Raw genomic sequence first — 227,096 nt, forward strand, 5'->3', positions numbered from 1 at the left:
TCTTCGTCGGGGCGGCCTTCGAGCCGCTCGTATGCTGCGTTGTCATCTGTTCGCCCTCCTGGTGCCTGCGGTGCCTGGCGGCTCCGTCGACGGCGACAAACCCAGGAACAATTGTGACACGGCACCCCGAGGAAGCGTGGATCACGACGTCTCGACCCGATACCGGGTCGGTAACGATGACACGGCCTCCCCGCGCACAGATCGCTCGCCGAGCGGCCCGTACGACTATGCCGGGCGACTCAGAGCCACTTGGAGACGAGGTGCTCCGAGGCGATGCGGCGAAGGGTGCCCGATGCTCCGCGAAGCACGACGCTCTCCGTGTAGACGAAGCCGCGCTCCCGGCGCACGCCGGCGACCAGCTGGCCGTCGGTGACGCCCGTGGCGACGAAGATCGTGTTCTTGCCCTGCACGAGGTCGTCGGCCTCGTAGACCTTGTCCATGTCGAGGCCGGCGTCGATGCCCCGCTGACGCTCATCGTCATCACGCGGCCAGAGCCGACCCTGGATGTGGCCGCCGAGCGCCTTGATGGCGCAGGCCGTGACGATGCCTTCCGGGCTGCCTCCGACGCCCACGCACATGTCGGTGCGCGCGTCGTGACGAGCCGCGTTGATCCCACCGGCGACGTCTCCGTCGCTCATCAGGCGGGTACCGGCACCGGCGTCGCGGATCTCCTGGATCAGCTGCTCGTGCCGCGGGCGGTTCAGCACCGAGACGACGATCTCGTCGACGGGCTTGTCGAGTGCCCCCGCGAGTCGGCGGATGTTCTCGCCGACGGGGAGGCGGATGTCGACCACGCCGACGCCCGCGGGGCCCGTGACGAGCTTGTCCATGTAGAACACCGTCGATGCGTCGAGCATCGTGCCGCGGTCGGACACGGCGATCACCGAGAGCGCGTTCTGCCGGCCGGCAGCAGTGAGAGACGTGCCGTCGATGGGGTCGACCGCGATGTCGCACAGCGGCCCGCGGCCGGTGCCGACGACCTCCCCGTTGAAGAGCATCGGGGCGTTGTCCTTCTCGCCTTCGCCGATGACGACACGGCCCTGGAAGTCGACCGTTCCGAGGAACGCGCGCATCGCGTCGACGGCGGCTCCGTCGGCGGCCTCCTTCGCGCCGCGGCCGATGAACGGCACCGCGCGGATCGCCGCCGCCTCGGTCGCGCGCACCAGCTCCATCGCGAGGTTGCGGTCGGGATGAAGAGGGCTCAGATCCGCTGTCAGACTCACCATGCGGTCAGCCTATCGATCAGCCATCGTGAACAGCCCGGCTTTCGGCCCATTTCAGGTGAAGGAATCCCGATTCTTAACAGTCCGGCAGGAGTCCTGGCCGCTCAGCGCCTCGGAGCCTGCGTCATCGACCCACGCACCCCGATAGAGTGACTGCTGTCCCGGCTTCCCCTATCGCAGGAGTTCTCATGCCCGTCGCCACCCCGGATCAGTACGCCGAAATGCTCGACCGCGCGAAGGCCGGCGGCTTCGCGTATCCCGCTTTCAACGTCTCCAGCTCGCAGACGATCAACTCCGTCCTGCAGGGCCTCACCGAGGCCGGCTCCGACGGCATCATCCAGGTGACCACCGGCGGCGCCGACTACTTCGCCGGCCACACGGTCAAGGCCCGCTCCACCGGCGCGCTCGCGTTCGCACGCTACGCCACCGAGGTCGCCAAGAACTACCCGGTCACCGTCGCGCTGCACACGGACCACTGCCCGAAGGACGCGCTGGCCGGCTTCGTCGAGCCGCTGATCGCGGCTTCCGAGGAAGAGGTCAAGGCCGGACGCAACCCGATCTTCCAGTCCCACATGTGGGACGGCTCCGCCGTTCCCCTCGCAGAGAACATCGAGATCGCCAAGGATCTCCTCCCCCGCATGAAGGCCATCAACGCGATCCTCGAGGTCGAGATCGGCGTCGTCGGCGGCGAGGAGGACGGTGTCGCGCACGAGGGCTCGAACGATGCCCTCTACACGACCTTCGCCGACGTCGACCAGGCCGTTCAGGCGCTGGGCCTCGGCGAGCAGGGCCGATACATCGCCGCCCTGACCTTCGGAAACGTGCACGGCGTCTACAAGCCGGGCGGCGTGAAGCTGCGCCCCGAGCTGCTGGGCGAGATCCAGCAGCAGGTCGCCGCGAAGTACAACACCGGCGCCAAGCCGCTCGACCTCGTCTTCCACGGCGGCTCCGGCTCGACCGACGACGAGATCGCCCTCGCGGTCGCCAACGGTGTCATCAAGATGAACATCGACACCGACACGCAGTACGCCTACACGCGTGCGATCGCCGACTACATGTTCAAGAACTACGACGGCGTCCTCAAGGTCGACGGCGAGGTCGGCAACAAGAAGCAGTACGACCCGCGCGCATGGGGCAAGATCGCCGAGACCGCGATGGCCGCCCGCGTCGTCGAGTCCACCCGCCAGCTCGGCTCCTACGGCCAGTCGAAGAGCTGATCCGCCCCCTGGGTCGCTGAGCTCCGCCCCCTGGGTCGCTGAGCTCCGTCCCCTGGGTCGCTGAGCCTGTCGAAGCGAAGGGTGCCCGGCCGATCGGCCGGGCACCCCTTCTCTGCGTCGATGGGCGGGATCAGCTGCCGCCCATGTTCTCGACGTACGACATGAAGGCGGGATCGCCGAACATCGGCACCGCCAGGCACATCGACGCGATCAGCATCGTCACCACCGCGCCGACGAGGGGAATCCACCAGGCGACCTTCGCGCTGCGGAGCCGCCGGATCGACGCCCACGCCGTGAGCGACCAGCCGACGACCAGCACGACCGCGGCGACGGTGCCCCACAGCTTGCCCTGGTCGTAGTTCGTGAACTCTCCGTCGATGCCGAGGATCTTCATGCTCTCGTTCATCACCCGCGTGAGGTCGAGGTACGACAGCGCGGTGACGATCACGTTGATGAGGCCGTAGGCCAGCAGCCCGATGGTGACGAACCGATCGACGGGGTGGGGACGACGCGGAGCGGTATCCGCGATGACGGGCTCCGGTGCGGGGGCCGTGAAGACCGGTTCCGCCACGACCTCGTTCAGCGGCGGGAGCCCGGCCGCCCTCCGCTGCTCCTCGGGGGTTGCGAGTTCGCCGTACTGAGGACGCTGATCGGTCATCCCGCCATGCTAATCGCCGCGGCTCCGAGCGGCTCACAGCCGACGCAGGCCGAAAATGATGGCGGCCCCGGAGAATTGGGGACTCCTCGGGGCCGCGGACTCGGAACGCTGGGGACGCTCGTCATCCAAGTGGGCTCACGCAGAGCTGGGGACCCTCCGCGAACCTGTAGTGCCGTTTGCACAGACGCCTACGGTTCTGATCATAGGAAAGCGCATGTCCGGCGCGCTAGAGCCGAAACTTCAGATGGTGAACTCGACGTCGGGTGCACCCGCATCCAGAGAATCGGCGCCGAGCTGCAGCGACAGTCTCCGCGCGATGCTCTGCAGCCGCGACACCAGGGCCCGATCCACGACAGCCAGCTCCGATGGCAGCGAGATCGCGAGCGACGCGGTGATGTTCGGGGCGATCACCGGCACCGCGACGCAGGTCGCCCCGATCGCGTACTCCTCCTGATCGACGACCCACCCCGGAGAGTGCTCGAGCTGCGTCAGCAGCGTGGCGCGATCGCTGATCGTGCGCGGGGTCAGCTCTTCCAGGCGATGCCGCGCCAGATAGTCGAGCCGGTGCTCGTCCGGCAGCTCCGCGAGGATCTGCTTGCCCAGCGCCGTGGCATGGGCGCTCGACTGCAGGCCGACCCAGAGCTCCACCCGCGGGTTGTGCACGGCATCCACGATGTCGACGAGGTGCATCTCGCCGTCGTCGAAGCGCGAGAGGTAGGCGGTCGCGCCGACCTCCTCCGTCACGTTCCTCAAAGCGGAGCGCACGCGGGCGAGGAAGACGCCGCGCGAGTCGATCTCCTGCTGGAACGACGGGAACCTGGTGCCGAGCACGAGACCGTCGGGTTCGGCCGACAGGTATCCCTCGTGGATGAGCGTGCGGATGAGGTTGTACGTCGTGCCCGGGGTCAGTCCGGTGGCGGCGGCCAGCATCTTCGCCGGCAGCGGACGAGGAGAGTTCGCGACGATGTCGACGAGGCGAAGAGCGCGCTGCACCGACCCGATGAGGGTGGGCTCGCCCTCCGTCGGGCTCACCGCTACGCGCCTCCTCCTGAGGCACGACCGCCGAGCGCCCGGGCGTCGCGCTGGCCGGCGGAGTCCTGACGAAGCTCCTTGGGCAGAGAGAACATCAGATCCTCCTCAGCCGTCTTCACTTCTTCCACGTCGCGGTACCCCGCGTCGCTGAGAGCATCGAGCACCTCGCGGACGAGCACTTCGGGGACGGATGCCCCACTCGTCACGCCGACGGTCTCGACGCCGTCGAGCCATTCCTGCTTGACCTCTTCGGCGTAGTCGACACGATACGCCGCCTTGGCGCCGTACTCGAGGGCGACTTCGACGAGCCTGACCGAGTTCGAGGAGTTCGACGATCCGACCACGATCACGAGATCCGCGTTCGCGGCCACCTTCTTGATCGCGACCTGACGGTTCTGGGTGGCGTAGCAGATGTCGTCCGACGGCGGATTGTGGAGCTCGGGGAAGCGCAGACGGAGACGGTTGACGGTCTCCATGGTCTCGTCGACCGACAGCGTGGTCTGTGAGAGCCAGACGACCTTGGACGGGTCCTTCACCTGCACCGTGTCGGCCTCGGCCGGCGAGTTGACGATGGTCACGTGCTCGGGGGCCTCCCCCGCGGTGCCCTCGACCTCTTCGTGTCCCTCGTGGCCGATCAGGAGGATCTCGAAGTCGTCCCGGGCGAACCGCACGGCCTCGCGGTGCACCTTCGTGACCAGTGGACAGGTGGCGTCGATCGCGTGGAGTCCGCGATCGGATGCCGCGTTCACGACGGCCGGCGAGACGCCGTGCGCGCTGAAGACGACGTGGGCTCCGGCGGGGACCTCGTCGACCTCTTCGACGAAGATCGCGCCCTTCTCCACGAGCTCGGAGACGACGTGGATGTTGTGCACGATCTGCTTGCGCACGTAGACGGGTGCGCCGTAGCGCTCCAGCGCCTTCTCGACGGCGACCACGGCGCGGTCGACGCCGGCGCAATAGCCGCGGGGAGCGGCGAGCAGAATCCGCTTGTGTCCGACGATCGGGTTATCCTGAAGCCGCCCTGCCGCCGCGCGCACGCGTGGGATGCGGGGGACGGGGAGATGAACGGCAGTCGAAGTCACCCCTTGATTCTACCGGCGCGTGCCTGTGGAAGGCCGGGATGCCGCCACACGGCGCGACGGCACGGAACGGGAGCAGATGACAGTCTTCGAAGCGGCCGCGGGTCCGGGCGAGACGCCGCCCGCCGACGCCGTCGCCCCGCGCGACTCCACCTCGGATGCACCCACCTCCGTCGCACGGTTGAATGCGACGATCCGCGACTTCATCGCGCGCTGGAACACCGTCTGGGTGGAAGGCGAGATCACCTCGTGGAACGTCCGGGCCGGGAACATCTTCGCCCGGCTGAAGGACACCCAGTCCGACGCGCAGATCTCCATCCGGATCTGGTCGAGCGTGCGCCCACGCATCCCCTCCGATCTCGGCGTCGGCGATCATGTGGTCGCCGCGGTCAAGGCCGACTACTTCGTCAAGGCCGGCGACTTCAGCTTCGCCGTCTCGGCGATGAAGCACGTCGGGCTCGGCGATCAGCTCGAGCGCCTCGAGAAGCTGCGCGCGCAGCTCCGCCGGGAAGGGCTGTTCGACGCCGCCCGCAAGAAGCGTCTGCCGTTCCTCCCGCACGTGATCGGCCTGATCACGGGTGAGCGCTCCGACGCCGAGAAGGACGTGCACCGCAACGCCGAGCTGCGCTGGCCGCAGGTGCGGTTCCGCACCGAGTACGCCGCCGTGCAGGGCGACCGCTGCGTCCCCGACACCCTCGCCGCCCTCAAGCGACTGGATGCCGACCCCGAGGTCGACGTCATCATCATCGCGCGCGGCGGAGGCGACCCGCAGACGCTCCTCGGCTTCAGCGACGAGCGGCTCGTGCGCGCCGTCGCCGCGGCATCCACACCGATCGTCAGCGCCATCGGGCATGAGAACGACCATCCTCTGCTCGACGACGTCGCCGACCTGCGCGCATCGACCCCGACGGATGCCGCGAAGCGCGTCGTCCCCGATGTCGGCGAGCAGCGCGCACTGATCGCGCAGCTGCGCTCTCGGGCGACTTCGCGGCTGACCCAGCGCCTGTCCCACGACATCGCCCAGCTCGAGCAGCTGCGCTCCCGGCCGGTGCTGCGCTCCCCTGCGCCGATCATCGACGCCCGCGCGCAGGAGCTGTGGCTGCTGCTCTCGCGAGGCCGCGACACGATCACCCGGCAGCTCGACACGGCCGGACGCCGCACCACCGAGCTCCGCGCCTCGCTGCGCGCCCTGTCGCCGGCCGCGACCCTGGCCCGCGGCTATGCGATCGCGCACCTCGAGGGCGGCGTGATCCTGCGCGATGCGGCAGACGCGCCGGCCGGAAGCGCCCTGACGATCACCGTCGATCGCGGCTCCGTCGCCGCGCGCTCGGAGGGCGAGATCGCCGAAGGCTCCTGAGCCGGGCACCCGCGACGCACGCCGTAAGATGGAGGAGTGAGCGCCCTGAACGAGATCCCCGTCGAGACGCTGTCGTTCGAGGCAGCCCGCGATGAGCTCGTCACCGTCGTCGCCGAGCTCGAGCAGGGCTCCCCGACGCTCGAGCACTCGCTCGCCCTGTGGGAGCGCGGCGAGGCACTCGCCGCCCGGTGCGAGGAGTGGCTCCTCGGCGCGAAGCGCCGTCTCGAGGCCGCCCGCGCCGCGGCATCCGACTCCGACTCCGCCGGCGGAGCATCGTGAGCAAGCAGCCGCCGATCGTCGCCGAGCTCGGCCGCCCCGAGACGCCGGACGAGACCGCCGCGCGCAAGGCCGCATCCAGCAAGGCGTACCGCGGCAGTCAGACGGTGCGGAACCTCGTCGCGGCGCTCCTGGTGACCGTGGCTGTCGTCGCCGTGATCATCTTCGCCGTCCCGCGCGGCGAGCCGGTGAAGGCCGACGAGATCGACGTCGCCGGCATCGCGGCCGGCGTCGAATCGACCATGGACAGCCCCGCGATCATCCCGGAACTCGATGACTTCTGGCGCGTGAACGCCGCCGAGCTGCAGAGCGGTGCCACCGTCGTGTGGGAGATCACCCTCGCACCGGCCGCCGACGACGAACGCGGCTTCATCAAGGTCGCCCAGGCGTTCGACGCCGATTCCTCGTGGGCGCCGCAGCGCCTGAACGGCAACGCCCCCACCGACGAGGTGCGCATCGGCGGACTCGACTGGGACGTCTACAAGCTCGGCGACGCAGGCGCGAACGCCAACGTCAGCTACGCGATCGGCACGCAGGCCGGAGACGACTACGTGCTGCTGTACGGCTCGCGCTCCGCGGCATCTACCGCCGACCTCGCAGAATCCCTCGTGCCGCAGATCCGCGCTCTCTCGGAGGCTTCATGACGAACACGCTCACCCCCGCCGCAGCCTGGCAGCAGATGCAGGAGGGGAACGCCCGTTTCGTGCGCGACGAGCCCCAGCATCCGAACCAGGACGGCGCCAGGCGCCAGCACCTCGCCGCGGCGCAGCATCCGGTCGCCACGCTCTTCGGATGCTCGGACTCGCGTCTCGCGGCCGAGATCATCTTCGACCTGGGCCTGGGCGACCTCTTCGTCGTGCGCAATGCCGGGCAGGTCCTCGGCGAGTCGATCGTCGCGAGCCTCGAGTACGCGGTCGCCGTGCTGGAGGTGCCGCTCATCGTCGTCCTCGCGCACGACTCCTGCGGTGCGGTGCGCGCGGCGATCGACGGCACCGCCATCGACGCCGCCCCGCTTCCGCCGCACATCTGGCGGCTCATCGCCCCGATCGTGCCCGCGGCGCGCAAGGTGCTGCACGAGAGCGGCGGCACCACGGTCGCCGAGATCGACGCCGAGCTCGTCGGCGAGGAGCACCTGCGCAACACGGTCAAGGACCTGCTGCAGTCTTCCGAGCTGATCAGCAGCGCCGTCGCCGACGGCCGTCTGGGCATCGTGGGCGCCAACTACCGTCTGGCCGAGGGCACCGCGTCGCCGGTGGTCACGGTCGGAATCGACACCGAGGGGGCCACCCCCGCAACCAAGGAGGGTTCGGAATGACCGAGCAGGACTACCGCATCGAACACGACACCATGGGCGAGGTGCGGGTGCCCCTGAACGCGCTCTACGGTGCGCAGACGCAGCGCGCCGTGGAGAACTTCCCCATCTCGGGCAAGGGGCTGGAATCGACGCAGATCGCCGCCCTCGCCCGCATCAAGAAGGCGGCGGCGCTCGCGAACAAGGAGCTCGGCACGCTCGACGGCGCCATCGCCGACGCGATCGCGCAGGCCGCCGACCAGGTCGCCTCGGGTGCGCACGACGGGGAGTTCCCGGTCGACACCTACCAGACCGGTTCCGGCACGTCGTCGAACATGAATATGAACGAGGTGCTCGCGACCCTCGCGACCGGCATCCTCGGCGCGAGCGTCCACCCGAACGACCACGTGAACGCCTCGCAGTCGTCGAATGACGTGTTCCCGACCTCGGTGCACATCGCCGTCACCCAGGCGCTCATCGACACCCTCATCCCCTCGCTCGACCACCTCGCCGTCGCTCTCGAGGCGAAGGCGGAGCTGTGGAAGGATGCCGTGAAGTCCGGTCGCACGCACCTCATGGATGCGACGCCCGTCACCCTCGGCCAGGAGTTCGGCGGCTACGCCCGTCAGGTGCGCCTCGGCATCGAGCGCGTGCAGTCGGCGCTCCCCCGCGTCGCCGAGGTCCCGCTGGGCGGCACCGCCGTCGGCACGGGCATCAACACCCCGCTCGGCTTCCCGCAGAAGGTGATCGCGCTGCTCGCCGCCGAGACCGAGCTGCCGATCACCGAGGCCAAGGACCACTTCGAGGCGCAGGCCAACCGCGACGGCCTGGTCGAGGCGTCCGGCGCGCTCCGCACCATCGCGGTCTCGCTCACCAAGATCAACAACGACCTGCGCTGGATGGGCTCCGGTCCCAACACGGGTCTCGGCGAGCTGCACATCCCCGATCTGCAGCCCGGATCGTCCATCATGCCCGGCAAGGTCAACCCGGTCGTGCCGGAGGCCGTGCTCATGGTCTGCGCCCGCGTGATCGGCAACGACGCGACGGTCGCGTGGGCCGGGGCATCCGGTTCCTTCGAGCTCAACGTCGCGATCCCCGTCATGGGCACCGCGCTGCTGGAGTCGATCCGTCTGCTGTCGAACGCCTCGCGCGTGCTCGCCGACAAGACGATCGACGGCCTGCAGGCGAACGTCGAGCGCGCCGCCGCGTTCGCGGGCATGAGCCCGTCGATCGTGACCCCGCTGAACAAGCTCATCGGCTACGAGGCTGCTGCGAAGATCGCCAAGCACTCCGTGGCCAAGGGCATCACGGTGCGCGACGCCGTGATCGACCTGGGCTACGTCGAGCGCGGCGACCTCACGCTCGAGCAGCTCGACGAGAAGCTCGACCTGCTCTCGATGACGCACCCCGGCTGAGCCCGGCCGAGCAGACGCCCCGATCTGCTGACGTCGCCCCGTTCTGCTGACCTTTCCCGAAGGTTGGTCAGCAGATCGGTACCGCGTCAGCAGATCGGGGCGTTTTGCACAGGAGGGCGGCAGGAACAAGTTGTGCACGGAGAGTGGGATGGTGGACTCAGCACCGGCCGCAACGCGGGCAGGCTGCAGACATGCTCTCGGCACCAGACACCATTCGACGCCTAGGCGGGCTCGCACGCGGCACCCATCTTCAGACGCTCGGCTTCACGCGACGCGCGCTGTCACGAGCCGTTCGACGCGGCGAGATCGAGCGCATCCGTGACGGAGTGTTCGCCGCCGGGGTCATCTCGCCGCAGGTCCGGGCGGCGACTGCCCATGGCGGGGCGCTGACGTGCGCGAGCGTGCTGCAGCTGCTGCACGTCTGGGTGCTCTCCCCCGTGGTCGTGCCGCATGTCTGGCTCGGAGCCGATCGTCATGCTCATCCGCATGCCGGCTGTGTGTGCGTCTCGCATTTCTACCGCGGCGCGCGACCGCCGCTTGGACGGGTCTCGGTCGAAATGGCGCTCGCGCACTTCCTGCGATGCGCCGGCGACGAAGCGTTCTTCGCCGCATACGAATCGGCGTTGCGGCTGCGGCTCCTGACGAACGCAGCGCGTGCGCGCCTGAGTGCGATGATCCCCGCGTCCGCTCGCTGGCTCATTCGCCTTGCGCGCACGGATGCCGACAGCGGCCTGGAATCGATCCTCCGCCTGGGGTTGTACGTGATCGGCATCCGTATCGATTGCCAGATCAGCATTCAGGGAGTCGGTCGCGTCGACTTCGTGATCGGGGATCGCCTCATCCTGGAGGTCGACGGCAAGGAGAATCACGATGGCACGACCATGCGCCACAAGGATCTGGCTCGGGATGCTGCGGCATCCGCGCTCGGGTACGAGACTCTCCGCTTCGACTACGCGCAGGTCGTGCATGACTGGCCGACGGTCCAATCCGCCGTGCTCGCCGCCTTGACCCGACTCGAGGACCACGCGTGACCCGTTCGACGGACGATGCCCCGATCTGCTGACGTTTCCTTCGGATTAGTCAGCAGATCGGGACACATCCCGCAGAGCGGGACGCGTCAGCTGAGCTCTCCACCCTCCAGGAGCTCGGTGACGAGGGCCGCGATCGCCGAGCGCTCGGAGCGCATCAGCGTCACGTGTCCGAACAGATCGTGCCCCTTCAGGGTCTCGATCACGCTGGCGATGCCGTCGTGCCGCCCGACCCGGAGGTTGTCGCGCTGACCCACATCATGCGTCAGGATCACCCGCGAGTTCTGGCCCATCCGGCTGAGGACCGTCAGCAGCACGTTGCGCTCCAGTGACTGCGCCTCGTCGACGATCACGAAGGCGTCGTGCAGCGAGCGTCCGCGGATGTGCGTGAGCGGGAGCACCTCGAGGATGCCGCGCTCCACGACCTCCTCCATGACATTGCCCGACACCACGGAGCCGAGCGTGTCGAACACCGCCTGACCCCACGGGCCCATCTTCTCGCCCTGGTCACCGGGGAGGTAGCCGAGCTCCTGCCCTCCGACGGCGAAGAGCGGACGGAACACGATGATCTTCTTCTGCTGCTGCCGCTCCAGCACGGCCTCGAGTCCGGCGCACAGCGCGAGCGCCGACTTGCCGGTTCCCGCCCGGCCGCCGAGGGAGACGATCCCGACCTCCTGGTCGAGCAGCAGATCGATCGCGATGCGCTGCTCCGCCGAGCGCCCGTGCATCCCGAAGATGTCGCGGTCGCCCCGGACGAGGCGGTACTCGCCGTCGCCGGTCACCCGGCCGAGTGCCGATCCGCGCTCCGAGTGGATGATGAGCCCGGTGTTGATCGGAAGCCCGCGGGCCTCCTCGCTGATGCCGACCTCGCTCTCGTACAGGTCGCTGATGTCGTCGCCGGAGAGATCGAGCGTGGAGATCCCGGTCCACCCGGAATCCACGGCCTGCTCGGCGAGGTACTCCTCGGCCCGGATGCCGAGCGACGCCGCCTTGACGCGCATCGGCAGGTCCTTCGAGACGATGGTGACGTCTTGGCCGTCCTGAGCGAGGTGCATCGCGACCGAGAGGATGCGCGTGTCGTTGTCGCTCAGGCGGATGCCGGCGGGCAGCACCGACGGGTCGGTGTTCGCGAGCTCCACCCGGAGGGTCCCGCCTTCACCGACCTCGACCGGGAAGTCGAGTCGCCCGTGCTCGATACGCAGGTCGTCGAGGTGGCGGAGCGCCTGCCGGGCGAAGTAGCCGATCTCCGGATCGTGGCGCTTGCCCTCGAGCTCCGTGATCACGACCACCGGGACGACGACCGAGTGCTCGGCGAACCGGAAGAAGGCCTGCGGATCGCTCAGCAGCACCGACGTGTCGAGCACGTAGGTGCGCAGGTCCTGATCCGGCTCGGCGGACGATGCCCGCCTCGTCGTCTTACGGGTGGACTGCTGCGCGGTGCTGGTGGACTGCTGCGCTGTACGTGTGGTCACGACCCACTCCCGACCCGGGGATGATCCCCGCCTGAGAACGAGTCGACCTGGGGCCACGAGTCGCTAACCGGAAGGCCGACTCGATCGGGCTCCTTGCCCGATGCCTAGAACGTACGACTCCTCGACGGCTTAACCGCGCGACGACACGCCATGATTCTTTACGCGCTGATGAACGTCTCGTTACCGAAGGCCGCGAGCGCCTCGTCCAGCAGCTGGAGAGTGGCGGCATCCGTGCCGGCATGCGCGGCGACGCGGACCGAGGACCCGCGGGCGGTGACCACCAGGCCGGCGTTGGCCAGTGCGGCGGCCAGGCGGGCCGGCTCCTCGGGCGAGAGCGCGACGATTCCCGCTCGTGACGCACGGTCCCGGGGCGAGCTCACCGCGATACCGTGACGGTCGGCGATCTCGAGGATCGTGTCGACATGCTCGGCGATGCGCGCCTCGATCGCCGCCACGCCGGCGTCGCGGATGTCGCGCGCGCCGATCGCCAGACGCCCGGCCGCGAGCGTGTCAGGCTGGCTCACCGTGAACGCCTGAGCGGATGCCGCAGGCGCGGGCAGCTCGTCGACGACGAGCCCGGGGACCACGGTGCCCGTGATCCCGGAGAGGACGGGGGTGATCCGCTCCCTCGCGCGGGGCGAGAACCATGCGAATCCGCTCCCCCGGCCGGCGCGCAGCCATTTGTATCCATGGCCGACCACGACGTCGGCGGCGGCGTAGTCGACGTCGACGACGCCGAACGACTGGACCGCGTCGACGATCAGCAGCCGATCCGGCCCGATGAGCTCGCGGAGAGCCGGCAGGTCGGCGCGGAATCCCGTGCGGAAGTCGACGTGGCTGACAGCGAGGGCCGTGACCTCGTCATCCAGCGCCTCGGCGACGGCATCCGTCGTCATCCGTCCGTCGGCCGGCGTGACCCAGCGCGGCGTCAGCGCGCGGTTCGAGGCAGCCGCTGCGCGCTCGAGCGTGAGGCTCACACTGGGGAACTCGGCCGTGCCGGCGATCACCGCGCCCGTCATGCCGTAGAGGGCGTGCATGAGGCCCTGTGTCGACGACGGCTGCAGCGTGACGTCGTCCGCCTCGGCGCCGAGCAGCTCGGCGACCAGCTCCTGCGCCTGCCCCACACGCTCCCACACCAGGGACAGGGAGGAGGGACGCCCGCTGCCGAGGAGGTCGGCGTCCGCGAAGATCTCCTCGCGCACCGACGGCGACAGTGGGCCGAACGCGGCCCAGTTCAAATAGCCGGACTCGTTGTCGAACGTGCCGACATACTCCTCGATGGTGCTCACCGCGTCATTCTGGCACGCCTCGTCACCGCGGACGGACCAGTTCGGCCGAGGGCTCAGCGCCCGAAGCGGCGATCCCTGTCCGCGTAGTCGCGGATCGCGCGGAGGAAGTCGACCTGCCGCAGATCGGGGCCGAGTGCCTCGACGAAGTAGAACTCGCTGTGCGCGCTCTGCCAGAGCAGGAAGTCGCTGAGCCGCTGCTCTCCGCTGGTGCGGATCACGAGGTCCGGATCGGGCTGACCACCCGTGTAGAGGTGCTCGCCGATCATCTCGGGGGTCAGGTGCGCGGCGAGATCCTCGAGGGTGCCCCCCGAAGCCTCGTGCTTGGTGATGATGCTGCGCACGGCGTCGACGATCTCATGGCGTCCGCCGTAGCCGACGGCCAGGTTCACGTGCAGGCCGGTGTGCTCCTTCGTGCGCTCCTCTGCGTCGGCGAGCACGCGGGCGAGCTCGGACGGAAGGATGTCGGCGCGGCCGACGTGCTGCACCCGCCAGTTCTCCTCCCGCGAGACCGCCTCGGCCAGCTCCGCGATGATCTCGATGAGGTCGGCGAGCTCCGCAGAGTCCCGCTTTCGCAGATTGTCGCTGGACAGCAGGTAGAGCGACACCACGCGCACACCCAGCTCGTCGCACCAGCCGAGGAACTCGCGCATCTTCGCGGCACCCGCCCGGTGCCCCTCCGCCGGAGTCGTGAACCCGAGCTGCCGCGCCCACCGCCGATTGCCGTCGATCATCATGGCGACGTGGTGCGGCACGGACGCCGGATCGAGATGGCGTCGCAGCCGGCTGGTGTAGAGCCGGTACAGCGGTCCGCGCCCCGGGCTCTCGCGTGACATCACCCACCTACGCTACCGTGTCGGGCTCATCTGCGCCGTGTGCGGAGGCTGGGGATATGTACCTGCCCGGGCATGCGCGCCCGCCTAGAGTGAGCACGTGAGCACTCCCGAGTCGTCCGAGCCCGAACTCCCCCAGCTGCCACTTCTCGAGGAGGCGGAATCGGAGGCCGGGGTCGAGATCAGGCCGACCTGGCGCGGATGGATCCACGCCGGCATCTTCCCCGTCGCCCTCGTCGCCGGGATCGTGCTGATCGTGGTCGCGCACGGCGGGGCGGCGAAGTGGGCGGCGGCGGTGTTCATGACGAGCTCGCTGCTGCTGTTCGGCAACTCCGCGCTGTACCACCGCTTCGACTGGAAGCCGAAGGTCAAGCTGATCCTGAAGCGGATCGACCACGCCAACATCTTCCTGCTGATCGCCGGCACCTACACGCCGCTCGCGACCCTCGCCCTCCCGCCGGGGAAGGGCGCGCTGCTCCTCGCGCTCGTCTGGGGCGGGACCGTGGTCGGCATCCTCTTCCGCGTCTTCTGGATCCACGCGCCGCGCTGGCTCTACGTCGCCCTCTACCTGCTGATGGGGTGGGCTGCCGTGATGTTCATGGCCGACCTGCTCGCGGCGAACGCCACGATGATGGTGCTCGTCATCGTGGGAGGCCTGCTCTACACGGGCGGGGCGATCGTCTACGCGCTCAAGAAGCCGAACCCGTGGCCCGGCCGGTTCGGCTTCCACGAGATCTTCCACGTGTGCACGGTGCTCGCGTTCCTGTGCCACTGGACCGCGTGCCTGCTGATCACGCTGGAGCCGCTTTCGCCGTCACTGGGCGCCTGACGCCTGCTCAGGTGGATCGCGGGTCGTCGTCGCCCTCGCGGGTGATCGGCAGGTCCGCGTCGGTCTCCGTCGCCTCGTCGGCGGCCCGTGCGGCCTCTTCGGCGTCGAGCTCCTCGCGCACCTCCTCGCGGTACCGGACACGGCGGATGCGTCGGTTCATATCCCAGATGAGGAGGATCACGGCGATGAGCACCACCACGATCGCGGCGAAGCCGACGAAGCCGGGAGTCACAGCCTCCGGAGCCACCGTCATGACGGGTGTCGGCATCGGAGTCTCGGACAGAGAGCGCATGTGTCGGCCTTTCGTACTCAGGTCGCATAACCTGGTATCACCAGCCTAACGACCGGAAGACCGCACCCGTGACGACCGCAGAAGAGCTCGACGAACGCTACGGCCGCACCCGCACGCGGCGGACGCCGTGGATCATCGGCGGCATCGTCGCCCTGCTGGTGGTCGGAGCCTTCGGCTGGATGATCGTGGCCCAGTCGATGAGCTCGGTGGATGCCGACGACCTCGGCTTCGACCTCGTCGACGAGCACACCGTCGACGTGCGGTTCCAGGTCACCGGCGTGCAGGGCAAGGACGTCGTGTGCGTGGTCGAGGCACTCGACGAGGAGTTCGGCGTGGTCGGCTGGAAGGTCGTCGAGATCCCCGCAGGAGACAGCCACTCGCAGGCCGTGTCGGCCTCGGTCCCGACCGTCTCCGCTGCCACCACAGGTTTGGTGAACACCTGCTGGGTCGCCTAGACTCTTCGCAGACAGACGACGCCCTGGCACCGTGCCGGGGCGTCTTGGCATATCCCCCGCAGTTCGCCGGCGGGACCGAAAGAAGGAGCTTCGTCATGTCCACCGACGCTCAGGTTCCCTTCCTCACGCAGGAAGCATATGACCGGCTCGTCGCCGAGCTGGAGCACCTGTCCACCACCGGCCGCGACGAGATCGCCAAGCGCATCGAAGCCGCCCGTGAAGAGGGCGACCTCAAGGAGAACGGCGGCTACCACGCCGCGAAGGACGAGCAGGGCAAGCAGGAGGCCCGCATCCGCACCCTGGAGGGTCTGCTGAAGACCGCGAAGGTCGGCGAGGCCCCGGCCAGCCGCGGCATCGTCGAGCCCGGCACCGTCGTCACCGCGGTCGTCGCGGGCGGCGAGGAGGTCTTCCTCCTCGGCAGCCGCGAGATCGCCGCCGGCGGCAGCGATCTCGACGTGTACAGCGAGGCGAGCCCGCTCGGCCAGGCGATCCTCGGCCTCAAGGTCGGCGAGAAGTCCTCCTACGAGGCTCCGAACGGCCGTTCGATCGCCGTCGAGATCGTGAACGTGGAGACGTACACCGGCTGACGTCGGTCACACGCGAGCGCCCCGGTGTCCCTGAGGATGCCGGGGCGCTTCGTCTCTGCCGGGAGATCAGTCGGGGACGACGATCGGCTCGAATCCGGCCCGGCGCAGAGTGTCGAGCGTGTGCTCGGAGTGCTCGGGTCCGCGCGTCTCGACGCTGAGCTCGAGGATGACGTCGCTGATCTGCAGGCCGTGGCCATGGCGCGTGTGCATGGCCTCCATGACGTTGGCTCCCGCCTCGGCGATGAGCTCGGAGACGCGCGCGAGCTGACCGGGCCGGTCGGGAAGCGGTACGCGGATCGTCAGGTACCGGCCCGAGGCCGCCAGGCCGTGCGAGACGACGCGCTGCAGCAGCAGCGGGTCGATGTTCCCGCCGGAGAGCACCGCCATCGTCGTCCCGGATCCGGTGACCTTGCCGGCCAGGATCGCCGCGACGCCCGCGGCGCCCGCCGGCTCCACGACGACCTTCGCCTGCTCGAGCAGCACGAGGATCGCCCGCGCCAGGTCGTCGTCGGAGACCGTGACGACCTCGTCGACGAGGTCTTTGATGATGTCGAACGGGATGGCGCCGGGACGCGCGACGAGGATGCCGTCGGCGATGGTCGGGCGCGTGACGATGTCGACGGGCTCGCCCGCCGCGAGCGACGGCGGCATGGCGGCCGCGTTCTCGGCCTGCACGCCGATCACCCGAACCGTGCGTCCGAGCTCGGCCGCACGGGCCTTGACCGCCGCGGCGACGCCGGCGATGAGGCCCCCGCCGCCGATGCCGAGGACGATGGTGTCGACGTCGGGGGCGTCGTCGAGGAGCTCGAGGCCGAGCGTGCCCTGGCCGATCACGACGTCACGGTGGTCGAACGGGTGGATGAGCACGGCCCCCGTGCGCTCCGAGAAGTCGGCCGCGAGGCGCAGCGACGTCGCCACGGTCTCGCCCTCGAGCACGACCTCGGCACCGTAGCCGCGGGTGGCCAGGAGCTTGGGCACCGGCACCCCCAGCGGCATGAAGATGGTGGCGGGGATCCCGAGCGCCTGAGCGGCCAGCGCGACGCCCTGCGCGTGGTTCCCGGCCGACGCCGCGACGACGCCGCGGGAGCGCTCTTCGGCGCTGAGTCTCGACAGCCGGTAGGCCGCGCCGCGGATCTTGAACGAGCCGGTGCGCTGCAGGTTCTCCATCTTCAGCAGCACCGGAGAGCCGAGCACGTCGGAGAGCGCGCGGGATGGCAGCGTCGGCGTGTGCGAGATCACCTCAGCCAGGCTCTGAGCCGCGTTCTCGAACTCGGAAAGGCTGGGGACTGCGCTCATCGATTCCTCCGTTGCCGCTCGCGCGGCACTGTGCTCCAGATCAGATCTCCGCTCGGGGCGGCGCCGGTGCGCCACGATCCCGAGCTCAGGGTCACCGCTGCGACGTTGACGAACGCCGCCAGCGGCACCGCGAACAGTGCGCCGGGGATGCCGGCGATCATCGCACCGCCGGCGACGACGAGCACGACGGCCAGCGGGTGCACCTTGACGGCGGAGCCCATCATGATGGGCTGCAGGATGTGTCCCTCGATCTGCTGCACCGCGAGCACCACGACGAGCATCCACAGCGCGATCCACGGTCCGTTGTAGACGAGCGCGAGGAAGACGGCGATGGCTCCGGTGGCGACCGCACCGACGATCGGGATGAACGAGCCGAGGAAGACCAGCACGGCGACAGGCAGTGCGAGCGGGACCTGCAGGAGGAAGGCTCCGAGGCCGATGCCGATCGCGTCGATCGTCGCGACGAAGAGCTGGGTGCGCGCGTAGTTGACGATCGTCCGCCAGCCGTTGCGGGCCGCGCCGTCGACCGCCGGGCGGGCGTTGCGCGGGAAGAGCTTGACGGTCCAGCGCCAGATGCCGCCGCCGTCGGCGAGGAGGCAGATGAGGCTGAACAGCGCGAGGAGCGCTCCGGTGACGACATGCCCCAGCGTCGTGCCGATCGCCAGCGCGCCCGAGAGCAGCGCCTGCGTCTGCTCCTCGATCATCGCGAAGCCCTGGTCGATGTAGTCGGCGATCTGGCTGTCGGACAGCTGCAGGGGGCCCTCGTGCAGCCAGACCTGGAAGCCGTCGATGGCCTTCGCGGTGCTCTCCTGCACGGCGGGGAGCTCGACGCGGACCTGCCACACGACGAGCCACACGAGTCCGGTGACGATCGCCGCCGTGCCGATGAGCGATACCGCGATGGCGGCCCACCGCGGGAACCGGTGGCGCAGCATCCACTCGAAGGCGGGCCACAGCAGCGCCGTGATGAGGATGGCGACCATCAGCGGGATCACCAGCAGCTTCAGCAGCATGACGAGCCAGATGAAGACGCCGAGGACCGCGGCGATGAGAAGCAGCCGCCACGAGTATGCGGCGGTGATGCGCAGCCTCGGGGGCACGGCCTCGTCGGCCTCGGTCGTCACGGTGCGGTCGGTGGAGACCGGGCGCGGGCGGAACAGGTCTCGCAGCCGGGGTCGCTGGTCCTCGCTCATCGCCCAAGTCTACGGCGGTCGCACGGCGGCTCACGACGCGATGTCACCGGCCGGCGATACGCTGACGACGTGACAGACACCCTCAGCCCCGCCCAGGCTCGCCGCATCGCTCTGGCCGCTCAGGGATTCACCCGTGCTCGTCCGGCATCCGTCTCCCGTCGCCATGTGGATCGGGTGATGGAACGACTCGGCGTGCTGCAGATCGACTCGGTCAACGTCTTCGCGCGTTCGCACTACCTGCCGCTGTTCTCGCGCCTCGGCGCCTATGAGCCGGCGCTGCTGGACCGCGTCTTCCTGGCCCGCACCACGCACTACGTGGAGTATCTCGCCCACGAGGCCACCTTCATCCCGATCGAGGACTGGCCGCTCTGGCGCTTCCGCATGGACGATTTCCGCCGGCGGTGGGCGGGCGAGGACTCGTGGCTGAGCGCCAACGCCCGCACGGTCCGGTGGGTGCAGGACGAGCTGCGCACGCGCGGCCCGCTGCGCCCGGCCGACCTGCGCGCCGATGCCCCGCGGGAACGCGGGACGTGGTGGGACTGGGACGAGGTCAAGCTCGCGCTCGAGCACCTCTGGCGCACGGGCGACGTCGCCGTGAGCGGACGCCGCGGCTTCGAGCGCACCTACGCGCTCGCCGAGCAGGTGATCCCCGATGCCATCCTCTCCCGCGAGATCCCGCGCGCCGAGGCGATCCACGAGCTGATGCGCCGCGCCGCGCGATCGAGCGGGGTGGCGACGCAGTCCGATCTCGCCGACTACTACCGCATCAAGGATCGGTCGACGGTGGCACGGTCGATCGCCGACCTCGTCGATGCCGGCGAGCTCGAACCCGTGCACGTCCGCGGCTGGGAGCGGAGCGGAAGACCCATCCCCGCTTGGCGCCACCGTGACGCGGTCCTGCCACGCAGGATCGACGCCGCGGCCCTGCTGACCCCCTTCGATCCGGTGGTCTGGTTCCGCGATCGAGCGCTTCGCACGTTCGACCTCGATTACCGCATCGAGATCTACGTCCCCGCCGAGAAGCGGAGGTTCGGCTACTACTCGCTGCCCGTCCTCGTCGGCGACCGCATCGTCGCGCGGGTCGACCTGAAAGCCGAGCGCGCGTCGTCGACCCTGCAGGTGCAGTCCGCGTGGTGGGAGCCGCAGGCGCGAGCCGAAGATGCGGGTCGCATCGCCGAGGAGCTCTCCCTCGCGGCGGCCTGGCAGGGGCTCGAGCACATCTCGGTCTCGGGCTGGGGCGACGCGACCGCCGCGATCCACGACGCTCTTCGCGGCCGCGCCGATGCTTCGATCCGGCGCCATCTGCACGCCAGGGAAAGCGTGTCATGACGCGGCGCCGGTGGTGGCTCGTCGGAGGCCTGGCCGCTCTCGTGGTCACCGCCGCGGGCGGGGTGCTGATCTGGCTGTCTCTCGCTCGGCCCGGCACCCCGCAGGAGGCGGCGAGCGCCTACGTGCGTGCGCTCGAGTCCGGCGACCCGGCGGCCGTTGCGGCGACCGGAGCAGACGTCTCCGCGACGGCGCTCGGCGCGTTCGCCGGGGCCAGCGCTCTCATCGACGGCGCCGAGGTCACCGGGGTCGAGCAGAACGGCGAGGCGGCGGCGACGGCGGACATCTCCTTCCGCCTCGGTGAGGAGAAGCGGACGGCACGGCTGGACATCACCCGGGTCGAGGGCCGCTGGACCGTCGGGGCGTCCGCGCTCGGCACCGCGACCGTGACCGCCGACCTGGGTTCGTCCGTCCGCCTCGGCGACGAGACCGTATCCGTCGGCGAGGCGGTGCTTCTGCTGCCCGCCGAGTACGCCGTCTCCGCCGCGCCCTCGTCGCTTCTCGACGGCTCGGCGAACCTGCTCGTGCTGCCGGGCGAGGACGTCGAGGTCACGGTCGAGGTCACTCCCCTGCCGGCAGCGATCGATGCCGCACAGGAGCAGCTCGACGGGCACCTCGCGGAGTGCACCGCATCAGACGACTCGACTCAGGCTCCGACGACGCCGGTCGGCTGCGGCATCCGCATCCCCTGGGGGACGGAGTTCCGCGACGTCACCGACATCCGCTATCGCATCGAGACGTCACCGGAGATCGCCCTGGACGCGACCGGGTTCCTCGCCGACGGGGGCGTTCTCATCGCGACCGTCACGGGGACCGGGCAGGACGGCACGGAGCGCACGACCACGTACCGCACCGATTCCTGGAGCATCCGCGGCGACATCGAGTTCACCGAGGAGGAGCTGGTCCTCACGGCGTGGTGAGAGATGCCTCAGCGGCGGGTTTCGACTCGCTGCGCTCGCTCAACCTTGATGCGCAGAGCGCATCAGAACTGCACGCGCGGCGGCTCCGAGATCGCGCCGCTGTCGGCGACCTCGAAGAACTCGCGCTCGGTGAAGCCCAGCCCCTTGGCGAAGAGGTTGTTCGGGAACACCTTGATCTTCGTGTTCAGCTCGCGCACGCCGCCGTTGTAGAACCGGCGCGCGGCCTGGATCTTGTCCTCGGTGTCGACGATCGCCTGCTGGAGCTGGAGGAAGTTCTGGCTCGCCTGCAGCTGCGGGTACGCCTCGGCGACGGCGAAGAGACTGCGCAGCGCCTGCTGCAGGTGCCCCTCAGCGATGCCGGCTTCCCCGGGACCGCCCGCGGACAGCGTCTCGGCGCGCGCGCGCGTGACGTTCTCGAAGACGGCCTTCTCATGGGAGGCATATCCCTTCACCGTCTCGATGAGGTTCGGGATGAGGTCGGCTCGTCGCTTGAGCTGCACCGTGATGCCGCTCCACGCCTCATCGACGCGGACGTTCAGCTGCACCAGCGAGTTGTACGTGGCCCAGAGATAGATGCCGACGAGCAGGATCACTCCGACGACGATCAGTACTGGCACGAGCCATTCCATCAGAGGCCCACCCTTCCTCGTGTTTCTCTTATCCTAGACGCGCTGTCTGCGCGTGCACTGGGGATCACGCGCTCCGGCGCCGTCCGAGCAGGTCAGTCGCCCAGCACGCGGTCGAGATAGCGGTTGCTGAACCGACGCTCGGGGTCGAGGCGGTCGCGCACGGCGACGAAGTCGTCGAACCGCGGGTAGATCACGCGCAGCGTCTCGGCGGTCTGCGTGTGGAGCTTGCCCCAGTGCGGCCGCCCTCCGTGCTCCTGCATGATGGCCTCGACGGCCCCGAAGTACTCCGTCGGATCGGCACGCCAGTAGCGGTGCACGGCGATGTAGGCGCTCGCTCGCCCGTGGGCCGTGGAGAGCCACCGGTCGTCCTGCGCGGCGAACCGCACCTCGACGGGGAACTCGATGCGCCAGCCCCGGCGGTCGATGAGCTCTCGCACGGCGCGGAACGCCGGGACGACGTTCTCGGCGGGGATCGCGTATTCCATCTCGCGGAAGCGCACCGTGCGGCTCTGCGTGAGGACGCGATTCGACAGGTCGGTGTACTCGCGATCTCCGGTGAGCTTCACCGCCAGCCGACTGAACGGCGGGGTGACGGCCGGGACGAGCTGTCCTGCCGCGCACACGAGCCGATAGACGCCGTTGGACAGCAGAGTCTCGTCGATCCACTTCCCCACCGTCGGGAGCGGCTTGCGCACAGCCGATTCGGGCAGGCGGGACTGCCGCTTGGTGAGCGCGACATCGGTGTGCGGGAACCAGTAGAACTCGAAGTGGTCGGATGCCGAGACGTGGCTCTCGATCTGATCCAGCACGTCCTCCAGCGGCATCGGCTCGTCGACCGCGTGCATGACGAACGTCGGGACGCACTGGAGGGTGACCTCGACGATGATGCCGAGCGCGCCGAGTCCGAGCGCGGCGGCGGGCAGGAGTTCGCTGTTCTGCTGCTCGTCGATGCGGAGGAACTCGCCGGCGGCCGTGATGATCGTGAGGCCGACGACCTGGGTGGCGAGCCCGCCGAAAGCAGCGCCGGTGCCGTGTGTGCCGGTCGAGATCGCCCCGGAGATCGACTGCCGATCGATGTCGCCGAGGTTCTCCATCGCCAGGCCGTACGGTGCGAGGAGCGCCGGGATCCGATGCAGCCGGGTGCCCGCGAGCAGGGTCACGCGCCCGGTGACGGCATCCGCCGAGACCAGGCCCTGCATGTCGTCGAGTTCCAGCAGCACGCCCGGCGCGACGGCGATGCCCGTGAAGCTGTGACCGGCACCCACCGCCTTCACCGTGAGCCCGTGGTGCACGGCGGCGATCACCGCCCGCTGCACACCCTCGGGGCTGCGCGGACGCTCCACTCGCACAGGACGGACCGACGCCGACCGCCCCCAGTTCTGCCAGGTGCCGCCGATTCTCGTCACAGGAACGCCTTTCCCTCGCCGCGGTAGGTCGGCAGCTCGTCGATGATCTCGTCACCGGAGACGAGGTGGTACCGCTCGATCCGCTCGGCCGGCTCGCCGCTCTTCGCGTGCCGGAACCAGACCCGGTCCCCGACGCCGAGAGCGGTCGCCGCGGGGCCCTGCAGCGGTGTCTGCACCTCGCCGGCGGCCTCGCGAGTGAGAGTCCGGAGACTTTGCGGCCAGACCGGCTTCGGCTGACGTGAGGCGACGGCCGGGCCCGATGCGATCCACCCCCCGCCGAGCACGGTCGCGATGTCGCGAGCCGGACGACGGACGACATCGAAGGCGAAGGCGGATGCCGGAGCCGGCTGGAACGACCGATAGCCGTCGAACAGGTGACCACCGAGGAGCCCGCTGCCGGCACTCGCCTCGGTGAGGGACTCGTCGCTGCCGGTGAACTCGAGCGACCCCGTGCCTCCGCCGTTGAGGAACTCCATCGGCGCGAGGGCGGTGACGGCCTCGACGATCGCCGCCCGGCGCTCGCGCAGCTCGGCGCGCGACCGCGCCTGCACCATGCGGATCAGCGGCGCATCGGACCCGGCGTCATCGCCCTGACCGGCGATCTGCGCGTCGTACATCTGCAGCCCCACGAGCCGGAAACCGGGGCGCGCGATGACCTTCCGGGCGAAGCCGGCGACCTCTCCCGCGGTGAAGAGCGCCGAGCGGCGGACGCCGATGTGCCCGAGGACCGAAGACTTCCACGAGGCGTCGACATCGACTGCGACGCGGATCTCCGGACGTTCGCCCGGCCCCTTGATGCTGTCGATGAGGTCGAGATGCGCCGGGTCGTCGACCATGAGCGTGATGCGGCGCGCCGCCTGCTCATCGGCGAACAGGCTCTCGAGGCTCGTCCGGTCCACCGTCGGGTAGGCGAGCACGATGTCGTCGTGGGTCTCGGCGAGCCAGAGGGCCTCCGCGAGAGTGAACGCGAGGATGCCGCGGTACCCGGGGAGCTTCAGGACGGCGTCCAGGACCGCACGCACGCGCACCGACTTGGATGCGACGCGGATGGGCAGGCCACCGGAGCGCACCAGCATGTCCATCGCGTTGTAGCGCAGCGCCTCTCGGTCGATCACCGCGACCGGCGCGGGCAGGTGCTGCGTCGCGGCGGAGAGGCGAGGCCAGTATCGAGCCGGATCCTGCCACTCGGGGGCAACCACGGGGGCACCCGGAACGGGGCTCAGTTCTTCGGTGAGGTCGAGCACTCCCCCACCCTATGGCTTCTCGGACTCCGGATCACGTCCGGCGGCACCCCGTCGCACGCACCGGTCGCCGATAGGCTGGCGGCGTGGCCCCCGTAGCCCAATGGCAGAGGCAGGCGACTTAAAATCGCTTCAGTCTGGGTTCGAGTCCCAGCGGGGGCACGCCGATCCTCGGAACCGTGGCACACGCCCGTGTCACTACCTCGTCGCGGCTGCGGCTGCAGAGCCGGCCGCGACGGGCGCCTTCTCATCCGCGCCCTTGATGACCCAGTACACGACGGCGACGGCGAGCAGTCCGATGAACGGTGTGAGCAGCACACCCCAGGCGACGCCCATCGGAGCGAAGCCCACCGAGAACGCGGCCACGTCCCAGAGGCCGTGCAGCACCATCGCCCACACCAGGGAACCCGTCACCCTGCGCACGATGTAGAAGCAGGTCCCCGACATCGCCGCGATGCCCGCCTGCGAAAGCGCGCTCATCAGCGGATCGCCGAGAGCGGCGTTCACCAGGTGCATCGCACCGAACAGGAGGCTCGTCAGCAGCCAGACCCAGACCTCGGAGAATCTCGACCGGAACGCCGTGAGAAGGAGACCGCGAGACATCAGCTCTTCGCAGAATCCGACGCAGACACCCAGCGCGAGGAGCGAGAGGAGGAAGGACGTGTCGAACTTCGACCAGTCGGTGTTGAGGAGGTTGGCGATCGCGACGACGAGCATGATCGCCGGAACGAAGATGGGCCACTTGTGGTGCGATCGGCTTCGCTCGAAGAGTGCCGGGCGCCACCAGCCGAGGAGCGAGGTCGTGATCGCGAGGAGCACGCCGGCGACGGCGAGATCCATCACGGCACCCCGCCAGGTGGTGTCGGCCGACTTCCCGATCTCCGTGAACCCGACCCCGCTGAGCTTCGTGACGGCGAAGATGACGATCACGTAGCCGACGTAGATCGCGAGGCCGATCCAGACACGAGGATGCACACGCATGGCACTGCCCTCCGATTCACCGCGACGGACGGAACGCGCTCAGCGTAGCGCTCGATCAGTGCGCCGCGGAAGATCTGTGCTCACTCGTCGATCACGGCAGGTTCCCGTCGAGCAGCGGCCGCCTCGCGTATCCGTCGCACGACCAGGACCACCAGCGCGATCGCGATGGCCGTGTACACCGCGTAGTCCAGGTATCCGAGGTAGTGCTCGAGCTTCTCGTGCTGCGTGCCGAGCGCCGCGCCCACTCCCAGGAGCAGCGCATTCCACAGCCCGCTGCCGAGGATCGTGTAGACGCTGAATGTGAGCAGATTCATTCGCGATGCCCCGGCCGGGATCGAGATCAGGCTGCGCACGCCCGGCACCATGCGGCCGACGAGCACGGTCCACGCGCCGCTCCGCGCGAACCAGGCCGCACCCCGCTCGAGATCGGACCTGCTGACGAGCCGGGTGCCGGCGAGCAGCCGGATCGCCCGCGCCATGCCGATGGCCGATCCCAGCCCGTAGAGGAGCAGCGCTCCCAGCCACGACGCGAGCGTGCTCCAGAAGAGGAGCCATCCGAGGGTCAGCTGTCCGCTCTGGCTGAGATAGCCGGCGAACGGCAGGATCACCTCGCTCGGGATGGGCGGCACCAGCACCTCGAGGAAGACGAGCACCCCGACACCGATGTCTCCGAGTGCGGTGAGGACGTCGGCCGCGAAACCGCTCAGGCCGGTGAAGCCGTGGTCGGCACCCGTCATGCGATCCCCGCCTATCGTCCGAAGATGTCGCCGAGCCCCGGGATCCCGAGGTCGCCGAGACGCTCGCCCCAGCCGGTCGCGGTCTCGCCGAGCCCCGACACCGCCTCGCCGGCGGATCCCATCAGCTCCTCCGCACCGCCGGTGAACGCTTCCACATCGACGCCCGAGGCGAGCGCCTCCAGATCGACACCCTCTGCCAGAGCGCTGAAGTCGACGCCGAGCCCCGCAGCCTGCTCCAGGAGCGGAGCAGCGACGGTGCTGAGCACCGCGCCACCCGCGACCGCACCGAGGATGCCGACCGCCGCGCCTCCGGCCAGGACCGCGGCACCGCCCGTCCCGCTCCCGCGGACGCGGGACAGGAGTCCGCGCATCCGACCGGGACGCAGGGCCTCGGCGCGTCCGGCCGCGCGCGCGAGGTCATCCGGCGAGGAGGAGTGCGGGCGCTCGCCCGGTGCGAGTTCCGCACGCATGCGCTCCTCGACCAGGGTGCGCTGCTGCGGCGTCAGGCGGGCGAACGCGTCACGATGGATCTGCTCGATGCGCTGCGGATCGGCGGTGTTCATCAGGTAGTCGTAGCGCGCGATCGCGGCTCGATCGGCGTCGGTCCCTGTCGTGGCCGCTCGAGCTCCCGAGGCCGATCCGACGTGCGCTGCCGTCGCACCGGGAGCGGGCGGCGGCGCGTACGGGTCTGCGGCGGCGGGAGGCGACGGCGGGGCGGGCACCCGGCGTTCTGCGTGGTGCCCGGCACTCTCCGACGGACCTCGCACGGCGTCGACGGCGCCGCGGAGCACGCCGCCCCAATCGGTCGATGACCGGGATCCGTCAGCGGGACTGCCGCTGCGCGCGGACCCGGAGTTCTTCTCCAGGGCTTCGGAGGCGATGCCGATCAAGCGGGAGAGCTTTCCCATGATGGTCCCTTTCGTGGGGCGGTGCGGACCACCGGGATTCCACGACGTCGGACGACGGCAAGAGTCGAGGCAGCCCGCAGAGCGGGTGCCAAGGTCTCCTCCACCCTCTCGGGCCGACGGGCCGGGACACGATCTCGTGTCCGTAATGACGACTCCGCCGCAGACGGGAGTACTCCCCTTGCGCGCTCGACATTACCGAGCCGAGCTATGCGTGACCTCCACGCCGCGCGCTGGAACGCGAACAGCCCTCCCCGGCAGAGGGAGGGCTGTTCGGACGGGCTGAGCCGAGGTGCTACTTGGCGGCGACCTTCTCGGCGACAGGCTTCTTGGCCGGAGCCTTCTTGGCCGGAGCCTTCTTCGCCGCCGGAGCCTTCGCGGCCGGAGCCTTCTCGGCTGCCGGAGCTTTCTCCGTCGCGGCAGCGTCGACCGGGGCCTTGTCGTCGGGGACCGCGCCGGTCACGGCGGTGGTCGTCGCGGCATCCGACGACGGCGAGGCCGGAACGGCGGGCGCGGCGGGAGCGGCTGCACGCGGACGTGCCGCGAACTCCTCGAAGACGTAGCGCGGGTTCTGCACGGTCTCGAGGTTCACCAGGTCGCGGCCGAGCCACAGGTTGTTCCACCAGCCCCAGATCACGCGGAACTTGCGCTCCCACGTGGGCATCGCGAGGCCGTGGTAGCCGCGGTGGGCGACCCACGCGACGAAGCCCTTGAGCGCGAGCTTTCCGGACTGGAAGACACCGTTGTAGAGGCCGAGACCGGCCACGGCGCCCATGTTCTTGTGGAAGTACTCCTTCGGGGTCTCCCCGCGGAGCACGGCGACGATGTTCTTCGCGAGCAGCTTCGCCTGACGCACCGCGTGCTGGGCGTTCGGCACGCAGAAGCCGCCGACGCCACCGCCGGAGAGATCAGGGACGGCCGAGACGTCACCGGCAGCCCAGGCGCCTTCGACGAAAGCCTCGGGGGTGCCGACGCGGAGGTCCGCGCGGGTCTGGATGCGACCGCGCTCCTCGACGGGCAGGTCGCCGCCGCGGACGACGGTCGGGTTCGCCATGACACCGGCGGTCCAGACGATCAGGTCGGTCGGGATGACCTCACCGGTGGAGAGCTCGACGTTTCCGTCGACAGCGCTGGTGAGCTGCGTGTCGAGGTGCACGTTCGCACCGCGCTTGGCGAGGTCCTTGAGCACCCACTCGCTCGTCTTCAGCGAGACCTCGGGCATGATGCGGCCCATCGCCTCGATGAGGTGGAAGTGCGTGTCGTCGAACGTCAGCTGCGGGTACTTCGACACCAGCGACGAGGCGAGCGAACGCAGCTCGGCGAACACCTCGATACCGGCGAAGCCACCGCCGACGACGATGACGGTGAGCAGTCGGTCGCGCTCGGGACCGGCGGGCAGGGACGCCGCCTTGTCGAAGTTCGACATGAGGCGGTCGCGGATCGCGACGGCCTCTTCGATCGTCTTGAGGCCGATCGCGTTGTCGGCGATGCCCGGGATCGGGAACGTGCGCGAGACGGCGCCGGCGGTCACGACGATCTGGTCGTACGCGAACTCGTACGGCTCACCGAGCGGCGGCGTGATCGTCGCGGTCTTCTCGGCGTGGTTGATGTTCGTCACCTTGGCGGTGATGACGTTCGTGCGCTTGAGGTGACGTCGGTGCGCGACCACGGAGTGCCGAGCCTCGATCGAGCCCGCGGCGACCTCGGGGAGGAACGGCTGGTACGTCATGTACGGCAGCGGGTCGACCATGGTCACCTCCGCCTCGCCCTTGCGCAGGTGCTTCTCGAGCTTCCACGCGCTGTAGAAGCCCGCGTAGCCTCCACCGACGATCAGAATCTTGGGCACAGTGCTGTTCTGAGGCACAGGGGAACAACTCCTTGGAGTCAGGAATGTGGCGTACGAGAAACGCGCGCCGATCGGATGCGCCGGGCAGCTGCGGTGACGCCAAGCGCTATCAGGATACCAGGGACTGTGAGGGCGATGAGCGGCAGGGTACCGTAGCGCAGCGAATCAGCGCTGGGAAGCAGCGGTGAGCCCGCCTCGGTCGGCGCGTCGGCATCCGGGAGCGGCTCGACGGCGACCGGAGTGATCGTCGGCTCGGGCTGCGGCTCGGTGTCGGCGCGCCGGAAGAAGTGGATCCATTCGGCGAGATCCCCCATGGGATTCTCGTCCACCGGGGCGATGTCGGCGGAGATCGCCGCCGCCGCATCGACGAGCCCGAAGCCGTACAGCGGATCCCTCGGCTTCACGGCGTCGGCGACGGGCATCGCGGTCTTGATGATCCGGTTGATGACGTCGATCGCCTTGATGTCGGGATGCGCCGAGCGGATCAGCGCCGCGACGCCGGCCACGATCGGGGCGGCACCGCTGGTGCCCCTCCAGGAGACGACCTCGCCGTTCGCGGAGACGCCCAGCAGACCTTCGCTGGGAGCGGAGATGCCGATCGTGATCCCCTGCGTGGAGGCCTCGACGCTGGCCGTACCGGTCTGATCGACGCCGCCGACGGTCAGGACGCCGGGGATCGTGGCCGGCGCACCGATGATGTCGGTGCCGCTCCCCCGGTTGCCCGCGGCGACCACGACGACGACATCGTGCTCGAAGGCGTAGAGGAACGCGTCGTCCCAGCTCTCATCCCAGTCGAGCGTGTTCGTGGTGAACGACAGGTTGATGACGTCGGCGCCGTTGTCGACGGCCCAGCGCATCGCCTTGGCGACCTGCTCGGTGAACGGCACGGCCGCCGCCGCACCGAACCCCACGGAGATGGACAGGAGGTTCGCCTCGGGGGCGACGCCGATCATGCCGGTGCCGTCGGGGGATCCGCGGCCGGCGGCCAGCGACGCCACCCAGGATCCGTGGTTCCCGTCGACCGCTCCGACCGGCGTGCGGCCGTCGGGGGTGCCGGTCCCGGAGACGTCGGTCCCGCCGATCACGGCGTCGCCGAACGTCTGCGGAACCTTACCGATGCCCGTGTCGATCACGGCGATCGTGACGCCGGCGCCCCTGGTCGTCTTCCAGGCCTCGCGGATCTTGGCCCCGTCGAGCCAGTACTCCGACGCACGCACCGGATCGGTGGGGTTGTCGGGGATCGGCGGAGGCGTCGCCGTGGCGCCGAGGAGCAGGACGGATGCCGCCACGACCGCGAGGGCCGTGACGCTGCGCAGCATCCGTCGCGGGCTCACGCCGACCGCGCCGCCTCGTCGCGGGTCGCCGCACCGGGGTCCTCGCAGCGGCACACCGACGGCGACCAGGCGGATCGTTCGAGTGCGATGTCGCCGATCGGATTCACTCCCGGCCCTGCCGCGAGCGCATGCCCCGCGAGGGCGTGCAGGCACTTGACGCGGGTGGGCATGCCGCCCGCCGAGATGCCGTCGATCTCCGGCACGTCGCCGAACCGCCCGCGATCGGCCAGATACGCCTCGTGTGCGGCGAGATAGCCGGCTGCGACCGCCTCGTCGTCGGCGAGGAGAGCCGCGAGCTCCGGCATCACCTGCGTGGCCTCGAGGGTCGACATCGCCGCCGTCGCGGACGGGTGGGTCAGGTAGTAGAAGGTCGGGAACGGCGTTCCGTCGGGCAGCCGCGGTGTCGTGGCGACGACCGTCGGGTTGCCGCAGGCGCATCGCGCCGCGATGCCGACCACACCGCGTGCAGGGCGGCCGAGCTGCGCCGAGATGACGGCGAGCTCGGCGGGCGTGGGGGCGGGGAAAGGCGGCGTGGTCACCCCACCAGCGTAGGGGAGCCGCCAGGGAGGATGCTCGGAGCGAACACTCAGGGAGCGACGGCCGCGGTGTCGCTGAGCCCTGTCGAGACGAGGGTGCGCAGCAGCTGCGGCATCCAGTCCGCCGGCTTCTCCTCGAGAGTGTCGCTGATCGGATCCTGCTCCCGCGGAAGCGCGGAAGGGTCGAGGTCGTTGTCGATCAGGTACACGACCTCCCCCGGCTTCACGTAGTACAGGCGCTCGCGGGCCTGGGTCGTGATGTAGGCGGGATCGCTCCAGCGCTCGCGCTCCGCGATGAGATCGGCGATCTCGTCCTCGCTGACCTTCACGGAGGCCTCGAGCGCCGCGATCTTCTGCCGCTGATCGATGAACGTGCCGAGTGTCGGCACGAGCACCCACGCTCCCAGCACGACGAGGGACAGCATGATGACGGAGAAGGCGGAGAGACGGATGCCGGAAGCCCACTCGCGGACATCGACACCCTGCGTGCTCCCCTTGGCGCGCTTCCGCCGCTGCGCGGACGCCGCTCGAGCGTCGGCCTTGGCGCGCCCCTTCTTGGGCGTCGACGGCGGGGACGCCGGAGCCTTCGGAGACGCCGAAGGAGGAGCCGGTCGTCGTACCACGGCTCCTCCTCCGGTCACCGCTCAGGCGGTGTGAATCTGACTTCTTTCTGAGCGCGGGCCGGGCTCAGCCCTGGTAGCGAGGGAAGGCCGAACGTCCGGCGAACACAGCGGCGTCGCCCAGCTCCTCCTCGATGCGCAGAAGCTGATTGTACTTCGCGACGCGCTCGCTGCGGGCAGGCGCACCCGCCTTGATCTGACCCGCGTTCGTCGCGACGACGAGGTCGGCGATCGTGGTGTCCTCGGTCTCGCCCGAGCGGTGCGAGAGCATCGCCGTGTAGCCCGAGCGCTGCGCCAGGCTGACCGCGTCGAACGTCTCGGTGAGCGTGCCGATCTGGTTGACCTTCACGAGCAGCGAGTTCGCGACGCCGCGCTTGATGCCGTCGGCGAGGCGCTGCGGGTTGGTGACGAACAGGTCGTCGCCCACGAGCTGGACCTTGGTGCCGAGCGCATCGGTGAGGTGCTTCCAGTTGTCCCAGTCGTCCTCGGCGAGAGCATCCTCGATCGTGACGATCGGGAAGTCGTTGACCAGACCGACGTAGTACTCGGTCAGCGCGGCGGCGTCCCAGTCCTTGTTGTCGAGACGGTAGACGCCGTCCTTGAAGAACTCGGTGGCGGCGACGTCGAGGCCGAGGGCGATGTCGGAGCCGGGCGTGAAGCCCGCCTTCTCGATCGCCTTGACCAGGAAGTCGAGGCCCTCGCGGTTGCTGGGCAGGTCGGGGGCGAAGCCACCCTCGTCGCCGAGGCCCGTGGCGTAGCCGGCGGCCTTCAGCTCGGCCCGGAGCACGTGGTAGGTCTCCACACCCCAGCGGAGCGCCTCGGAGTAGGTCTCGGCGCCGATCGGCGCGAGGAAGAACTCCTGCATGTCGATGCCGTTGTCGGCGTGCTCGCCGCCGTTGATGACGTTGAACAGCGGAACGGGCAGCACGTGCGCGTTCGGGCCGCCGAGGTAGCGGAAGAGGGGAAGGTCGGCGGAGTCCGCCGCGGCCTTCGAGACCGCGAGGCTGACGCCGAGGATGGCGTTGGCGCCGACGCGCTTCTTGTTCTCGGTGCCGTCGACCTCGATGAGGATCTCGTCGACGATGCGCTGCTCGCTCGCCTCGACGCCTTCGATGGCCGGGCCCAGCTCGTCGATGATGGCCTCGACGGCCTTGAGCACGCCCTTGCCGCCGTAGCGGCTCTTGTCTCCGTCGCGCAGCTCGTACGCCTCGAACGCACCGGTGGATGCACCGGAGGGGACGGCGGCCCGCTGGACGATGCCATCGTCGAGGAGCACCTCCACCTCGACGGTCGGGTTTCCGCGCGAGTCGAGAATCTCGCGTGCGCCTACAGCCTCGATCAGTGCCACTGATGTGCTCCTTGCTCAGAGAAAACGTTGTGTGGAGCGTCGTCGGTCCGCGCTCAGTCTAGCCCGGCCCTTCGACAAGCTCAGGGACCCGTCAGACGACGAGCGCGAGCGCGACGCCGTCCCAGCCCTTCGCGCCGACCGTCTGCAGGGCCGTCGCGTCGAACCGCGGGTCGTCGCCCAGCATCCGCAGTCCGTCGCGGGTGCCGATCACCTTGGAGTCCGTCGAATCGTCGCGCACGATCTCGCCCTCGCGCCCGATGTTGTCGAGCACGATCACCGTCCCCGGATGGCCGAGCTTCGCCGCCCAGTCGAGGTAGACGGTGTTGGACTCCTTGTCGGCGTCGATGAACACCAGGTCGAATCCGGCGATCAGGGTCGGCAGCACGTCGGCGCCGCGTCCGACGCGGATGTCGACGCGATCGCCCACGCCGGCCGCGTCGATGCTGGCTCGTGCGACGGCGGCGTTGTCCGCCTCCGCCTCGATCGTCACGACCCTCCCCTCCGGTCCGACAGCGCGGGCCAGCCAGATCGTGGAGTACCCGCCGAGCGTGCCGATCTCGAGCACCCGCCGCGCGCCGCTGATGCGGACGAGGAGGTCGAGCAGCTTGCCGGCCACCGGCGCCACCTCGATCTCGGGAAGGCCGGCTGCGCGCTGAGCCTCGAGCGCCGCCTCGAGCGCCGGGTCGTGTCCGACCAGGGTGTCGACGAGGAAGGCGTCGGCCTGCGACCATGCTGCGGGGGTGGATTCCATGCCCTCAGCCAACCGTCGGCCCGGCGACGAGTCAAGAGCGTGGAGCGGAGAGCAGCTTTCCCGGTGCGCCGGCGAGTTCCGGCTGCCGCCGGAACTGCCCGGTGGCCGCGAGGACCCCGATCGCGACGGCGAGGACTATCCAGCCGGCGACCCCCAGCGGTCCGGCCAGGCCAAGGTCGGGCTTCGCAGCGGCGAAGAGGACGATGAGCCCGCCGGCGGCGTTGAGCGAACCGTGCGCGAGGACCGCCGGCCAGACCGACGCCGAGCGCAGTCGCAGCCAGCCGAGCAGGATGCCCCAGGCGACACAGCCGCCGATCATCAGGAGCACCCCGCTCAGGTCGGTGCGGCCGAAGTTGTAGCCGAGGAGGATGACCGGGCTGTGCCAGACGCCCCAGATCGCGCCGCTGAGAAGCAGCGTCGGCCACGTGCCGAGCGGACGGAGGGCGGGAACCAGCCATCCCCGCCAGCCGAGCTCCTCGCCGAACGCGGGGATCGCGTTGAGGAGCGCCGCCAGCGGGATCATCGCGATCTGTGCGAACACGACCACCTCGACCGGTGGCATCGGCGCGCCCGCAGGAAGAGCCTTCTGCAGCTCCGCGGCGAAGGCGGCGAACGTGAGATCGAGCCGGACGAAGCCGAGGGCGGCGGACACGAGGATGCTCAGCCCGACCAGCAGCGGCGGCACCAGCCAGGCGGCGACCATCAGCCAGACGATGCGCTTCGCCGGACGCAGCGGCCACAGGCCCAGGAACCGCGCGCGCTCCCCGCGCGCCGGGGTGCGCAGCGCGAAGGTGACGACGAGCGCCGCGATGGCAGGCGTCAGCATCATCACCGGCAGCAGTGCGGCGGCCAGGGGCTCCGCCAGGCCGTCGCCGAGCCACAGCGGCAGCGCCACCAGCCAGGCGAGACCGCAGGCGAGCACCGTGAAGACGATGACGGCGCCCCAGGGCACCCGTCGCGTCTCGAGCAGCGTGGAGTCGTTCATGAGGTCGCCTTTCCCTGGTCGGTCCGGGTCGCGCCGCGCAGACGTGCACGGTCGACGTAGGCCTGGAGCAGCGCCGCGGCCTCCTCGGCGCCGTCGATCGTCACGAGGAACGGTCGTCGGCCGAGACGCGCGACCTCGATCGCGGGTCCGCGGCGGATCACGATGCCGGTCCGCCCGTCCAGGGCGATGCGCCACCCCCACCCGCCGAACTCCCCGAACGGCGAGACATCGACCGCGCGCGCGGACTCGACCTCGTCGAGCGGGATCTCGATGCGGGGCCAGCCGATCAGCGCCCTGGCGGCGAATCCCTCGGGCGTCACGCGCACACGGAACGCGGTGGTGGCCACCATCGCGAAGGCGACGACGAGCACGACGACCGCGACGACCCACCCGCCCTGCACGCCCGTGCCGAGCATGAAGGCGGCGAGCGCGGCGAGCGAGAGCAGGAGCAGCAGGAGGACGGCGACCGCGGCGCGCGGCATCGAGGTCGTGGCCAGCCAGACGACGCGCTCCCCCTCGGCGATGCGCACGATCTGACGCGATTCGAGCGTGGGACCCGACTCGGGGCCGACCCGGGGCTGCACCGCCCAGGCGACGGCACCGACGGCCGCGAGCGCGGCGAACGATCCGAGCATCACCAGGCCGATGCCCGGCACGTCGGCCTCGGGCGCGAGATCGCGCTGCATCGCGAGCGAGCCGAGGCTCATGGCGGTGGCGAAGGCGGCGAGGCCCGCGGCGAGTGCGCCCATGAGCCGTGCGGCGCCGCCCCAGTGCGCACCCACCGCGGCGAACGTCGTGATCGCCATGAGCACGGGAAGCACCAGACCGACCCCGAGCAGGATCCAGAGATAGGTGGATGCCGGGGCGAACCCGTCGGTGCCGCTGACACCCCAGTGGACGGCGACCTGGTCAGGCATCGACGGCAGCCAGGCGACGATCACCGCGACGCCGATGGCCGAGATCACGACGGGCACGCCGACCGCGACGAGGAAGAAGGTGAGACGCGCTCTGCGCAGCGGCGCCGGCGGTATGCGGGTCAGGTCGTGTGCGGTCATGGCGAGACCTCCTCGGGGTTCCTGGGGGCGTTCTTCTCGGATCGTGGATCGCGATGCGCGTGCACGATGCCGGCGAGCGTCTCGGCGGAGACGCCGAGGGCACCGGCCCGGCGCACGAGCGCGTCGATCTCCTGTGCGAGCTCTGCCAGCGGCGCCGCCGAGCCCGCGATCACCGCTCCCCTGCCGCGACGGAGGTCGACGAGTCCCTCGTCGCGCAGCCGCTGATAGGCGTGGAGAACGGTGTGCTGATTGATGTCGAGGGCTTCGGCGACGTCGCGCGCCGCGGGCAGCCGGTCTCCCGGCACGAGAGCACCGGCGAGGATGTCGGAGCGGACGGACGCCGCGACCTGGTCGTAGAGCGGTCGAGAGCTGTCGGTGTCCACTCGGATCAGCATCGGAGTCCTCTCTTTCAAATCGCTACTTATTCTAATTGAACTAGAACAACTGTGGCAACCCTCCAGTCGTCTTGGACGGTGTGGCGCGCATCCGGGACACTGACGCCATGCGCATCACTCCCCGCCGTCTCGCCATCGGCATGAGCCTCTGGATCCCCAATCTCTTCAGCGGCATCCGCATCCGCCGATTCAGCGAGGACTGGACCCACGCGACCGTCGAGCTCCACGTGAACGTCTTCACCCGCAACTACGTCAAGACGGCGTTCGGCGGCTCGATGTCGGCGATGACCGACCCCTACTTCTTCATGCTGGTGATGCATCAGCTCGGGCGCGATCACGTCGTGTGGGACACGCGCGGCGAGATCGAGTTCCTCAAGCCGGGGCGCGGCGTGCTCACCGCCGAGTTCGAGGTCTCGAAGGAGAAGGCCGACGAGATCCGCGAGCGAGCCCGCGGCGGAGCGAAGGTGCTCGAGTGGTTCGAGACCGTGATCACCGACCGTGACGGAGACATCGTCGCGAAGGTGCGCCGGGAGGTCTACATCCGCGAGAAGAAGCGGGTCACCGCCGCACGCGGCTGACTCGACCCCTGTCGTTCACCCGGGCGTGCGACGATGTCGTCATGCTCCTCGCCCGCCGACTGACGCTCGGAGACGCCGTCGCGATCGGCCTGGGCTCCATGATCGGAGCCGGCGTGTTCGCGGTGTGGGCTCCCGCGATGGGCGTGGCCGGCAGCGGCATCCTCATCGCTCTCGCGATCGCCGCCGTCGTGGCGTTCTGCAACGCCACCTCGTCGGCCCAGCTGGCCGCGGTGCATCCCGTCGCCGGAGGCACCTACGCCTACGCCCGTGCGGAGATCGGCCCCTGGTGGGGATTCATCGCCGGGTGGAGCTTCGTGATCGGCAAGATCGCGAGCTGCGCGGCGATGGCCATGACGTTCGCCGCGTACGCCGCCCCCGAGGGCTGGCAGACGCCGGTCGCCGTGGTCGCGGTGGCGGCCCTCGCCACGGTGAACTGCTTCGGAGTGACCCGCACCGCCCTGCTGACGCGGATCCTCGTGGCGTGCTCGCTGCTCGGTCTCGCCGTCACAGTCGCCGTCGGGTTCGGGTCCGCCGCCGCGGCATCGCCTCCTCCGCTCCCCGACGCCTCCGCGTACGGGGTGCTGCAGGGCGCCGGGCTGCTGTTCTTCGCGTTCGCCGGCTATGCGCGGATCGCGACCATGGGCGAGGAGGTCGTCGATCCCGCGCGCACGATCCCCCGCGCGATCGTGCTCGCCCTCGGCGGCGCGGTCGTCGTCTACGCCCTGGTGGGCCTCGCGGTCATCCTCGTGCTCGGGGGCGACGCCGCCTCGTCGACCGCCCCGCTGGCCGATCTCCTCGTCGTCGCCGGATGGCCCGCGCTCGCACCGCTCATCCGGGTGGCCGCCGCCGCGGCCTCCCTCGGCGCGCTGCTCGCCCTGCTCACGGGCATCGGACGCACGACCCTCGCGATGGCCCGCGAGAGCGACGTGCCGCGGTTCCTGGCGAAGGTCGACGAGCATCGTCAGGTGCCGCAGCGCGCAGAGATCGTGATCGCCGCGATCGTCATCGGCATCGTGCTCGTCGCGGATCTCCGCGACGCGATCGGCTTCTCCTCGTTCGGGGTGCTGCTGTACTACCTGATCGCCAATGCGGCGGCCTTCCGGCAGACCGGACCCGCGCGCCGCTATCCGCGCGTGCTGCAGGTCGTCGGGGCGCTCGGCTGCCTCGTGCTCGTGAACAGCCTGCCGGTCATCGCCTCACTCGTCGGAACGGCGGTCGTCGTCTGCGGCGTCGCGTACCGGGTGCTGCGCCTGCGCCTCGCCCGCCGCTGAGTCGACGGCGGACGCGGAGCGGTACGTCCGCGGAGCGATCCCGAGCACGGACTGGAAGTCCCGCGTCAGGTGCGCGTGATCGGCGTACCCGAGTTCGGCGGCGATCCTCGCGAGATCGGTCGCCGGCTCGTCGCGGACCAGCTGGGCCGCCTCCTGCAGACGCCGCCGACGGATCATCGCGGCGGGCGACAGACCCACGTGCCGGTGTGTCATCCGCTGCAGCGTGCGCACCGACACCGCCAGTCGCATGGCCGCCTCCTCGGGCGTGAGCGCGGCGTCCTCCCCCATCAGCGCGTCGGACAGGGCGTTCGCCTGACGTGCGGCCTCGCCGGGTCGGCCGATCCGCTCGCCGAGCCACCGCGAGAACGACGCGACCGCGCGCTCCCTGTGCCCCTCGCCCGACTCCATGGCCGCGGTCACGGCATCGAGCAGTCCCGGCGCGTCGACCCGTGTCTCGGTATCGATGAGCGCAGCCGGCTCCTCGACGAGAGCGGGCACCGCGGCGGGGCGCAGCAGAGCCCCCACGGCCCAGCCGCGTCCGCGCAGGTCGCGGTGCGACACGCGGGTCGTCGCGCCCGACAGCGAGACCCCCTCCGGCTCGACCACGAGGTTGAGCGCGGGATACGAGACGATCTCCTGCCGGGACGAGCGCCCCGGGGCGATGTCCCACTCGGGGATCCAGAACCACGCGACGAGGTCTGCCGCATCGGCCGGTGCCGGCAGCCGATGGAACTCCGGCAGGCGCGCCGGGTACAGGATGCCGCGGGTCGGATTCACCATGGGCCCAGCGTAGGGTCCGGCCCCGACACCGCGGAGGACCGAGGTTGGCGCAGATCTTCAAGCCGCCGGCATCCTGCCCCTCGTACCGTGAGGACATGACTGATGAGACCCCCACCACCGGCGCGAACGGCACCTACACGACAGACGGACGACCGAACAGCGCGACGTCGCTCACGCCCTTCCTCGCGATCCCGGGAGCGAAGCAGGCGATCGAGTTCTACCGGGACGTCTTCGGCGCGCGCGTCGTCGACGTGACCGAGTTCGACGGCGTCGTCGCCCACGCCGACCTCGACTTCGGGCTCGGGCTCCTCCAGCTCGGCGAGCCGAGCCCCGACTACCACCTCGTCCCCTCGCCCGAGGGCGACGACGACTGCTATTCGATGGGCCTGTACGTGCCCGACGTCGACGCGGTGGTCGAGAAGGCCGTCGCCGCGGGAGCGACCGTGCGCGAAGCTCCCGCGCCGTTCGTGTCGGGCGACCGTTTCGCCAGCATCCGCGATCCGTTCGGCGTGCGCTGGTCGGTGATGACCCGGGTCGAGGACATCTCCGACGAGGAGAGCAGCCGGCGCGTGGCCGAGTGGGCCGAGTCGTTCACCTCGGCGCCGACGGACGCCGCGAGCTGACGGCGACCTCGGCAGCGCGGCACACGGCAGGGAGCAGCGCCTCCGCCGTGCGCCGGTAGCCGAGGGCGCTCGGGTGGAAGCGGTCGAGGCTGAACATCGCCTCCGGCTCGTCGAAGAACATCGGCCCGACCGCGCGACGCAGGTCGACGGGTTCGGCGCCCGCGTGCCGCGCCGTCTCCGCCTGGATGTCGGCGAGGCGGCGCGACATGCTGGAGGCCAGGCGCCGGAGCGGCTGCGGCACCGGGCGCAGCGCGCCGAGGTCGGGACACGTGCCGACGACGATCTCGGCACCCGCCTCGCGCAGCCGTCGGATCGACTCGTGCAGGTGCTGGGCCGAGAGCGAAGGCGGAAGGCGATGCGTGACGTCGTTCCCGCCCACGACGATCACGGCGACGTGCGGACGGTAGTCGGCGGACAGCCCGTCGAGCTGCGCCGGAAGATCGGGGGACTCCGAGCCCACGACCGCCGCGGTGTGCAGGCGCACGGGACGGCGCATCCGTCGTGCCAGTCCCTTCGCGAGCCGCCCGCCGAGCGTCTCCTTGCGCCGTTCCGCGCCGAGCCCGGCCGCGATCGAGTCGCCGAGGATCAGCAGGTCGATCGGGTCGCCGTCGAGCGACCGGCGCCAGACGCGATCGGCATCCAGCGACTCCTCGCCCAGCGGCTTCCCGATCCGCTCCCTGGCGAGCGCCGCCTGCCGGGTGAGGACGAGACGGATGCCGACGAGGACGGCCGCGACCGCGAGGCCGGCGACAAGACCCCGGAGCACCAGGACGCGGATACGACTCACGCCACGATTCGACACGATGGTCGTGAACGCGGCATGAACTCCGCCCGACATCCGTGCCTTCTCCGGACAGTCGGGTCGGGTCAGCGGCTCAGGACAGGGGCTTGAGCTCCAGCTCGCCGCTGCCCGCCGACACCGTCGCGAACGCGGTGTAGCCGTCGGCGGCCGAACGCTCGAGCAGCGCCTTGAGGTTCTTGGTGCGACGCTCGAGACGAACCCGTGCACCGCCCGCGATGAGACGGGCCTTGTGCGCGACGAGCTCGCCGATGGGAACGTCGGCGTCGTGGATGAGCACGACGGCTTCCGCCGCGGCATCCGGTTCCGCCGTCACGAGGTCGACCAGGCGTTCGAACCCGAGCGAGAACCCGACGGCGGGAACCTGCTGGCCGAGGAAGCGGCCGATCATGCCGTCATAGCGTCCGCCGCCGCCGAGCGAATATCCGACCGAGGGGTGCGCGAGCTCGAAGATCGTGCCCGTGTAGTAGCCCATCCCCCGCACGAGGAACGGGTCGAAGACGAGCGGGATCTCTGACGCCTGGGTCCCTGAGCCCATCGAAGAGCCTGTCGAAGCACGCCCGGCAGCCACGGCGTCGCCGATGCCGACCAGGTGCGCGACGATCTCGTCCGGTGCACCCTCGGGCAGCGCCTTGCGGATCTGCCGCTCACCGTAGGGGTTGTACTCCATGGTCTGCGGACGCCGCAGGAACTCCTCGAACGCGTCGACGGGTTCCGTGCTGCTCCCCTGGCGGAGTGCTCGCTCGCGGAGCTCGGCCCCGACGCCCTCCGGACCGATCTTGTCGAGCTTGTCGATCGTGATCAGCACACCCGGCCGCTCGTCGGCCGTGAAGCCGAAGCTGTCGAGCATCCAGTCCAGCACCCGCCGGTCGTTGATCCGTACCGTGGCGCCCTCGAGTCCGAGTGCGTCGACGGCGTCGAGCGAGGCGACCATGAGCTCGGCCTCGGCGCGCGAGGAGTCATCGCCGATGATGTCGATGTCGCACTGCACGAACTGACGGTAGCGGCCCTTCTGCGGACGCTCGGCTCGCCAGACGGGTCCGATCTGGATCGAGCGGAACACCCCGGGAAGCTGTCCGCGGTTGCTCGCGTAGAACCGGGCGAGCGGCACGGTGAGGTCGTAGCGCAGCCCGAGATCGGACAGCTCGGCCGGATCCTCCGCCGCCGCGCGGATGGCTTCGACGTCGAGACCCCGCCGCAGGATGTTGAACGACAGCTTCTCGTTGTCGCCGCCGATGCCGGCGTGCAGGCGGTCGTAGTCCTCGACGACCGGCGTCTCGATCTCGTCGAATCCATGCGCGAGGTAGCGGTCGCGGATGACGGAGAGCACGCGCTCACGGCGCGCCTTGTCGGCGGGGAGGATGTCGCGCATGCCGCGCGGCGGGTTCACAGTAGCCACGGTCCCATCTTCCCAGGTCCGTCGCCGCGACCGCGCCCGGTCGGTCTCAGGCGCCCGCCTCGGCCGTGCGCACCTCGTCCTCGAGCGTCCGCAGCCGCTCGCGCAGGGCGCGCTCGGCATCCCATCCCTCGGCACGCGCGGTCGCCACCAGCGCGAGGAGCGCGTCTCCGAGCTCGGCCTCGGATGCCGGAGCGGCGGCCTCGGCCCGTGGCACGATCCCCGCCCCGGCGGCCCGCCCGACGAGCTTCTGCGCGAGCGCGAGCGCCGGCATCCCCCGGGGCACGCCGTCGAGCACGCTCGTCCTGGTGCGCTTCTCCGCGGCCTTCGCCGCATTCCAGTGCACGAGCACCTCTTCCGGCGTCGTGGCCACCTCACCGGCGAAGACGTGCGGATGCCGGCGCACCATCTTCTCGGTCAGCGTCTCCGCCACGTCGTCGATGTCGAAGGGGTCGTCCGGATCCTGCGCGGCGATCGCCGCGTGGAACAGCACCTGCCAGAGCAGGTCGCCGAGTTCCTCGCGCAGATCGGCGCGAGTGCCGCTCTCGACCGCGTCGATGACCTCGTGCGACTCCTCGATCAGGTACGGGACCAGGTCGCGGTGGGTGATGCGCTGCGACCACACGCAGCGCTCGCGCACCTGGCGCATGGTCTCGGCCGCGGCGCGTAGCGGGTCGTCCACGTTCGCGCGGGGTTCGGGGCCAGTGCTCACGCTTCCTCCTTCGATGCCTTCGGATGCGCTCCGGCCGGTGTCGCTCACGACGACGCGGCCGCGACCCGACGGTACCAGCGCGCCCGCAGCGACACGATGATGCCCGAGAGCACGAGGGCGATCAGCGAGCCGACGAGCACGCCGAGGATCGCCTGGTCGCGGATGCCGCCGTCGTCGGCGAATGCCAGGTTGGCGAGCAGCAGCGAGACCGTGAAGCCGATGCCGCCCAGAGCGCCCGCCGCCAGGATGTCCCCGAACGGCAGGGCCGGCGGCGCGCCCTTCGGCCGGATACGCATCGCGATCCATCCGAACAGCGCGATGCCGAGGATCTTGCCCACAGGGAGCGCGACGACGATGGCCCAGAAAGCCGGCGACAGCTGCGCGGGCGAGAGGGCGGGAATCACCACGAAGGCCGCGACGAACGCGAACACCGGCAGGATCACACCGTTCACGGTCGGCTCGAGCGCGTGCCGTGTGCGTCCGGCGGGCACGGGCGACATGACCAGTCCGAGCATCACGCCGGCGATCGTGGCGTGGATGCCGGAGGACGCGACCAGCCCCCAGGTCACGACCCCGACGATGACCATGGCCACCGCGATCAGCACATGTCCGTGTTCGTGGAGCAGGCGGCTGAGCACCCAGAACGCCGCGACGCCGACGACCGCGAGCCCGAGCAGCAGCCACTGCACGTCGTGTGCGAACAGGACCGCGATGAAGATGATGCCGATGATGTCGTCGAGGATCGCGAGCGCGAGCAGGAAGACGCGCACGCTCGACGGCAGGCCGCGACCGAACATCGCCAGGACGCCGAGGGCGAAGGCGATGTCGGTGGCGGTCGGGATGGGCCACCCCGTCGCCGTGTCGCCGCTGCCGGCGATCAGCAGGTACACCGCGATCGGCACGAGCACGCCGCCGGCGGCGGCGATCGCGGGCTGCACCGCCTTGCGCGGGGAATCCAGCTCGCCGTGGGTCAGCTCATGCCGCAGCTCGATCGCCACGACGAGGAAGAAGACGGCGAGCAGCCCGTCGGACACCCAGTGCGCGACCGACAGGTCGAGCCCCGTACCGGGCACGGCGATGTGGAAGTCGAGGACGGCGGCGAGCGCATCGTGTGACGGGAGGTTCGCCAGAAGAAGGCCGAGCCCGGCCGCGACGAGCAGGAGGACGGCGGGGAACTGCTGGCCGCGGAGAGGGTTCGCTGAGATGCGCATCCCCTCCATCGTAGGTCGCGGGGTGAGAGCGTCCTCGGGCGTCATGCGTTCAAGACACCCCGACCGACGGGGATACTCTCGAAGGGTGACCCCCGCACAGAGCTTTCCCGAGCCCACGAACACCGAGGCCATCCGCGTGATCGGCCGCTTCGAAGCCGGCCAGGGCATCCCGGATGCCATGCGCTCCGACGTCAGGATGCTGGGCGGCCTGCTCGGTCAGGTGCTGCGCGAAGCCGGCGGCGACGACCTCTTCGAAGACGTCGAGCGTCTGCGCCTCGCGACGATCGAGGCGTACGAGGAGGAGAACTCCGACGCCTTCGAGCGGGCAGCGGCGATCGCCGAGTCCTTCACCGTCGCACGCGCCGATGAGGTCGCCCGCGCCTTCACCTGCTACTTCCACCTGGTGAACCTCGCCGAGGAGCATCAGCGCGTGCGGGTGCTGCGCGAGCGCGCCGGCCAGCCCGGCTCGTCGACGGGCTCAGGCGCCCAGTCCGCCGACACCGTCGCCACCGCCTACGCGCGTCTGCGGAGCGAGGTCGGCGACGACGAGGCACGCCGCCGCCTGGACGGGCTGCGCTTCCACCCCGTCTTCACGGCGCACCCGACCGAGGCCCGCCGCCGCGCCGTGTCGTCCAGCATCCGCCGCCTCTCCGAGCTGCTCACGCAGCACGACGCGGCGAGCGAGGGCGGCGCCGAGCAGCACCGCGCCCGTCGCCGGATGCTGGAGGAGATCGACACGCTCTGGCGCACCGCGCCGCTGCGTTCGCAGAAGCCGTCGCCGACCGACGAGGTGCGCACGGTCATGGGCGTGTTCGACGAGACCCTCTTCACGACCGTGCCTCACGTGTACCGCCGCATCGACGACGCGCTGCGCGGCGAGGAGTCCGGCTCCAGCGCACCCGTCGTCCCGGCCTTCGTCCGCATCGGATCCTGGGTCGGCGGCGACCGCGACGGGAACCCGTTCGTGACGGCATCCGTCACCCGCGAGGCATCGCAGATCGCCGCGGACCACGTGCTCCGCGGACTGGAGCGCGCCCTCGATCGCATCGGCCGCACTCTCACGCTCGCCGCGGACGACACGCCGCCGAGCGCCGCCGTCACGGCGCTCTGGGAGGCCTTCGCCGCCGCCGAGCCCGACGTCGCCGCCGAACTGGCCGCGCGCTCCCCCGAGGAGCCGCACCGCCGGGTGCTGCTCGTGCTCGCGCGCCGGGTCGCGGCGACCCGTCGCGGAGACGGCGAGCACGGCTACGCCCGTCCCGAGGAGCTGCTCGCCGACCTGCGCGCGGTGCAGAACTCTCTCGCGGACGCCGGTGCCAGGCGCCACGCGTTCGGCGGGGTGCAGCACCTGATCTGGCAGGTCGAGACCTACGGCTTCCACCTCACCGAGCTCGAGGTCCGGCAGCACTCGCAGGTGCACGCGAAGGCGCTGGCCGAGCTCGAGGCGGGCGAGGCGATCAGCGCGCAGACCGAGGAGGTCCTCGAGCTCTTCCGCGTGATCGCCGAGATCCAGCGTGACCGGGGCGTCCGGGCTGCCGGCCGCTACGTGGTGTCTTTCACGCAGGCCGCATCCGATCTCGCGAACGTGCACCGCCTCGCCCGACATGCGCTCGGCGATGATGTGCCGGTGCTCGACGTCGTGCCGTTGTTCGAGACTTTCGCCGACCTGCAGGCCGCGCCGGAGATCCTCGCCGAGGCGGTGACCTTCCCGGAGTTCCGCGCGCGCATGGCCGAGACCGGCAACCGCCTCGAGGTCATGCTCGGCTACTCGGACTCGTCGAAGGACGTCGGCCCGGTCGCCGCGAACCTCGCCCTCTACGAGGCGCAGGAGAAGATCGCCCGGTGGGCGCAGGAGTCGGGCATCGAGCTCACCCTCTTCCATGGTCGTGGCGGCGCGCTCGGCCGCGGCGGCGGACCCGCGAACTCCGCGATCCTCGCGCAGCCGCCGCACTCCGTCGACGGCCGGTTCAAGCTCACGGAGCAGGGCGAGGTCATCTTCGCGCGCTACGGCGAGCCCGCGATCGCCATGCGGCACATCGACCAGGTCGCCGCGGCGACCCTGCTCGCCTCCTCCCCCTCGGAGGAGAAGCGCACGAGCAGCGCGGCGGCCCGCTACGCCGAGGTCGCGTCGATCATGGATGCGACCTCGCGCGAGCGGTTCTTCTCGCTCGTCAAGGCCGAGGGCTTCGCTCCCTGGTTCGCGACCGTCACGCCGCTGGAGGAGATCGGCCTGCTGGCCCTGGGCTCGCGGCCCGCACGGCGCGGCCTCTCCGTCGAATCGCTCGAAGACCTCCGGGCGATCCCGTGGGTCTTCGCGTGGACGCAGGCGCGCATCAACCTCGCCGGATGGTTCGGCCTGGGCACGGCGCTGGAGGCCGTGGGAGACGTGGAGCTGCTCACCGAGGCATACCGGGACTGGCCGCTGCTGCGCACCATGATCGACAACGTCGCGATGAGCCTGGCGAAGACCGACGAGCGGATCGCCCGTCAGTACCTCGCACTCGGGGACCGCGACGACCTCGCCGCCCTCGTGCTCGACGAGCTCGCGCTCACCCGCGAGTGGGTGATCCGCCTCACCGGCGGCGAAGGCCTCCTCGAGAACAAGCCCGTGCTGCAGCGGGCCGTCCAGCTGCGGAGCCCCTACGTCGACGCGCTCTCGCTGCTGCAGCTCCGTGCGCTCCGGGCGCTCCGCTCGGCCGCCGAGCATGCGGAGAGCTCGGGAGCGGATGCCGAGCAGCAGCGACTGCTCCTGCTCTCGGTCAGCGGCGTCGCGGCGGGCCTGCAGAACACCGGGTGATTCTCGGCCGAGGCGGCGTGAGAGTTCTCACATCCGGGGCACCGCTAGAGTGAAATATCGGTCGGATCCGGCCCTTCCCCCTCACGCGACACGATCGCCTGCGCCCTCATCCCCCACCAGAAAGCCACCTCGCGTGACCGCTACGTCTTCCGTCGACTTCCACCCGCTCTCCCCCGCCGTGCAGCCCGTCTTCGACACGGTGCTGTCGCGGAGCCCGCACGAGCCCGAGTTCCACCAGGCCGTGCACGAGGTGCTGAACTCGATCTCGCCGGTGCTGGAGCAGCATCCGGAATACGTCGACGGCGGCATCCTGGAGCGTCTGGTCGAGCCGGAGCGTCAGATCCTGTTCCGCGTGCCGTGGGTCGACGACGCCGGCCGGCTGCAGGTCAACCGCGGCTACCGCATCCAGTTCTCCTCGGTGCTCGGCCCGTACAAGGGCGGCCTGCGCTTCCACCCCTCGGTGAACCTCTCGATCATCAAGTTCCTCGGCTTCGAGCAGATCTTCAAGAACGCGCTCACGGGTCAGGGCATCGGCGGCGGCAAGGGCGGATCGGACTTCGACCCGCACGGCAGGTCGGATGCCGAGGTCATGCGGTTCTGCCAGTCGTTCATGAACGAGCTCTACCGTCACCTGGGCGAGCACACCGACGTCCCGGCCGGCGACATCGGCGTGGGCGGCCGCGAGATCGGCTACCTGTTCGGCCAGTACCGCAAGGTCACCAACCGCCACGAGTCCGGCATGTTCACCGGCAAGGGCACCGGCTGGGGCGGCGCCGAGGTGCGCACCGAGGCCACGGGCTACGGCGCCGTGTTCTTCGCCCAGGAGATGCTCGCCGTGCACGACGACTCCCTCGCGGGCAAGCGCGTCGGGATCTCGGGTTCCGGCAACGTCGCGATCTACGCGATCCAGAAGGCGACCCAGCTCGGCGCGACCCCGGTGACGGCATCCGACTCCTCCGGCTACGTCGTCGACGACGCCGGCATCGACGTCGATCTGCTCCGTCAGCTCAAGGAGGTGGAGCGCGCCCGCATCGTCGAGTACGCGAACCGCCGTCCGAGTGCGCGCTTCGTCGAGGGCGGCAGTGTCTGGCAGGTGCCGGTCGACATCGCGGTCCCGTCGGCCACGCAGAACGAGGTGAGCCTGGCGGACGCCGAGGCGCTGATCGCGAACGGCGTGCGCGCGGTCTCCGAGGGCGCGAACATGCCCTGCGAGCCGGCGGCGGTCGACGCGTTCCAGAACGCCGGGGTGCTTTTCGCGCCCGGCAAGGCCGCGAACGCCGGCGGTGTCGCGACCTCGGCGCTGGAGATGAGCCAGAACGCCTCGCGCCAGCGCTGGACCTTCCACGACAGCGAGAACAAGCTCCGCGAGATCATGGGCGACATCCACCGCGCGGCCTTCGACGCGGCCGAGCGTCACGGCCGGCCGGGCGACTACGTGGCGGGCGCCAACATCGCCGGCTTCGAGCGCGTCGCCGCCGCGATGCTGGCGCAGGGCGTCATCTGATCACCGGCACACCGCGAGCGGATGCCGTCAGCCGCCGAGCTGCCGATCGTCGGCGTGCCGCGCGAGCGAACGGCCGTAGCGCTCGGTGAGCTGCACCATCAGGTCGGGAGTGTCGCGATCGACGCCGAACACGTGGCCGGGGAAGTCGAGCTCCGGCTGCGCGGCGGTGATCTCGGCCTCCCGGTCGGGTGACAGCAGCTGCACCGGATCTCCGACGGCGACCCAGCCGATCGGCACCACGGTGCCGGCCGGAAGCACGGCCCTGCGATGCACGATGGCGTTCACGCGCACCTCGCAGCGGTCGCCGACCAGGGCTCCGTTGAAGATGCGCGCGCCGGAGGCGAAGAACACCTCCTCGCCGACGGTCGCACCGGCGATGCTCGCGAGCGTGCCCACGAGCGTGTGCGCCCCGATGTGCACGGCGTTCGCCGCCGTCGCGCGGATGAGAGCGTTCTCCATCACGATGACGTTCTCGCCGAGCGTGATGGGTCCGCCCTCCGCGGTGATCACGGCACCGTGCAGCACCTGGCAGTCCGGGCCGATCTCCACGTCGCCGGAGATCACGGCGGTGGGAGCGATGACGGCGGTGTCATGGATCCGGGGCCGAGCCCCGAGGTGCTCGTACAACATGCCGCCAGACTAGTCCCGCGGATGTCGCCGTTGACAGTGCCTCACTGTCGACCTACTCTCCCGGCATGGCGATCACGAGTCTCTTCCCGATCCTGCGCACGACTGATCTCCCGCGACTCCGCGGCTTCTACGAGCAGGCGTTCGGCGGCGAGGTCACGTATCGGTACGACCAGGACGGAGTCGACGTCTACGTGGCGCTCGCTGTCGGGGGTGGTCAGATCGGCATCGGATTCGAGACGGACGTCCTCCGGGGAGAGGCGATCGCGATCTGGCTCTACTCCGACGGAGTCGACGCGACGTATCGTGCGGCGATCGATGCAGGAGCGCTGTCCGTCGCTCCGCCGGAGGATCTCCCCTGGGGCGAGCGGGTCGCGCAGGTGCGCGACCCCGACGGCAACCTGCTGCACCTCGCGACGGCGGCGGCCGAGAGCTGAACATCCGGCTCACTCGGCGAACGATCTGTCCGGTCGCGGTGAACGACGCTCTCGCGAAGCCCCACCGCCCAAGACGACGAGCGTGACGGCGAGGGCGGCCGCGGAGACGAGGACCGCGGCCGCTGCCGGGAACGGGATGCTCTCGACACCCCAGCCACCGGCGAGCACGGCGGCGGAGGAGGCACCGACCGCGATCCCTCCGTTGAAGAGGACGGGGATGAGGGCACCGGCGAAATCACGACGCTCCGGGCCGGCGATGCGCAGGATCAGCGTCTGGGCGAGGGGCGGGAACGCACCCGACCCGACACCCCAGAGCACGACGACAAGCAGGGACCCCGAAGGTTCCGCCAGCGCGGTTCCTGCCACGGCGGCCGCCGTCGTGAGCAGCGCGATGAGCAGCGCACGGATCGTGCCGGTCTCGACCCGCGCGGCGATGCCCACTCCCACGGCCGAGGCGATGCCGAACACGATGAGGAGGCCGCCGACTCCGCCGGGGAGCAGAGATGCCGCCGGCTCCGCGAGGCGCGTGATGAAGGTGTAGGCGCCGTAATGACCGATCAGCGCCACGGCGATGAGCGCCGTCACGATCCCGAGCCGGCGACCGGCCGCGCGTGAGGACCTCTCGCCACCCGCCGCTGCGGACGGCTGCCGCACCACGAGAGGAACGGAGACCGCGACGATGATCGCGATTACGGCCAGGGCCGCCGCGAGGACGAGGAAGGCCACTCGCCAGTCCGTGGCATCGGCGAGGACACGCGCGAGCGGAGTGCCGATCACCATCCCGAGTGTCCCTCCCCCGAGCACGAGGCTGATCGCCCGACCCAGCATCCGATCGTCGACGAGGTCGGCGACATAGGCGTTCACTGTCGCCCAGAGCAGGCCAACCGCGGCAGCTCCCAGCATCCGCACGGCGACGACGAAGACGAAGTCCGATGCGACCGCAGTCAATCCGGACGAGACGACCAGCGACGCCAGTGCGACGACGATCACCGGTCGCGCCGGCCACCGACGCGCCCACCGGCTGAGCGGGAAGCTGGTCACGACCACGACTCCTGCCCAGACGGCGACCAGTGAGCCGATCTGGGCCTCAGAGGCTCCCAACCCGACGCTCATCGGCACGAGGAGGGCGGTCGGGAGCATCTCGGCGGTGACCATCAGCATTGTCGCCGCCGCGAGGACGAGGACCGGAGTCCACGGGAATCCGGGCTTGTCATCAGAGATTCTGTGAGTCATGCTGAGAACGTAAACCCTGACATCAATGTCAATGTCAAGGTTTCGGAGGAGAAGTCATGAAGATCGGCGAACTCGCGCGGAGAGCGGATGTCGCGCCGCGACTCATCCGCTACTACGAGCAGCAGGGGCTGCTGACGGCCGAGCGGTCGGAGAACGGCTATCGGCACTACTCCGAGACCGACGCCGAGCGCCTCGAGCGCGCCGCCGGCCTGGTGCGCGCCGGGATCCCCACGCGGCTCGTCAAGGTGCTCCTCGATGCTGAGGACGCGGCAGATCGGATGGATGCCTCCTGCCCCCGCGAGGTGGCTTCGCTGTTGTCCACCGAGCTGACCGGGCTGGACGAGCGGATCGCCTGTCTCACGCGGAGCCGCGACACGATCCGCCGGTTCCTCGCGCGCACGACCGATGACATCGCCGAGCGCGAGGCGGCCGGCTGAGACCGCCCGGCTACTCCACCTTGACGGGCTCGGGGAAGATCGCCGTGAACAGCTGGCCGACCCACTCGAGCAGCTGCGCATCGGGCAGCGGCTCGAGACCCACGCCCACCGCGGCGGGCACGGTCGGCATCGGCACGACCAGCGCCTCTCCCCCGGCGACGAGCTTCGCCTTGGGGTAGAGCCGCTGCAGCCGCACCTTGATCGAGTCCTCCAGGCGCGCCGGCGCGATGCGCAGGTTCGACCCCATCACCACGACATCCGTCAGCCCTGCCCGTGCGGCACGGCGGCGCAGACGCGAGATCGCGAGCAGCCCCTCGACCTCTTCGGGCGGGGTGCCGTAACGGTCGACGAGCTCCTCGATGACCTGGTCGATCGCTTCGTCCTTCGCCGTGGCTGCCGATGCCGCCGAGAGCTTCTGGTACGCCTCGAGACGCAGCCTCTCGCTGTCGATGTAGTACTCCGGGATGCGGGCGTCGAGCGGCAGCTCCAGCCGCAGCTCCTGCCCGCTCTCGACCTCGTCACCGCGGAACGTGGCCACGGCCTCGCCGATCATGCGCAGGTACAGGTCGAATCCGACACCGGCGATGTGCCCGGCCTGCTCGGCGCCGAGCATGTTGCCCGCGCCGCGCAGCTCCAGGTCCTTCAGCGCCACCTGCATGCCTGAGCCGAGATCGTTGTTCACCGCGATCGTCTGCAGGCGGTCGGCGGCGGTCTCGCTCAGCGGCTTCATCTCGTCGTAGAGGAAGTAGGCGTAGGCGCGCTCGCGTCCACGGCCGACGCGGCCACGCAGCTGGTGCAGCTGACTCAGGCCGTACTTGTCGGCGCGATCGATGATGATCGTGTTCGCGTTCGAGATGTCGAGCCCGGTCTCGATGATGGTGGTCGACACCAGTACGTCGAACTTCCGCTCCCAGAAGTCGTCGACGACCTGTTCCAGCTGGTGCTCCCCCATCTGTCCGTGGGCGACGGCGATCCGGGCCTCCGGCACGAGCTCGGCGAGCTGCGCGGCGACCCGCTGGATCGACTGGACGCGGTTGTGCACGAAGAACACCTGGCCCTCGCGCAGGATCTCGCGGCGGATCGCCGCCGCCATCTGCTTGTCGCTGCGGGGGCCGACGAACGACAGGATCGGATGCCGATCCTCGGGCGGTGTCGCCAGCGTCGACATCTCGCGGATGCCGGTCACCGCCATCTCGAGCGTGCGCGGAATCGGCGTCGCACTCATCGCGAGGATGTCGACGTTCGTCTTGAGCTTCTTCAGCGTGTCCTTGTGCTCGACGCCGAAGCGCTGCTCCTCATCGATGATCATCAGGCCGAGGTCCTTGAACAGAACGCCCTCGGTGAGGATGCGGTGCGTGCCGATGACCATGTCGACCGAGCCCTCGAGGAGCCCCTGCAGCGTGAGCCGGACCTCCTTGTCGGTCTGGAACCGCGACAGCGCCCGCACCTTGACGGGGAAGCCGGCGAATCGCTCGGTGAACGTCTCCATGTGCTGCTTGACCAGCAGGGTCGTCGGCACGAGCATCGCGACCTGCTTGCCGTCCTGGATCGCCTTGAACGCCGCACGCACGGCGACCTCGGTCTTGCCGAAGCCGACGTCTCCGGAGAGCAGGCGGTCCATCGGGATGGGCCGTTCCATGTCGGCCTTGATCTCGTCGATCGTCTGCAGCTGGTCGGGCGTCTCGGCGAAGGGGAACGCCTCCTCGAGCTCACGCTGCCACGGGGTGTCCGGGCCGAACGCGTGGCCCTTGGCGCTCATCCGCGCGGAGTACAGCTTGACGAGCTCGACCGCGATGTCGCGCACGGCCTTGCGGGCCTTGCCCTTGGCCTGCGACCAGTCGCTGCCGCCCATCTTCGACAGGGTCGGAGCCTCGCCGCCGACGTACTTCGACAGCAGGTCGAGCTGGTCGGTGGGAACGTACAGCTTGTCGCCGGGGTAGCCGCGCTTGGACGGCGCGTACTCCAGGACGAGATAGTCGCGGACCGACTTGGTGGCGTTGCGACCGCCGGTCGACACCTCGCGCTTGGTCATCTCGACGAAGCGGCCGATGCCGTGCGTGGCGTGCACCACGTGGTCGCCGGGCTTGAGCTGCAGCGGGTCGACGACGTTCTTGCGGCGGGAGGCGAGTTTCTTGACGACGCGCTGGTCGCCGCCGATCGTGCGGCCGTAGAACTCGTTGTCGGTCAGGACGGCGAGCTTCGCCTCGGAGATCTGGAAGCCGGCTTCGACCGATCCCGTGACGAGCGTCGCGATCCCCGCCTCCGGAGCCTCGGTGAGCGACTCGACGACGCGTGCCGCGATGCCCCGATCGGCGAGCACGTCGCGCGCGCGATCGACGAGCCCGGAGCCCGCGGAGATCACGACGACCCGCCATCCGTCCGAGACCTTCGCCTCGACGAACGAGATCGCACCGTCGACGTTGCCGTGGAACGACGGGATGACGGCGGCATCGAGGTTCGTCGCCTCGGCGTCGCCTTCGCCGAGGCCCGCACCGAACGGGCTCAGCCGCCACCAGACGCCGCCGCGATCGCGGACGACCTCGCGCAGCTGGGCGATCGTGCGGAAGTCGCCGGCCCCGAGGTCGATCGGCGCCGATGCGCCCGAGGTGGCCGCGCTCCACGCGGCGTCGAGGAACTCGCGGTTCGTCTCGCCGAGCGTGATGGCACGCGCCGTCGAGCGCTCGGGGTCGACCACGGCGGTCGCGCTGCCCTCCGGCAGATACTCGGCCAGCGACTTGAGCGGACCGGACACGGCGGGGAGCAGCGATTCCATGCCCTCGACCGGGATGCCCTCGGCCATCTTCTCGAGCATCCCCGAGATCGCCGGGAATCCGCCGATCAGGGCTCGTGCCCGCTCGCGGACATCGGGCGTCAGCAGCAGCTCGCGGCTCGGGGGCAGATCGACACCCGGGATGTCGCCCGGCAGCGAGCGCTGATCGGCGACCGAGAACGCGCGGATCTGATCGATCTCGTCGCCGAAGAACTCGACGCGGTACGGATGCTCCGACGTGGGAGGGAAGACGTCGAGGATGCCGCCGCGCACGGCGAACTCGCCGCGACGCGAGACCATGTCGACGCGCGAGTAGGCACGCTCCACGAGCTGCTCGGCGACGTGGTCGAGCTCGTTGCCGCGGCTGCCGGTCGCGAGTTCGAGCGGCGCGATCTCGCCGAGGTTGCCGGCGATCGGCTGGAGCGCCGCACGCACCGAGGCGACGACGACGAGGGGATGCTCGCCCGACCACTCGGCGATCCGGCGCAGCGTCTGCAGCCGCTGTCCGACCGTGTCGGGGCTCGGGCTCAGCCGCTCGTGCGGGAGCGTCTCCCATGCGGGGAAGGTGAGGATCTCGGCCGTCGGGAGGTAGGCCTCGAGCGCGTGTGCGAGGCTCTCGGCGCGGCGGCCGGTCGGCGCGACGGCGAGCAGCGCGGAGGGGTGCCCCGCGGCGCCGCGCTTCTCGAGCAGCCCCGCGAGCGCGGGAGCGTCGAGCCCGTCGACCAGGCCGAGGTCGGCGTCGGTGTGCGCCCAGCTGAGGGCGTCACGGTACAGAGACGCCTCTTCCAAGGCGCGCAGAATCCCCGGAACAGTCACCGGACAAGACTAGTCGCGCCCACCGACATGGCGGCTCGCCTCCTCGTAGGCTGTCGGGATGGAAACGGTCACCCTCACCACCGAACGACTCGTGCTGCGCGCTCCGACCGAGGCCGACATCGACGCGATCGAGGCGGCGTGCCAGGATCCGGAGATCCCGCGGTGGACGACGGTGCCGAGCCCCTACACGCGCGAGAACGCCGTGGACTTCGTGCGGCTCGTGGCCGGGTGGTGGGCCGAGGACAAGGAGACGGTGTGGGCGATCTTCGTCGACGATCGCCTCTCCGGCATGATCGGGCTGCACGACATCGAGCAGCACCACACCGGTGGTCACGCCGAGATCGGCTTCTGGATGACGGGAGACGCCCGAGGCCGGGGATACCTCGCCGAAGCGGCGCGCGCCGTGATCGACTGGGGCTTCTCGGAACTCGGACTCGTGCGACTCACGTGGCGTGCTGTCGCCGGCAACATCCCGTCCGCGCGCTCCGCCAGGGCACTCGGCTTCCGCTACGAGGGTCTGCAGCGCCAGGCGCTCACGAGTCCGCGCGGTCGCGACGACGGCTGGTTCGCCGGTCTCCTCCCGACCGATGACCGCACTCCGGTCGAGTGGCCGGTGCTCTGAGGCGAACGGTCCTCGGGTGACAGTGTCGGATGCCGGTGGCAGGATGACACCATGCCCGAGATGCCGGAGGTCCAGGGACTCACCGCGTTCCTCGGCGGGCGCGCGGCGGGGCGCACGATCACCCGCGCGACCGTCGCTGCGATCGCCGCGCTCAAGACCTACGACCCGCCGATCTCCGCGCTCCAGGGCGCCGAGATCACGGCATCCGCTCGTCTGGGCAAGTTCGTCGTGCTGTCGTGCGGCGATGACCTGCACCTCGTGTTCCATCTCGCCAAGGCCGGCTGGCTGCGCTGGTACGACGCCCTCCCCGCGACGCTGATCAAGCCGGGCAAGTCGCCGATCGCGCTGCGCATCGCGTTCGACGACGGCAGCGGGTTCGACCTGACCGAAGCGGGGACGAAGAAGTCCCTCGCGGTGTACGTCGTGCGTGATGTGCAGGATGTCCCCGGCATCGCGAGGCTCGGACCCGACCCCCTCGCTCCCTGCTTCACGCGCGACGCGTTCGCCGCTCTGCTCACGGACCGCCGCATGCAGATCAAGGGCCTCCTGCGCGATCAGGCGGTCATCGCCGGCATCGGGAACGCCTATTCCGATGAGATCCTGCACGCCGCGAAGATGTCGCCGTACGCCATCGCCGGCAAGCTCGACGACGCCGAGGTCGATCGGCTCTTCGCCGCGATGCAGGAGACGCTGACCGACGCCGTCGCCGAGGCATCCGGCAAGCCTCCCGCCGATCTCAAGGATGCGAAGCGTCGGGGCATGCAGGTGCACGCGCGGCGCGGCGAGACGTGTCCGGTCTGCGGCGACACGGTGCGCAGCGTGTTCTTCGCCGACCGCTCGCTCGAGTACTGCCCGACCTGTCAGACGGGCGGCAAGGTGCTCGCCGATCGTCGTCTCTCGCGGCTTCTGAAGTGACCGGTGCGCTCTGCGCGATGACGCGGAATGAAATGTGTCCGGACGCGTTGAGTACACTCAGAGCATTGAACGTGCTCCGGGGTCGGTGAGAATCCGAACCGGCGGTGACAGTCCGCGAGCGTCTCGGCCGAGCCGAGATGCCGATCCGGTGGAATTCCGGGACCGACGGTGATGCGAGGGAGACCTCGCTAGTCCGGAAGGGAGGCAGCACGAGGCGCAGCTGCGCGCGCCTTCTGTCTGCCGCTCTCTCCGATCAGGAGAAGCTCCGGAGCCTCACAGGAGGACGACGGATGGCAGTGAACGGGACAGAGCGCGAGGCGATGAGCCGTGCGCTCGAGCTCGCCGCCCGCGGGCCGCGCGGCGTGAATCCGCAGGTCGGTGCCGTCATCCTCTCCCCCGGCGGCGAGGTCCTCGCGGAGGGCTGGCACCACGGCGCCGGCACACCGCACGCCGAGGTCGACGCGCTGTCGAAGCTCGCTCCCGGCGCGGCGCGCGGTGCGACCGCGGTCGTGACGCTCGAGCCCTGCAACCACACCGGACGCACCGGTCCGTGCGCCGTGGCCCTGATCGACGCGGGCGTGTCGCGCGTCGTGTACGCGCTGGACGACCCCGGCATCGCCTCGGGCGGCGGAGCGGAGCGTCTGCGCGCCGCCGGTGTGAGCGTCGAGTCCGGCGAGCAGGCGGATGCCGCGCACGCGCTGATCGACGGATGGCTCACCGCTCAGCGTCTGGGTCGACCGCACATCACGGTGAAGTGGGCGCAGAGTCTCGACGGGCGTGCGGCCGCGGCCGACGGCTCGAGCCAGTGGATCACGGGTCCCGCGGCCAGGGCCGACGTGCACCTCCGTCGCGCGCAGGCCGACGCCATCGCCGTCGGCACCGGCACCGTGCTCGCAGACGACCCGGCGCTCACCGCGCGGGACGGCGACGCGCTGCACCCGAACCAGCCGATCCCCGTGGTCATCGGAACGCGTCCGACGCCGTCGGATGCCGCGGTGCACCGGCATCCGCACGCGCCCCTCTTCTACGACACCCATGACCTGCAGAGCATCGCGGCCGATCTGCACGCTCGCGGGATCCAGAGCGTGTTCGTCGAGGGCGGGCCGACACTTGCCAGCGCCTTCCTCCGCGCCGGTCTGGCCGACCGCGTGCTCGCGTACATCGCTCCCGTCCTGCTCGGCGGCGACCGCCTCGCCCTCACCGACATCGGCGTGGCGTCGATCGATGAGGCCCGCCGCCTCACCGTGACGGAATGGGTCCCTCTCGGGCCCGACCTGCTCGCGATCGCGCGCCCCGCCGAAGACCCTCACTCTCAGAACGAAGGAACCGACTGATGTTCACCGGAATCATCGAGGAGATCGGCGAGATCACCGCGATCGCGCCCTCAGGCGACGGCTGGCGTCTGACCGTGCGAGCGCCCAGGGCCGCCGCGGATGCCGTGCACGGCGAGTCCATCGCCGTGTCGGGTGTGTGCCTCACGGTCGTCGGATCCACGGACGACACGTTCGACACCGATGTGATGAAGCAGACCCTCGACGTCGCCGCGATCGGCGGGGCGGTCGTCGGCACGCGGGTCAACATCGAGAAGGCCATGCCGGTCGGTGCCCGCCTCGGCGGCCACATCGTGCAGGGCCACGTCGACGGGGTCGGCGAGGTGCTCGAGGTGCGCCCCGGCGCCCAGTGGAGCGTGCTGCGCATCAGCCTGCCGGCCGATCTCGCGCCGCTCGTCGTCGACAAGGGATCGATCTCGGTCGACGGCACCTCGCTCACGGTGAGCGCGGTGAGCGACCCTTCGACAAGCTCAGGGACCCAGGGCGGTCACTGGTTCGAGGTCTCGCTCATCCCCGAGACGCTCGCCGCGACCACTCTCGGCGCCCGCGCCGTCGGAGACCGCGTCAACCTCGAGACCGACATCCTCGCCCGCCACGTCGAGCGGCTGCTCGCGTTCAGGCCGACCACCTCCGCCGCACCGGAAGGAGGCTCGCGATGAGCCTTTCCACCATCCCCGAGGCCCTCGAAGCGCTGCGCGCCGGGCGTCCCGTCCTCGTCGCGGACGACGAGAACCGTGAGAACGAGGGCGACGTCATCCTGTCGGCCGAGCTCGCCACCCCCGAGTGGGTCGCCTGGACCGTGCGCTGGTCGTCCGGCTTCATCTGCGCCCCCATGCCCGCCGACCTCGCCGACAGCCTGAACCTGCCGCCGATGGTCGCCGCGAGCGAGGACGCCCGCTCCACCGCCTACACCGTGAGCGTGGATGCCGCGGAGGGCGTCACCACGGGCATCAGCGCACACGACCGCGCCCACACGCTGAACGTGCTGGCGAATCCGGCGTCGACCGCGACGAGCATCATCCGCCCGGGGCACGTGCTGCCGCTGCGCGCCGTCGATGGCGGCGTGCGGGAACGCAGCGGTCACACGGAGGCCGCCGTCGAGCTGATGAAGCTCGCAGGTCTCCAGCCGGTCGGCGGCATCGCCGAGGTCGTCGCCGAGGACGGCAGCATGATGCGCCTGCCCGGCCTGATGGAACTCGGCGCCCGCGACGGCGTTCCGGTGATCACGATCGAGCAGCTCATCGCGCATCTCAACGAGATCGATCCGGAGGGCTCCACGCCGAAGGCGGTCCGCGGTCGCCGTGTGAGCCTGCGCGCGGACGCGACGGTGCCGACCACGCACGGCACGTTCCGCTTCCTCGCGTACAAGGACCGCGTGACCGGCACCGACCACATCGCGGTCGTCTCCGGTGAGCTCACCGAGACCGCCCTCGTGCGCGTGCACTCGGAGTGCCTGACCGGCGAGGCCTTCGGCTCGCTCAAGTGCGAGTGCGGCCCGCAGCTCGACGCGGCGCTCGACGCGATCGAGAAGGAGGGCGGCGTCGTCGTCTACATGCGCGGCCACGAAGGACGAGGGATCGGGCTCATCAACAAGCTGCGGGCGTACAGCCTGCAGGAGGAGGGCCTCGACACCGTGGACGCCAACCTCGCGCTCGGCCTGCCTGCCGACGCCCGCGAATACGCAGCGGCCGCCGGCATCCTGCACGACCTCGGAGTCTCGCGCGTGCGCCTGCTGACGAACAACACCGACAAGGTGACGCAGCTGCGCGAGCTCGGACTCGACATCATCGAGCAGGTGCCGCTGATCGTCGGCGTCGGCCCGAACAACCACCAGTACCTGGAGACCAAGCGTGACCGCATGGGTCACATCATCGGCGCGGACGAGCTCGCAGAGGCTCTCGCCCACGGAGAGGACCACGAATGAGCGGCGCAGGAGCACCGAAGACCGAGAAGATCGACGGCCGCGGGCTGAACGTCGTCATCATCGCCGGAACCTGGCATGAGGCGATCTCCGACGGTCTGATCGCCGGAGCCGAGCGCGTGCTGGACGAGGCCGGCGCCACCTACCGCGTCGCGCGCGTGCCCGGTTCCTTCGAGCTGGCGATCGCCGCACAGGCCGCTTTCGCGGGCGGAGCGGATGCCGTGGTCGCGCTCGGGGTCATCATCCGCGGCGGCACCCCGCACTTCGAGTACGTGTCCGCGGCCACGACCGACGGTCTCACGCGGGTCTCTCTCGATGCGGGCAAGCCCGTCGGGTTCGGCGTGCTGACCCTCGACGACGAGCAGCAGGGTCTGGACCGCGCAGGGCTCGCGGGCTCCAAGGAGGACAAGGGCGCCGAGGCCGCGGATGCCGCGCTGCGCACCGCCCTCCTGACGCGCGAGCTTCGTGGCTGAGGTCAGCCTCTCCTTGCTGGCGGAATATCGGCCGGGATCGCTACGGTGAGCGCATGGAGACCCTGCGCCTGATCGTCGTGCTCGTCCATCTCATCGGCTTCGCCGTGCTCTTCGGCTCGTGGGCCGCTCAGGCGTTCGGCGGGGAGCGCAAGATCACCAGGATGATGGACTACGGACTGGCGATCGCCGGTCTCGCCGGTCTCGCTCTGGCGGCTCCCTGGGGCATCGACCACGACCTGAACTACGTCAAGATCGGCACGAAGCTCGTCATCCTGCTGGTCATCGGCGCGATGCTGGGCATCGGGATGGCGCGCCAGAAGCGCGGGGACGCGGTGCCGTCGGCGGTGTTCTGGCTCATCGGCATCCTCACGGTGACGAACGCCGCTCTCGCCCTGCTCTGGCGCTGATCGCGGTCAGCGCCCTCGCGGCGGAGCCGTGCTCTCGCGCACGATCAGCTCCGTGCCCACCAGCGGCGTGTGCAGGCGGTCTTCGCCGTCGAGCTCGGCGAGCAGCGCATCGACCGCGAGCGCACCGACGCGCTCCGGATGCTGCTGCACGGTCGTGAGGGGCGGCCAGAGCTGCGCGGCATCCGGCAGCCCGTCGAAGCCCACGATGCTGACGTCGCCCGGCACCTCGCGACCGGCCTCTCGGAACGCGCGCAGCACTCCGATGGCCATCTGGTCGTTCGCGGCGAACACCGCCGTCACGTCGTCGATCTCGCGCAGGCGGAGCCCCGCCTCGTAGCCGGATGCCGCCGACCAGTCCCCCTGCAGCACCTCGGGGATCGGCCGGCCGCGCCCGTCGAGGGTGGCCCGCCAGGCTTCCCGCCGACGCTCCGCGGAGTACGACTTCGCGGGGCCGGCGACATGCCAGACCGTGTCGTGGCCGAGATCGAGCAGGTGCTCGGTCGCGAGCCGCGCTCCCTGCGCCTGGTCGGTGTCGACGAACGGATGCAGGTCGCCGCGGTTCGAGTCCACGAAGACGACGGGCAGCGCGGCGGGGATCTCGATGTCGGCCTCATCGAGCTGATGGGCCTCGATCACGATGATGATGCCGTCGACCGCATGCTCCTCGAGCCGGCGGAAGGCGCCTTCGACGGTCTCCCCCGCGCTCGATTCGACGGGGATGAGGGTGAGGGCGTATCCGAGCTGCGCGGCGCGCACGGCGATCGCGTCGAGCGTGCGCTGGTTGCCGTAGGAGCTGAACGAGAACATCACCACGCCGATGGTGCGGAAGCGCCCGGATCGGAGGGCGCGGGCGGCGCTGTTCGGTCGGTAGCCGAGGCTCTGCATGGCCGCTTCGACACGTTCCCGTGTGGCCGCGCCCACGTATCCGCGGGCGTTCACCACGCGCGAGACGGTCTGACCGGAGACCCCGGCCTCCCGTGCCACGTCCTCCATCGACGGCTCGCGACGACGCTGCGAGGGCTCTGCCAGATGCTCCGAGGACACGATCAACCATCCATTCATATGTTGACGTTGACACACTAGCAGTCGATCGCATATGTTGACGTAGACACATGGCGCATCGAGCGCACTTACTCGAAGAAGGTCTCGTCGATGACGACTGAAAACCCCGCAGCACTCGGAGCCCTCGGCATCCGACGCCGCGACAAGCGCGACTGGAAGGGATGGGCCTTCGTCGGCCCGTTCATGGTCGTGTTCGCCCTGGTGTTCCTGACACCGCTCGCCTACGCGCTCTACCTGAGCTTCTTCCAGGAGAAGCTCATCGGCGGCACCGCATTCGTCGGCCTCGACAACTACGTCCGCGCGCTGAGCGACCCGCAGTTCTGGGAGGCGTTCGGCCGCGTGCTGATCTTCCTCGTCGTGCAGGTGCCGATCATGCTGATGCTCGCCCTCGGCGCGGCGCTCGCCCTCGACAGCGCCCGGCTGCGCGGAGCATCCTTCTTCCGCATCATCATCTTCCTGCCCTATGCCGTACCCGCTGTCGTCGCCGTGCTGATGTGGGGCTACATCTACGGCGACCAGTTCGGCCTCGCGAGCAACGTCAACGACTTCCTCGGCATCGACGCGATCACCCCGTTCGCGAAGGAATGGATGCTGGTCTCGATCGGCAACATCGTGACCTGGGAGTTCGTCGGCTACAACATGCTGATCTTCTACTCCTCGCTCAAGACCATCCCCACCGACATGTACGAGGCCGCCTCGCTCGACGGCGCAGGAGCCTGGCGCACGATCTTCTCGATCAAGATCCCCTCGGTCCGCGGCGCTCTCGTGATCGCGACGATCTTCTCGATCATCGGCAGCTTCCAGCTGTTCAACGAGCCCAACATCCTGCGCCCGCTGGCACCCAACGTGATCACGACGTTCTTCACGCCGAACATGTACGCGTACAACCTGTCGTTCGCAGGCCAGCAGTTCAACTACGCCGCGACGATCGCCATCATCATGGGCGTCATCACCGCGGTCATCGCCTACGTCGTGCAGCTGCGCGGCTCGAAGTCTGAGGTGCGCTGACATGGCACTCCCCCTCGCCCGTTCCTCGCGCAAGCGCCACGATCCGATGAACCCGCGCAAGTCCCACACGCTGCTGATCGTCATGATCCTGTACGCGCTGTACACGCTCGTCCCGCTGGTCTGGCTGCTCTTCAGCTCGACCAAGACCCAGTCCGGGCTGTTCAGCTCGTTCGGCCTCTGGTTCGCCGACGACTTCGCGTTCTTCGACAACCTCGTGGCCACGTTCTCGTACCGCGACGGCATCTTCCTGCGCTGGCTGGGCAACACGCTGCTCTACGTCGTGGTGGGTGCCGGCGGTGCGACGCTGCTGGCCACCCTGGCCGGCTACGGTCTGGCGAAGTACCGGTTCCCGGGCCGCCGTGCGGTGTTCGCCGTCGTCCTCGGCGCGGTCGCGGTGCCCGGCACGGCGCTCGCAGTCCCGACGTTCCTGCTGTTCAGCGAACTGGGACTGACGAACACGCCGTGGGCGGTGATCATCCCGTCGCTGATCAGTCCGTTCGGCCTGTACCTCATCTGGGTGTTCGCCTCCGAGTCGGTGCCGACCGAACTGCTCGAGGCGGCGCGCATCGACGGCGCCGGCGAGTTCCGCACGTTCTTCACGATCTCGATGCGGCTGCTCGCTCCCGGCATCGTGACCGTCGCGCTCTTCACGGTCGTCGCCACCTGGAACAACTACTTCCTGCCGCTGATCATGCTGTCGGACCCCGCCTGGTACCCGCTCACCGTGGGTCTCAATCAGTGGAGTTCGCAGGCGATCGGCGCCGGATCCCAGCCCATCTACAACCTCGTGATCATGGGCTCGCTCCTCACGATCGTCCCGATCGTCATCGCCTTCCTGCTGCTGCAGCGTTTCTGGCAGTCAGGTCTCACCGCGGGAAGCGTCAAGCAGTAGCCTCCCGTACCCCTGCATCACCCTCGCGCTCCGATGCCGGATCGCACCCCCCGAAAGGACACAGCAATGAAGCACCTTCCCTCACCGACGCGGCGCACCCTCGCAGTGCTCGCCGCAGGAACCGTGGCAGCGCTGGCGCTGGCCGGCTGCAGCACCGGCGGCAGCGGCGACACCGGCAGCGGCTCCGGCACCGGCTCGTTCGACTCCGTGGAGGCGGCCCTCGAGAAGGGCGGCGAGATCACGTACTGGTCGTGGACCCCGTCCGCCGAGGACCAGGTCGCCGCGTTCGAGAAGGAGTACCCGAACGTCAAGGTCAACCTCGTCAACGCGGGCACCAACAACGAGGAGTACACGAAGCTGCAGAACGCCATCAAGGCGGGCTCCGGCGCTCCCGACGTCGTGCAGGTCGAGTACTACGCGCTGCCGCAGTTCGCCCTGACCGACGCGTTCGTCGACCTCTCGCAGTACGGCTTCGCCGACTTCGAAGACGACTACACGGCGTCGACCTGGAACTCCGTGACCGACGGCGACGCGATCTACGGCCTCCCCCAGGACTCGGGCCCCATGGCGCTCTTCTATAACAAGGCCGTCTTCGACGCGGCCGGCATCGCCGTGCCGACCACGTGGGATGAGTACTACGAAGCCGCCAAGGCGATCCACGCGGCGAACCCCGACGCCTACGTCACGAACGACACGGGCGACGCGGGCTTCGCGACGTCGATGATCTGGCAGGCCGGCGGCAAGCCGTTCGCGACCTCCGGCACCGACGTGACCCTCGATCTGCAGGACGAGGGCTCGAAGAAGTGGACCGAGAACTGGAACCGCCTCGTCGAGGAGGGCCTCGTCGCGCAGACCAGCAGCTGGAGCGACGAGTGGTTCCGCGGGCTCGGCGACGGCAGCATCGCCACGCTCGTGATCGGCGCCTGGATGCCCGGCAACCTGATTTCGGGTGCTCCCGACGGCGCCGGCGACTGGCGCGTCGCGCCGATGCCGACCTATGACGGCACCCCGGCCAGCGCCGAGAACGGCGGCGGCGGCCAGGCCGTGACGAAGCAGAGCAAGAACCCGGAGCTCGCCGCAGGCTTCCTGTGGTGGCTGAACAACTCCGAGGAGAGCATCTCGATCTTCCTCGAGTCCGGCGGCTTCCCGTCGACCACGGCAGAGCTGTCGAGCGACGAGTTCCTGGCCGACGCGCCGGAGTACTTCGGCGGTCAGAAGATCAACGAGGTGCTCGCGGGTGCGGCCGATGACGTGGTCGAAGGCTGGAGCTACCTCCCCTACCAGGTGTACGCGAACAGCATCTTCGGAGACACCGTCGGCCAGTCGTACCAGAACAACAGCGACCTGAACGAGGGCCTCACCGCCTGGCAGGACGCGCTGGTCGAGTACGGCAACGACCAGGGCTTCGCCGTCAACAAGTAACACGCAGGCCGGATCGGGTCCCGCCGGGTCCCTGAGCCTGTCGAAGGGCCCAGTGGGACCCCTCCGGCCTCCCCCATCGAAAGCACCGCGAAAACGTGACCTCCTTCTCCATCGGCGACACCGACTTCCTTCGCGACGGCTCGCCGCACCAGGTGATCTCCGGCGCCATCCACTACTTCCGGGTGCACCCCGATCAGTGGCAGGACCGCATCCGCAAGGCGAGGCTCATGGGCCTCAACACCATCGAGACCTACGTCGCGTGGAACGCGCACGAGCCCCGGCGCGGGGAGTGGGACGCGAACGGCTGGAACGACCTCGGTCGATTCCTCGATCTCGTGCACGCAGAGGGCATGGACGCCATCGTCCGCCCCGGACCCTACATCTGCGCCGAGTGGCACAACGGGGGCCTCCCCGTCTGGCTCACCGGCGGCGAGCGCGAGCTGCGCTCCTCGGAGCCGGCGTTCCTGGCCGACGTGAGCTCGTATCTCCGCCGGGTCTACGAGATCGTCGCGCCGCGGCAGATCGATCGCGGCGGGCCCGTCGTGCTCGTCCAGATCGAGAACGAGTACGGCGCGTACGGCTCCGACAGGGCCTACCTCGAAGCGCTGGTCACCGTCACCCGTGACGCCGGCATCACCGTGCCGCTCACCACGGTCGATCAGCCGGTCGACCGGATGCTCGACGACGGCAGCCTTCCCGAGCTCCACAAGACCGGGTCCTTCGGCTCGCGCAGCGCCGAGCGGCTGGCGACGCTCCGGAAGCACCAGCCGACCGGACCCCTGATGTGCTCGGAGTTCTGGGACGGCTGGTTCGACTGGTGGGGCGGCGTGCACCACACGACCGACGTCGCCACCGCCGCTGCCGACCTCGACGAGCTGCTCGCCGCCGGCGCGTCGGTGAACATCTACATGTTCCATGGCGGCACGAACTTCGGCCTGACCAACGGCGCGAACGACAAGGGCCGCTACCTCCCGCTCGTGACCTCCTACGACTACGACGCCCCGCTCGACGAAGCCGGCGACCCCACGGAGAAGTTCTTCGCCTTCCGCGACGTCATCGCGAAGTACGCTCCGGTTCCCGAGGAGCTTCCGACCCGGACCGCGGCGGCGCCGACCTTCGACGTCGCGCTCTCTCCCCTGGGCGGATGGACGGATGCCACGGCATCCGGTCCCGTCACCGAACATCCCCTGACGTTCGACGAGCTCGGTCACCTCAGCGCCCTGGTGCGCTACGACGTCGAGCTGCCCGGCCAGGGCGGGCTGCTCGCGGTCGAGGACGTCCGCGACCTCGCCTGGGTGAGCGTCGACGGGCAGCCTGTCGGAACACTGTCTCGCACGCGGCACGATCGCGCGATCCGCATCCCGGCCGGCAGCATGCTCAGCATCCTCGTCGAAGACCAGGGTCGCGTGAACTACGATCATCGACTCGGCGAGCAGAAGGGGCTGATCGGCGACGTGACCCTCGACGGCGTCGCTCTGACCGGCTGGCGCTCGACGCCGCTCGACGTCGCGGCCATCGCCGCCGAGATCGGCGGACGATCGGACGACGCCGCCGAAGACGGACCGCTGGCATGGGCCGGAGACTTCTCCCTCGAGGAGCCGAGCGACCTGTTCCTCGAGACGTCCGCCTGGAGCAAGGGCTACGCCTTCCTCAACGGCTTCTTCCTCGGCCGCTACTGGCGCAACGGACCGCAGCGCACGCTGTACGTCCCGGCACCGGCGACCCGGGCGGGTGCGAACCGCCTGATCGTGCTCGAGCTGGAGCACCTCGTGGCACCGCGGGCGTCGTTCGTCGGCGCTCTCTCGCTCGGCGACACCGAGGAGTGACAGGCGTTCAGTCGCGGAGCGTGTGCCAGAGCACGGCGGACAGCCGCTCGGCATCGTCGTCGTGGATACGCTGCCAGTTCCGGCCGTTGCGGGCGAAGGTCGCCCGCACACCGGCCGGCACCTCCGCCGGGTCGATCGGTTCCGCGAGCCACGCGCAGCGGCGGACGTGTACGAGGTCCGCCGCGGCGGCATCCTCTCCGGCGTCGTACGCCCAGGGACCGGCGATGCGTCCCAGATAGGTCAGGCCGTCGACATCCCTCGTCCACACGAACGCACCGGTCGGCGCCTTCGCGAACCGCTCGATACGCCACGCCAACCGGATGCCGGACTGCGCGTCTGCCGTGACCACGGCCTCGGCCAGTGAGCCGGGAGCCGGCTCCAGTCTGCCGCCGATGCCGCAGATGCCGAGCTCGAGCGCGCGCTCCGGGCCCACGCCACGGGGCACCGCATCGTCGCGGGAGCGCATCGGAGCGCGGTAGACCGGCATCTCGCTCATCGAACGGGCACCAGCGCCGTCTCGATCGACGCCCCATCGATCGAGACCGTCATCATCGTGCAGACCGGCTGACGCCGGCGGTCCGTGGGCGACCCGGGGTTCAGCAGCCGCATGCCGGCCGCTGACACCGTGTCCCAGGGGATGTGCGAGTGGCCGAAGATCAGCAGATCGATGCCGGGGAAGGCCTCGTCCATGCGCTGCTCCCGCCGCGTCGCCGCCCCCGTCTCGTGGATGACCGCGATGTCGACCTCCTCGACGGTGAATCGCGCGACCTCGGGCAGGCGGGCACGCAGCTCGGGTCCGTCGTTGTTGCCGTAGACGCCGCGGAAGAGGCGAGACCTCGACTCGAGCAGTTCGAGGGTCGCCAGGTCCACCCAGTCCCCCGCGTGCACCACGATGTCGGCCTCGTCCACCGCACGCAGCACGACGTCGGGCAGGCGTCTCGCCCGCTTCGGCACGTGGGTGTCGGCGAGCAGCAGCATCCGCGTCGTCATCCCCGACACGCTATCCGACCCCGACCCACAGCGAACACTCAGGAAGGCGTAAACTCGCCCGAGTCCCTGGCGTACCAGGCACTGATCGGAGAAGCATCTTGAGTACTGCACCCGCGCCCGCGAATCCGCGCTCGCGCGTCATCACGGCCAGCCTCGTCGGCACCACGATCGAGTTCTACGACTTCTACGCATATGCGACGGCCGCCGTGCTCGTGTTCCCCGCCCTGTTCTTCCCGACGGGCAACGACACGACATCGCTGCTCTCGTCGTTCGCCGTGTTCGGCGCGGCGATGGTGGCGCGCCCGATCGGCGCGGTCGTCTTCGGCCACTTCGGCGACAAGTTCGGCCGCAAGGCGACACTCGTCGCCTCGCTGCTCACGATGGGCATCGCGACGTTCGTGATCGGCCTGCTGCCCACATTCCAGCAGATCGGCTGGTGGGCGGCGCTCCTGCTGCTGCTCCTCCGTCTCGCGCAGGGCTTCGCGCTCGGCGGCGAGTGGTCCGGTGCCGCGCTGGTCGCGACCGAGAACGCCCCGAAGGGCAAGCGCGCCTGGTACGGCACCTTCCCGCAGCTGGGCGCGCCGCTCGGCTTCATCATCGCGAACTTCCTGTTCCTCGGGATCAACTGGCTGCTGCCCCACGCCGAGAACCCGGCGCTGAAGTCCGAGGCGTTCCTGTCGTGGGGATGGCGCATCCCGTTCCTGTTCTCCGCTGTCATGGTGATCATCGGCCTGTGGGTGCGTCTCAAGCTCGTCGAGTCCGACACCTTCAAGAAGGCCGAGACCAAGGGCGTGATCCGCAAGCTCCCGCTCGCCACGGTGTTCCGTCACCACTGGAAGCACCTGATCCTCGGCACGTTCATCATGCTCGCGACGTACGTGCTCTTCTACCTGATGACCAACTTCACGCTCGCCTACGGCACCAAGGCGGCCTCGCTCGAGACGGCATCCGCAGCCGCCCAGGCCGCTGCCGAGGCCGCAGGCAAGGACTTCGACGCGTCGGCGTTCGCCGCCCAGTTCTATCCCGGACTCGGCTTCGGCTACACCGACTTCGTGCTGATGCAGATCGTCGGCGTGGTCTTCTTCGGCATCTTCACCCTGCTGTCCGGGCCCTTCGCCGACCGGTACGGCCGCCGGAAGGTCCTGCTGGTGGTGACCGGGCTCATCATCGTGTTCGGCCTCACCTTCAACCTGTTCCTGCTGCCCACCGCCGACCCGCGACTGACCACGACACTCGTGCAGGCGTTCCTCGTGATCGGCTTCCTGCTGATGGGCGCGACGTTCGGGCCCATGGGTGCCCTGCTTCCCGAGCTCTTCCCGACGAACGTGCGGTACACGGGGTCGGCGATCTCGTACAACGTGTCGTCGATCCTGGGTGCGGCCGTCGCTCCGCTCATCGCGGTGGCGCTGTGGGAGCTCGGCGACGGCGCTCCGTGGCTCGTCGGGCTGTACCTGTCGGTGATGGGCGTGCTGACCTTCGTGGCGCTGATCCTCTCGCCCGAGACCAAGGACCACGACTACGAGGAGGACCTCGGAGTGTCGTCAGGCGCCGCGCTCTGACCCAGCGGTCGTGCCGCCGGAGAGGAAGCTCTCGATCGCAGCGATCGTCTCGGCGTTGTCGCGATGCAGGATGCCGCGGATGCCGACGCCGGCGGCACCCACGAGCGACTCGGTGTGGTCGTCGATGAAGAACACGTCCTCCGGGGCGGCCCCGAGCCGACCGAGCGCGAGGAGGTAGGCCCGCGGATCGGGCTTGTTGACGCCCTGCTCGTGGCTGTAGCAGATCGGGTCGAAGACGGCGGCGAACCCGAAGCGGCGCTCCTCCTCCTCCCGCGCGCCGTCTGCCGAGTTCGACAGGATCGCCGTGCGGGCGCGACCGCGGAGCGACCGCGCGTACTCGATCAGCTCGGTGTTCGCCGTGCCGCAGTACGCGTCCCAGAAGTCCGTTCGTATCGCGGTCGCCTGGTCGGCGTCGAGGTCGAGCGCGGCCGCGAGACGCTGCCAGAACACTCCGGCCTGCCCGTCGGTGACATCGATGGGCGGCAGATCGGCGGCGGCGACCCGGGCGTCGAACTCGGCACGATCGAGGCTCGACCGGTCGCGCCAGCGACCCCACCACTGCTCCTGCCAGGTGTCGTCGTCGACGACCTCGAGCACGCCGCCGATGTCGAACAGGATCCACTTCTCGTCGGTCATCCGGACACCCTAGGACAGGTCGCCGAGAGTCAGTACTCGGCCACGATGGTGCGCGCCGCACCGTCCAGCATCATCGTGCCGCCATGGGGCAGGATCCACTGCGGGCGGGTGTGCCCGAACGGAACGCCGACGCAGACGACGGCATCCGGGTTGTAGCGGGCGACCTGATCGAGCACGGCATCCCGTTGCGCCGCGCGGAGCGAGGCCGCCTCCCCGGTCGACGGGTGGAACTCGAAGTCGCTCACCGGCGAGCGCGCGACGACCACCCCCGACACCGCGCCCAGGATGCCCCGTTCCCCGAGCCCCCGCACCCAGCGGGCGACCCACCCGGCGGACGGGCGCTCCTCGCTCGTCTCGAGCAGCAGGATCGCGCCGGTCAGCTCGTCGACCGCGGGCAGACGGTCGGCGAGCGCGAGTCCGTCGATCACCTCGAGGCAACCGCCCCAGGTGCGTCCCTCGACGCGCTTCGCCGGACCGGCCCACGCCCACTCCTCGGTCGGGGTTCGGTCGCCGAACTCGGTGAGCGCGCGCGGGTCGTCCCAGCGCCGCCCGACGTCCTCCGACTCCCCCGGCTCGGTGATGGCGAGGGAACCGCCGTCCAGGAGCAGCGCACGCAGCGAGAGCAGGTGGATCTCGTCGACCCCAGGCCCGGGACCGAGATGCACGGCCGTCGAGCCGCCGTAGTATCCCCGGACGCCGAGACTCCAGAGCCAGTTGAGGATGTTCGTGTTGTCGCTGAATCCGACGAACGGCTTCGGATCGGCCACGGGGAGCGCCGGGTCGAGATGCGGGACCACGAGGATCTGGTCGTCGCCGCCGATCGTGGCGAGGATCGCGCGGATGCCGGGATCGGCGAAGGCCGCGTTCACATCCGCGGCGCGCGCCTCCGGCGATGCGTCCAGCACGCGGGTCGTCGGATACTCGACAGGGACCAGCCCGGTGAGCTCCTGCAGGCGGCGCATCGCCTGCTCGTGCAGCGCGGGCGCGACGGCCGGAGCCGCGAAGGCGGGCGAGAGGATGGCGACGCGGTCGCCGGGGACGAGCTTCGGTGCGGACAGCATCCGTCCAGTCTGTCGCCGCACGCGGCCGGAGTCGCAGAATCACACGCATCCGGTGCGGAATCGCTGACATATCGCGACGGGAGGGGCGGGAGCACGGGAAGCGCGTCAATGAGTGTTGACAACCGATGGAGCGTCAACAATGATTGACGCAGGAGGCTCATCATGACCACACCGACAGCGATCGCCGAAGACGGAGGCGAGCCGCTGGCAGAGCTGCACCGGCTCGCCGGCATCCGCAAGGAGATCTCCCGCGCAGAGGAGGGCCAGGTGCGCCGCGCGCGGAACGCGGGCTACTCCTGGCAGGCGATCGCGAGCGCCCTGGGCGTGAGCAAGCAGGCCGCACACCGGAAGTACGGGCGGCACTGACCCCTGGGCACACAGCCCATCCACAGAATCCGCGCACGCACGAAGTACGTTCTAAGTACCCTTCTCAGATCGAGGTCCCGCATGTCCCGCACGGCGACACCACGCCGCCGCGGACGCGGCGCGCAGCCCGAAGGCCCCCGCGCCACGTTCCGCCAGCTCCTCCCCTTCCTGTTCGAGCACAAGCGCACGCTGATCGTCGTCGCGGTGCTGAGCGTCGTCGGCGCCGCGACCTCGCTCGTGCAGCCGCTCCTCGTCGGGCAGGTCATCGAGGCGGTGCAGTCCGGCGGCACGCTCGGGATCCTGGTCTGGCTCCTCGTCGGCTTCGTGATCGTGTCGTCGATCATCTCCGGCTTCCAGCACTACCTGCTGCAGCGCACCGGCACCGCGGTCGTGTACTCCAGCCGGCGCAAGCTCATCGCGCGCATCCTGCACCTTCCGGTCTCCGAGTTCGACGCCCGGCGCACCGGCGACCTCGTCTCGCGCGTCGGCACCGACACGACTCTGCTCTACGCCGTGCTCACCCAGGGACTGGCGGATGCCGTGGGCAGCGCGGTGCTGTTCCTCGGCGCGCTCATCGCCATGCTGGTGATCGACCCCGTCCTGCTGCTGCTCATCGTCGTCGTGATCGGCATCTCGGTCGTGACCGTGGTGCTGCTCAGCGGACGCATCCGCACGGCCTCGACCGCGCAGCAGGAGAAGGTCGGAGAGCTCGCCTCCGGCGTGGAGCGGGCGATCGGATCGATCCGCACGGTCCGCGCATCGGGAGCGACGGAGCGCGAGACCGCCGCCGTGTCGGAACTCGCGTCGGACGCCTACGGCATCGGCGTGCGCATCGCGAAGATCTCCTCGCTCGTCGTCCCCGTCTCGGGCATCGCCCTGCAGCTGTCGCTCCTGGTCGTCCTGGGCGTCGGCGGCTTCCGTGTCGCGGCCGGCGTGATCTCGATCGCCTCGCTGATCGCGTTCATCATGTTCCTGTTCCTGCTCGTCATGCCGCTCGCCACGACCTTCGGCGCGATCACCTCGGTGAACCAGGCGCTCGGAGCCCTCGGACGCATCCAGGAGGTCCTCGACCTGCCGACCGAGACCCAGGACGACGAGAAGATCGCGGCCTCCCTTCGACAGGCTCAGGGACCCATGGAGGCTCAGGGACCCATGGAGGCTCAGGGACAGAGCGTCGGCGGATCCGCACCGGCCATCGAGTTCCGCGACGTGCGCTTCCACTACCCCGAGAACGTCGTCGCCGCTCGCCAGGCAGCCGCGAAGGAGGCGCGGAGCCTGCTCGCCGACGCCCACCTCGAACAGGCGGATGCCGAGCCGGCCGCGACGCCGGACCACGAGGTCCTGCGGGGCGTGTCCTTCGTCGTGCCGCGCGGCGCGCGTGTGGCCCTCGTCGGACCGAGCGGAGCGGGCAAGAGCACGATCCTGTCGCTGGTCGAGCGCTTCTACGACCCGACCGGAGGGTCGATCCGGCTCCATGGCCACGACGCACGCACGTACCCGCGCGATGAACTGCGCGCCCAGTTCGGGTACGTGGAGCAGGATGCTCCCACGCTCGCCGGATCGCTCGCCGAGAACCTGCGCCTCGCGGCCCCCGACGCCTCCGACGCCGACTGCGAGCGCGTGCTGCGCGCGGTCAATCTCGGCGACGTGCTCGAACGCAGTCCGCTCGGGCTCCAGGCCCCCGTGGGCGAGGACGGGGTGATGCTCTCCGGCGGCGAGCGCCAGCGGCTCGCGATCGCCCGTGCACTGCTGACGAATGCGCCGATCCTGCTCCTCGACGAGTCGACGTCGTCGCTCGACGGCGTCAACGAACAGCGGATGCGAGAGGCCATCGACGCCGTCTCGACGGACCGCACGCTCGTGGTGATCGCCCACCGCCTGTCGACCGTGGTCGACAGCGACCTGATCGTCGTGCTCCAGGACGGCGCCGTCGTCGGGCAGGGCACCCACGCCGAGCTGGTGGAGTCCACCCCGCTGTACCGCGACCTCGCGCGTCACCAGCTGCTCGCCTGACCCTTCGACGAGCTCAGGGACCCAGAACCTCGAGCTCAGGGACCCAGAACCTCGAGCTCAGGGACCCAGAAACCGAACGGGTGATGACAGACGCGAAGGCGGGACACCGGAGACACACTCAGCCATGGGTTCGTCTCTGACGTCCCGCCTTCGCGGGTTCGACCGGCCGCGCGGGCCGGAAGGGGAGGTGCCGACTCCCCCGAGTCGGCACCGGTCTGGGGCTACGCCTTCGCGAGGCGGTAGCGGAGCGAGGCGAGCTCAGCGCGCAGAGCCGCCGGGACCTTGTCGCCGAAGGTGTCGTAGAACGCCTCGGTGAGGTCGGCCTCGGTCTTCCATGCCTCGGCATCGACGGAGAACAGCTCGTCGAGGTCGGCGGCGGGGATGTCGAGTCCGTCGAGGTTGAGGTCCTCGGGCCGCGGCAGGCGTCCGATCGGGCTGTCGACCGCGGGCACGTCTCCCGCGATTCGGCGGATGATCCAGTCGACGACGCGCGAGTTGTCGCCGAAGCCGGGCCACAGGAACCGGCCGTCGTCGCCGCGACGGAACCAGTTCACCTGGAAGATGCGCGGTGCGCGGTCGAAGCGCAGACCGCGACCGACCTTCAGCCAGTGGCCGAAGTAGTCCGCCATGTTGTAGCCGCAGAACGGCAGCATCGCGAACGGGTCGCGGCGGAGCTCGCCGACCTTGCCCTCGGCCGCCGCCGTCCTCTCGGACGAGATGTTCGACCCGAGGAAGACGCCGTGCGTCCAGTCGGTCGCCTCGACCACGAGCGGCACGTTGCTGGCACGTCGCCCGCCGAAGAGGATGACGTCGAGCGGAACGGCCTGCTCCCAGTCCTCGGAGATCTGCGGGCACTGCGCCGCAGACACGGTGAAGCGCGAGTTCGGGTGCGCCGCCGGCCGATCGGAGTCGGGCGTCCAGTCGTTGCCCTCCCAGTCGATCAGGTTCGCGGGCGCCTGCTCGGTCAGCCCCTCCCACCAGACGTCGCCGTCCGGGCGGAGCGCGACGTTCGTGAAGATCGTGTTGCCCCACAGCGTCTCGACCGCGGTGACGTTGGTCGACTCACCGGTGCCGGGAGCGACGCCGAAGAAGCCGGCCTCGGGGTTGATCGCCCACATGCGGCCGTCCTCGCCGGGACGGATCCAGGCGATGTCGTCGCCGAGAGTCTCGACCTTCCAGCCGGGGATGGTCGGACGCAGCATCGCGAGGTTCGTCTTGCCGCACGCCGAGGGGAACGCCGCGGCGACGTGGTACGCCTTGCCCTGCGGATCGATCACGCGGATGAGGAGCATGTGCTCGGCGAGCCAGCCCTCGTCGCGGGCGATCACCGAGGCGATGCGCAGCGCGAAGCACTTCTTCGCGAGGATCGCGTTGCCGCCGTAGCCGGAGCCGAACGAGTAGACCTCGAGCGTCTCGGGGAAGTGCACGATGTACTTCTCGTCGTTGCACGGCCATTCGACGTCCTGCTCGCCGGGCGCGAGCGGTGCGCCGACGGTGTGCACGGTCTTCACCCAGGGCGCGCCTTCGGCGATCCGGCTCGTCACGGCTTCGCCGACGCGGGTCATGATGCCGATCGAGGCGACCGCGTAGGCGCTGTCGGTGACCTGCACGCCGATGTGGGAGAGCGGTCCGCCGACCGGACCCATCGAGAACGGCACGACGTACATCGTGCGTCCGCGCATCGAGCCCTCGAAGATCTCGTCCATCTTCGCGTGCATCTCGGCGGGGGCTGCCCAGTTGTTCGTCGGGCCGGCATCCTCTTCGCGCTCCGAGGAGATGTACGTGCGTCCCTCGGTGCGGGCGACGTCGCTCGGGTGCGAGCGGGCGAGGTAGGAGCCGGGGCGCCACTCGGGGTTGAGCTTGATCAGCTTGCCCTCGGAGACGAGCCCGCGCAGGAGCCAGTCGTTCTCGGCTCGCGAGCCGTCGACCCAATGCACGGAGTCGGGCTGGGTGAGCGCGCGGATCTCCTCGACCCAGGCGACCAGCTCGGCCATCGCGGGAGTGTCATACGTCGGTGCGGCACCGAACGTGCGCTCCGCGGCGACGGGTGACGTGCGAGGGGTGATGACTTCGGCCATGGCCATGACTGCTCCTTCGAAGTGTGGGGCGTTGCATCCATCTTCTTCCGACTCGGGAGGTATTTTCGGACGAAACAGACGATAAGAATTCAAATTCTTTCGCTAGACTCAAGGAATGGCGTCCTCCGGCATCCATCTCACGACCCTCGGTCACCGCATCCGTCACCACCGACTCGAGAACGGGTTCACGCTCGACGAACTCGGCGCGCTCGTCGGCGTCGCAGGCTCCCAGCTGAGCCTCATCGAGAACGGCAAACGCGAACCGAAGCTGTCGCTGCTCCAGGCGATCGCGCAGGCGACCAGCACCCAGGTGACCGACCTCATCTCCGGTGAGCCGCCGAACCGCCGCGCGGCACTCGAGATCGAGCTCGAGCGCGCGCAGGAGAGCCCGGTGTTCCGCCAGCTCGGCGTCGCGCCGATCCGCGTCACCAAGGGCACCAGCGACGAGACGATCGAATCGATTCTCGGGCTGCATCGCGAGCTGCAGCGCCGCGAGCGCGAGGCCATCGCGACGCCCGAGGAGGCGCGCCGCGGCAACACCGAGCTGCGACTGCGGATGCGCGCGCAGAACAACTACCTCCCCGACATCGAGAAGCTGGCCGAGAAGCAGCTGAAGTCGGCAGGGCACGTGCAGGGTGCACTGACGCACCGCACCGTGAGCATCATGGCGGAGAAGCTCGGCTTCGAGCTGATCTACGTCAACGATCTCCCTCATTCCACCCGCTCCGTCACCGACCTCGAGAACGGGCGCATCTACCTTCCGCCGGCGTCGATCCCGGGCGGCCACGGACTGCGCTCGATGGCGCTGCAGGCCATGGCGCACCGGCTGCTCGGCCACACGCCGCCGACCGACTACGCGGACTTCCTGCAGCAGCGCCTCGAGATCAACTACTTCGCCGCGTGCTGCCTCATGCCCGAGACCGCGTCGGTCGCCTTCCTCCAGCAGGCCAAGAAGGACCGCAACCTCGCGGTCGAGGACTTCCGCGACGCGTTCGGCGTGACGCACGAGGCCGCGGGGATGCGCATGACGAACCTCGTCACGCAGCACCTCGGGATGCCGCTGCACTTCCTGCGCGTGGATGCGACCGGAGCGATCACGCGCGTCTACGAGAACGACGACCTGCCGCTGCCGATGGACGTCACAGGGGCGGTCGAGGGTCAGCGCGTCTGCCGGAAGTTCCAGGCGCGGGCGGCGTTCACGCAGCAGAACCGCACGACCGAGCACCACCAGTACACCGACACCCCGTCCGGCACGTTCTGGTGCTCGACGCAGACGGGTTCGTCGAGCGACGGGGAGTTCTCCATCACCGTCGGCGTCCCCTTCGACGATGCGCGCTGGTGGCGCGGCCGCGAGAGCGTCGACCGCGCCGTGTCGACCTGCCCGGACGAAGCCTGCTGCCGCCGTCCGTCCAACGACCTCGCGGAGCGCTGGAACGGGAAGGCTTGGCCGAGCGCGCGCGTGCACACGCACATGTTCTCGCCGCTCCCCCGTGGCGCTTTCCCCGGCGTGGACGACAACGAGGTGTACAACTTCCTCGGGCGGCACGCCAGCGAGTGACGCGCCTCAGGGCGAGGTGATTAAGATATATTCAATTCAGTCATTCACCTTCACGAGGGAGCCCTGTGACCGACTCGACCATTGCTGAGACCCCCGCCGAGACCTTCACCTCGCGCCGCCACCAGCTGTCGACGGGCGGCCGCTCGCTCGAGTACACCGCGGGAGCAGGAACCCTCATCGTCCGAGACGATGACCACCGCCCCCTCGCGAGCGTCTTCTACACCTCGTACGTCGCCGACCGCGAGGAGGGAGCACCGGCGCGCCCGATCACCTTCCTGTTCAACGGCGGCCCCGGCTCCGCCAGCCTCTGGTTGAACATCGGCGGGTTCGGGCCGAAGCGCACTCCCACCCGCACGCCGCACGCGACCCCGCCTGCGCCCTATGCCACCGACGAGAACCCCTACACGCTGCTCACCGAATCCGACCTGGTGTTCATCGATGCCCCGGGCACGGGTTACTCCCGGCTCCTCGGCGACGCGACAGCGGCGCAGCTGTGGGGTGTGGACCAGGACGTGGACGCCTACGCCAAGGCGATCACGCGGTGGCTCACTCGCACGAACAGTTGGAACGCCCCTCGTTTCCTTTTCGGCGAGTCGTACGGTACGACGCGCGCGGCTGCGCTCGTGCATCGGCTGCAGAACCAGGGTCTGGACTTCAACGGCGTCATCCTGCTGTCGACCGTCCTGAACTGGGGGGAGAGCAACCTCGGCGGGCCTCGCGAGTACATCAATCTGCTGCCGTCCTACGCGGCCACTGCGTGGTATCACGGCAGGGCACGGACGACGCACCAGGCACTCGAGCCCTTCCTCGCCGAAGCACGTGCGTTCGCGCAGGGACCGTTCGCGGAGGCGCTGCTGCGCGGCGACCTCCTCCCCTCCGAGACCGAGACAGCCGTGGCAGAGCAGATGAGCGCCCTCGTCGGCCTCGACGCCGGAATGCTCACGAAGAACCACTTCCGAATCGGCATGGAGCAGTACCGCTACGCGCTGCTCGCCGACGAGGGCCGCGTGATCGGTCGCTTCGACACCCGATTCACGGCGGAGCACCAATACGTCCGGGGAAACGGATCGCATGATCCGGCGACGGATGACGCCGCGACCGCCGGCGTGAACAGCGCGCACCTGTCGACCTATCGTGCGCACCTCGTCGATGACATCGGCTACACCAGCGACCTGCACTACCGACACCTGTACAACATGCCCATCTCGCGAGCCTGGGACTGGAGGCACAAGGCTCCGGGTGTCGACGCCCCGCAGCTCGTCCCCGACGTGTCCCTCGATCTCTCCGCCGCCGTGCGCCGCAATCCGAATCTGAAGGTCTACGTGATGGGCGGATACTACGATCTGGCGACCCCGTTCTTCGGACCGGAACTCGACGTCGCGCACCTGTACCTCGCACCGACGCTGCGCGAGAACATCCGCTTCACGTTCTACGAATCCGGTCACATGACCTTCGTCGACGAGCGGGCCGTCGAGCAGATGAAGCGCGACCTCGACTCGTTCTACCGCGACGCGACCGCGCACTGAGGTGGGCGCCGACGATCGCGCCCCCGGACGCATCGGATCTATGGAGTACACGGCTCGACGCGAGGAGCTCCCGCTGCGGAGATCGACCGGAGGCGCGCTCGGCACCCTCTCCGCTTTCAGCTACACGGTGGAGGTGGCGCGGGATCGCCCCGTGCTGTTCCTCACCAACGGCGGGCCCGGGGTCTCGTCTGTCTACCTGCATCTCAGCGGAATCGGTCCGTGGCGCGCGAGGATCCCTCGCGACCCGGCGTGCGACGGCGCGCCCCCGTACGGGATCGAGGAGAGCCCTTCCACCGTTCTCGACGTCGCCGATCTCGTCTTCCTCGACGCCCCCGGAACCGGCTTCGGCAGAATCGACGACGACGCGGATGCCGCAGCGTTCCGCTCCGTCGAGGGCGATGCCGATGTCATCGCGGTCGCCATCGCCGAGTGGGTGAACCGACACGGCCGGTGGGACTCCCCCAAGTACTTCCTGGGCGAGAGCTACGGAACGCAGCGCGCCGCATTCCTCGCGACCTCGGCGCACGGCATGGACACCGCCCCGCTCACCGGCATCGCGCTGCTCGGTCAGGCCGTCAACATCCAGGAGACGCTCGACCGCCCCGGCAACATCGTCGGAGCCCTCGCGAATCTGCCCTACAAAGCCGCCACCGCGTGGTTCCACGGCAAGGGGTCCCGCGAACACGCCACCGTCGAGGCCTCGATCACTGCGGCGCTGGAGTTCGCCGGCGCGGATCTCGCCCTTGCGATGCTGAAGGGGAACGCGATCGAGAAGGACGAGCTCGCAGCGACCGCAGCGCAGCTCTCGGCGATGATCGGCATCCCTGCGCAGGAGCTGATCGACTCGCGACTGTGGATCAGCAAGCAGGACTTCCGGGCGCGGCTTCTGAGCGGTCGGACCCTTGGAGTCACCGACAGCCGATACCAGGCGGCGACCGCGGACCGCTCCGTCGGCGAGCTCGCGATCGATCCCTCGGACGTCGCCCTGACGCCGCGCTACACCTCCGGGATCGCTCGACTGCTGACCGAGGTCTTCCGCGCAGCCGTAGACGAACCGTACCGGATCGTCGACCCCTCAGCGGGGGCGGACTGGGAATGGGAGGACGAGGGAGCGGCGATGTTCATCGCGATGGGACGCCCGTCGCCGTTCCACACCTATCCCTACCCCGCCCGGCTCTCCCAGTGGATGAAGCAGATGCCGCAGGCGCGCCTGTTCATCGGAACGGGGATCTACGACTCCCTCACCACCGTCGGCGCCGCCGATCATCTCCTGCGCCACTGGGATCTGCCGACGGAGCGCACCGAGTCCCACTGGTACCCCGCAGGACACATGATGTACAGCGACCCGGAGGCGTCGATCCGTCTGAACGCCGATCTGCGAGCCTTCCTGGGCGGGCTCAGCCGCTGAGGCTGTCCAGAGCGAAGCCGGCGAGGGCGGCTGCCTGGTCGGCCAGCACGGCGTCGTCGAACACGACATGCGGCGAGTGGTTGGGCGCCGCGGTCTCGAGGTCGAGTCCGGCCGGAGTCGCGCGCAGGAACAGGAATGCTCCCGGGATGCGTTCGAGGACATACGAGAAGTCCTCCGAGCCCATCACAGGATTCGGCGTCTCGCGCACCCGCTCCTCGCCGAACAGCGCGATCAGGCTCGCGCGGGCATCTTCCACCGCGGCCTCGTCGTTGACCGTCGGAGGGCACAGCACGACGGTGTCGATCGCGGCCGTGCAGCCGTGCGCCGCCGCGATCTCCTGGACCAGCAGAGGAAGCTCGGTCTGCACGCGCGCACTGCTCTCGTGCGAGAGCACACGGACCGATGCGACGAGGGTCGCGGTGTCGGAGATGATGTTGCGGGCCGGTCCCCCCGCCTGAAGCTGGGTGACGCTGAGGACGACGGGGTCGAACACGTCGAAGCGGCGCGTCACGAACGCCTGCAGGGCCGTGACGAGCTCGGCGATCACCGGCACAGGGTCGCGGGTGAGGTGCGGAGCCGAGGCATGGCCGCCCTGGCCCGTGATCGTGACCTCGACCTCGATCGCCCCGGCCATCAGCGCGCCGACGCGCGTCGAGAAGATCCCGTACTCCCCCGGCACCACGTGGATCCCGAAGGCGGCGACGGGGATCGAACCCGTGAGCTCCAGCAGCCCCTCATCGATCATCCGCTTCGCCCCGTCCCCGATCTCCTCGCCGGGTTGGAACATCAGCAGGACGTCGCCGTGCAGCTCCTCGCGTCGCGCGGCCAGGAGGTGAGCGGCTCCGACGAGTCCCGCGACGTGCAGGTCGTGCCCGCACGCGTGCATCCGCTCACCGGTCGCGGCGAAGTCGAGACCGGTCTCCTCTGCGAGGGGAAGCGCATCCATGTCGGCGCGCAGCAGCACCGTCGGCCCCGGGTGCGCACCGCGGACGACCGCCGCGACCGAGCTCAGCCCCGTACCGCATCGGGTCTCGAGATCCCAGGGCGCGAGCGCGTCGAGCACGCGCTGCTGGGTGCGCGGAAGCGCGAGACCGAGCTCGGGATCCGCATGGATGGCACGGCGGAGGGCCACGAGCTCCGGGAGCAGGCCGCGAGCGTCGTCGAGCAGGGTCATTCAGGATCCGATCGAGTGGAGGAGGCTGTCGGTGCCGGCGTTCTGGATACGGGGTATCGCCGCGACCAGAGCCTGGGTGTAGGGGTGCACCGGATGCGACACGATCGCATCCGCATCGCCGTACTCGACGATCTCGCCGCTGCGCATGACGGCTGTCGTGTCGGCGATGTAGCGGACGGCCGCCAGGTTGTGCGTGATGAAGAGCACGGACAGCTCCAGCTCTCGCTGCAGCTCGCGCATCAGATTCAGCACGGCCCCCTGCACGGAGGCGTCGAGCGCCGAGGTGATCTCGTCGGCGATGATGAGCCGCGGCTTGACCGCGAGGCAGCGCGCGATCGCGACGCGCTGGCGCATTCCGCCGGAAAGGCTCGACGGGTGCAGGTCGGAGACGCCCGGCTTCAGACGGACGAGCTCGAGCAGCTCCTTCACACCGGCGGCACGCGCGCGGGCGCTCCCGGACCCGTGGGTCGCCAGCGCCTCATCGAGGGTCTCCCCCACCGACATCCGCGGGTTCAGCGACGAGTACGGATCCTGGAAGATCATCTGCACGTCTCGGGCGTGCGCCCGCCGGTCGCGTCGCCCCAGCGCCAGATCCTTTCCGTCGAGCAGGATGCGTCCGGAGGTGGCTTTCTGCAGACCCGCCACCGTGCGCGCGACGGTGGACTTGCCCGAGCCGGATTCCCCCACGAGGCCGACGGTCGTTCCGTGCGGGACGGTGAGCGACACGTCGTCCACCGCGTTCACGGCGTGGTGTCCGCGGCCGAATGTGACCACCAGGTTCTCGATGACGAGATCGGCCATCATGCACCCGCCTTCAAGTAGGTGTCGTCGCGAGCGCCCACGTTCTGCGGATGCCAGCACGCGACGCGCCCGGATCCGTGAGCGACGAGCTGCGGAGTGTCGGTGCGGCAGGTCTCGGTCGCGAATGCGCAGCGAGGCGCGAAGGCGCAGCCCACGACGGGGAGTGACAGGTCCGGCGGCTCGCCGGGGATGGTCGCGAGCGGGGCCGTGCGATCGGTGTCGAGATCGGGCAACGATTCCGCCAGCGCCCTGGTGTACGGGTGGGCGAGCCGTTCGGGTTCGGCGAGATGCCGCACGTCGACATCCTCGACGATCCGACCGCCGTACATGACCAGGATCCGCTGGCAGAGCTCGGCGAGCACCGCGATGTCGTGCGACACCACGATCGCCGCGGCCCCGGTCTCCTCGCACTCCTGCCGGAGGAGGGCGAGCACGCGCTGCTGCACCGTGACGTCGAGGGCGGTCGTCGGCTCGTCGGCGATGATCAGACGCGGCTTGCCGATCTGCGACATCGCGATCAGGGCGCGCTGGCGCATGCCGCCGGAGAACTCGTGCGGGAACTGCTTGGCGCGGCGTGCGGGATCCGTGATCGACACCGCAGCGAGAGCGTCGACGGCGGCCGCGTCGGCCTCTCTCCTCGTCGCGTTCCGATGGACGCGCGGCACTTCGGCGAGCTGGGTGCCGACACGCAGCGCGGGATTGAGAGCAGTCAGCGAGTCCTGGAACACCACGCCGACGCGGGTGCCGAGCTTCCTCGCCGCGCGTTCGCCCGACAATCCGGCCAGCTCCTCGCCTGCGAACCGCAGGTGCCGAGCGCTCACAGCGGCGCCTGCGGGTGCGAGCTGCGCGATCGCCATCATCGTGACGCTCTTCCCACTGCCCGATTCGCCGACGACGCCGACGATCTCTCCGGGCGCTATACGGAAGGACACGTCCTGCACCGGCCGCACCCATCCGTGTTCGCCGGGGAAGGAGACGCTCAGTCCGGAGACCTCGAGGAGCGATTCGACGGCATCCTCCCCGTCATCCGACACTGCCGCGGCGTCGACGCGCTCCGGCTCGCCGAGTTCGCGCGCCGACAGCGTGCGCGCTCGCCCGCGCCCGCGCATGTGGGAGGCGAGGGCCTCGCCGAACATGCCGAAGACGATGCCGGCGAGCACGACCATGACGCCGGGGCCCACCACCGCGGAGGGCTGACTGTAAACCTGCTCGAAACCCTCACTGAGCAGGCGCCCCCAGTCGTACTCCGGCGGCTGGACGCCGACACCGAGGAAGCTGAGGCTCGACAGGGCGAGCAGCCCGCCGCCGATGGAGATCGTCACGTTCACGATCACCGGCTCGGCGATGTTGGGCAGGATGTAGCGGGTGAACTGACGGGTCTTGGAGACACCGAGCAGTCGCGCCGCCGCGAGATACTCCGAACCGCCGACACGCGAAGACAGCGTCTGCGCGAGACGGGCGAACGACGGTGTCATGGTCAGGGCCAGCGCGATCACGGCCGTCGTGGAGCCGGTGCCGAGCAGGATGACGGTGAGCATCGCGACGAGCAGCACCGGGAAGGCGAGCCAGGTGTTGATGACGGACCCGAACATCCGCTGCACCCGGGGCCCCGAGACGACGGGCAGAGCGCCGAGGATCAGACCGGCCACGGCGCCGAGGGCCGTCGCCGTCAAGGCCATCACGAGCGAGAGACGGGTCGCGACCAGGGTGCGCAGAAGCAGATCCCGCCCCAGCGCGTCGGTTCCGAGCGGATGCTCCGCGCTCGGCGGCTGCAGCAGATCCGCCGGTGAGGGTGTCTCGGCCTGCGTCCCCCACAGAAGGGGGGCGACGACGGCCAGCACGGCCAGGACCGTGATGACGGTCAGTGAGATCAGCGCCATGGGCGACTGGAGGAGCCAGGAACGTCGCCGGCGAGCGGAGGTCATGCGGTCTCCAGAATGGTCGTTCGGCGGTCGAGGACGGCGAGGACGATGTCCACCAGCAGGTTCACGACGAGGATGATCGCCGCGTACACGATCGCGAGTCCCTGCACGATGCCGTAGTCCTTTGTGATGATCGCCTGTACGAAGGCGCTTCCCATGCCGGGCCAGTTGAAGACCCGCTCGACCAGGACGCTGCCGGCGATCATCGTCGCGAGCAGTGCACCGCCGAGCGTCAAGGTCGCGGTGAGCATGTTCGGAAGAGCGTGGCGGAAGTAGATCATCGCGGCGGGCAGGCGCTTGGACCGTGCTGTGCGGATGTAGTCGTCGCTGAGGACGTTCAGTGCCTCGACACGCGCGATGCGGGAGAGCGATGCGGACGCCCCGAGCGCGAGAGCGAGCACCGGAAGGATGTAGGACTGAGGGCCGCTGATCCCCGCCACGGGCAGGAGCGGGATCGTGATCGCGAAGAGCAGGAGCAGGGCCACGCCGATGAGGTACTCGGGCACGGCCGCGAAGAACCCGGTGACCGAGGTGAACACCACCTCGACCGGGCGACGTCGGTTGCCCGCGGTGAGGATCGCGATCGCCAGTCCGAGCGGAATGGCGATGAGCAGGATCACCACGAACGCGATGCCGGCGAGCTGCACCGTCGCCGGAAGCCGGAACTCGACCAGCTCGTTCACGGATCGTCCGGTGATGAGCGAGACGCCGAGGTCGCCACGGAGGACGATGCCCGTCAGGTAGTCCCAGAACTGCACGACGAGCGGGTCATCGAGCCCCAGCTGCGACCGGCGCTCGGCGACGACGGACGCCGGAGCGGTGGGGCCGAGCGCGGCGCGCACGGGGTCTCCTCCGGCGGCGCGGAGCACGACGAATGCCGCCGTCACGATCACCAGCATCGCGGTGATCATGCGCCCGATACGGCGGAGGAGGAAGGGGACCCAGCGCCCGCCGCCGCGGCGACCACCCCGAGGGGTGGTCACCACGACGGTCTTCGGCCGCGTCACGATCTGCGACGTCATACGGTCACTCTGTCACGCGGATCGTGGTCGGAGCGAGGATGCTCTTCGACATGCCGAACTCCACGCCGACGCCGTAGAAGGTCGACGTCGAGGAGTACACCGGCAGCACCTGCAGGTTGCTGAAGAGCGAGTCCTGCGCGGCCTGCCAGGCATCGCACGAGTCCGCGCCGGCGAGCGCCTGCGCCTCGCCCACCAGGTCGAAGTACTCCTGGTTGGCGTTGTAGGTCCAGTTGCCGCCGTTCGGCGGGAACTCTCCCCCGAGGATGCCGGCCCAGTCGCTCGGCAGGCTCGTGAAGATCGGTGCCCACACGATGTCCCAGTCGCCACCCGAGAATATCACGTCGGTGTATGCGGCCGAGGGCGTCGGCGTCGCCTCGACGCCGATCTTCGCGAACTCGGTCTGCAGGAGCTCGATCGCGGCGGTCACTCCCTGGCTCTCCGACGCCGGGTAGAGCATCAGGATCGACAGCGGCTTGCCGTCCTTGGAGCGGATGCCGTCGGCCCCCTCCACCCATCCGGCGGCGTCCAGCGCCGCAGCAGCCGCCTCGACGTCGTAGGACGGGATGGCGGAGGAGCTGTCCATCGTCGTGCAGGCGGCGCCGAACTCCGACACCAGGGTCGTGATCTGCTCGCCGCGCCCCGCCGAGGCGACGGGTCCGACGGCTTCACGGTCGACGGCCTGAGCGAGGGCTTCACGGACCGCGAGATCGTGACCGACGCGGCCCTCCGCCTGGTTGAAGAAGATCAGCCCCGGCCGCAGCGGAACCTCGAGCTCGCTCGCGAACTCGGTGCCGTCGAGCCGGTCGCGTTCGCTGCCGCCGACCTCGGCGATGTTGGCCTCGCCCGTCTGCAGCAGGTTCGCCGCAGTCGAGTCGCTCTCGATGATCGAGACCTCGACCGTGCCGGGAAGACCCGCGGTCTTGCTGGTCGTGTCGTCAGGGCCCCAGGCGTAGTCGTCACGCAGCGTGAACGTGTACGACTGACCGGGTGACGAGGACTCCAGCGCGTAGGCGCCTGTTCCGTGGAACTCCGTGTCGAGGACTCCCGGATCCGACAGTCCTGTCGCGCAGACGATGGGCAGCGCGCCGATCGTCTCGGCGAGGAAGCTCTGCGCGTTCTCGCTCGTGAACGTGACCGTGCGGGCGTCGTCGTCCGCCTCGATCGTCAGCCCTTCGGCCGGGAAGTAGACCCCCTTGTAGGGAGAGCCGGTCTCATCCGCGGCGGCGTACTCGAAGGTCGCCTTGACGTCGCTCGCCGTGAGAGGCTCGCCGTCGACGCAGAGGACGCCGTCCTTGAGCGTGAACTGCACGGTCGTGGTGGTGGCCTCCCACGATTCGGCCAGGAGCCCCTGCGGCTCTGCACCGGTCGGGTAGAACAGCAGCGACTCATAGCCGAATGTGGAGACGGACTCACTCGCGTTCGTCGCATTCGTGATGGGATTGAGCGTTCCAGGGTCAGACTGCACGGCGATCCTGATCGTCTGCGCTTCTCCTCCCCCGGGCTCCGCCGTTCCGGCGCAGCCGGACAGGGCAAGGGCCGTCACGCCGACGGCGGCCGCGGCGACAATGCTGCGTCTCATGGTGTCCTCTCTCACGGGTTCCGCACGGTGCGGTTCAACCCAATTGAATGTTATGAATTGCTCTTTATGGACTCGTGTCGACGGTGTTTCGGGTATGTAACCGATCACGAGTGGTCGTCGATGAGGGCAGCGGCGCCCATCACCGACTTGAGCTCGAGGAACTCCTCGAACCCGTGCACGCCGCATTCCCGGCCGATCCCCGACTGCTTGTACCCCCCGAAGGGTGCACCCACGTCGAGGCCCGCGCCGTTGATTCCGACGGTGCCCGTGCGCATGCGCAGAGCGACATCGAGGGCGCGTCGAGGATCACTCGACCAGACGCCGCCCGACAGCCCGTACACACTGTCGTTGGCCAGGTCGACAGCCTCATCGACCGTGGCATAGGGAGTGATCGTGAGCACCGGGCCGAAGACCTCCTCGTGGAAGATCCGCATCTCCGGTGTCACGTCGGTGAAGATCGTGGGCTGCACGTAGGCTCCGCCTGCCGTCGGTTCGACGATATCGAGGCCGCCGGCGAGCAGGCGCGCACCCTGGTCGATCGCGGTCTCGATGTGCGCACGCACACGGTCGCGCTGCAGCCCCGATGCGACAGGTCCGGTCGCCGTGGACTCGTCCGCCGGATCGCCCGGCGCCCATCCCGCGGTCGCCCGCACAGCGGCGTCCTGCCAGGCGTCGAGCAGCGACGCGGGCACGAGCACCCGCGTCTGAGCCGCACAGGTCTGGCCCGCGTTCGCGAAGCACGACGCCAGCACGGAGTCGACCGACTCCTCGATGGGCGCGTCCTCGAGGACGATCGCCGCGGACTTGCCTCCCAGTTCGAGTGCGACCTTCTTGATGGTCGCGGCTGCCGCGCGGGCGACGCCCTCACCCACCGAGCGCGAGCCGGTGAACGTGACCATGTCGACGGCGGGGTGCGTCACGAGCGCCGATCCCACGCCGGCGCCGTCCCCGTGGACGATGTTGACCACTCCGGCAGGGAGGTCGATCTCGCGGAGGATGTCGCCGACGAGCGCCGCGTTGAGGGGTGCCACCTCGCTGGGCTTGAGCACCACGGTGCAACCGGCGAGGATCGCCGCGCCCACCTTGAGCATGATCTGATGGAGCGGGAAGTTCCACGGCGTGATCGCCGCCACGACCCCGACGGGCTCGGCGATCACGAGGGAGTTCGACACCGACTCCCTCGCCACATGGGAGCGCGCGGCATCCACGAGACGGGCCAGGTCGGCGATCGCGACCTCGACCTGCGCGGCGCGGGAGAACGCGATGGGCGAGCCCATCTCCGCACTCAATGTCGCAGCGAGTCGCTCCCGGTGGCGCGCCAACCCCTCGGCGAGCGCCTCGACGTGAGCGATCCGCTGCGACATCGGCCTGGTGGACCAGGCGTCGAACGCCGCGACGGCAGCGGCCACCGCACGATCGACGTCTTCCGAGTCACCGGCGACGACGGCGCCGACGATGCTCCCGTTCGCCGGATTGACGACATCGATCGACCGGCGTCCTTCGGCACCCTCTCTGATGCCCGCGATGTCGTGACCGATGATCATGTCAGACCCCTGCCCGCTGGATCAGGTGCGATCCGGTGGCGAGCGGCGCGGGCCGCGGCACCCCTTCGTGGATCAGGTGCCAGGGTGAGGGGAACTCACCCACCGGGACGTTGATGAGGATGGGCTCGTTCGCGGGGACCGCGTCCGCGAGGACGCCCGCGAGCTCCTGCGGCGTGAACGCCTGGGCGGAGCGGATGCCGAACGCGTCCGCGAGCACGCCGTAGTCGGGGTTCGTGAGGTCGCTGGCGAAGTAGCGCGCCCCGTACCGGTTCTTCTGGATCCTTCGCACGTTGCCGTAGAAGCCGTCGTGGAAGACGATCGTCACCAGTCCCAGCCCGTAGCGCTTGGCCGTGGACAGCTCCTGCAGCGTCCAGGAGAAGCCGCCGTCGCCGTTCACCGAGACCACGGCGCGCGCGGGATCGGCGGCCTTGACGCCGAGCGCGGTCGCGAAGCCGTAACCCAGCGTCCCCTGATACCCGGGCCCGATGTAGGTTCGCGGCTGGTATGCGGGGTAGCACGCGCTGGCGGCATAGCCGACCTGCGTGAACTCGCTCACGAACACGCCGTCGTCCGGCAGCGCGGCACGGATCGTCGAGAGGTACTCGCGCTGCGGCGCGATGTCGTCGAACTGCGCGGCGAGCCACGAACGCACACGGACGAACTCGCCCTCACGGGAATCGCGGGTCGGGCTGCCGATCTCGGCGGCGAGCGCGGAGAGCGCCAGGCGGGCGTCGGCGTGCAGACGGTGCACGGCCTCGCGCGGGTCGCCGAGGTCGGCTTCCTCGGCGTTGATCAGGATGACCGGGGCCCCGTGGGTGTCGACCTGCGTGCCGAAGGTGGACACGAAGCGCGTGCCCACCGCGAGGACGAGGTCGGCATCCTCTCGGAAAGCGCGGAGCGCGAGAGCATCGAAGGCGAGGCGATGGCGGGCATCGATCGCTCCGCGACCGTTGTCCGTCATGAGGACCGGCGCTTCCAGGGCCTCTGCGAGCGCCTGGAGCGCGACGGAGGCATTCGCGGCGAGCACTCCGCCGCCCACCACGATCATGGGACGCTCGGCGGCGGCGAGCAGCGCGGCCGCCGAGCGGATCTGCTGCTCGTCCGGCACGAGCGGCGCGGCCGAGACGAGCTCGGCTGCGGCGACCCGCGACGTCGCCGCCAGCACGTCCGGCGGCACCTCGATGGCGACCGGGCGGGGCCGCCCGCTGCGCAGCTGCACGAAGGCCTCGCGGACCAGTCCGGGGATCTCATCCGCGGAACGCGCCGTGCCCGTCCACTTCGTGAGGCGCTCGAGGATGCCGGTCTGGTCCGGCAGTTCGTGGAGAGCGCCGAGTCCGCGTCCGATCGCCTTCGAGTCGATCTGACCAGCGATCAGGAGCATGGGCGAGTTCGCGGAGTACCCCGTCGCCACGCCCGAGAGCGCGTTGAGGACGCCGGGGCCGGGAACGACCATCGCGACACCCACGTCTCCGGTGCTGCGCGCATATCCGTCGGCCATGTACGTGGTGGCCTGCTCGTTGCGTGCACAGATGAAGTCGACCTGATCGGTGCGGGACTGGAGAGCGTCTGCGGCGGCATCGAGCTGGACGCCCGGAATGCCGAAGATCGTCGAGACGCCCTGGTTGATCAGGGAGTCGGCGAGCAGATCGCCACCGGTGGGGTCGGTCATCGGGTTCCTCTCGTGAGCAGCATTGCGTGATTGACTGTATTAGATACATTCAATTACTGCAAATAGGAGATTCGCCTCGTGTCACGCCCCCGCGGCATCGAGGCGTCCCTAGGATGTGAATGATCCGCTCCGCACGCCGCCCCGAACCGAAGGACCACCGTGGCCACCACCCAGGAAGACGCACGTACGTTCCAGCGTGTCGCGCCGGCGCAGTCCGTAGCCGACCGGGTCGTCACCGAGGTCGAGGCGATGATCAAGGCGGAGGACCTCGCGCCCGGTCACCGGATCGGCACCAGGCAGGAGCTGTGCGAGCAGTTCGGAGTCGCGCCGGCCACGCTCGGCGAAGCGCTCCGCGTCCTGCGCGCCCGCGGTTCGGTCGACCTGCGCCCCGGACCCGGCGGCGGCATCTTCGTCGCAGACCAGTCCCCGCTCATCCGCCTCGCACACAGCGTGCTGCGACTGCGGCAGACCGGCGCCCCGGTGCACGACGTCGTCAAGGTGCTCGACGCGCTCGACGAAGCCGTCATGGGCGACGCGGTGGCGCATCGCACCGACGACGACATCGCGGATCTCGACGCCCTCATGGCCGAGATCGCCGATCATTGGCACGACCCCGTCGAGGGCCTGCACGGGAACTGGCGCCTGCACCGTCGCATCGCGGAGATCTCTCCCAACGCCGTGCTGCGGACGTTCTACCTCAACCTCGTCGACTACATCGAGGGCGAGACGAGCGGGAGCGTGGACGACAGCGACCTGTCGGTCCCGGGCTTCCGACCCGACACCGACGAGCGCCTGCACATCCACACCGCGCTGATCGAGGCCATACGCTCCGGCGATGTCGAGGCCGGCCGCAAGGCCGTCCTCGACCACCGCACGCTCGGACGCTGAGACGTCGTCACCCGCTGCGTGCACCCACGTGGCGCAGCGCGAGTGCGGCGAGAGCCGCCGCCTGATCACCGAGCACGCCGTCGTCGAACACCGCACGAGGCGAGTGATTCATCGGGATGTCCCCGCCGACCATCTCCGGTGGAGTGGCGCACAGGAAGACGAAGGCACCAGGAACCTCGCGCAGCACGTAGGAGAAGTCCTCCGAGGCCATCCACGGGGCCGACAGCTCCTCGACGCGCGACGGTCCGAAGAGATCGCGGAGCACGGTGATCGCGTCGGTCGTCTCGGGCGCGGTGTTGACCGTGACCGGATAGCCGACGATCACCTCGACGTCCGCCGTGCACCCGTGCGCCGCCGCCAGACGCTCGACGAGAGGCGGGAGCTCGGTCCGTGCCTGAGCGATCGACGCCTCGGACAGCGTGCGCAGGGTCGCCGAGAACCCTGCCTCCTCCGGGATGACGTTGACGATCTCTCCCGCGTGGAGCTTCGTCACCGAGAGCACGACGGGATCGAAGACGGAGACGCGCCGCGTCGTCCACGCCTGCAGCGCCAGGATCATCTCGGCGACCACGGGAACGGGATCGACGGCCTGATGAGGACGCGATCCATGTCCGCCGCGCCCGTGGACCAGGACTCTCAGGGTGTTCGCCCCGGCCATGATCGTTCCCTCCTTGAGCTGGAAGGTGCCGCGCGATCCCGGACCGACGTGGATGCCGTAGGCCGCCTCGACGCGGACGCCCGCGGCATCGAGCACACCGTCTCTGATCATCAGCGGCGCTCCGCCCCCGGCCTCCTCCCCCGGCTGGAACATGAAGACGACAGACCCCACGATGCGCTCCCGGCGCGCGGCGAGGAGCCGCGCGGCGCCGACGAGGCCCGCCACGTGAAGATCGTGACCGCACGCGTGCATCGCCCCGTTGACCGCGGCGTACTCGAGCCCTGTCTCCTCGACGATCGCCAGCGCATCCATGTCGCCACGCAGCAGCACGGACGGTCCGTCCACCGCTCCCCGCAGCACCGCCGTGACCGAGCTGAGGTCCTCCCCGGTCGTGATCTCGAGGTCGAGGCCGGCCAGCGCATCGAGCACCGCCGCCTGCGTGTGCGGGAGGTCGAACCCGACCTCGGGTGAGCGATGCAGGCGCCGTCGCAGCGCCACCAGCTCGGACTGCAACCGGGCGGCGTCCTCGCGCAGCGTCATCCGCGCGCCTCCGGTGCGGTGTAGACGGTCCGACCCTCGATCAGCACCTCTCGCACGGTCGACGCGACCTCGAGGGGATCTCCTGTCCAGAGGACCACGTCTCCGTCTCGACCCGGCTCCAGCGCCCCCACTCTGTCGCCGATGCCGGCGATGTCGGCCGCGACGGAGGTCATCGCCGCCACCGCTGTGTCGCGCGGCAGGCCGGCACGCGCCGCGACAGCGGCCTGGAGGGCGAGGAGACCGATCGGAACGACGGGATGATCCGTCGTCAGCGCGACGCGCACGCCGGCGGCGGCGAGCTTCGCGAGGTTCGCCGGATCGGCCTCGCGGACCTCGACCTTGGACCGGCTGGAGAGCACGGGCCCGAAGATGACGGGGACGTCGCGCTCGGCGAGCACATCCGCGAGCTTGTGCGCCTCGGTGCCGTGGTTGATCACCAGGCGCAGGCCGAACTCCTCGGCGATCCGGAGCGCGGTGGCGATGTCGTCGTGCCGATGAGCGTGCTGCTCCCAGGTCAGGGTGCCGTCCAGCGCCTCGGTGAGCGCCTGCATGCCGAGGTCAGCGGCGAACGGCGCCCCCTCCGCTCTGGCGCGATCGCGGCGCTGCGCGTAGTCGCGCGCATCCGTGAGCGCCTGACGGATCACGAGAGCGATCCCCAGGCGCGTGGACGGGAGCTGCTTGCGCTCGCCGTACGTCTGCTTGGGATTCTCGCCGAGAGCCGATTTCATCCCCAGCGCATGACGGATCACCTGCTCATCGACCGAGCGACCGCCTCCGGTCTTGATCGCCACGCTCTGTCCGCCGATCGGGTTGCCCGACCCCGGTTTCACCACGACGGCCGTGACCCCTCCGGCGACGGCGTCCGCGAAGGCCGAGTCCTCGATGTTGATGGCATCGATCGCGCGGACGCCCGCCGTCACCGGAGACGACACCTCGCTGCCGTCGAATCCGGCCGGACCGTTGGCCTCCTCGTGAGCGCCGATGTGGCTGTGCGGATCGATGAGTCCCGGCAGCACCCAGCATCCGGTCGCGTCGATCACGCGCGCGTTCTCCGGAACCGGGATCCCGATGCCGACGGCGGCGATCCGCCCGCCGGAGACGAGGACCGTGCCCTCCTGGTGCTCGTCGCCGAGGCCGGTGACCACACGCCCCCCGACGATCGCGACATCCTCGCTCATCCGTCCTCCTTCCGCGTCGAACGCTCGACCAGCGCACGCGACCGATCGCGCAGATCGGCCACGTCTACACCGAGAAGGCCGACCGCCGGATCGACCCTCACCACGATGCCGTCCTCGCATGCCGGCGGTTCTCCGCTCAGATCGACGATCGGATCGTCGACCCAGACCCATGGCAGGCCCGCGGCATACTCGCGGATCGTCCGCAGCTTGTCGAACTGGACCGGGAGGAACGGCCACGGCTCCGCCGGCAGATCGAGGGCCCTCCGGAAGGCGGTATGCGCGTTGTGCCCCCATTCGGAGGCCCAGACCACCTCGAAGTGCTCGGCGAGCTCTCTCAGACGCGCGGGAGCGCCATCCGGGATCTCGACATCCCGCACCCAGCGCCCCCATGCCGAGAGATGGTGCGTCGACACGGGCACGGATGCCGCGCCCTCGATCACCACGACCCCGCTGATCCCGAGCACGAGCAGCGGCCGATCGCCACGCGGCGGACGTGCCGTGTACTTCGCCATGTCAGTCGTCCACGGCGTCCGCGAGCAGCGGCGCGTCCGCCGCTCCCTCGAAGTAGTTCCCGCCCTCGATGCGCACGACGCTCTCCGCCTCGTCGAAGACGACACCGACCGGATCACCTCCGGCCGCGACGGCCCGATGCTGCTTCGCCATCATCCGACGGATCATCGCGATCCCCTGATCAGTGGTCGTCAGGTGATCCTCGGAGTGCAGCGAGATCGATCCCTGTGACTTCTGCGCCTCGTAGTCGCCGGGGAGTCGCTGGTGTTCGAGATCGGTGAGTTCCTTCCACGGCTTGCCCTCGTGGGTGGAGCGCAGCTTCGCGAGGAAGTCGGCGTCCTCGTCGCGCGCCACGGTGAAGATGCGGAAGTTGGTGTCATCCATCGGCACGACCCAGCCGATCATGTTCGTCTGTCCCGAGCTGAGCTTCGGACTCGCCACGACGCGGAGGTTCGGGAAGATGACCTCCGTGACCCGGCGCAGCTGCCGACCGTCACCCAGGTCGCGCATCTGGATCGATCGCACCCCGAGCGGCGTGTACTCGTAGCTGACCTCGGGGATCAGCGCCATCTCCGGTGTGAACTGATTGCCGCTGAACCGCGCGTGCAGGATCGGCACGTGGAAGGGATCCATGACGTTCTCCCAGTGCTGCAGCCAGTTGAAGTCGAGAACCGCGGGTCCTCCGCCTCCCACGCCCTGGTCGTTGACGATCAGCTGCTCTTCCGGGCCGAGCTGTTCGAGCGTGTCGTATCGCGGGAGCACCGGCTTCTTGTCCGGCGGCCCCATGTAGGCCCAGAGCAGACCGTACTGCTCCTCGACGGGGTACCACGGCTGACGCACGCGGTCGCGATGCAACCCCAGATCCGGTTCGCAGGGCTGCTCGAGGCAGTGCCCTTCGGTGTCGAAGACCCAGCCGTGGTAGCAGCACCGGATGCCCTCGTCCTCCACGCCGCCGTAGAACAGCGAGGCACCGCGGTGGATGCATCGCGGATGCAGCAGTCCCGGCTTGCCCTTCTTGGTGCGGAACAGCACGAGCTCCTCCCCCAGCACCCGCAGGGAGACCGGTCGCGTCGTCGCGTCCTCGACCTTCGCCACCGGGTGCCAGTAGCGCCGGAGCACCTCGCCGTAGGGGGTGCCGGGCCCGACCTGGGCGAGCTCGTTGAGAGGCTGCCCGAGGCGGAGGCCGTATGCGGTTCCGGTGTCCATGTTGTCTCCGTTCAGATGTCAGATGTCGAGGACGAGCTTCGAGTCGAGTGAGCGCGAGACGCAGATCATCATGGTCTCGTTGCTCTCGCGCTCCTCAGGGGTGAGGATCGAGTCGCGGTGTTCCGGGGCGCCGTCGATCACGCTGGTCTCACAGGTGCCGCAGACGCCCTCGAGGCAGGAGCTCGGGACCCCGATCCCCGCCTGCTCGAGCATCTCGAGGATGCTGCAGCCACGCTCCACCGTCACGATCAGACCCGAGGCACTGGCCTCCACGTCGAATGTGTCGGCGCCGAGGGACTCGCCGAACGCCTTCGCCTGGAACCGCTCCAGATGCAGCGCTCCTCTCGGCCAGCCCGCGCTGAGCTCCTCCAGCTCGTCGAGCATGCGCCCCGGCCCGCAGGCGTACACCCCCGTGCCGTCGGGGACGGGACCGATCCAGGTGGCGAGGTCGAGGCGCTCGTCGCGGTCGCGCGAGACGATCGACGTCGCGTCGTGGACGAGGTGCGGAGCGTCGGCGAACGCCATGCCGTCACGGTGCGCCCCCAGATAGGCCAGTCGCCAGGGGATGCCGCGGCGTCGCGCCTCGGCGATCATCGGCAGGATGGGGGTCACGCCGATGCCGCCCGCGACGAACACGAAGACGGCATCGTCGCCGAGCTCGAAGTGATTGATGGGCTCCGAGGCCGCCACCGGATCGCCGGTGCGCAAGGTCTGATGCACGTAGCGAGACCCACCGCGACTGGGAGTCTCGGCGAGCACCGCCACCCGCCAGGAGCGCCGATCGGCCGGGTCGGAGCACAGCGAGTACTGGCGCTCGACGCCGTTGGCGAAGCGGAGGTCGATGTGCGCACCAGGGGTCCACGTCGGCAGAAGGGCGCCCGTCGGGTCGTCGAGTTCGAGAGAGAGCACGTCCGTCGCCTCCCAGCGCATCGCCCGCACCCGGAGATCGAGGGTTGTCGAAGAGACCTGGGCCGCGAACTGAGACACCGTCGTTCCGCTCCTTCCGTCGATCCGATCACCGCCGATCGAATTGACAACAATGGATATAGTCAATTGCGATACTATGAATCCCGCCCGGGACTGTCAAACGGGCGATGAGCGAAAGGCGGAACGGATGTCCGAGTTGAGGCTGCGCGAGGATCTGAGGGCGATTCCGGACTACAGGCCCGGCAGAGCGACGACGCAGTCGGCGTCCGACGGACCGATCTACAAGGTCTCCTCGAATGAGAACCCCTATCCTCCTCTGCCGTCCGTGGCGGCGGCGATCGCCGATCGCGTCTCCCACATCAACCGCTACCCGGAGACAGCCGCGACCGCGCTCACCGCGCTGCTGTGCGCCCGGTTCGACGTCGAGCCCGCGAACGTCGTCCTCGGGAGCGGATCGGTCGAGGTCGTCTCCCAGCTCATGCGGGCGACGGCCGGCGAGGGCGACGAGGTGCTGTTCGCCTGGCGCTCGTTCGAGGCGTATCCGATGCTCGTACGCGCCGCCGGCGCCATACCCGTGGCCGTCCCGCTCACCGCCGACCACCGTCATGATCTGGATGCGATGCTGGCCGCGATCACCGACCGCACGCGTCTCGTCATCGTGTGCAACCCGAACAACCCCACCGGCACGACGATCGGCGCCGAGGAGCTGACGGCGTTCCTCGATGCGGTCCCTCGCGACATCGCCGTCGTCATCGACGAGGCCTACGTGCACTTCAACGAGCGCGCGGACTCCCCCTCCGGCATCGAGTACTTCCGCCGCTACGACAACGTCGCCGTCGCGCACACGTTCTCGAAGGCGTACGGCCTCGCCGGACTCCGGGTCGGCTATGCCCTGGCTCCCGAGCGACTGGCGAACGCGCTCCGCAAGGTCGCGATCCCGTTCGGCGTGACCGATCTCGCCCAGACGGCGGCTGTGGCCTCGCTGAACGCCGAGAGCGAGCTCTCGGCCCGTGTCGCCGATCTCGTGACCGAGCGTGAGCGCGTGGTACACGCGTTCCGCGACGCCGGCATCGACCTGCCCGAGACGCAGGCGAACTTCATCTGGGTGCCGTTCGGCGACGCCACCGTCGCGGCTGCCGAGCTGCTCGAGCAGCACGGACTCCTGGTGCGCCCTTTCGCGGGCGAAGGCTTCCGCGTGACGATCGCGGAGCGCGAAGCGAACGATCTGCTGGTGCAGCTCGCGCCCGAGCTGGCACGACTCGTCGCCCCGGCGGCAGTGGGCTGAAGGGCGCGCCTCAGCTCTCCGTGAAGCGCTCGAAGCGGGCGAGTGACGCCATCGCGGCGTCGGCGTCGGCCGGCGCCGCGAAGTACTCGGGTGGCACTCCCCTGCTCGCGGTCGCGTGCATCCAGCATCCGATGACGCGTCCGTCCTCGACGAGCGTCGCGCGCACCATGCCGTTCTTCCCCGGGCCGACGGTCGCGAGGTGCTCCGGCGCGCAGACGGTCGTGCGGTCGGCGTAGGAGAGGTAGTACTCGTCGAAGGCGCCGAGGGCGAGGACGGATGCCGCCCCCGGGGCGCGCCGCGGACGCTCGATCGCGACGAAGAGGCCCTCGGCGACCTCGTCCACGCGTCCGGCAGCACGCACAGCCGCCTCGCGGGACTGGCCCAGCGTGAGCCCCGACCACCAGGCGAAGTCCGCGACCCCCGCCGGCCCGTGGCCGGTGATGTACCGCACGAACAGCTCGGCGAGCGGATCGTCGGGGCGCGCGTGATCGCGGATGTGATCGTCGACGAGCACGAACCGCTGCTCACGCGTCATCCCCTCGCGGGCGACGACCGGCCCCTGGCAGATGAGTCCGTCGATCGTGAGCACGAAGAGCAGGTGGAGCCCGCGCTGACCGGTGGGGTCGATCCCGACGCCCTCGAGGATCTCGAAGATCTCCGCACGCGTCCGACCGCCGTCGTGCAGCGCCGGGGTGAGGGCGCGTACGGCGAGAGCGACCATGTCGTCGTCGATGCCGAGGTCGCGGTGCCGCCCCGCAGCCTGCTGCCGCTGCCGCGCCGCCGTCACCGAGAGGACCCAGCCGAGGTCGCGTGCCGGCAGCGTGTGCAGCGTCCCGCGCATCGGCCACGCGCGCACGAGAATCCCCCCGTCGAACGCCCGGTCCACGTCGCTCATCCGCGGCTCGCCGCGCGTGCGCACGGCGAGAGCCCAGCGCCCGGCGGTGAAGTCCTGGCTCTGCACGGCGAGCATGTGGTGCGCGGCATCCGCCACCGTCTTCGTCGGCGCGGTGAGCCGGTGCGATCGGAGACGCTCGGCCAGCAGGGTCGCGGTCTTCATGACCCCATCATGCCGGGCACCGCCGACGTCGCGCACCTGCGAGCTCAGGAGTGGAGCGTGACCTCTCGACGCGCGGGGAGCACGACGGGATGCGATCCTGCCATGACCTCCAGGACGCGGATCACCTGGCACGAGTATCCGAACTCGTTGTCGTACCAGACGTAGAGGATCAGGGTGTTCTCATCGGCGACCGTCGCCAGCCCGTCGACGATGCCGGCGCGGTGGGAGCCGACGAAGTCCGTCGACACGACCTCGGGCGACTCGACGTAGTCGATCTGCTGCCGCAGCTTCGAGTGCAGCGACACCCGGCGCAGGTAGTCGTTGACCTGCTCCTTCGAGACCGTTCGCTCCGTGGTGAGGTGGAGCACCGCGAGCGAGACGTCGGGGGTGGGCACCCGGATCGAGCTGCCGGTGAGCCTCCCCTCCAGCTGCGGAAGTGCCTTGGCCACGGCCTTCGCCGCGCCGGTCTCGGTGATGACCATGTTCAGCACGGCCGAGCGACCCCGCCGGTCGCCCTTGTGGAAGTTGTCGATCAGGTTCTGGTCGTTCGTGAACGAGTGCACGGTCTCGACGTGACCTCGCACGACCCCGTAGGCCTCGTCGATGGCCGCCAGGACCGGCGTGATGGCGTTCGTCGTGCACGACGCGGCCGAGACGATGCGGTCGCCGACGTCGATCGTGTCGTCGTTGATGCCGTGCACGATGTTCTTGAGCGGCCCCTTGCCCGGTGCCGTGAGCAGGACGCGGGCGACGCCCTTGGCCTCGAGGTGCTGCGAGAGGCCGGCCTCGTCGCGCCAGCGCCCCGTGTTGTCGACGACGATCGCATCCTGGATGCCGTAGGCGGTGTAATCGACGGATGCCGGTGCGTCGGAGTAGATGACCTGGATGCGCGTGCCGTTGGCGATGATCTGCTCGGTCTCCTCGTCGACCGTCACCGAGCCGGCGAAGCGCCCGTGCACCGAGTCGCGCAGCAGCAGGGACGCGCGCTTGATCAGATCGTTCTCGGATCCCCGCCGCACGACGATCGCGCGAAGGCGCAGGCCGTTGCCGCCGCCGGTGTGGGCGATGAGGATGCGGGCGAGCAGGCGTCCGATCCGCCCGAAGCCGTAGAGCACCACGTCGGTGGGCGCAGCGGCGACCGCGCCGACCGCCGGAGCGAGCACCTCGGCGACGTAGTCCTCGAGAGGCTGATCACTCTCGGCGTTCCCGGAGACCAGTCGTGCGACGTCGAGGGACGAGGCGCCGGGGGCCAGCTGGTGGATGGCCTGCAGGACGGCGAGGCTGTCTTCGAGACGGAGCTGCTCATGCCCGAGCTGGGCGACGCGCTCGTGCACCTCGACGAGTCCCGTGGCGGAGAGCCCGAGCAGGCGGTGGCCGTGGAGCGACGTCACCACGTCGTGTTCGCGCTTGAGTGCGCCGATGAGCGGGATCATCCGCTCGGCCAGCTCTTCTCTCGCCGTCCAGTCGTCGTGGGGTGCGGCGGAATCGTTCATCTGCGTCCTTGCATGTGTGAGCGCGCCGAGATCGCCGGCGCGCGAGGTTGCCGGGTGAGATTCGGGGGATGCCACCAGCGTACGCGTGGTCGGCGGCGGTTTCGAATCCAGGAGTGTTGCCGGAGCATGCGATCCCACTATTCGTCTACAGTGGTGGAATAATGAGTGAGGCAATCTCCGGCGCCGACGCCGATCTGATCATCCGCGGCGGGCGGATCCACACCTTCGACGAGTCGGACACGACCGTCCGCGCCCTCGCGGTCCGCGCGGGTCTGATCGTCGGCCTGGATGCCGAGGCGGAACGCCTCCGCGCGCGTTCGACGATCGAGCTCGACGGACGGACCGCGATCCCCGGCATCAACGACGCACACCTGCACGCGGCATGGCTCGGAGCCCGCTGGCCGCACCTGTTCTTCTCCGACACCCCGCCCGACCAGCAGCCCTCCGGACGCCTGGTGTCGACCGAGGCCGAACGGCGATCGGCGCTGCGGGCGGCCTGGCGCCTGCTCGCAGAGCTCGGCGTCACGAGCTACACCGAGCCGGGCATCGGACCCGGTGAGGACGACGGCGAGACCGGGTGCTTCGGCTCGGACATGCTCGCGACCTACGTCGCCCTGCACGGGGAAGGCGCGCAGACCTCGCGGGTGACGATGCTGCGGCTGTTCGGGACGATCGACGGCGAGAGCACGCTCGAGGACTTCGAGCGCGGCATCCGCACGCCGCTCCCGACGACCGATCCCCGGTGGCTCGCGATCACCGGCGTGAAGATCTTCGCCGACGGCATCCCTCCTCTCGCGACCGCGTGGGTCGACGAGCCGTACGCCGACGGCACGACCGGCGGCCTGCTCACGCGCGGCGGCCACGATCCCCTCTCCGCCTTCCACCGGATGCTGGAACTCGCAGCGTCGCTCGGACTGCAGATCGCAGTGCACGCCACGGGCGACCGTTCGATCACGGAGTTCGTGCGGGTGCTCGAGCGGTCCAACGGGCACCCGGCACCTCCCGGACCGCACTATGTGGTGCACGGCGACCTCGCGACCCTCGAGCAGATCGAGCGCATGCGGCGGCTGGGGGCGGGGTTCGCCGTGCAGCCGCTCATCGCCGCGCACACGCACAGTTGGGCCCGCGCTCAGCTGGGCGCGGAGCGGCTCGCCACCGCCTGGCCTCTCGCGGAGATGCTCGCCTCCGGCGTGCTGACCACCATCACGAGCGACGCCCCGATCGCCACGCCGGATTGGCGGCGAGGCCTCGACGCCTCGCTCGACCTGCTCGCCGCGGCGGGATCTCCGGACGACGCCGGCGAGCGACGAGCGCTGCTGCGGACCATGACCGTGGACGCAGCGCGTCAGGACGGCGCGCTGAGGTGGAAGGGATGCCTCGAGACCGGCAAGGTCGCGGACCTCGCGATCCTCGACGAGGACCCGCTCGAGCCGGGGCGCGCGTTCTCCTCGCTCGAGGTCACGCGCACGATCGTCGACGGCCGCACGGTCTTCGCTCGGGAGTGAGCACGCTCGGACGGAGCACCTTCGGGACGGAAACGGCGGGCGGCATGTTCACGCATGCCGCCCGCCTCTGATCCCCCTCGGACCAGTCCCTGCCCCGGCGCCGCCTGAGCGGGCGCCGGGGCAGAGCTCATACCGCGGTGGCCAGCAGCACCCGCGGGCTGCCGGGGAGCGCGACCTTGTCATGCACCTTCCACCCGGCGTCATCCAGCCATCCGCGCACCTGCGCCTCGGGATACACGACGGTGCCGTCGATCACGAGGTACTCCCCCGCGTGCAGGGCATCGAGGCCGCGCTGATCCGCGTCGTCATCCAGGAAGAAGTCGAGCACCGTCAGAGTCGCGCCGTCGACCGCGGCCGCCCGCAGGTTGCGGAAGATCTGCGCGTTCTCCTCCGCGGTGAAGCGGTGGATCACGTGGTTCGCGTAGACCAGGTCGTATTCGCCCCGCGGCGTCGCCGTGGCGGTGTCGCCGACCTCGACCGCCGTCCGATCGGCGACACCTGCGGCCTCGACCGCGTCGGCGATGCCGTCTTCGAAGCCCGGAGCGTAGACGAACGTGGTGTGCAGCCCGGGATTCCCCGCCATCACCGAAAGGGCGAACTCGGCGGACAGCCCGCCGAAGTCGAGCGCTCGCGTGGCGCCGGTCAGGTCGAGGTGTCGGCCGAATTCCTGCGCGTGGAGACGGTTGTACGTCATGACACCGGCCATGAATGTCGCCCAGCGCGCGTCATCCATCTGCAGATCACCGGGCTCCGTGGTGTCGACCGTGTGCCCGAACTGCAGCCAGTGCGGATAGCTGATCTCGCCGAGGAAGGTGAGGAAGGGGGCGAGATCGACCTGCGCCTCGGCACCGGTGAGGTACGCCGCAGCGTCGTCGGCCACCGTGTACCGCGCATCGGTGCGCACGAGCAGTCCCTTCGCCGCCATCGCGTCGACGAGGATGCGGGCGATGCGCTCGCTCACCCCGCAGCGCACGGCGATCGCCTCGATGGTGTCGGCGCCGTCGGCGATCGCGGCGAAGAGCCCGATGCGGCTGGCTTCGAAGAGCTGCTGCGAGGCCATGTAGCCGGTCGCGATGTCGAGGATGCGTGCGGCATCGGGGGCGTGGGTGGTCGTCATGGTTCTGCCTTTCATGGGTGAGCCGCAGGAGTGCTGCGACTGCCTGCGTCTGGGAGATGGAGAATCGGCGCTAGGCCGTCAGGAAGCTCTGTACGGCGGTGCGGAACTCGGCGGTGTGCAGAGCCGTGACATGGTCGCCGGGGACCCGCATTGCACGCGCGTCCGGCAGCAGCGCGGCGAGCGCGTCGATGCCGTCGGACATCGTGTCGTGCACGCCTCCGACCAGGAGCACCGGCATCTCCGGGCCTCGAGCCTCAGGCGCGAACGGCTCTGCGGCCAGGCCCTCGATCAGATCGAGCAGCTGCGCCGACCGGGCGCCGGGCAAGGAGACCATGTGCACGATCATCGCCGTGAGCGGGTCCTGCGGGGCGGGTCCGCCGCCGATCGCCGCCCTCGCAGCCGCGAGGTCGAGATGACCGAACGGCTCCGCAGCACTGAGCCCGCCGAGCACGAGGCGGCGCACCCGCGCGGACGGATGCTGCGCCAGATCCCAGGCGAGACGTGCCCCGAGCGAGTAGCCGACGAGGTCGATCTCCTCATCGCCGACCGCGAGCGCCAGCGCGTCGATCACCGCCGATGTGGCCGCGGTCCCCGTCGCAGGGCTCCGGCCGTGTGCGGGGAGGTCGACGAGGACCCGAGGACGATCGGTGAAGACCGCCGCCCACTCGGCATCCGGCCAATCCTGCTTCCCGCGCGACGCGAGGCCGTGCAGGAAGACGACAGGCCGGCCGGAGCCGCGGTGGTGATCGGTGTGCAGGGAGATCGTCACGGCGCGCCGTCCTCTCGGATCGGGCGCGTCGCCGTCAGCGGAGTCGCGCCAGGAACTGGTCGATGTAGGTCTCGTAGTCGGCGATGCGCTCGCCGTCCGGGTACATGAGGTTGATGACGGTCGCTCCGACCGCGACCGAGATGTACTCGTTCGCCCTGGCGCCGAAGTCCTGGTCGCGGATCGTGCCCTCGTCGCGCGCGGCTTCCATCCGCTCGATGAGCGACGCCCGCCAGGCAGCGAGGTGGCTCCGGTACAGGTCCGCGAGCGACTCGTTCGCCATCGCGTACTCCCACAGGGCGAGCAGCACCCGGCCCGCGGCGATCTGTGCCTGATCGCGCGGGATCGTGGCCTCCAGGAACCCGCGCAGCGCGGCATCCGCCGTCGTCGGCTCCGCGCCTGCGGCCTGAACGCCCTCCGACATCTGCTGCAGGATCGTCTCGAAGGTCGCCGCGACGATGCTCTCCTTGCCGGGGAAGTAGTGCTTCAGCGCTCCGTTGGCGAAGCCCGCCTCGGCGGCGATGCTGCGCATCGTCGCCGCTTCGAAGCCACCCTTGAGGATGATGCTCTTCGCCACCTCGACGATGTCCCGTCGACGCTGGTCGTGATCGATGATCTTCGGCATGGAGTCCTTCCGGCCGGTCGTGGACGACGCGATGATCCGGCCTGGAGCTACCGTACCGCCGCATCGCGCACCTCCCGGAGAGCGAGCCATTCGGCACGTCGTCCTCGCTGGGCGACGGGGTCTGCGACCGGAGAGGCGAGGCGCAGCCGCTCGGAGTACGGATGCTGCGGCGACCGCGTGACCTGTTCCCCGTCGCCGATCTCCACGATCTCGCCCCGGTACATGACCGCGACCCGGTGGCAGACCCGGCGCACCACGCCGAGGTCATGAGACACGAAGAGGTAGGCGACGCCGGTGTCTCGCTGCAGCTCGATGAACAGGTCGAGGATGGTCGCCTGCGTCGTGAGGTCGAGCGCGCTGACCGGCTCGTCGCACACGATCAGGCGAGGTCCGCGCACGAGCGCCCTCGCGATCGCGACGCGCTGACGCTGTCCGCCCGAGAACTCGCTCGGATACCGATCCATGGACGACTCGGGCAGCCGCACGCGATCGAGCATGTCGCGCACCCGGCTCTCGGCGGCCTTCGCGCCGATGCCCGTGGTGAGCAGGGGTTCGGCCAGGATGTCGCCGATCGTCATCGCGGGGTTCAGTGAGCCGTACGGGTCCTGGAACACGACCTGCACATCGTCGGCGAGCGCACGTCTGCCCCGACCGCCGAGGCGGCTGATCTCGTGACCGTCGAAGCGGATGGAGCCGCTGGTGACCGGCGCGAGTCCGAGGATCGCCTTGCCGAGAGTCGATTTGCCGGAGCCCGATTCCCCGACCAGCCCGAGGCACTCGCCCGGCGCGATGTCGAGGGAGATCCCGTGCAGTGCGCGGAATGCACGGCGTCCGTGGCCGTAGTCGACCACGAGGTCTTCCACTTCGAGCAGGGCAGTCATGCCGTCACCTCCGTGGTCTGCACGACCGGGCGCTCGGCACGGTCGAGATCGGCGCGGTCGAGTTCGGCGCGCCCGGCGACATCGTCGAGTGACGCCGAGATGAGGGCGCGCGTGTAGTCGGCGGCCGGCGTCGCGAAGAGTTCGTCGACCGGGCCCGCTTCGACGATCTCGCCGCCGCGCATCACGATGACGCGATCGCAGATGTCGGCCACGACGCCGAAATTGTGGGTCACGATGAGCAGCGCCATCCCGTATTCCGCCTGCAGCTCACGCAGGAGCTCGAGCACCTCCGCCTGCACGGTGACGTCGAGTGCGGTCGTCGGCTCGTCGGCCACGAGCAGCGAGGGCTTGCCCGCGATCGCGCCGGCGATCAGGACGCGCTGTGCCATGCCGCCGGAGATCTGGTGCGGGTAGCTGCGCAGGACGCGGACCGGATCTGTGATGCCGACGCGGACGAGCATGGCTCGAGCGCGCTCCTTCGCCTCGACCCGGCTCAGCCCGTGGGTCCGCCGGAGCGGCTCGATGAGCTGGTGGCCGATCGTGTAGGACGGGTCGAGGTTGCTCATCGGCTCCTGCGGCACGTAGCCGATCTCCCGCCCGAGCAGCGCGTGGCGCTGCTTCCCACTCGCGCGGCTGATGTCCTTGCCGCCCACCCAGATCGCATCGACCGTCGCTCGCCCTGTCGATGGCAGCAGGTCGAGCACCGAGAACACGGTCTGCGACTTGCCCGACCCCGACTCCCCCACGATCCCGACGACCTCGCCGGGCGCGATGTCGAGGGTGACACCGTGCACGACCTCGGTCTCGCCGTTCGGCGTGACGTGCGCGACACGGAGGTTGTCGATGCGGAGCGCGGCGTGCGCGGCTTCGTGCTGGGCGCTGCCCGTGGCCGAGGTCGATGGCCCAGCGACGACGGCATCCGCCTTTCGACGCGACGCCCGTGGGGTGCGCACCTGCACCAGCTCGGCGAGGGTCGACCCCATGATCGCCAGGACGGCGATCGTGAGCCCGAGTGCAGCCGACGGCCAGAGCAGCATGAGCGGATAGGTGAGCATGAGGCGGAAGCCCTCGAGCATCATCGCGCCCCAGCTGGGGACGTTCGAGTCGCCGATACCGAGGAACTGGAGCCCGGCCTGCATGCCCATCGCGATGCCGGCCGTCAGCGCCGTCTGGATGATCACGGGCGGATACACCGCTCTGATCACGTGGCGGAAGATGATGCGCGCGTCCGACAGTCCGGAGACGCGGGCGGCGTCGATGTACGGCTCGCCCCGCACAGCGAGCGTCTGCGAGCGCGAGATCCGGAAGTAGCCGGGCACCATGAACACCCCGACCGTCGCCATGAGCAGCTCGAAGTTGTTGCGGCTGCCTGCGGCGACCACCAGCAGGATGATCATGCCGGGGATCGACTGCAGCGCATCGCTGATCCACGTCGCGACGCGGTCGAAGACGCCGCCGAAGTAGCCGGCCGCCACACCGGACGGCACGCCGAGCACGAGCGCCGTGACGACCGTGATGAGAGCCCCCCACAGCGTGGTGCGCGTGCCGTAGATGAGACGGGACAGGATGTCGCGGCCGGTGGAGTCCCCGCCGAGGAGGTGCTCCGGTCCCGGCGCGGCCTTCGCCGCGGCGAGATCGACGAGGTTCGGATCCATCGGCGCGAGAAGCGGGGCGAGGACGCCGACCAGCACGACCGCCGCGAAGATCGCCAACCGGATGAAGCCTCCGGGGTGCCGGAGGAAACGGCGGAACAGGCCGGACCGGCGCTTCTGGGCCGCCCTGTCGAAGGCGACACGGATGTCTGTCGTGGTCATGCGACGCGCACCTTCGGGTTGATCCAGCCGAGCACGAGGTCGAGCAGGAGGTTGATGAGGACGACGAAGACGATCGAGATGACGGTGATGCCGAGCAGCATCGGGATGTCGCCGTTCTGCGAGGACTGGTTGGTGAGCTGCCCGAGACCCGGGAGGCTGAAGATCTGCTCGACCACGACCGCGCCGGAGAGCAGCCCGACGAACATCAGGGCGATCACCGTGAGTGCGGCCGGCGAAGCGTTGCGCAGGATGTGCAGGTTGACCCTGGCGGGCGACAGGCCACGACTGCGGAGGGTGCGGACCCAGTCCTGCCGGCTCTGCGCGATCACCGCATTGCGCAGCTGCTCGGCGACGGCGACGATGCCGCCGAGGGCGAGTGAGACGGCGGGGAGCGTGATCGACCGCAGCCACCCGTCGACGGACTGCGTCGGCGGCACGTAGCCGACCGCGGGGAACCACTTGAGCTGGACGGCGAGCCACATCACCAGCACGAGGCTCACCCAGAAGCCGGGGAGGGCGAAGAGCACGACAGAGATCCCCTTGATGCCCCGGTCGAACCACGTGCCGGGTCGGAGACCGGTGATCATCCCGAACACGACGCCGATCACCGCGGTGATGAGAGTCGCGAGCGTCACCACCGACAGGGTCACCGGGACCTTGACGGCGAGCTGCTCGGAGATCGGCTGGAAGTTGCGCCAGGAGACGCCGAAGTCGAGCAGTGCCGCGTGCGAGAGCCAGTCCCAGAACTGCACGAGCAGGGGACGGTCGAGCCCGATCTTCTCGGCGAGGGCGGCCTGCTGCGCGGGGCTCGCCGTGGTGCCGAGGAGCGATGCCGTCGGGTCGCTGATCGCGAGGTGGGCGAGGAAGAAGGTGCCGATCGAGACCGCGACCAGCAGAACCAGACCGGACAGCACGCGCTTCGCCGTGAACAGAAGCATGGAGACCTCTCGGGTCGGAGGGGAAGGGGTGGGCCGGGGCGGACGCGAGCGCCGCCCCGGCCGGAGCGTCAGCCCCGAGTGATGTAGCGCAGCGTCGGGAACATCATCCCGACGACCGGCTGCAGCTGGATGCCGCTCGCTGTGTAGTAGATGTTGTTCGCCTGATACCAGACCGACCACCACGCCTGATCGACGAGAGCCTTGTTCAGCTCTTCGATGGCCGCGGTCTGCGCGTCGCCGCGCTCGGTCTGCACCTTCTCGACGAGCGGAGCGATGACGTCGTTCTGCGCGTAGTCGGGCTCGGGGTTGAACCACTGGACGCTGGTGACCTGACGAGCCACCGTCGCGACGTCGTTCCCGTCCATCGCCAGGAAGGAGATGAACATCGGGTAGTTCGGCGCGTTCAGCTGGTAGTCCGGCATCTGCATGTTGTCCCAGGTCACCGTCACCCCGAGCTCGTTGAGCGCCTGCTCGGCGGACGGCTTCCACATCTCGAAGATCGGCGACATGGGCATCGAGATCGCGAAGCCGTCGGGGTAGCCGGCATCCGCCAGCAGCTCCTTGGCCTTGCCCATGTTGTAGGCGTAGGTCTCGTTCAGCGCCGGATCGTTGATGTCGCCGCCGTCGGGGAAGACCTGGTTGGTGGCGACTCCGGCTCCGCTGCCGACGGCGGCGAGGACCGCGGCGCCGTCGAAGGCGTAGTTGAGTGCCTGCCGCACCTCGAGCTTGCCGAGCGGCTCGCTCTTGGCGCCGGTGTGGTCGGTGATCACGAGGCCCGCCCAGCCGGAGACGCGCTGGGCGACGTTCCATCCCTGCTGCCCCGCCTGCTCGAGGTTGGCGACGTCGCCGTACTGCACGTTGATCTGGCCGCTGAGCATGGCGTTGTGGCGAGCGGTGGCGTCGGTGATCGGGAAGATCGACAGCTCGGAGAACGGATACGTCGCGGCATCCCAATGGTCGGCGGTCTTGGTGAAGTGGTACTCCGCGCCGGCGACGCTCGTGGTGCTGTCGAGCACATAGGGGCCGGAGCCGATCGGCTCCTTGCCGAGAGACCCGGCCTCGATGGACGCCGGCGACATGACGTAACTGCGGCCGAGACCCATCAGATAGAGGATCGTGTCGTCGCGCTGCGTGAGCCGGATGCTGATCGTGTCGTCGTCGACCTTCTCGAACGCGGCGACATTGAGGTACGCCTCGCCGGAGCGCGGGCCGGCCTTGAGGTATTCGAGGCTCTTCACCACTGCATCCGCATCGACCGGGGTGCCGTCGCTGAAGACCGCGTCGGTCCGGATGTCGAGGTCGATGCTGAGATCGTCGTCGGCGACGGTCCATTCGGTCGCGAGCGACGGGATGGGCGCGCCGTCCTCGTCGAGGGCGATCAGCGCGTCGTAGACCGCAGAGAGGTAGGGACCGTCGAAGCCGATGTCGGCCAGTGACGGATCCCAGGAGGTGACGTCGAGGAAGTTGCCGATGTTGAGAGCGTCGGGTCCTTCGGCGCCGCTGCCGTCGGACGGTGACGGAGACGTTCCGCCGCTGCAACTGGTGAGCGCGAGGGTCGCGGCCACTGCTGCGGCGAGCGCGAGGGGCATTCGTTTCATGGTTCCTTCTCTCGGATGCAGGGAGGGTGAAGAAGGGTTCGAAGAGCCGCTGGCCGGAGAGCCGGATCCGACGCCACTTCGATGTGTCGTGCTGTTTAGTCTACATGCGTGGAAAAAGAGCGCAACAGCGATCTTCGCCCGACGACCCAGCGATCATGCCTCCCGACGCACCCGGCTTGTCCGAGCGCGCAGGACTCGTCGGCGAGGACGGGTCTGGCGCTGCTCAGGCGGCGATGTCGAACCGTGCGCGGCCGCCGAGGCGGGGTGTGCGGGTGGGATCGACGCACCGGGGCGGTGTGAACCAGACCCGGGCCGCGATACCCGTGCCGTCGATGTGGATGTCCCACCCGTTGTCGTGGATGCGGTGATGACACGTCTCGCAGAGCAGGACCCCGTTGGCGAGATCGGTGGGCCCGTGATCGCGTTGCCACCAGCGGATGTGGTGGGCTCTCGTCATCTCGGGCGGGAGCCCGCACATCGCACACCCGCCATCCCGTTCCACGAGCGCCAGGCGTTGCGCCCGGGTGAAGAGGCGTTTCTCCCGACCCCAGTCGAGCATCTCGCTGCGCTCGCCCATGACCCACGGGATGATCCCTCCCCCGGCAGCCATCCGCCGCGCGGCGCCCACACCGACTCGCTGGTCAAGGCCGTCCACGGTCGCTGATCCGGCCCCGGACTGCAGATCATCCAGGGTGAGCCGGACGATCACGGTCGCCCCGGCAAGCGGCATCCGCGATTCGCATCCCAGGATGTGCGCGCAGAACGCGGCCAGGGCATCGGCCTGAATTATCGCCACTGTGCGGCGATCCGCATCCGCCGCCTCCGCATCGGGGGCATCCTTCCGGGCAGCGAACGCCGCCGACACGAACCCGCGGATCGCGGTCACCACCGGTGCCGCGGTCTCCGCATCGAGCACCGCACTGAGGTGCACCATCCCATCGCGTTCGAAGATCTTCAGCGCCCGCTTCGCCCGCTTCTCATCCTCCTTCGGCTGCACACCATCGGGATCCAACCAGGCCTCAGCCCGAGTGATCAGCTTCCGCAGCTCATCCAACCCCAACCCGACCGCACGCTCCGCAAGCAGCGTTTCCGCCTCGAGGATCCGTTCCGTCCCCGCCACGACGCGGCACCGGTCCAACAACGCGATGATCAGCCCCGCGGCCGCCACACCAATGACCCCAGCAGCCAACGCTGCCCGCAACACCTCGTACCGGGCGGGCAACCGTGCCCCCAACAGGTCTGTGCGGGGTGCGGTAGCCTGCCCCACCGTCACCAACCGCGACGCATCACCCGACGAGATTCCGGTGGTCGCGGCGATCAGCTTCGCCGCCGTCCGGAACCCGTACTCCTTCGCCAGGCTCCCCGCCCCGAGCTCTCGCCGCGACTCGTGCGCGATCCCGGCGGCGACGTCGGCGTGCACAGCATCCGCGCATCGCTGCAGCGCCCCGAGAGCGTCGTTCACGGCGATGAGCTGCTCCCGCGACAACCCCATCGCGTCATCCGCGCCCGCCCACGCCACATCGAGACGGGCGACCGCCTGATGCAATCCGGTGAGCTTCGACATACCCCGATTCTACGGTGCGTACACTCTATATTCGAAGCTATGTTCGAAGTGAATGCTGATAGATCGGCATACTGCGCCACCACCGCACGCCCCGCGGGAATCCCCCGAGCTCCGGACTCGTTCTCCCCCTCGGACGCTCCACGAAAGGCGCACGATGACCCCTCACCCCCGCGGTTCGGCCTGGCCGCCGCTGCTGGTCGCCATCGCCCTCGAAGTGTCGGCCACACTCGCCCTGCGCGCAGCTGAGGGCTTCACGCATCCGCTCTGGCTCATCCTGGTGGCCATCGGCTACAGCGGCTCGCTCTGGCTGCTGTCGATCGTGCTGGATCGCGGGATGCCGGTCGGCGTCGCCTACGGGATCTGGTCGGCGATCGGCGTGGTGCTCACCGCGGTCCTCGGAACGGTTCTGTTCGGCGAGCTGCTCGGCCCGGTGCAGATCGTCGGCGTCGGGGTGATCGTGGTCGGAGTGCTGCTGGTCGAGCTCGGATCCCACGCACGCGACGGCGCAGGGGCGGCGTCATGACCTGGCTGCTGCTCGCCCTCGCGATCGCGAGCGAGGTCACCGCGACTCTGAGCCTGCGCGCATCAGAGGGACTGCGTCGCAAGCGCTGGATCCCCGTGATCGTCGTGGGCTACCTCGCCGCATTCACCCTGCTCGGCGCGATCCTCGCGATGGGGATGCCGGTGGGCGTGGCCTACGGCGTCTGGGCCGCCGCCGGCGTGGCCCTCACCGCGGTGCTCGGTCGCGTCATCTTCAAGGATCACTTCTCCGCCATGATGGCGATCGGGGTCGCCCTGATCGCGGTCGGGGTGGCTCTCATCGAATTCGGCGGCGCCCACTGACGCAGGCCGGCCGACCCGCGCGACGTCCGCCGCCGGGTCACCACACCCCGTCGGCCCTCACCTCCCGGTCGACCCAGCATCCGGCGAGCGCGGCCCGGACCTCCGCGCCGTGATCGCGGGCCAGCGCCAGCGCCGCGTGGTTCTGCTCGAGCTGCGCGACCCGTGACGCGCCGAACAGCACGTTGGACGTCGCGGGATTCGCCAGACAGAACGCGATGCCGAGGGCGGCGGGAGAGACACTGAACTCTCCAGCGACCCGCTCGACCTCCGGGTAGATCTCGGAGATCCGCTCCCGGATGCCTCCGACGTCCGCGCCGATCTTGCGCTGCGGCGCGCGACCCGTGGCGAGGATGCCGCCCTCGAACACGTCGGACGCCTGCAGGGTCAGCGTGCCGTCCGCGAACAGCGGCCCGTACGCCTGCCCCTCCGCCATCGAGCGCCGGGCGATGCCGTATTTCAGCTGCGCGAACACAGGACCGGCGACCCCCTGGGTCGCAGCCTCGGCCAGGGCCGCTCGCGTGTGCTCGATGCGCCAGTTGTTGATGCCCCAGGAGCCGACGAGCCCTTCGTCGATCAGCTCGTCCACGTCGGCGACCAGACGCGGCAGGTCGGGCGCGTCGATGTAGTCACCCACGACGAGCGTGTCGAAACGATCGAGGCCGGCGCGGCGGAGCGACTCGACGATCTGCGCCCGGAAGCCCTGGTTCGGCCAGTCCCACAGCCAGAGCTTTCCGCACAGCACGATCTCGGAGCGGTCCACCCCGCTCCTGCGGAGCGCCTCCCCGAAGAGGATGTCCGTCCTCGAGTTCTCTGCGTGCGGACCCATGTTGTAGAAGGCGACATCGAAGAATCCGGCATCGAGGTCGACGGCGCGACGGATCAGCGAGACCGCATCATCCTGCGACATGCGGTCCCACGTGTTCCAGGACCCGAGCGCGAGCGGCGGCACCGGTGCGCCGCCCGGGCGCAGCGGCCTCCGGGCATATGTCTGATCGGGCATGACGACTCCTTCGGGACGCGCGAATGCGGGGTTGTGTTTTTCTATGTTTGTAGAATATAACGGAGACACCCCCGTCGCGACACCGTCAGTGAGGACGAACATGACCGAATCCCCCCGCCGCATCCTGGTCACCGGAGGCGCCTCCGGGCTCGGTCGCGGCATCGCGGCCGCGTACCGCGCCGAGGGCGCCACCGTCTTCATCGGAGACGTGGACGCGGATGCCGCCGCCGAAGCCGCAAGCGCGATCGGCGCGACCGCTCTCACGCTCGACATCGGCGACGAAGCATCCGTCCTCGCCGCCGCCGAGCGGATCGTCGCGGCCGGCGGACTCGACGTGCTCGTGAACAACGCGGGGATCGTCGCCGGCGGAGGCACCCTGCAGGAGGTTCCCGTCGACGTGGTCGACGCCGCGCTCCGCGTCAACGTGCGCGGCACCTTCCTCATGCTGAGGGTCTTCGGAGCCCTCCTCGCCGAGGCCGGTCGCGGCAGCATCGTGAACATCTCATCGATCGGCGCGCGGCAGCCCACACCGGGCCTCGGCCACTACGAGGCGACGAAGGCCGCGGTCGACGCCCTCACGCGTACGGCAGCGATCGAGCTCGCCGCCTCCGGCGTCCGAGTGAACGCCGTCGCCCCCGGCCCTGTCCTCACTCCCCTGACCGCCGCGTTCGCCGACGACCCGCAGGCCCGCGCCGCCTGGGAGTCGCGCATCCCGCTCGGCACGATCGCCGAGGTCGACCAGATCACCCCGCTCGTCCTGTTCCTCGCGAGCGACGCCGCCAGCCACATCACCGGGGTCTCCGTCGCCGTCGACGGCGGACAGCTCCTGGTCTGAACCGACTTCGCCCTCACCGGACAGGACATCATGACGATCCCCACCACCACGCGCGCGGCCGTGCTCACCGCGCACCACGAGCCGCTCACCCTGCAGGATCTTCCCCTGCCGACCGAGATCGAGCCGGGCGCCGCTCTCGTCCGCATCGCGTGCACCACACTCTGCGGCACGGACATCGAGATCTGGGAGGGACGGATGACCTTCCCCGGCATGCTCCCGATGGTGCTCGGTCACGAGATGGTCGGCGAGATCGTCGCCGCCGGCCCGGAGACGAGAGACGCCCTGGGCCGCCCGCTCGCCCCCGGCGACCGCATCGGCTGGTCCGAATCGACCTGCGGCGAATGCCACGGCTGCGTCGTGCTGCGCGAGCCCGTCGCGTGTTCCCGCCGCGGCTACGGTTTCCTGCAGCGCGCGGACGTGCACCCCTTCGCCGCCGCCGGTCTCGCCGAGTACGCGTACGTCACTCGGGGCGCGGCCAAGCTCCTGCTGCCGGCATCGGTCAAGGACACCTGGGCCTCGATGGCGGGATGCGCCGCGAAGACCGTCCTCCGATCCTTCGAGCGCGGCGGACGCATCCGCCCCGGTTCGACGGTCGTGGTGCAGGGCTCCGGTGCTCTCGGCATCTTCGCCACCGCGGTCGCCAGGATCGCCGGCGCCGGCCAGGTGATCACGGTGGGCGCGCCGGCCGCGCGTCTCGAACTCGCCGCGCGGTTCGGAGCGGATGCCGTCGTCGACTTCCGCGAGGGACCGGTCATCGAGCAGGTCATGGAGCTGACCGACGGTCGCGGCGCCGACCACGTCTTCGACTTCGCCGGCGCTCCGAGCGTCGGCCCCGACGCGATCGGCATGGCCGCCCAGCGCGGCACGGTCGTGATCGTCGGCTCGACCGGCCCGACCGGTGACGGCTTCCCGCTCAGCACGATCATGGGCAAGGAGCTCACCGTGGTCGGCTCCCTCAACGGCGACATCTCCGACTACGCCCGCGCGATCGACTTCTTCACCGCCTTCGCCGGCCGCTTCCCCTGGGACGACCTGTTCAGCGCACCCGTCGGATTGGCCGATGCTTCCGCGAAGATCGCGAACATGCACCACCTCGATGAGGTCAAGGCCGTCATCGACCCGAGACTGTGAGGACCACCGTGACCACTCCCCTCGCTCGCCGCGAGATCGGCCGCAGCGGCATCGACGCCTCGCTGCTCTCGCTCGGCTCCTGGCACACCTACGACCGGATGGACTTCGCCGACGCGGTCGCGATGCTCCGTGAGGCCGTCGACCGGGGCATCAACCTGTTCGATGTGGGCGTGTACTCCGCGCCGGGCATGCCGCCGGTGTTCACCGACGTCATCTTCGCAGGCATGGTCCGCGCAGCGGGGCTCCGCCGGGACGAGTGGCTGCTGTCGTCGAAGCTGTGGCTCGAGTCGTTCGGGGCCGAGGGATTCCGCCCACAGCTCGAGAACGCGCTGATGCGCGTCGGCGTGGAGCACGCCGACCTCGTGATCCTCGGCGACCTCCGTCGCGACGACCTCGATCTGCGCGATCTCGTTCTCGACCTCGCCGGATTGACGGATGCCGGGCTCATCCGCGCCTGGGGCGTGAACAACTGGTCCGCAGCGAGCATCCAGCAGCTGATCGACATCGCGGCGGCCGAAGGGGTCGCGGGTCCCCAGATCGCTCAGCTCAAATACAGCGTCTCGCGGCGTTCGATCCCCGATGGGGAGCCGTTCGCCCGCCTGTGGGAGCAGGGCCTCACGCTGCAGGCATCCGACTGTCTCGAGGGCGGCGTGCTGGCGGGCAAGATCGCCGGCGACCGGCAGATCGGCCGTGACCCCGGCGACATCCGCGAGCGGATCATCGACGACGTCCCCGCATTCACCGCAGCGGCGGCGTCTCTCGACGTCTCGCCGGCGCAGCTGGGCATCGCCTTCACCCTGACCCATCCGGCGCTCACCACCACGCTGTTCGGGGCATCGAGCGTCGAGCAGCTGCGCGCGAACCTCGACGCCGCCGCCCTCGTCGACCGCATCGGGGCGGCCGAGCTGCGCCGTCTCGTCGAGCCGTTCTGGGCGGACCGCGACGTGGTCTCGCCCGAAGGACCCTGACCCCCGCGCTTCGTCACGCACAGCGAACACCCACCAAGGAAAGAGACCATGACCGCCACCGCCACAGCCGCCGGCCGACCGACCGTGACACCGGTGCCCTTCGACCCCGAGGTGCAGGCCGTGCTCGACGAGCTCGCGAGGAACCCGCAGCCCGCTCTCACACGCGCGACGCTCCCTCGCGAAGGAACGGATCGGATGTTCCCCGACAACGACTCGGTGATCTCCGGCCGCGACATCGACTGGGAGGATCGGGTCATCCCCGGCCCGGCTGGCTCCCCGGACATGGAGATCACGATCTTCCGTCCCCGCGGCAGCACCGGCGAGGTCCTCCCCGCTTTCCTCAACATCCACGGCGGCGGCATGATCGTCGGCCACCGCTCGTGGGAGACCGCGCGGGTCGTCGACATCGTCGCCGAGCACAGGGTGGTCGCCGTCAACGTCGAGTACCGCCTCGCGCCCGAGCATCCGTTCCCGGCAGGGGTGGAGGACTGCTACGCCGGATTCGCTTGGCTGCATGAGAACGCCGCCGCACTCGGCGCGGACCCCGACCGCATCATCGTCGGCGGCGGGAGTGCGGGTGGTGGCCTCACCGCCGCCGTCGCCCTCATGGCACGCGACCGGCAAGGGCCGGTCATGGCGGGCCAGCTGCTGCTCTGCCCCATGATCGACAACACCAACACCACGGTCTCGAGCCGGCAGTACGACGGCATCGGCACGTGGCAGCGCGAGATGAACCTGCTCGCCTGGTCGTGCGTGCTCGGCGAGGAGCTCGCCTTCAGCGCGGAGGCTCCGGCCTACGCGGCCGCCAGCCGCGCGACCGACGTGTCGAACCTCCCTCCGGCCTTCATCGAGGTCGGCGAAGCGGAGGCGTTCCGCGATGAGGACACCGAGTACGCCCTGCGCCTCTGGGCGACGGGCGGCCAGGCCGAGCTCCATGTGTGGGGCGGAGGTGCGCACGGCTTCGACATGTACATGCCGGATGCCGAGATCTCCCGCGCCGCGCTCGCCGCCCGCGCCTCCTGGCTGCGCCGCACGTGGAGCAGCGGACGATGAGCCTGCCCCCTGTCCCCTACGATCCCGAGCTCGTCGCGGGACTCGAGGCATTCGTGAGTCTCGTCGAGATCATCCCGCTGCGCGCCGACACCATCCACGCGAACCGCGACCACTTCGCCACGATCATCCCGCCGATGTCCGTGCAGGTCGAGGGCCGGGCCGTGAGCTGGGAGGACCGCGTCATCCCGGGGCCGCCGGGAGCGCCGGACATCGAGATCACGATCGTGCGACCGCGCAGAGCAGCGACCGCCCCCGCCCCGGCGGTGCTCTCGATCCACGGCGGCGGCATGGTCCTCGGGACGAGGTTCTTCGGCACGGGCGAGCTGATCGATCTCGCAGAGCGACACGGCGTGGTCGGCATCGCCGTCGAGTACCGCCTCGCCCCGGAGCATCCGGGCCCCGCGCAGGCCGAGGACTGCTATGCGGCGCTGGAGTGGATGGTCGCCCATGCCGAGGAGCTCGGCATCGACCCGGACCGGATCATCGCGTCCGGCGTGAGCGCGGGCGGAGGGCTGTCAGCTGCCGTGGCGCTGATCGCCCGCGACAGAGGAGGGCCACGACTGGCCGGACAGCTCCTCGGCTGCCCCATGCTCGACGACCGCAACCAGACCGTCTCGAGTCGTCAGTACGACGGCTTCGGCGCGTGGGACCGCAACAACAACGACACCGCCTGGGATGCGATCGCCGGGACCGAGCGGTTCACCGACGCGGTCTCGCCGTACACCGCACCGGCACGAGCGACGGATCTCGCCGGCCTCGCGCCGGCGTTCATCGAGGTGGGCGCCGCCGAGACCTTCCGCGACGAGGCGGTGGACTACGCCCTGCGCATCTGGGCGACCGGCGGTCAGGCCGAGCTGCACGTCTGGGCAGGCGGATATCACGGCTTCTCCGGGTTCTCCCCCGATGCCGCCGTGTCGAAGGCGGCGGACGACGCCCGCGAGAGCTGGCTGCGCCGCACGCTCCGCCTCGACGGATGAGCATCCCGGTCTCCGGCGAACCCGGGCGCCCGCGGATGGGCACGCTGCACGCGATGCTCGTGCTGGGGATGCTGGAGGCCTTCGGTCCGCTGTCGATGGACCTGTATCTGCCGCAGCTGCCGCAGCTGGCTGCCTCCCTCGCGACGACCGAGGCACTCGGCCAGGCGACGATGTCGGCGTGCATGATCGGGCTCGGACTCGGGCAGCTCGTCGCGGGGCCGCTCAGCGACCGCTACGGCCGGCGACTCCCGCTGATGGCGGGGGTGACGGCTTTCGCGCTGCTGTCGGCGCTGTGCGCGATGGCGCCGAGCATCGAGCTGCTGCTGCTCGCCCGTTTCCTGCAGGGACTCGCCGGCTCCGCCGGGATCGTGATCTGCCTGGCGATCGCCCGTGACCAGTTCGACGGCGTCGAGCTCTCCCGCATGCTGTCGCTGCTGTTCCTGGTCTCGGGCACGGCGCCGATCATCGCTCCCGTGGTGGGCGGGCAGCTCGCGCGCATCATGGACTGGCGAGGGATCTTCTGGGTGCTCGGCGGTGTCGGGATCGCCCTGCTCCTGGTCGTGGTTCTCGCGCTGCCGGAGACCCTGCCCTCCGCCGAGCGGCACGGGGGCGGCCTGCGAGCACTCGGCGGGCACGCGGGCGCCGTCGTGCGCGACCGCCTCTTCCTCGCCGTGCTCATCGCCGCAGCGGGTGGCGGTGTCGCCTTCTTCACCTACCTGTCGATGTCCTCCTTCGTCCTGCAGGACGAGTTCGGCCTCACCCCGCAGGAGTTCAGCCTCGCCTTCCCTGCGGGGGCGCTGGCCAGCATCGTCGGCGGACAGACGAGCCGCCTGGTCGTGCGCCGCTGGGGACCGCTGAACGTGTACCTCGGCGGGATCACCACGACCCTGGTCGCGACGACGATGTTCCTCGTGCTCGCGATGATCGGCACCGGAGTCACCGGGGTCGTCGCGGCACTCGTCGGCTTCATGCTGTGCTCGGGGATCGGCGGGCCGAACGGGCAGACGCTCGCCCTCGCCCACCACCGCGCCAGAGCAGGCACCGCGTCAGCGCTGCTCGGGATGGCGACCTTCCTCTTCGGGCCGGTCGTCGCGCCGCTCGCCGCAGGGATCGGCGGCACCGATGCCGTGACGATGGCCCTCACCATGACGGTCGCCGCAGCGGCGTCGGCCTTCGCCGCCTGGGTGTTCGTTCGACCGGCGGCTCGCGGCTGAGCCGCGTGGGGCGGCGTCTCAGTACCGCGCCGAGAACGCCCCGTCGGACTTGAGCAGCTGACCCGAGATCCAGCGCCCTTCGTCGGAGACGAGGAACTCCACGACCGCCGCGACGTCGGCCGGTCGACCGAGTCGACCGAGCGGAGTCATCTCTCCCAGCTGGGTGCGCGTCTCGTCACCCATCCATCCGGTGTCGATCGGGCCGGGATTCAGCACGTTCGCCGAGATGCCCCGTGGACCGAGCTCGCGCGCCGCCGAGATCACGAGCCGATCGAGCGCGCCCTTGGACGCGCCGTACGGCAGGTTGCCGGTGACGTGGTCGCTCGTGAGCGCCACGATCGCGCCGCCGTCGTCGCCGATCTGGCGCGCGAACGCCGCGATCAGCAGCAGGCTCGCTCGGGCGTTCACCGCGACGTGCAGGTCGAAGCTCTCGGCGGTCGTGTCGAGGATGCCGGACTGCACGTCGTGCGCGTGACTCAGGATCAGCGCCGAGATGGTGCCGTGCGCGGTGGTGACCTCGGCGATCAGAGCGTCAGGGCCCTCCGCTGTCGAGAGGTCGGCGGGGTGATCCGCATCGCGCAGGTCGCTGGTGACGACGGTCCAGCCGGCCGCGCGCAGACGCGGCACGATGCCGGCCGCGATGCTGTTCGCGCGCGCGGCGCCGGTGATCAGAGCGAGGGGCATCCGGCCACGCTACCGGACCGCATCAGCGGTCAGAACCCGAGGCACATCACGGCGACTCCCGCCGCCATGGCCCAGGACTCGGTCGTGAGCAGGCGCGCGGTGCGCCCGTGGTGCACCGGCTCGATGACCCATTCCGCGACGACCGTCCACAGCACGACGCTGATCACCCCGACCACGACGACGACCGAGAGCAGCCCCGACAGCCCCTGGCCATGACCGTGACCTGCCACGGCGGCGGCCTGGCCGGTCGACGCGCTCTCGAAGGAGCAGATCGCCATCACCAGCGACACGAGCGCGCGGTGGCAGCACGTGGCGGCGGCCGGCGTTCCACGGACCCCCATGGTCCCGAGCATCGCGGAGAGCAGCAGCACCGCACCGAGGATCAGGCCGAGGACGGGACCGCCCTCGCCGACCGCCACCAGCAGCATCACCGCCGCCATCACGAGAGCCGACTGCCTGCCCTGCCAGGGCACGGAGCGCCACGCGGCCACGCAGGCCGCGGCCGAGACGATCGCCGCCGCGGCCATCAGCCACGGCGCCGCCGGCAGGAGATGCTCCACCCGCGAAGTATATTGATCGAGCGCTCAAGATAGCTATACCCCCTCGGATGCGACAGGATGTGAACGTGCCCCGCATCGTCGATCACGATGAGCGCCGCCGGCAGATCGCCGAGGCGCTGCTGACCGTCGCCGCCCGCGACGGTCACGAGAACGTGTCGTCGCGCGCGGTCGCGAAGGAGCTCGGCGTGGCGACCGGATCGCTCTGGCACTACTTCGACGGGTTCGACGACGTCGTGCGCGCCGCCGCCGCCGAGGTCACCCGTCGCACCGACACGCGGATCGCCGACGCCACCGCGGGCCTGCGCGGCCTGCCCCGACTGCACGCGCTCATGCGCGAGGTCCTCCCGGTCGACGAGCGCACCCGCAGCGAAGCGCATGTGGTCGTCGGATTCTGGGGGCGCGTCGCCACCCTCGAGACGACGCCGGATGCCGGGGCACCCACCCTCGCGACATGGCAGGACAGCATCCGCTCCTCCCTCGAGGAGGCGGTCGCCGATGGCACGCTCCGCGCCGAGACCCCGCAGGATGCCGTGATGGCCCTGCTGCGCTCGATCACCTACGGCCAGCAGGTGGTCGAGGTCACCGAGCCTCAGCCGGCCTCGGCGCACCTGGCCGTGCTCGAGGGCATCCTCGCCCCCTGGCGCGCCTGATCCGCACCGCCGCGGCCCGGGTCTTGTGACGCCGGGCGTTCCGTCGTACGATCGTGCCAACCCGTTTATTGAGCACTTGCTCGAAAATAGTGAGGTCGACGATGTCCCACCACCCGCAGCCCGTCTCGATCGAGAAGATCGCCGTCCCGCATCCGCTCGATCCGCTCACCGGCCCGGAGATCGCCGCCGCCCGCGCCGTCCTCGACGCCGCCGGCCTCATGACCGAGACCACGCGCGTGCCGATGCTGCTCCCCGACGAGCCGACGAAGCAGGAGCGCGCCGCCTGGCATCCCGGGGCGCCGATCGACCGGCGAGTCGACGTCACGCTGCTCGACATCGCCACCGGCGTCGCCACCGAGGTCATCGTGTCGATCACCCGCGGCGAGGTCCTCCGCACCGAGCGGGTGCCCAACGACGCGCCGCCCTACGGCCAGCCGCAGTATCTGTTCGAGGAGTACGAGCGCGCCGAGACGATCGCGAAGGCCTCGCCCGAGTGGCAGGCCGCGATGACGCGCCGCGGCCTCGCCGACCACATGGCGCTGGCGTTCTGCGGTCCGCTCGCCCCGGGATACACCGGCCGCGCCGACGAGGTCGGCCGCCGCATCATCCGCTCCCTCACGTTCCTCAAGAACGACGAGGCCGACTCCCCCTGGGCGCACCCCGTCGAGGGACTGATCGTGCACATCGACCTCACGACGAACAGCGTCATCCGGGTCGAGGACCACGGCGATGTACCGGTCCCCGCCGGACACGGCAACTACTACCCCGAGGCGCAGGGAGCCGCGCGCACGACCCTCAAGCCCATCGAGATCACCCAGCCCGAGGGGCCGAGCTTCACGGTCACAGGCTCCCTCGTCGAGTGGGAGGGCTGGTCGATGCGCGTGGACTTCAACGCCCGCGAAGGCCTCGTGCTGCACGACGTCTCGTTCGGCGGACGCTCGGTGCTGAGCAGGGCGAGCGTGCCGGAGATGGTCGTGCCGTACGGCGACACCGCACCGGGACGCTTCTGGATCAGCTACTTCGACGCCGGCGAGTACCTCCTCGGCAAGAACGCCAACCACCTCGAGCTCGGCTGCGACTGCCTCGGCGTCATCCGCTACCTCGACGGCCATGTGGCCGACGATCACGGCAACCCGGTGCGCATCCCGAACGTGATCTGCATGCACGAAGAGGACTACGGCATCCTCTGGAAGCACACCGACCTCTCCGGCCGCTCCGACGTGCGCCGCTCGCGCCGCTTCGTCGTGTCGTACTTCTCGACGATCGGCAACTACGACTACGGCTTCTACTGGAACTTCTCCCTCGACGGCTCGATCGAGGTCGTCGCGAAGGCCACCGGCATCGTCTTCGCCGCAGCCGGCGAGCCCGGCGTGCGGCAGAAGCACGCGACCGAGCTCGCACCCGGCGTCTTCGCCCCGGTGCACCAGCATCTGTTCTGCGCCCGACTCGACGTCGCGATCGACGGAGACGACAACCGACTTCTCGAGATCGACGCCCAGCGCGTGCCGATGGGTCCGGACAACCCCTTCGGCAACGCGTTCACCTGGTCGGAGACGCTCCTCGCGACGGAGCAGGCAGCGCAACGCGAGGCCGACACGTCGGTCGCGCGCGTCTGGGAGGTGCAGAGCGCCACGCGGACCAACCGGGTGGGCCGCCCCACCGCGTATCACCTGATCCCCGAGCCGACCGCTCTGCTGATGGCCGATCCGGAGTCGTCGGTCGCCGCACGTGCCGCCTTCGCCACGAAGCACCTCTGGGCGACGCGGCACGAGCCGGGGCAGATCTGGCCCGCGGGTCGCTACCCGAACGCGCATCAGGGCGGGGCGGGGCTGCCGGAGTACTCGGCGGGCGATCGCTCGATCGACGGCGAGGACATCGTGCTCTGGCACACGTTCGGGCTCACGCACTTCCCCCGCCCCGAGGACTGGCCCATCATGCCCGTCGACTACGCGGGCTTCTGGTTCAAGCCGAACGGCTTCCTCGACCAGAACCCCGCGATGGACGTGCCGGAGTCCTCACAGGCGCATGCCGCTCCGGCGGCGGAGGGATGCTGCGGCGGAGGCGACGCCTGCAGCTGCGGTCACTGAACGCGACCGCATCCCGTCAGGCGAGCGCGGCGATCGCGTCGCGGAGGATGCCGTCGGCGTCGACGAGCGCGGATGCCGCGGCCTCGGGCGACGCGTCGACGGCGAGCATCAGCAGGGCGAGCTTCACCGAGCCGTCGGCGGCACGGAGCGCCTCCGACGCGGCGTCGACGCCGACGCCGGCCAGCTGCGACACCGTGCGGATGGACCGGGCGTGCAGCTTCTCGTTGGTGGCGAGCAGGTCGACCATGACCCCGCGATAGGTCTTGCCGAGCTTGATCATCGACAGCGTGGTGAGCATGTTCACCACGAGCTTCTGCGCGGTGCCGGACTTCAGCCGTGTGGATCCCGAGATGAACTCGGGTCCGGTGACCACCTCGATCGCGATCTCGGCGGCCGCGCCGATGGCGGAGTCGGCATTCGAGGCGATCGCGACCGTCAGCGCGCCGAGCCCCCGCGCGTACTCCAGCCCGCCGACGACGTAGGGCGTCCGCCCGGATGCCGAGATGCCGACGACCGTGTCGCTCGCGGACAGGTCGAGGTCGCGCAGCGATGCGGCGGCCGCCTCGTCGTCGTCCTCCGCGTTCTCGACGGCGGACCGGATCGCGGTCTCGCCCCCGGCGATCAGCCCCACGACCATCGAGGGGTCCGTCCCGAAGGTGGGAGGGCACTCGCTCGCGTCGAGCACGCCGATGCGTCCTGCGGTTCCCGCACCGATGTAGATGAGCCGTCCGCCGCGGCGGAACCGCGCGGTGATCCCGTCGATCGCGGAGGCGATCTCGGTGGCGCGCTCCGCGACCGCGGCCGGGACGCGGCGGTCCTCGGCGTTCATGCGCCGGATGAGCTCGGCGGTGTCGAGCAGGTCGAGGTCGCCGCGCTCCGTGGTCGACGCCTCGGTGTCGAGGCTCTCGAGCACCGAGAGCAGGGCGGTCAGTCGGGCGTCGTCATTCGGCACGGTGCACGAACCTTTCGTGGGGAAGATCGACACGGCGCGCGAGGAGCAGCGCGCCGTCGAGAGCGGTGCCGGCTGCGGGGACGGTCTGCCGTCCTGCCGCCTGCAGCGCGGAGACCAGGGCGGCACGGAACCAGGCGTGCTGGGTGAGCCCGCCGTGGAGCGCGACCGTGAGCGTGCGGGACGAGGCGGCGACCGCGGAAGCGGTGAGCAGCCGCACCGCGTCGTCGACGATCTCGCCGGCCACGCGATCGCCTGCGGCCGCGGAGTCGAGCACCAGCGGGGCGAAGGTCGCGAGCCGCCGCGCGAGCGGTTCGGGATCCGCCAGCCAGCCGATGACGTCGGATGCCGTGCCGATCCGCGCCTCGATCGCCGGGGTGAGCACGGTGTCGGGCGACAGACCCGCGGATGCGCGGAGCACCGCGCGCAGGGCCTCCCGGCCGAGCCAGGACCCGCTCCCGAAGTCGCCGAGCTCGGGCCCCCATCCGTCGACGAGCCTGGCGCCGTCGGCATCGATGCCGAGTGCCGCGGCGCCGGTGCCGGCGATGAGGAGCACGCCCTCCCCGCCCGCGAGCGCACCGGCGTGCGCGGCGACGACGTCGGACGCGACGGCGACCCTGGCGTGCGTCGTCGTCGCCAGAGCGGCGGCCAGCTGTCGGGCTGCGCCGGGGGCGCTCCATGCGCCGGCGGCGCCGACTCCGACGAGGTCGATGGGGCCGTCGTCCGCCCGCAGCAGAGGCAGGATGGCGGCGGTCGCCGCGTTCACGCCGTCGGCCGCGGCGAGGCCGGGGGCGCCCACGCCCTCGCGGACCACGTCGCCGGACGAGACACGGCACCGGGACTTGCCGAGATCGACGGCGACGGCGGGGCGCGGGGAACTCATGAAAATAGTCTACGCAGAAGCGACTAATCGTGGAACAATTGTTCATCCGGCCGTTTCCGAGCCCAGGAGGGGCATGAGCATCCAGACGACCATCGCGACGGCCGCCGAGACCCTTCCGCCCTCGCTCGCTCGGATCGCCCGCGTCATCGCCGACGATCCCACCACCGCCGTCGAGAGCACGATCTCCGAACTCGCCGCTCTCTGCGACACCTCGGTCGCCTCTGTCGTGCGCTTCTGCCGCGTCATCGGCCTTCGCGGCTACGCCGCACTGCGGATGGCGCTGGCCGCCGAGCTCGGGCGCGAGTCCGTGCAGTTCAACGCCCCCGCCGGTTTCGGCTCCGAGATCGCCACGGGCGACACCCTTCCGGATGCCGTCGGCAAGATCGCGGCGCTCGAGCTGCTCGCGATCGAGGAGACGATCGGGAATCTCGACTTCGACGTGCTGGCTGCGGCCGTGGAGGCGATCGATCAGGCGGACCGCATCCTGCTCTTCGGCGTCGGCGCGAGCCGCCTGGTCGCCGACGACCTCGGACACAAGCTCCTCCGGATCGGGCGCTCGGCGATCGTGCTGTCCGACGCGCACGAGGCGAGCGCCGCGGCGTCGCTCAGCGCGACGAGAGCGGTCGCGATCGGGTTCTCGAACTCGGGGTCGACGAGGGAGACGCTGCGGTTCCTGCAGGCGGCGCACGGCGCCGGCACGACGACGGTCGGAGTCACGAGCGTCGTCGACTCCCCTCTCGCCCGCGAATCGGACCATGCCCTGTTCACCCACGCGCGCGAACCCCGTTTCCGGGCGGGAGCCATGGTCAGCCGCATCGCCCAGCTCGCGCTCGTCGACTGCCTCTTCGTCGGCGTCGCCCAGCGTCGCCACGCCCACACGGTGCACGCGCTCCAGCGCACGGCCGACGCAGCCAGGGCGCTCCGCGACGAGTGACGTCGGCCGCGGCGCCGTCAGTGCGCCGACGCCGCTTCAGGAGCGGGGGCGGGGGTCCGGGGCGACCCGGTCGAGCTCGCCGTGCGCAGGAACACGATGATCCAGCTGAAGATCAGCACGGCCGCGATGAGCTCCACCGCCGTGAGGTTGTAGTAGCCGACGACGAAGAACACCGCCAGCAGCACGATGACCAGCACGTACACCCAGCCGAAGACGACGAAGACGCGGGGGATGCTGCGCAGGAACCACGGAAGCCCGACCACGACCACCGCGAACACCACCGTCATGCCGGTCGCCACCGTGTTGTGCACGAGGAAGAACTCGTCGACGGGGAAGATGCCCACGCACGCGAGGAAGACGCCCAGCAGGATCAGGCCTCCCCGAACGACGAACCGGCCGCGGCGGTCGATCGGATCCGATGCCGGCAGGCCGGCCGTGGCGTAGCGCGAGATCGTCGTCACCATGACGCCGGCGATGATGAGCGTGATGTTGAAGGCGAGCGAGGCGCTGTTGGTGCTCATCCCGAGCGCCGAGAGGTTGTCGCGCCACCAGTGCGGATCGCTCGACGCGAGCATGCTGGCGAAGGCGCCGACGACGAGGAACACCGCGAGCACGAGAGACAGGACCGTCGGCGTGAGCGCGACGGCGCTGAGGAAGGAGACGTAGCCGGTCAGGGCGAAGGCCACGGCCACGAGCACCGCGCCGGGGAACGCGAACACCGGGGCATCCGTGAAGCTCCGCTCGAGCAGCTCCGCGATCCCGATCCAGCCGAGGTAGGCGATCGCCGCGTGGGCGAAGGCGATCGCGACGAGGTCGTACCACCGCAGCCGGTCACCCGGCACGCTGAAGCCGTCGCGAAGCCCGTCGGCGTCCGGCTCCGCCGGCCGCACCGCCAGGCGTCCCACCACGAAGGCGATGACCGCCGTGACGGCTCCCCCGACCGCCGCGAAGACGCCGATGGAGCCGGAGCCGCTGATCGCGAGCTCACGACCCCAGAAGACCGGCAGTCCGATCGCGAAGCCCAACACCAGGAAGGCCGCGCCCACGATGAGCGCCGTCGCCTCGAAGACGGCATCCGATCTGTCCGCTCCCCGCACCTGCCGCAGGACGAGCAGGATCCTGTCACCGAGAGCTTTCATCGTCCATCCTCCGGTCACATCCTAGGAGCAGTGCTGTGCGGCCGCCGCCGGTGATAACATCGCGGAACGGATCGTATACAACGTCGTCGTTCCACCATCCCGAGGTGATCAGTCATGAACGGTGCATTCGCTGCCCCCGTCGCCCCTGCCGAGTCGGTGTCGTCGCTCATCGCGCGCAACATCAGCGAGTTCCGCGCTGCCGTCTCCCAGTCCTTCGTCCCTCTGCAGGTGTCCAGCGACGGCCCCGATCACTTCCGCGGCGTCATCCGCGGCGCGTCCGTCGATGAGGTGCACGTGACGGAGGTGCGTGCGACGTCGCACGTCGTCGAGCGCACGCCCGAGCTGATCGCCCGCGGCGACCGCTCCTACTTCAAGGTGAGCCTGATGCTCGCCGGCACCGGCCTGCTCATCCAGGACGACCGCGAGGCCGTGCTGCACCCCGGCGACCTCGCCGTGTACGACACGGATCGCCCGTACTCCCTCGTCTTCGACCAGGACTTCCGCACGATGGTCGTGATGTTCCCGAAGCACCTGATCAGTCTGCCGTCCGACATGATCGGCCAGCTCACCGCGGTCCGGATCTCCGGCCAGGAGGGCCTCGGCGGTATGGTCGTGCCGTATCTGACGCAGCTCGCCGGAAACCTCGACCAGCTCGCCGGCACCACGGGCGCCCGCCTCGCGCACAGCGCCCTCGACCTCGTGACGACCGTGTTCACGCGCGAGCTCGGACTCGACGAGGTCTCCGCCGACCCGCATCGCGCGCTTGTGCAGCGCATCCGCTCGTACATCGACCGCAACCTGGCGTCGACCGACCTCGGCCCCGCGACGATCGCCGCGGCTCATTTCATCTCCACCCGTCACCTGCACGGGCTCTTCCAGGAGCAGGGGGTCACCGTCTCGACGTGGATCCGCACCCGTCGCCTCGAGCAGTGCCGACGCGACCTGCTCGACCCGATGCTCGCCGACCGCCCCGTCGCCGCGATCGCGGCCCGCTGGGGTTTCGTGGATGCCGCGCACTTCAGCCGCGCGTTCAAGGCGGCATTCGGGGTCTCCCCGAGCGAGTACCGCGCCGCGCACTGACGCCGCCGATCGCGGGTCCTTGCCCGGGAGGGCACGCCGGTTGACTCTCGGCGCGCGATGGTGCCCCCGCTCTTGAGCGGATGCCGCGCCGCGGCTGAGCATGAGGCAAGCGCACCGCGATGACGCGGCGCCCGGAGCATCGATGCTCCGCCACGTGCGATGTCAGGACCTCCATGACCGACACCTCCCTCGATCCGGCGCTCGACGAGTGGCGCACCTACGACGAGTTCGCCGCGGGGATCGACACCTTCCGGCTTCCGAACGTGTCCTTGGCCGGCACCGCGCTCGCCCTCAGCCTCGACGACGGCTCCGCGCTGTCCCTGAGCTTCGACTCCATCGCCGTCACCTGGACCGGATTCGATGCCTCCGGCACCGATCCCTACGATGCCGTCGCCGTGCGCGACGACGTCGTGTTCGTCAACATCCCGCTGGAGAGCCGCGAGCGCGAGGCGATCACCGTCGTCTTCTCCCGCACGACGCATCGCGCGACCGTCATCCGCTCCCGCATCGCGGCGGAGGCCGTGGAGGGCGTCCCGCAGGTCGGACAGGAGTTCTGGGCCGCGACGACCGACGCCGGCGAGGCGACGGGCGAGGTCCCCGGCCCGAGCCGCGACCTCATCGGCAAGCGCAACGTCTACCGCTACAGCCCGCACCACCTGTACGAGCACGTCTACGTGTCGAGCACGCGATACGCGTGGCAGTGCCTGGAGGGCGTGCAGCGCGGTCACGGCGACATGGATCTGTCGACCGTGTGGAAGTTCGCCGACGGACTGTACCTGTTCTGCTTCCGCGAGTTCCGCATCGCCGTGGCGAGCGTCTGGCTGCACGACCTCGGCTACCAACTGATGACCACGGGCATCTTCCTCGGACTCAACGGCGAAGGCCGGGCCGAGCACTCCCGGGGCGGTGGTCACATCTACCCGCTCGGCTCCGTCGCCTATCCCGACGCCCAGCCGGTCTGACCCCCTTCGACAGGCTCAGGAACCCGGAAGAGATCGAGGAGAGCGCATATGAGCAACGCAGACATCATCCGCGGCCACTACGCCGCCAGCGACCGGGGCGACCTCGACGGCATGCTCGCGCCGTTCGCAGCGGACATCCGGTGGACCGAGGCCGCCGGATTCCCGTACGCCGGCACCTACGTCGGACCGGATGCCGTCGCCGCGAACGTCTTCGCCCGCCTCCAGGAGGACTGGGACGACTACACCGTGGCGATCGACGAGGTCATCGACGGCGGAGACGTCGTGGTCGGCATCGGCACGTACTCGGGCACCAACAGGGCCACCGGACGGTTCTTCGCCGCTCGCGTCGCGCACGTCTGGCGCCTGAAGGACGCCGAGGTCGTCGCCTTCGAGCAGTTCACCGACACCGAGATGGTCAGCCGCGCGCTGCGCGACCCGTCGACAGGCTCAGGGACCCCGGCCTGAGCCGCAGCACGACACCGCACGACCCGAACACACGAGAGGCAGGAAGCACATGAACAGACGAGCATCCGGCACCGCGGCGGTCCTCGCCGTGGCAGCCCTCACCCTGGCCGGCTGCGCCGGCGGGGACGGCGGCGGAGGCGACGGCGCCCCGATCGTCGTCGGCTCCGTCAACACGATCAGCGGACCGGCGACGTTCCCCGAGGCATCGCAGGCGGCAGCCGCCGTCTTCGACGCCTTCAACGAGGCCGGAGGGCTCGATGGTCGCACGATCGAGTACAAGACCCTCGATGACAAGGGCGATCCCGCGACCGCCACGGCATCCGCTCGCGAACTGGTGGGCAGCGACGGCGCCGTCGCTCTCGTCGGCTCGGCCAGCCTCATCGAGTGCGAGATCAACGCCAAGTACTACGAGCAGGAGGGGATCCTCTCGATGCCCGGCATCGGCGTCGACACCGGATGCTTCGCCAGCGAGAGCATCTCACCGGCGAACGTGGGGCCGTTCAACGACATGACCCTCACGCTGCAGTACGGATCGGAGGTGCTCGGCCTGGACGACATCTGCATCCTGCTCGAGATCGCCGGCTCCACGCGCCCGACCTACCAGGCCGCGATCGACAAGTGGACGGAGATCACCGGCAAGGAGCCGAAGTACGTCGACGACACCGTGCCGTACGGCGCCTCGGATTACACGCCCTACATCGTCAAGGCACGGGACCAGGGCTGCAAGGCGCTCGCGATCAACCCGGTCGAACCCGACGCGATCGGTCAGGTCAAGGCGGCCAACGCGCAGGGCTGGGACGACGTGACCTGGCTCTACCTGACCAGCGTCTACAGCGAGAACTTCGCCGACGCGATCGACGACGCCGGCGCCGGGATCTACGTGCCCGCGGAGTTCTACCCGTTCACCGACGACAGCGAGATCAACGCCGACTGGCGGGAGCTGATGGAGGCGAACGACATCCCGCTCACCTCGTTCAGCCAGGGCGGGTACCTGGCCGCGACGTACTTCATCGAGGTGCTCGAGGGCATCGACGGCGACATCACGCGCGAGAGCGTCTCCGAGGCGCTCAAGGCCATGGACCCGATCGAGAACCCGATGGTGGGAACACCGTACGCGTTCGGCACCCAGAACACCGCGGGGTGGCCGATCATCCTGAAGTCCGGCACGAACGCCTGGGAGCAGGTCGCCGACGACTGGCTGCGCATCGGCGAATAGACACCCTTCACGCCCTTCGTCTCGCTTCGCTCGCTCAGGGACCGGAAGCAACCCCGGTCCCTGAGCCTGTCGAAGGGCCCCTCCCCCTCAGATCAGAAAGGACGCCTCATGCTGCAAGGCGCGATCGCCGGCCTCGCCGCCGGCGGACTCTACGCCGTCCTCGGCGTATGCCTGACGCTGATGTCACGCCTCGTCCGCGTGGTGAACTTCGCGCAGGCCGCGACCGGGATGTTCGGCGCGTTCACGGCGGTGTGGTTCGTCCGCGAGATCGGGCTGCCCATCTGGCTCGGGTCGGTGCTCGGTGTGCTGGTCGCGGGGCTGCTGGCCGCGGCGATCGGCTTCATCGCGGCGACCTGGCTCTCCGAGGCGTCGACCACCACACGCTCCGCGATGACGGTCGGGCCGCTGCTCCTGCTGATCTCGATGTCGTTCATCCTGTTCGGCAACAAGCCCCAGCCGTTCACACCGATCATCGCCGGGCCCGCCTTCTCGTTCGGCGGCGTCGTGGTCAGCCAGGTCACGGTCGCGACCGTGGCGATGGCGATCGTCACCGCCGTCGTGGTGCGGATCGTGCTTCGTCGCACCAGGGTGGGCACGCAGCTCCGTGCCCTCTCGGAGCGGCCGACGACGGCCGAGCTGCTCGGCATCCGCTCGCGTCCGCTGTCGATCGCGGTCTGGTTCGTGACCGGCGTGATCAGCGCGATCGCGATCATCATCGTGGCCCCGTCGCAGTCGAACGACGCGACGAGCCTCGCGATGCTCATCGTCCCCGCGGCCGCTGCCGCCCTGCTCGGCGGGTTCCGGCGTCTCGACCTCGCGGTGATCGGCGGCGTCGTGCTCGGCGTGCTCGGCGGCCTGGTCGCCCAGATCGACGAGGTCGCGCTCGTGCGCAACTTCCTCCCGTTCCTGTTCATCGTCGTCCTCCTCCTCTGGACGCAGCGCAAGGAGGTGTGGGATGCCGCTCGCTGACCGTCCCTGGTTCCGGATCACCTGGCCGTTCGCGATCGCCCTCGCGGGCATCGGGGCCGGCGCGATCCTGAGCGCGGCCCTGCCGGGCTATTTCGTGTTCCTCGCCATCAGCGCCGTGATCGCCGCCATCGCGATCCTCGGTCTCGGCATCGTGACCGGGTCCGCCGGCATGATCGCGCTGTGCCAGCTCACGTTCGCAGCCGTCGGCGCGTGGATCGTCTCGCTGCTCAACGTGCTGCAGGCACCGGGCGGATTCATCGTCTGGCTCGTGCTCGGCGGCATCGCCGCAGGGCTCGTCGGCGTGCTCGTCGGACTCCCCGCACTCCGCCTCCGCGGCGTGAATCTCGCGGTCGTCACACTCGGCTTCGCGGCAGCGGCCGACGTCACCCTCGTGCAGATCCAGTTCCCCGGCTCCGCCGACGGCACCGCGATCGAGCGCCCCACGATGTTCTCCGACGATCGGCAGTTCTTCTTCCTCTCGATCGTCGTGCTCGCACTCTGCGCGCTCGGAGTCTTCTTCCTCCAGCGCGGACGCTGGGGATCGAGCTGGAAGGCCGTCGCGTTCTCCGAGCGCGGCACCGCCGCCGCGGGCCAGAGCGTGCAGATCGCGAAACTCACGGCGTTCGCGGTCTCGGCCGCGCTGGGCGGCGTCGCCGGGGGTCTGCTGGCCGGTCAGGTGCAGCTGCCGTTCGCGTCGAGCTTCACTCCGCTGCAGTCTCTCGCGCTCTACGTGCTGGCGATCATGTCGGGCGCGCACCTGATCGACATGGCCATCTTCGGCGGCATCCTCTGGGTGCTCGTCCCCGAGCTGCTCAAGCGCTGGGGAATCCCGCAGGACTGGGGATTCGTGGTGTTCGGCGTGCTCGGCGTGCAGGCACTCACGAGTGGGACCAACCTCGGTCAGGGGATCCGCAACCTGTTCTACCGGCGGGCCGACCGGCGCGCGGCGAACGCCGAGCTCACGGCGCTCCCTCCGGATGCCGCAGCGGATGCCGGTGCCATCACCACGACGACCACCGCCACGGTCGACGAGGCCGCCCTCGACGGTGCACCCGTGCTCTCGGTCGAAGGGCTCACCGTGCAGTTCGGCGCACTCAAGGCGCTCGACGATGTGTCGGTCGTGGTGCCGGCCGCGTCGATCATGGGGCTGATCGGGCCGAACGGTGCAGGGAAGTCGACGTTCGTCGATGCGATCAGCGGATTCCTGCCGAAGCACGGCGGACGCGTGCTCCTCGGCGATCGGGATCTCGGAGGCCTCTCCCCCACCCGGCGCGCACGGCTCGGGCTGCGCCGCACGTTCCAGCAGGACCGCGTGCCGCCCGCGCTCACGATCGGCGCCTATGTGCGGTTCGTCGCACGACGCCGACTCGCGGCATCCGACATCGACGAGGTGCTGGAGTTCTTCGGATGCCCGCCGGCCCGCGCTCGCCTGTCGAGCGTCGACGTCGGAACGAGACGACTCGTCGAGGTCGCCGCGAACGTGGTGTCGCGCCCTCGGCTGCTGATCCTCGACGAGCCTGCTGCCGGGCTCTCGCATGACGAGCATCTGGCCCTCGCTGCGCGGCTCCGAGAGCTCCCGGCGCGCTACGGCATCGCGCTGATCATCATCGAGCACGACCTCGATCTCGTGCGCTCGGTCTGCCCGACACTGACCGTCCTGGACTTCGGGCGCGTGCTCGCCAGCGGACCGCAGGCCGAGGTCCTCGCGAACCCCGACGTCGTGAAGGCGTACATGGGAGAGACGGAGCTGCTGAAGTGAGCGAACTCGTCGTGGACGCCGTGAGCGTCAGCCGCGGGGCGGGCGCCGTCATCTCCGATGTCTCCCTGCGGGTCGAGGGCGGCGAGGTGCTGGCCCTGGTCGGTCCCAACGGCGCAGGAAAGACCAGCCTGATCGAGTCGATCTCGGGTGTGACCCCGCACTCCGCCGGCACCATCACGCTCGACGGCGAGCCGATCGACAGGCTGTCGCGGGTCGCGCGATCACGGCGCGGCATCGTGCACATCGAGCAGGGCAGAGCGGTGTTCCCCTCGCTCACCGTGCGGGAGAACATCTCGCTCACCGCCCGCACGTCCGCGGAGCTGGATGCGGCGATCGCGCAATTCCCCGAGCTGGAGAAGCGCATCGACTCGCCGACCGCCCTGCTCTCGGGCGGAGAGCAGCAGATGGTGGTGCTGGCGCGCGCCTTCGCCGCGAAGCCCCGCATCCTGCTCATCGACGAGATGTCGCTCGGGCTCGCGCCGGTCGTCTTCCTGCGGCTCATGCCGATCGTGCGCTCGATCGCGGACTCCGGCGTCGGGGTGCTGCTGGTGGAGCAGTTCACGCAGGTCGCCCTCGGTCTCGCGCGCGAGGCCGTGGTCGTCGCGGGCGGCCGGGTGTCCTTCCAGGGCACGGCGGAAGAGCTCAGCGCCGATCCCGCCCTGCTGCACCGCGCGTACCTCGGCGGCTGACGACATCCACGTCCTCCGCCGACCGGCCCCCTAGGTGGAGAGTTCGCCAGCTAGCCTGGAGAGGTGACCGAAACGATTCGCGCCCGCGCCGTCCTGCTCGACATGGACGGCACCCTCGTCGACTCGACTGCGGTCGTGGAACGGCTCTGGCTCGCCTGGGCGGAGCCGCACGGAATCGACCCCGAGCACGTGCTCAGCGTCGTGCACGGTCGGCAGGGGCACCAGAGCATGTCGATCATGCTGCCGGAGCGCGATCATGCGATCAATCTCCGCGAGAACGACGAGATGCTCGCGACCGAGACGAACGACGTCGACGGGGTCATCGAGATCTCGGGGGCGAAGGCGCTGCTCCTGGCACTGCTCCCCTACCCGCACGCGATCGTGACGTCCGCGAACGTCGCGCTGATGACGGCACGGATGCAGGCGGCAGGTCTCACCGTCCCCGCCCTCGCCGTCACGGCCGAGAGCGTCTCGGCATCCAAGCCGGATCCCGAAGGCTTCCTCCTCGGCGCGAAGACGCTCGGCGTCGACCCCGCCGACTGCATCGTGTTCGAGGACTCGGGGGCCGGCATCCAGGCGGGCCTCGCCGCCGGCATGCGCGTGGTCGGCGTCGGAGAGCACGCCGCAGCGCACAGCCCGACCTACCTCGTCGACGACCTCACGCAGGTCGCGGTCGTGGCGACGGGCGACGGCTTCGCGCTCGCCATCGACTGAGCGGGCTGCTACATCCCGGCGTGGTCGAACGCGATCGTCGGCACATCGACGACATGCGATCCGCCGTCGGCCACGATCACCGCGCCCGTGATGTACGACGACTCCCCCGAGCCGAGGAATCGCACGACCGACGCGATCTCCGACGGCTGTGCGGGTCGGCGCAGCGGCACGTCGGCGGTGACCGCCGCATAGGCCTCCTCGCGGGAGGAGAGATCCGCGTGGTTCGCGAACTCGTCCATCTCGTCGTCGGCCATCGGCGTCTGCACCCAGCCGGGGCAGATCGCGTTCACGCGCACCCCGTGCCGGCCGTAGTCGCGGGCGAGCGTGCGGGTCAGACCGATCAGCGCATGCTTGCCCACGGTGTACCCCGCGACCGACGGCCCGGCGAAGAGCCCGGCGAGCGACGACACGATCACGATCTGCCCCTTCGCCTCGATCAACGCGGGCAGCGACTCCCGCGCCATCGTGAAGGCGGTCGTGAGGTTGGCGCGGATCGCCGCCTCCCAGCCGGCGTCGTCGGTCTCGCCGACCGGCGAGAATCCGTGGCCTCCGGCATTCGCCACGAGCACGTCGATGCGTCCGAAGCGCGCCAGCACCTCGGCGACGGCCGCCTTCGCCGAGGCGGTGTCGGCGGCGTCCGCGACGACCGGCACGGCGCCGACGGCGCGCTCGACCTCCTGCAGCGGCTCCGGGCGGCGCCCGACGACCACGACGTGCGCGCCCTCGGCCGCATAGCGCTGGGCGATGGCGGCGCCGATGCCGGTGCCGCCTCCGGTGATGACGACGACGCGTCCGGCGACCGTCGATCCGACTGCGAGTCCCATTTCTGCTCCCTGTACTGATCTGGCGCCTGCGCGCGGTGGATTCGTGCTCGACGGCTCCCTCGTCACGCGGGGAACCCCGAGCGGGCGGTGTATCCGAAGTCGCTGAGCAGCGTCGTCCCGTTGATCGCCCTGCTGAGCGGCGACACCAGATAGGAGACGTGCGCGGCGACATCCGCAGCGCTCTGCACCGGGAATCCCGGTGCGTCGAACGCGGCGGAGCCGAGATCGCCGCGGCTCATCGGCGTGTCGACGATCGACGGCGCCACCGTGTTCACGCGGATGCGCGTGTCGGAGAGATCGACCGAGAGCGCCCGCCCGAACTGCACGAGTGCGGCCTTCGATGCCCCGTACGGCACCATGCCCGGCGACGCGACGAAGGCCGAGTCGCTTGCGAGCAGGACGACGGATGCCGCCGGCGCGGCACGCAGCATCGGGAGCGCGTGCTTGAGCACGAGGAACGCTCCGGTCACGTTCACGGAGAGCACGGCATCCCAGTCGGCGAGATCGGTGTCCTCGATCGACGTGCCGACGGGCCCCGATATCCCGGCGCAGCAGACCACGGCGTCGAGGCGGCCGAGCGTCATGGCAGCGGAGCCCACCGCCGCACGCACCTCGCTCTCGTCGGTCACATCCGCGACGAGGATCAGGGCCCCTAGACATCCGCTCGCCGTCTCGCGGAGCGCGGCGGCGTCGCGATCCAGCAGGGCGACCCCCACGCCTTCCGCGGCGAGCGCGAGCGCCGTGGCGCGGCCGATCCCGCTCGCCGCGCCCGTCACGAGCGCCGTCGTACCCTGCAGCTGCAGATCCATCGCACCCTCCGGGGCCGCCGCCGGGCACCGGATGGTGCGGAGAGGACGGCGGTGTCGTCTCGGTCATCCTGCTCCCCCCTCGCGATGACGCGAACCGCCGTCGGCGGGGTGTGCGCGCTCGCACCATCGTCCTTCACTCAGGGTCAAGCGCCCGAGGTGCCGCGCGAGCAGACTCGCTCTATCGACGATTCCCCTCGTCGTCGGTGCCGTGCGAGCACGGCGTCACCGAGCAAAGGAGCCGACGTGGCACCCTCGACCGAAACATCTCACGAGCACACCGCTCTCCGCCCCGGTGCCCTCGGCGTCGCCGGCATCGTCTTCCTCGTGCTCGCCGCGGTCGCACCGCTCACGGGCATCGTGGTCGTCGCGTCCCTGGCGATCGCCCTCGGCAACGGCGGCGGCACCCCGATGTCGTTCTTCCTGGTGGCGGCGATCCTGCTGCTCTTCGCCGTCGGCTACGCGCAGATGTCCAAGCAGCTCGTGAACGCCGGCGGCTTCTACGCGTTCGTCGTGAAGGGCCTCGGCCGCACCGGCGGTCTGATCGCCGGGCTCATCGCGACTCTCGGCTACAACTTCTTCGTCGTGGGCACGATCGGCACCAGCGGATTCTTCATGCAGACGATCATCCGCGACCTCACCGGTCTCGACGTGCACTGGCTCGTATGGGGCCTGCTCTCGATCGTGGTGTGCTTCGTCCTCGCCCGCATCGGCGTCGACTTCAGCTCGAAGGTGCTGGGCGTCTGCCTGGTGCTCGAGGTGCTGATGCTCGTCGTGTTCGACGTGTCGGTGCTCGTGCAGACCGGGTACGACCTGGGTGCGTTCAGCCCGGAGGCGGTGTTCTCCGGCTCCCTGCCGATCGGACTCCTGCTCGCCGCGACCGGCTTCCTGGGGTTCGAGGCGACCGCGCTCTTCAGCGAAGAGGCGAATCAGCCGCTGCGCACCATCCCCCGCGCCACCTACACCTCGATCATCGCGATCGGCGTGATCCTGGGCGTCACGACCTGGGCCGTGGTCAGCGCGACCGGAGTGGCGCAGGCGCAGGCGACCGCGCTCGAGCACCTCCCGACGGGCGACCTGATCTTCTCCCTGTCGCAGCAGTACCTCGGGGGCACCCTCACCACGGTGATGATGGTGCTCCTGCTGGTGAGCCTGTTCGCCGCGATGCTCGCCTTCCACAACTCGGCGACCCGCTACCTGTACTCGCTGGGACGCTCGCGGATCCTGCCGCAGGCGCTCGCGCGCACCAGGGCCAACGGCGCCCCGCAGCTCGCCGGTATCGTGCAGGCCGCATTCGCCGGCATCATGGCGATCATCTTCGCGATCGCCGGCGCCGACCCGATCCTCACGCTCGTTCCCGCGATGCTCGGCTTCGGTACCCTCAGCGTGCTGATCCTGCAGGGACTCGCGGCGATCTCGATCGTCGTGTACTTCCGCCGCAACCGGGACCCGCGCTGGTGGAGCACGTTCATCGCACCCGGAATCGGATTCCTCGGCATCGCGGCGATCTCGGTCCTCGCCGTCGTGAACTTCAACATCGTCGCCGGCTCCGAGGAGCTCGCGATCCGGCTGATGCCGCTGCTGCTGGTCGTCGCGCTGATCGGCGGCATCGCGTACGGCGCCTACCTCAAGCGCGCGAAGCCCGCCGTCTACGACGGACTCGCCACCGACCTGGAGAAGTTCAGCGACCGCTGACGCTCTCCCCCGCCTCCCCCATCGACAGAGCAAGGACGACGCATGACGACCCTGAACCCCGCAGACACCTCCACCTGGCTGCCGCTCGAGGGCCTCGCCCCCGGCTTCGACGCCAACAAGGCGCCGCACACCACGGCGCTCAGCGGCCGTGAGATCGCGGTCGTCGACGCCCGCGGCACCCGCATCGTGCACCGCTTCGGCGACACCACGGTCTCCTGGCAGTATCACCCGGGCTCGGAGGATCCCACCGAAGCCGCAGCGGACACCGATGACTACGAGGCGTTCGAGGTCGATGACGATCTCTACTTCGTGCAGTTCCATCACCGCTACCTGCCGAACGAGGCCGTCTCGCTCGTGCTGGATCTCCGCGCCGGTCGTGCCCTCGCCGTGATCTCGATCATCCTCCCCGCCCCGGAGCAGGGCCGCACCCGCGTGCAGCACGTCTTCGCGCCGAGCGTGATCGAGGGCGCCGACGTGTCGGGCGCCGAGGCCGCACCGACGACGACCCTGATCGGGCGTCGGGTCGAGTGGGTCTACAGCGCCGAGCACGCCTACGAGCACGTCTACCTGTCGTCGCGGTGGTACTCGTGGCAGTGCCTGGCCGGGCCGGAGCGCGGCCTCGCCGACACCGACGAGAACACCGTGTGGGAGGTGCGTCCCGGCATCTACATCTTCGCGTGGCGCGAGAAGGTGATCCCCTGCGCCTCGGTGACGATCGCCGACCACCGCGACGTGAACGCGATCCGCTCGCACGGCGTGCTGTTCGGGCTCGACGAGACGGGCGAGGTGCCAACGCACTTCACGTTCGGTGCGCACGGACGGCTGCTGTCGACCACGCTCCACGCGCCCGAGCTCGAGCCGGCCGCCTTCGGAGAGGACTGAGATGGAGGCCGCCGCCGACCTGGTCGTCACCGGCTCCGTGATCCGAACCGCCGACCGGTCGAACCCGCTCGTCGAGGCCTTCGCGGTCCGCGACGGACGAGTGCTCGCGGTCGGTTCCCTCGCCGATGTCATACGGCTGCGAGGACAGGGAACGCGGATGCTGGACGTCGGGGACGCGGCGGTCTATCCCGGTTTCGTCGACGTGCACAACCATCACGCGCTGGCCGGCCGCACCGACCTGTTCGAGCTGTCGCTGCCGCCGTCGCTGACCCTCGATGAGATCCTCGCGCACGTGCGCGACAGGGCGGCCGCACTGCCCGCCGATGCCTGGATCGTCGGCGGCGCGGTGCCGACGACGCTGCTGCCTTCGCTGGCGAACACGTACTCGCGCCGGCGACTCGACGACGCATCCGGCGGACGGCCGGTGATGCTCATGGAGGACTCCCGGCACAACCGCTGGGTGAACACGCGTGCGCTCGAGCTCGCGGGCATCACCGCGACGAGCATCCCGTCGTCGGGCGTGACGATGCTCGACCCCGACGACGGCACCCCCACGGGCGTGCTGCTGGAGGCGGCGGGGATCCCGGTGCAGGAGGCCTTCGACGTCGGCGGCGGGCTCACACCGGAGCAGCATGTGGCCGCCTCGCGCCGCGGCGTCGAGCTGCTGAACTCCTTCGGTATCACGACCTTCCAAGACGCGGGTGTCTCGGTCGACATCCTCGGCGCCCTCGCGACCCTCGACCGCGCGGGAGCGCTGAACGCGTGGGTCGTGTCGTCGATGCTCATCAACGACGACATCTTCGGCGTCGCGCCGATCGGCACGCCCCTCATCGAACGAGGAGAGGAGTTCCGCACGACGCACCACCGCCCCGACTTCGTGAAGATCTTCCTCGACGGCGTGCCCCCGGCGCACACGGCCGCCTTCCTCGATCCGTATCCGGCCGACGCCGCACACGGCGCGCACTTCCACGGCGAGACGACGATGACGTTCGACGAGCTCGCCGGCTGGCTGCGCGTGGTCGCCGACAGAGGTCTCGGCGCGAAGGTCCACTGCACCGGCGACGGCTCCGCCCGGCTCGTGCTGGATGTCGCGGAGCGCCTGCGGGGCGAGGGCGTCACCACCCCGATCCAGATCGCGCACGGACAGTTCCTCGCCGACACCGACATCCCTCGGCTGCAGGCACTGGACGTGTCGGCCGACATCTCCCCGTTCATCTGGTTCCCCGGTGTCATCCCCCAGGCGCTCGCCGACGTGCTCGGCGAGCGCGCGGAGCACTCGCAGCCGAACCGCGCGCTGATCGACTCCGGCGCACTGGTTGCCGGCGGGTCGGACTGGCCGGTGAGCGAGTCCCCGAACACCCTGGAGGGACTGCAGGGCCTGGTGACGCGAGCCGATCCGCTCGGGCGCGCACCCGGCGTGCTCTGGCCGGAGCAGGCCATCTCCGCCGAGGAGGCGCTCGAGGTCTTCACGATCAACGCGGCGACGGCCATGGGCCTCGGTGCGGAGACCGGTTCCCTGACGCCCGGCAAGTCCGCGGACTTCGTCGTGCTGGCGCGCGACGCGATCGCCGGGCCGCCGGACGAGATCGTGCACACGCCTGTCATCTCGACGTGGTTCGCCGGCCGCGAGGTGCACGCCGCCTGACGCGAGGACCACCCGTACCGCCGAAACCCCCACCCGCGGTCATCGCGGGTGGGGGTTTCTCGTCGGCGTCGCGCGCGGCGTCTCAGTCCGCGAGCACGAACCCCGCCCCGCGCTCCCCGATCATCGCGGCGGGCGCATTGGTGTTGCCGGTCGGAACCGTGGGGATGACAGAGGCGTCGATCACCCGCAGACCGTCGACCCCGTGCACGCGCAGTCGAGGGTCGACCACGGCATCGGCATCCGTCCCCATCCGGCACGTGCCGACCTGGTGGTGGTAGGTGATGGCGGTGCGGCGCACCCAGTCCTCGACGTCGGAATCCGACACGTCGGGACCGGGATAGGCCTCCACCGCGCCCCACCGCTCGGCGAGGGCCGGCTGGGCACCGATGCGGCGGCACTGGCGCACGGATGCCGCGAGCGAGGCGACATCGCGGTCGTCGGCCAGCGCGGCCAGGTCGATGTCCGGTCGATCGCCCAGCCCGGGGCCGGTGAGTGTCAGCGCACCACGGCTGTACGGCGTCACGAGCCCGGCCATCAGGGTGAATCCGTCGTCCCCCTTCGGATCCAGCTCGCCCCACATCGGCACCGAGAAGTGGATGGGCTGCGTGTCGGGCTCCGCGAGGTCGTCGCGACTGCGCCAGAAGAGGTGAGTCTGCGTCACCGAGACGCCGGGCTGCGGCGGACCGACCGGGCGCGCCGTCGTCGTGAAGACGACCGGCGAGAGGAGGTGGTCGTGCAGGTTCTTCCCGACCCCCGGAGAGTCCTGCACGACCGGGATCCCCAGGGCCTCGAGCTCCGTCGCGGGTCCGATGCCCGATCGCAGCAGGATGATCGGCGAACCGATGGCGCCGGCCGAGAGGATGACCTCGTCGGCGAACACGTCCTCGGAGTCCGCGCCCTCGCCCAGCCGGACCCCCCGCGCCCGGCCGTCCTCGATGATCACCGAGTGGACTTCCCGTCCGGTGATGATCGTCAGCTTCTCAGCGACCGGTTGCGCGTACGTCGTCCAGGTGTTCACCCGGCGACCGTCGCGGATCGTGACCTGCTGCTGGGAGACCCCGTCGAGGACGCCGCCGTTGTAGTTCGGATTGTGCGGCAGCCCCTCCTCCACGGCGGCGGCGATGATCGACTCCTGGATCGGCGAGAGCGCATAGTCGTCGCTCACGTACAGCAGGTCGTGCTCGATCGCGTCGTACACGGGTTCGACCTCGGACCAGCCCCAGCCGGTCGCGCCGGCCGTCTCCCACGCGTCGTAGTCGGATGCCGCTCCGCGCACCCAGATCATGGCGTTGAGAGCGTGCGAGCCTCCGGTCACCTTGCCCCGGGGCAGGTGCAGCCGACGCCCGGCCGCATGTTCCTGCGGCACGGTGAAGTAGTCCCAGTCCTCGGCCGAGTGCCACAGCTCTCCCGCGCGCGAGGGATCGTGGATCGCCGGATTCGTGTCGTACCCGCCCGCTTCGATGAGGGTCACCGCGACGCCGGCATCCGCCAGCCTCCGCGCGACGATCGCCCCCGACGTGCCGGCTCCGACGACGATGGCAGAGCGCATGGGTCAGCCCTTCCGACCGGGGCCGGACACGACCTGCGTCACGGCCACCGACTTGAGGCCCTCAACTCCGAACTCCAGTCCGTAGCCCGAGCTCTTGACCCCGCCGAACGGCACCATCGGATGCAGACCGCCGTGCGAGTTGATCCACACGGTCCCGGCCTCCATCCGCGAGGCGGCCGCGCGTGCCGCCGCAGGGTCGCTCGACCAGACCGAGGCTCCGAGACCCACGTCGACCGCGTTCGCCCAGGCGAAGGCCTCGTCGACGTCGGAGTACCGGATCACGGGGAGCGCCGGACCGAACTGCTCCTCCTGCACGAGGGCGGCGTCGTTGTCGATGTCGGCGACGATGGTCGGGCGGTAGAAGAGCTCCCCCAGCTCCGGCGCCGCGTCGCCACCCGTCACGATGCGGGCGCCACGGCTCTTCGCGTCGTCGACCAGGCGGGTGACGATGTCGAACTGGGCGCGGTTCTGCAGGGGTCCGAGCACGTTGTCCTCGTCGAGGCCGTTGCCCATCGGCACGGATCCCGCGATCTCGGCGAGCGCACCGACGACGTCGTCGTAGACGGAGTCGTGCACGTAGAGGCGCTTCATCGCCGCACACGTCTGGCCGGTGTTGATGAAGGCGCCCCAGAAGAGATCCTCGGCGATGGCGGCGGCATCCGTCCCCGGAAGCACGATGCCGGCGTCGTTGCCGCCGAGTTCGAGGGTGAGACGGGCGAGGTTCCCGGCGGAGCTCTCGATGATGCGTCGTCCGGTCGCGGTCGATCCGGTGAACATGATCTTGGCGATGTCGGGGTGGGAGGCGAGTCGCGCCCCCACCTCACGGTCTCCGGAGACGCCGATCAGCACATCGGCCGGGAGCACCTCGTTCATGACGGCGAGCATCGCGAGCACGCTGAGGGGCGTGTACTCGCTCGGCTTCGCGACGACCGTGTTGCCCATCCGGAGCGAGGGCCCGATCTGCCAGATGGTGATCATGAGCGGCCAGTTCCACGGACCGATCGCGCCCACGACGCCGGCGGCCTTGTAGACGAGCTCGGCATGGAGTGTCTCGTCGTCGACCAGCACCTGCGGTTCGATGACGATGCTCGCGTTGGTGCGCAGCCACGCCGAGCAGGCGCCCAGCTCGAAGCGGGCGTTCGGGCCGTTCAGGGGCTTGCCCTGCTCGCGCGAGAGCAGGTGGGCCAGCGCCTCGGCGTTCGCGTCGATCGCATCGGCGGCCGCGAGCAGCAGCTCGCTGCGCCTCTCGTGGCCGAGCGCCTCCCAGGCGGGCTGCGCGGCCGCGGCACGCGCGACCGCGTCGTCGAGATCGGCGACAGCGTGCACCGGCGCGCGGCCGATGATCTCGCGGGTCGCCGCGTCGGGGATGTCGCGCCCCGCGCCCTCCGGCGCCTGGATGCGGTCGAGCAGCACGGCGGCTGCTGCGGCGGATTCGGACATCGGTGACTCTCCTTCGAGCGGGACGGGGCCGGCATCGGGGAGGCCGGTCGTCATCTCATTGTCGGATGCCGTCCGGCACGGCACTTGTCCGGGAGCGCGTCGTAGATGTCCGAGTGCGAAGGATGCCGCGGCTCAGCGCGTGCGCAGACCGTCGAGCGCTACGGTCAGCACGTCTCCGGCGAGCGCAGCGGCGTCTTCGGCTCCGCCGGGCCGGTACCACTCGACGAGCGAGTTGACCATGCCGAAGAGCAGTCGCGTCGCGACCGAGGCGTCGACATCCGCTCGGACGGCACCGTCCTGCTGGGCGGCGCGGACGATGCGCGTGACCTCCTGGTCGAAGGCACGGCGTCGTTCGAGCGCCCGACGTTCCACGTCGCTGTTGCCGCGGACGCGCAGCAGCAGGGTCACCGACGGCAGGTGCGCGGCGAGCACACGGACGGCGCCCTGGAGCACGGCCGCCAGACGCTCGCTCGGCACGACCGTCCGAGTGTCGGCGAGCACGCCTTCGAGACCGTCCAGCGCTTCGCCGAGTGCCGTCTCGAGGATCTCCTCCTTCGAGGAGAAGTGGTGATAGAGAGCGGCTTTCGACAGCCCGAGCCGGGTGGCGAGGGCGGCGACCGAGGTGGCGTCGTAGCCGGATTCGTTGAAGACGGCGACAGCCGCGTCGAGCAGGCCGCGTCGGTCGTATCCCGGACGGCCGCGCCGGGCCGGTTCGGTCGCGCCGCTCTGACTCATCCCGTCAGTCTGGCAGGTTCGCCCGCTGTTCCCGTGGCAGCTGCGGCGGGTTCTGCGGCCGTCGACCCGCCACAGGTGCCACGGGAGCGAGGGGTCAGCTCGGCCCGAAGTCCTCGAAGATCAGCGTCGTCCGTGTCGAGCGGATCGACGGGATCGCCTGGATGTCCTCCAGCACGATGCGACGGAGATCCCGCGCATCGTTGGCCCGCACGAGCAGGATGACGTCGAAGTCGCCGCCGACCAGCGCCATGTGCTCGATCTCGGGAATCGCGCGCAGGCGGTCGCGCACGTCCTGCCAGGTCGCCTGCTCGATCGCCAGAGTGACGTACGCGCTCGCGTGATGTCCCAGCAGCACCGGATCCGTGCGCACCGAGTAGCCGGTGATGACGCCGGCATCCGTGAGCCGCTTGATGCGCGCGTGGGCACCGGCGCGCGAGATGTGCACGGCCTCCGCGATCGCCGTCATCGACGACCGGGCATCCCGGCGGAGCTCTCCGAGGATCGCATGGTCGATGTCATCCAGCACGGTCATGGGAACCCCTTCGTTCGTCCATCGAATTCTGACACTTCGAACGTGGAATCGGCAATTTGCCATGCATCGTCCAGCTTTCATCGCAGTCTCTTGGACGACTGAGTTCTGCGAGGCATGCTGGGCTCATCGAGTTCGGCAGTGGCGACGAACAGTTGGAGGCGACGGATGCAGCACACCGACATGCTCCCGCGTGACACCGCGGTGCAGCTGATCGACCAGAACGGCGCTCCCGTCGCCGACGAGCAGTACGCGCTCCCTGAGGCGGACGTCCTGCTGCGGGCCTACCGCGGCCTGGTCGAGGGACGACGGATCAATGATCAGGCCGGCGCCCTCGTGCGCCAGGGCCGTCTCGCCGTCTATCCGTCGTCGCATGGCCAGGAGGCCTGCCAGGTGGGCGCGTCCCTGGTTCTCGGCGACGCCGACTGGCTGTTCCCCACCTATCGCGACTCGGTCGCCGTCATCGCGCGCGGAGTCGAGCCCGCCGACGCACTGGTGCTCCTCAAGGGCGACTGGCACTCCGGCTACGACGTGCGCGCGCACCGGGTCGCACCGCAGGCGACACCCCTCGCGACGCAGCTCCTGCACGCGGTCGGCTTCGCCCAGGCAGCGAAGCACCGCGGAGAGGACACGGTCGTCCTCGCCCTCTGCGGCGACGGCGCGACGAGCGAGGGCGACTTCCACGAGGCCATGAACTTCGCCGCCGTGTTCCACGTGCCCGTCGTCTTCTTCGTGCAGAACAACGAGTTCGCTATCTCCGTGCCCCTCTCCCGCCAGACCGCGGCCCCCTCTCTCGCCCACAAGGCGATCGGGTACGGGATGCCCGGGCAGCGGGTCGACGGCAACGACGTCGCCGCGGTCCTCGCCGTGCTCGGCGAGGCGGTCTCCCGTGCACGCGCCGGTGGCGGCCCCTCGCTGGTCGAGGCGCACACGTACCGGATGCAGGCGCACACGAACGCCGACGACGACACCCGCTACCGCGAGCGCGCCGAGGTGCAGGAGTGGGTCGCCCGCGATCCCCTGCTGCGCCTGCGGGCCCACCTGACGCAGACCGGCGCCCTCGATGCGGATGCCGAGGAGCGGTTCGCCGCGGGAGCCGAGGAGATCGCCGCCGCCATGCGGACGGCGCTGAACACGGATGCTGACCTCGACCCCGAGGACCTCTTCCGATTCGTGACCGAGAAGCGCTCGCCTCAGCTCGAGGAGCAGTGGCAGCTGCTGCGCGACGAGATCGACCGCTCGCAGCTGGAGACGGAGGGACAGCGATGACCATCGCCCACGACGACGTGCACACGGAGACCGCCGTGCCGCCCCGCGAGGTGACGACCATGAGCATGGCCGCCGCCCTCAACCGAGCTCTCGCCGACGCGATCGAGTCCGACCCCGAGGTGGTCGTCTTCGGCGAGGACGTCGGCGCTCTCGGCGGCGTCTTCCGCATCACCGACGGGCTCACCGCGCGCTACGGCGAGGACCGGTGCTTCGACACGCCTCTCGCGGAGTCCGGCATCGTCGGCACCGCCGTCGGCATGGCCATGAACGGCATGCGTCCCGTGGTCGAGCTCCAGTTCGACGCGTTCGCCCTCCCCGCCTTCGAGCAGGTCGTGAGCCACGTCGCAAAGCTCGGCAACCGCACACGCGGAGGGATGCGGATGCCGCTGGTCATCCGCATCCCGTTCGGCGGAGGCATCGGCGGCGTGGAGCACCACTGCGACTCCTCGGAGGCGTACTACGCCCACACGCCGGGGCTCACCGTCGTGAGTCCCGCCACCCCGCAGGACGCCTACTCCCTGCTGCGTGCGGCGATCGCCTCCCCCGACCCCGTGATCTTCCTCGAGCCCAAGAAGCTCTACTGGAGCAAGGGCGAGGTCGACACGTCGATCACGGCCGAGATCGGCACCGCGCGCATCGCCCGCGAGGGCACCGACGTGACCCTCCTCGCCTACGGCGCCTCTGTGGCGCTCGCCCTGGAGGCCGCCGAGGTCGCCGCCGCGGAGGGCCGGAGCGTGCAGGTCGTCGACGTGCGCTCGCTCTCGCCCTTCGACGACGCGACCGTGACGGCCGCCGTGAAGTCGACGGGGCGTGCCGTGGTCATCGCCGAGGCACCAGGCTATGCGTCGGTCGCCTCGGAGATCCAGGCCCGCGTCTTCGAGCGGTGCTTCGAGTTCCTCGAGGCGCCCGTGCGCCGGGTCACCGGCTTCGACGTGCCCTACGCACCGCCGAAGCTCGAACACTGGTACCTGCCCGACGTCGACCGGGTTCTCGACGCGATCGACACGCTGCACTGGGACGAGGACGTATGAGCACCGAGCTGAAGAACGGCACCGCGCAGGTCTTCCGTCTCCCCGACCTCGGCGAGGGACTGACCGAGGCCGGACTCGTGCAGTGGCTCGTCGCGGTCGGCGACACGATCGTCACCGACCAGCCCATCGCCGAGGTCGAGACCGCGAAGAGCGTCGTCGAGCTGCCCTCGCCGTTCGCGGGTGTCGTGACCGCGCTGCACGGGGAGGCGGGTGACACGATCGATGTGGGAGCCCCGGTCCTCGAGGTCGCGGGAGCCCCGGAGAGTCAGAACGCTGCGGGCGCTGCCGTGGAGCAGGAGGCCTACCGCGAGGAGGAGCGCGCCGGCTCCGGCAACGTGCTCATCGGCTACGGCACCACGGAGCGCGCCGGATCCGGTCGTCGTCGCCGCCCCGCCGCGGTGCGTGCGAAGACTCCCGCACATCTCGGAGAGACCTCCGTCTCCCGGACCGTCCCCGCGGAATCCTCCGAGAAGCCGACGATCGTCCGAGAAGCGGATGCCGCGCCGCGGCACCCCGTGGCGGTACGCTCTCCGCTCGTGCGGCGTCTCGCGCGTGATCTCGGCCTCGACGTGCACACGATCGCCGCGACCGGACCCGACGGCGCCGTGACGCGCGCCGACGTGCTCCGGGCCGCGGTGGACAGCGCCGTGGACGGCGCGGCCGCGCACCATCGCGAGACGAGCAGCGCAGCGGCTGTCACCGGGGAGACCGTCGACGGACTCGCGGTCCGGACGCGGGAGCGGATGTCGCCGTTGCGCAAGGCCGTCAGCGCCAAGCTCAGCCGCAGCAGGGCGGAGATCCCGGAGGCGACGGTCTGGGTCGACGTCGACGCCACCGCCCTCTGGGACCTCCGCGCGCAGATGGCGCCCGAGGGCGGCAGGGCACCGTCGGTCACCGCCCTTCTCGCCCGCTTCGTGCTCCTCGCCCTCGAGGACTTCCCGATCCTCGCGTCGCGTCTCAGCGAGGACGCCGGCGAGCTGATCTCCTTCGACGGGGTGAACCTCGGCGTCGCCGCCGACACCGAGCGCGGGCTGATGGTCCCGGTGATCCCGGGCGCTCACAGCCTCACGGTCGAGCAACTCGACGTGGCTCTGCGCGAACTCGCCACCTCGGCCAGGGCCGGATCGCTGCCGCCGGAGCGCCTCCGCGGATCGACGTTCACCCTCAACAACTACGGCGGGCTCGGCGTCGACGGGTCTGCCGCGATCATCAACCATCCGGATGTCGCCATCCTCGGCATCGGCCGCATCATCGAGCGCCCCTGGGTCGTGGACGGCGAGATCGTGGTGCGGCGCATCGCCCAGCTCTCGCTCGTGTTCGACCACCGCGTCTGCGACGGCGGGTACGCGGCCGGCTTCCTCCGGCGCGTGACCGAGCTCATCGAGCATCCGCTGCGCGCCTTCGGGAGGGTCTGATGACGGAGGCGTTCCTCGTCGGCGGTGTCCGCACACCGGTCGGACGCTACGGCGGAGCCCTCGCCGGGGTGCGACCCGACGACCTCGCCGCTCTCGTCGTGCGCGAGGCGGTCGTCAGGGCCGGAATCCCGGATGCCGCGATCGACGAGGTCATCCTGGGAGCGGCGAACCAGGCGGGCGAGGACAACCGGAATGTCGCGCGCATGGCCGTGCTGCTCGCGGGACTCCCCGACAGCATCCCCGGCATCACCGTGAACCGGCTCTGCGCATCCGGGATGTCGGCGATCGCGATGGCCGCACAGGCGATCCGTGCCGGCGACGCCGACCTCATCGTCGCGGGTGGTGTCGAATCCATGACCCGGGCGCCGTGGGTGCAGGCGAAACCCGAGCGCGCGTGGGCGAAGCCCGGTGAGGCGTTCGACTCCTCGATCGGCTGGCGCTTCACGAACCCCCGTCTGGCCGCGCGTGACAAGGCGACGTTCTCGATGCCCGAGACCGCCGAGGAGGTGGCGCGCCGCGACGGCATCACCCGTGCGGATGCCGACGCCTTCGCCCTCCGCAGTCAGCAGCGCGCCGCCGCCGCGATCGACGCCGGTCGCTTCGCCGCCGAGATCGTCGCGGTGCCCACGCGGTCCGGCGATGTCACGGTCGACGAGGGCCCGCGTCGCGACACCAGCCTGGAGGCCCTGGCCGGGCTCCGACCGGTCGTCGCCGGAGGCGAGGTGGTCACCGCCGGGAACTCCAGCTCGCTCAACGACGGCTCCTCCGCGATCGTGGTCGCGAGCGCCGACGCCGTGCGACGCTATGGACTCGTGCCGCGCGCCCGCATCATCGCAGCGACCTCGGCGGCCCTCGCCCCCGAGATCATGGGCCTCGGACCGGTACCGGCCACCGAGAAGGCGCTCCAGCGCGCCGGACTCGAGATCTCCGACATCGGGGCCGTCGAACTGAACGAGGCCTTCGCCACCCAGTCGCTCGCGTCGATGCGCCGACTCGGCCTGGACCCCGAGATCGTCAACCGGAACGGCGGCGCGATCGCCCTGGGGCACCCCCTCGGCTCGAGCGGATGCCGTCTCGTCGTGACGCTGCTCGGGCGCCTGGAGCGAGAAGGCGTCGAACGCGGCCTCGCCACGATGTGCGTCGGCGTGGGCCAGGGCTCCGCGATGATCGTGGAGCGCGTCTCATGACGCTGCAGGTCGAGGCGCGACCCGACCGCGTCATCGCCGTGCTGGATCGTCCGGAGAAGCGCAACGCGATCGACCAGGAGACCATCGACGCGCTGCACGACCTGTGCGCGTCGCTCGAGGAGCACCCGCGCACGCTCATCCTCACCGGCGCCGACGGCGTCTTCGCCGCCGGCGCCGACATCGCCCAGCTGCGCGAGCGCACGGCCGACGACGCCCGCCGCGGGATCAACGCGACCGCGTTCATCCGCATCAGGGAACTGCCGATGCCGGTGATCGCCGCGATCGACGGCTATGCGCTGGGCGGCGGCGCCGAACTCGCCTACGCCGCCGACATCCGCATCGGCACGCCCGCGCTGCGGATCGGGAATCCGGAGACGGGGCTCGGGATCATGGCCGCGGCCGGCGCCACCTGGCGGCTGCCCGAGATCATCGGCGAGGCCAGGGCGAGCGAACTGCTCCTGACAGGTCGCACACTCGACGCCGAAGAGGCGCTCGCCTGGGGGCTCGTCTCGGCCCTGCACCCGGCCGAGGACCTGCTCGGCGCGGCGCACGCCCTCGCCGATCGGATCGCCGCGAACGACCCGCTCGCGACCCAGCACACCAAGCGGGCTCTGCGGACGCCGCGCGCCGAGCACCCCGCGATCGAGTTCGCGCTGCAGGCCGAGCTTTTCGAGTCCCCGGCGAAGCACCGTCGGATGACGGAGTTCCTCGAGAGGCGGGCACGTCGATGAGCGGGATCGACGCACCGGCACACGTCGGAGTCCTCGGCGGAGGGCGCATGGGCGCCGGGATCGCCCATGCCTTCCTGCTCGCCGGATCCCGCGTGAGCGTGGTGGAGCGCGACAGCGCCAGTGCCGACGCCGCCGCCGAGCGCGTGCACGACAGCATCCGGCGCTCGGTCGACCGCGACCCGCTGCTCGACGGATCCGCTCTCCGCGCCCGCCTCGACTGCGGCACCGAGATCGCCGAGTTCTCGGCGTGCGCGCTGGTCGTGGAAGCCGTTCCGGAGGACCGGGCGCTCAAGGAGGAGGCGCTGAGTCGCGCCGAGGGGGCGATGCACGACGGCGCGATCCTCGCCTCGAACACCTCCTCGATCTCGATCGACGACCTCGCCACGGACCGCGCCCGTCCCGAGACCTTCCTCGGGCTGCACTTCTTCAATCCGGTGCCGGCGTCCGCCCTCGTGGAGATCGTCCGCGGCTCGGCCACGCGGACCGACGTCGTCGAGACCGCTCGCACCTGGGTGCAGACGCTGGGCAAGTCGCCGATCGTGGTGCGCGACTCCCCCGGCTTCGCCTCCTCACGGCTCGGCGTCATGCTCGGCCTCGAGGCGATCCGGATGCTGGAGGAGGGCGTCGCGAGCGCCGCCGACATCGACGCGGCGATGGCCCTCGGCTACCGGCATCCGACCGGCCCCCTGCGCACGACCGACATCGTCGGACTCGACGTGCGACTCGGGATCGCCGAGGAGCTCGCCGCGACGCTGGGCCCGCGCTTCGAACCGCCCGCGCTGCTGCGCGCGATGGTCGCCGACGGAAAGCTGGGCCGCAAGAGCGGCGAGGGCTTCTACAGATGGAACGAGGAGACGCGATGACCGACCACCTTCCGAGCTACGTCGAGGGATCCTGGTGGACGCCCCTCCGACAGGCTCAGGGACCCGTCGCCGGAACCGACGTGCGCGATGCGTCGACGGGCGAGATCGTGACCCGCGTGAGCACCGAGGGACTGGATCTCGCGGCGGCTCTCGAGCACGCCCGCACGGTCGGCCAGGCGAGCCTGGGCGCTCTCACGTTCCACCAGCGCGCCGTGCTGCTGAAGCAGTTCGCGCTCGCGCTGACCGAGCGCAAGGACGAGCTGTACGCGCTGTCCGCTCGCACGGGTGCCACCCGGACGGACTCCTGGGTCGACATCGACGGCGGGATCGGGGTCCTGTTCTCCTACTCGGGCAAGGGTCGCCGCGAGCTGCCGAACAGCACCGTGCACGTCGACGGCCCGGTCGAGCCGCTCTCGAAGGACGGCTCGTTCCTCGGTCGCCACGTCTACACGACCCTGCCGGGCGTCGCGGTGCAGATCAACGCCTTCAACTTCCCGGTGTGGGGGTCGCTCGAGAAGCTCGCCCCGGCCTTCCTCGCCGGCATGCCGACGCTGGTGAAGCCGGCGACGCCGACCGGGTACCTGGCCGAGGCGATGGTGCGGATCCTCGTCGAGTCCGGACTCCTGCCCGCGGGCTCGTTGCAGCTGGTCAGCGGCAGCGTCCCGACCCTGTTCGATCACCTGCGCCTCGGCGACATCGTCGGATTCACCGGCAGCGCATCGACGGCGGAGAGCCTCAAAGCGCACCCGGCCGTGCAGACGGGCGGTGTGCGGTTCACCGCCGAGACCGACTCGATCAATGCCTCGGTGCTCGGCACGGACGCCGTGGCCGGCACTGCGGAGTTCGACGCCTACGTGCGCCAGCTCGTGACGGAGATGACGACCAAGGCCGGTCAGAAGTGCACGGCGATCCGCCGGGCGATCGTGCCGACGGAGACCGCGGATGCCGTGATCGCGGCGGTCCAGGCTCGGATCGCCGAGAAGACGGTGCTGGGTGACCCGCGAGCCGACGGCGTCACGATGGGCCCGCTCGCCTCGCTCGCCCAGCGTGACGAGGTTCTGCGCCAGGTGAAGGTGCTGCAGGACGCCGGCGGGCGGCTCGTCGTCGGATCGACCGAGACTCCCGAGGTGCGTCTCGCCGACGGGACCACCGGTGCGGCGGCGGACGGCGCCTTCGTCTCCCCCGTCCTGCTGCGCTTCGACGATCCCGGGACCGATGCCGTGCACAGCGTGGAGGCCTTCGGCCCGGTGGCGTCGCTCCTGACCTACGACACGACGGCCGAGGCGGCGGCGCTCGTCGGACGGGGCGGCGGCTCGCTGGTCACCAGCATCGCGACGCACGATCCCGTGCAGGCCGTCGACCTCGCCACGCGCATCGCCCCCTTCAACGGCCGCATGCTGCTGCTCGACCGCGATGACGCCCGCTCGTCGACCGGTCACGGCTCGCCGCTCCCCAACCTCGTGCACGGTGGCCCGGGGCGGGCGGGCGGCGGCGAGGAGCTCGGCGGCATCCGCGCCGTCCTGCATCACATGCAGCGGACGGCCGTGCAGGGCTCGCCGCAGATGCTCACCGCGCTCACCGGCATCTGGCACGCCGGCGCCACTTCCCGCAGCGAGGGCCGGCATCCGTTCCGCAAATCGCTGGCCGAGCTGCGCATCGGCGATCAGGTCGTCTCGGCGTCGCGCGAGGTGACGCTGGCCGACATCGAGACCTTCGCGCGGTTCACGGGCGACACGTTCTACGCGCACATGGACGAGGATGCCGCGGCCGCCAACCCGTTCTTCCCCGGACGCGTCGCCCATGGGTATCTGCTCGTCTCCTGGGCGGCCGGGCTCTTCGTCGACCCGGAACCCGGTCCCGTGCTCGCGAACTACGGGCTGGAGAACCTGCGGTTCCTGACCCCGGTGTCTCCGGGAGATGAGATCCGGGTCGAGCTCACCGCGAAGCAGATCACTCCCCGCGAGACCGACGAGTACGGCGAGGTGCGCTGGGACGCGGTCATCCGCAACCAGGCCGACGAGACGGTGGCCACCTACGACGTGCTGACGCTCGTCAGCAAGGAGCCCGCTCCGGCGGCGGTCCCGGTATGAGGCCGATGATGCAGCGCGACCGGGCGTCTGCTGCGCTGGGCATGAGCGTGGACCGCGACGAACCGGGTGCCGCGGTCGTGTCGATGGTCGTGCGCGACGACATGCTGAACGGGTTCGCGATCACGCACGGCGGCCTCGTCTTCGCGCTCGCCGACACCGCGTTCGCCCTCGCGTGCAACGAGGACGAACGCGTGACCGTGGCGGCGGGCGCCGACATCACGTTCCTGAAGTCGACGCACGCCGGACAGACGCTGACCGCGACGGCGGTGCGCCGCGTCGTCAGCGGACGCACCGGCCTCTACGACGTCACGGTCACCGACGACACGGGTGACGTGGTCGCGGAGTTCCGCGGCCGCTCGGTCACGACGAGCCGCCGGATCGACTGAGCGTCCGTCACCCGAAGACGGGCTCGCGACGCGTCGTCGCGTCCTCCACGGTGATCCCGATGATGAGCGATCCGGCGTCGACGACGTCGCGGTCGGCGTGGAATCGGAACAGGCGCCCGTCCCGCGTCGCGACGTCGTACCAGTCGTCGCCCGACGAGGCGACGGTGACGGTGGTGCCACCGGGGTAGGCGGCGATCGCCTCGGCGACCGTGTCGCCCACCCGCACGTCGCCCCGGGCCGGGAGAACCGCCCCCGACTGCGCGGCCTCGTCGAAGGTGCGGTCGTTGCCGACCGTGATCGACGTCACGACCGTGCCGCCCTCGTCCGGCTGGATCAGCATCGACGCGCTCGCGTCCTGGTTGACGACCCGCCACGGCCCCTGCTCGAAGGCGGGCTCGAGCGCCTGCGCCCCCGCCGCGGCCTTCACGGCGTCGTCGATCGGGTCCCCGAGACGGACGGGACCGACACCACCGACCGAGACCGCCCACTCGCTCCAGGGCGCGGAGGCATCGGAGGCGGGTTCCTCCTCCTCCGTCGGCGGGTTCGCCGTGAGCTCGTCGATCAACGCCGCGTGGGCGTCTTCCGCGCGCCACAGGAGCAGCTCGGCGATGGCCTCCCCGTCGATCACCGTGTCGCCGACGACGGGCTGCCAGATCTGCACGAGAACGTTGCCGACGGAGGCGACGGCGGAGAACGTGCGGGCTCCGCCCTCGATCTCGGGGAAGGTCAGGACGCCGGCGTACGCCTGCGCGTTCTCCGAGGCGTCCGGGAGCACGGCGTCGAAGCTCGCCTCGCCGTTGTAGTCGAAGGTGCCGCACTGCTCCGCCGCGGAGCGGAGCTGGTCCATGCGCTTCGCCGCGTGGTCCTCATCGGCGAACTGCAGGACGGACAGGCTGCCGGCACCCCGCTGCGCGTCGTCCGGCACCTTCCACGAGACGGTGCGCGACCCCACGGTCCACAACGATTGCTCGGCGAACAGCGCCGCGCAGATCGCGGGTTCCGGGCTCGGGCCGCCCCCGTCGGAGATCTGCTGCAGGACCGACGACGACGCACCCACCTCGGTGCTTCCGGGCAGGAGCTCCGTGATCTCGTCGGGCGTGAGCAGCAGCATGTCGAGCTCGTCGCCCACGAAGACCGCCGGACCCGTGTACGGAGAGGCACCGGGCCCCTCCGTACCTGTGGGCTCCGGGCCCGTTCCCGGTTCCGGCGCGCACGCCGCGAGCAGAAGCAGAGAACCGGCGGCGATGACCCCGACCGCCGTCGTCGTGAGTGAGCGTGAGCGCGACATATGACCCTCCGATGCAGAACCAAGCGTCGTCCGTCGACGCCCCCTGCGGCGAGCGTAGAGCCTGCGCGCGACGCGGCGGAGAATGACGACCCATGTCGAGATCAGAATGATAAGAAACGCATGCCGCTGTGCGCATACACCCGCGCCTCGGGGCTCAGGACCGGAGCGCGACGCCGAGCTCGGAAGCCGCCGCCGCCCGGGCATCGGCGACCGTGGAGGCCGTGATCGCCGCGAGGGCCGCGCGTCGGCACGCCGCCTCATCGACATCCGCGAGTGCGGCCGCGACCCTGCCGAGCGATCGGGAGGTCATCGACAGCGAGGTGACGCCGAGCCCGACCAGCACCGGCGCGAGCGCCGGATCCCCGCCCGCCTCACCGCAGACCCCCACCGGCTTCCCGACCGCACGGCCCGCGTCGCCCACCGCGCCGATCAGACGCAGGACGGCGGGCTGCCACGGATCGTTCAGATCGCCGAGCTCGCTGAGCAGACGATCCGCCGCCAGCGTGTACTGCGCCAGGTCGTTGGTGCCGAGGCTGACGAAGTCGACGACCTCGAAGAGCTCGGCGGCGAGCAGCGCGGCGGCCGGCGTCTCGATCATGATCCCGACGCGCGCGATCCCTGCCGACCGGCAGCGCTCCGCGAAGTCACGGGCCTCCTCGACCGTCGACACCATCGGGGCCATCACCTCGACCAACGCCGACTCCGCATCGGCCGCGAGCGCGAGCGCCCGCAGCTGCTCGTCGAGGAGCTCCGGGGAACGACGGGCGATGCGGAGACCACGCACGCCCAGCGCCGGGTTCTCCTCGTGGTCGGCGTTCGCGAAGGGCAGCGGCTTGTCGCTGCCCGCGTCGAGCGTGCGCACCACGACCTTGCGTCCGGGGAACGCGGCCAGCACCCCGCGGTAGGCGGCGACCTGCTCCTCGATGCTCGGGGCATCCGCCCGGTCCAGGAAGCAGAACTCGGTGCGGAAGAGCCCGACGCCCTCCGCTCGGGCGGACGCGGCGGAGGCGGCATCCGCCCCTCCCCCGACATTCGCCAGCAGCGGGACGGGGTGTCCGTCGGCGAGCGCACCGGCGCCGTCGAAGGCGACGACGACGGCCGCCGCCCGTGCCTCGGCGATGCGCTCCTCGGGAGGATCCACCTCGACCGTGCCGTGGTCGCCGTCGACGAGCAGCAGAGCGCCCGCGACCACGCCCGTCGCACCGGCGACGCCGACGACCGCCGGCAGGCCGAGGGACCGCGCGATGATGGCGGTGTGCGAGGTCGGCCCGCCCTGCTCGGTGACCAGTCCGACGCACTGCCCGCCCTCGAGCGACGCGGTGTCGGCCGGGGCGAGATCCGTGGCGACCAGCACGAACGGCTCGTCGCGCTCCGGCACACCGGGCAGGTCGACCTCGAGGACCTCGGCGATGATCCGATCCCGCACGTCGCGGATGTCCGCGACTCGCTCCGCCATCCGGCCGCCGAGGGCGCGGAGGCCCTTCTCGTGGACCGCTGCGGCCTCCCACACCGCGCGCGCGGCGCTGCGCCCCTTCGTCTGCACGAGAGCGGTCGCATCCGCGACGAGCTCCGGGTCTGAGGCGAGGAGCCGCGAGGCGTCGAGGATCGCCCTGGCCTCCCCCGTGGCCTGCGCCGTGCGGGAACGCAGCTGATCGGCGACCGCCACCGCCGCCCACTCGATCGCGGAGACCTCGTCAGCGCGGTCCTCCGGGGCGATCACCGTTGCCGGATCGGGCTCAGGAAGCGGAGGGGCGAGATGCACCACGGGCGCCGCGACGCGCCCCGCGCTCACCCCGCGTCCGCGGAGAACGGCACCGGAGGCGATCTCGGCCGGAGCCGCGATCTTCGTCGCGGGCGCGGCAGAGCTCTGCGGCGCGGCGGTGGGACGCCCAGCCGACGCGTCCTCGGTCCCCTCGCCGAATCCGTCGTCGAAGAGCGCGGCCACGCGGGTCAGCGCCGCCTCAGCGTCTGCTCCCCGGGCTGTCAGCTCCACCTCGTCTCCCTGGCGGGCTCCGAGGATCAGCAGTCGGGAGAGGCTCGCGGCAGACGCATCCGGTCCCTCCGGAAGGCGACGCAGCCGCACGTCCGAACCCGCGGCGGCTCGGGCGATCAGCGCCGCCGGGCGCGCGTGGATGCCGAGGGGGTTGCGTACCCGCACCCGACGGACGTGCGCGTCGCCCGCGTCCGCGGTCGTTCCGGTCGAGGCGGTCTCCACAGCATCGGACTCCCCGGGGCTCCCGAGCTGCCCGGTCTTCGCGCCGAGGGCCGCACCGGCCTCCGCCGCCACATCGTCGAGCGAACCGCCCGCGGCCGCCGAGACCACCGCTGCCAAGAGCCCCTCCACGAAGGGAGCGGGGGCGAGGCGCACCGGCACGTCGCTCCCGCGCAGCTCGAGGGCGAGCTCCGCGCTCAGCACGGCGGATCCGAGATCCATGAGCACCAGCACCCCGTCGCAGTCGGCGGCCAGCTCATCGATCGCGCCCGCGACGGCGACGGCATCCGTTCCGAGGATCGGCGCCCCTTCGCCGTCGGTTCCTGCACCGGCGGCGACCTTCACCCGCACATCCCCGCCCTGCACCATCTGCAGGGCAAGCTCCAGCGCCGCCTCCCCGAGTCGTGCACTGTGGGAGACGGCCACGATCCCGATCATCAGGAGCTGCCGGAGATCGCCGCGGAGAGCGTGTCGAACAGGATGGCCGTCGAGGCGGCACCCGGGTCGAGGTGTCCGGCGCTGCGTTCGCCCAGATAGCTCGCCCGGCCCTTGCGGGCCACGAGCGGTTCGGTCGCGTCTCGTCCTGCGGCCGCGGCATCGGCGGCCCGCCGCGCCGACGACGACAGATCGGCGCCTTCGGCGATCGCCGCATCGAGCGCGTCGACCGCGGGTGCCATGGCGTCGAACATCGTCTTGTCGCCGGCCTCGGCCTTGCCGCGGGCGACGATGCCCTCGAGTCCCGCGCGCAACGCGGATGCGAGGCCGGCGGCGTCGAGCTCGTCGACCGCGCCGGCCGTCATCCCCATGCGCAGGAAGAAGGTGCCGTAGAGCGGCCCGCTGGCGCCGCCGACCGAGCTCACGAGCGTCATGCCGACGCTCTTCAGCAGTTCGTCCGCCGTCGCGGGGGCTCCCGCGGCGAGCTTCTCCCCCACCGCGCTCATGCCGCGCGCCATGTTCGCGCCGTGGTCGGCGTCGCCGATCGCCGAGTCCAGCTCCGTGAGCCACTCGCGCTTCTCGGTCACCGCGTCGCGGAAGCGCGAGATCCAGTCGACCAGGGTGTCGGTTCCGATGGTCGCCATCACGCCCCCCACCGCAGACCAGGGGTGTTCACCGGGGCGTCCCACAGGCGCAGCAGCTCGTCGTCGACTTTGAGCACCGTGACGGAGCATCCGGCCATGTCGAGCGAGGTGATGTAGTTGCCGACGAGGTTCCGCACGATCTGCACGCCCGCCTTCTCGAGGAGCGCCGCGACCTCGGCGTACATCAGGTACAGCTCGATCTGCGGTGTCGCCCCCATCCCGTTGACCATCACGATCGCGGGTCCGGCGAAGTCGAGGTCGGCGAGGATCGGCTCGACGAGCTGACGGGCGATGTCGGATGCCGGAGCCAGCGGCTCACGGTGCCGACCCGGCTCGCCGTGGATGCCGATGCCGATCTCCATCTGGTCCTCGGGGAGGTCGAAGGTCGGCTTGCCCGCGGCCGGGACCGTGCAGCTCGTGAGCGCCATGCCCATCGAGCGCCCCTGGCCGTTGACTCGCTTCGCGAGCTCGACCACCGAGGCGAGGTCCTGGCCCTCCTCCGCGGCGGCACCGACGATCTTCTCCAGCAGCACGGTGAGGCCGACGCCGCGACGCCCCGCGGTGTAGAGCGAGTCCTGCACGGCCACGTCGTCGTCGACCACGACGCTGCCGACCTCGATGCCCTCCATCGACGCCAGTTCGGCCGCCATCTCGAAGTTGAGCACGTCGCCGGTGTAGTTCTTCACGATGTGCAGCACCCCGGCACCGCGGTCGACGGCCTTGGTCGCGGCCTGCACGCGGTCGGGCGTGGGCGAGGTGAAGACCTCTCCCGCCACGGCGGCGTCGAGCATGCCCTCGCCGACGAACCCGCCGTGCAGCGGTTCGTGTCCTGATCCGCCGCCGGACACGATGGCGACCTTGCCCTGCGCCTTGGGCGTCGCGCGCGTGATGACGTGGGTCTCGAGGTCGACCGAGAGCTCGGGGTGGGCGAGCGCCACGCCTCTGAGCGATTCGACGAGCACGTCTTCCGGGGCATTGATGAGCTTCTTCACTGCGATCTCCTTTGATCTCTTTCGCGAAAATCGGAAAGCAATTCGTTAATGTCGAATATGCTCGGACCCGGTCGGGTTGTCAAGATCAATCCGGAAGACCAGCACGACGAGCCGGTTCGACGTCGAACCGGAAGAAGGGATGCCCCGTGATCCAGGCGATCGACCGTGCGGCGAAGATCCTCGAGCTGCTCCAGGGCGCGCGCCATCTGGGCATCACCGACCTCGCCGCAGCCCTCAGCCTTCCGCCCTCCACCGTGCACGGCATCGTGAAATCGCTGCGCTCGCACGGCCTCGTCGCGAAGGAGCGCGGCGGACAGCGCTACATGCTGGGCCCCACCCTCCTGCGTCTCAGCAACGTCTACCTCGACACGCTCGACGTGCGCGCGCGGGCGATGCGCTGGACGCAGGAGCTCGCCCGCCGCACCAACCTCTCGGTACGGCTCGGCGCCCCGCACTTCACCGATGTGCTGGTCATCCACCACAACCTCCGCCCCGATGACAGTCAGCAGATGCTGGAGACGGGGGTCGCGATCCCGGCTCACGCCTCGGCGATGGGCAAGGTGCTGCTGGCCTATGACCTCGGGTTCCAGCGGAGCGTTTTCGAGCAGCCGCTGCGCAGCCTCACCGGCGACACGGTGACCGACATCGCACGGCTCACCCTGGAGCTCCCCGCGATCGCCGAGCGCGGGAATGCGGCAGAGTTCGACGAGGCGGTGCTCGGCGAATCCTCGATCGCGGCCCCCATCGCGGATGCCTCGAACGACATCGTCGCAGCCGTGGCGGTGGTGATGCCGACCACGCAGACACCGCCCTCGGATGCCATCCTCGACGCGCTCCGCGAGACGGCCCGCAACATCTCGCGGGAGCTCGGAGCGACGTCCTGGCCGCCGCGCGTCGCCCCCGCGGAGGACTGACCGCGCGAGGCCGTCAGCCGCGCAGGGCCGACAGCCACGAAGGGTCGTCAGCCGCGCAGCGCGAGAGCGAGCGGAAGGACGTCGGTCGCGCCCGCCTGCCGCAGCGCACGAGCGGCGACCGTCATCGTCCACCGGCTGTCGACCAGGTCGTCGACGAGCAGCACAGGGCCGGCAGGCACCTCCAGGTGCTCGGCGCTGAACCGGTCCCAGAGACCGGCGAGGCGGAAGACGCTGTTCCCGCCGGGCTGCCCTGTTGGGCCGCCGCCGACCGGTTCGAGCGCCCCCAGGTACGGCAGGCGGCCGACCTCGGCGATGCCCCGGGCGAGCGAATCCACCAGCAGCGGACGCGAGCGCGACGGCAGGGCGACGACCGCCACCGGCCGCTCGGCCCAGCCCCACCCGGCGAGCACCCGGACGCACGCCTGGAGCAGCGCCGGCGTGACGGCTGCATCCGACGCGCCCGCCGCGAACAGGTCACGCAGCGTGTTCCCCCATCCCAGGTCGGTGAGACGCGCGAGCGCCCGCCCCTCCCCGGCCTGCTCGTCGGCGGCGATGCGGCCCTTGAGCGGCACCCCGAGCCGGTCGGCTCCCGTCGGCCAGGCCCGTCGGGGCTCGATCGGAACCCCGACCCGATCGAGCGACTCCGCGGCCTGCGTGCTCGCCGCCGTCCCGATCTCGCGCGGGAACCACCCGCCCGCGCAGTTGTCGCATCTCCCGCACGGCGCGGCCGTGTCGTCGTCGAGCGAGCGCTGCAGGAACTCCATCCGGCATCCGTCGGTCTGCTCGTACTCGATCATGTGCTGCTGCTCGGCGACGCGCTCGGCGGCGATCCGCTCGTAGCGCTCGGCATCGTAGGTCCACGGCTCGCCGGTCGCGACCCAGCCGCCCTGCACGCGCCGCACTGCCCCGTCGACATCGAGCACCTTCAGCAGCAGCTCGAGCGGCGTCCGCCGGATGTCGACCATCGCCTCGAGCGCCGGCGTCGAGATCGGCGTATCGCCGAGGGCGCCGATCACCCGCTCGGCGCGCTCCCTGTCAGGCATGGACGCGGTCGCGAAGTAGTGCCAGATGTCGCGGTCTTCCACCCCGGGCAGCAGCAGAACGTCGGCGCTCTCGCTCGCACGACCGGCACGACCCACCTGCTGGTAGTACGCCACGGGAGACGAGGGCGCGCCCAGGTGCAGCACGAAGCCCAGATCGGGCTTGTCGAAGCCCATGCCCAGAGCGCTGGTCGCGACGAGCGCCTTGACCTCGTTGCGCTTCAGCATCCCCTCCGACTCGGCGCGCTCCTCGGTGTCTGTCTGCCCGGTGTACGCCCGCACGTCGTGGCCGTGGTCGCGCAGCAGCCGGGCGGTGTCGACGGCCGCGGCGACGGTCAGCGTGTAGATGATGCCGGAACCGGGCAGGTCATCGAGATGGCTCAGCAGCCAGGCCAGGCGGCTCGCCGAATCGCGCAGCCGCAGCACGCCCAGCCGCAGCGAGGTGCGCGCGAGGGGGCCCCGGATCGTGAGCACCGGCGCGGCGGCTGCGGCGGCCTCCCCCGTGCCCTCGCTCAGACTGCCGAGCTGCTCGGCCACATCGGCCACGACCCGGCTGTTCGCGGTCGCCGTCGTCGCGAGCACGGGCACGTCGGCCGGCATCTGGGCGATGAGGTCGCGCAGCCGGCGGTAGTCGGGACGGAAGTCGTGTCCCCAGTCGCTGATGCAGTGCGCCTCGTCGACGACCAGCATGCCGATGCGCCGGACCAGTGCCGGCAGCTGCTCCTCGCGGAACGCGGGGTTGTTCAGCCGCTCGGGCGAGACCAGCAGCACGTCGACCTCGTCGCGGTCGAGCTGCGCGAGCACGTCGGTCCACTCGTGCGCGTTCGTGGAGTTGATGGCGACCGCGCGCACCCCGGCGCGCTCGGCGGCGGCGATCTGGTCGCGCATGAGCGCCAGCAGGGGCGACACGAGCACGGTCGGCCCGGCGCCCTGCCGCCGCAGCAGAAGCGTCGCGACGAAGTAGACCGCCGACTTGCCCCAGCCGGTGCGCTGCACCACGAGCGCGCGGCGGCGCCCCTCGACCAGCGCCTCGATCGCCTCGTACTGTCCGTCGTGGAAGTCGGCGTCGGGGCGGCCGACGAGCTCGCGCAGTGCGGCGAGCGCGGCCTCGCGGGTGTCGACGGGAGAGGGGGAGGTCATGCCCCCACTCTGCCTCACGCCACCGACACCTCGCGGCCGTCATCCACAGGCTCGACCGCGCCCGCGCCCGCGCCCGGGATCCCGGCATCCGGCATCCGGGCCCGACTTGTCGGATGAAAACACAGATGCAGGTTCACAACACCTCTCCGGACCTGCATCCGTACTCTCAACCTGCAGATGTGTCGATCCCGGGCCGCAGATCGCGCCTAGCGTAGGAGCATGATCACCCGCGAACTCGCCGTCGCCCTGCGGGATGCCGGCATCGGCTGGCACCCGGCCGAAGGCGACCGCTTCCAGCTCGACCTGCCGGACGAGGTGGAGCTCGAGGCGGAGGCCGACGTCTTCACGGTCAGCGAGATGACGATCGAGGCGCGCCAGACGCCGAGCGGCACCGATCTCGCGTTCAACGGCACGACGGAATGGGCGCTCGACGCCGTGACTCTCGCGGACGCGGTCTGGCTGCCGCGCGAGGACCAGCTGCGCGACCTGCTCCGCGGCACTTTCCGCTCGCTCGTGCGTCTCGACGACACCTTCCGCGTGGACATCGAGCTCGCCGGGAACGGCCTCTCGTTCGAGCATCCGGACCCGGCCGAGGCGTACGGTCGGGCCCTCCTGGAACTGATCTCGCGCTCGCACTGACACCCGCCTTGAAGAGGGGCGGCCTTCTGTGTCAGAATAACCTAACGATCGGTCAGTAAAGATGCTGAATGAGGAGCGACGATGACCAGCCCCGCAGACCTCTCCCTCGTCACGAGCGAGATCTCGGACGAGGAGCGCGTGTTCGACGAGCTCATCGCGAACGAGCAGCGCATCGAACCCCGCGACTGGATGCCCGACGCGTACCGCAAGACGCTCATCCGGCAGATCTCCCAGCACGCGCACTCCGAGATCATCGGGATGCAGCCGGAGGGCAACTGGATCACTCGGGCGCCAAGCCTCAAGCGCAAGGCGATCCTGATGGCCAAGGTGCAGGACGAAGCCGGCCACGGTCTCTACCTCTACTCGGCCGCGCAGACCCTCGGCATCACGCGCGACGAGATGATGGACCAGCTCATCAGCGGCAAGGCCAAGTACTCGTCGATCTTCAACTACCCCACCCCGACCTGGGCCGACATGGGCGCGATCGGCTGGCTCGTCGACGGCGCGGCGATCGTCAACCAGGTGCCGCTGTGCCGTGCGTCGTACGGACCCTACGGCCGCGCCATGGTGCGCGTCTGCAAGGAGGAGTCGTTCCATCAGCGCCAGGGATTCGAGATCCTGCTCAGCCTGATGCAGGGCTCTGAGGAGCAGCGGCAGATGGCGCAGGATGCCGTGAACCGCTGGTACTGGCCGAGCCTGGCGATGTTCGGGCCGCCCGACGAGCAGTCTCCGAACTCCGCTCAGTCGATGAAGTGGAAGATCAAGCGCTTCTCCAACGACGATCTGCGTCAGCGCTTCGTCGGGATGCTGGTGCCGCAGGCCGAGATCCTCGGCGTCACGCTGCCCGACCCCGACCTGCGCTTCGACGAGGAGAGCGGCCAGTACGTGATCGGCGAGATCGACTGGGACGAGTTCTTCGAGGTGCTGCGCGGCAACGGCCCGTGCAACGCCGAGCGTCTCGAGCGCCGGCGGACCGCCCACGAAGAGGGCGCCTGGGTGCGCGAGGCCGCGGCGGAGTACGCCCGCAAGCAGGCCGTCAAGACGAAGGCCGTGGCCTGATGGCGACCCCCGGCGCTGACGAGCGCGAGCCCTGGCCCCTGTGGGAGGTCTTCGTCCGCGCGAATCGTGGCCTGAGCCACGTGCACGTCGGGTCACTCCACGCTCCGGACGCCGAGATGGCGATCCGCAACGCCCGCGACCTCTACACGCGTCGCGGCGAGGGCGTGTCGATCTGGGCCGTTCCGGCCGATGCGATCACCACCAGCGACCCGGATGCGAAGGGCGCGTACTTCGAGAGCCCCGCGGGCAAGAACTACCGGCACGCCGTGTACTACACGGCATCCGAGGGGGTGCCGCACCTGTGAACACGCCAGACCCGGTCGTTGAGCGAGCGGAGCGAGACGAAACGCACGACATCCACGGCGACGTGACCGTCGACGCGCTGCAGCTCAGCGATGAGCTCTCCGGCACAGGCGCGATCGCCGCGTCCGCCGACATCGCCGAGTACGCGCTCCGCCTCGGCGACGACGCGCTGATCCTCTCGCAGCAGCTCGGCGCCTGGATCTCCCGCGCACCCGAGCTCGAGGAAGACGTGGCGCTCGGCAACATCGCCCTCGATCTACTCGGCCATGCCCGCTCGCTCCTGCACTACGCAGGCTCCTATGACGGCCGGAGCGAAGACGACCTCGCGTTCTTCCGCGACGAGCCCGAGTTCCGGTGCGCCTGGATCGTGCAGCAGCCCAACGGCGATTTCGCGCAGACCATCGCCCGGCAGTTCGTCGTGTCGACGTACATGTTCGAGCTCTACTCGGCGCTGCGGACGAGCAGTGACGAGACGTTCGCGGCGATCGCCGAGAAGTCTCTGAAAGAGGTCGACTACCACCGCGATCACGCCGTGCAGTGGATGCTGCGCCTCGCCGGCGGCACGGAGGAGTCGCGAGCCCGGGTCATCCGCGCGACCGGTGACGTCTGGCCGTACGTCGACGAGCTGTTCCGCGACGACGATCTGATCGACCGGCTGGGCGATGCCGCCGTGCGCCCGTCGAGCCTGCGCGCGGGCTTCGACGGTGTGGTCGACACGGTGTTCGCCGAGGCCGAGTTGGCCGTGCCGCCGGTGGCCGCCTCTTCCGCCGGAGGACGGCGCGGAGCACACGCGACTCCCCTGGGCCATATCCTCGCCGAGATGCAGGTACTCGCGCGTCGGCATCCGGGGGCGTCATGGTGACCCTCACTCCGACGCAGGCGGCATGGCGGATCGCCGCCGCCGTCCCCGACCCCGAGGTTCCCGTCCTCACGATCGAGGACCTCGGGGTGCTCCGCGCGGTCGAGGCCGACGGCGACCGTGTGCGCGTCGACATCACGCCGACGTACAGCGGATGCCCGGCGATGGACACGATCCGCGACGACGTGATCATGTCGCTGACGGCGGCGGGCTTCGCGGAGGTCGACGTGCGCTTCGTCCTCTCCCCCGCCTGGACGACGGACTGGATGACGGATGCCGGCAAGAAGAAGCTCGAGGCCTACGGCATCGCGCCGCCCTCCGGCCGCGCCGCTACGGGGTCCCTGAGGCTGTCGAAGGGCGGCCCGATCCGGCTGTCCTTGAGCGTGCGCTGCCCCCGCTGCGGATCTCTCGACACGCACGAGGTCTCCCGCTTCGGCTCCACCTCCTGCAAGTCCCTGTTCGAGTGCCGCGCCTGCCTCGAGCCCTTCGACCACTTCAAGGTGCACTGATGTCGCTCTTCTCCTCCGCGCGAGCCGCCGCCTCGGCATCCGTCCCGCCGCATCGCTTGCCCGGCGAGCGCACGCGCGCCCGCTTCCACACGCTCACGGTCGAGGACGTGCGTCCGCTCACCGACGACGCCGTCGAGGTGACCTTCACCGTGCCGGCCGAGCTCGCCGACGACTACGACCATCTCCCCGGCCAGTACGTGGCGCTGCGCACGACGCTCGAGGGCACGGAGGTGCGCCGCTCGTACTCGCTGTGCCGAGCTCCCGAGCACCGCACCGACGGCCGGCCGACCCGGCTCAGCGTCGCGGTGAAGCGCGACGAGGGCGGCCTGTTCTCGACCTGGGCGCAGACCGGCCTGCATCCCGGGTTCGAGATCGAGGTGATGAGCCCGCAGGGCACCTTCACGTCGGGCCTCGACGATCTCGATCACAAGCACGTGGTCGGCATCGCCGCGGGCTCCGGCATCACGCCGCTCATGGCGCTCGCACACACGGTGCTCACCCGGTCGACGACCTCGCGCTTCACCCTGCTCTACACGAACCGGTCGACCCTCGACGTGATGTTCCTGGAAGATCTCGCCGATCTCAAGGACCGGTACCCGACCCGCGTGACGCTCCATCATGTGCTCTCGCGGGAGCAGCGGACGGCTCCGGTGCTCTCGGGGCGGATCGACGAGGAGAAGCTGCGGACCATCTTCGCCTCGCTCATCGATCCTGCCGACGTCGACGAGTGGTTCCTGTGCGGGCCCCTCGCGCTGGTGGATCTGTGCCGCGAGGTGCTCGCCGACGTCGGCGTCGCACGCGAGCACATCCGGTTCGAGCTGTTCACCACGGGCGAGGAGCCGCTGCGCACCGCCCGCCCCGTTCAGGTGCGCGCGGGAGCTGCGACATTCCGCATCGAGGTGAATCTCGACGGCGTCTCCTCGACGGTGGAGAGTCCGGTCGACGCGCACGAATCGGTGCTGAATGCGGCGCTGCGCGTGCGTCCCGATGCCCCGTTCGCCTGCGCGGGCGGCGTCTGCGGCACGTGCCGCGCCCGCGTGATCGAGGGCAGCGTGAGCATGACGGAGAACTACGCGCTGGAGCCCGACGAGCTCGAGCGGGGCTACGTGCTCACCTGCCAGTCCCATCCCACCAGCGACCGCGTGGTCGTCGACTACGACGTATGACCGGAGTGCGTCGCCTGGGTCCCTGAGCTTCTCGAAGGGCCCGCCGAGAGGAACCCCATGATCGATCTCACCATCGCCGATGACGTCGCCACGGTCGTGCTGAACGCGCCCGACAAGCTGAATTCCCTCGACGAGCAGGCGCTGCACGGGCTCGACGCCGCGTACGCCGAAGCCGAGTCCGCGGGCGTTCGCGCCCTCGTGCTGCGCGGCGAAGGGCGGGCGTTCTGCGCCGGACGCGACATCTCCGGCGTCGACCCGCGAGAAGACGACGTGATCGGCTACCTCGGCGGACTCGTGACACCGCTGCTGCAGCGCATGTCGCGCTTCCCCGCACCGACGTTCGCGGTCGCGCACGGCGCCTGCCTCGGCGTGGGGCTCGGCCTGCTGATCGCGACGGATGTCGTCTACGTCGCGGAGTCCGCGAAGATCGGCTCGCCGTTCGCCGCGCTCGGGGCGACGCTCGATTCGGGAGGGCACGCGCTCTTCCTCGATCGGCTCGGTGCCCACAAGACCCTCGACCTCATCTACACCGGCCGCCTGATGAGCGGTGCCGAGGCCGTGGCATCCGGTCTGTTCTCGCGGGTCTTCCCCGACGACGAAGTCGTCTCCGCGACGACGGATGCCGCTGCCACCGCCGCACGAGGAGCCACGGCTGCGTTCCTCGCCAGCAAGCAGCTCGTCGCCCGGATCCGCGACGAGCGACTGGCCCTGTGGGACTCGGTCGACATCGAGAACGCCGCGCAGGCCGCGCTCTGCGACTCGGACGACTACCGCGAGGGCTTCACCGCCTTCCAGGAGAAGCGGAAGCCGGAGTTCCGGGGGCGCTGAGCGCATCGGCATCCGCCGGCCGCCGCGCGGGATCAGGCTTGCATGTCCGAGGCCGGTGCGAGAATGCGGGGATGAAGCTCGCGGAGCTCGTCTCCACCACCGAAGAGGTCGCCGCCACGTCGTCGCGGCGGGCGAAGATCGACGCGCTCGCACGGCTGCTCGCGACGGCAGAGCCGGATGAGATCGCATCCCTCGTCGGGCTGCTCCTCGCGTCGCCGCGTCAGGGCAAGCTCGGCGTCGGATGGCGAGGGATCGCGGCACTGGAGGTCTCGCACGCCGACAGCTCGAGCCTGACCATCGCAGACGTGGACGACGCGTTGACTGCTCTCGCCGCGGCATCCGGCACAGGCTCGGCCGCCACGCGCACCGGCGCGCTGGGCGCCCTCGCCGCACGATCGACCGCCGACGAGTGGGACTTCCTCACGCGCGCCATGCTCGGCGAGCTCCGCACGGGTGCTCTCTCGGGTGTACTCCTCGATGCGATCGCGAAGGCATCGGATCGCGCCGCCGCGACCGTGCGAAGGGCTGCGATGCTCTCCGGCGACCTCGGCGAGACCGCACTCATCGCCCTCACCGGGACCGAGGAAGAGCTCGAGGCCGTCGGCCTGCAAGTCGGACGCGCTGTGCTGCCGATGCTGGCCGCCACGGCGGCGACTCCCACCGCAGCGCTCGAGATCACCGGCCAGGCTTCCGTCGAGTACAAGCTCGACGGCGCCCGCATCCAGGTGCATCGTCACGGCGACGACGTCGGCGTCTACACCCGCAGCCTCGCCGACATCACGCACCGCGTCCCGGAGCTCGTCGAGATCGTGCGGTCGCTTCCGGCGCATGATCTCATCCTCGACGGAGAGACCCTCTCCCTCGACGAAGACGGCGGGCCGCGTCCGTTCCAGGAGACGATGTCGCGCTTCGGCGCCGACGTCTCCCGCGAACTGCTGCTCCGGCCGTGGTTCTTCGACGTGCTGCATGTCGACGGGCGCGATCTTCTCGACGAGCCACTGTCGGTGCGTCTCGCCGAACTCGAACGCGTGGCCGGAGAATGGCGGATGCCGGGTGTCGTCACCGCCGATCCCGATGCCGCCGAACAGCTGTCCCGCCAGGCCCTCGCGGCCGGGCACGAGGGCGTGGTCGTCAAGTCGATCGATGCACCCTACGCCGCCGGTCGGCGCGGCAAATCCTGGGTCAAGGTCAAGCCGGTGCTGACCTACGACCTCGTGGTCCTCGGCGCCGAGTGGGGATCCGGCCGACGACAGGGCTGGCTGTCGAACCTGCATCTCGGCGCCCTCGACCCCGACGGCGAGTTCGGCGATCCCGGTGGCTACGTCATGGTGGGCAAGACGTTCAAGGGCCTCACCGACGAGCTGCTGCGGTGGCAGACCGAGACGTTCCCCGAATACGAGACGCGGCGTACGCAGGGCACGGTTTTCCTGCGACCCGAGATCGTCGTGGAGATCGCGATCGACGGTGTGCAGCGCTCTCCGCGCTATCCCGGCGGCATCGCGCTCCGCTTCGCCCGTGTGAAGGGCTACCGCCCCGACAAGACGCCCGCCGAAGCCGACACGATCCAGACGCTGCGCGCGCTGCTCCGCGGGTGAGGATAAATATCGCGTATCCGCGATATCATCAAAGCATGCGACGGGGAGCTTTCTTGATCAAGACCGCCCGTGAGCGCACAGGGCTGACGCAGAGCGCTCTGGCGAACCGTTCGGGCATCCGCCAGAGCGTCATCAGCGAGTACGAGAGCGGGAGGCGCGAGCCATCGGTCGCTGCTCTCGACAGGCTTCTGGGTGCCGCAGGACTATCGCTGGCCCTCGCCGACGAGCCTGAGACTCTTCGCCGGGTGCGCCTCCGAGCTGCGGACCTTCGGGCGATGTTCGCCGAGCACGGCGCGACGAACATCGAAGTGTTCGGCAGCGTCGCCCGCGGCGACGATCATGAGAACAGCGACGTCGACCTCCTCGTCGACCTCGCCCCGACAGTCGGGATGTTCGATCTGCTCCGTATGCAATCCGCGGCCGAGGCACTACTCGAGCGTGCAGTCGACATCGTTCCGCGTGCCAGCCTCAAATCCGGTGTCGCGGACGATGTTCAGCGAGAAGCGATTCCCCTATGAGCCGACGGACTCGTACACGGCTCGAAGACATCGCACTCGCCTGCGCGAAGATCTCGGGTTACGTCGAGCGCGCTGACAATGAGGACGAGATCGTGTTCGACGCGATTCGCATCCGCCTGCTGGAAATCGGCGAAGCCGTGAAAGACCTCCCGGCGGATATCCTCGACGCCGCACCCACGATCCCCTGGCGTGAGATCGCCCGTATGCGCGACCAGCTCGCGCATCGCTACTTTGACACCGCGCACGCCGTCGTCACCGCGACCGCACGGAACGATATTCCGCAGCTCGCGGCAGCCACCACCCGTCTTCTTGACGGGCTGGACGACGAGGACTGACGCGCCGCCGCGTCACGCCGACGGCGGAAGCCCCAGGTCCTCTTCCCGCACGGTTCCCTGGAACGACCACGGGAAGTTGATCCAGAGGTCGGTGTCCTTCCAGGCGTAATCGGGCTGGATGATCGTCGAGGGCTTCGTGTAGATCGTGACCGAGCGCACATCGGCGCCCTTGTCCTTCAGGAGCTCCACCGCGAGCGCGAGGGTGCGACCCGAGTCGGCGACGTCGTCGACCAGCAGCACACGACGCCCGTCGAGGTACGCCATGTCGAGCTCGGGAGGGAGGACCTCCGGTGCGTCCAGTACGGTGCCGATCCCGGTGTAGAACTCGACGTTGATGGCGCCGCAGTTCTTGGCGCCCAGCCCGTAGGCGATGGCTCCGGCGGGAAGCAGTCCGCCGCGGGCGATCGCCACGACGACCTCCGGCTCGAAACCGCTGGCGAGGATGCTCCGCGCCAGTTCGCGTGTCGCCGTGCCGAAGCCGTCCCAGGTGAGCGTCTCGCGCTCGGTCGTCGTAGTCGTCATCGCCTCATTCTCCCCCACGCACCGTCAGTCGAGTCGCGTGACCTCGACGGAGACGAACAGCTCCGATGCGCTCGGTCCCGCGTACACGCCGCGCAGCGGTGCCACGTCCCCGTAGTCGCGGCCGTGCCCGACGTAGACGTGCGATTCTCCGATGTCCAGGAGGTTCGTCGGGTCGTACCCCCGCCACTCCCCCGAGTACCACTCCACCCACGCGTGCGACTCGCCGATCACCGGCTGGCCGATCGGCGCCGTCGGATCCGGATGCAGGTAGCCCGACACGTAGCGCGCGGGGATCCCCGCCGCCCGCAGCACGCCCAGCGCGACGTGCGCGATGTCCTGGCACACCCCGGATCGCGCGGCCCACGCCTCGCGCGCCGTGGAGTTCACGCCGGTCACGCCGCTCTGGTAGTCCATGGCTCCGCCGACCGTCCGGCAGATCTCGAAGGCGGTGTCGTCGACGCCGCCTCCCTCGGCTCTGATCCGCAGGGCGAGCTCGCGCATCTCGTCGTCGGGCATGGTCGCCGGTGTCTGCGTGACGCACTCGGCGAGAGAGAGGGACGACGGAATGCGCGCGTCGAGCTCTTCCCACCCCACCGCATCGGAGGTGTGAGGCAGAGCGCGCACATCGACGACGCTGGTCGCCGTCACCGACAGCAGCTGATGCGGCGTGAGCACCTCGAACGTCGACACACGCGTGTCCCAGTAGTCCGCATAGGAGTGCTGCGTCGCCGTCGGAGAGATGTCCAGGGTCGCCTGCAGCACGAACTGCCCGTCGCGCGAGTGCGGCAGCATCCGCGCCTCGTTGTACGAGGCGGTCGCCGGCTTCTCATAGCGGAAGCCGGTCCGGTGCACGATCCTCAACCTGCTCACAGTGCCTCTCCGATCCACACCGGCATCGCGATCGACGGGAAGTAGCGCTCCCGGATCGCATCGCTCGCCACCGAGATCGCCACCTGCACCTCTTCCATGCTCTCCGAGAGCCGGTGCACGATGTCGGCGACGGGTCGGTACTCCAGTTCCGATCGCATCCGGCCGAGCACCCGATGCGCACGATCAGGTGCGCCGAACGCTCCGGCCGGGTCGATCCCTCGCAGACACTCCTCCGCCTGCAGGATGCTCGACAGCACCGACCTCGGGAACAGCTTGTCCACGAGCAGGAACTCCACCGCTGAGGCCGCCGTCGGCACCGCACGATGACCGCGCAGATGTGCTTCGTACGCGCCGCAGCTGCGCAGCAGCGTGGTCCAGCTCGGGCCGCCGGCATCCGTCAGCGACCGGGTCGCCAACAGACGGGCCGTCATGTCGGCGCGCTCGATCGAACGGCCGAGGACGAAGAACTGCCAGGCCTCGTCGCGGCTCGTCGACGAGTCGACCACGCCGAACGCGAGCGCCGACCGGTCGCGGACCCAGCGGAAGAACGGGTGCGTCTTGTCGGAGGCGACCCACCGCGGCATCCGCGCATTCGACTCGTTGAGGGTCTCCCAGAGATCCGTCGAGATGATCTCCCGTGCCCGCCGTGCGTTCTCGCGCGCGGCTGCGATCGAGTGGGCGATGGATGCCGCGTGATCGCGGTCCAGCGCCAGCAGCCGCACCACGTCGTCGCGCCCGACCGTGCGTTCGCCGTCGGCCGTGGTACCCATGACCGAGAGCAGGGCCCGGCATGCAGTGTCCTCCTCGACCCACGGATCCTCCAGGAGCAGCTGCAGGTGCACGTCCAGGATGCGGGCGGTGCCGTCGGCGCGCTCGACGTAGCGGCCGATCCAGAACAGCGCCTCGGCGATGCGGCTCAGCATGTCGCGCCTCCCTGCTGCTGTTGTTGCTGTTGTTGCTGCTGCTGGTGGTGCCGGGTCTCGAGGTCCTCGTCCTGCGGCGACGACAGGAACGGCGGATGCGGCTCCTCTCGCGGAGACGACACGATCCCGATGGCCCCTGTCGCGATCGACACCTCGTCGGTCGCAGGGTCCGAGAGCCCGGCCAGCGTCGCGGTCGGCCCGGTGAACAGGGAGGGATCCAGCACCCAGGTGTCCTTGGACCCGCCGCCCTGGCTCGAGTTGACGACCAGCTGTCCCTCAGGGAGCGCGACGCGTGTGAGCCCTCCGGGCAGCACCCAGATGTCCTCCCCGTCGTTCACGGCGAAGGGGCGGAGATCGACGTGCCGCGGGCGGAAGCCGTCTTCCACGAGCGTCGGGATCGTCGAGAGCTGCACGACCGGCTGCGCGATCCAGCCGCGCGGATCGGCGAGCAGCTGCGCCCGCAGGGCGTCCAGCTCCGCGCGCGTCGCATCCGGGCCGACCACGAGTCCCTTGCCGCCCGACCCGTCGACCGGCTTCACGACGAGCTCGTCCAGTCGATCGAGCACCTCGGCGAGAGCATCCGGCTCTTCCAGCCGCCAGGTGTCGACGTTCGGGAGGATCGGATCCTCGCCGAGGTAGTACCGGATGAGCTCGGGGACGTACGTGTAGACGAGCTTGTCGTCGGCGACGCCGTTGCCGATCGCGTTCGCCAGCGTGACGTTGCCGAGGCGCGCGGCGAGCATCAGCCCGGGGGCGCCCAGCACCGAGTCAGGGCGGAAGTGCTGCGGATCGAGGAACTCGTCGTCCACGCGGCGGTAGATCACATCGACGCGGGTGGGCCCCGCGGTCGTGTGCATCCACACCCGTCCGCCGGAGCAGAAGAGGTCGCGACCCTCGACGAGCTCGACGCCCATCATGCGCGCCAGCAGCGTGTGCTCGTAGTACGCGGAGTTGTACACACCGGGCGTGAGCACGACGACGGTGGGGTCGTCGACGCCGGCCGGCGCCGCGGCGCGCAGCGCCTGGAGCAGTCGTCCCGGATAGTCGACGACCGGTCGCACCCGGAGACTCGTGAACAGCTCCGGGAGCGTCTGCGCCATCACCCGTCGGTTCGCGAGCACATAGCTGACGCCGCTCGGCACGCGGACGTTGTCCTCGAGCACCCGCCAGGCGCCCTTCTCGTCGCGGATGACGTCGATCCCGGCCACGTGGATGCGCACGCCGTTCGCGCCGACGATGCCCGCCGCCTGGCGGTGGAAGTGCGAGGAGGAGCTGATCAGCGTCGCGGGGATCACCCCGTCGCGCACCGCCGACTGCGGGCCGTAGACGTCCGCGAGGAAGGCCTCGAGCGCACGCACGCGCTGCTTGACCCCGGATTCGACGTACATCCAGTCCTCGGCGGCGATCACACGCGGCACCACGTCGAGCGGGAACGGCCGCTCCTCGCCCGCGAAGTCGAACGTCACGCCCTGCGCGAGGTACGAGCTCGCCAGCGCATCCGTCCGCGCCCGCAGCTCGGCATCGTCCATCCCTGCGAGCGCCGGGTACATGTCGCGGTACGGGAGGCGCACATCGCCCGCGCCCGCCACGACCTCGGACGGGAACATCTCGTCCCAGGGCTGCGGCCCGCGGCGCATCGCGGTGCGACGAGAGGTGTATCCGTTGAACAGCGACTCCATGACGGAATACTTCCGTGGCGGAGTTTCGGCGATGTTTCCGGGGGAAGACGACGCAGCGACACGCCCGCTGCCGCGGTAGAGTCGAGGAGTCCGGCGGTCGCCCGCCGGTGCCTGAAAAAGAGGCACGAAGCACCTCGCGCAGCAGCGAGGGCGAGACACATACGGATCCGCAGTTCTCCGTCCCTGTCTCGAAAGGCATTCCCATGCCCACCGTGTCCGCGCATGTCGCCCTCACCCTCGCCCAGCACATCGACGCCGTCTTCGGCGTGATGGGCAACGGCAACGCCTACTTCCTCGATGCGATCGAGAAGCAGACGGATGCCGTCTTCACCGCCGTCCGCCATGAGCAGGGCGCCGTGGTCGCCGCGGACGCGCACTTCCGCGCCTCCGGGCGCATCGCCGCCGGCACCTCGACATACGGCGCCGGCTTCACGAACACCCTCACCGCTCTCGCGGAGGCCGTGCAGGCACACGTGCCGCTCGTGCTCGTGGTCGGCGACGAGCCGACGTCGGGCCCACGCCCGTGGGACGTCGACCAGATCGCCCTCGCGTCGGCCGTCGGGGCCCGCACCTATACGGTCGGACGGACGGATGCCGCGGCGACCACAGTCATCGCGATCGAGCACGCCCTCACCTATCGTGTGCCCGTCGTGCTCGCGATCCCGTACGACGTCGCCGCCCTCGAGGCGGGCCCCGTGGCGGAGGCGCCGTCGCCGCGCCTGCCCGCACCCCTCACCCCGAAGGGCGAGTTCGCCGAGGGGATGCTCGACGAGATCGCCGCGGCGCTGCGCGGAGCCGAGCGCCCGTTCCTGCTCGCGGGACGCGGCGCATGGCTGGCCGGTGCGAGCCATGCGCTGGGCGAGCTCGCCGAGCTGACCGGCGCGCTCACCGCGTCGTCCGCCCTCGGCCGCGGGGTCTTCCCCGACCCCCGTTACGACCTCGGCGTCACGGGCGGATTCGGTGCCGACGGTGCGATGGAGCTCGTCCGGACGGCCGACGTCGCCGTCGTCTTCGGGGCGTCGCTGAACCAGTTCACGATGCGCTTCGGCGAGCTGTTCGCCCCGGGTACACGGGTGTTCCAGATCGACATCGCCCCCGCCGCCACGCACGCGCACATCGGAGGTTTCGTCCGCGCGGATGCGCGCGTCGCGGCCGAGGAGCTCGTGACCCGGCTGCGGTCCACGTCGGCCGACGGGCACAGCTTCGGAGATCGGGCTCGACACGCCGCATCCGCCGAGGGTCCTGCCGGCGAGTCGGCCGCGAGCTCCGAAACTGTGCCCGCCCGGCCGTGGCGGGAGAGCGTCGACGTGGCATCCGCCCGGGCATACGACGCCGGCGACGACCTCGCCGCCGACGGGCGACTCGACCCGCGTTCGGCAGCACGGCGCATCGCCGAGCTGCTTCCGGAGGACCGCGTCGTGGTCTCGGACGGCGGACACTTCATCGGCTGGGCCAACATGTACTGGCCCGTCGCCGCACCGGATCGCATGATGATGATCGGCACCGCGTTCCAGTCGATCGGTCAGGGCTGGCCGAGCGTCGTCGGCGCCGCTCTGGCCCGCCGCGACTCCACGATCGTGCTGACCTCGGGCGATGGTGGCGGACTGATGGCGATCGCCGACCTGGAATCCGCGGTGCGCGCCGCGGCCGGGCGAGGTATGGCCGTGATCTGGAACGATGCCGCCTACGGGGCCGAGGTCAACCTCTACGGTCTCAAGGGGCTCGCCGAGGGCCCGATGCTCATCCCCGAGGTCGACTTCGCCGCGTTCGGGGCTGCGGTCGGGGCCGAGGGCGTCGTGGTCCGCACGCTCGCCGATCTTGACCGGCTGGAGGCCTGGGCGCAGGAGGATGCCGCGACCCGCCGCTTCCTGCTCCTCGACCTCCGCATCTCCGGCGCTGTCATCGCCCCGTACCAGCAGGAGATCATCCGCGTGAACTCCTGACGCTCCCGTGGCAGTTGTGGCGGGTGAATCGGCTCGACACCCACCGCAACTGCCACGGGAACGAAGGCGCGGGACTCTCAGCTCTGGGCGCCGTAGTCCGGAAGCTCCTGCAGCGTCCACGTGTTGCCGTCGGGGTCGTCGAAGCTGACGAATCGACCCCACCCCTGCTCGTCGACGCCCTGCGCCTCGACACCGACACTCCGCAGGTGCGCCAGCGCCTCATCCGCATTCGGCACCACGACCTGGATCGTGTTCTGCTGCCCCGGTTCGAGATCGATGCCGAGACCGGTGCCGAACGCGATCGAGCAGGCCGACCCCGGCGGCGTCATCTGCACGAACCGCATCCCGTCGAACGGTGTCTGGTCGTGGTCGGCGTTGAAGCCGATCTTCACGTAGAAGTCCTTCGACCGGTCGACATCTGTCACCGGCACGAAGATGAGTTCGATCTTCCAATCCATCACGCACTCCTCCTGGCGGGCGCCGTCGCCCGTCCGCGACCACGGTACGACGCACTCGACGTGCGGCGCCACCGTCTTGTACAAATGCGCTTGTACAGACGCCGACCACGGAGATCGGCCGCGTCAGACCGCCGGAAGCAAGGCCCCCTCGAAGAACTCCGCGAGCTCGTCGACCCCCTCCAACGGCAGGATCGCCGCGACGTACTGGTCAGGACGGACGACGATCACGACGCCGTCGCGAGACAGCTCCCGCGCCTCGAAGATGTCGGTCTCCGTCCACTTCGAGGGACCCGCGGCATACACCTTCTCCCAATCCGTGAGTCCGAGCGGCCCGGTCTTGGGCTGGAACAGCGCAGGTGCGCTCGTGACCTCGACCTCCTCGTACGGCTGCTGGTACACCGCCTTCACGTCGAAGACCGCGTCGGCGTCGGCATCCGCGGGGGTGAAGCGAGCGAACACCGGCGCAGCGGCATCCGCCCACGCGGCGAGCGCTGCCCCGGCGCGGTCGCCGAACGCGTAGACCCGCCACCGTCCGTCCGCGCGCGCATGGTGACCGAGATGCACGACGTTGCCGTCGCCGACCCTGATGACCTCGGCCGACTTGAACCGCTTGCCGAGCGGGAACCCGCCGGCCAGCCCCTGGTGCGCATCGGATCCGGTGATCATCGACGCGGTGTACTGCGTCATGAAACCCGACGGGAACTCGGCCGTCGCCAGGTAGTACGTGGCGAGCTCGCCCGGGTCCGAGATCTCCTCGGGCTTGCGCGCCATGAGCGACGACCACTCCCGATCGAAGTTGATGAGCTGCTGCGCGACCGGCCGCCGCTCGGCGCCGTACGTCGCGAGCAGAGCCTCCGGTGCACGACCGGTCAGCACGGAGCCGAGCTTCCAGCCCAGGTTGAAGCCGTCCTGCATCGAGACGTTCATGCCCTGTCCTGCCTTGGCACTGTGCGTGTGGCACGCGTCACCCGTCAGGAAGACCCGCGGGGTGCGGCCCGACTCCTCGAGCACGTCGTCGAAGCCGTCGGTCACCCGGTGTCCGACCTCGTACACGCTGTGCCAGGCGACCTGCTTCACGTCGATCGTGTACGGATGCAGGATGTCGTTCGCCTTGCGGATGATCTCCTCGATCGGCGTCTGCCGCACGCGGTGGTCGTCGTCCTGCGCGACCTCGCCGAGATCGATGTACATCCGCGACAGGTAGCCGCCCTCGCGGGGGATGTGCAGGATGTTTCCTGCCTGGGAGTTGATCGCGCACTTGGTGCGCCAGTCCGGGAAGTCGGTGTTCACGAGCACGTCCATGACACCCCAGGCGTGCGCGGCGCTTCCGCCGACGTGGGTGCGCCCGATGGCCTGACGCACACCGCTGCGGGCGCCGTCGCAGCCCGCGACGTACTTCGCCCGGATGGTCTGCTCCTCGCCGGCCCGCTCCCCCGCCACGTGACGCACGCGGACCTCGACGGGGTGCTCGCCCTCGTCGTGCACGGTGAGCCCCACGAACTCGACGCCGTAGTCGGGCGCGATCCGGCCCGGCCCCGTCGCTGCCGCCTCGGCGAAGTAGTCGAGCACGCGCGCCTGGTTCACGATCAGGTGCGGGAACTCGCAGATGTCATAGGCGTAGTCGGCGGTGCGCGCGGTGCGGATGATCTCGCGCGGATTCTCCGGGTCAGGACTCCAGAAGTTCATCCAGCCGATGTTGTAGGCCTCGGCGACGATGCGCTCGGCGAATCCGAACGCCTGGAAGGTCTCGACGCTGCGCGGCTGGATGCCGTCGGCCTGCCCGAGCACGAGCCGCCCCTCCCGCTTCTCGATGATGCGCGTCGAGATGTCGGGGTACTGCGACATCTGCGCGGCGAGGAGCATGCCGGCCGGGCCCGAGCCGACGATGAGCACGTCGACCTCGTCGGGCAGGGCAGCCGGACGATCCGTGCCGAGCCCTGCGGCATCCTGCACGCGCGGGTCCCCGGAGACGTAGCCGTGGTGGTGGAACTGCATCGTCGTCGATTCCTTTCGAGGAGTCTTCTCATTCTGCGCTCCTGCGGCACGTCGTGCGGGTCATCGCGACGATGACCCGACGACGTGCCACGGGAGCGGGCGAGGTCAGGCCTTGGCGAGTCCGTAGATCGGGCTGACCGACTGCTCGTCCTCATGATCCGGGCCGAGCGGGATGCCGGAGCGATCGCGCAGCAGCAGGGTGGCGATGAGGCCGAGAACCGTCATGCCGGCGAGGTACCCGGTCACCGCCTGGGTCGACCCCGTCGCCTGCACGATCGCCGTCGCGATGGTGGGCGCGAACGCACCGCCCGCGATCGCGCCGATCGCGTACGAGATCGAGACGCCGGAGAAGCGGATGCTGGCGGGGAAGAGCTCCGTGTACAGCGCCGCCTGCGGGCCGTACGTGAACCCGAGGCCGATCGTGAGGATGGCGAGCCCGGCGAAGAGCAGCCCGATCTGCCCGGTGTTGACGAGCGGGAACAGGGCGAAGACGCCGATGAGCTGCAGCACCCAGCCGATGATGTAGGTCGTGCGGCGACCGATGCGGTCGCAGATCCATCCGGCCAGCAGCGTCGTCAGCAGCCAGGTGACCGCGGACCCGGCGACCGCCCAGAGCACCGGACCGCGATCGAGGCCGATGGGGCCCTCGGGGTTCGTGGCGTAGTTCTGGATGTAGCCGCCCGTGGTCATGTAGCCGACCGCGTTGTTGCCGGCGAAGACGAAGGCCGCGATGATCACGAGCAGCGCGTGCTTGCGGAACAGCTGCACGATCGGCATCCGCGCCTTCTCCTTGCGCGCGGCGAGCTCGGTGAACACCGGGCTCTCCTCGACCTTCCGGCGCACGTAGTAGCCGACGAGGATCAGCACGACGCTGAGCAGGAACGGCACGCGCCATCCCCACGCCGCGAACTGGTCACCGGGTGCGATCGCGGTCATCAGCGCCATCACGCCCGAGGCGAGCAGCAGCCCCAGCGGCACGCCGATCTGCGGCGAGGCCCCGAAGATGCCGCGTTTCTTGCGCGGGGCGTGCTCGACGGCCATGAGGACCGCACCGCCCCACTCGCCACCGGCCGAGATGCCCTGGATGATGCGCAGCAGCACCAGCAGGATCGGCGCGGTGATGCCGATGGCCTCGTAGGTCGGAAGCAGACCGATCAGTGCGGTCGCCGCGCCCATCAGGATCAGCGTCCACATGAGCACCGTCTTGCGCCCGAGCTTGTCGCCGTAGTGGCCGGCGAGGAACGCGCCGAGCGGGCGGAAGAGGAAGCTGACCCCGACGGTGGCGAAGGCGATCAGCGCGCTGTTCGCGCCCAGGGGCTCGAAGAAGAGCTGGCCGAACACGAGGCCGACCGCGGTGGCGTAGATGAAGAAGTCGTACCACTCCACGGTGGTCCCGACGACGGTGGCGAACACGACGCGGCGCCGATCGGCCGCTGTCGCGATGGTGCCGGTGGGCGTGAACCCAGCCTGTGACTGCCCGCTCATGGGGTGTCTCCTTTGATTGTGACTGCACTGTCACGGCGTGCGGGGACGTGAATCCCGAGTTGCTTGCCGAGGGGTGATCCGATGATATATGATTTCGAATACGACGCACAAGGCGTCCTGCAGCACACCGCTGACGAGCGCGAGGAGGCGCCCCGTGACGGACCAGATCGCCCGCCCCGGCAAGATCATCGCGATCCATCTGAGTTACGCATCCCGCGCGGATCAGCGCGGCCGGCGCCCGGCAGCCCCCTCGTACTTCTTCAAGCCGGCCAGCTCCGTCGGAGTCTCCGGCGGCACGGTCGAGCGCCCGGCCGGGACCGAGCTCCTCGCCTTCGAGGGGGAGATCGCCCTGGTGATCGGCACCACCGCACGCCGCGTCTCGCTCGACGAGGCGTGGTCGCACGTCGGCGGGGTCACCGCGTCGAACGACCTCGGCCTGTACGACCTGCGCGCGAACGACAAGGGCTCCAACGTCCGCTCCAAGGGCGGCGACGGCTACACGCCGCTCGGACCGCAGCTGATCGACGCGCGTACGGTCGACCCCGCCGCGCTGCGCGTGCGCGCCTGGGTCAACGGCGAGCTGCGTCAGGACGACACCACCGCCGGCCTCATCTTCCCGCTCGCCCAGCTCGTGGCCGATCTCTCCCAGCACTTCACTCTCGAGCCCGGCGACGTGATCCTCACCGGGACACCGGCCGGCTCCTCCGTCATCGTCCCGGGTGACGTCGTCGAGATCGAGGTGGACGCCCCGGATGCCGCGGGCGCCCCCACCTCCGGGCGCCTGGTCACCACCGTCACGCAGGGCGACGTGCCGTTCGACGCGGAGCTCGGATCTCTCCCCGCAGTCGACGACCTGCAGCGCACCGAGGCCTGGGGATCCGCGAAAGCGGCGGGACTGGCCGACGGCCCTTCGACAGGCTCAGGGACCCAGCATGGTGTGACGCCCGCGAAAAGCGGGTTCGCTGAGCCGGTCGAAGCGTCCCCCACGCTCTCCCCCGAACTCCGGGCGAAGCTCCTCGAAGCCCCCACCGCCGGGCTCTCCGCCCAGCTGCGCAAGCGCGGGCACCACTCCTGCTTCATCGACGGCGTCTCCGCCAACATCCCCGGCGCCAAGATCGTCGGCACGGCCAAGACGCTCCGCTTCGTGCCTTTCCGCGAGGACCTGTTCCAGAGCCACGGCGGCGGCTACAACGCCCAGAAGCGCGCCTTCGACGCGGTGGACGAGGGCGAGATCATCGTGATCGAGGCTCGCGGCGATGCGACGACCGGCACGCTGGGCGACATCCTCGCCCTCCGCGCCCGGGCCCGCGGAGCAGCCGGAGTGATCACCGACGGCGGGGTCCGCGACTTCGACGCGGTGGCCGAGATCGGTCTTCCCGTCTTCTCCCAGGGCGCCCACCCCTCGGTCCTCGGTCGCAAGCACGTGCCGTGGGACGTCGACGTGACGATCTCCTGCGGCGGAGCGACCGTGCAGCCCGGCGACATCATCGTCGGCGACGGCGACGGCGCGATCGTCATCCCGCCGTCGCTCGTCGAGGAGGTCGTCGACGCCGCACTCGCCCAGGAGATCGAAGACGCCTGGATCGCGGAGCAGGTCGCCGCCGGACACCCGGTCGACGGGCTGTTCCCGATGAACGCCGAATGGCGCGCCCGCTACGAGGCGGAAAGCCCTTCGACAGGCTCAGGGACCCAGCTATGAGCGCGACCGCTGTCAGCAAGTCCCAGGTCGCCTACGAGTGGATCCGCTCGCGCATCACCGCGCACATGTTCAGCCCCGGCTACCGCCTGGTGCTCGGATCGATCGCGGACGACCTGAAGATGAGCGTCGTGCCGGTGCGCGAGGCGATCCGGCGACTCGAGGCCGAGGGCCTCGTCACCTTCGAGCGCAACGTCGGCGCCAGGGTCACCCTCGTCGACGAGAGCGAGTACGCACACACCATGCAGACGCTCGGCATCGTCGAGGGCTCGGCGACGGCGCTCTCCGCTCCCCTGCTCGACGAGGCGGCCCTCGACGAGGCGGCCCGGATCAACGACCGGATGTCGCGGATGCTCGAGCACTTCGACGCCCACGCGTTCACCGAGCTCAACCGGCAGTTCCATTCGGTGCTGTTCGAGCCGTGCCCGAACCCGCACCTGCTCGACCTCGTTCATCGCGGCTGGTCTCGGCTCTCCGGCATCCGCGAATCGACGTTCGCGTCGGTCCCGGGTCGCGCCCAGCACTCGGTCGAGGAGCACGCCGAGATCCTCGCACTCATCCGGGCGGATGCCGATCCGCTCGAGATCGAGCTCGCCGCCCGCAACCACCGCTGGCGCACGATGGACGCGTTCCTCGATGCCCTGCACACCCGTTCCGCCCACGCCACAGGAGAAGCCTCATGACCGACTCGCGCATCCCCGCCGATCTTCCTGACCACATCCAGCACTACATCGACGGCGCCTTCGTCGACTCGGTCGACGGCGACACGTTCGACGTGCTCGACCCGGTGACCAACAAGACCTACACGACGGCCGCCGCCGGCAAGAAGGCCGACATCGAGCTGGCCGTGGCCGCCGCGAAGCGCGCCTTCGACGAAGGCCCGTGGCCGCGGATGCTGCCGCGCGAGCGCTCGCGCGTGCTGCACCGCATCGCCGACATCGTCGAGTCCCGTGACGCACGGCTCGCCGAGCTCGAGTCCTACGACTCCGGCCTGCCGATCACCCAGGCGCTGGGCCAGGCCCGCCGGGCGGCCGAGAACTTCCGCTTCTTCGCCGACCTGATCGTCGCGCAGTCGGATGACGCCTTCAAGGTGCCCGGCCGCCAGATGAACTACGTCAACCGCAAGCCGATCGGCGTCGCGGGCCTCATCACGCCATGGAACACGCCGTTCATGCTCGAGTCGTGGAAGCTCGGCCCCGCGCTAGCGACCGGCAACACGGTCGTGCTGAAGCCGGCGGAGTTCACGCCGCTCTCGGCATCCCTCTGGGCGGGCATCTTCGAAGAGGCGGGACTCCCCCAGGGCGTCTTCAACCTCGTGAACGGCCTCGGCGAAGATGCAGGCGACGCCCTCGTCAAGCACCCCGACGTCCCCCTGATCTCCTTCACGGGCGAGAGCCGCACCGGACAGATCATCTTCGGCAACGCCGCTCCCTTCCTCAAGGGCCTGTCGATGGAGCTCGGCGGCAAGTCGCCCGCCGTCGTCTTCGCGGACGCCGACCTCGAGGCCGCCGTCGACGCCACGATCTTCGGCGTCTTCTCCCTGAACGGCGAGCGCTGCACCGCAGGATCCCGCATCCTCGTCGAGCGCTCCATCTACCAGGAGTTCGTCGAGCGCTACGCCGCGCAGGCGAAGCGCGTCAAGGTGGGCTACCCGCACGATCCGGCCACCGAGGTCGGCGCGCTGGTCCACCCGGAGCACCACGACAAGGTGATGAGCTACGTCGAGATCGGCAAGAGCGAGGGGCGACTGGTCGCCGGTGGCGGACGCCCCGACGGGTTCGAGGAGGGCAACTTCGTCGCGCCGACCGTGTTCGCCGACGTCTCCCCCGACGCCCGCATCTTCCAGGAGGAGATCTTCGGCCCGGTCGTCGCGATCACACCGTTCGACTCCGACGACGAGGCGCTGTCGCTCGCGAACAACACGAAGTATGGCCTCGCGGCGTACATCTGGACCAACGACCTGAAGCGCGCGCACAACTTCGCGCAGTCGGTCGAGGCCGGCATGGTGTGGCTGAACAGCAACAACGTGCGCGACCTCCGCACCCCGTTCGGCGGAGTGAAGGCCTCGGGTCTCGGTCATGAGGGCGGCTACCGCTCGATCGACTTCTACACCGACCAGCAGAGCGTGCACATCACGCTCGGCGGAGCCCACAACCCGACCTTCGGCAAGAACTGACCCGCCGCTCTGATCTGCAAGGACGCTGACATGACCGATCGCGAAGACATGACCCTGACCTCTGCCGGCTACTACGTGTCGCAGGAGGCCCCGATCCGCACGACGAACCCCGTCGCGACGCCGACCAGCGCCGCGCCCGACATCCTGCGCTGCGCCTACATGGAGCTCGTCGTCACCGACCTGGCCGCGTCGCGGCAGTTCTACGTCGACGTGCTGGGACTGTACGTGACCGAGGAGGACGACGAGGCGATCTACCTCCGCTCGACCGAGGAGTTCATCCACCACAACCTCGTGCTGCGCAAGGGGCCGGTCGCGGCCGTGGCCGCGTTCTCGTATCGCGTCCGCGCGGCGGAAGACCTCGACCGTGCGGTCGCGTTCTACACGGAGCTCGGCTGCGACGTGCGCCGCAACCCCGACGGGTTCGTGAAGGGCGTCGGCGACTCGGTCCGCGTGGTCGACCCGCTCGGCTTCCCGATCGAGTTCTTCCACCAGTCCGACCACGTCGAGCGCATGTCGTGGCGCTACGACCTGCACATCCCGGGCGAGCTCGTTCGGCTCGACCACTTCAACCAGGTCACCCCCGACGTGCCGCGCGCCGTGAAGTTCATGCAGGATCTCGGCTTCCGCGTGACCGAGGACATCCAGGACGACGAGGGCACGGTCTATGCCGCCTGGATGCGCCGCAAGCCCACCGTGCACGACACCGCCATGACCGGCGGCGACGGTCCCCGCATGCACCACGTGTGCTTCGCGACGCACGAGAAGCACAACATCCTCGCGATCTGCGACAAGCTCGGCGCCCTCCGCCGCTCCGACTCGATCGAGCGAGGGCCGGGCCGCCACGGCGTCTCGAACGCGTTCTACCTGTACCTGCGCGATCCCGACGGCCACCGCGTCGAGGTCTACACGCAGGACTACTACACGGGCGACCCGGACAACCCGGTCATCACCTGGGACGTGCACGACAACCAGCGCCGCGACTGGTGGGGCAACCCCGTCGTCCCGTCCTGGTACACCGATGCCAGCCTGGTGCTCGACCTCGACGGCAACCCGCAGCCGGTCGTCGCCCGCACCGACAGCTCGGAGATGGCGGTCACGATCGGCGCCGACGGGTTCTCGTACACGCGCGCGGACGAGGGCGAGAAGAAGCTGGGCAACCAGCTATAGGTCACCACCGACGCTTCGACAAGCTCAGCGACCCAGTGGCTGGGTCCCTGAGCTTGTCGAAGGGCCCGACCGAACAGAGAGAAGGAACGGATGCTGTCGCAAGAAGTCATCGCAGAGATCGCGGCCCAGCTCGCCGAGGCCGAGCGTGCACACACCGTGATCCCGCGGATCACGGCGCGCTACCCGGATGCCGTGATCGAAGACTCCTACGCGATCCAGGGTGTCTGGCGCGACAGCCAGATCGCCGCGGGCCGCCGGCTCGTCGGGCGCAAGATCGGACTGACCTCCAAGGCGATGCAGCAGGCGACCGGCATCACCGAACCCGACTACGGTGTGATGTTCGACGACACGGTGTACGAGTCCGGCGCCGAGATCCCTGTCGACCACTTCTCCAACGTGCGCATCGAGGTGGAGCTGGCGTTCGTGCTGAAGCATCCGCTCGAAGGTCCCGACTGCACGCTCGATGACGCCCTCGCGGCGATCGACTACGCCGTCCCCGCGCTCGAAGTGCTCAACTCGCACATCGAGCTCGAGGGGCGCACGATCGTCGACACCATCAGCGACAACGCCGCCTACGGGGCGATGGTGCTGGGCACCGAGCGTCGCCGCCCGGACGAGATCGATCTGCGCTGGGTCCCCGGTGTGCTGTCGCGCAACGGTGAGATCGAGGAGACCGGAGTGGCCGCGGGCGTGCTCGGGCATCCGGCCACCGGTGTCGCGTGGCTGGCGAACAAGTTCCATCAGCACGGCGCGCGTCTGGAGGCGGGAGAGATCATCCTGGCAGGATCGTTCACGCGCCCGATGTGGGTGTCGCGCGGCGACGAGGTGCTGTGCGATTACGGACCGATGGGAACAATCACATGCCGCTTCGTCTAGACCCGTCGTTCCGCGAGCGCATCGCCGCCTCCGATCGTGCGCTGATCGGCATGTGGGCATGCTCGGGCAGCACGCTCGTCACCGAGGTCGCCGCGGGTTCCGGGCTCGACTGGCTGCTGATCGACATGGAGCACTCCACGAACACGCTCGAGTCGGTGCTGCTGCAGCTGCAGACGGTCGCGGCGTACCCGATCACCCCGCTCGTGCGGGTGCCCTCCAACGACACCGTCGCGATCAAGCAGATCCTCGACCTCGGCGCACAGAACCTGATCGTGCCGATGGTGTCCTCCGCCGATGAGGCGCGAGCCGCCGTGTCCGCGACGCGCTATCCCCCGGCCGGCGTCCGCGGGGTCGGCAGCGCGCTGGCGCGCAGCGCCCGCTGGAACCGGGTCGACGGCTACCTCCAGGAGTCGGCGCGGCACACCTCCCTCACGGTGCAGATCGAGACGGCGGCGGGCGTGGACGCGGCGGGGGAGATCGCCGCCGTGGACGGCATCGACGCGGTCTTCGTCGGCCCGTCCGACCTCTCCGCCTCGATGGGTCTCCTCGGCCAGCAGACGCATCCCGATGTCGTCGCCGCCGTCGAGAAGGTCTTCCATGCGGTCAAGGCGGCGGGCAAGCCGGTCGGGGTCAACGCCTTCGACCCGGCCGCCGCCGATGCGTACGTCGCCGGCGGTGCGGACTTCGTGGCGGTGGGCGCCGATGTGGCGCTGCTCGCGCGGGCATCCGAGGCGCTGGCCGCCCGCTTCATCACGGCGGACGGATCGGCACGCGCCAGCTACTGACGTGGCAGGATCGTCTGATGCGGACGAGGGCGGTGAACCGATGAGCCGCGGGCTCGCCGCGATGCGGGACCGCAACTTCCGGTGGTTCTTCCTCGCCAGGGCGATCACCATGATCACCGGCTCGATGTCGTCGATCGCGCTCGCGTTCGCGGTGCTGGAGATCGACAACGACGCCCGCTCCCTGTCGTTCGTGCTCACCGCCTTCACGGTGAGCAACATCGTCTTCCTCCTGTTCGGCGGCGTCGTGGCCGACCGGCTGCCGCGGGCCCTGATCATCCAGACCTGCTACGTGATCGACATCCTCACGATCGGCGCGATGGCGGCGCTGCTGTTCACGGACTCGGCGACCGTCGCGCTCCTGGTGGTGCTCTCGGTCGCCAACGGCGCCTCCACGGCGTTCGTGCTGCCGGCCATGCAGGGCATCATCCCGCAGCTGACGACGCCCGAGAACCTTCAGCAGGCCAACGCGATGCTCTCGTTCGTGCGCTCCGCCGTGACGATCGGCGGCCCGATCATCGCCGGCATCCTCGTCGCCACAGCCGGCCCCGCCTGGGCGATGGTCGTGCAGGCGGCCGGCTGGGTGATCGCCATCCCGGTCCTCGCCCTGGTGAAGCTCCCGCCTCCCGCGCATGCCGGCGGCACGACCATGTTCCACGATCTGCGCGTCGGCTGGCAGGAGTTCTGGAGCCGATCCTGGCTCTGGACGATCGTGCTGGCCTTCATGGTCATGAATGCGATCCACGTCGGCGCCTGGGGCGTCGTGGGTCCGTACATCGCGAAGAACGACGATCTGCTCGGCATCGCCGGGTGGGGCTGGGTGCTCAGCGCCGAGGGGGCCGGCGTCCTCGTGATGACGCTGATCCTGATGTGGTTCCCGCTCAGACGGCCGCTGCGCTACGGGATGCTCGGCATGGCCGCGTTCGCGATTCCCGTGACCATGCTGGGCGTGCACCCCGCCGTCGTGCTCCTCGCCATCGCGGCCTTCATCGCGGGTGCGGGCGCCGAGGTCTTCAGCACCGGGTGGAACCTCGCGATGATGGAGAACGTGCCCGGCGAGAAGCTCTCCCGCGTGTCCAGCTACGACATGCTCGGCAGCTTCGTCGCGATGCCGATCGGCACGTTGGTGTTCGGCTGGCTCATCACCCATGCGGATGCCGCGACGGTGCTGATCACGTCCGGGATCGTGTACGCGGGCGTCGCGCTCCTCACTCTCGCCGTGCCGAGCGTGTGGCGCATGGGAAGGCCGGACGGCGCCCTGAATCCCGACGCCTCGCCTCAGCGCGCCTGAGTGATCCCGGTTCCGCCAGGAACCGGGATCAGCGCACCGCCCCTGCCGTCAACCCGCCCACCAGCCAGCGCTGGAAGAACACCGCGGCCGCGAAGACCGGGATCACGCCGATGAACGACGCGGCGGCGATCTTGCCGAAGTGCGGCGTGCGATCGCCGTAGAACAGCGAGAGGGCGACCGGGAACGTCTGCGCGTCCACGCTCTGCGTGAGGAACGTGGCGAGCAGGAACTCGTTGTAGTTGAGGATCGCGACGATGATCCCGATCGCGACGAGACTGGGCAGGAGCAGCGGCACGACGACCGACCAGAGCATCCGCAGGGTCCCCGCTCCGTCGATGCGCGCCGCCTCCTCGATCTCCACCGGCAGCCGGCGGAGGAATCCCTCCAGCAGCCAGACGGCCACCGGGACGTTGACGAGCGCGTAGACGAGCGTGAGCCCGACGAGCGTGTTGTTGAGCCCGATCGAGCGCAGCAGTGTGAGCAGCGGGACCACGGCGACGATCGGCGGGAGGAGCCACGGGCTCATGAGCGTCGCGGCGAGCGTGCGCCCACCGGCGTTGTGCCGGACGATGGCCCAGGCACCGGGGACCGCGATGACCAGCGACACCACAGCGCCGCCGACGGCGGCGGCCAGGGAGTTCAGGATCGAACGCGGGATGTCGGTGGCCAGCACATCCCCCCAGTTCTCCCACTGCGGGGCAGCGCTCCACAGGACTCCGGAGACGGTCTCGTCGCGCCCCATCAGCGACACCGAGAACAGATAGGCGAGCGGGACGAGGGTGACCGCGAGAGCCACGAAGAGCACCGTGCTCGCGACGGGCCGCTGACGGGTGCGCCGGTCAGTCATGACGGGCCTTTCGGGCGAAGACGGCCACCACGAGCGTCACCACCGTGACGATGACCGCGAACACGAGGGTGATCGCCGACGCGCGACCGATGTCGAACTCCTTGAGGGCGACCTGCTGGATGAGGTACGTGGTCACGGTCGAGGCCTGACCGGGTCCGCCCGACGTCATGACGAACACGAGATCGAAGACCTTCAGCGCGATGACGAGACGGATGAAGAGCGCCGCGATCACGGTGCCCGCGATCGCCGGCCAGGTGATGTGCCGGAACAGCCCCGCGCCGTGAGCGCCGTCGAGCGACGCGGCCTCTCGCACCGAGGGGTCCTGCGTGAGCAGCGCGGCGTAGACGAGGATCACGATCAGCGGCGTCCACTGCCAGACATCGGCGAGACCGATCGCCGGGAGCGCCCAGGCCGTCGTCGACAGCGGCGTGAGCGAGACGCCGGGAAGCAGCGTCGCGAGCAGTCCGCCGCCCGGGTTGAACACGAGCTTCCACAGCGTGCCGACCACGACCGGGGGCGTGATCAGCGGGAGCAGGAGCAGCGTCCGCAGGACCGCGCCGGCTCGGGTCGCGCGCTCCAGCGCGACGGCGATCACGACGCCCAGCACGACGCTCACGACGGCGACCGCGACCGCGTACGCGACAGTCCGTCCGAACGAGGCGACGACGTCGGCATCGGCGAGGATCGTCTCCAGGTTCGCCGTCCCGACCCACTCCTGGAAGGGCCGCCCGAGCGTCGAGTCCGTGAAGGCCGCGGCGAGGATGAACAGGAGCGGATACGCGCCGAGCACCACGATCGACAGGATCGTCGGCGCCGTGAGCAGCCCGGCGCCCGCCCGCGCGGAGCCGCCCGCCCGTCTCGGCACTCGGCCGGACGCGCGGGCGGCACGCACCTGGATCGCGGAGGCGTCAGCCAAGGATCTCTTCCCACTCGGCCTGGACGCGGTCGAGTGTCTCCTTGGCAGTGCCGCCGTCACCCGCGATGAGCTTCGCCAGCTCGTCGGTGAGGATCTGCGCCGCCTGCGACGCGTTCTCTCCCGTCGGCCAGGCGAGCGATCCGCTGAGCGTCGTGCGGTTGACCCGCTGTAGGTCGGGGTAGGTCTCCCCGTACGCCGTGCTCTCGAGCGAGGACTCGCGGTTCGGGTCGATGCCCGTCTGCGGGTCGGCGACGATCAGCTCGGAGTTGACCTCGCTCGACGCGGCGTACTCGATGAACGCCTTCGCCAGGTCGGTCTTCTCGGTGTTCGCGGCGATGACCCACGTGAAGCCGGCCACGAGCGACGCCCGCGCCTCGGTGTTGTCGCCGCCGACGGGCAGCGTCGTCACACCCCACTTGCCCGCGACCTTGGAGTCGGGGTTCGTCTCCGAGCCCACGCCGAGGTCGGTCCAGTTCTCGATGAAGCCGACCTTGCCGTCGTACCAGGCGCCGTTGCCGACGCCGAAGTCGGTCTCGGCTGCCGTCGGGAAGGCGTACGGCACGGCATCCACCAGCGACTGGGCCGCGGCCACCGCAGCGGGAGAGTTGATCGTGGGCTTGCCGTCCTCGTCGACGAACTCCCCGCCGAAGCCGGCCAGCCGGTTCGCGTAGGCGGCGCCGAGGATCAGGGGCGACTTCTGTCCGAAGATCGCAGAGCCGTACACGCCGTCCGCGCCTTCGTTCTCGGTGATGGTCTTGACGTCGGCCACGTACTCGTCCCAGGTCGCGGGCGGCTCGGTGATGCCGTTCCGCTCGAGGATCTCCTTGTTGTAGAAGAGCACGTGCGTGTCGCCGTCGAAGGGCAGACCGTAGCGGCGGTCGCCGACCAGGGTGTACGGGTCGTTGATGGAGGGGATGAAGTCGTCCTCCTCGAGCGAGGGGGTCTCGGCGATCCAGTCCGTGAGGTCCTGGATCGAGCCGCCCTCGGCGAGGTCGCCGATCGACACGTACCAGGGAGCCGCGACATCGAACGTGTTCGCTCCCGACTGCTGGTCGAGTGCGAGTGTGGAGCCGATCTCGTCGTAGGGGACGATGGTGAGGTTCACCTCGGCGCCGGTCTCCTCTTCGAAGTGCTCCTTGAGCCAGTTGGCCGCACCCTCGTGCGAGGTGATGAGCAGAGCGTTCAGGCTCTGCCCGGAGAAGTCCCCGTCGTCGCCCGCTCCGCCCGCGTCGGGAGTCTGCGTCGCGCAGCCGGCGATGACGAGGGTCGCGGCCGTGAGGGCGGCGGCACCGAGAAGGATGCGGCGTCCACCGCGGCTCGGAAGGGATGACATGGGGGCTCCTCAGGCGTCGGGTCGGGGAAGCGGATCGGCGCTCAGGCTAGGTCTCGGCCGTGGACCGACGCATCGCGGACGTAACAGTTCGTCGTGTGGCGACGCGAAGAGTCATCCCGCGCGACAGAGCGCAACCCGAGTGGCTATGGTCGCGGAGTCCCCGACCACCTGAGGAGCACCGTGTCACGCCGCATCATCCTGAACGCCTTCGACATGACATGCGTGACGCACCAGGCTCCCGGACTCTGGCGGCACCCGGAGAACCGGGCCGACCGGTACCACGATCTCGACTACTGGGTGGACCTCGCGAAGACGCTCGAGCGCGGCATGTTCGATGCGATCTTCATCGCCGACGTGCTCGGGACCTACGACGTCTACCGCGACTCGGCCGCCACGGCGCTCGGCGATGCGGCGCAGGTGCCCCTCGGCGATCCGGTCGTGCAGATCTCCGCGATGGCGCACGCGACCGAGCATCTCGGATTCGGGGTGACCGTCGCCACGACCTACGAACAGCCCTACGCGCTCGCCCGCCGGTTCTCGACCCTCGACCACTTCACGCGGGGGCGGGTGGGGTGGAACGTCGTGACCAGCTACCTCGATTCCGCCGCACGCAACCTCGGGCTCGACACGCAGATCGCCCACGACGACCGGTACGAGATCGCCGAGGAGTTCCTCGACGTGACGTACAAGCTGTGGGAGGGGTCGTGGGAGGACGCCGCGGTGCTCCGCGACCGCGAGTCCGGTGTCTTCGCCGATGCGGCGCGCGTGCACCCGATCGCACACGAGGGGCGGCACTACCGGGTCCCCGGCATCCACCTCGCCGAGCCGAGCCCCCAGCGCACTCCGGTGATGTTCCAGGCGGGAGCCTCGCCGCGCGGGCGCCAGTTCGCGGCGAAGCACGGTGAGGCGATCTTCATCAACGGGCTGCGTCCGGAGGTGACGCGACCGGTGACCGACGACATCCGCGATCGTGCGGAGGCTCTCGGACGCCCGCGGGACTCGGTCAAGATCCTCACCCTGATCACGATCGTGGTCGCGGCCACCGACGAGGAGGCGCAGGCCCGGCTCGAGGACTACCGCCGCTACGTCTCGGTCGAGGGCGCCCTGGCGCTCTACGCGGGATGGACGGGACTCGACCTGTCACAGTACGACCCCGACGTCCCCCTGGAATACATCGACACGGATGCCGGGCGCTCGGCGCTGTCGCTCTTCACCAAGGCCGATCCGGAGCGCCGGTGGACGCCGCGCGACATCGCCCACTACGTCGGGATCGGCGGCATCGGCCCCGTCATCGTCGGCAGCCCGCAGACCGTGGCGGACGAGCTCGAGCGATGGGTCGAGGTCGGCGGCGTCGACGGCTTCAACATCGCCTACGTGGTGACGCCGGGATCGTTCGAGGACATCGTCGAGCACCTCGTCCCCGAACTCCGCCGCCGTGGCCGCACGTGGGATGACTATCCCGAGGGCACGCTGCGCGGGAGGCTCACCGGCGACGGCTCTCCGGTCGTTCCGGAGTGGCACCCCGCGCACGCGTATCGGGGCGCCTACGTCGGCGGTCCCAGCGCGCTCGACGGCACACTCGGCGGCCCGCTGGTGGATGCCGCGAACGACGACCTGACCGAACTCACCGAGAAGGAGGGCGCCCGATGAGCGTCATCGCAGAGACCACGAATCGCAGCCGCTGGACGGGTACCGCGGATGCCGCGGAGCGAGCCCACTGGCGTGGAGTCGCAGAGCGTGTCGCCGACGAGCTCGCGAGCGACGCCCTGCAGCGCGACCGCGCGAATCAGGACCCCACGGTCGAACTCGACCTGCTCCGCGATGCGGGGCTGGTGACGCTGCTCGAACCGGCCGAGTTCGGCGGAGGCGGCGCGCACTGGGAGACGGCATTCCTCGTCATCCGCATCCTGTCGCGTGCCGACGCATCGGTGGCCCAGGTCCTCGCCTACCACTACATCAACTCGAGCAACATCGGCTTCGCGGCCGACCCGTCGGTGCAAGAGGCCTGGCATCGCAAGACCATCGCGGGCCGGTGGGTGTGGGGCGACTCCGTGAACCCGACCGACCCGGACCTCGAGCTGACGGCGGACGGCGACGGCTTCCGACTCAACGGCCTGAAGCGCTTCTCGACCGGCGCATCGGCCGGCGACGTGGTGCTGGCCGCGGCGCTCGTCCGCGGTGGAGACCGCGACGGACAGGTGCTGTTCGTCGTGCTCGATCACGATCGCGAGGGAATCCGCTATCTCGGCGACTGGGATGCGCTCGGACAGCGCCTGTCCGCCAGCGGGTCCGTGCGCTTCGACGACGTCCGCGTCTCGGCAGACGATGTGCTCGGCGAGCTCGGCGACGAGCCGTTCTCGACGCTGATCACGCCCGGCATCCAGCTCGCCTTCGGAAATCTGTATCTCGGGATCGCCGAGGGGGCCCTCGCGCGAGGACTCGACCTGGTGCGTGCGCGCCCCCGCGCCTGGTTCCTCAGCCAGGCCGACTCCTACCGGGACGACCCGTTCGTGCAGCGCGTCGTCGGCGAGTTCGCCTCGCGCATCGCCGCGGTCGAGGCTCTGACGGACCGCGCCGGGCGCCTTTTCGACGAGGTCGTGGATGAAGGGGACGCCGTCACGGCAGAGCGCCGCGGGGAGCTGGCGATCGAGATCGCCAAGGTGAAGGTGGTGTCGACCGAGGTCGGCATCGAGGTCGCGAACCGGATCTTCGAGATCACGGGTTCGAGCTCGGCGCGCGCCGATGTCGGGCTGGATCTCTTCTGGAGGAACGTCCGCACGCACTCGCTGCACGATCCGGTCGACTACAAGAAGCTCGAGGTCGGCGCCTGGACGCTGAACGGCGAGCTCCAGCCGATCTCCCTGTACACCTGATGAGCGAGCAGACGCAGCGGCTCGCCGTCGCTCGAGAGCACCTGCGGCCCGTGTTCGCCGAGATCGCGGCGGGCACGGTCGTGCGCGAGCAGGGCCATGAGCTTCCTTTCACCGAAGTCGAGGCACTGCGCGACGCCGGCTTCGGGAGGCTTCGGCTGCCGATCGACGACGGCGGCTTCGGGCTCGACTGGCCGTCGTTCGCCGAGCTGCTCATCGAGCTCGCCGCGGCGGACTCGAACCTCCCCCAGATCTTCCGGGGCCACATCGCGTACGTCGAGCACGTGCTGGCCGCGGCGCCGAGCGATCGACGATCACGGTGGCTCGACCGCATCTCCGACGGCGAGCTGGTCGGCAACGCGTGGTCGGAGAACGGCGCGGCGGCGGTCGGCACGAACGCGACACGGGTGAGCCGGCGAGCAGACGGCACCTGGCGGGTGGACGGACGCAAGTTCTACACGACGGGCAGCATCTTCGCCGACTGGGTGGACGCCACCGTCGATCTGGACGGCGAGACCGTCACCGCGCTGATCCGGCGGCACCAGGACGGCGTGGAGATCTCGGACGACTGGGACGGCTTCGGACAGCCGCTGACGGGGACCGGCACGGCCGTGTTCACCGACGCGAGCGTCGACGAGGACGACGTCGAGCCGTTCACCTCGAGATTCCCGTATCAGACGGCCGTCTACCAGCTCACGCTGCTGGCGGTGCTCGCGGGGATCGCCGCCGCGATCGAACGCGACACGGTCGCGCAGGTGCGTGCGCGCACCCGCACCTACAGCCACGGGAGCGCGAACCGCGTGGCCGACGACCCGCAGGTGCTGCAGATCGTCGGAGAGCTGACGGCGACGAGTGCGACGGCACGTGCGCTCGTGCTCGATGTCGCCCGTGCCGTGCAGCATGCGGCGGACGTCCTGGGCACGTCCGAGACCGAGGATGCCGTGGCGGCAGCGGAGCTCGGCTCGTCGAGGGCGCAGATCGTGCTCACCGATCTGGTCCCTCGCGCCGCGTCCCGCCTGTTCGACACCCTCGGCGCATCCGCCGTGCGATCGGGGACGGCACTGGATCGCCACTGGCGCAACGCCCGCACGGTCGCGTCCCACAACCCGTGGATCTTCAAGGCGCGCCAACTCGGCGACCACGCGGTCAACGGACGCACCCCCGACTTCGTCTGGGCGGTCGGAGAGTCGAAGGCCGCCGTCGAGAGCGCTCTGCCGGGGTGACCTCCGGCTCTGGCGTATTCATAGCAATCCGGGCGAGACTGTCAGCATGACCTTCGCCGCGCTCCAGCCCCTCGCCGACCGTGCCGCCCTGTTCACCGCGCTCCGCCAGGACGCTCTCGCCACCGCGGCAGACGCGCTGGGTGAGCACCGCTGGGACGCGGACATGGCCGCGGGCACCATCACCTTCACGGCGAACGCCGACCCCTCTCGCCAGCTCGTCACGCGGGCGCACCTGATCGCGACGATCGCCCCGGGGCCACGGTCGATGCTGTGGGCCTGGGCGCACCCGCAGGGCGATGCCCAGGGCATCGCCGCACAGCTGCGTTCCTACGGGACGGAGCACGGCATCGCCGATCTCACCGCCCCCGAGGTCCCCTTCCCGGCAGACGCGGCCGCGGACGAGGCATGGATCGCCCAGGCGGCTCACGTGGTCGGCGGGGTCGCGGTGGAGCTCACCGGCCGCTCGCCCTACTACTCCGCGCCGGTGGGCGGCGGCACCCGAGCCGTCTTCCTCCTCGACGCGCCGCTCCCGCCCCTCACGGTGTCCGACGCCGTCATCGCGCTCCCCCGCATCCTCTCGGGCCTGGCCCTCACCGACGCCCGCACGTCCGTCTGGGACCTCGCCCGCCTCGCCGGCTGGACCCTCACCTGGACGGATGAGGCGTTCTCCGGAGCCTCTGTCGTCGACGCCTCGGGCTCGGCGACGTTCCGCTTCGACGAGCAGGCGCGGATCAGCGGGATCGAGGGGTCGCTCCAGGCGCAGGCCTGATCCGACGCGGGCGCGGCACCTGCGGGATCAGGCCCGGTGTGGGACTCTGGTCGCATGAAGAACGGAATCGTCCGGTTCGTATCGCTCTACGTCTTCAACGTCGCGGTCCTGCTGCTCATCGGTGTGCTGCTGCGCGGAGTCTCCGTCGGGTGGAACGCGCTCTGGGCCGCCATCATCCTGACGCTCGCGGCCCTGTTCGTGAAGCCGCTGCTGCGGAACGTCTTCCGACGGTCTGCCGCGAAGTCGGCCGCGGACCGCACGAAGACGGGCGAGAAGGTCGTCCAGTACGTGCTCGTGTACATCGTCGAGCTGATCGTGTGGGTCCTCACGGTGTGGCTGAGCGGCGTGCGCTCCACGAGCTTCTGGGGCTACGTCATCCCGCCGCTGATCCTGCTGCTCGGCTGGGTCGTCTACGACCAGATCGACGACAAGCTCCACGCCAAGGCCGGAGAGATCTACGACGTCGTCCAGGCGCGCGTCAAGGGCGGCGGTGCGAAGCCCACGGCATCCGCCCCTGCCCCCGAGACGCCGGAGACGACGGCCGCCCGCGACGAGCTCAAGGACGGCCTCACTCCCGAGCAGCGTCGGATGCTCGACGAACTCGGCTGACTCCGGGCTCGCTCCGATCGCGAGAAGGCACCCATCCACGGTGGAATGGGTGCCTTTCTGCGACGGGAGCTTGGGCTAGGCGACCCGCTCGGCCGCCTCGACCACGTTCGTCATGAGCAGGGCCACCGTCATCGGGCCGACACCACCCGGGTTCGGCGACAGGTAGCCGGCGATCTCAGCGACGTCGGGGTGCACGTCGCCGAAGACGAGGCTCTTGCCCGTCTCCGGGTCGCTCTCCCGCGTGACGCCGACATCGAGCACGGCCGCGCCGGGCTTGACGTCCTCGGCGCGGATGAGGTGCTTGACCCCCGCTGCCGCGACGATGACGTCGGCCTCGCGCAGGTAGCGCGGCATGTCGACGGTGCCGGTGTGCGTGAGCGTGACCGTCGCGTTCAGGTCGCGTCGCGTCAGCAGCAGACCGATCGAGCGTCCGATGGTGACACCGCGTCCGACGACGACCACGTGCTTGCCCGTGAGGTCGTAGTCGTTGCGCAGGAGCAGCTCGATCACGCCCCGCGGGGTGCACGGCAGCGGCGTGTGGATCGGTGCGTTCACGTTCAGCACGAGCCGACCGAGGTTGGTCGGGTGCAGGCCGTCGGCATCCTTCGCCGGGTCGATGCGCTCGAGGATCGCGTCGGTGTCGATGTGCTTCGGCAGCGGCAGCTGCACGATGTAGCCGTGGCACGCCGGATCGGCGTTGAGCTCGTCGATCAGCGCCTCGACGTCGGCCTGGGTGGCGTCCGCGGGCAGCTCGCGCTGGATCGAGTTCATCCCGATCGCCTCCGACTGCCGGTGCTTCATGCCCACATAGAGCTGCGATGCCGGGTCGGCGCCGACGAGCACGGTCGCGATGCCGGGCGTGACGCCCTTCTCCTTCAGCGCGGCGACCCGCTCCGTCAGCTCGGCGCGGATCTCAGCAGCGGCCGCCTTGCCATCGAGGACGACAGCGGTCACTGCTGCAGGTCCGGGTAGAGCGGGAAGGCCGCGGCGAGCGCGTCCACGCGCGCACGGAGCGCCTCGACGTCGGCGCCGGGGATCAGCGCGAGCGCGATGATGTCGGCGACCTCGGTGAACTCCGCGTCGCCGAAGCCGCGGGTCGCGAGCGCCGGCGTGCCGACGCGCAGACCCGAGGTGACCATCGGCGGGCGCGGGTCGTTCGGCACCGCGTTGCGGTTCACCGTGATGCGGATGTCGTGCAGCAGGTCTTCGGCCTGCTTGCCGTCGATCTCGGCGTCACGCAGGTCGACGAGCACGAGGTGCACGTCGGTACCGCCGGAGCGCACGCCGATTCCGGCATCCTTCACGTCCTGCTGCGAGAGGCGCTCCGCGATGAGAGCGGCACCGCGCAGGGTGCGCTCCTGACGCTCGGCGAACTCGGGAGTGGCGGCGAGCTTGAACGCGGTCGCCTTGGCGGCGATCACGTGCATGAGCGGACCGCCCTGCTGGCCCGGGAACACGGCGGTGTTGATCTTCTTCGCGATGTCGGCGTCGTTCGTGAGGATGAAGCCCGAGCGAGGACCGCCGATGGTCTTGTGCACGGTCGACGAGACGACGTGCGCGTGCGGCACCGGGTTCGGGTGCAGGCCGGCGGCCACGAGACCGGCGAAGTGCGCCATGTCGACCCAGAGGAGCGCACCGACCTCGTCGGCGATGGCGCGGAACGCCGCGAAGTCGAGCGTTCGCGGATAGGCCGACCAGCCGGCGATGATCACCTTCGGCTTGTGCTGGATCGCGAGCCGGCGCACCTCGTCCATGTCGATGACGGAGGTCTCGGGGTTCACGCCGTAGGCGACGATGTCGTAGAGACGGCCGGAGAAGTTGATCTTCATGCCGTGCGTCAGGTGGCCGCCCTGGTCGAGCGACAGTCCGAGCAGCGTGTCGCCGGGGCGGGCGATCGCGTGCAGCACGGCGGCGTTCGCCGAGGCACCCGAGTGGGGCTGGACGTTGGCGAACTCCGAGCCGAACAGGCTCTTGGCCCGCTCGATCGCCAGCGATTCCGCGACGTCGACCTCTTCGCAGCCGCCGTAGTAGCGACGACCCGGGTACCCCTCGGCGTACTTGTTCGTGAGCACCGAGCCCTGCGACTGCAGCACGGAGACAGGCACGAAGTTCTCGGAGGCGATCATCTCGAGGAACGTCTGCTGACGCTTCAGCTCGCGGTCGAGTACCTGGGCGATCTCGGGATCGACCTCGGAAAGCGGGGCGTTGAAGTAACGGTCGGTCATGACATGCTCCTCTGACGACGGATTCGAAGGGTGTACCGATCGGCCCAGGCGCGCGGTCGAATTCCGTGGTCAGTCGCTCCCCGGTGGTAGTCCACCCAGACGCCAGTTGCGACGGTTACGAGCATAGCGGATCGCCGCTGCACGCCGCGTCCCGCGACGACGCTGCGAGATCATCCGACCGGTACCACGTGGACGTCGGCATGGGCGCCCGGGACCGTGGCGAGTTTGCGGTCGATCGTCAGCACCCTGGCCTCGAGCAGCTCTCCCAGCGCAAGGTACGCCGCATCGTAGGCCGTGGCATTCATGGCGAGGTCGGCGACTCTCCCGAGGAGCGGCGACACCGGAAACAACACCAGCTCCATCCGCTGAAGCAGCGCAAGCTGTCCACGAAACTCCGCATCGGTCGTCAGACGGGCGAGACGCAGCCCTCGAAGGGCGTTCGCGACCTCCGTCGGACCATGCGCGGGCATCGCCCAGTCACCATCACCCATCATGACCTCACGCACCTGCTGTCCTCGATCACCGAGGTCGGTGATCGCCTCGACCAGGGCCGAAGCGTCGAGAACGATCACGAATCGGCTGGCGTGCCCAGCACGTCCATGATGCGTTCGTCACGTTCGTCCCGGCCTTCGCGGATCAGCTCTGCGATGCGATCGGAGGACATCTCTCCGGAGACCGGAATCGGCGCCATCGCACGGAGGAACTCGCGGTTTCGCGACTTCCTCGCCTCGACTTCCAGGACTTCACGAAGGAACACCTGCAGTGATTGCCCCCGCTCGCGAGCCGCCCGCATCAGATCGTCCCGGATTCCGTCCGGCACATCTCGCACTTGAATCGCCACCATGCGACGGATATTAGCATGCACATCTGCATGCACCGTCTGTGATCTCAGCATGGGGAGACGATAGCGGGGGAGGACGCATCGCCGCGGAGGTTGTCCACAGAATCGATTCGACCTCCACCATTCCGCTGGATGCTGCCGCCGGGTAGGTTTTGTTCATGGTCTTTACCCATTCCCTTCCGCTCGTGCCAGCGCCCGTGTCCGCCACCGCAGGAGAGGGACGGATGCCGATCACCGCGACGACGCGCGTGCTCGGCCCCTCCCCCGCCGCGACGCAGCTGATCGAGGCGGTCGAGCGACGCAGCGGCATCCGCCTCTCTCTCTCGGACGCGGCCCCGGCCGACGTCGAGCTCCGCGTCGACCCGACCGTGGCCGCCACCGAGGGCTACACGCTCTCCGTCGGCGACGGCGCGGTCGTCGTCGGCGCCGACGAGGCCGGCCTGTTCTACGGCGTGCAGACCCTGCTGCAGCTGTTCCGCGAGGACGAGAGCGGATGGGGCTTCCTGCGCTCCGAGGTGCAGGATGCTCCGCGGTTCGGTCGTCGCGGCGTCATGCTCGACGTCGCCCGGCACTTCTTCGACGTGGCCGAGGTGAAGACCTTCATCGACAGCACCAGTGCGCTGAAGTTCAACCACCTGCACCTGCACCTGAGCGACGACCAGGGCTGGCGCATCCACATCGACTCGTGGCCGCTCCTCACCGAGCTCTCCTCCGCCACGTCGGTCGACGGCCACCCCGGCGGCTTCTACACGAAGGACGACTACCGCGAGATCGTGTCGTACGCGGCAGAGCGCCACATGATCGTGATCCCCGAGATAGACCTGCCGGGCCACACGCATGCCATCGGCGTCGCGTACCCCGATCTCGTCGAGCCGCCGGTGCTGAACGACGGCCTCGTCGCCGAATCCGCGAGACTCGGGCAGCCGCTGCCCGTCGCCGGGGAGACGTACCTGGGCTGGGGCGTCGGCCACTCCAGCGTCCGCATCCACGAGGAGCGCACCTACGAGTTCGTCCGCGACGTCGTCCGCGAGCTCGCCGAGCTCACGCCCGGACCGTACATCCACGTCGGCGGAGACGAATCGCTCGGCACCCCGCAGGCGGACTTCGACCTGTTCGCCGAACGCGTCACCGCCATCGTCTTCGCCGAGGGCAAGACGCCGGTCGCCTGGCACGAGATGTGCTCGGCAGCCGAGATCGCCGAGGGAACGGTCGGCCAGTACTGGGGCAAGACCACACCGGAGGGCACCCACGCCGAGGAGGCGACCCACTTCGTCGAACGCGGTGGCGCGCTGATCATGTCTGCCGCCGACGTCGCCTACCTCGACATGAAGTACTCGGAGGACTTCCCCCTCGGGCTGACCTGGGCGGCGATCATCGACGTCCGCTCGGCCTATGAATGGGAGCCGACCGCGGTACTCGAGATCCCGGATGCCGCCATCCTCGGCATCGAGGCTCCGCTCTGGTCCGAGACCACGCGCACGCTGAGCGACGTCGAGAAGCTCGTCTTCCCGCGCGCCGCCGCGCAGGCGGAGATCGCATGGTCGCCGAAGGAGGCGCCCGACCGCGTCTGGTCGTCGTTCCGCGAGCGGCTCGGCTCCCTCGCCCCGCTGTGGAAGGCTGAGGGAGTCGATTTCCACCCCGCCGACGAGATCCCCTGGAGCGAACGTTGAGCATCCACTCCTCCGCGACCGGCTCGCTGGTCATCCATTCCGCCCGCATCGTCGACCGCGGCGAGATCGTCGAAGACGGCTGGGTCCGCTTCGCGGACGGCGAGATCGTCGGACGCGGGACGGGGACGACCTGGGAACCCGCGGATGAGACGATCGACGCCGCCGAGCTCGCCGGCCCCGGCGCCGTGCTCACCCCCGGTTTCGTCGACATCCACGGGCACGGCGGAGCCGGAGCCGCGTTCGACGACGGCGTGGAGGCCATCCGTACCGGGCGCGCCCTGCATCGCGCTCACGGTACGACCCGCGCGGTGATCTCGCTCGTGACGGCACCCCTGGACGATCTCGCCCGCAGCGTCGCGACGATCGCCGACCTCATGGAGACGGATGCCGACATCCTCGGCATCCACCTGGAGGGTCCCTTCCTCGATCCCGCCCACCACGGCGCCCACGAGCCCTCGCTCCTCAGGGCACCGGCGGCCGATGATGTCGCCCGCCTCCTCGAAGCCGGGCGCGGCACCGTCCGTCAGGTGACGATCGCCCCGGAACTGCCGGGCGGACTCGACGCGATCCGACAGATCGTCGCCGCAGGCTCGGCAGCGGCGGTCGGGCACACGAGCGCGGATGCGACGATGGCGGTCGCCGCCTTCGAAGCGGGCGCATCGATCCTCACGCATGCGTTCAACGCGATGCCGGGCATCCACCACCGCGCACCCGGTCCCGTGCTAGCCGCCGCGGCGGATCACCGCGTGATCCTCGAGGCGATCGCCGACAACGTGCACCTCGATCCTCACGTGATCAAGCTGATCTTCGACTCCGCTCCGGGACGCGTGGCACTGATCACCGACGCGATGGCCGCCGCCGGCAGCGCCGACGGCCATTACGACCTCGGCGCCGTGAGCGTCACGGTCGAGAACGGCGTGGCCCGCGCCGACGACACCGGCTCGATCGCGGGCTCGACCCTGACGCAGGACGTGGCGCTGCGCCAAGCGGTCGATGCGGGTGCCGTGCTGCCGGAGGCCGTTCGAGCACTCACCGAGACGCCGGCGCGGGCGATCGGCCGCGACGCCGTGCTCGGCAGCCTCCGCGCCGGCATGACCGCGGATGCGGTGCTGCTGGATGCAGAACTGCGCGTCGCGCGTGTCTGGGTGGGACCGCGGCTCCGCTGACAGGAACCGCATCTCGCGACGACGCGCAGCTCTGAGCACTCCGGTCGATCCGACGACGGGGCGGGAGGCCGCCTCTCCCCAGATCGGCGGCCTCATCCCCCTCACAGAGAGGGGGGCCGAGAACTCCTCCCCCGAGGCTCTCGACCCACCCAGCCGGTGCAGTTGCCCCTCGCACCAGCGCCTGAACTCCGCCCCCCGGTGGAATTCGTACGGCTGTCTCTATGGGATGAGACGACGCCGACGCCGATTCATTACGCGACTTCTCAGATTTTCCTGGAATCTTTTCTCGACGATCCGGAGAAATTAGTCCAGACCTGGGATTTATCCACGAAAAGATTCTGCCGGCGAGATCCCGCCGAGGGGTGGCCAAGCTGGGAGATCCGGGAGAGAATGGAAAGACGCGTGATGAGATCCACTCTCGCGCGTCTCTTCCTGTGGAGGCGTTCCTGCGCCCCAGGAGCGATGGATGACAGTGCACGAACAGAACTCACACCACGACGAACCGATCGGCGACGCCGACCTGATCCTCCGCGCCCGCTCGGGCGACACGGAGGCCTTCGGTGAGCTCTGGCGACGCCACTACCCGTCCGGCCTGTCCGTCGCGCGCTCCATCACCTCGTCGATCGACCCCGACGACCTCGTGCAGGAGTCGTACACGCGCATCTATCAGGCGATCATCAAGGGCGGCGGCCCGAACGGGTCGTTCCGCGCCTACCTGTTCACGAGCATCCGCAACACGGCGGCGGCATGGGGCCGGTCGCGTCGGGAGACCGCGATCGACGAGCTCGACACCGTCGCCGACCCGGACACCACCGACCAGGCAGCCAACGAGGCACTCGATCGCAGCCTGACCGCGCAGGCCTTCCGCAGCCTTCCCTCCCGCTGGCAGGAGGTGCTCTGGTACACCGAGATCGAGCAGATGAAGCCGCAGGAGGTGGGCCCGCTCCTCGGCATGAAGTCCGGCGCCGTCTCGCAGCTGGCCTTCCGGGCCCGCGAAGGTCTTCGTGAGGCGTGGATCCAGGCTCACCTGCGCAGCGCCGCTGAGGGGTCGGACTGTCAGTGGACGATCGAGCACCTCGGCGCATACTCGCGGGGCAACCTCGGTACACGTGATCACAAGCGACTCGAGCTCCACCTCGACGAGTGCGCACGCTGCATGATCGTCGCCGCCGAGGCGAAAGACGTGTCGAAGCGGCTCGCCCTCGTCCTGCTGCCTCTCGTGCTGGGCGTCACCGGCGCCGCGGGGTACCTCGCCACGCTGCAGGGCGGCGGAACGCCGATCGTCGCTCTCGCCGCGATGCCCTCGAGCATCCCCGGCAGCGTTTTCGCCGGCGACCCCGGCGCCGCGGCCCTCGGCGCGGGCGCCGGCAGCGGTGCAGCCGGTTCGAGCGGCACGGCGGGCGGCGGCGCGGGTGTCGCGACCGGTGCCGGCACCTCCGGCGGCGTGCTCACCGGGATGGGTGCCCTCGTCGGCGCGGGCTCGGCTGCTCTGGTCGTCGCCGGCGTCGTCGCCGCGGCGACGATCATCCCCGGCCTGGCGGGCGCCGATCCATCGACCTCCCTCCCCAGTGCCGCCGACGCGGACTCGTCGTCGATCACGTCCGACGTCGGACCCGACGCGTCGATGAACCTCGAAGAGCCGGTCGTCATCGCGCCGGTGACGAAGCCCGACGCGACGCCGCCCCCGCCGGCGGATGAGACCGCGGTGCGGTCGACTCCGGAGCAGAACGGCCCGGTCGTCGCCCCGCCGGCGCCGCCGGTGACGGCTCCCGACCCGGAGGACGACGTCGATCCCACGGACCCGACCGACCCGACCGACCCGACCGATCCGACCGATCCGACCGATCCCACGGACCCGACCGACCCGACCGATCCCACGGACCCGACCGATCCCACAGACCCGACCGATCCCACCGATCCCACGGACCCGACCGACCCGACCGATCCCACGGACCCGACCGATCCCACCGATCCGACAGACCCCGGAGTGCCGACCACCGCGCCCTCCTGGTCCGCCGCCACGATCTGGTTCGAAGGTCTGCGCATCCACTACAGCGTGCCGATCACGGGCGTTCCCGGAGCGACCGTGGAGGCGCTGCTCGACGGGAGCCGTGGCGGAGGAGACGAGATCGTTCTCGACTCCCTCGGCCAGGGAACGATCGATCTGCGGCCCGGTCTGGCCCAGCTGGTGTTCGCATCAGACACGACGGTGACCTTCCGCTACGTGCTCGCCGACGGCATCGGCCCCTCCGCCGACACGACGTTGCGCGCACTGGGCAATCCCCTCCTCGTCGACGCGGATGCGGCTCCGGTCGCGGAAGCCACGCCCCTCGACGACAGCGCCGCAGGCGTCCCTGCCGGAGAGCCTGTCGAGACGGCCGCCCCGGTGGAGGTCGCCCCCGGCTCGGCGGAGGAGGCTCCGGCTCCGGTCGAGACCGATCCCGCCCCTGTCGAGACGGAACCGGCTCCTGTCGAGACGGAACCTGCCCCTGTCGAGTCCGCACCCGCGGTCGTCGAGCCGACACCGACCGTCGACGCCGTCCTCGCCCCGGTGGACGAGGCCCTCGCCACGACCGAGGGGTCCGCACCCGCCGAATAGACTGGGAGCATGCCCCAGGATTCCGTACCCGTCCCCGGCGTCGACCGTCCGGTCATCACCGCTCTCGACATCGTCCGCGCCGTCGTGCTGGTCGTCGCGGTGGCATCCCTCGCCCTGTGGGGCTTCGCCAGCTGGTCGCTTCCGTGGAACGTCATCGCCGGTGTGGGTGCGCCGGTCGTCGTCCTCCTGGTGTGGGCTCTGTTCCTCTCCCCGCGCCCTGTTCTGCGAGTGCACCCATTCCTCCGTGCCGCCGTCGAGCTCTTCATCTACGTGGGCGTCACGATCGCCTGGTGGTCGATGGGCCAGGCGCTCATCGGCACCGCGTTCGCCCTGGTCGCCATCGTCACCGGCGTCCTCAGCGGTCGACGCGCCCTGTCGTGAAGACGCGGTCATGACCGCACTGTCGCTGCTGCAGGAGGCGCTCGGCCCGCTCGTCGACGTGAGCGATGCGACGCTCGAAGAGGCGCGCGCCGACCGCTCCGGGCACGCCGCCGTCGGTCGTCCGCTCGCGGTCGTGCACGCGGAGACCGTGGACCACGTGCAGCAGACCATGCGGATCGCCACCGCCACCCGCACACCCGTGGTCGTCCGCGGGGCGGGCACGGGGCTGGCCGGTGCGGCCAACGCCGGCGAAGGAGAGATCGTGCTCTCCACCCGACGGATGGACGCGATCCTCGAGGTGCGCCCCGACGACCTGCTCGCCGTCGTCGAACCCGGCATCCTCAACGCCGACCTCAACGACCGTCTCGCGGTCTCCGGCGTGTGGTGGGCGCCCGACCCCGCCAGCCGCGACATCTCGACCGTCGGCGGCAACATCGCGACCGGCGCGGGCGGACTGCTCTGCGCCAAGTACGGCGTCGTGCGCGACGCAGTGCTCGGCGTCGACCTGGTGCTCGCCGACGGCCGCCTGCTGCACCTCGGGCACCGCAGCGTCAAAGGCGTGACGGGCCTCGACCTCACCTCGCTGGTGATCGGCTCGGAGGGCACGCTCGGCGTCGTCGTCGGCGCCACGCTGAAGCTGCGCCGCCTCGTCGCGGGTGACGTCTGCACCCTCACCGCGACCTTCCCCGGCGTGCGGGCCGCGGCCTCGGCATCCGCTGCGGTCACCGCCGCCGGCGCGCAGCCGGCGATCATGGAGCTGATGGATGCCGCGAGCCTCGCCGCCGTCCACGCCCTGCTCGATCTGCCGGCCCCCGCTGTCGGTGCAGCCCAGCTCACCATCCGCACCGACGGCCCCGCGGCCGCCGCGGAGGCCGAGACGATCGCCGGGATCCTGCGCGATCACGGCGGCCTCACGACCGTCGCCCGCGACCGCGAGGACGGCGAGCGGCTTCTCGCGATCCGGCGCTCGATGCACGCGGCGATGGCCTCTCTCGGCACCACGCTGATCGAAGACGTCTCGGTGCCGCGCAGCGCGATGCCGGCCATGTTCGACGAGATCGCGCGCATCGAGCGCGATTTCGGGCTCACGATCCCCACGGTCGCCCACGCCGGCGACGGCAACCTGCATCCGAACTTCATCTTCGAGGGGTCCGAGACTCCGGCGCACGTCTGGGCGGCCGCGGACGAGCTGTTCCGCGCGGCGATCCGCCTCGGCGGCACCCTGACCGGCGAGCACGGCATCGGCGTGCTGAAGCGTCGCTGGCTCGCCGATGAGCTCGGCGACGACCAGTGGCGGCTGCAGCGGCAGATCGCGGCCGTGTTCGACCCGCTCGGCATCCTCAATCCCGGAAAGGTCTTCGAGCCCGATGCCTGATATCCATGTGAGCGCCGCCGTGATCGTCGACGACGACGGGCGCGTGCTCGTCGTGCGCAAGCAGGGCACGACGAGGTTCATGCAGCCCGGCGGCAAGCCGGAGCCCGGTGAATCCCCCGCGCAGACGCTGATCCGCGAACTGCACGAAGAGCTCGGGCTGCTCCTCGACGAGGCCGACCTCCAGCCGCTCGGCACGTTCATCTCCGAGGCGGCCAACGAACCCGGTCATCGTGTGGTCGCCGAGGCGTTCGCGACCTCGATCGACCCCGAGGCGGTGTCGGTGCAGGCCGAGCTCGCCGAACTGCGCTGGATCACTCCGTCTGACGTCGCGACGCTGCCGCTCGCCCCGCTCAGCCTCGAGCATCTGCTGCCCATCGCCTGGCCGGCGCAGGCGCGCTAGGGCGCTCCCGCTAGATGCCCTGCCAGGCGGGCTTGTTGGCGAACGTGTACCGGTAGTAGTCGGCGAGACGGAGGCGGGATGCCGCCGCCTCATCGACGACCACCGTGGCGTGCGGGTGCAGCTGGATCGCAGAGCCGGGGAGGAAGGCCGTGAGAGGCCCCTCGACCGCGTCGGCGACCGCCTGCGCCTTGCCCTCTCCGAACGCGAGGAGCACGAGGTGGCGCGCCTTCAGGATGGTTCCGAGTCCCTGCGTGATGCAGTGCCGCGGCACGTCGTCGATGGAGTCGAAGAAGCGCGCGTTGTCCTCGCGGGTCTGCTCCGTGAGCGTCTTCACACGGGTCTGCGAGGCGAAGGAGGATCCGGGCTCGTTGAAGCCGATGTGCCCGTCGGTGCCGATCCCGAGGATCTGCAGGTCCACCCCTCCTGCTGCGGCGATCGCGGCCTCGTAGTCGTCACCGGCGTGCTGGATCGTCGCCTCGGCGCCGTTGGGCACGTGGATGCGCTGCGGATCCAGGCCGAGCGGCTCGACCACCTCGCGCGTGATCACCGAACGGTAGCTCTCGGGGTGCGCGGGGTCGATGCCGACGTACTCGTCCAGCGCGAAGCCGCGGACCTGCGAGACATCGTGACCGGCGAGCTGCGTGCGCAGCGCGAGGTAGACGGGCAGCGGGGTGGACCCCGTGGCGAGACCCAGCACCGCGTCGGGGCGGCGCTCGATGAGCTCGACGATCTCGGTGGCGACCAGCGCGCCGGCGGCTGCCGCGTTCTCGACGATGACGACCTCAGCCATGGGGGACGATCTCCTTCTCGGGGACGGAGGCGCCGACCAGAGCGGCGCCGAAGGCAGCCGCGGGAGAACCCGCGGAGAGCAGTTCGATTCTCTCATCCAGGCGCAGCGACCGCATGAACGGTGACGCCTCGGCGCCGGCGTGCAGTGCGGCGCGGATGCCGTCCTCGAGCCGCGCTCCGAGCGCCGTGAGTCCACCGCCGATGACCACCGTCTCGACGTCGGCGGACAGCACGAGGACGCGGACGGCGGCGGCGGCGCCGTGGTACAGGTCGTCGCGGAGCGCCGACGCGTCGGCGTCTCCGGCGTCCGCCGCATCGAAGATGTCCCTGATCGGGAGTGCGCCGGGGCGCCCCCACGCCTTCGCGAGGGCACCTCCCCCGCAGAACGTCTCGATGCAGCCGAACTGTCCGCATCCGCACAGGCGGCCGTGCGGGTCGACCGAGATGTGTCCGACCTCGCCCGCCGTGCCGCGCGAACCGCGCCAGATGCGTCCGTCGATCACGATGCCCGCCGCGACGCCCGTCCCGAGGTTGAGGTAGGCCATGGAGCCGGCGACGCCGCTGAGGACGGCAGCCCCGAGGGCGGCGGCCTTGACGTCGTTCTCGACACGGAAGGGGATGCCGAGCACCTGCTCGGCACGCGCGGCGAGATCGAGCGATTCGACGCCGAGGTTGACCGCATGGTCGACGCGCCCCTGCGCCACGTCCACGAGGCCGGGGATGCCGATGCCCACGGACCCGATGTCCGCGACGGGGAAGCCCGTCTCGTCGGCGAGCGCGGTGACGGCCATGACGATGCTCTCGACCACCGCGTCATCGCCCCAGCCGGTCGAACGGCGGATGCGGCCGAGGATGTCACCAGAGCCGTCGACGGCGACCGCGTCGATCTTCGTCCCGCCGACGTCCAGGCCCACTCGAATCTGCCGACCTGCCCGGTCGGCGTTCTGTGCCCCGGTCATCGGATGGCGCTTGTGTCTGTCGTGCGGGCGGCGGGGGTCACGACACTCCCAGCTGTCCGGAGAGCACCATCACCGCGGTCCCGCGCAGCACGATGTCGTCCTGATGCGTGCGGCGCACCACGACGTCTTCGAAGACGCCCTCGAGCGTGCGCGCGTGCAGGGTCTCGATGGCGGCGTCGATGAGGATCCCGTCGAGCAGATCGGCGGGGCCAGAGAGCACGACCTCGGACAGGTCGAGGGCCGCGACGATCGGGGCGATGGCGATCGCCATGCGCGTTCCCGAATCGCGGAGGATCTCGTCGCGCGCGGCGGGGTCGGCCGCGAGCGCCTCGCGCATGCGGCTGACGCTGAGCCACGCTTCGAGGCAGCCGTCCTTGCCGCAGGCGCAGCGCGGACCGCCGTCGGTCCCGACGACGACGTGCCCGATCTCCCCCGCGGCGAATCGGCTGCCGAGGAGGGGCTGGCTGCCCGTGATGAGGCCGGCACCCACACCGCGCCCAAGCTTGATCAGCATGAAGTCGGCCTTGGCGTCGCCGAACGTGTACTCGGCGAGCACGGCCGCGTTGGCGTCGTTGCGGGCGAGCACCGGCAGGTCGAGATCGATGCTGAGCTTGGCCTCGAGCGGGAAGTTCGACCATCCGAGGTTCGGCGAGCTGAGCACGACGCCGTCGGGGCGGACGACACCGGGCGTGCCGATGCCGACGCCCAGCAGCGGCTGCGTCGATGCGGCGACGAGGGTGCGCGCGAGCTCGAGCGTCGCCGCGTACACGGCGTCCCCGTCCGGGGATTCCGGGCGGGCGACCTCGCGTCGCTCGAGGACATCCCCGTCGAGGCTGAGCACGGCCCCCTCGAATGCGGTCGGACCGGACAGGTCGAGACCGAGGATCTGGTGCCCGATGCGGTCGATGTCGATCAGGATCGGAGGCTTGCCGGGGCCGACGGCCTCGCGCACACCCATCTCGATGACGATCCCGTCGGCGATGAACTCGGCGACCAGGTCGGAGATGGTGACCCGGGTCAGTCCTGTCTCACGCGAGAGGTCGGCGCGGCTCATCGCTCCGGCGTGGTAGAGCGTCTGCAGGACGAGCGCACGGTTGTGCCCGCGCGCGTGCTCGGGCAGCACCTTGGACCGGGAGCGAAGGTGCCGGCCGGGGCCGAAGGCGTGCGCATTCGCACCGCCGTACTCCGACGGCGATGCGGCACGCTGTTCATCCGAAACGGACATGTTTGTTAGTAGACCTTACGAACAAAATTTGTGCAACCTCTGCCGCGAGGCGGGCGGCGAGGGTTACCGAAACGTTACATTACTTTCGAGGCAGGACAGGGCGGGAATCCGAGAGCTCCACGAGGCGGGCGACCAGCCCCGCGACGATCGCCTCCCGCGCCTCGACCGTGAGCGGCTTGCCCGGCACTCCGGGGCGCCTCTGGTCCGGCGCAGGACCGTCCAGGGGCCGGTACCGCACCCCGGAGGCCTGCAGACGGCGCAGGTGCGTCGTCAGGCGGCGTCCGAAGTCAGCATAGGGCTCCGGTTCCCCACCCGCCCAGAGGCGTTCGGCGATCGCCGCGAGCCGCGGGAACATCGCGAAGTCGACGCGGTCGGGAGTGGGCAGATGCTCGCTCCACACGTTCGCCTGACCGCCGACCGCACCGTCCTCGATGCGCAGGGTGTAGGCGCGCTCGATGCTCAGCGGCGGTCCGACGCGGATGGGCTCCTCCGCCGACTCCGACTGGGGGTAGTCCAGGTACACCTCTAGGTCGGGGCACGCCACGACCGGGATGCCGCGCGCGAGCGCCTCCCGCATCGCGACAGGACCCCGCCAGGCGAGGATGCGGACGCCCTCGGGGACCTCCCCCTCGAGCACCTCGTCCCACGCCAGCGCGGTGCGCCCGCGGCTGCGGACATGTGCGACGAACTGGGCCGTGAACCACGGCTGCACGTCGTGGGGCGTGGCGAGGCCGAGCTCGCGCATCCGTTCGGCGGCCGCGGCGCTCTGCGCCCACTCGGTGACGGGCACCTCGTCGCCGCCGATGCCGATCCATTCGGCGTCGAACGCCTCGCACAGTGCGTCGATCGCCGCACGGCCGAACGCCAGTGACGCCTCGGTCGGGGCGAGCGTGCGCGGATTGACGCCGAAGCGCTCCCAGGGCGCCGTGACCGGTTCGCCGACATCGGTGTTGCCCAGCTCGGGATACGCCGCGAGGCCGGCCTGGATGTGGCCGGGCAGCTCGACCTCCGGCACGAGCGTCACGAAGCGCTCGGCCGCGTAGGCGACGAGCTCACGCAGCTGGGCGGTCGTGTAGAACCCCTCGTGGATGCCGGGTTCGACGGTCGCGAGCGGACCGTGTCCCCGCTGCGTCGACGATCGGCGGGAGCCGACCTCGGTGAGCCGCGGGTAGCCGGGAACCTCGAAGCGCCAGCCCTGATCGTCGGTGAGGTGCAGATGGAGCACGTTCAGGTGGTGGTCCGCGAGGAGGTCGATGAGGCGTCGCACCTCGTCGACCGGGCGGAAGTGACGTGCCACGTCGAGCATCACCCCGCGCCAGCCGTACGCGGGCGCCCCCTGCCACACGCCCGCGGGCAGCGTCGCCGACGCGGCGTCCGGGTCGCGCAGCTGTCGCAGGGTCGTGGCGCCCCGGAAGACGCCCGCCGCGCTCGCTCCCCGGATCTCGACGCCGTCGGCGGCGATGGTCAGGCGGAACGCCTCCTCGCCGATCCGCGTGCCCTCCACGACCTCGGCGGCGATGCCCTCGTCGATCACGAGCCGGATCGGCGGCGCGTCCTCGACGGCTGCTCCCCCGCCCAGCCGGGCGACGGATGCGGACAGTCCCTGCTCCGCGACGATCGGCGTCGCCGGCCCCCAGGAGAACACGGGAGCGGCCGGATCGATGCGGGAGTCGATGCGCGGAACCGTCGCACGATGCGCGGGCGGCGGCATCCGCAGCGCTCGCCCCGGCGTCGCGCCCGTGACCTGCCCGTCCGACAGCACGGGGACACCGCCGATGAGCACCTCCAGGATGCCGATCGGCGCCTCGAGCGGCCGCTCGAAGGTCGCGCCGGCGGCGACCGTCTGCGGGTCGAACAGCACGAGGTCGGCGATCGCCCCCTCGCGGATGATGCCGCGTGACGCGTCGCCGCGGTCCAGGCCCAGCCGTGCGGCCGGGGTGCCTGCCAGATGCCGCACCGCCTCCTCGAGGGTGAGGACGCCGAGCTCGCGCACGTAGTGCCCGAGGTAGCGGGGGAAGGTCCCCCGCCCGCGCGGGTGCGGGCGGGCGCCGATCAGGATCCCGTCGCTGCCGCCGGTGTGACGCGGATGCCGCATGATGGCGCGGACGTTCTCCTCGTCGCCGATGTGCATCAGGATGCCGGTGGCGCCGGCATCCGCGGTGATCGTGTCGAGCACGACGTCGACCGCTCGACGGCCCGTCGTCGCGGCGATCTCGGCGACCGTGCGACCGACCAGCTCCGCGAGGGCCGGATCGGCCGCGCCTGAGATCTGGATCGCCGACCAGTCGGCCTTCTCGCCGTGGAAGCCGTCGCAGCCGATCTCCTCGAGCTCCACCCGCACGGCTTCCCTGCCGGCCGCGTCGAGCGCCGCGATCGCTCCGAGCAGGTCGCCCGTCGCGGCGAGCCTGCTGGGCAGCAGAGCGGCCAGTGTCGTGGCGCCGGGGAGGTAGGGGTAGGTGTCAAGCGTCACGTCGACGCCGTCGGCGATCGCCGCGTCGACCAGGGAGAGCAGCTCGTCGGCACGCCCGCGGTTCGGGGCGAAGTTCATCGTCGCGTGGGTCAGGTGGATCGGGCAGCCCGTGCGCCGGCCGATGTCGAGCGCCTCGCGGTAGGCGTCGAGCGCTCCCGCGCCGTAGCTGCGCGTGTGCGGGGCCCAGTAGCCGCCACGCTCGGCGACCACACGGCACAGTGCCTCGAGCTCGTCGGTGTCCGCATACATGCCGGGCGTGTACGTGAGGCCGCTCGACATCCCGAAGGCACCGGCGTCCAGCGCCTGGCCGAGCATCGCCGACATGGTCGAGACCTCGTCCGACGTGGCGCGACGGTTCGCGTGTCCGACGACCATCATGCGGAGGTTCCCCTGCGGCACGAGCACAGCGGCGTTCCCGACCGTCGCGGTGTCGATCGCCGCGAGCAGGTCGTCCATCGTGCGCCAGGGCGCGGTGGCGGGCGTCCCGTTCCAGCCGGCGATCTGCGCGGGGATGACGGATGCCGTGGCCTCGTCCAGCGGCGCGTATCCGAGGCCGTCCTGACCGAGCACCTCGGTCGTCACACCCTGGCGGATCTTGGCGTCGTGCGCGACGCCGGTGAGGACCGCGAGGTCGCTGTGCGCGTGCATGTCGATGAAGCCCGGCGCGAGGACGAGCCCGGTCGCGTCGACCTCGATCGCGCCCTCCGGCAGTTCGAGGTCGAGCGACGGGGCATCCGTGCCCTTCACGATCGCGACGATCCTGGCGCCCTCGACCGCGACGTCGGCCGTGTACCGCCGCGAGCCGGTGCCGTCGACGACGGTCGCTCCGCGATACACCCGCACGCGGCCTGCTGCCGCCTTCTCCGCACTCAGAAGCATGTCGCGACCGCTCCGATCACCCGGGGGTCCGCGGCGTCGGGGTCGTCGATGACGGCGACCACCTTCCACTTGTCGAAGGCCGTGCACGGATGCGAGAGACCGAGCCGCACCACGTCCCCGACGTCGACCGTCGCTCCGTCGGAGAGACGGAGGAAGGCGTGCTGGTCGTTGAGCGCCGTGATCTCGCCGTCCACCGACTGGGGCACCGGGAGATCGAGATCGAAGGGCACATCACGTCGCCCGGCGTCGAGCAGAGCCAGGCTCTCCTCCGGCTGCGAGACCACCCGCGCCCACGCATGCATCGCGGACCGGAGCGGCGCCGTGCCGGTGAGCGGTCCGAACGGCGACATCCGGCTGTAGAAGCCGTCGTCATGGATCTGGAACGCCCCCGACCGCAGCACCACGTCAGCTCCCTCGCTCTGCGTCAGCACCGCGGCGGCGCGGTCGGGGAAGGAGCTGCCCCCGGCGCTGAGCACTGGCCGGAGACCGTCGGGATAGGCGAGACGCTCATGCAGCTCGATCAGCGTCTGCAGATATCCGTCGACCGCCACGACCGATGCGTCGCTGCGGTCGGGGCCGAACGGCCCCTCGTAGCCGGCGACGCCCGCGAGGCGCAGTCCGGGGGCGCCGGAGATCGCCGCGGCGATCCGCTCCCCCTCCTCGACGGTGCGCGCGCCGGTGCGTCCGTGGGCGCCGCCGAGTTCGACGAGGACATCGAGCGGCCGGGCGGCATCCGCGAGCGCGCCCGCCAGGATCTCCACCCCGGCGACGGAGTCGGCCCAGCACAGGATGCGCAGTCCCACGTCGGCCGCGAGGAGCTCGCCGAGCCGCGCCGCGGCCGCGGCATCCGTCACGGTGTTCGCGATCAACACGGTCGGCACGCCGGCGTCGACGGCGACCTCGGCCTGCCAGGGCGTCGCGACGGAGATCCCCCACGCGCCGGCGTCGAGCAGTCGCTGCCACAGCGCGGGCGCCATCGTCGTCTTGCCGTGGGGGGCGAGCACGAGACCCTGCGCCCTTGCCCAGGAGAAGACGGTGTCCTCGTTGTGAGCGAGCGCGCTCTCCTGCACCGTGAGCACCGGCGTGACCAGGTCGGAGAGACGCAGATCCGCGTCCGCGACCTCCGACAGCCGCAGCCCGGATGCGCGGGCCGGGAAGCCCTTCGCCCAGGCGCCGAGAACAGGATCCGGAATTTGTAGAGGCACCTAACAAGGCTACTAGGGTGGAACCATGACCGCGAAGACCCGAGTTTCCACCGACGCTGCCCCCGCCCCCGCGCACACCTTCTCGCAGGGCGTCCGGAAGGGCCCCATCGTGCAGGTCTCCGGCCAGGGCCCGGTCCACCCCGAGACGAACGAGTACCTCTTCCCCGGCGACGTCGCCGCGCAGACGACCCGCACCCTCGAGAACGTCAAGGCGATCGTCGAGGCATCGGGCGCCACGTTCGACGACGTGGTCATGCTGCGCGTCTACCTCACCACGCGCGAGGACTTCCCCCTCATGAACGAGGCGTACGGCGCCTTCGTGAACGCCCACACCACGAGCGGCGTGCTCCCCGCGCGCACCACCGTGTTCACAGGTCTGCCCCGCGAGGAGATGCTCGTCGAGATCGACGGACTCGCCGTCATCTCCTGACCCGGGGGCCCGCCGAGCGAGCCCCCATACACCGTTGCCTCCCCGTTACCTGCCATCACGTACTATTGAGCATCAGGACACGTGAGAACCGGGGGGTGAAGTTCGTGACCGATGTGATCTCAGTACCGGGCGCAGCACAGGCGCATGGCGACGACGATGCGGCCACGGCCGTCATCGCACCTACCGGCGCACCCACCGATTCCCTGCCGCCCACGACCGGCGATCAGCCGCTCGCCTGGGCGCCGATGGAGCCGGCGCCGAAGAAGCGCCGCCTCGGGCTCTGGATCGGTCTCGGCCTCGGTGTCGTCGCCATCGGCGCGGGCGCCGCATCCATGGTCCTCATCGCTCCGGGAACGACCGTCGCCGGCATCCCCGTCGGCTGGATGACGCCGGGCGCCGCGGCCGACGCGATCAACGCCCACCTCGCCGAGACAGAGGTCGTCCTCACGGGCGACGGCGAGGGCACCGTGCTGACCGGAGCCGACCTCGGCGCCGCCGTCGACGCGACGGCTCTCGCCGACAAGGCGTTCGCCACGGCACCGATGTGGAACCTCGGCGCCTGGATGGGCGAGCCGGTCCCGGCCGACATCTCCTTCGACATCGAGCAGGCGACGAGCGCGCTGCGCGCCGCCGTGCCGACCAGCTTCGAAGACCCGGTCGACGCCGGCGTCGCCTTCGACGCGGCCACCGCCTCCTACGTGACCACGCCGGCCGAGGCCGGAACCGGCATCGACGTGGGCGAGCTCAACGCCGCATTCGTCGACGCCGTCGCCGGTGGCAGCAAGACTCTCGAGTTCCCCGGAGGCCCGGCCGAGGCTCCGGCCGCCGTCTCCGACGAAGACGCCGCCGCGATGGCCGCGAAGATGAACACGCTGCTCACCACCATCGGCTTCTACGTCGGCGCCGAGCGCACCGTGCCGATCGACGCGGCCACCGCCGCCAGCTGGATGACGGTCGTGGATGACAACGGCCAGCTGCGCATCGAGGCCGACGCACAGGCGATCAGCTCGACCTCCGACTACCTCGCGCTCGTCGTCGACCGCGCACCGGTCAGCGCCACGAGCATCGTCGATTCGGGCGGCAACGTCCTCCGTGAGGAGCAGGCCGGTGTCACCGGCCGCACGGTCGGCGACACCTCCGACGTGGCGGAGAAGTTCGCCCAGCAGCTCGCCGCCGGCGATGGCGTCTTCGCACTCTCGGTCACCGAGGTCCCCTTCGAGACCGTCACGCTCTTCCGGCGGATCGACGTCGACCTCGGCGCGCAGCGCGCCACGCTGTATGAGAACGGCGCCGTCGTGGAGTCGTGGGCGATCTCCTCCGGTCTGGACGCGACTCCCACCCCGACCGGGAACTTCACCGTGTTCGCGCACACCGAGATCCAGGACATGATCGGCACGGACTACGTCACCAAGGATGTCCCGTGGAACACCTGGTTCGCGCCGGACATCGCCTTCCACGGCGCCTACTGGCACAACAACTTCGGCAACCAGATGAGTCACGGATGCGTGAACATGCCCATCTCGGTCGCGAAGTACGTCTACGACTGGGCGCCCGTCGGCCTCGAGGTCTCGGTCCACCACTGAGCGGACGTCTCCTCGCGAGACGCACGCGAAAGGGGCCGGATGCGATTCGCATCCGGCCCCTTTCGTGTGTTCGTCAGCGCAGAGCGTCGACGATGCCGTTCAGCGTGGCCGACGGACGCATGACCGCCTCGACGAGCGCGTCGTCCGGGCGGTAGTAGCCGCCGATCTCGACGGGCTTGCCCTGCACGGCGTTGAGCTCGGACACGATGGTCGCCTCGTTCTCCGCGAGGGTCGCGGCGATCGGCGCGAACGACGCCGCGAGTTCGGCATCCTTCGTCTGCGCAGCCAGCTCCTGAGCCCAGTAGAGGCTGAGGTAGAAGTGGCTGCCGCGGTTGTCGATCGTGCCGAGAGCGCGGCCCGGGGAACGGTCCTCCTCGAGGAAGGTGCCGGTCGCGGCATCCAGCGTCTCGGCGAGGACACGGGCCTTCTCGTTGCCCGTGCGGTCCGCGAAGTGCTCGAGCGACGCCGCCAGCGCGAAGAACTCGCCCAGGGAATCCCACCGGAGGTAGTTCTCCTCCACCAGCTGCTGCACGTGCTTCGGGGCCGAGCCGCCGGCACCCGTCTCGAACAGACCGCCACCCGCGAGGAGCGGGACGATCGAGAGCATCTTGGCGCTCGTGCCCACCTCGAGGATCGGGAACAGGTCGGTCAGGTAGTCGCGCAGCACGTTGCCGGTGACCGAGATCGTGTCCAGACCGTGGCGCATGCGCGCGAGCGTGTAGCGCGTGGCCTCCTCGGGCGCGAGGATCGTGATCGTCAGCCCCTTGGTGTCGAGCGTCGCGAGGCCCTGGTGCACCTTCGCGATGATCTGAGCGTCGTGCGAACGGTTCGCGTCGAGCCAGAACACGGCCGGCACGCCGGTCGCCCGTGCGCGTGACACGGCGAGCCGCACCCAGTCCATCACCGGGATGTGCTTGGTCTGCGTCGCGCGCCAGATGTCGCCCTTGCCGACCCGGTGCTCGATCAGCACGGTGCCTTCGCCGTCGAGGACCTGGACGATGCCGTCCGAGGCGATCTCGAACGTCTTGTCGTGGCTGCCGTACTCCTCGGCAGCCTGCGCCATCAGGCCCACGTTCGGCACGGTGCCGATCGTGGCGGGGTCCAGCGGACCGTTCGCGATGACGTCGTCGAGCACGGCCTGGTAGACGCTCGCGTACGAGGAGTCCGGGATGACCGCGAGCGTGTCCGCCTCGCCGCCGTCCTTGCCCCAGAGCTTGCCGCCGTTGCGCACGAGCGCGGGCATCGATGCATCGACGATCACGTCGCTCGGCACGTGGAGGTTCGTGATCCCCTTGTCGGAGTTCACGTACGACAGGGCCGGGCCTTCGGCGATGGCCTTGTCGAACGCTGCGGCGATCTCGTCGCCGCCTGACACGTCCGCGAGGCCGGTGAGGATCGAGCCGAGACCGTCGTTGGCGCTGAGGCCCGCGGCGGCGAGCTGCTCGCCGTACTGCGCGAACACATCCGTGAAGAACGCCCGCACGACGTGGCCGAAGATGATCGGGTCGCTGACCTTCATCATCGTCGCCTTGAGGTGCACCGAGTACAGGATGCCGTCGGCCTTCGCGGTCTTCAGCGTCTCGTCGAGGAACGCGTCGAGGTCGGCGGCCGAGAGGAACGTCGCGTCGATGATCTCGCGCGGAAGGACCTTCAGGCCCTCCTTGAGCACGGTGACCGTGCCGTCCTCCGCCGTGTGGCGGAAGCTCAGGACGTCGTCGTGCGCGGCGACCCAGGAGCGCTCGTTGCTCTTGAAGTCATCGTGACCCATCGTCGCGACGCAGGTCTTCGAGCCCTCCGCGAACGGCTTGTTGCGGTGCGGGTGCTTCTTGGCGTAGTTCTTCACCGCCAGCGGCGCGCGGCGGTCGCTGTTGCCCTCGCGGAGCACCGGGTTGACCGCCGAGCCCTTGATGCGGTCGTAGCGCGCCCGCACGTCCTTCTCCTCCAGCGAGGAGGGCTCGTCCGGGAAGTCCGGGATGTCGTACCCCTGCTGCTGGAGCTCGGCGATCGCGCCCTTCAGCTGCGGGATGGACGCCGAGATGTTCGGCAGCTTGATGATGTTCGCCTCGGGCAGGGTGGCGAGGCCGCCGAGCTCGGCGAGCGAGTCGCCGACCTGCTGCTCGGGGGTGAGCTTCTGCGGGAAGGCGGCGAGGATGCGGCCGGCCAGCGAGATGTCGCGGGTCTCCACCTCGATGCCCGCCTGGCCGGTGTAGGCCTGGATGATCGGCAGGAAGGAGGCGGTGGCAAGGGCCGGCGCCTCGTCGGTGTAGGTGTAGATGATGGCGTCGTCGGTCACCAGGAGGTTCTCCGTTCGCGGGGTCTATTTGTCTCGATACCAAGATACCTGAGCCGCTCTCGCCGCGTGGGCCGCACGCCTCGCCACGGCATCCGGAAACCGATCCCGTTGCGGCCGTGAGCGAAATGTTCCTCCGAAACGTGTTCCTCCGCGCGGGAGGGGTTAGCCTGGGATCATGTCCGAACTGCGCATGGTCGAACTCTCCGCTGCGACGATCGTCGCCGTGAACAACCTGTCGCTCAAGCCCGGACAGGAGCAGTTCCTCGCCCCCGTCTCCTACGGGATCGCGGCCACCGTCATCAACCCGCAGACGTCGTGGCAGCGGGTGATCCTCGATCGCGACGAGGTCGTGGGCTTCGTCAGCGCGAACTTCGACGACGAGGCGCCGGAGGAGCATTTCCGCTCCGTTCTCTGGCGCATCAACGTCGACGCCGACGACCAGGGTCGCGGCGTCGGGCGCTTCGCGGTCGAGTCGCTCATCGACGAAGCGCGTCGCCGCGAGGTCGACCACGTGAACGTGATCTACGAGGCGGGCGACGGCGGACCGGAGAACTTCTTCCACCGCGTCGGCTTCACGCCCGTCGGCGAGACGGCATACGGCGAGATCATCGCCGAGATCCGCGTCACACCCTGAGACCGGCGGCGGGGTCTCGAATCCCCTCCCCCATCGAGACTCCGTCGCCTTTCATCGACCATCGGCGGGACCGCTCCCACGCCGATCGTCACGAATATGTTGCGAGCAACCACAAAAAGCTTGCGCTCCTCTCATCGCCGTGCGTATCATCGCTCCAGAGGCATAAGCGAAACGCTTCGACAGCATTCCGCATGACGACGATGGAGTCACGATGACGACGATCCACGAGGTGGCCGAGGCCGCCGGAGTGTCGATCAGCACGGTCTCCTATGCGCTCAGCGGCAAGCGTCCGGTGTCCGAGAAGACCCGCGTGCGCATCGAGGAAGCCGCACGTGCGCTCGGCTACGAGCCGGATGCCGGAGCCCGGATGCTGGCCGGAAGGCGTACGCACATCTTCGCGCTGACCGAGCCCCTGCGCGCGGACACGCACGCCCCGACGCACATGGCCTTCGTGCTGGCGACGGCCGTGGCTGCACGCCGGCGCGGATACGACATCCTCCTGCTGACCGACGAGCAGGCCTCCGAAGGCATGAACCGCGTGGCGGCCAGCAACCTCGTCGACGCGATCCTCGTGCTCGATGTCGCGCCGGACGATGAGCGCGCGGCGATCGCGCGGACGGTGCGCACCCCCACGGTGTTCATCGGGATCCCCGACGACCACGAGGGCCTGACCTGCGTCGACCTCGACTTCGAGGCGGCCGGACACCTCGCCGTCGATCGTCTGGCGGACGCCGAGCACACACGCATCACCCTCCTCGGTCAGACCGAGGTCTCGTACCGGAAGTCGAACTTCCCGCGGCGGCTGCTCCATGGCGTCCAGGATCGCGCCGTCGAGCGCGGGGTCGCTCTCGACTGGGTGACCACGGGCGCGGCGGCCACCGACATCGCCGCCGTGCGAGCGGCCGCGGAGACGGCGATCGCGCGCGGCGACCGGGCCTTCATCGTGCACGCCGTCGACGATGTGCACGGGGCGCTGCTGACCGTCCTCGACGAGCACGGGCTGCGTGTCGGGCACGACGTGTCCGTGATCTCCGCCGCCGCCTCCTTCGACACGACGACCCTCGCCGTCCCGGTCGACACCATCCCCCTCGTGCCGCAGCAGTCGTGCGAGCTCGCCGTCGACCTCGCGGTCCGCCGCCTGGAAGAGGCGGACGTGCGACCGGGGATCCATCTCCTCCCACCCGAATACCGCTCCGTCGGATCGGTCGCCCCTCGGGGCTGACATCCGACCCGACGCTCTTGCCTGCGCATTGTCGAAACGCTTCGACGAATGCTCCCCCACAACTGAAGACCCGACCCAGAGAAGTGTCCGGCCCGACGGGCCACCGAGAAAGGAGTGCCGACGATGGCACGCAACATCCGCAGGACGAAGGCGCTCGCCGTGATGGCCGCGCTCACCGCGACGGGGATCGCCCTGAGCGGCTGCACGGCCGGCTCCGGCGACGACGGCGGTGATGGCAAGACCCTCAAGCTGTGGCACTACGAGGGAGCCGACAGCGCGATGGGCAAGGCATGGGCCGAGGCCATCAAGATCTTCGAGGAGGAGACCGGCGCGAAGGTCGAGTTCGAGGAGAAGTCCTTCGAGCAGATCCAGAAGACCGCCAGCCAGGTGCTCGACACCGACGCAGCACCGGACCTGATGGAGTTCAACAAGGGCAACGCGACGGCGGGGTTCCTCGCGTCGACCGGCCTGATCGCCGACATCTCGGATGCCGTGGACGAGTACGGCTGGGATGAGAAGCTCGCGCCCTCCCTGCAGACGACCGCGAAGTACTCCGAAGACGGGGTCATGGGCGGCGACACCTGGTTCGGTGTGCCGAACTACGGCGAGTTCGTCGGCGTCTACTACAACCAGGACGCGTTCGCGGCGGCGGGACTCGAGATCCCCACGACCTACGACGAGTTCGTCGACGTGCTCGACGCCTTCGTCGCGAAGGGCATCACGCCGCTGGCGGAGGCCGGCGCCGAGTACCCCCTCGGACAGCTCTGGTACCAGCTCGCGCTGCTCGAGGGCGACCGCGGATTCGTCGACGCCTACCAGCTCTACGACGGCGAGGTCGACTGGCAGGGACCCGAGGTCACGGCCGCGACCGAGACCCTGAAGGAGTACGTCGACAAGGGCTACATCGCCTCCGACGTCTCCTCGGTCAAGGCCGAGGACGCCGGCGTCTCGTTCATCAACGGCAACTCCCCCATCTTCGTGTCGGGCTCGTGGTGGTTCGGTCGTTTCGTGGCCGAGGCCACGGGCTTCGACTGGACGATGACCGCCTTCCCCGGCGCCGATCTCTCGCTGGGCTCCTCGGGCAACCTCTGGGTCGTCCCCGAGAACGCCGCCAACAAGGAGCTCGCCTACGAGTTCATCGACATCACCATGCGGCCCGAGATCCAGGCGATCATCGGCAACAACGGCGGTCTGCCCGTGGCCGCGGACACCGCCGACATCACCGACGAGAAGAGCGCGGCCCTCATCGAGACGTTCAACGGCGTGCTCGACGCCGACGGCCTGTCGTTCTACCCGGACTGGCCCGCCCCCGGCTTCTACGACGTCATCGTCCAGGAGCTCCAGGGTCTGGTCACCGGTGTGCAGGACGTGAAGACCACGAACACCAACCTCGGTGAGCAGTACGACGAAGGCACCGCCGAATTCCGTTGATCCGTCCGCGGGGGCGGCATCCTCAGGATCGCCGCCCCCGCCTCCTCCTGGAGATGAACATGTCGCTCGCCACCCGCGAGGGCCGCCGCCAGAAGCTGCCGCCCGAACAGCCGTCCATCCCGCAGCGCAGCGGCGGGACCGGCGCCTATTGGATGTACCTTCTTCCCGGCTTCGCTCTGCTGCTCGTCGTCGTCATCATCCCGCTCATCTGGAACGTGTACCTCACCTTCACGAAGTGGAAGGGCGTGCGCACGCCGGAGTTCATCGGGCTGGAGAACTGGCAGAAGATCCTCACCGACAGCGACTTCTGGACGTCGTTCACGAACTCCGTCTGGATGATCCTGGCGATGGTCGTGGTCCCCACGATCGTCGGTCTCATCGTCGCCGCCCTGCTGTTCGACGTCGTCGGCCGCAAGTTCGGCGGCAAGGTCGGCAGCTTCCTGCGGGCCACCTATTACCTCCCGCAGATCCTGCCCATCGCCGTCGCCGGCATCGTGATCGGATGGATCGTGCGTCCGGGCGGAGACGGAGCCCTCAACCAGATCCTCGGCGCCTTCGGACTGCCGTCCTACGACTGGCTGGGTCAGATGCCCTCCGCGCTCATCGTGCTGATGCTCGTCATGGTGTGGGTGCAGCTCGGCTATCCGGTCGTCGTGTTCATGGCGGCTCTGCAGCGCGTCGATCCCGAGCTCTACGAGGCGGCGGAGCTCGACGGGGCCAACTGGCTGCAGCGGTTCACGGCCATCACGATGAGCATCATCCGCCCGGAGATCTTCGTCGTGACGCTGACCTGCACGATCGCGGCCCTGAAGGTGTTCGGCCCGGTCTACATCATCACGCGCGGCGGACCCGCGGGCGCCACGCTCGTGCCGGCCTACTACGCGTACCAGGAGTTCTTCACCAAGCGGAACGTCGGCTACGGCGCGACCATCGCCACCGTGCTCACCATCGTCGTGGTCATCGTGTCGATCGTGTTCATCCGCGTGCAGAACTCGCTCGAGCGCAAGGAAAGGGCGGGACTGTGATGCACGCCACCACTGCCATCGTCACCGGCAAGCCGTCGAAGAGCCGTGCCCGCGGCGGCATGACCAAGAAGCGGCCCGTCGACTGGCTGCTGCTCGCCCTCGTCGTCGTGGGTGCGCTGCTCGTGATCGCGCCGTTCTACCTCGTGCTGGTGAACTCGTTCAAGTCGCCGGTGGACTACGCCACATCCGGTCCCCTCGCCTTCCCCGAGACGCTCGACTTCGGCGGGATCATCAAGTTCTGGGAGCGGGTGAACTTCCCCGAGAAGGTCTGGAACTCGATCTTCATCTCCGGCATCGTCGCGGTGCTGGCCGTCGTGATCTCGATGCTGAATGCCTTCGCGATCGGCATCGGCCGCATCCGCGGGCGCAGCTGGATCGTGCTGCTGTTCCTCATGGCCAACCTGCTGCCGCAGGAGGCCCTGCTCTACCCGCTGTACTACATGTTCAAATCGGTGGGGCTGTACGACAACGTGTGGGCGGTGATCATCGTGTTCACCGTGATCCAGGCCGCCTTCGGCACCTACCTGCTGTCCTCCGTGTACGGCACGTTCCCCAAGGAGATCCTCGAGGCGGCCTCGCTCGACGGCGCGACTCGTTGGCAGATCCTCTGGCGCGTGATCTTCCCGATCAGCCGGCCGACCCTGTCGGTGCTGCTCATCTTCTTCTTCATCTGGACGTGGAACGAGTTCCTCATCCCGCTGACGTTCCTCGCCTCGAACGCCAACCAGACCGTCCCGGTGGCGATCAGCGTGCTGCAGGGCGACCGTCTGATGGACGTCACGACGACGAGCGCGTCGGCTCTTCTCGGCATCATCCCCACGCTCATCTTCTTCCTCATCTTCCAGCGCACGCTGACACGCGGCATCACGGCAGGAGCAGTCAAGTAATGAAGTTCACCGACGGGTTCTGGCAGCTTCGTCCCGGCGTCACCGCGCTCCACGCACAGGAGGCCTACGACATCGCGGCGACCGACGACACCCCCGATGGCCCCGGCATCGTCATCACCGCTCCGACCATGGTGATCGCCCGGCGCGGCGACGTGCTCAACCGGCCGGTGCTGACCACGACGCTCTCCTCCCCCGCGGAGGGCGTGATCCGCGTGCGCATCGCACACCACACCGGCGGGCGATGGCACGGAGGCTTCGCCCTTCCCGGGGCGGAGCGCAGCACGGCATCCGTCTCGGTCTCGGAGACCGGCGGCGTCGTGAACGCCGGCGCACTCGTCGCCCGGATCGCCCCGGGCGCCCCCTGGAACCTGGCGTTCGAGGTCGAGGGCCGCCGGGTCACCGGCAGCGGGCACAAGGCGCAGGGGTACATCCGTCTCGCCGAAGACGCGCAGGTCGATCCGGGCATCGTGGGCAACGCCCGGCAGGGAGGACGGATGCCGGCGGCATCCGCCTTCCTGCATGAGCAGCTCGATCTCGGTGTGGGCGAGCACATCTACGGGCTCGGCGAGCGCTTCGGTCCCCTGGTCAAGAACGGCCAGACGGTCGAGATCTGGAACGCCGACGGCGGCACCTCGAGCGAGCAGGCGTACAAGAACGTGCCGTTCCACCTCTCCGACCGCGGATACGGGGTGCTCGTCAACGACCCGGGTCACGTCTCCTACGAGATCGGGTCCGAGGCCGTCGAGCGCGTGCAGTTCTCGGTCTCGGGCGAGGTGCTGGAGTACTTCGTGATCGCCGGCCCCACGCCGAAGCAGGTGCTGGGCCGCTACACGGCGCTGACCGGGCGGCCGCCGGTCGTTCCGGCGTGGTCCTACGGCCTCTGGCTGTCGACGAGCTTCACGACCGACTACGACGAGCAGACCGTGAACTCGTTCATCGACGAGATGGCCGCTCGCGAGCTGCCTGTGTCGGTCTTCCACTTCGACTGCTTCTGGATGCGCGAGTTCAACTGGTGCGACTTCGAGTGGGATCCGCGGGTCTTCCCCGACCCCGAGGGCATGCTCGGACGCCTGCACGACAAGGACATCCGCGTCTGCGTCTGGATCAACCCGTACATCGCGCAGCGTTCGCCGCTGTTCCGCGAGGCCGCCGATCAGGGATTCCTGGTGCGCCGCACCGACGGATCGGTATGGCAATGGGACCTCTGGCAGGCGGGCATGGGGCTCGTCGACTTCACGAATCCCGACGCGACGGCGTGGTACCAGTCGAAGCTCCGCGCGCTCATCGGGCAGGGCGTCGACTGCTTCAAGACCGACTTCGGGGAGCGCATCCCCACCGACGTCGTGTGGGCGGACGGCGCCGACCCCGAGCGCATGCACAACCTCTACACGGAGCTGTACAACCGCGCCGTGTTCGAGGTGCTCACTGACGTCCGCGGTGACGGCGAGGCCGTGCTGTTCGCCCGGTCCGCGACCGCGGGCGGCCAGAGCATGCCCGTGCACTGGGGCGGAGACTCGACCTCGACGTTCGCGTCGATGGCTGAGACCCTGCGCGGGGGCCTCTCCCTCGCGCTGAGCGGCTTCGCGTTCTGGAGCCACGACATCGGCGGATTCGAGGGAACACCGGATGCCGCGGTGTTCAAGCGCTGGACCGCGTTCGGGCTGCTCGGCTCGCATTCGCGCTTCCACGGGTCGAGCTCGTACCGCGTGCCGTGGGCATTCGACGAGGAGGCTGTCGATGTGACCCGGCGCTTCACGCACCTGAAGATGCGACTGATGCCGTATCTCTACCAGCAGGGGCTCGATGCCGCGGCGACCGGCGTGCCGCTCATGCGGCCGATGGTGCTCGAGTTCCCGGACGACCGGGCCGCGGCCTATCTCGACCGCCAGTACATGCTCGGGTCGGATCTGCTCGTCGCCCCGGTGTTCTCGGCCGAGGGCACCGTCGACTTCTATCTGCCCGCGGGCGAGTGGACGTCGCTCCTCACCGGGGAGACCGTGACGGGAGGCTCGTGGCGCCGCGAGACCCACGGCTTCGACTCCCTGCCGCTGTATGTGCGGCCCGGCGCCGCGCTCCCCTGGGGCGCACGCGTCGACGGACCCGGGTACGACTACCACGACGGGCTGCAGCTGCGCGTCTTCCCCGGCGGGACGGGCGCCGGATCGGTGACCGTGACGAATCCGGATGGCCGTAGTGTGACCTACGACGTCGACCTCGAGGAGATCACCGGATGACCAGCCCGCTCACCCCGCTCATCCCGCGCGACGACTACCGGGGTTCCGGTCTCGTCTTCCCGGAGGGTTTCACCTTCGGCTCTGCCACCGCCTCGTACCAGATCGAGGGCGCGGCGGCCGAGGACGGGCGCACCCCGTCGATCTGGGACACGTTCAGCAAGACACCGGGACGCGTCTGGAACGGCGACACGGGAGACGTCGCGTGCGACCACTACCACCGCGTCGACGAGGACCTCGACCTGATGCAGGACCTGGGCCTGCAGGCCTATCGCTTCTCGATCGCCTGGCCCCGCATCGTGCCGACGGCCTCGGGCGAGGTGAATCAGGCAGGGGTCGACTTCTACTCGCGGCTCGTCGACGGGCTGCTCGAGCGCGGCATCCGCCCGGTGGCCACCCTGTACCACTGGGATCTCCCCCAGTACCTGGAGGATGCCGGAGGCTGGACGGCCCGCGCGACGACCGATGCCTTCGAGCGCTACGCCGAGATCATGGGTTCCGCGCTCGGCGACCGCGTGCACACGTGGACGACCCTCAACGAGCCGTGGTGCTCGGCGTATCTCGGCTACGGGCAGGGCGGGCACGCGCCGGGTCGGCATGAGCCGGCATCGGCGCTGGCGGCCGTGCACCACCTGAACCTCGCGCACGGGCGTGCGATCCAGGCGCTGCGAGCGACGTCGAGCGGCGACCCCGACTACTCGGTGACGCTGAACTTCCATGTGCTCCGCGGGCAGGGAGAGGGCGCCGCCGAGGCCGTGCGGCGCATCGATGCCCTGGCGAACCGGGCGTTCACCGGACCGATGCTGCGGGGCGAGTACCCCGCCGATCTGCTGGCTGACACGGCATCCGTCACCGACTGGGACTTCGTTCAGGCCGGAGACCTCGCCACGATCGCGCAGCCGATCGACGTGCTCGGCGTGAACTACTACTCGACCGCGACCGTACGGCTCTGGGACGGCGTGTCCGAGAAGCAGCAGAACGACGGACACAAGGGCGCCGAGGGCGGCACGGCATGGCCCGGAAGCGACCGGATCGTGGAGTTCGTCGAGCAGCCCGGGCCGTACACGGCCATGGGCTGGAACATCGCACCGGAGGGGCTCGAAGAGCTGCTCGTGTCGCTGTCGGAGCAGTTCCCGGATCAGGCGCTCATGGTCACCGAGAACGGGGCTGCCTTCGAAGACGAGGTCGCCGAAGACGGCGCGGTCCCCGATCCGGAGCGCACCGACTACCTGCGTCGGCACTTCACCGCCGCGCACCGGGCGCTCGAGCGCGGGGTCGACCTGCGCGGGTACTTCGTGTGGTCGCTGCTCGACAACTTCGAGTGGGGCTACGGCTATGCCAAGCGATTCGGGATCGTGCGGGTCGACTTCGACACGCTCGAGCGCACCGTGAAGGACTCGGGGCACTGGTACCGCGAGCTCGTGCGGACGCGGACCGTGGGAGCCTAGGCCACGATCGCGAGCCGGACGATCAGCGATGGTCGTCCGGCTCCGGACCGTGGGAGCCTAGGCCACGATCGCGAGCCGGACGATCAGCGGTGGTCGTCCGGCTTTCCGGGGCGTCGGCGCGACGTCCACGCCGACAGGGCGGATGCCGCGGCCCCCGCCGCCCGATCGATGGCCTCGGCCGAGCGACTCAGCACGTCCTGTGCCGCGTCCTGCCACGCGGGGATCGTCGTCGCCTCCCCCGCCTGCACCTTCGCCGCGTGCTCCGCCGCCTCGAACGCGCGCTCGAGTTCGGCGACGGCATCCCGGTAGGCGGCGAACTCGGCGGGTGTGACGCGGCCGGTCGCGGCCCGACGCATCTCCTTCGCGTGATCCGCCGCTCGCAGATACGCGGCCGTCTCCGGTCGCTTGACGTCGGTCATCGCCGGATACCCGATCTGCAGCGCCGGGTCGGTCTCGTATCGCATCCATCGAGCGATCACCGCGTCGTGCTCCGCCTGCAGCCGATCCAGCGGACGAGGACCGGATGCCGGCGGGATCGCCGCCCGCGCGGCGTTCAGCCGCACCTGACGGGCTCGCACATCGGCCGACGCGGCCTTCGCATCGCGTTCCCTCTCGCGCAGCATCCGCCGTGCGGCGGCGACCTGCTCCGCGGACGCCCGCTGTGCCGCGCGCTCGGCGGCGACCCTCGTCAGGTCCGCCCGCGCGATCTTGAGCGCCGTCCGCCGCTCCGCCGCGACCTGCTGCGACGCGCGAAGGTCATGGCGGGCCGCATCGACGGCGAGCCTCCTGCCGCTGGTCGTGCTGTTGCGTCGGTTCACCCCGATCAC

At 70.0% G+C, this 227,096-nt stretch carries 208 protein-coding genes, 1 tRNA gene and 1 riboswitch (2 of these 210 only partly in view); of the genes, 109 read left to right on the plus strand and 100 right to left on the minus strand.

Going from position 1 to position 227,096, the window contains the following annotated elements:
• Positions 1-46: the start of a hypothetical protein gene (locus MRBLWH11_RS18340; RefSeq protein WP_116636614.1), read on the minus strand. The gene continues 239 nt to the left of window position 1, outside the view; 46 of the gene's 285 nt are visible here — the first part of the coding sequence; it begins with the start codon at positions 44-46; its stop codon lies off the left edge, out of view.
• 193 nt (positions 47-239) lie between these two features.
• The gene (gene glpX / locus MRBLWH11_RS18345) at positions 240-1,226 is read right to left on the minus strand and encodes a class II fructose-bisphosphatase (RefSeq protein ID WP_116636615.1); all 987 of its coding nucleotides are present in this window, start codon (positions 1,224-1,226) and stop codon (positions 240-242) included.
• Positions 1,227-1,411: 185 nt separating this feature from the next.
• On the opposite strand from glpX, the gene fbaA reads away from it, so the two are divergent.
• A complete protein-coding gene (fbaA, locus tag MRBLWH11_RS18350; protein ID WP_341945857.1) occupies positions 1,412-2,440 on the plus strand; it encodes a class II fructose-bisphosphate aldolase in 1,029 nt (342 codons plus the stop codon).
• Between the two features lie 130 nt (positions 2,441-2,570).
• On the opposite strand, the gene MRBLWH11_RS18355 is transcribed toward fbaA, so the two are convergent.
• The 3 genes from MRBLWH11_RS18355 to MRBLWH11_RS18365 all read right to left on the minus strand — a co-directional run bounded on the left by MRBLWH11_RS18355 (position 2,571) and on the right by MRBLWH11_RS18365 (position 5,212).
• Complete coding sequence (locus tag MRBLWH11_RS18355; protein WP_341945858.1) at positions 2,571-3,098, minus strand: DUF6264 family protein; 528 nt, start codon at positions 3,096-3,098, stop codon at positions 2,571-2,573.
• Between the two features lie 240 nt (positions 3,099-3,338).
• Positions 3,339-4,130 (minus strand): IclR family transcriptional regulator, encoded by a 792-nt coding sequence (locus MRBLWH11_RS18360; protein ID WP_116636618.1) that lies wholly within the window; start codon positions 4,128-4,130, stop codon positions 3,339-3,341.
• A 2-nt stretch (positions 4,131-4,132) separates the two neighbouring features.
• Positions 4,133-5,212: a 4-hydroxy-3-methylbut-2-enyl diphosphate reductase gene (locus MRBLWH11_RS18365; protein ID WP_341945861.1), complete on the minus strand. Its 1,080-nt coding sequence runs from the start codon at positions 5,210-5,212 to the stop codon at positions 4,133-4,135.
• Between the two features lie 76 nt (positions 5,213-5,288).
• Here MRBLWH11_RS18365 and xseA point away from each other — a divergent pair, with 76 nt between their 5' ends.
• The 6 genes from xseA to MRBLWH11_RS18395 all read left to right on the plus strand — a co-directional run bounded on the left by xseA (position 5,289) and on the right by MRBLWH11_RS18395 (position 10,579).
• On the plus strand, positions 5,289-6,566 hold the full coding sequence (gene xseA / locus MRBLWH11_RS18370) for an exodeoxyribonuclease VII large subunit (RefSeq protein WP_341945862.1): 1,278 nt from the start codon (positions 5,289-5,291) through the stop codon (positions 6,564-6,566).
• Between the two features lie 36 nt (positions 6,567-6,602).
• Positions 6,603-6,845, plus strand: coding sequence for an exodeoxyribonuclease VII small subunit (locus MRBLWH11_RS18375; RefSeq protein WP_116636620.1), 243 nt, complete (start codon positions 6,603-6,605; stop codon positions 6,843-6,845).
• On the plus strand, positions 6,842-7,486 hold the full coding sequence (locus MRBLWH11_RS18380) for a DUF4245 family protein (RefSeq protein WP_116636621.1): 645 nt from the start codon (positions 6,842-6,844) through the stop codon (positions 7,484-7,486). The genes MRBLWH11_RS18375 and MRBLWH11_RS18380 overlap by 4 nt, the downstream gene beginning before the upstream one ends.
• The gene (locus MRBLWH11_RS18385) at positions 7,483-8,157 is read left to right on the plus strand and encodes a carbonic anhydrase (RefSeq protein ID WP_116636622.1); all 675 of its coding nucleotides are present in this window, start codon (positions 7,483-7,485) and stop codon (positions 8,155-8,157) included. The genes MRBLWH11_RS18380 and MRBLWH11_RS18385 overlap by 4 nt, the downstream gene beginning before the upstream one ends.
• Positions 8,154-9,548, plus strand: coding sequence for a class II fumarate hydratase (locus MRBLWH11_RS18390; RefSeq protein ID WP_116636623.1), 1,395 nt, complete (start codon positions 8,154-8,156; stop codon positions 9,546-9,548). The genes MRBLWH11_RS18385 and MRBLWH11_RS18390 overlap by 4 nt, the downstream gene beginning before the upstream one ends.
• Positions 9,549-9,739: 191 nt before the next feature.
• Entirely contained in the window at positions 9,740-10,579 is an 840-nt protein-coding gene (locus MRBLWH11_RS18395) for a DUF559 domain-containing protein (protein ID WP_341945864.1), read from the plus strand.
• Positions 10,580-10,665: 86 nt separating this feature from the next.
• Here the strand turns inward: MRBLWH11_RS18395 and MRBLWH11_RS18400 are convergent, their stop codons facing one another.
• The 3 genes from MRBLWH11_RS18400 to MRBLWH11_RS18410 form a co-directional block, all read right to left on the minus strand.
• On the minus strand, positions 10,666-11,952 hold the full coding sequence (locus MRBLWH11_RS18400; RefSeq protein WP_243409022.1) for a PhoH family protein: 1,287 nt from the start codon (positions 11,950-11,952) through the stop codon (positions 10,666-10,668).
• 254 nt (positions 11,953-12,206) lie between these two features.
• On the minus strand, positions 12,207-13,337 hold the full coding sequence (locus MRBLWH11_RS18405; protein WP_341945865.1) for an aminotransferase class V-fold PLP-dependent enzyme: 1,131 nt from the start codon (positions 13,335-13,337) through the stop codon (positions 12,207-12,209).
• Between the two features lie 53 nt (positions 13,338-13,390).
• Complete coding sequence (locus tag MRBLWH11_RS18410; protein ID WP_116636937.1) at positions 13,391-14,170, minus strand: isoprenyl transferase; 780 nt, start codon at positions 14,168-14,170, stop codon at positions 13,391-13,393.
• Positions 14,171-14,267: 97 nt separating this feature from the next.
• Here MRBLWH11_RS18410 and MRBLWH11_RS18415 point away from each other — a divergent pair, with 97 nt between their 5' ends.
• The gene (locus tag MRBLWH11_RS18415) at positions 14,268-14,996 is read left to right on the plus strand and encodes a hemolysin III family protein (RefSeq protein WP_341945866.1); all 729 of its coding nucleotides are present in this window, start codon (positions 14,268-14,270) and stop codon (positions 14,994-14,996) included.
• Between the two features lie 7 nt (positions 14,997-15,003).
• On the opposite strand, the gene MRBLWH11_RS18420 is transcribed toward MRBLWH11_RS18415, so the two are convergent.
• A complete protein-coding gene (locus tag MRBLWH11_RS18420) occupies positions 15,004-15,264 on the minus strand; it encodes a hypothetical protein (protein ID WP_341945867.1) in 261 nt (86 codons plus the stop codon).
• A gap of 92 nt (positions 15,265-15,356) precedes the next feature.
• On the opposite strand from MRBLWH11_RS18420, the gene MRBLWH11_RS18425 reads away from it, so the two are divergent.
• Complete coding sequence (locus MRBLWH11_RS18425; protein WP_341945868.1) at positions 15,357-15,743, plus strand: DUF4307 domain-containing protein; 387 nt, start codon at positions 15,357-15,359, stop codon at positions 15,741-15,743.
• Positions 15,744-15,838: 95 nt separating this feature from the next.
• Complete coding sequence (gene greA / locus MRBLWH11_RS18430; RefSeq protein ID WP_116636933.1) at positions 15,839-16,330, plus strand: transcription elongation factor GreA; 492 nt, start codon at positions 15,839-15,841, stop codon at positions 16,328-16,330.
• A gap of 66 nt (positions 16,331-16,396) precedes the next feature.
• Here the strand turns inward: greA and ilvA are convergent, their stop codons facing one another.
• Positions 16,397-17,626: a threonine ammonia-lyase gene (ilvA, locus tag MRBLWH11_RS18435; RefSeq protein WP_341945869.1), complete on the minus strand. Its 1,230-nt coding sequence runs from the start codon at positions 17,624-17,626 to the stop codon at positions 16,397-16,399.
• The gene (locus MRBLWH11_RS18440) at positions 17,623-18,819 is read right to left on the minus strand and encodes an AI-2E family transporter (protein WP_116636931.1); all 1,197 of its coding nucleotides are present in this window, start codon (positions 18,817-18,819) and stop codon (positions 17,623-17,625) included. Before MRBLWH11_RS18440 ends, ilvA begins: the two co-directional genes overlap by 4 nt.
• Before the next feature lie 69 nt (positions 18,820-18,888).
• On the opposite strand from MRBLWH11_RS18440, the gene MRBLWH11_RS18445 reads away from it, so the two are divergent.
• Positions 18,889-20,148: a crosslink repair DNA glycosylase YcaQ family protein gene (locus tag MRBLWH11_RS18445; protein ID WP_341945870.1), complete on the plus strand. Its 1,260-nt coding sequence runs from the start codon at positions 18,889-18,891 to the stop codon at positions 20,146-20,148.
• Positions 20,145-21,065, plus strand: coding sequence for a hypothetical protein (locus MRBLWH11_RS18450; RefSeq protein WP_341945871.1), 921 nt, complete (start codon positions 20,145-20,147; stop codon positions 21,063-21,065). Before MRBLWH11_RS18445 ends, MRBLWH11_RS18450 begins: the two co-directional genes overlap by 4 nt.
• Positions 21,066-21,127: 62 nt before the next feature.
• Here MRBLWH11_RS18450 and MRBLWH11_RS18455 read toward each other — a convergent pair whose 3' ends face one another.
• The 3 genes from MRBLWH11_RS18455 to MRBLWH11_RS18465 form a co-directional block, all read right to left on the minus strand.
• Positions 21,128-21,694, minus strand: coding sequence for a LemA family protein (locus MRBLWH11_RS18455; RefSeq protein WP_116636928.1), 567 nt, complete (start codon positions 21,692-21,694; stop codon positions 21,128-21,130).
• Positions 21,695-21,786: 92 nt separating this feature from the next.
• On the minus strand, positions 21,787-23,100 hold the full coding sequence (locus MRBLWH11_RS18460; RefSeq protein WP_341945872.1) for a D-arabinono-1,4-lactone oxidase: 1,314 nt from the start codon (positions 23,098-23,100) through the stop codon (positions 21,787-21,789).
• On the minus strand, positions 23,097-24,344 hold the full coding sequence (locus tag MRBLWH11_RS18465; RefSeq protein ID WP_341945873.1) for an amino acid deaminase/aldolase: 1,248 nt from the start codon (positions 24,342-24,344) through the stop codon (positions 23,097-23,099). Before MRBLWH11_RS18465 ends, MRBLWH11_RS18460 begins: the two co-directional genes overlap by 4 nt.
• Positions 24,345-24,430: 86 nt before the next feature.
• On the opposite strand from MRBLWH11_RS18465, the gene MRBLWH11_RS18470 reads away from it, so the two are divergent.
• A tRNA-Leu gene (locus MRBLWH11_RS18470) sits at positions 24,431-24,503 on the plus strand.
• Between the two features lie 36 nt (positions 24,504-24,539).
• Here the strand turns inward: MRBLWH11_RS18470 and MRBLWH11_RS18475 are convergent.
• The 12 genes from MRBLWH11_RS18475 to MRBLWH11_RS18530 form a co-directional block, all read right to left on the minus strand.
• Positions 24,540-25,322, minus strand: coding sequence for a CPBP family intramembrane glutamic endopeptidase (locus MRBLWH11_RS18475; RefSeq protein WP_341945874.1), 783 nt, complete (start codon positions 25,320-25,322; stop codon positions 24,540-24,542).
• Positions 25,323-25,402: 80 nt separating this feature from the next.
• Positions 25,403-26,059, minus strand: a complete 657-nt coding sequence (locus MRBLWH11_RS18480) for a DedA family protein (RefSeq protein ID WP_341945875.1) — start codon at positions 26,057-26,059, stop codon at positions 25,403-25,405.
• Between the two features lie 11 nt (positions 26,060-26,070).
• The gene (locus MRBLWH11_RS18485; protein WP_341945876.1) at positions 26,071-26,967 is read right to left on the minus strand and encodes a cation-transporting ATPase; all 897 of its coding nucleotides are present in this window, start codon (positions 26,965-26,967) and stop codon (positions 26,071-26,073) included.
• Between the two features lie 292 nt (positions 26,968-27,259).
• The gene (locus MRBLWH11_RS18490; protein WP_341945877.1) at positions 27,260-28,810 is read right to left on the minus strand and encodes an NAD(P)/FAD-dependent oxidoreductase; all 1,551 of its coding nucleotides are present in this window, start codon (positions 28,808-28,810) and stop codon (positions 27,260-27,262) included.
• Positions 28,811-28,848: 38 nt separating this feature from the next.
• On the minus strand, positions 28,849-30,144 hold the full coding sequence (locus MRBLWH11_RS18495; RefSeq protein ID WP_341945878.1) for a S8 family serine peptidase: 1,296 nt from the start codon (positions 30,142-30,144) through the stop codon (positions 28,849-28,851).
• A complete protein-coding gene (locus MRBLWH11_RS18500) occupies positions 30,141-30,683 on the minus strand; it encodes a DUF501 domain-containing protein (RefSeq protein ID WP_341945879.1) in 543 nt (180 codons plus the stop codon). The genes MRBLWH11_RS18495 and MRBLWH11_RS18500 overlap by 4 nt, the downstream gene beginning before the upstream one ends.
• 47 nt (positions 30,684-30,730) lie before the next feature.
• Positions 30,731-31,303: a septum formation initiator family protein gene (locus MRBLWH11_RS18505; RefSeq protein WP_341945880.1), complete on the minus strand. Its 573-nt coding sequence runs from the start codon at positions 31,301-31,303 to the stop codon at positions 30,731-30,733.
• A gap of 64 nt (positions 31,304-31,367) precedes the next feature.
• A complete protein-coding gene (eno, locus tag MRBLWH11_RS18510; protein WP_116636920.1) occupies positions 31,368-32,648 on the minus strand; it encodes a phosphopyruvate hydratase in 1,281 nt (426 codons plus the stop codon).
• A gap of 91 nt (positions 32,649-32,739) precedes the next feature.
• Positions 32,740-33,399, minus strand: a complete 660-nt coding sequence (locus MRBLWH11_RS18515) for an O-methyltransferase (RefSeq protein ID WP_341945881.1) — start codon at positions 33,397-33,399, stop codon at positions 32,740-32,742.
• 31 nt (positions 33,400-33,430) lie between these two features.
• The gene (locus MRBLWH11_RS18520; protein WP_341945882.1) at positions 33,431-34,384 is read right to left on the minus strand and encodes a type II CAAX endopeptidase family protein; all 954 of its coding nucleotides are present in this window, start codon (positions 34,382-34,384) and stop codon (positions 33,431-33,433) included.
• Positions 34,381-35,439 carry a DUF1648 domain-containing protein gene (locus MRBLWH11_RS18525; protein WP_341945883.1) on the minus strand — a complete coding sequence of 353 codons (1,059 nt, stop codon included), beginning with the start codon at positions 35,437-35,439 and terminating at the stop codon, positions 34,381-34,383. Before MRBLWH11_RS18525 ends, MRBLWH11_RS18520 begins: the two co-directional genes overlap by 4 nt.
• Positions 35,436-35,834, minus strand: coding sequence for a GntR family transcriptional regulator (locus tag MRBLWH11_RS18530; protein WP_116636916.1), 399 nt, complete (start codon positions 35,832-35,834; stop codon positions 35,436-35,438). The genes MRBLWH11_RS18525 and MRBLWH11_RS18530 overlap by 4 nt, the downstream gene beginning before the upstream one ends.
• Positions 35,835-35,941: 107 nt before the next feature.
• Here MRBLWH11_RS18530 and MRBLWH11_RS18535 point away from each other — a divergent pair, with 107 nt between their 5' ends.
• Positions 35,942-36,412: a DUF4442 domain-containing protein gene (locus MRBLWH11_RS18535; RefSeq protein ID WP_116636915.1), complete on the plus strand. Its 471-nt coding sequence runs from the start codon at positions 35,942-35,944 to the stop codon at positions 36,410-36,412.
• A gap of 41 nt (positions 36,413-36,453) precedes the next feature.
• Positions 36,454-37,683, plus strand: a complete 1,230-nt coding sequence (locus MRBLWH11_RS18540; protein ID WP_341945884.1) for an amino acid permease — start codon at positions 36,454-36,456, stop codon at positions 37,681-37,683.
• On the opposite strand, the gene MRBLWH11_RS18545 is transcribed toward MRBLWH11_RS18540, so the two are convergent.
• Complete coding sequence (locus MRBLWH11_RS18545) at positions 37,609-38,463, minus strand: helix-turn-helix domain-containing protein (RefSeq protein WP_341945885.1); 855 nt, start codon at positions 38,461-38,463, stop codon at positions 37,609-37,611. The two genes, MRBLWH11_RS18540 and MRBLWH11_RS18545, sit on opposite strands and share 75 nt — an antisense overlap.
• Before the next feature lie 95 nt (positions 38,464-38,558).
• On the opposite strand from MRBLWH11_RS18545, the gene MRBLWH11_RS18550 reads away from it, so the two are divergent.
• Positions 38,559-39,086 (plus strand): VOC family protein, encoded by a 528-nt coding sequence (locus tag MRBLWH11_RS18550; RefSeq protein ID WP_341945887.1) that lies wholly within the window; start codon positions 38,559-38,561, stop codon positions 39,084-39,086.
• Here the strand turns inward: MRBLWH11_RS18550 and MRBLWH11_RS18555 are convergent.
• From MRBLWH11_RS18555 to nhaA, 4 genes are all read right to left on the minus strand, one after another.
• On the minus strand, positions 39,055-39,873 hold the full coding sequence (locus MRBLWH11_RS18555) for an SGNH/GDSL hydrolase family protein (RefSeq protein ID WP_341945888.1): 819 nt from the start codon (positions 39,871-39,873) through the stop codon (positions 39,055-39,057). The genes MRBLWH11_RS18550 and MRBLWH11_RS18555 overlap by 32 nt on opposite strands.
• 88 nt (positions 39,874-39,961) lie before the next feature.
• Positions 39,962-41,257 (minus strand): ATP phosphoribosyltransferase regulatory subunit, encoded by a 1,296-nt coding sequence (locus MRBLWH11_RS18560; RefSeq protein ID WP_341947859.1) that lies wholly within the window; start codon positions 41,255-41,257, stop codon positions 39,962-39,964.
• A 73-nt stretch (positions 41,258-41,330) separates the two neighbouring features.
• Entirely contained in the window at positions 41,331-41,930 is a 600-nt protein-coding gene (locus tag MRBLWH11_RS18565; protein ID WP_341947861.1) for a MazG family protein, read from the minus strand.
• Between the two features lie 107 nt (positions 41,931-42,037).
• The gene (gene nhaA / locus MRBLWH11_RS18570) at positions 42,038-43,204 is read right to left on the minus strand and encodes a Na+/H+ antiporter NhaA (RefSeq protein ID WP_341945889.1); all 1,167 of its coding nucleotides are present in this window, start codon (positions 43,202-43,204) and stop codon (positions 42,038-42,040) included.
• Between the two features lie 85 nt (positions 43,205-43,289).
• Here nhaA and MRBLWH11_RS18575 point away from each other — a divergent pair, with 85 nt between their 5' ends.
• Together MRBLWH11_RS18575 and gdhA are read left to right on the plus strand one after the other, a co-directional pair.
• The gene (locus MRBLWH11_RS18575) at positions 43,290-45,998 is read left to right on the plus strand and encodes a phosphoenolpyruvate carboxylase (RefSeq protein ID WP_341945890.1); all 2,709 of its coding nucleotides are present in this window, start codon (positions 43,290-43,292) and stop codon (positions 45,996-45,998) included.
• 133 nt (positions 45,999-46,131) lie between these two features.
• Positions 46,132-47,502 carry an NADP-specific glutamate dehydrogenase gene (gene gdhA / locus MRBLWH11_RS18580; RefSeq protein ID WP_341945891.1) on the plus strand — a complete coding sequence of 457 codons (1,371 nt, stop codon included), beginning with the start codon at positions 46,132-46,134 and terminating at the stop codon, positions 47,500-47,502.
• 27 nt (positions 47,503-47,529) lie between these two features.
• Here the strand turns inward: gdhA and MRBLWH11_RS18585 are convergent, their stop codons facing one another.
• Complete coding sequence (locus MRBLWH11_RS18585) at positions 47,530-48,132, minus strand: gamma carbonic anhydrase family protein (protein WP_341945892.1); 603 nt, start codon at positions 48,130-48,132, stop codon at positions 47,530-47,532.
• A 65-nt stretch (positions 48,133-48,197) separates the two neighbouring features.
• On the opposite strand from MRBLWH11_RS18585, the gene MRBLWH11_RS18590 reads away from it, so the two are divergent.
• On the plus strand, positions 48,198-48,566 hold the full coding sequence (locus MRBLWH11_RS18590) for a glyoxalase superfamily protein (RefSeq protein WP_116636906.1): 369 nt from the start codon (positions 48,198-48,200) through the stop codon (positions 48,564-48,566).
• Positions 48,567-48,575: 9 nt separating this feature from the next.
• Here the strand turns inward: MRBLWH11_RS18590 and MRBLWH11_RS18595 are convergent, their stop codons facing one another.
• Positions 48,576-49,799: an MFS transporter gene (locus tag MRBLWH11_RS18595; protein ID WP_341945893.1), complete on the minus strand. Its 1,224-nt coding sequence runs from the start codon at positions 49,797-49,799 to the stop codon at positions 48,576-48,578.
• Positions 49,800-49,855: 56 nt separating this feature from the next.
• Between MRBLWH11_RS18595 and MRBLWH11_RS18600 the strand changes: the two genes are divergently transcribed.
• Positions 49,856-50,236, plus strand: coding sequence for a MerR family transcriptional regulator (locus tag MRBLWH11_RS18600; protein WP_116636904.1), 381 nt, complete (start codon positions 49,856-49,858; stop codon positions 50,234-50,236).
• A gap of 10 nt (positions 50,237-50,246) precedes the next feature.
• On the opposite strand, the gene mfd is transcribed toward MRBLWH11_RS18600, so the two are convergent.
• Positions 50,247-53,822, minus strand: a complete 3,576-nt coding sequence (gene mfd / locus MRBLWH11_RS18605; protein ID WP_341945894.1) for a transcription-repair coupling factor — start codon at positions 53,820-53,822, stop codon at positions 50,247-50,249.
• Positions 53,823-53,880: 58 nt separating this feature from the next.
• Between mfd and MRBLWH11_RS18610 the strand changes: the two genes are divergently transcribed.
• From MRBLWH11_RS18610 to MRBLWH11_RS18640, 7 genes are all read left to right on the plus strand, one after another.
• Positions 53,881-54,444 carry a GNAT family N-acetyltransferase gene (locus MRBLWH11_RS18610; protein WP_341945895.1) on the plus strand — a complete coding sequence of 188 codons (564 nt, stop codon included), beginning with the start codon at positions 53,881-53,883 and terminating at the stop codon, positions 54,442-54,444.
• A 51-nt stretch (positions 54,445-54,495) separates the two neighbouring features.
• Positions 54,496-55,359, plus strand: a complete 864-nt coding sequence (locus MRBLWH11_RS18615) for a DNA-formamidopyrimidine glycosylase family protein (protein WP_341945897.1) — start codon at positions 54,496-54,498, stop codon at positions 55,357-55,359.
• Between the two features lie 290 nt (positions 55,360-55,649).
• Positions 55,650-56,693, plus strand: a complete 1,044-nt coding sequence (gene ribD, locus MRBLWH11_RS18620; protein ID WP_341945898.1) for a bifunctional diaminohydroxyphosphoribosylaminopyrimidine deaminase/5-amino-6-(5-phosphoribosylamino)uracil reductase RibD — start codon at positions 55,650-55,652, stop codon at positions 56,691-56,693.
• The gene (locus MRBLWH11_RS18625) at positions 56,693-57,349 is read left to right on the plus strand and encodes a riboflavin synthase (RefSeq protein ID WP_341945899.1); all 657 of its coding nucleotides are present in this window, start codon (positions 56,693-56,695) and stop codon (positions 57,347-57,349) included. The genes ribD and MRBLWH11_RS18625 overlap by 1 nt, the downstream gene beginning before the upstream one ends.
• On the plus strand, positions 57,346-58,614 hold the full coding sequence (gene ribA, locus MRBLWH11_RS18630; RefSeq protein ID WP_116636898.1) for a GTP cyclohydrolase II: 1,269 nt from the start codon (positions 57,346-57,348) through the stop codon (positions 58,612-58,614). The genes MRBLWH11_RS18625 and ribA overlap by 4 nt, the downstream gene beginning before the upstream one ends.
• Complete coding sequence (gene ribH / locus MRBLWH11_RS18635; RefSeq protein ID WP_341945900.1) at positions 58,611-59,084, plus strand: 6,7-dimethyl-8-ribityllumazine synthase; 474 nt, start codon at positions 58,611-58,613, stop codon at positions 59,082-59,084. The genes ribA and ribH overlap by 4 nt, the downstream gene beginning before the upstream one ends.
• A 53-nt stretch (positions 59,085-59,137) precedes the next feature.
• Complete coding sequence (locus MRBLWH11_RS18640; protein ID WP_116636896.1) at positions 59,138-59,491, plus strand: Fe-S protein; 354 nt, start codon at positions 59,138-59,140, stop codon at positions 59,489-59,491.
• A 6-nt stretch (positions 59,492-59,497) separates the two neighbouring features.
• Here the strand turns inward: MRBLWH11_RS18640 and MRBLWH11_RS18645 are convergent, their stop codons facing one another.
• Entirely contained in the window at positions 59,498-60,484 is a 987-nt protein-coding gene (locus MRBLWH11_RS18645) for a LacI family DNA-binding transcriptional regulator (protein WP_341947862.1), read from the minus strand.
• A gap of 159 nt (positions 60,485-60,643) precedes the next feature.
• On the opposite strand from MRBLWH11_RS18645, the gene MRBLWH11_RS18650 reads away from it, so the two are divergent.
• From MRBLWH11_RS18650 to MRBLWH11_RS18665, 4 genes are all read left to right on the plus strand, one after another.
• Positions 60,644-61,561, plus strand: coding sequence for a sugar ABC transporter permease (locus MRBLWH11_RS18650; RefSeq protein ID WP_341945901.1), 918 nt, complete (start codon positions 60,644-60,646; stop codon positions 61,559-61,561).
• 46 nt (positions 61,562-61,607) lie between these two features.
• Complete coding sequence (locus tag MRBLWH11_RS18655) at positions 61,608-62,453, plus strand: carbohydrate ABC transporter permease (protein ID WP_341947863.1); 846 nt, start codon at positions 61,608-61,610, stop codon at positions 62,451-62,453.
• A gap of 66 nt (positions 62,454-62,519) precedes the next feature.
• Positions 62,520-63,875 carry a sugar ABC transporter substrate-binding protein gene (locus MRBLWH11_RS18660; RefSeq protein ID WP_341945902.1) on the plus strand — a complete coding sequence of 452 codons (1,356 nt, stop codon included), beginning with the start codon at positions 62,520-62,522 and terminating at the stop codon, positions 63,873-63,875.
• Between the two features lie 95 nt (positions 63,876-63,970).
• Positions 63,971-65,701: a beta-galactosidase family protein gene (locus MRBLWH11_RS18665; RefSeq protein WP_341945903.1), complete on the plus strand. Its 1,731-nt coding sequence runs from the start codon at positions 63,971-63,973 to the stop codon at positions 65,699-65,701.
• A 7-nt stretch (positions 65,702-65,708) separates the two neighbouring features.
• Here MRBLWH11_RS18665 and MRBLWH11_RS18670 read toward each other — a convergent pair whose 3' ends face one another.
• Both MRBLWH11_RS18670 and MRBLWH11_RS18675 read right to left on the minus strand, forming a co-directional pair.
• The gene (locus MRBLWH11_RS18670; protein ID WP_341945904.1) at positions 65,709-66,197 is read right to left on the minus strand and encodes a GAF domain-containing protein; all 489 of its coding nucleotides are present in this window, start codon (positions 66,195-66,197) and stop codon (positions 65,709-65,711) included.
• Positions 66,194-66,691 carry a YfcE family phosphodiesterase gene (locus tag MRBLWH11_RS18675; RefSeq protein ID WP_341945905.1) on the minus strand — a complete coding sequence of 166 codons (498 nt, stop codon included), beginning with the start codon at positions 66,689-66,691 and terminating at the stop codon, positions 66,194-66,196. The genes MRBLWH11_RS18670 and MRBLWH11_RS18675 overlap by 4 nt, the downstream gene beginning before the upstream one ends.
• 98 nt (positions 66,692-66,789) lie before the next feature.
• Between MRBLWH11_RS18675 and MRBLWH11_RS18680 the strand changes: the two genes are divergently transcribed.
• Entirely contained in the window at positions 66,790-68,250 is a 1,461-nt protein-coding gene (locus MRBLWH11_RS18680; RefSeq protein ID WP_116636890.1) for an MFS transporter, read from the plus strand.
• On the opposite strand, the gene MRBLWH11_RS18685 is transcribed toward MRBLWH11_RS18680, so the two are convergent.
• Together MRBLWH11_RS18685 and MRBLWH11_RS18690 are read right to left on the minus strand one after the other, a co-directional pair.
• Positions 68,233-68,886, minus strand: a complete 654-nt coding sequence (locus MRBLWH11_RS18685) for an HAD-IA family hydrolase (RefSeq protein WP_341945906.1) — start codon at positions 68,884-68,886, stop codon at positions 68,233-68,235. The genes MRBLWH11_RS18680 and MRBLWH11_RS18685 overlap by 18 nt on opposite strands.
• 29 nt (positions 68,887-68,915) lie before the next feature.
• On the minus strand, positions 68,916-69,947 hold the full coding sequence (locus tag MRBLWH11_RS18690; protein ID WP_341945907.1) for a S66 peptidase family protein: 1,032 nt from the start codon (positions 69,945-69,947) through the stop codon (positions 68,916-68,918).
• A gap of 162 nt (positions 69,948-70,109) precedes the next feature.
• On the opposite strand from MRBLWH11_RS18690, the gene MRBLWH11_RS18695 reads away from it, so the two are divergent.
• Both MRBLWH11_RS18695 and MRBLWH11_RS18700 read left to right on the plus strand, forming a co-directional pair.
• Positions 70,110-70,313 (plus strand): AsnC family protein, encoded by a 204-nt coding sequence (locus MRBLWH11_RS18695; RefSeq protein WP_116636888.1) that lies wholly within the window; start codon positions 70,110-70,112, stop codon positions 70,311-70,313.
• Between the two features lie 81 nt (positions 70,314-70,394).
• Entirely contained in the window at positions 70,395-72,326 is a 1,932-nt protein-coding gene (locus MRBLWH11_RS18700; RefSeq protein ID WP_341945908.1) for an ABC transporter ATP-binding protein, read from the plus strand.
• A gap of 221 nt (positions 72,327-72,547) precedes the next feature.
• Here MRBLWH11_RS18700 and MRBLWH11_RS18705 read toward each other — a convergent pair whose 3' ends face one another.
• Positions 72,548-74,410, minus strand: coding sequence for a phosphoenolpyruvate carboxykinase (GTP) (locus MRBLWH11_RS18705; RefSeq protein WP_116636886.1), 1,863 nt, complete (start codon positions 74,408-74,410; stop codon positions 72,548-72,550).
• A 109-nt stretch (positions 74,411-74,519) separates the two neighbouring features.
• Here MRBLWH11_RS18705 and MRBLWH11_RS18710 point away from each other — a divergent pair, with 109 nt between their 5' ends.
• The 3 genes from MRBLWH11_RS18710 to MRBLWH11_RS18720 all read left to right on the plus strand — a co-directional run bounded on the left by MRBLWH11_RS18710 (position 74,520) and on the right by MRBLWH11_RS18720 (position 78,896).
• On the plus strand, positions 74,520-75,962 hold the full coding sequence (locus MRBLWH11_RS18710) for an XRE family transcriptional regulator (protein ID WP_116636885.1): 1,443 nt from the start codon (positions 74,520-74,522) through the stop codon (positions 75,960-75,962).
• Between the two features lie 65 nt (positions 75,963-76,027).
• Positions 76,028-77,488, plus strand: a complete 1,461-nt coding sequence (locus tag MRBLWH11_RS18715) for a hypothetical protein (protein ID WP_341945909.1) — start codon at positions 76,028-76,030, stop codon at positions 77,486-77,488.
• Between the two features lie 40 nt (positions 77,489-77,528).
• Complete coding sequence (locus tag MRBLWH11_RS18720; RefSeq protein WP_341945910.1) at positions 77,529-78,896, plus strand: hypothetical protein; 1,368 nt, start codon at positions 77,529-77,531, stop codon at positions 78,894-78,896.
• On the opposite strand, the gene MRBLWH11_RS18725 is transcribed toward MRBLWH11_RS18720, so the two are convergent.
• From MRBLWH11_RS18725 to MRBLWH11_RS18755, 7 genes are all read right to left on the minus strand, one after another.
• The gene (locus MRBLWH11_RS18725; RefSeq protein WP_341945911.1) at positions 78,886-80,070 is read right to left on the minus strand and encodes a M20 family metallopeptidase; all 1,185 of its coding nucleotides are present in this window, start codon (positions 80,068-80,070) and stop codon (positions 78,886-78,888) included. The two genes, MRBLWH11_RS18720 and MRBLWH11_RS18725, sit on opposite strands and share 11 nt — an antisense overlap.
• The gene (locus MRBLWH11_RS18730) at positions 80,071-80,874 is read right to left on the minus strand and encodes an ATP-binding cassette domain-containing protein (RefSeq protein WP_341945912.1); all 804 of its coding nucleotides are present in this window, start codon (positions 80,872-80,874) and stop codon (positions 80,071-80,073) included.
• Positions 80,871-82,796: a dipeptide/oligopeptide/nickel ABC transporter permease/ATP-binding protein gene (locus tag MRBLWH11_RS18735; RefSeq protein ID WP_341945913.1), complete on the minus strand. Its 1,926-nt coding sequence runs from the start codon at positions 82,794-82,796 to the stop codon at positions 80,871-80,873. The genes MRBLWH11_RS18730 and MRBLWH11_RS18735 overlap by 4 nt, the downstream gene beginning before the upstream one ends.
• A complete protein-coding gene (locus MRBLWH11_RS18740; RefSeq protein ID WP_341945914.1) occupies positions 82,793-83,815 on the minus strand; it encodes an ABC transporter permease in 1,023 nt (340 codons plus the stop codon). The genes MRBLWH11_RS18735 and MRBLWH11_RS18740 overlap by 4 nt, the downstream gene beginning before the upstream one ends.
• A gap of 4 nt (positions 83,816-83,819) precedes the next feature.
• The gene (locus MRBLWH11_RS18745; protein WP_341945915.1) at positions 83,820-85,394 is read right to left on the minus strand and encodes an ABC transporter substrate-binding protein; all 1,575 of its coding nucleotides are present in this window, start codon (positions 85,392-85,394) and stop codon (positions 83,820-83,822) included.
• Between the two features lie 104 nt (positions 85,395-85,498).
• Positions 85,499-86,938, minus strand: coding sequence for an aldehyde dehydrogenase family protein (locus tag MRBLWH11_RS18750; RefSeq protein WP_341945916.1), 1,440 nt, complete (start codon positions 86,936-86,938; stop codon positions 85,499-85,501).
• A gap of 1 nt (position 86,939) precedes the next feature.
• Positions 86,940-88,607, minus strand: a complete 1,668-nt coding sequence (locus tag MRBLWH11_RS18755; protein WP_341945917.1) for a thiamine pyrophosphate-dependent enzyme — start codon at positions 88,605-88,607, stop codon at positions 86,940-86,942.
• Positions 88,608-88,766: 159 nt separating this feature from the next.
• On the opposite strand from MRBLWH11_RS18755, the gene MRBLWH11_RS18760 reads away from it, so the two are divergent.
• Positions 88,767-89,495, plus strand: a complete 729-nt coding sequence (locus MRBLWH11_RS18760) for an FCD domain-containing protein (protein ID WP_341945918.1) — start codon at positions 88,767-88,769, stop codon at positions 89,493-89,495.
• Positions 89,496-89,502: 7 nt separating this feature from the next.
• Here the strand turns inward: MRBLWH11_RS18760 and MRBLWH11_RS18765 are convergent, their stop codons facing one another.
• The 5 genes from MRBLWH11_RS18765 to MRBLWH11_RS18785 are packed head-to-tail and all read right to left on the minus strand — an operon-like array spanning position 89,503 to position 94,496.
• Entirely contained in the window at positions 89,503-90,693 is a 1,191-nt protein-coding gene (locus tag MRBLWH11_RS18765; protein ID WP_341945919.1) for a M20 family metallopeptidase, read from the minus strand.
• Positions 90,690-91,871, minus strand: coding sequence for an amidohydrolase family protein (locus MRBLWH11_RS18770; RefSeq protein WP_341945920.1), 1,182 nt, complete (start codon positions 91,869-91,871; stop codon positions 90,690-90,692). The genes MRBLWH11_RS18765 and MRBLWH11_RS18770 overlap by 4 nt, the downstream gene beginning before the upstream one ends.
• Complete coding sequence (locus MRBLWH11_RS18775) at positions 91,868-92,383, minus strand: hypothetical protein (RefSeq protein WP_341945921.1); 516 nt, start codon at positions 92,381-92,383, stop codon at positions 91,868-91,870. Before MRBLWH11_RS18775 ends, MRBLWH11_RS18770 begins: the two co-directional genes overlap by 4 nt.
• 1 nt (position 92,384) lies before the next feature.
• Positions 92,385-93,587, minus strand: a complete 1,203-nt coding sequence (locus MRBLWH11_RS18780; protein WP_341945922.1) for an aromatic ring-hydroxylating dioxygenase subunit alpha — start codon at positions 93,585-93,587, stop codon at positions 92,385-92,387.
• An 18-nt stretch (positions 93,588-93,605) separates the two neighbouring features.
• Positions 93,606-94,496, minus strand: a complete 891-nt coding sequence (locus MRBLWH11_RS18785; RefSeq protein WP_341945923.1) for a PDR/VanB family oxidoreductase — start codon at positions 94,494-94,496, stop codon at positions 93,606-93,608.
• 205 nt (positions 94,497-94,701) lie between these two features.
• Here MRBLWH11_RS18785 and hisC point away from each other — a divergent pair, with 205 nt between their 5' ends.
• Entirely contained in the window at positions 94,702-95,799 is a 1,098-nt protein-coding gene (hisC, locus tag MRBLWH11_RS18790) for a histidinol-phosphate transaminase (RefSeq protein WP_341945924.1), read from the plus strand.
• Positions 95,800-95,809: 10 nt separating this feature from the next.
• On the opposite strand, the gene MRBLWH11_RS18795 is transcribed toward hisC, so the two are convergent.
• Positions 95,810-96,856, minus strand: a complete 1,047-nt coding sequence (locus tag MRBLWH11_RS18795; protein ID WP_341945925.1) for a winged helix DNA-binding domain-containing protein — start codon at positions 96,854-96,856, stop codon at positions 95,810-95,812.
• Positions 96,857-96,900: 44 nt separating this feature from the next.
• On the minus strand, positions 96,901-98,349 hold the full coding sequence (locus tag MRBLWH11_RS18800; protein WP_341945926.1) for a glyceraldehyde-3-phosphate dehydrogenase: 1,449 nt from the start codon (positions 98,347-98,349) through the stop codon (positions 96,901-96,903).
• A 161-nt stretch (positions 98,350-98,510) separates the two neighbouring features.
• On the opposite strand from MRBLWH11_RS18800, the gene MRBLWH11_RS18805 reads away from it, so the two are divergent.
• Positions 98,511-99,854 (plus strand): amidohydrolase family protein, encoded by a 1,344-nt coding sequence (locus tag MRBLWH11_RS18805; protein ID WP_341945927.1) that lies wholly within the window; start codon positions 98,511-98,513, stop codon positions 99,852-99,854.
• A 127-nt stretch (positions 99,855-99,981) separates the two neighbouring features.
• Here MRBLWH11_RS18805 and MRBLWH11_RS18810 read toward each other — a convergent pair whose 3' ends face one another.
• The 8 genes from MRBLWH11_RS18810 to MRBLWH11_RS18845 form a co-directional block, all read right to left on the minus strand.
• Positions 99,982-100,971, minus strand: a complete 990-nt coding sequence (locus MRBLWH11_RS18810; protein WP_341945928.1) for a methyltransferase dimerization domain-containing protein — start codon at positions 100,969-100,971, stop codon at positions 99,982-99,984.
• A 70-nt stretch (positions 100,972-101,041) separates the two neighbouring features.
• Positions 101,042-101,740, minus strand: coding sequence for an alpha/beta fold hydrolase (locus MRBLWH11_RS18815; protein WP_341945929.1), 699 nt, complete (start codon positions 101,738-101,740; stop codon positions 101,042-101,044).
• Between the two features lie 34 nt (positions 101,741-101,774).
• Positions 101,775-102,362, minus strand: coding sequence for a TetR/AcrR family transcriptional regulator (locus MRBLWH11_RS18820; RefSeq protein WP_116636879.1), 588 nt, complete (start codon positions 102,360-102,362; stop codon positions 101,775-101,777).
• Between the two features lie 47 nt (positions 102,363-102,409).
• A complete protein-coding gene (locus tag MRBLWH11_RS18825; RefSeq protein ID WP_341945930.1) occupies positions 102,410-103,243 on the minus strand; it encodes an ATP-binding cassette domain-containing protein in 834 nt (277 codons plus the stop codon).
• Positions 103,240-105,057 carry a dipeptide/oligopeptide/nickel ABC transporter permease/ATP-binding protein gene (locus MRBLWH11_RS18830; protein WP_341945931.1) on the minus strand — a complete coding sequence of 606 codons (1,818 nt, stop codon included), beginning with the start codon at positions 105,055-105,057 and terminating at the stop codon, positions 103,240-103,242. Before MRBLWH11_RS18830 ends, MRBLWH11_RS18825 begins: the two co-directional genes overlap by 4 nt.
• On the minus strand, positions 105,054-105,995 hold the full coding sequence (locus MRBLWH11_RS18835) for an ABC transporter permease (protein WP_341945932.1): 942 nt from the start codon (positions 105,993-105,995) through the stop codon (positions 105,054-105,056). The genes MRBLWH11_RS18830 and MRBLWH11_RS18835 overlap by 4 nt, the downstream gene beginning before the upstream one ends.
• A gap of 68 nt (positions 105,996-106,063) precedes the next feature.
• Complete coding sequence (locus MRBLWH11_RS18840; protein ID WP_341945933.1) at positions 106,064-107,593, minus strand: ABC transporter substrate-binding protein; 1,530 nt, start codon at positions 107,591-107,593, stop codon at positions 106,064-106,066.
• A 223-nt stretch (positions 107,594-107,816) separates the two neighbouring features.
• Positions 107,817-109,055 (minus strand): DUF222 domain-containing protein, encoded by a 1,239-nt coding sequence (locus tag MRBLWH11_RS18845; protein WP_341945934.1) that lies wholly within the window; start codon positions 109,053-109,055, stop codon positions 107,817-107,819.
• Positions 109,056-109,311: 256 nt separating this feature from the next.
• Between MRBLWH11_RS18845 and MRBLWH11_RS18850 the strand changes: the two genes are divergently transcribed.
• Together MRBLWH11_RS18850 and MRBLWH11_RS18855 are read left to right on the plus strand one after the other, a co-directional pair.
• Positions 109,312-109,680: a multidrug efflux SMR transporter gene (locus tag MRBLWH11_RS18850; protein WP_116634729.1), complete on the plus strand. Its 369-nt coding sequence runs from the start codon at positions 109,312-109,314 to the stop codon at positions 109,678-109,680.
• Positions 109,677-110,000 (plus strand): SMR family transporter, encoded by a 324-nt coding sequence (locus MRBLWH11_RS18855; protein WP_116634728.1) that lies wholly within the window; start codon positions 109,677-109,679, stop codon positions 109,998-110,000. Before MRBLWH11_RS18850 ends, MRBLWH11_RS18855 begins: the two co-directional genes overlap by 4 nt.
• Before the next feature lie 37 nt (positions 110,001-110,037).
• On the opposite strand, the gene MRBLWH11_RS18860 is transcribed toward MRBLWH11_RS18855, so the two are convergent.
• Positions 110,038-111,000: an aldo/keto reductase gene (locus tag MRBLWH11_RS18860; RefSeq protein WP_341945935.1), complete on the minus strand. Its 963-nt coding sequence runs from the start codon at positions 110,998-111,000 to the stop codon at positions 110,038-110,040.
• A gap of 100 nt (positions 111,001-111,100) precedes the next feature.
• On the opposite strand from MRBLWH11_RS18860, the gene MRBLWH11_RS18865 reads away from it, so the two are divergent.
• Genes MRBLWH11_RS18865 through MRBLWH11_RS18890 form a run of 6 tightly spaced genes read left to right on the plus strand, consistent with a single transcriptional unit; the run spans position 111,101 to position 117,178 of the window.
• Positions 111,101-111,835, plus strand: a complete 735-nt coding sequence (locus MRBLWH11_RS18865) for an SDR family NAD(P)-dependent oxidoreductase (RefSeq protein ID WP_341945936.1) — start codon at positions 111,101-111,103, stop codon at positions 111,833-111,835.
• A gap of 30 nt (positions 111,836-111,865) precedes the next feature.
• Entirely contained in the window at positions 111,866-112,966 is a 1,101-nt protein-coding gene (locus tag MRBLWH11_RS18870) for a zinc-binding dehydrogenase (RefSeq protein WP_341945937.1), read from the plus strand.
• Positions 112,967-112,974: 8 nt separating this feature from the next.
• Positions 112,975-113,934: an aldo/keto reductase gene (locus tag MRBLWH11_RS18875; RefSeq protein WP_341945938.1), complete on the plus strand. Its 960-nt coding sequence runs from the start codon at positions 112,975-112,977 to the stop codon at positions 113,932-113,934.
• A 48-nt stretch (positions 113,935-113,982) separates the two neighbouring features.
• Positions 113,983-114,987: an alpha/beta hydrolase gene (locus MRBLWH11_RS18880; protein WP_341945939.1), complete on the plus strand. Its 1,005-nt coding sequence runs from the start codon at positions 113,983-113,985 to the stop codon at positions 114,985-114,987.
• Positions 114,984-115,964: an alpha/beta hydrolase gene (locus MRBLWH11_RS18885; protein WP_116634724.1), complete on the plus strand. Its 981-nt coding sequence runs from the start codon at positions 114,984-114,986 to the stop codon at positions 115,962-115,964. Before MRBLWH11_RS18880 ends, MRBLWH11_RS18885 begins: the two co-directional genes overlap by 4 nt.
• Positions 115,961-117,178 (plus strand): multidrug effflux MFS transporter, encoded by a 1,218-nt coding sequence (locus tag MRBLWH11_RS18890; protein ID WP_341945940.1) that lies wholly within the window; start codon positions 115,961-115,963, stop codon positions 117,176-117,178. The genes MRBLWH11_RS18885 and MRBLWH11_RS18890 overlap by 4 nt, the downstream gene beginning before the upstream one ends.
• Positions 117,179-117,196: 18 nt before the next feature.
• On the opposite strand, the gene MRBLWH11_RS18895 is transcribed toward MRBLWH11_RS18890, so the two are convergent.
• Both MRBLWH11_RS18895 and MRBLWH11_RS18900 read right to left on the minus strand, forming a co-directional pair.
• Positions 117,197-117,862, minus strand: coding sequence for an SDR family oxidoreductase (locus tag MRBLWH11_RS18895; RefSeq protein ID WP_341945941.1), 666 nt, complete (start codon positions 117,860-117,862; stop codon positions 117,197-117,199).
• 29 nt (positions 117,863-117,891) lie between these two features.
• Entirely contained in the window at positions 117,892-118,422 is a 531-nt protein-coding gene (locus tag MRBLWH11_RS18900) for a hypothetical protein (RefSeq protein WP_341945942.1), read from the minus strand.
• Positions 118,423-118,487: 65 nt separating this feature from the next.
• Here MRBLWH11_RS18900 and MRBLWH11_RS18905 point away from each other — a divergent pair, with 65 nt between their 5' ends.
• Positions 118,488-119,072, plus strand: a complete 585-nt coding sequence (locus MRBLWH11_RS18905; RefSeq protein ID WP_116634790.1) for a TetR/AcrR family transcriptional regulator — start codon at positions 118,488-118,490, stop codon at positions 119,070-119,072.
• Positions 119,073-119,173: 101 nt separating this feature from the next.
• The gene (locus MRBLWH11_RS18910; protein ID WP_341945943.1) at positions 119,174-121,159 is read left to right on the plus strand and encodes a primary-amine oxidase; all 1,986 of its coding nucleotides are present in this window, start codon (positions 119,174-119,176) and stop codon (positions 121,157-121,159) included.
• Positions 121,160-121,175: 16 nt separating this feature from the next.
• Here MRBLWH11_RS18910 and murQ read toward each other — a convergent pair whose 3' ends face one another.
• Both murQ and MRBLWH11_RS18920 read right to left on the minus strand, forming a co-directional pair.
• Positions 121,176-122,111 (minus strand): N-acetylmuramic acid 6-phosphate etherase, encoded by a 936-nt coding sequence (murQ, locus tag MRBLWH11_RS18915; protein ID WP_341945944.1) that lies wholly within the window; start codon positions 122,109-122,111, stop codon positions 121,176-121,178.
• Positions 122,101-122,991 (minus strand): BadF/BadG/BcrA/BcrD ATPase family protein, encoded by an 891-nt coding sequence (locus tag MRBLWH11_RS18920; protein ID WP_341945945.1) that lies wholly within the window; start codon positions 122,989-122,991, stop codon positions 122,101-122,103. Before MRBLWH11_RS18920 ends, murQ begins: the two co-directional genes overlap by 11 nt.
• Positions 122,992-123,064: 73 nt before the next feature.
• Here MRBLWH11_RS18920 and MRBLWH11_RS18925 point away from each other — a divergent pair, with 73 nt between their 5' ends.
• Positions 123,065-123,925, plus strand: coding sequence for a MurR/RpiR family transcriptional regulator (locus MRBLWH11_RS18925; RefSeq protein ID WP_116634717.1), 861 nt, complete (start codon positions 123,065-123,067; stop codon positions 123,923-123,925).
• Positions 123,926-123,942: 17 nt separating this feature from the next.
• Here the strand turns inward: MRBLWH11_RS18925 and MRBLWH11_RS18930 are convergent, their stop codons facing one another.
• Positions 123,943-125,064, minus strand: coding sequence for a DUF998 domain-containing protein (locus MRBLWH11_RS18930; protein WP_341945946.1), 1,122 nt, complete (start codon positions 125,062-125,064; stop codon positions 123,943-123,945).
• 114 nt (positions 125,065-125,178) lie between these two features.
• On the opposite strand from MRBLWH11_RS18930, the gene MRBLWH11_RS18935 reads away from it, so the two are divergent.
• From MRBLWH11_RS18935 to MRBLWH11_RS18970, 8 genes are all read left to right on the plus strand, one after another.
• Positions 125,179-126,144, plus strand: coding sequence for a helix-turn-helix domain-containing protein (locus MRBLWH11_RS18935; protein WP_116634715.1), 966 nt, complete (start codon positions 125,179-125,181; stop codon positions 126,142-126,144).
• Positions 126,145-126,317: 173 nt separating this feature from the next.
• Positions 126,318-127,106 (plus strand): MoaF C-terminal domain-containing protein, encoded by a 789-nt coding sequence (locus tag MRBLWH11_RS18940; RefSeq protein WP_341945947.1) that lies wholly within the window; start codon positions 126,318-126,320, stop codon positions 127,104-127,106.
• Between the two features lie 48 nt (positions 127,107-127,154).
• The gene (locus tag MRBLWH11_RS18945; protein ID WP_116634713.1) at positions 127,155-127,571 is read left to right on the plus strand and encodes a nuclear transport factor 2 family protein; all 417 of its coding nucleotides are present in this window, start codon (positions 127,155-127,157) and stop codon (positions 127,569-127,571) included.
• A 49-nt stretch (positions 127,572-127,620) separates the two neighbouring features.
• Complete coding sequence (locus MRBLWH11_RS18950; RefSeq protein WP_341945949.1) at positions 127,621-128,787, plus strand: ABC transporter substrate-binding protein; 1,167 nt, start codon at positions 127,621-127,623, stop codon at positions 128,785-128,787.
• 108 nt (positions 128,788-128,895) lie between these two features.
• The gene (locus MRBLWH11_RS18955; protein WP_341945950.1) at positions 128,896-129,756 is read left to right on the plus strand and encodes a branched-chain amino acid ABC transporter permease; all 861 of its coding nucleotides are present in this window, start codon (positions 128,896-128,898) and stop codon (positions 129,754-129,756) included.
• Entirely contained in the window at positions 129,743-131,515 is a 1,773-nt protein-coding gene (locus MRBLWH11_RS18960) for an ATP-binding cassette domain-containing protein (RefSeq protein ID WP_341945951.1), read from the plus strand. The genes MRBLWH11_RS18955 and MRBLWH11_RS18960 overlap by 14 nt, the downstream gene beginning before the upstream one ends.
• The gene (locus tag MRBLWH11_RS18965; RefSeq protein WP_116634709.1) at positions 131,512-132,204 is read left to right on the plus strand and encodes an ATP-binding cassette domain-containing protein; all 693 of its coding nucleotides are present in this window, start codon (positions 131,512-131,514) and stop codon (positions 132,202-132,204) included. The genes MRBLWH11_RS18960 and MRBLWH11_RS18965 overlap by 4 nt, the downstream gene beginning before the upstream one ends.
• Positions 132,205-132,267: 63 nt before the next feature.
• Positions 132,268-132,918, plus strand: coding sequence for an HAD-IA family hydrolase (locus MRBLWH11_RS18970; protein ID WP_341945953.1), 651 nt, complete (start codon positions 132,268-132,270; stop codon positions 132,916-132,918).
• Positions 132,919-132,926: 8 nt separating this feature from the next.
• Here the strand turns inward: MRBLWH11_RS18970 and MRBLWH11_RS18975 are convergent, their stop codons facing one another.
• Together MRBLWH11_RS18975 and MRBLWH11_RS18980 are read right to left on the minus strand one after the other, a co-directional pair.
• The gene (locus MRBLWH11_RS18975) at positions 132,927-133,742 is read right to left on the minus strand and encodes an SDR family oxidoreductase (RefSeq protein WP_341945954.1); all 816 of its coding nucleotides are present in this window, start codon (positions 133,740-133,742) and stop codon (positions 132,927-132,929) included.
• A gap of 62 nt (positions 133,743-133,804) precedes the next feature.
• On the minus strand, positions 133,805-134,551 hold the full coding sequence (locus MRBLWH11_RS18980) for an SDR family oxidoreductase (RefSeq protein ID WP_341945955.1): 747 nt from the start codon (positions 134,549-134,551) through the stop codon (positions 133,805-133,807).
• 243 nt (positions 134,552-134,794) lie between these two features.
• On the opposite strand from MRBLWH11_RS18980, the gene MRBLWH11_RS18985 reads away from it, so the two are divergent.
• Genes MRBLWH11_RS18985 through MRBLWH11_RS18995 form a run of 3 tightly spaced genes read left to right on the plus strand, consistent with a single transcriptional unit; the run spans position 134,795 to position 138,770 of the window.
• A complete protein-coding gene (locus tag MRBLWH11_RS18985; RefSeq protein ID WP_341945956.1) occupies positions 134,795-136,243 on the plus strand; it encodes an APC family permease in 1,449 nt (482 codons plus the stop codon).
• Between the two features lie 42 nt (positions 136,244-136,285).
• Positions 136,286-137,125, plus strand: coding sequence for a molybdenum cofactor biosynthesis F family protein (locus MRBLWH11_RS18990; RefSeq protein WP_341945957.1), 840 nt, complete (start codon positions 136,286-136,288; stop codon positions 137,123-137,125).
• A gap of 1 nt (position 137,126) precedes the next feature.
• The gene (locus MRBLWH11_RS18995; RefSeq protein WP_341945958.1) at positions 137,127-138,770 is read left to right on the plus strand and encodes an amidohydrolase; all 1,644 of its coding nucleotides are present in this window, start codon (positions 137,127-137,129) and stop codon (positions 138,768-138,770) included.
• 82 nt (positions 138,771-138,852) lie between these two features.
• Here MRBLWH11_RS18995 and MRBLWH11_RS19000 read toward each other — a convergent pair whose 3' ends face one another.
• The 4 genes from MRBLWH11_RS19000 to MRBLWH11_RS19015 form a co-directional block, all read right to left on the minus strand.
• Entirely contained in the window at positions 138,853-140,319 is a 1,467-nt protein-coding gene (locus tag MRBLWH11_RS19000) for a GMC family oxidoreductase (RefSeq protein ID WP_341945959.1), read from the minus strand.
• Positions 140,320-140,322: 3 nt separating this feature from the next.
• Positions 140,323-141,759 (minus strand): aldehyde dehydrogenase family protein, encoded by a 1,437-nt coding sequence (locus MRBLWH11_RS19005; protein ID WP_341945960.1) that lies wholly within the window; start codon positions 141,757-141,759, stop codon positions 140,323-140,325.
• Between the two features lie 132 nt (positions 141,760-141,891).
• The gene (locus tag MRBLWH11_RS19010) at positions 141,892-142,494 is read right to left on the minus strand and encodes a TetR/AcrR family transcriptional regulator (RefSeq protein ID WP_341945961.1); all 603 of its coding nucleotides are present in this window, start codon (positions 142,492-142,494) and stop codon (positions 141,892-141,894) included.
• A 94-nt stretch (positions 142,495-142,588) separates the two neighbouring features.
• Positions 142,589-143,026 (minus strand): Lrp/AsnC family transcriptional regulator, encoded by a 438-nt coding sequence (locus MRBLWH11_RS19015; RefSeq protein WP_207769925.1) that lies wholly within the window; start codon positions 143,024-143,026, stop codon positions 142,589-142,591.
• 165 nt (positions 143,027-143,191) lie between these two features.
• On the opposite strand from MRBLWH11_RS19015, the gene MRBLWH11_RS19020 reads away from it, so the two are divergent.
• Genes MRBLWH11_RS19020 through paaI form a run of 8 tightly spaced genes read left to right on the plus strand, consistent with a single transcriptional unit; the run spans position 143,192 to position 151,995 of the window.
• Complete coding sequence (locus MRBLWH11_RS19020) at positions 143,192-144,292, plus strand: thiamine pyrophosphate-dependent enzyme (RefSeq protein ID WP_116634700.1); 1,101 nt, start codon at positions 143,192-143,194, stop codon at positions 144,290-144,292.
• A complete protein-coding gene (locus MRBLWH11_RS19025) occupies positions 144,289-145,323 on the plus strand; it encodes an alpha-ketoacid dehydrogenase subunit beta (protein ID WP_341945962.1) in 1,035 nt (344 codons plus the stop codon). Before MRBLWH11_RS19020 ends, MRBLWH11_RS19025 begins: the two co-directional genes overlap by 4 nt.
• Positions 145,320-146,738 carry a dihydrolipoamide acetyltransferase family protein gene (locus tag MRBLWH11_RS19030; protein WP_341945963.1) on the plus strand — a complete coding sequence of 473 codons (1,419 nt, stop codon included), beginning with the start codon at positions 145,320-145,322 and terminating at the stop codon, positions 146,736-146,738. Before MRBLWH11_RS19025 ends, MRBLWH11_RS19030 begins: the two co-directional genes overlap by 4 nt.
• On the plus strand, positions 146,738-147,925 hold the full coding sequence (locus tag MRBLWH11_RS19035; protein ID WP_341945965.1) for an acetyl-CoA C-acyltransferase: 1,188 nt from the start codon (positions 146,738-146,740) through the stop codon (positions 147,923-147,925). Before MRBLWH11_RS19030 ends, MRBLWH11_RS19035 begins: the two co-directional genes overlap by 1 nt.
• Positions 147,922-148,656: an enoyl-CoA hydratase/isomerase family protein gene (locus tag MRBLWH11_RS19040; protein ID WP_341945966.1), complete on the plus strand. Its 735-nt coding sequence runs from the start codon at positions 147,922-147,924 to the stop codon at positions 148,654-148,656. The genes MRBLWH11_RS19035 and MRBLWH11_RS19040 overlap by 4 nt, the downstream gene beginning before the upstream one ends.
• Positions 148,653-149,519, plus strand: a complete 867-nt coding sequence (locus MRBLWH11_RS19045) for a 3-hydroxyacyl-CoA dehydrogenase family protein (RefSeq protein WP_341945967.1) — start codon at positions 148,653-148,655, stop codon at positions 149,517-149,519. The genes MRBLWH11_RS19040 and MRBLWH11_RS19045 overlap by 4 nt, the downstream gene beginning before the upstream one ends.
• Positions 149,516-151,609, plus strand: a complete 2,094-nt coding sequence (gene paaZ, locus MRBLWH11_RS19050) for a phenylacetic acid degradation bifunctional protein PaaZ (protein ID WP_116634695.1) — start codon at positions 149,516-149,518, stop codon at positions 151,607-151,609. The genes MRBLWH11_RS19045 and paaZ overlap by 4 nt, the downstream gene beginning before the upstream one ends.
• A complete protein-coding gene (paaI, locus tag MRBLWH11_RS19055; RefSeq protein ID WP_116634694.1) occupies positions 151,606-151,995 on the plus strand; it encodes a hydroxyphenylacetyl-CoA thioesterase PaaI in 390 nt (129 codons plus the stop codon). Before paaZ ends, paaI begins: the two co-directional genes overlap by 4 nt.
• 7 nt (positions 151,996-152,002) lie before the next feature.
• Here paaI and MRBLWH11_RS19060 read toward each other — a convergent pair whose 3' ends face one another.
• The 4 genes from MRBLWH11_RS19060 to dhaK form a co-directional block, all read right to left on the minus strand.
• Positions 152,003-153,283 (minus strand): sensor domain-containing protein, encoded by a 1,281-nt coding sequence (locus MRBLWH11_RS19060; protein WP_341945968.1) that lies wholly within the window; start codon positions 153,281-153,283, stop codon positions 152,003-152,005.
• Between the two features lie 154 nt (positions 153,284-153,437).
• Positions 153,438-155,921, minus strand: coding sequence for a phosphoenolpyruvate--protein phosphotransferase (gene ptsP, locus MRBLWH11_RS19065; protein ID WP_341945969.1), 2,484 nt, complete (start codon positions 155,919-155,921; stop codon positions 153,438-153,440).
• Between the two features lie 11 nt (positions 155,922-155,932).
• Positions 155,933-156,574 carry a dihydroxyacetone kinase subunit DhaL gene (gene dhaL / locus MRBLWH11_RS19070; protein ID WP_341945970.1) on the minus strand — a complete coding sequence of 214 codons (642 nt, stop codon included), beginning with the start codon at positions 156,572-156,574 and terminating at the stop codon, positions 155,933-155,935.
• The gene (gene dhaK, locus MRBLWH11_RS19075) at positions 156,574-157,566 is read right to left on the minus strand and encodes a dihydroxyacetone kinase subunit DhaK (RefSeq protein WP_341945971.1); all 993 of its coding nucleotides are present in this window, start codon (positions 157,564-157,566) and stop codon (positions 156,574-156,576) included. Before dhaK ends, dhaL begins: the two co-directional genes overlap by 1 nt.
• Positions 157,567-157,712: 146 nt before the next feature.
• Here dhaK and MRBLWH11_RS19080 point away from each other — a divergent pair, with 146 nt between their 5' ends.
• The gene (locus MRBLWH11_RS19080; protein WP_116634689.1) at positions 157,713-158,480 is read left to right on the plus strand and encodes an IclR family transcriptional regulator; all 768 of its coding nucleotides are present in this window, start codon (positions 157,713-157,715) and stop codon (positions 158,478-158,480) included.
• A gap of 47 nt (positions 158,481-158,527) precedes the next feature.
• Here MRBLWH11_RS19080 and MRBLWH11_RS19085 read toward each other — a convergent pair whose 3' ends face one another.
• Entirely contained in the window at positions 158,528-160,660 is a 2,133-nt protein-coding gene (locus MRBLWH11_RS19085; RefSeq protein WP_341945972.1) for a DEAD/DEAH box helicase, read from the minus strand.
• 219 nt (positions 160,661-160,879) lie between these two features.
• Here MRBLWH11_RS19085 and MRBLWH11_RS19090 point away from each other — a divergent pair, with 219 nt between their 5' ends.
• The 10 genes from MRBLWH11_RS19090 to MRBLWH11_RS19135 all read left to right on the plus strand — a co-directional run bounded on the left by MRBLWH11_RS19090 (position 160,880) and on the right by MRBLWH11_RS19135 (position 168,471).
• On the plus strand, positions 160,880-161,299 hold the full coding sequence (locus tag MRBLWH11_RS19090; RefSeq protein ID WP_341945973.1) for a pilus assembly protein CpaE: 420 nt from the start codon (positions 160,880-160,882) through the stop codon (positions 161,297-161,299).
• Positions 161,300-161,380: 81 nt separating this feature from the next.
• Positions 161,381-162,358: a 1,2-phenylacetyl-CoA epoxidase subunit PaaA gene (gene paaA / locus MRBLWH11_RS19095; protein WP_341945974.1), complete on the plus strand. Its 978-nt coding sequence runs from the start codon at positions 161,381-161,383 to the stop codon at positions 162,356-162,358.
• The gene (gene paaB, locus MRBLWH11_RS19100) at positions 162,358-162,663 is read left to right on the plus strand and encodes a 1,2-phenylacetyl-CoA epoxidase subunit PaaB (protein WP_136056072.1); all 306 of its coding nucleotides are present in this window, start codon (positions 162,358-162,360) and stop codon (positions 162,661-162,663) included. The genes paaA and paaB overlap by 1 nt, the downstream gene beginning before the upstream one ends.
• Positions 162,664-162,725: 62 nt before the next feature.
• Positions 162,726-163,523 (plus strand): 1,2-phenylacetyl-CoA epoxidase subunit PaaC, encoded by a 798-nt coding sequence (gene paaC / locus MRBLWH11_RS19105; RefSeq protein WP_341945975.1) that lies wholly within the window; start codon positions 162,726-162,728, stop codon positions 163,521-163,523.
• Positions 163,517-164,029 (plus strand): 1,2-phenylacetyl-CoA epoxidase subunit PaaD, encoded by a 513-nt coding sequence (gene paaD / locus MRBLWH11_RS19110; RefSeq protein ID WP_341945976.1) that lies wholly within the window; start codon positions 163,517-163,519, stop codon positions 164,027-164,029. The genes paaC and paaD overlap by 7 nt, the downstream gene beginning before the upstream one ends.
• The gene (gene paaE / locus MRBLWH11_RS19115; protein ID WP_341945977.1) at positions 164,029-165,195 is read left to right on the plus strand and encodes a 1,2-phenylacetyl-CoA epoxidase subunit PaaE; all 1,167 of its coding nucleotides are present in this window, start codon (positions 164,029-164,031) and stop codon (positions 165,193-165,195) included. The genes paaD and paaE overlap by 1 nt, the downstream gene beginning before the upstream one ends.
• Before the next feature lie 57 nt (positions 165,196-165,252).
• A complete protein-coding gene (locus MRBLWH11_RS19120; protein ID WP_341945978.1) occupies positions 165,253-166,023 on the plus strand; it encodes an enoyl-CoA hydratase/isomerase family protein in 771 nt (256 codons plus the stop codon).
• A 71-nt stretch (positions 166,024-166,094) separates the two neighbouring features.
• Complete coding sequence (locus MRBLWH11_RS19125; protein WP_341945979.1) at positions 166,095-167,618, plus strand: ATP-dependent DNA ligase; 1,524 nt, start codon at positions 166,095-166,097, stop codon at positions 167,616-167,618.
• Positions 167,619-167,893: 275 nt separating this feature from the next.
• The gene (locus MRBLWH11_RS19130; RefSeq protein WP_341945980.1) at positions 167,894-168,136 is read left to right on the plus strand and encodes a nucleotidyltransferase family protein; all 243 of its coding nucleotides are present in this window, start codon (positions 167,894-167,896) and stop codon (positions 168,134-168,136) included.
• Positions 168,133-168,471, plus strand: a complete 339-nt coding sequence (locus MRBLWH11_RS19135; RefSeq protein WP_341945981.1) for a HepT-like ribonuclease domain-containing protein — start codon at positions 168,133-168,135, stop codon at positions 168,469-168,471. Before MRBLWH11_RS19130 ends, MRBLWH11_RS19135 begins: the two co-directional genes overlap by 4 nt.
• 12 nt (positions 168,472-168,483) lie before the next feature.
• On the opposite strand, the gene MRBLWH11_RS19140 is transcribed toward MRBLWH11_RS19135, so the two are convergent.
• Genes MRBLWH11_RS19140 through MRBLWH11_RS19155 form a run of 4 tightly spaced genes read right to left on the minus strand, consistent with a single transcriptional unit; the run spans position 168,484 to position 172,465 of the window.
• Positions 168,484-168,993, minus strand: a complete 510-nt coding sequence (locus tag MRBLWH11_RS19140; protein ID WP_116634675.1) for a phosphoribosyltransferase — start codon at positions 168,991-168,993, stop codon at positions 168,484-168,486.
• A gap of 24 nt (positions 168,994-169,017) precedes the next feature.
• On the minus strand, positions 169,018-169,863 hold the full coding sequence (locus MRBLWH11_RS19145) for a transglutaminase family protein (RefSeq protein ID WP_341945982.1): 846 nt from the start codon (positions 169,861-169,863) through the stop codon (positions 169,018-169,020).
• Positions 169,860-170,786, minus strand: coding sequence for an alpha-E domain-containing protein (locus MRBLWH11_RS19150; RefSeq protein WP_116634673.1), 927 nt, complete (start codon positions 170,784-170,786; stop codon positions 169,860-169,862). The genes MRBLWH11_RS19145 and MRBLWH11_RS19150 overlap by 4 nt, the downstream gene beginning before the upstream one ends.
• Positions 170,780-172,465, minus strand: a complete 1,686-nt coding sequence (locus tag MRBLWH11_RS19155; protein WP_341945985.1) for a circularly permuted type 2 ATP-grasp protein — start codon at positions 172,463-172,465, stop codon at positions 170,780-170,782. The genes MRBLWH11_RS19150 and MRBLWH11_RS19155 overlap by 7 nt, the downstream gene beginning before the upstream one ends.
• 203 nt (positions 172,466-172,668) lie before the next feature.
• On the opposite strand from MRBLWH11_RS19155, the gene MRBLWH11_RS19160 reads away from it, so the two are divergent.
• Entirely contained in the window at positions 172,669-174,408 is a 1,740-nt protein-coding gene (locus MRBLWH11_RS19160; RefSeq protein WP_341945986.1) for a thiamine pyrophosphate-binding protein, read from the plus strand.
• A gap of 77 nt (positions 174,409-174,485) precedes the next feature.
• On the opposite strand, the gene MRBLWH11_RS19165 is transcribed toward MRBLWH11_RS19160, so the two are convergent.
• The 3 genes from MRBLWH11_RS19165 to MRBLWH11_RS19175 form a co-directional block, all read right to left on the minus strand.
• Complete coding sequence (locus tag MRBLWH11_RS19165) at positions 174,486-174,866, minus strand: VOC family protein (RefSeq protein ID WP_341947864.1); 381 nt, start codon at positions 174,864-174,866, stop codon at positions 174,486-174,488.
• 123 nt (positions 174,867-174,989) lie between these two features.
• On the minus strand, positions 174,990-176,861 hold the full coding sequence (locus MRBLWH11_RS19170; protein ID WP_341945987.1) for an FAD-dependent monooxygenase: 1,872 nt from the start codon (positions 176,859-176,861) through the stop codon (positions 174,990-174,992).
• 105 nt (positions 176,862-176,966) lie between these two features.
• Complete coding sequence (locus MRBLWH11_RS19175; RefSeq protein WP_341945988.1) at positions 176,967-178,346, minus strand: MFS transporter; 1,380 nt, start codon at positions 178,344-178,346, stop codon at positions 176,967-176,969.
• A gap of 154 nt (positions 178,347-178,500) precedes the next feature.
• On the opposite strand from MRBLWH11_RS19175, the gene MRBLWH11_RS19180 reads away from it, so the two are divergent.
• The 7 genes from MRBLWH11_RS19180 to MRBLWH11_RS19210 all read left to right on the plus strand — a co-directional run bounded on the left by MRBLWH11_RS19180 (position 178,501) and on the right by MRBLWH11_RS19210 (position 186,334).
• Positions 178,501-180,045 carry a fumarylacetoacetate hydrolase family protein gene (locus MRBLWH11_RS19180; protein WP_341945989.1) on the plus strand — a complete coding sequence of 515 codons (1,545 nt, stop codon included), beginning with the start codon at positions 178,501-178,503 and terminating at the stop codon, positions 180,043-180,045.
• Complete coding sequence (locus tag MRBLWH11_RS19185; protein WP_341945990.1) at positions 180,042-180,725, plus strand: GntR family transcriptional regulator; 684 nt, start codon at positions 180,042-180,044, stop codon at positions 180,723-180,725. The genes MRBLWH11_RS19180 and MRBLWH11_RS19185 overlap by 4 nt, the downstream gene beginning before the upstream one ends.
• The gene (gene hpaE, locus MRBLWH11_RS19190) at positions 180,722-182,218 is read left to right on the plus strand and encodes a 5-carboxymethyl-2-hydroxymuconate semialdehyde dehydrogenase (RefSeq protein ID WP_341945991.1); all 1,497 of its coding nucleotides are present in this window, start codon (positions 180,722-180,724) and stop codon (positions 182,216-182,218) included. The genes MRBLWH11_RS19185 and hpaE overlap by 4 nt, the downstream gene beginning before the upstream one ends.
• A 30-nt stretch (positions 182,219-182,248) precedes the next feature.
• Complete coding sequence (hpaD, locus tag MRBLWH11_RS19195) at positions 182,249-183,385, plus strand: 3,4-dihydroxyphenylacetate 2,3-dioxygenase (protein WP_341945992.1); 1,137 nt, start codon at positions 182,249-182,251, stop codon at positions 183,383-183,385.
• Between the two features lie 90 nt (positions 183,386-183,475).
• Positions 183,476-184,261, plus strand: coding sequence for a fumarylacetoacetate hydrolase family protein (locus MRBLWH11_RS19200; protein ID WP_116634663.1), 786 nt, complete (start codon positions 183,476-183,478; stop codon positions 184,259-184,261).
• Positions 184,246-185,046: an HpcH/HpaI aldolase/citrate lyase family protein gene (locus tag MRBLWH11_RS19205; RefSeq protein ID WP_116634662.1), complete on the plus strand. Its 801-nt coding sequence runs from the start codon at positions 184,246-184,248 to the stop codon at positions 185,044-185,046. The genes MRBLWH11_RS19200 and MRBLWH11_RS19205 overlap by 16 nt, the downstream gene beginning before the upstream one ends.
• Positions 185,047-185,086: 40 nt before the next feature.
• Positions 185,087-186,334, plus strand: coding sequence for an MFS transporter (locus tag MRBLWH11_RS19210; protein WP_165808022.1), 1,248 nt, complete (start codon positions 185,087-185,089; stop codon positions 186,332-186,334).
• A gap of 28 nt (positions 186,335-186,362) precedes the next feature.
• Here MRBLWH11_RS19210 and MRBLWH11_RS19215 read toward each other — a convergent pair whose 3' ends face one another.
• From MRBLWH11_RS19215 to MRBLWH11_RS19225, 3 genes are read right to left on the minus strand one after another with little or no spacing between them, the layout of a single operon-like run.
• Positions 186,363-187,181: a carbohydrate ABC transporter permease gene (locus tag MRBLWH11_RS19215; protein WP_341945994.1), complete on the minus strand. Its 819-nt coding sequence runs from the start codon at positions 187,179-187,181 to the stop codon at positions 186,363-186,365.
• Positions 187,174-188,097 (minus strand): sugar ABC transporter permease, encoded by a 924-nt coding sequence (locus MRBLWH11_RS19220; RefSeq protein ID WP_341945996.1) that lies wholly within the window; start codon positions 188,095-188,097, stop codon positions 187,174-187,176. Before MRBLWH11_RS19220 ends, MRBLWH11_RS19215 begins: the two co-directional genes overlap by 8 nt.
• Positions 188,090-189,430, minus strand: coding sequence for a sugar ABC transporter substrate-binding protein (locus tag MRBLWH11_RS19225; RefSeq protein ID WP_341945997.1), 1,341 nt, complete (start codon positions 189,428-189,430; stop codon positions 188,090-188,092). Before MRBLWH11_RS19225 ends, MRBLWH11_RS19220 begins: the two co-directional genes overlap by 8 nt.
• Positions 189,431-189,610: 180 nt before the next feature.
• Here MRBLWH11_RS19225 and MRBLWH11_RS19230 point away from each other — a divergent pair, with 180 nt between their 5' ends.
• Genes MRBLWH11_RS19230 through MRBLWH11_RS19250 form a run of 5 tightly spaced genes read left to right on the plus strand, consistent with a single transcriptional unit; the run spans position 189,611 to position 194,901 of the window.
• Complete coding sequence (locus MRBLWH11_RS19230) at positions 189,611-191,080, plus strand: LLM class flavin-dependent oxidoreductase (RefSeq protein ID WP_341945998.1); 1,470 nt, start codon at positions 189,611-189,613, stop codon at positions 191,078-191,080.
• Complete coding sequence (locus tag MRBLWH11_RS19235) at positions 191,077-192,303, plus strand: acyl-CoA dehydrogenase family protein (RefSeq protein ID WP_116634656.1); 1,227 nt, start codon at positions 191,077-191,079, stop codon at positions 192,301-192,303. Before MRBLWH11_RS19230 ends, MRBLWH11_RS19235 begins: the two co-directional genes overlap by 4 nt.
• Complete coding sequence (locus MRBLWH11_RS19240; RefSeq protein WP_341945999.1) at positions 192,303-193,523, plus strand: acyl-CoA dehydrogenase family protein; 1,221 nt, start codon at positions 192,303-192,305, stop codon at positions 193,521-193,523. The genes MRBLWH11_RS19235 and MRBLWH11_RS19240 overlap by 1 nt, the downstream gene beginning before the upstream one ends.
• Positions 193,524-193,569: 46 nt before the next feature.
• On the plus strand, positions 193,570-194,292 hold the full coding sequence (locus MRBLWH11_RS19245) for a DUF6882 domain-containing protein (RefSeq protein ID WP_341946001.1): 723 nt from the start codon (positions 193,570-193,572) through the stop codon (positions 194,290-194,292).
• Positions 194,293-194,346: 54 nt separating this feature from the next.
• Positions 194,347-194,901 (plus strand): phage holin family protein, encoded by a 555-nt coding sequence (locus MRBLWH11_RS19250; RefSeq protein WP_341946002.1) that lies wholly within the window; start codon positions 194,347-194,349, stop codon positions 194,899-194,901.
• Between the two features lie 75 nt (positions 194,902-194,976).
• Here the strand turns inward: MRBLWH11_RS19250 and MRBLWH11_RS19255 are convergent, their stop codons facing one another.
• From MRBLWH11_RS19255 to MRBLWH11_RS19270, 4 genes are all read right to left on the minus strand, one after another.
• Positions 194,977-195,855, minus strand: coding sequence for a bifunctional methylenetetrahydrofolate dehydrogenase/methenyltetrahydrofolate cyclohydrolase (locus MRBLWH11_RS19255; protein WP_341946003.1), 879 nt, complete (start codon positions 195,853-195,855; stop codon positions 194,977-194,979).
• A complete protein-coding gene (gene glyA, locus MRBLWH11_RS19260) occupies positions 195,852-197,126 on the minus strand; it encodes a serine hydroxymethyltransferase (RefSeq protein ID WP_341946004.1) in 1,275 nt (424 codons plus the stop codon). Before glyA ends, MRBLWH11_RS19255 begins: the two co-directional genes overlap by 4 nt.
• A gap of 35 nt (positions 197,127-197,161) precedes the next feature.
• Positions 197,162-197,246, minus strand: a riboswitch (ZMP/ZTP riboswitch).
• Between the two features lie 50 nt (positions 197,247-197,296).
• On the minus strand, positions 197,297-197,698 hold the full coding sequence (locus tag MRBLWH11_RS19265; RefSeq protein ID WP_341946005.1) for a type II toxin-antitoxin system VapC family toxin: 402 nt from the start codon (positions 197,696-197,698) through the stop codon (positions 197,297-197,299).
• Positions 197,695-198,021, minus strand: a complete 327-nt coding sequence (locus MRBLWH11_RS19270) for a hypothetical protein (RefSeq protein WP_341946006.1) — start codon at positions 198,019-198,021, stop codon at positions 197,695-197,697. The genes MRBLWH11_RS19265 and MRBLWH11_RS19270 overlap by 4 nt, the downstream gene beginning before the upstream one ends.
• Positions 198,022-198,125: 104 nt before the next feature.
• Here MRBLWH11_RS19270 and MRBLWH11_RS19275 point away from each other — a divergent pair, with 104 nt between their 5' ends.
• From MRBLWH11_RS19275 to MRBLWH11_RS19300, 6 genes are all read left to right on the plus strand, one after another.
• Complete coding sequence (locus MRBLWH11_RS19275; RefSeq protein ID WP_341946008.1) at positions 198,126-199,637, plus strand: family 20 glycosylhydrolase; 1,512 nt, start codon at positions 198,126-198,128, stop codon at positions 199,635-199,637.
• The gene (nagA, locus tag MRBLWH11_RS19280) at positions 199,634-200,803 is read left to right on the plus strand and encodes an N-acetylglucosamine-6-phosphate deacetylase (protein ID WP_341946010.1); all 1,170 of its coding nucleotides are present in this window, start codon (positions 199,634-199,636) and stop codon (positions 200,801-200,803) included. The genes MRBLWH11_RS19275 and nagA overlap by 4 nt, the downstream gene beginning before the upstream one ends.
• A gap of 466 nt (positions 200,804-201,269) precedes the next feature.
• Positions 201,270-203,402 (plus strand): sigma-70 family RNA polymerase sigma factor, encoded by a 2,133-nt coding sequence (locus tag MRBLWH11_RS19285; RefSeq protein ID WP_341946011.1) that lies wholly within the window; start codon positions 201,270-201,272, stop codon positions 203,400-203,402.
• Positions 203,403-203,411: 9 nt separating this feature from the next.
• The gene (locus MRBLWH11_RS19290; protein ID WP_341946013.1) at positions 203,412-203,783 is read left to right on the plus strand and encodes a YrdB family protein; all 372 of its coding nucleotides are present in this window, start codon (positions 203,412-203,414) and stop codon (positions 203,781-203,783) included.
• 10 nt (positions 203,784-203,793) lie between these two features.
• A complete protein-coding gene (locus MRBLWH11_RS19295) occupies positions 203,794-205,158 on the plus strand; it encodes an FAD-linked oxidase C-terminal domain-containing protein (protein ID WP_341946014.1) in 1,365 nt (454 codons plus the stop codon).
• Positions 205,151-205,558 (plus strand): NUDIX domain-containing protein, encoded by a 408-nt coding sequence (locus MRBLWH11_RS19300; protein ID WP_341946015.1) that lies wholly within the window; start codon positions 205,151-205,153, stop codon positions 205,556-205,558. The genes MRBLWH11_RS19295 and MRBLWH11_RS19300 overlap by 8 nt, the downstream gene beginning before the upstream one ends.
• Positions 205,559-205,568: 10 nt before the next feature.
• On the opposite strand, the gene MRBLWH11_RS19305 is transcribed toward MRBLWH11_RS19300, so the two are convergent.
• The 5 genes from MRBLWH11_RS19305 to MRBLWH11_RS19325 form a co-directional block, all read right to left on the minus strand.
• Positions 205,569-206,348 carry a glucosamine-6-phosphate deaminase gene (locus MRBLWH11_RS19305; RefSeq protein ID WP_116634642.1) on the minus strand — a complete coding sequence of 260 codons (780 nt, stop codon included), beginning with the start codon at positions 206,346-206,348 and terminating at the stop codon, positions 205,569-205,571.
• On the minus strand, positions 206,341-207,306 hold the full coding sequence (locus MRBLWH11_RS19310) for an ROK family protein (protein ID WP_341946016.1): 966 nt from the start codon (positions 207,304-207,306) through the stop codon (positions 206,341-206,343). Before MRBLWH11_RS19310 ends, MRBLWH11_RS19305 begins: the two co-directional genes overlap by 8 nt.
• A gap of 37 nt (positions 207,307-207,343) precedes the next feature.
• Positions 207,344-208,531 carry an ROK family transcriptional regulator gene (locus MRBLWH11_RS19315; RefSeq protein WP_341946017.1) on the minus strand — a complete coding sequence of 396 codons (1,188 nt, stop codon included), beginning with the start codon at positions 208,529-208,531 and terminating at the stop codon, positions 207,344-207,346.
• A gap of 79 nt (positions 208,532-208,610) precedes the next feature.
• Positions 208,611-211,880 carry a family 20 glycosylhydrolase gene (locus MRBLWH11_RS19320; protein WP_341946018.1) on the minus strand — a complete coding sequence of 1,090 codons (3,270 nt, stop codon included), beginning with the start codon at positions 211,878-211,880 and terminating at the stop codon, positions 208,611-208,613.
• A complete protein-coding gene (locus MRBLWH11_RS19325; protein WP_341946019.1) occupies positions 211,871-213,085 on the minus strand; it encodes an amino acid deaminase in 1,215 nt (404 codons plus the stop codon). The genes MRBLWH11_RS19320 and MRBLWH11_RS19325 overlap by 10 nt, the downstream gene beginning before the upstream one ends.
• Before the next feature lie 25 nt (positions 213,086-213,110).
• Here MRBLWH11_RS19325 and MRBLWH11_RS19330 point away from each other — a divergent pair, with 25 nt between their 5' ends.
• Positions 213,111-213,515 carry a RidA family protein gene (locus tag MRBLWH11_RS19330; RefSeq protein ID WP_341946020.1) on the plus strand — a complete coding sequence of 135 codons (405 nt, stop codon included), beginning with the start codon at positions 213,111-213,113 and terminating at the stop codon, positions 213,513-213,515.
• 95 nt (positions 213,516-213,610) lie between these two features.
• Positions 213,611-215,098, plus strand: a complete 1,488-nt coding sequence (locus MRBLWH11_RS19335; RefSeq protein ID WP_341946021.1) for a L,D-transpeptidase — start codon at positions 213,611-213,613, stop codon at positions 215,096-215,098.
• Positions 215,099-215,171: 73 nt separating this feature from the next.
• On the opposite strand, the gene MRBLWH11_RS19340 is transcribed toward MRBLWH11_RS19335, so the two are convergent.
• Entirely contained in the window at positions 215,172-217,391 is a 2,220-nt protein-coding gene (locus MRBLWH11_RS19340) for an NADP-dependent isocitrate dehydrogenase (protein WP_341946022.1), read from the minus strand.
• A gap of 175 nt (positions 217,392-217,566) precedes the next feature.
• Between MRBLWH11_RS19340 and MRBLWH11_RS19345 the strand changes: the two genes are divergently transcribed.
• From MRBLWH11_RS19345 to MRBLWH11_RS19375, 7 genes are all read left to right on the plus strand, one after another.
• Positions 217,567-218,025, plus strand: a complete 459-nt coding sequence (locus MRBLWH11_RS19345) for a GNAT family N-acetyltransferase (RefSeq protein ID WP_116634636.1) — start codon at positions 217,567-217,569, stop codon at positions 218,023-218,025.
• Between the two features lie 211 nt (positions 218,026-218,236).
• A complete protein-coding gene (locus MRBLWH11_RS19350; protein ID WP_341946023.1) occupies positions 218,237-219,247 on the plus strand; it encodes a LacI family DNA-binding transcriptional regulator in 1,011 nt (336 codons plus the stop codon).
• 123 nt (positions 219,248-219,370) lie between these two features.
• Complete coding sequence (locus MRBLWH11_RS19355; RefSeq protein WP_116634634.1) at positions 219,371-220,678, plus strand: extracellular solute-binding protein; 1,308 nt, start codon at positions 219,371-219,373, stop codon at positions 220,676-220,678.
• Positions 220,679-220,737: 59 nt separating this feature from the next.
• Positions 220,738-221,703 carry a sugar ABC transporter permease gene (locus MRBLWH11_RS19360; RefSeq protein ID WP_116634783.1) on the plus strand — a complete coding sequence of 322 codons (966 nt, stop codon included), beginning with the start codon at positions 220,738-220,740 and terminating at the stop codon, positions 221,701-221,703.
• On the plus strand, positions 221,703-222,590 hold the full coding sequence (locus MRBLWH11_RS19365) for a carbohydrate ABC transporter permease (protein WP_341946024.1): 888 nt from the start codon (positions 221,703-221,705) through the stop codon (positions 222,588-222,590). The genes MRBLWH11_RS19360 and MRBLWH11_RS19365 overlap by 1 nt, the downstream gene beginning before the upstream one ends.
• A complete protein-coding gene (gene yicI, locus MRBLWH11_RS19370) occupies positions 222,590-224,824 on the plus strand; it encodes an alpha-xylosidase (RefSeq protein ID WP_341946025.1) in 2,235 nt (744 codons plus the stop codon). The genes MRBLWH11_RS19365 and yicI overlap by 1 nt, the downstream gene beginning before the upstream one ends.
• Complete coding sequence (locus MRBLWH11_RS19375; RefSeq protein ID WP_341946026.1) at positions 224,821-226,269, plus strand: GH1 family beta-glucosidase; 1,449 nt, start codon at positions 224,821-224,823, stop codon at positions 226,267-226,269. Before yicI ends, MRBLWH11_RS19375 begins: the two co-directional genes overlap by 4 nt.
• 83 nt (positions 226,270-226,352) lie before the next feature.
• Here MRBLWH11_RS19375 and MRBLWH11_RS19380 read toward each other — a convergent pair whose 3' ends face one another.
• Positions 226,353-227,096: the 3' portion of a hypothetical protein gene (locus MRBLWH11_RS19380; protein ID WP_341946027.1), read on the minus strand. The gene runs 72 nt beyond the window's last position; 744 of the gene's 816 nt are visible here — the last part of the coding sequence; its start codon lies beyond the right edge, outside the window — the gene reads right to left on this strand; the stop codon is at positions 226,353-226,355.

Origin of the sequence: Microbacterium sp. LWH11-1.2 (genome assembly GCF_038397745.1) — a bacterium.
Taxonomy (GTDB): Bacteria; Actinomycetota; Actinomycetes; order Actinomycetales; family Microbacteriaceae; genus Microbacterium.

Coding starts and splice junctions, on each gene's coding strand:
- MRBLWH11_RS18975 (WP_341945954.1), bottom strand. CDS start 133,742: ATGGGACTCGCAGTCGGATCGACGGTCGCCGGACGCGTCGTCGTCATC.
- MRBLWH11_RS18595 (WP_341945893.1), bottom strand. CDS start 49,799: ATGACTCACAGAATCTCTGATGACAAGCCCGGATTCCCGTGGACTCCG.
- MRBLWH11_RS18980 (WP_341945955.1), bottom strand. CDS start 134,551: ATGGATCTGCAGCTGCAGGGTACGACGGCGCTCGTGACGGGCGCGGCG.
- MRBLWH11_RS18705 (WP_116636886.1), bottom strand. CDS start 74,410: ATGGCCATGGCCGAAGTCATCACCCCTCGCACGTCACCCGTCGCCGCG.
- MRBLWH11_RS19090 (WP_341945973.1), top strand. CDS start 160,880: ATGATCACCCGCGAACTCGCCGTCGCCCTGCGGGATGCCGGCATCGGC.
- glpX (WP_116636615.1), bottom strand. CDS start 1,226: ATGGTGAGTCTGACAGCGGATCTGAGCCCTCTTCATCCCGACCGCAAC.
- MRBLWH11_RS18990 (WP_341945957.1), top strand. CDS start 136,286: ATGACGACCCTGAACCCCGCAGACACCTCCACCTGGCTGCCGCTCGAG.
- xseA (WP_341945862.1), top strand. CDS start 5,289: ATGACAGTCTTCGAAGCGGCCGCGGGTCCGGGCGAGACGCCGCCCGCC.
- MRBLWH11_RS18485 (WP_341945876.1), bottom strand. CDS start 26,967: ATGGGAAAGCTCTCCCGCTTGATCGGCATCGCCTCCGAAGCCCTGGAG.
- MRBLWH11_RS18600 (WP_116636904.1), top strand. CDS start 49,856: ATGAAGATCGGCGAACTCGCGCGGAGAGCGGATGTCGCGCCGCGACTC.
- MRBLWH11_RS18795 (WP_341945925.1), bottom strand. CDS start 96,856: ATGAAGACCGCGACCCTGCTGGCCGAGCGTCTCCGATCGCACCGGCTC.
- paaE (WP_341945977.1), top strand. CDS start 164,029: ATGTCGCTCTTCTCCTCCGCGCGAGCCGCCGCCTCGGCATCCGTCCCG.
- MRBLWH11_RS19210 (WP_165808022.1), top strand. CDS start 185,087: ATGAGCCGCGGGCTCGCCGCGATGCGGGACCGCAACTTCCGGTGGTTC.
- MRBLWH11_RS18475 (WP_341945874.1), bottom strand. CDS start 25,322: ATGCGTGTGCATCCTCGTGTCTGGATCGGCCTCGCGATCTACGTCGGC.
- MRBLWH11_RS18525 (WP_341945883.1), bottom strand. CDS start 35,439: ATGACCGCACACGACCTGACCCGCATACCGCCGGCGCCGCTGCGCAGA.
- MRBLWH11_RS18950 (WP_341945949.1), top strand. CDS start 127,621: ATGAACAGACGAGCATCCGGCACCGCGGCGGTCCTCGCCGTGGCAGCC.
- paaB (WP_136056072.1), top strand. CDS start 162,358: ATGGCGACCCCCGGCGCTGACGAGCGCGAGCCCTGGCCCCTGTGGGAG.
- MRBLWH11_RS18735 (WP_341945913.1), bottom strand. CDS start 82,796: ATGACCTCCGCTCGCCGGCGACGTTCCTGGCTCCTCCAGTCGCCCATG.
- MRBLWH11_RS18530 (WP_116636916.1), bottom strand. CDS start 35,834: ATGCTGATCCGAGTGGACACCGACAGCTCTCGACCGCTCTACGACCAG.
- MRBLWH11_RS19085 (WP_341945972.1), bottom strand. CDS start 160,660: ATGACCTCCCCCTCTCCCGTCGACACCCGCGAGGCCGCGCTCGCCGCA.
- MRBLWH11_RS18385 (WP_116636622.1), top strand. CDS start 7,483: ATGACGAACACGCTCACCCCCGCCGCAGCCTGGCAGCAGATGCAGGAG.
- MRBLWH11_RS18690 (WP_341945907.1), bottom strand. CDS start 69,947: ATGCTGTCCGCACCGAAGCTCGTCCCCGGCGACCGCGTCGCCATCCTC.
- MRBLWH11_RS18730 (WP_341945912.1), bottom strand. CDS start 80,874: ATGATGGCCGATCTCGTCATCGAGAACCTGGTGGTCACATTCGGCCGC.
- MRBLWH11_RS19275 (WP_341946008.1), top strand. CDS start 198,126: ATGGTCTTTACCCATTCCCTTCCGCTCGTGCCAGCGCCCGTGTCCGCC.
- MRBLWH11_RS18565 (WP_341947861.1), bottom strand. CDS start 41,930: ATGCGCCAGGTGCGCGAGCGCTGCGTGTGGTCGCAGCGCATCACCCAC.
- MRBLWH11_RS18725 (WP_341945911.1), bottom strand. CDS start 80,070: ATGACCCTGCTCGACGACGCTCGCGGCCTGCTCCCGGAGCTCGTGGCC.
- fbaA (WP_341945857.1), top strand. CDS start 1,412: ATGCCCGTCGCCACCCCGGATCAGTACGCCGAAATGCTCGACCGCGCG.
- MRBLWH11_RS18800 (WP_341945926.1), bottom strand. CDS start 98,349: ATGAACGATTCCGCCGCACCCCACGACGACTGGACGGCGAGAGAAGAG.
- MRBLWH11_RS18545 (WP_341945885.1), bottom strand. CDS start 38,463: ATGGTGAATCCGACCCGCGGCATCCTGTACCCGGCGCGCCTGCCGGAG.
- MRBLWH11_RS19150 (WP_116634673.1), bottom strand. CDS start 170,786: ATGCTGAGCCGCATCGCCGAGGCGCTGTTCTGGATCGGCCGCTACGTC.
- MRBLWH11_RS18775 (WP_341945921.1), bottom strand. CDS start 92,383: ATGGCGAAGTACACGGCACGTCCGCCGCGTGGCGATCGGCCGCTGCTC.
- MRBLWH11_RS19160 (WP_341945986.1), top strand. CDS start 172,669: ATGCCCACCGTGTCCGCGCATGTCGCCCTCACCCTCGCCCAGCACATC.
- MRBLWH11_RS18835 (WP_341945932.1), bottom strand. CDS start 105,995: ATGCTTCTGTTCACGGCGAAGCGCGTGCTGTCCGGTCTGGTTCTGCTG.
- hisC (WP_341945924.1), top strand. CDS start 94,702: ATGTCCGAGTTGAGGCTGCGCGAGGATCTGAGGGCGATTCCGGACTAC.
- MRBLWH11_RS18355 (WP_341945858.1), bottom strand. CDS start 3,098: ATGACCGATCAGCGTCCTCAGTACGGCGAACTCGCAACCCCCGAGGAG.
- MRBLWH11_RS19215 (WP_341945994.1), bottom strand. CDS start 187,181: ATGACTGACCGGCGCACCCGTCAGCGGCCCGTCGCGAGCACGGTGCTC.
- ribA (WP_116636898.1), top strand. CDS start 57,346: ATGAGCCTTTCCACCATCCCCGAGGCCCTCGAAGCGCTGCGCGCCGGG.
- MRBLWH11_RS18830 (WP_341945931.1), bottom strand. CDS start 105,057: ATGACCACGACAGACATCCGTGTCGCCTTCGACAGGGCGGCCCAGAAG.
- MRBLWH11_RS18590 (WP_116636906.1), top strand. CDS start 48,198: ATGGCGATCACGAGTCTCTTCCCGATCCTGCGCACGACTGATCTCCCG.
- MRBLWH11_RS18765 (WP_341945919.1), bottom strand. CDS start 90,693: ATGACGCTGCGCGAGGACGCCGCCCGGTTGCAGTCCGAGCTGGTGGCG.
- MRBLWH11_RS18695 (WP_116636888.1), top strand. CDS start 70,110: ATGACCACACCGACAGCGATCGCCGAAGACGGAGGCGAGCCGCTGGCA.
- MRBLWH11_RS18645 (WP_341947862.1), bottom strand. CDS start 60,484: ATGGAGGACGTGGCACGGGAGGCCGGGGTCTCCGGTCAGACCGTCTCG.
- MRBLWH11_RS18720 (WP_341945910.1), top strand. CDS start 77,529: ATGGAGTACACGGCTCGACGCGAGGAGCTCCCGCTGCGGAGATCGACC.
- MRBLWH11_RS18745 (WP_341945915.1), bottom strand. CDS start 85,394: ATGAGACGCAGCATTGTCGCCGCGGCCGCCGTCGGCGTGACGGCCCTT.
- glyA (WP_341946004.1), bottom strand. CDS start 197,126: ATGACCGACCGTTACTTCAACGCCCCGCTTTCCGAGGTCGATCCCGAG.
- MRBLWH11_RS19140 (WP_116634675.1), bottom strand. CDS start 168,993: ATGACGACTACGACGACCGAGCGCGAGACGCTCACCTGGGACGGCTTC.
- MRBLWH11_RS18780 (WP_341945922.1), bottom strand. CDS start 93,587: ATGGACACCGGAACCGCATACGGCCTCCGCCTCGGGCAGCCTCTCAAC.
- MRBLWH11_RS19305 (WP_116634642.1), bottom strand. CDS start 206,348: ATGGCTGAGGTCGTCATCGTCGAGAACGCGGCAGCCGCCGGCGCGCTG.
- MRBLWH11_RS18945 (WP_116634713.1), top strand. CDS start 127,155: ATGAGCAACGCAGACATCATCCGCGGCCACTACGCCGCCAGCGACCGG.
- MRBLWH11_RS19270 (WP_341946006.1), bottom strand. CDS start 198,021: ATGCTGAGATCACAGACGGTGCATGCAGATGTGCATGCTAATATCCGT.
- MRBLWH11_RS18940 (WP_341945947.1), top strand. CDS start 126,318: ATGACCGACACCTCCCTCGATCCGGCGCTCGACGAGTGGCGCACCTAC.
- MRBLWH11_RS18520 (WP_341945882.1), bottom strand. CDS start 34,384: ATGAACGACTCCACGCTGCTCGAGACGCGACGGGTGCCCTGGGGCGCC.
- MRBLWH11_RS19040 (WP_341945966.1), top strand. CDS start 147,922: ATGACGCTGCAGGTCGAGGCGCGACCCGACCGCGTCATCGCCGTGCTG.
- MRBLWH11_RS18440 (WP_116636931.1), bottom strand. CDS start 18,819: ATGAGCGAGGACCAGCGACCCCGGCTGCGAGACCTGTTCCGCCCGCGC.
- MRBLWH11_RS18675 (WP_341945905.1), bottom strand. CDS start 66,691: ATGACGACGCGGATGCTGCTGCTCGCCGACACCCACGTGCCGAAGCGG.
- greA (WP_116636933.1), top strand. CDS start 15,839: ATGTCCACCGACGCTCAGGTTCCCTTCCTCACGCAGGAAGCATATGAC.
- MRBLWH11_RS19155 (WP_341945985.1), bottom strand. CDS start 172,465: ATGGAGTCGCTGTTCAACGGATACACCTCTCGTCGCACCGCGATGCGC.
- MRBLWH11_RS19225 (WP_341945997.1), bottom strand. CDS start 189,430: ATGTCATCCCTTCCGAGCCGCGGTGGACGCCGCATCCTTCTCGGTGCC.
- MRBLWH11_RS18515 (WP_341945881.1), bottom strand. CDS start 33,399: ATGGAATCCACCCCCGCAGCATGGTCGCAGGCCGACGCCTTCCTCGTC.
- MRBLWH11_RS19345 (WP_116634636.1), top strand. CDS start 217,567: ATGTCCGAACTGCGCATGGTCGAACTCTCCGCTGCGACGATCGTCGCC.
- MRBLWH11_RS18750 (WP_341945916.1), bottom strand. CDS start 86,938: ATGATCATCGGTCACGACATCGCGGGCATCAGAGAGGGTGCCGAAGGA.
- yicI (WP_341946025.1), top strand. CDS start 222,590: ATGAAGTTCACCGACGGGTTCTGGCAGCTTCGTCCCGGCGTCACCGCG.
- MRBLWH11_RS18880 (WP_341945939.1), top strand. CDS start 113,983: ATGACCGCCACCGCCACAGCCGCCGGCCGACCGACCGTGACACCGGTG.
- MRBLWH11_RS18615 (WP_341945897.1), top strand. CDS start 54,496: ATGCCCGAGATGCCGGAGGTCCAGGGACTCACCGCGTTCCTCGGCGGG.
- paaI (WP_116634694.1), top strand. CDS start 151,606: ATGAGGCCGATGATGCAGCGCGACCGGGCGTCTGCTGCGCTGGGCATG.
- MRBLWH11_RS19025 (WP_341945962.1), top strand. CDS start 144,289: ATGACCATCGCCCACGACGACGTGCACACGGAGACCGCCGTGCCGCCC.
- MRBLWH11_RS19165 (WP_341947864.1), bottom strand. CDS start 174,866: ATGGATTGGAAGATCGAACTCATCTTCGTGCCGGTGACAGATGTCGAC.
- MRBLWH11_RS19290 (WP_341946013.1), top strand. CDS start 203,412: ATGCCCCAGGATTCCGTACCCGTCCCCGGCGTCGACCGTCCGGTCATC.
- MRBLWH11_RS18410 (WP_116636937.1), bottom strand. CDS start 14,170: ATGTCACGCGAGAGCCCGGGGCGCGGACCGCTGTACCGGCTCTACACC.
- MRBLWH11_RS18535 (WP_116636915.1), top strand. CDS start 35,942: ATGCGCATCACTCCCCGCCGTCTCGCCATCGGCATGAGCCTCTGGATC.
- MRBLWH11_RS18865 (WP_341945936.1), top strand. CDS start 111,101: ATGACCGAATCCCCCCGCCGCATCCTGGTCACCGGAGGCGCCTCCGGG.
- MRBLWH11_RS18560 (WP_341947859.1), bottom strand. CDS start 41,257: ATGCGCGACATCCTCCCCGCCGACAAGGCGCGCCGTGAGCGCGTGCTC.
- paaD (WP_341945976.1), top strand. CDS start 163,517: ATGGTGACCCTCACTCCGACGCAGGCGGCATGGCGGATCGCCGCCGCC.
- MRBLWH11_RS19005 (WP_341945960.1), bottom strand. CDS start 141,759: ATGTCCGAATCCGCCGCAGCAGCCGCCGTGCTGCTCGACCGCATCCAG.
- MRBLWH11_RS18755 (WP_341945917.1), bottom strand. CDS start 88,607: ATGACCGACCCCACCGGTGGCGATCTGCTCGCCGACTCCCTGATCAAC.
- MRBLWH11_RS19045 (WP_341945967.1), top strand. CDS start 148,653: ATGAGCGGGATCGACGCACCGGCACACGTCGGAGTCCTCGGCGGAGGG.
- MRBLWH11_RS18550 (WP_341945887.1), top strand. CDS start 38,559: ATGACTGATGAGACCCCCACCACCGGCGCGAACGGCACCTACACGACA.
- MRBLWH11_RS18825 (WP_341945930.1), bottom strand. CDS start 103,243: ATGACTGCCCTGCTCGAAGTGGAAGACCTCGTGGTCGACTACGGCCAC.
- MRBLWH11_RS18710 (WP_116636885.1), top strand. CDS start 74,520: ATGGCGTCCTCCGGCATCCATCTCACGACCCTCGGTCACCGCATCCGT.
- MRBLWH11_RS18395 (WP_341945864.1), top strand. CDS start 9,740: ATGCTCTCGGCACCAGACACCATTCGACGCCTAGGCGGGCTCGCACGC.
- MRBLWH11_RS18910 (WP_341945943.1), top strand. CDS start 119,174: ATGTCCCACCACCCGCAGCCCGTCTCGATCGAGAAGATCGCCGTCCCG.
- MRBLWH11_RS19175 (WP_341945988.1), bottom strand. CDS start 178,346: ATGAGCGGGCAGTCACAGGCTGGGTTCACGCCCACCGGCACCATCGCG.
- MRBLWH11_RS19135 (WP_341945981.1), top strand. CDS start 168,133: ATGAGCCGACGGACTCGTACACGGCTCGAAGACATCGCACTCGCCTGC.
- paaA (WP_341945974.1), top strand. CDS start 161,381: ATGACCAGCCCCGCAGACCTCTCCCTCGTCACGAGCGAGATCTCGGAC.
- MRBLWH11_RS19000 (WP_341945959.1), bottom strand. CDS start 140,319: ATGCGCTCTGCCATCGTCGTCGGAGCCGGCACGTCGGGGGCGATCGTC.
- MRBLWH11_RS18850 (WP_116634729.1), top strand. CDS start 109,312: ATGACCCCTCACCCCCGCGGTTCGGCCTGGCCGCCGCTGCTGGTCGCC.
- MRBLWH11_RS19120 (WP_341945978.1), top strand. CDS start 165,253: ATGATCGATCTCACCATCGCCGATGACGTCGCCACGGTCGTGCTGAAC.
- MRBLWH11_RS19355 (WP_116634634.1), top strand. CDS start 219,371: ATGGCACGCAACATCCGCAGGACGAAGGCGCTCGCCGTGATGGCCGCG.
- MRBLWH11_RS18700 (WP_341945908.1), top strand. CDS start 70,395: ATGTCCCGCACGGCGACACCACGCCGCCGCGGACGCGGCGCGCAGCCC.
- MRBLWH11_RS19315 (WP_341946017.1), bottom strand. CDS start 208,531: ATGTCCGTTTCGGATGAACAGCGTGCCGCATCGCCGTCGGAGTACGGC.
- MRBLWH11_RS19240 (WP_341945999.1), top strand. CDS start 192,303: ATGAGCGAGCAGACGCAGCGGCTCGCCGTCGCTCGAGAGCACCTGCGG.
- MRBLWH11_RS19235 (WP_116634656.1), top strand. CDS start 191,077: ATGAGCGTCATCGCAGAGACCACGAATCGCAGCCGCTGGACGGGTACC.
- ribH (WP_341945900.1), top strand. CDS start 58,611: ATGAGCGGCGCAGGAGCACCGAAGACCGAGAAGATCGACGGCCGCGGG.
- MRBLWH11_RS19365 (WP_341946024.1), top strand. CDS start 221,703: ATGCACGCCACCACTGCCATCGTCACCGGCAAGCCGTCGAAGAGCCGT.
- MRBLWH11_RS18930 (WP_341945946.1), bottom strand. CDS start 125,064: ATGAAAGCTCTCGGTGACAGGATCCTGCTCGTCCTGCGGCAGGTGCGG.
- MRBLWH11_RS18455 (WP_116636928.1), bottom strand. CDS start 21,694: ATGGAATGGCTCGTGCCAGTACTGATCGTCGTCGGAGTGATCCTGCTC.
- nhaA (WP_341945889.1), bottom strand. CDS start 43,204: ATGCGCATCTCAGCGAACCCTCTCCGCGGCCAGCAGTTCCCCGCCGTC.
- MRBLWH11_RS19250 (WP_341946002.1), top strand. CDS start 194,347: ATGAAGAACGGAATCGTCCGGTTCGTATCGCTCTACGTCTTCAACGTC.
- dhaL (WP_341945970.1), bottom strand. CDS start 156,574: ATGGCGACCATCGGAACCGACACCCTGGTCGACTGGATCTCGCGCTTC.
- MRBLWH11_RS18650 (WP_341945901.1), top strand. CDS start 60,644: ATGACGACTGAAAACCCCGCAGCACTCGGAGCCCTCGGCATCCGACGC.
- MRBLWH11_RS18420 (WP_341945867.1), bottom strand. CDS start 15,264: ATGCCGACACCCGTCATGACGGTGGCTCCGGAGGCTGTGACTCCCGGC.
- MRBLWH11_RS18610 (WP_341945895.1), top strand. CDS start 53,881: ATGGAAACGGTCACCCTCACCACCGAACGACTCGTGCTGCGCGCTCCG.
- MRBLWH11_RS18860 (WP_341945935.1), bottom strand. CDS start 111,000: ATGCCCGATCAGACATATGCCCGGAGGCCGCTGCGCCCGGGCGGCGCA.
- MRBLWH11_RS19200 (WP_116634663.1), top strand. CDS start 183,476: ATGCTGTCGCAAGAAGTCATCGCAGAGATCGCGGCCCAGCTCGCCGAG.
- ribD (WP_341945898.1), top strand. CDS start 55,650: ATGGCAGTGAACGGGACAGAGCGCGAGGCGATGAGCCGTGCGCTCGAG.
- MRBLWH11_RS19185 (WP_341945990.1), top strand. CDS start 180,042: ATGAGCGCGACCGCTGTCAGCAAGTCCCAGGTCGCCTACGAGTGGATC.
- MRBLWH11_RS19375 (WP_341946026.1), top strand. CDS start 224,821: ATGACCAGCCCGCTCACCCCGCTCATCCCGCGCGACGACTACCGGGGT.
- MRBLWH11_RS19125 (WP_341945979.1), top strand. CDS start 166,095: ATGAAGCTCGCGGAGCTCGTCTCCACCACCGAAGAGGTCGCCGCCACG.
- MRBLWH11_RS19295 (WP_341946014.1), top strand. CDS start 203,794: ATGACCGCACTGTCGCTGCTGCAGGAGGCGCTCGGCCCGCTCGTCGAC.
- MRBLWH11_RS19330 (WP_341946020.1), top strand. CDS start 213,111: ATGACCGCGAAGACCCGAGTTTCCACCGACGCTGCCCCCGCCCCCGCG.
- MRBLWH11_RS19285 (WP_341946011.1), top strand. CDS start 201,270: ATGACAGTGCACGAACAGAACTCACACCACGACGAACCGATCGGCGAC.
- MRBLWH11_RS18935 (WP_116634715.1), top strand. CDS start 125,179: ATGAACGGTGCATTCGCTGCCCCCGTCGCCCCTGCCGAGTCGGTGTCG.
- MRBLWH11_RS19300 (WP_341946015.1), top strand. CDS start 205,151: ATGCCTGATATCCATGTGAGCGCCGCCGTGATCGTCGACGACGACGGG.
- MRBLWH11_RS18855 (WP_116634728.1), top strand. CDS start 109,677: ATGACCTGGCTGCTGCTCGCCCTCGCGATCGCGAGCGAGGTCACCGCG.
- MRBLWH11_RS18670 (WP_341945904.1), bottom strand. CDS start 66,197: ATGAGCGAGATGCCGGTCTACCGCGCTCCGATGCGCTCCCGCGACGAT.
- MRBLWH11_RS18480 (WP_341945875.1), bottom strand. CDS start 26,059: ATGACGGGTGCCGACCACGGCTTCACCGGCCTGAGCGGTTTCGCGGCC.
- MRBLWH11_RS18660 (WP_341945902.1), top strand. CDS start 62,520: ATGAAGCACCTTCCCTCACCGACGCGGCGCACCCTCGCAGTGCTCGCC.
- paaZ (WP_116634695.1), top strand. CDS start 149,516: ATGACCGACCACCTTCCGAGCTACGTCGAGGGATCCTGGTGGACGCCC.
- MRBLWH11_RS19360 (WP_116634783.1), top strand. CDS start 220,738: ATGTCGCTCGCCACCCGCGAGGGCCGCCGCCAGAAGCTGCCGCCCGAA.
- MRBLWH11_RS18955 (WP_341945950.1), top strand. CDS start 128,896: ATGCTGCAAGGCGCGATCGCCGGCCTCGCCGCCGGCGGACTCTACGCC.
- MRBLWH11_RS19170 (WP_341945987.1), bottom strand. CDS start 176,861: ATGCAGTTCCACCACCACGGCTACGTCTCCGGGGACCCGCGCGTGCAG.
- MRBLWH11_RS18995 (WP_341945958.1), top strand. CDS start 137,127: ATGGAGGCCGCCGCCGACCTGGTCGTCACCGGCTCCGTGATCCGAACC.
- MRBLWH11_RS19205 (WP_116634662.1), top strand. CDS start 184,246: ATGCCGCTTCGTCTAGACCCGTCGTTCCGCGAGCGCATCGCCGCCTCC.
- MRBLWH11_RS18895 (WP_341945941.1), bottom strand. CDS start 117,862: ATGCCCCTCGCTCTGATCACCGGCGCCGCGCGCGCGAACAGCATCGCG.
- MRBLWH11_RS18925 (WP_116634717.1), top strand. CDS start 123,065: ATGAGCATCCAGACGACCATCGCGACGGCCGCCGAGACCCTTCCGCCC.
- MRBLWH11_RS18810 (WP_341945928.1), bottom strand. CDS start 100,971: ATGACGACCACCCACGCCCCCGATGCCGCACGCATCCTCGACATCGCG.
- MRBLWH11_RS18655 (WP_341947863.1), top strand. CDS start 61,608: ATGAACCCGCGCAAGTCCCACACGCTGCTGATCGTCATGATCCTGTAC.
- MRBLWH11_RS18840 (WP_341945933.1), bottom strand. CDS start 107,593: ATGAAACGAATGCCCCTCGCGCTCGCCGCAGCAGTGGCCGCGACCCTC.
- MRBLWH11_RS18685 (WP_341945906.1), bottom strand. CDS start 68,886: ATGACCGACGAGAAGTGGATCCTGTTCGACATCGGCGGCGTGCTCGAG.
- MRBLWH11_RS18450 (WP_341945871.1), top strand. CDS start 20,145: ATGACGCGGCGCCGGTGGTGGCTCGTCGGAGGCCTGGCCGCTCTCGTG.
- hpaE (WP_341945991.1), top strand. CDS start 180,722: ATGACCGACTCGCGCATCCCCGCCGATCTTCCTGACCACATCCAGCAC.
- MRBLWH11_RS18960 (WP_341945951.1), top strand. CDS start 129,743: ATGCCGCTCGCTGACCGTCCCTGGTTCCGGATCACCTGGCCGTTCGCG.
- MRBLWH11_RS18625 (WP_341945899.1), top strand. CDS start 56,693: ATGTTCACCGGAATCATCGAGGAGATCGGCGAGATCACCGCGATCGCG.
- MRBLWH11_RS19060 (WP_341945968.1), bottom strand. CDS start 153,283: ATGTCGCGCTCACGCTCACTCACGACGACGGCGGTCGGGGTCATCGCC.
- MRBLWH11_RS19020 (WP_116634700.1), top strand. CDS start 143,192: ATGCAGCACACCGACATGCTCCCGCGTGACACCGCGGTGCAGCTGATC.
- MRBLWH11_RS18870 (WP_341945937.1), top strand. CDS start 111,866: ATGACGATCCCCACCACCACGCGCGCGGCCGTGCTCACCGCGCACCAC.
- MRBLWH11_RS19350 (WP_341946023.1), top strand. CDS start 218,237: ATGACGACGATCCACGAGGTGGCCGAGGCCGCCGGAGTGTCGATCAGC.
- MRBLWH11_RS18540 (WP_341945884.1), top strand. CDS start 36,454: ATGCTCCTCGCCCGCCGACTGACGCTCGGAGACGCCGTCGCGATCGGC.
- MRBLWH11_RS18740 (WP_341945914.1), bottom strand. CDS start 83,815: ATGACGTCGCAGATCGTGACGCGGCCGAAGACCGTCGTGGTGACCACC.
- MRBLWH11_RS18820 (WP_116636879.1), bottom strand. CDS start 102,362: ATGCCGAAGATCATCGATCACGACCAGCGTCGACGGGACATCGTCGAG.
- MRBLWH11_RS18640 (WP_116636896.1), top strand. CDS start 59,138: ATGGAGACCCTGCGCCTGATCGTCGTGCTCGTCCATCTCATCGGCTTC.
- MRBLWH11_RS19310 (WP_341946016.1), bottom strand. CDS start 207,306: ATGACCGGGGCACAGAACGCCGACCGGGCAGGTCGGCAGATTCGAGTG.
- MRBLWH11_RS18885 (WP_116634724.1), top strand. CDS start 114,984: ATGAGCCTGCCCCCTGTCCCCTACGATCCCGAGCTCGTCGCGGGACTC.
- MRBLWH11_RS19320 (WP_341946018.1), bottom strand. CDS start 211,880: ATGCTTCTGAGTGCGGAGAAGGCGGCAGCAGGCCGCGTGCGGGTGTAT.
- MRBLWH11_RS18770 (WP_341945920.1), bottom strand. CDS start 91,871: ATGAGCGAGGATGTCGCGATCGTCGGGGGGCGTGTGGTCACCGGCCTC.
- MRBLWH11_RS18920 (WP_341945945.1), bottom strand. CDS start 122,991: ATGAGTTCCCCGCGCCCCGCCGTCGCCGTCGATCTCGGCAAGTCCCGG.
- MRBLWH11_RS18585 (WP_341945892.1), bottom strand. CDS start 48,132: ATGTTGTACGAGCACCTCGGGGCTCGGCCCCGGATCCATGACACCGCC.
- MRBLWH11_RS19015 (WP_207769925.1), bottom strand. CDS start 143,026: ATGACCGTGCTGGATGACATCGACCATGCGATCCTCGGAGAGCTCCGC.
- MRBLWH11_RS19130 (WP_341945980.1), top strand. CDS start 167,894: ATGTTCGCCGAGCACGGCGCGACGAACATCGAAGTGTTCGGCAGCGTC.
- ilvA (WP_341945869.1), bottom strand. CDS start 17,626: ATGAGCGCAGTCCCCAGCCTTTCCGAGTTCGAGAACGCGGCTCAGAGC.
- hpaD (WP_341945992.1), top strand. CDS start 182,249: ATGACCGATCGCGAAGACATGACCCTGACCTCTGCCGGCTACTACGTG.
- MRBLWH11_RS18805 (WP_341945927.1), top strand. CDS start 98,511: ATGAGTGAGGCAATCTCCGGCGCCGACGCCGATCTGATCATCCGCGGC.
- MRBLWH11_RS19035 (WP_341945965.1), top strand. CDS start 146,738: ATGACGGAGGCGTTCCTCGTCGGCGGTGTCCGCACACCGGTCGGACGC.
- MRBLWH11_RS19030 (WP_341945963.1), top strand. CDS start 145,320: ATGAGCACCGAGCTGAAGAACGGCACCGCGCAGGTCTTCCGTCTCCCC.
- MRBLWH11_RS19010 (WP_341945961.1), bottom strand. CDS start 142,494: ATGAGTCAGAGCGGCGCGACCGAACCGGCCCGGCGCGGCCGTCCGGGA.
- MRBLWH11_RS18890 (WP_341945940.1), top strand. CDS start 115,961: ATGAGCATCCCGGTCTCCGGCGAACCCGGGCGCCCGCGGATGGGCACG.
- MRBLWH11_RS18390 (WP_116636623.1), top strand. CDS start 8,154: ATGACCGAGCAGGACTACCGCATCGAACACGACACCATGGGCGAGGTG.
- MRBLWH11_RS19245 (WP_341946001.1), top strand. CDS start 193,570: ATGACCTTCGCCGCGCTCCAGCCCCTCGCCGACCGTGCCGCCCTGTTC.